The following is a 164,065-nucleotide window of genomic DNA, read 5'->3' as shown; positions in this document are numbered from 1 at the left end:
GTGGCCGCGCCAGTCACTTATTTTGGGGGGGGGGGGGGTTTTGGTGGGGGGCCGCGCCAAAACAGGTCCCCCCCCCCCCCCCCCCCCCCCCCCCCCGGGGGGGGGGGGGCCCCCCCCCCCCCCCCCCGACCGGGGCGTTTCGGTGTGACTGTTAGAGTCTCAGACGTTGTCCTGCCGGACACACCAAGATCGCCGCATCCCGAAAGATCATCGTCGATTGCCGAGCACACGGGGACCGGGTCGCCTCGACCCGGGACGTACGCCTCGCGTGGTCGTTCCTAGGAGGAGTTAGTGCTTTCCCCCCTCTTCGCGGCCATTCGGACGCCGGACCTGAGGAAGAAGATCCTCTTCGTTCTCGGCATCATCATCCTGTATCGGCTGGGCGCGACGGTCCCGTCGCCGGGCGTCGACTATCAGGCCGTGCGGGCGTGTCTCGACGAGGTCTCGTCGGGTGAGTCGAGTTCGGTCTACTCCCTGATCAACCTGTTCTCCGGTGGAGCGCTGCTCCAGCTGTCGGTGTTCGCGATCGGCATCATGCCGTACATCACCGCGGCCATCATCGTGCAGCTGCTCACCGTGGTCATCCCGCGGTTCGAGCAGCTTCGCAAGGAGGGTCAGGCCGGGCAGGCCAAGATGACGCAGTACACGCGCTATCTGGCTGTCGCACTGGCACTGTTGCAGTCGACCGGCATCGTGGCCCTGGCCGATCGCGGCCAGCTCCTCCCGCAGTCCTGTGCGACCAGCGGCGAGGTCCTCAACGATTCGAGCATCTTCGGTCTCTCGATCATCGTGCTCGTCATGACCGCCGGCGCCTGTGTCGTCATGTGGTTCGGCGAGCTCATCACCGAACGCGGCATCGGCAACGGCATGTCGCTGCTCATCTTCGCCGGTATCGCCGCCCGTATCCCGGCCGAGGGTCGCACCATCCTGAACAGCCGCGGTGGACTCGTCTTCGCCCTGGTGTGTGTCGCCGCACTGATCATCGTCGCCGGCGTCGTGTTCATCGAGCAGGGCCAGCGACGCATCCCGGTCCAGTACGCCAAGCGCATGGTCGGCCGCAAGATGTACGGCGGATCGTCGACCTACCTACCGCTGAAGGTCAACCAGGCCGGCGTCATCCCGGTGATCTTCGCCTCATCGCTGTTGTACCTGCCGCAGCTGATCGTCGAGCTCACGCGCAATCCCGATGGGACGCAATCGACGTGGCAGGAGTACGTCACCAGGTATCTGACCGATCCCAGCAACGGCGTCTACATCGCCGTGTACTTCCTGATGATCATCTTCTTCACGTACTTCTACGTGGCGGTGACGTTCAATCCGGAGGAACGGGCCGACGAGATGAAGAAGTACGGTGGGTTCATCCCGGGCATCCGTCCGGGCGCGCCGACCGCCGAGTACCTCGGGTATGTTCTCAGTCGCATCACTCTGCCCGGCTCGATCTATCTCGGTATCATCGCGGTACTCCCGAATCTGTTCCTCGAGATCGGCAACAGCGGCAACGTCCAGAACCTGCCGTTCGGTGGTACGGCCGTGCTGATCATGGTCGGCGTGGGTCTGGACACGATGAAGCAGATCAACAGTCAGTTGATGCAACGCAAGTACGAAGGATTCCTGAAGTGAGACTTGTCATTCTCGGCCCGCCCGGAGCAGGCAAAGGCACCCAGGCGGAACTCTTGAGCGAAGCACTCGGGATCCCCCACATCTCGACCGGCGACCTCTTCCGCGCCAACATCTCTCAGGGCACCGCCGTGGGTGTCGAGGCCAAGAAGTACCTCGACGCCGGCAATCTCGTCCCGTCCGAGATCACCGTGGACATGGTCCGCGCCCGCGTCGGTGAGCCGGACGCGTCGAAGGGTTTCATCCTCGACGGCTTCCCGCGTTCGACCGAGCAGGCCGACGCACTCAACGACATCCTGGCGAACCTCGACGCCTCGCTCGATGCGGTGCTCTCGTTCGTCGTCGACACCGATGTGGTCGTGGAGCGCATGCTGGCTCGTGGCCGCGCCGACGACACCGAAGAGGTCATCCGCAACCGGATGGACGTCTACACCAGGGAGACCGCGCCGCTGCTCGCCTACTACGGCGACCAGGTCAAGACCATCGATGCGGTCGGTGACATCCAGGGCGTTCATCAGCGCGTCCTGAGCGCCCTCGGCGCCGGCGTCTCCTGACACGGCGCAACCTGACAACCCGGGAAACGCTGTAACGCATGGGTTTTCGTAAGCGCAAGCGCGTCGTGCCGTTCCGCAGCGCGGGCGAACTCGACGCCATGGCCGCCGCCGGCGCGATCGTCGGGTCTGCGCTGGTGGCGGTGCGCGACGCGGCACGGCCCGGGGTCAGCACCCTCGACCTCGACGAGGTCGCCGAGTCCGTCATCCGCGGAGCCGGCGCGGTGCCGTCGTTCAAGGGCTACCACGGTTTTCCCGGGTCCATCTGCAGCTCGGTGAACGAGGTGGTGGTCCACGGAATCCCATCGGCCGATGTCGTTCTCGCCGAGGGCGATCTCGTGTCCATCGACTGCGGCGCGATTCTCGACGGTTGGCACGGCGACTCGGCCTGGACCTTCGGGGTCGGTGAGTTGTCGAACGCCGACGCGGAATTGTCCGAGGCGACGCGGTTGTCGATGGAGGCGGGGATCGCCGCCATGGTCGACGGTGCGCGCCTCACCGACATCTCGCACGCGATCGAGCTCGGCACCCGCGCCGCGGAGAAGACGTTCGGTCGCCCGTTCGGCATCGTCGACGGCTACGGTGGCCACGGGATCGGCCGCGAGATGCACATGGAGCCGTTCCTCGCGAACGAGGGTGAGCCCGGCAAGGGACCAACCCTCGTGATCGGCTCTACTCTGGCCATCGAGCCGATGCTGACGCTCGGTACCGAGGACACCTCGGTTCTCGACGACAATTGGACCGTTGTCACCGACGACGGATCACGTTCGGCCCATTGGGAACACACTGTGGCGGTCACCGCCGACGGGCCGCGTATCCTCACGCCGCGTCCCGCGGGAGCCTGACCGACCGCTTACCGCCTCGGGTGCCGGCCGGTCAGGCGCGTGCCTACGCGGGACAGGTCACGTCCTGCTCCGGCATGTTGCCATCGACCAGATAGTCGGTGACGACGTCCTGGGCGCACGCGTTCGTGCCCAGTGCGAAGACGCCGTGCCCGCTGCCGTCGACGCTCAGCAGCAGGGAGCGGTCGCCGAACTTCTCGTTGATCCGCTCGCCGTTGACGTGTGGAGTCACCGGATCGCGCTGATGCTGTGCCACAAGCACGTTGGTCGGTCCTTCGTCCTCGACAGCCACCGGTTGCGCGGTCCGGTCGATCTGCCAGTAGGCGCACGGCATGATGTTTGCTGCCGCGGCACCGAACAGCGGGTACTGTTGCCGGTCTTCCTCGATGGCCTTCTCGTACACCGTGGGCTCACTCGGCCATTCGACGTCGTTGCACGTCACCGCCAGAAACACCGACCAGCTGTTGTCCGTCTCGGCAGCGGCCGCGCTGATGGCCGGCGGAGTGTCGTTGGGTGCACGGTCCCGCATGGCGATCCAGTTCTGCGCTGTCGCGTCGTACGAAGCGGGGTTGTAGAGTGCGACGAACATGCCCAGCCGGAACGTGCGACCGTCGATCCCGTCGACCGGGGCGCGATCGAGTTTGTCCGCGATGGCGAAGTACGTGTCGCGCACCGCCTCGGGCGTGTTCCCGAGGCCGTACCGGGCGTCCCGCGCCGCTGCCCACCGTGCGAAGTCGGGGAACGTGTCCTCCATGCCGCGTGCGTACCGACGCATCCCGTCCCGGTCGAGGTGGGTGTCACCGATGTTGCTGTCCAACACGATTCGGTCGGTCGCAGTCGGGAACATCGATGCGTACGCGGCGCCCAGCGCTGTGCCGTAGGAGTATCCGAGGAAGTTGCCCTTCTCCTCGCCGAGTGCGGCGCGGATCCGGTCCAGGTCGCGCGCCATGTTCGCCGTCGTCATGTGTCGCATGCGGCCGTCGTCGTTGGCGGCGCACCGGGTCGCTACCGCCTCGGCTGTTGTCGCTTGTTCGGCGAATGCCGCGTCGTCGTACGCGTATGGAGGGACGGCCCCGTAGTACTCGATGTCGGGAGTGAAACCGCAACTGATCGGCGACGAATGGCCGATTCCCCTCGTGTCGATGCCGATGAGGTCATAGGTGTCGAGCAGTTCTCGGGGAATCCCCCGCTGCGTCAGGAAGACCGGCTGATCCAGGCCGCTGCCGCCGGGACCGCCGGGATTGAGCATGAGCGAGCCGCGTCGTGTGTCGGGATTGCTCGCCGCCAGGCGCGAGATGGTCAAGTCGATCTGTTCGCCGTCGGGATCGTCGTAGTCCAGCGGCACCTGGACTGTGGCGCAGCGCAATTGCGGTGGGCCGGCGTCAGGGTCCTCGACGCCGGTGGGGCAGGGCGACCACCGGAGCTCCGTCTGGCTCGCGGGTTGCGCGCGATCGAGCGGGGGATCGGGAGTGGATGTCATCGAGCAGCCGGTGACGAGAAGACCGGTCACCGCGATCGAGGAGATGAGTCTGGTTCTCATTGTGTTCGTTTTCCATTCCGTTCGGCGTGTGAGGTCAGGTCCCGGCTGTGTCGAGCAGCCAGTGATATCGGAGTCGGAGCGCGCGCTCCAGCCCGGCGGCCGCCGCACCGACGCCGAGGGCCACGTTGAGCCAGACCGGCAGTTGGACCGGGGATGTGATCGATCCGATGGATTCCGCGATCGGCGGGATCCGGGAGATGGGTTCGGCGACCTGCAGGATGAGGAGTGCGACCCCGACGATCAGCAAGACCGCCGAGGAGGTGGCGATCAATCGGCTGGTGAGTGGGTGGTTCTGCGCAAGTCGAGCGCGACGCCCCTCAGCCGAGGCCGGGTCCGGACTCAGTTGCCGTTCACGCCCGTCGTCGGCGACGTAGTGGCATCGCTTGATGCCGGACCCGCTCATCGCCACCTGGATCGTGCCGCCGTCGACGGGGAACGCGGCCGGCAGTGTCGACACCGCGATCTGCTCGCCGGCGCGGTACAGGTCGGCCGTCACCTCGCCGGAGCTCTGGTTCTGCCAGTGCCGGACGTCCACCGCGTAGTTCGTGTCGAGCTGGAGGTGGAACAGCGCGCGCCCGGGCAACTGCCACCACCGGAACCGCTGCAGGGGCCGGCCGTCGCCGGGGGTCATCCGTTGTGCGGTGCGTTGTTGCATCCACTGGTGGAACACGGCGTATCACTCCTGTTCATGGCACTAGCACGCTGTACTATTTCGGTAGTGATCACACGCTAGCACACTGTGCTAGTACAGTGTGTTCGTTGACCGAGGGTGCGTGGTCACTCGAGAACCCGCGGGCGAGAGAGGTGACGGTGGCGCAGAAGTCAGAACTGGACTCCCGGGCGAAGGTGCTGATCGCGGCGTGCGAGATGGTCGGTGAGGATCCGGCGTCGTCGCTGAGTGTGCGAGCGGTGGCATCGCGTGCGGGGGTGAGCATGGGGTCGTTGCGGCATCATTTCCCCACGCAGCGTGCTCTGCGTGATGCGGTTCTGCGCACGATCTACGATGTGGCGACCTCGGACGACGACGTGATCCATGACCGGTCGGTGCCGGCGCGGGATCGGTTGGTGCAGTGTCTGCGGAAGGTGCTTGCCCCGAGTGCGGGAGATGAGGCGCGGAAAGCCTGGATCAAGGTCTTCGACGCGTTCATCGTTCCCGAGCCCACGGACGAGACACGTTCGGCGTACCTGGCGATGGCGGCGGAAGGGGTGCGCCGGATGGAACATTGGCTGACGGTCCTGGACGAAGAGGGGGCGCTGGTCGACGGTGATGTGTCCCAACAGGCGAGTTTTCTGAACGCCGTCGTCAGCGGGGTGTCGATCGAACGAGCGCTGCCCGCAGACATGTCGATCCTCGAGCGGGAGAACGCCATTCTGTACCTGGCCGTCGACGCGGTCGTGAAGTCCGGTGACTAGCGACTTGCGCGGAGCGTCAAGCGGCCCCCTCCGCTCCCTGGGTGTGAGGAGCGGTGGCCGCCAGGCCGAGCAAGCGACGAAGGAGCGCGTCGAGGCCGACGAGCCTCGACGAGTCCTCTTGCGTTGCAGCGCAGTCAGTTACGTGCGAGGAGCTCCATGAGGTGTGCTTCGATGAGGGAGGGGTGAAGCTGTCGTAGGCTGGGTCGGGGTGGTCGGACGTCGATGACGTGGCTGATCGTCGACCATGAGCGCCGCGCGTCGTCGTGGGTGTGGCCGTACGGGCGTGCTTGGTCGCCGGGCCGGGTGGTCGGTCCGTGGATCTCGGTGCGCACTGTGTTCAGGTGGTGTGCGAACCGCCGGGGTATGTCGGGCCGGCGGTTGATGTGTTCGGGGTTGGGTGGTGCGCCGGGTTCGGGGTTCAACCGCCAGAGGCAGCGGCCTTCGTCGGGTCCGGACCGTTCGATTCGGGTGGTGTACTGGCCGGGTTGGTCGCCGACCATGCGGTTGTGTCGGGGGCAGGCGGGTGCGAGGTCGTCGATGTTGGTGAGACCACCTTTGGCCCAGTCTTTCTGGGCGTGATGCATGTCGACGTGGGTGGCGGGTTGGTCGCATCCGGGAGCCGAGCACACCTCACCGTCGGGGCGGGCGAAGGACACTAGGCGTTGTTCGCGGGTCGCGAGGCGTTTGCCGCGTCCGAAGTGCAGGGGAACGGTGGTGTGATCTTTGAAGATCGCGAGCCACGGCTGAACCTCGCCGGCCATCGCGATCAGGTCGGGGATGGGCAGCAGGGTGCCGGTGGCGGTGGTGGCGAGCCCGGCTTCACGGATCAGATCATTCAGGTCGACTTTGATGATCAATTGCACGGGCAGCCCGCGATGCGAGGTTCCGAGCGTGCCGTCGGCGAAACCCGCAGCCAGGGCGGCGTCGAGCGCATCGTGATTCGTCTGGGCGAGGGTGCGGCCGTCACGATCGGCTGCGAGCGCGAGGGCGTCGGGGTCGGCGGTGCCGGCGGGTCCGCTGGGTGAGGCGGGGTCGTCGGGGTTGTTGAGTCCGGGTGTGCCCCAGACGGCGAACATCATCGTCAGTCGGGCATTCAGTTCAGGACTGAGGGTGCCGGAGATGGTGGCGGTGCCGTCGGCGCGTTGCCGCCCGATCCACACGCCGCGGCGTCGTTTCTGGTCGGTGTCGTCGGACAGGGTGCCGTCCGGGTCGAGATGAGCCAACAAGCGCGCGCCCAATTGGGTGATGTCGGCGGGGGTGTGGGCTTCGGCGATCTCGGCCATCTGCCGTTCCGCAGCGACTTTCACGTCGTGGTCGACAGCGTTCGGGATGCGGTCGAGGACGTCGAGGGCGGCTTGGACGTGTGCGGTGCCGACGGCGCCTCGCGCGAATGCCTCAGCCAGGCAAGGGTGTTCGGGCTCCAAGATTTCACCGCCGAGGCTGGTGCGGGTGGCGGTGGCGTCCATCTGCTTACGGCGACGCAGCGGGTTCGAGACTCGCAGCCGATGGGTCATGAACTGCATGAGGGTTCGGCAGCCGGCCTTGCGGGGGAGGTCACGGGCTTCGACTTGATCGATCTGCCGGTCACCCGCGACGGTCAGGCGTGCGATGGCACGTTCGGTGTCTGCTGCGACGTCGGTGAGTTCGGTATCGGTGCACGGCGACAGGTCCACGGTCTGCAGTTCGTCCAGGATGTGGTGGAGGTCGGCCACCAATTCCACCGCACGAGGGGACCGCTCGTCGGTGTCTACGACCTGCTGGGAATCGAACATGACCGTCACCCCCCGTGGTGAGTCGAATGTGAGTTCTACTGTACCGTCTATTCTGGTGTTGTGCAACGAGTTTCGTGTTCGCCTGGGTGATGGTCGGTTGTCGGTAGGGGATGGTATGCGGTTCGCGCCGCGGCGCGGAGTGCATCATCTCGGTGATCGGTAGGCCGCGAGCAGTAATCCCATGGCGTTCGGCTTCGGTCACCGATACCGTCGGCGAGATGACCCGAGCGCAACGGATCCTGGCTACGCCGCGCGGTCGATTCCTCTGCGCGAACTTGGCATTCCGCAACGCCACGGGCGACCGAGTCGATCAGTATCGTCGCCCTCGGACACTGATCGAAGTTCAGTCCGCGATTCGGAGCGTCGACATCGAAGGCCTCGTTGCGGCGGATGAATCGGAGTTCCTGGGCGCACTCGGCTACGCGGTGGACTTCGCCCGATACTGGCAGCCTCCCGACAAGGAGGACATCCTCTACGCCGCAAGTGAGGTCGTCACGCTGCTCACGGTTATCGCGGAATCCGTATCCCGGCATCCGGCCTGCGCGTGGTGGGACGACCCGATCGACCCGGAGCTCCAGCGCATGATCGCCTATCCGTTCGGAAACGAGGCGTTCCCGGAGTCGACGCTGCCGTATCGCAGCGACGGTGTTCGGTGGGATGAGTGGCGTGCCCACATCGACTCCAGCGAGAAGCGCTGCCGGCAGGAGTACCAACGACATCCGCATCGCGCTCTCTCCGGTGAGTGGTGGTCGACCCCATACGCCGCTGGGACGGCGCAGACGACGCGTGCTCGCCCGGGCCTCGGCGCAGTGCAGCTCATCGCCGAGGAGGACACGTCGATCGGGGACGAGGCCCGGGTGTGGGCGGTGTCCGTCGCCGAACGCGCGCGCGTGTACGAGATCGGAGCGCCCGGTGACTGGGCCCGGCTCGTCGACCGATACCCGCTGGAGGTGACCGCCTCGAGGAAGTGGGACTGGTACAACACCACTGGCCGGCACCGGCGCTGGTTCATGCCCGACTGGGAAGCAGTCGCGGATGACCACGACGCGGTGCACGTGAGCGTCAACGGCTACCTCAGCAGCGCCGGGATCGAGATTCCACTCGCGACGCGGGACGGCGCGACGGTGTTGGCCGGCTGGGGTCCGGACGTCACGTGGTGGCTCGACCCTGATGCGATGCGCATCGACGACGTGCCGGTGCTCTGGTTCCGTGAGGACGAACGTTGGTGTGCGTCGCCCGCCGGTTGAGTGATCGTCTCGATGACCGTGTGGGCGCGGCCGGGTCGTCGTACCGTTGACCATGCATTCTGACGTGTCCTGGCTCACCGTGGTGCGCCGGCTTCCGTTCACCATCGCCCTCGCGGTCGCTCTGGTGGTCGTCGGTGCGACGACCGGATCGCTGTGGGGCCGGGCCTCGGACAAGTCGTGGTACCGCGACGTCGCGTTCGGGTTGCCCGCCCTTCGGGAGGGGCGGTGGTGGACGCCGGTGACGTCCGCGTTCATCGAACCCGGACCCTGGCTCTACCTGCTGGCACTTGTGGCCGTTGTCGTCGGAATGGGCTGGGCCGAATGGCAATTGGGTACCGTGAGAGCTGTTCTGGTAGGCGTCGGCGGTCACCTGATCTCGTGCCTGCTGACCGTCGTGCTGCTGTGGCTGCTGTCGTCGGAGGTCACGTCGTGGCGATGGGCCGAACAACTGGCGGACTCGCGGGGCACCGGCGTCGGAGCGCTGGTGGTGTCGGCGGTGGCGGTGGCCTCGGCGACCGTCCGTTCGCCATGGCGGCTGCGCGTCCGCGTGCTGCTGGGGGCGATCGTCTCGGTCGCGTTCCTGTTCCAGGGAACCCTGGCCTCGGTCCAGTACGTCCTCGCGGCGGTCGTCATGCTGATCGTCGGCGAGAAGTTCTTCGCCACCAACGAGCGCGGCTGGGTTCCGCGCACGCGTCGCGAGGTCAGGATGTTGGGGTGCGCCGCGCTCCTGATCATCGCCGGCGCGAACCTCTTGGTCTTCCTGTTCCCGGGCAGCGGGCCGCTCGGTCCGACCGACTCCGGCGACGACTCGGTGTTCACGATGCTGATCGGCCTGGCCGTCAACGTTCTGATCGCCGATCAGCTGCGCCGTGGCAAACGGTGGGCATGGTGGGTCGCCGTGGTCATCGGCGCATTGAACGTCATCGTGACCGTGCTCGCGGTGTTCCTCGTCATCTTCACCGACGTGTCGACCGAGGGTGCCGTCACCCTGGGTACCACGCTTCTCTGGGTGCTCGTGCTGGCCATCCTCATCCCGGGGCGGTTCGCATTCGCGGTGCCCTGGCGGGTGCGGCAGGTGGGCACTGTCGGGGACGACGACGACCCGGTGGAACGGGTCCGAGAACTGTTGCGCACCCACGGCGGCGGCACGATGTCGTGGATGACCACGTGGCCCGGCAACAGCTATCAGTTCACGGGTCCGGAGGGCGACCTCGGCGCTCAGGCCGTCGTGACCTACCGCAAGCACGTCGGAACGATGCTGGCGCTGGCGGATCCGGTCTGTGCGCCCGAGCGGTTGCGAGACGCGGTCGGGGCCTTCGTCGACCTCGCCGAGAGTTCGGGTAGCACGCCGTGTTGGTTCTCGATCGGGTCGGCCACCTCTGACATCGTCACCGAACGCGGGTGGCTCAGTGTGCAGATCGCCGAGGACACGATCGTCGACCTGCCGGGACTGGAGTTCAAGGGCAAACCGTGGCAGCACGTGCGATCAGCGATGAACAAGGCGGCGAAACAGGACATCTCGTTGCGGATGGTCACCCTCGCCGACGAGTCGTTCGCCGTCCGGACACAGGTGCGGGCGATCTCGGAGGAATGGGTGGGGGACAAGGGGTTGCCCGAGATGGGCTTCACCCTCGGCAGTGTCGAGGAGGCGATGGACCCCGCCGTGCGGGTCGCGCTCGCGGTCGACCCCGCAGGCAATGTGCACGGGGTGTTGTCATGGCTGCCCGTGTACGCACCCGGCGGCGACGTCGCGGGGTGGACGCTCGACATCATGAGACGACGGACCGACGGGTTCGGGCCGGTCGTCGAATATCTCATCGCATCGTCGGCGGTGGCTTTCAAAGACGAGGGAGCGCAGTTCATCTCACTGTCGGGAGCGCCGCTGGCACGCACGGATGAGTCGGACGCGGAACCGCTGGACAAACTCCTCGACACCCTGGGGGCGGCCCTGGAGCCGTACTACGGATTCCGGTCGTTGCACACGTTCAAGAAGAAGTTCAACCCCCGGTACGAGCCGGTGTACCTCGCGTTCCGGGACGAATCCGACCTTCCGCGTATCGGTGTGGCCGTGTCGAGGGCATACCTCCCCGACGCCACCACGGGCCAGCTGGTCCGGCTGGCGGCGTCACGAGGGGAAGGCTGAACGGTCCGACATGCTGTTCGCGGCTGTGAAGGCACCGTTCACCGGAGACGCTGCCTGAGTTCACCATCCGGTCGTTTCCTACGGCGAAACTTCGCCAGTGCCATCGGTCGACGAACATGTCCTGCCCGCCACCGGCAGACGCCCCTGGCGGAGCTACGGGTTGTTCCTGTTGCTCGTTGCGCCCAACCTGATCCTCCTCGCGGTCTTCACGTATCGCCCGCTTGTCGAGAACGTGCGGATGTCGTTCTACGACTGGAATATCGCCCAGTCCGGGGCCACGTTCATCGGTCTGGACAACTACATCGAGTGGTTCACCCGTGCCGATACGCGGGTGATCGTGTCGAACACGGTCATCTTCACCGTGGCCGCCGTCGCGGGCAGCATGATCGCGGGGTTGGGTCTGGCCCTGCTGCTCGACCGTAAGTTGCGCGGCCGCAACCTGGTGCGGTCGACGGCCTTCGCGCCGTTCGTGCTGTCCGGCGCGGCCGTGGGGATCGCCTTCCAGTTCGTCTTCGACCCCAGCTTCGGTCTGATCAACGACGTGATGGGGCGTCTGGGACTCGGTACCGCGCCGGACTTCTACCAGCAACCGCACTGGGCGTTGTTCATGATCACGGTGACCTACATCTGGAAGAACCTCGGGTACACGTTCGTGATCTACCTGGCGGCCCTGCAGGGCAAGCGTTCCGATCTCGACGAGGCGGCGGCGATCGACGGTGCCGGATGGTGGACGTACTTCCGCAAGGTGTTGCTCCCGCAGTTGCGTCCGACCACCTTCTTCCTGTCGATCACCGTGCTGCTCAACTCGTTACAGGTGTTCGACATCATCAACGTGATGACCCGCGGCGGGCCGCTGGGCAACGGCACCACGACGATGGTCTACCAGGTGTACGAGGAGAGCTTCGTCAACTTCCGGGCCGGTTACGGCGCCACGGTCGCAACGGTCATGTTCGTCGTTCTCCTGGTCATCACCGTCGTCCAGGTCCGCATGATGGATCGAGGTGCCCGATGAGGCCTGTCACCGCCGGTTCGGTTGTGAAAGCCGATGCCGCACAGAAGCGCACCGGAAAGCCATCGACTCCGACATCGTCGGCCACGAGGCCGGTGCATCCCGACGTCCCGCGGATGTCGCCGGTCACACGTCGACGGCTCGCCGACGCGTGCGGGTACGCCGCGATGGCGGTGGTGTTGGTGATCATCGCCCTGCCCCTGATCTGGATTCTGTTGGCCTCGCTGAAAGATCGCTCCGAGATCTACGTGCAGCCGGCCGTCTGGTGGCCGTCGACGTGGCGTCCCGAGAACTACTCCGAGGCCACGACGTCGGTGCCCTTCTGGACCTTTCTGCGCAACTCGGTCATCGTGACCGGAATCCTCGGCGCGTCGAAGTTCGTGCTGGGCGTGCTCAGTGCCTACGGCCTGGTGTTCCTGCGGTTTCCGGGAAAGAACGTGGTGTTCGTCGTCATCATCGCGGCGCTGATGGTCCCGAACCAGATCACGGTCATCACGAACTACGCACTCGTCGCCCAACTCGGCTTCCGCAACACCTTCATCGGCATCATCCTCCCGCTCGCGGGCGTCGCCTTCGGAACCTTCTTGATGCGCAACCACTTCCTCTCGCTGCCACCCGAGATCATCGAGGCCGCACGGATGGATGGGGCCGGGCACTTCCGACTTCTCACCCGCGTCGTCCTGCCGCTGTCGATCCCGACGATGGTCGCGTTCGCGACGATCACACTGGTCAACGAGTGGAACGAGTATCTCTGGCCGTTCCTCATGGCCGACGATTACACCGTCGCCACCCTGCCCGTCGGACTCACCCAACTGCAGAACAGCGACGGGCTGACCAACTGGGGTCCGGTCATGGCGGCCACCGTGCTCACGATGCTGCCCATGCTCGCCATCTTCCTGGCGTTGCAGCGACACATGATCAAGGGCCTGACGTCCGGGGCGGTCAAGGGTTGACCGCGCACTGCCCGCACCCGCCGATGCCTCACGCACCATGCCTTCGCACGAGACGCCTTCGCACGAGAACGCCTTCGCACGAGAACGATTGACAGGAGACGACAATGATCAACATGTCCCGCCGCGGCTTCCTGGCCGCATCGGCGACCGCGGCGGCCGGAGCCCTGGTCACGGCCTGCGCCGGCTCGGGCGACGGCGGCTCGTCGTCGGGTGATGCCTCGAAGCTCACCTTCTGGTCGAACCACCCGGGCAAGTCGGTCGAGGTGGAACGCGAACTGATCTCGCGGTTCGAGGCGGCCAACCCCGGCATCACCGTCCAGCTCGTCGACGCCGGCAAGAACTACGAAGAAGCAGCCCAGAAGTTCAACGCGGCCCTCTCGGGCGGTGCGGTCCCCGACATCATGATCCTGTCCGACGTGTGGTGGTTCAACTTTGCGCTCATCGGTGCGATCGCCCCGCTCGACGACCTCTTCGGCCGCGCCGGTGTCGACACCGCCGGTTACGTCGATTCGCTTGTGGGCGACTACAAGTGGAACGACCAGACATGGGCGCTGCCGTACGCCCGTTCGACGCCGCTTTTCTACTACAACAAGGACGTGTGGCGACGGGCCGGCCTGCCCGACCGCGGACCGCAGACCTGGGACGAGTTCGACGACTGGGGCCCCCGGATCCAGACCGTGGTCGGTGGCGACAAGCGCGCTCATGGGTGGGGCAACGCCGTCGACTACCTCGGCTGGACCTTCCAGGGCCCGACCTGGACCTTCGGCGGTGCCTACTCCAACGACTGGGAACTGAAGTTCACCGACCCCAAGACGGTCGCCGCCGCGCAGTACCTGAGCGATTCGATCAACACCAAGCGCTACGCGAAGATCTCCAACGACATCGCCGGCGATTTCAGTGCGGGCATCATCGCATCGACGATCGCGTCGACCGGCGACCTGTCGGGGATCACCGAGAACGCCACGTTCGAGTTCGGCACGGCGTTCCTGCCCGCGCCGCAGGGGGTTTCGGGGTGCCCGACGGGCGGCGCCGGACTGGCCATCCCGGCCAAGCTGTCCGACGACCGGAAGGTCAACGCCCTCAAGTTCATCGAGTTCATCACCAACACCGAGAACACGTCGTACTTCTCCCAGAACGTCGGTTACATGCCGGTGCGCAAGGCGGCGCAGGACGACCCGTCGATGGTCGCGTTCCTGGCGAAGAACCCGAACTTCGCGACCGCCATCGAGCAGTTGCCGCGAACCCAGCCGCAGAACTACGCGCGCGTCTTCGTGCCCGGTGGCGACAAGATCATCGGTACCGGGTACGAGCGGATCGGTCTGCAGAACGCCGACGTCGCCTCGACCCTTGCCGACACGCAGCGGCAGATCGCCCAGATCTACGACACCCAGATCAAGCCGAAACTCCCGTGATGATCCACAGCGTCGACTCGATTGACACACAGCACGAGCGGAGGGATGACGCGTGGCGTCGGTGACCTACGAGGGTGCGACGAGACGCTTCGCGGACGGCCAGAAGCCGGCCGTGGACTCGCTGGACCTGGCCGTCGCCGACGGTGAGTTCATGGTGCTGGTCGGCCCGTCGGGATGCGGCAAGTCGACCAGCCTGCGAATGGTCGCGGGCCTGGAACCGGTCGAGTCCGGAGCGATCCTCATCGATGGAGCCGACGTCGTCGGCGTGGCCCCGAAGGCTCGCGACGTCGCGATGGTCTTTCAGAACTACGCGCTCTATCCGAACATGACGGTGGCCGCGAACATGGGGTTTGCGCTGCGCAATGCCGGGATGGGCAAGGAAGACACCGCGCGCCGTGTGTCGGAGGTGGCCGAGATGCTGGAGCTCACGGCGCTCCTGGATCGCAAGCCGGCGAACCTGTCGGGTGGGCAGCGGCAGCGGGTGGCGATGGGACGGGCGATCGTCCGGCGTCCCAAGGTGTTCTGTATGGACGAACCGCTGTCGAATCTCGACGCGAAGTTGCGGGTCAGTACGCGCGCCCAGATCGCGTCCATGCAGCGCGAACTCGGCATCACGACCCTGTACGTGACGCACGACCAGGTCGAGGCGATGACGATGGGACACCGGGTGGCGGTCCTCGATCACGGTGTGCTGCAACAGGTCGGGACGCCGCGGGAGATCTACTCCCGTCCGGCCAACCTGTTCGTGGCGTCCTTCATGGGCTCGCCGCAGATGTGCCTGATCGACGCCCGGGTCGAGAACGAGTCGGTCCGACTCGGCGATGCGACCGTGCGGGTCCCGGGCTCGGTGCTGGCGTCGCTGGCCTCGCGCGACGTGGTCGTGGGGTTGCGCGCCGAGTCCTGGCAGGTGTCCGCGGTTCCCCAATCCGGCACCCTGTCCGCGACGGTGGACCTCGTCGAGGAACTCGGTGCCGAGCAGTTCGTGTACTGCAGCGCGGACCTGTCGCTGCGGAACAGCCGGGTCGTCGTACGCGTCGACCATCGGCGGACCATCGAGGCCGGCGACGTTCTCGGATTGACGCCGGTGGTCGACGAGACCTATTGGTTCGATCCCGTCAGCGGGGTCGCGCTCGACGATCCGAGCCGCCACGACCTCAATTCGGGGCGACCGCCGCGTGTTCGGTGACGGCGTGTTCGGTGACTGGGGCCGTGATCCGGTCGGGTCGCGTGTAGACCACCATCGACTCGCCACGTGAGAATCCGACGAGCGTGATGCCGAGGTCGTCGGCGGCGTCGACGGCCAGCGAGGACGGTGCCGACACCGCACAGAGCATCGGGATGCCGGCCATCGCGGCCTTCTGGACGAGTTCGAAACTCGCTCGGCCGGAGACCTGCAGGACGGTGCCGGTGAGCGGCAGTCGGTCGGCGAGTACAGCCCACCCGACGACCTTGTCGACGGCGTTGTGCCTGCCGACGTCCTCACGGACCGTCAGCAATGTTCCGTCCGCGGCGAACAATGCTGCGGCGTGCAGACCGCCGGTCTTGTCGAAGACGGTCTGTTCGGCGCGCAACCGATCGGGCAGATCCAGCACGGCGTTCGCGGCGATCGTCATCGGGTCGGCGCCGGGGTCGCGGACCGACGCGGTGTGCACGGACTCGATGCTGTCCTTGCCGCAGATGCCACAGGCGCTCGTCGTGGTGATGGCACGCGCGAGTCCGGGCGCTGTCGCGGGAACGTGCGCGGCGAGTGAGACGTCGACGACGTTGTAGGTGTTGATCCCGTCGGCGTCGGTGCCCGTGCAGTAGCGGGCCGTCGAATAGTCCGCTCCGGTCGTGATCACACCTTCGGAGACGAGGTAGCCGGCCACGAGTTCGAAGTCGTTGCCGGGCGTACGCATGGTCACCGAGATGGACGTCCCGCGGACCCGGATCTCGAGCGGCTCCTCCACTGCGAGGGTGTCGGCACGCTGCGTCGGGGCGGCATCCCGTCGGATGCGGGTGACGCGGCGGCGTGCGGTTATTCGTCCCACGACCCCGACGATAGTCGTGAGACCGCACGACCCGGTCGTCTCAGACGTCGAGGATCAGCGTGACGGGTCCGTCGTTGACGAGACCGACCTCCATGTGGGCGCCGAAGCGGCCGGTGGCCACGGTGGCACCGAGAGTCCGTAGCGCGTCGACGACCGCCTCGACCAGCGGTTCGGCGACGGGTCCGGGAGCGGCGGCATTCCACGACGGGCGCCGGCCCTTGGCCGTGTTGGCATAGAGCGTGAACTGGCTGATGACGAGGATCGGGGCGTCCAGGTCGGCGGCGGCCCGTTCGGGACCGTCGCCGACGTCGAAGATCCGCAGCCGCCAGATCTTGTCGGCGAGCTTGGCGGCGTGGTCGGTGGTGTCGTCGTGCGTGACCCCGACGAGTGCGACGAGCCCCGAGCCGCCGTCGGCGATGTCGAGTGCGCCGACGACCTCCCCGTCGACGCTCACACTGGCTCTGCTGACCCGTTGTAGTACGGCGCGCATGTCGGTCTCTGCTCTCAGTCGAGGGCGAAGGTGACGTTCACGGTGAACGTGAGTTCCTGCTGCCCGGGTTCGACCGGGACCGGCGCCGCGGCCACATCGCGTTCGAAGGTGCCCGGTGTCGCGGACTTCTCCTGACCACTCGTGCTCTCGGTGATGGTCAGGACCTTGCCGAGGGAGTCGCCGGCGAGGTTCGCGTACTGCTCGGCGCGGCCGCGTGCATCGGTGAATGCCGCCTCGCGGGCCTGGTCGAGGAGATCCGAGTCGTCGTCGATGGCAAAGGAGACGTTGCTGATGCGGGTGTTGTCGCCGCCCGCGGTGGCGGCCGCACTCAGCACCGCGGAGGCCTTCGCGATGTCCCGGATGGTGACCCGGATCGTGTTGGTCGCGAGGTAGCCCCCGACCTCGCTCGTCGCGCCGGGGGAGGGGTTCGTGTACTGCGGGTTCACCGATACCTGCTGTGTCGCGACGTCCTTGCGTTCCACCCCGGCGGCGACGACGGCGTCGGTGACGGCGGTGACCTTGGCGCTCGTCTCGTTCAGCGCGGTCGTGACGTCGGGAGCGGTGGCCTCCACTCCGATGTCGGCGCGCAGGGTGTCCGGGGTACCGGTCACCTGTCCCGTCCCGACCACGGTCACCGACCTGGGCTGATCGCCGGTGTCGCGGCCGCACCCCGACACCACCAGGAGCACGGTTGCGAGCGCCGCGAGTACCGAGATCGCCCGGAAGGCGGGGCGTCGCGTCGTGACGCGAGACGAGCTGTTCATCGGTCGGCCGGATCGCGCATCAGCAGGGCGAGCAGCCAGCCGACGACCGACACGACGATCGCGCCGAAGATCGCCGACCAGAAGAAGTCATCGACCTCCAGACCCCAATGCGTCGTGTTGCGCGTGATCCACGCGGTGAGTTCGAGCATCGCCGCGTTGATGACGATGTGGATCAACCCGAGCGTGAGGATGTAGAAGGGGATGGCGATGATCTGCACGATGGGCTTGATGATCGCGTTGAGGACACCGAAGATCACGGCGACGACCAGCGCGATGCCGATCTTCTCGGCGGTCGTCGAACCGCCCACGAAGTCGATGCCGGGAACGATCAGCGTCGCGACCCACAGCGCCACCGCGGTGAGCACGGTCCGGACGAGGAAGGCAAGCATGGGCGACAGTCTGCCAGTTCGGGGCCACTCTCGGGGTCAGGGACTGCTCGCGGCTCGACCTCGTTCCAACAGTTGGTGCCACAGCTAGGAGCCGTCCTCGGAGAGATCGTCCGGGCATTCGTCGCTGCTGCGCGCGATCGGGTGACCTCACGAGCCTGATTTCCGTACTCGCGTGGTGGAAATGCTAGTCGGGAGTCGGGCGGGGACGGTAGGGGACCGAGTCGCTGACCTCGGGATCGACATGGATGGGCCGACCGAGTTGGGGGAATGCGCGCTGGGAACACGCCGGACGGTCACAGACCTTGCACCCGGCGCCTATCGGTACGACGGTACGGGTATCGGTGAGATCCACTCCGGTGGAGTAGACGAGGCGCTCGGCGTGCGCGACGTCGCAACCGAGTCCGATCGAAAAGCTCTTGTGGGGGCTGAGGTATCCGCCGGGTTCTACGGTGGTGCGGGCGAGCCAGAAGTACGAGCGCCCATCGGGCATGGACGAGACCTGGGTGACGACCCGTCCCGGTGTGGCGAACGCGTCGTGTACGACCCAGAGCGGGCAGCTCCCGCCGACCCGAGAGAAGTGGAACGCGGTGGCGGACTGACGTTTCGAGATGTTCCCCGCTCGGTCGACGCGCACGAAGATGAACGGGATTCCGCGACTGCCCGGGCGCTGCAGGGTCGACAGGCGATGGCAGATGGTCTCGAAACCGACTTCGAAACCGAGGCTGAGCACTTCGATGTCGTAGTGGGCGGTGGCGGCGGCCCGCCGGAAGACCTCGTAGGGGAGTAGTAGTGCTCCGGCGAAATAGTTGGCCAGCCCGATACGGGCAACCGGGACGGCTTCGTCGCTGAGATCATCGGCGTCGGCGAGGATCTCGTCGATCACCTCCGATTGGGTGACCATGGCCAACTGGGTCGCCAACTGGAACGCGCGTTGTCCCGCGGTCAATCGTCCGGCGAGGTGCACGGTGCGGTCGGCGGGATCGAACCGTCGCTTGGGCGTATGGGCGCGCGCTGTCGGATCGGGATCATGCGCGATGGCCACGCGGATACCGTGGTCGTCGGCGAGGACCTCGGCAAGCTGGAGATCGAGACCGCCTATCGAGAGGCCGTTTTCGGTGAAGATCCGCTCGGCGGCCAGGTCGAGAACGTCGATGTGATTGCGACGGTCGTAAAAGAAATCGCGGACCTCCTCGAAGGGCATCGGGGTCGACGCCGGACGGGCCGCGTCGCCGGACACCTGCGCCCGGTAGTTCTCCACTTCGCCGGCGGCCGCGGTCAGGCGGCGATGCAGGTTCACAAGCGTCGTGCCGACCGCCGGCATGCGCGCGACGAGTTCGGCGATCTCCGCGCGGCTGATGTCGGGGACGTCGGGCTGGGCGGCCAGGACATCGGCGAGGTCGGCAACCAGCCGGGCGTCCCCGTCCGGGGCGAAATAGTCGGCGTCGAGGTCGAATTCGCGCGACAACGTCAGTAGCACAGGCACCGTGAGCGGTCGCTGATCGTTCTCGAGTTGGTTGACGTAGCTGGTCGACAGGTCGATTCGCCGGGCCAGCGCAGCCTGCGACAGCCCTCGTTCGTCGCGGAGCCGACGGAGGCGCGCACCCACGAACATTCGTCGACCGGAGGTTCCGCCCGTTGCTCTCACCACGACGTCAGCATAGCGCGTAGGACATCCACAACGTTCGCAAGACCGGCTGATCGCATCCGCAAGAATACGCATCTGCCAGGTCTTTTCACGGATACGCGGCAATGCGTACGGTGCGAACATGATCACTCACCACGTTCGCACCCGCCGCAGCTCCGAGGATTTTCCGCAGTCTGAGCACCTTGCTCAAAAGATCGCCGACATCGCGGTCGATCCGGTCGAGGTGCCCGCTGACACCCGCGAGATGATCATCAACCGCATCATCGACAACGCTGCCGTGAGCGCCGCCTCGGTCATCCGTCGTCCGGTCACCTCCGCCCGTCGGCAGGCACAGGCTCATCCCTGCGCGCCGGGTGCGACGGTGTTCGGAATCGAGGGCAGCTTCTCGCCGGAGTGGGCCGCGTGGGCCAACGGAGTCGCCGTGCGTGAGCTCGACTTTCACGACACCTTCCTCGCCGCGGAGTACTCCCATCCCGGCGACAACATCCCGGCGCTGGTCGCGGTCGGTCAGCATGTCGGGGCCGGCGGTCACGACCTGATCCGTGGTCTCGCCACCGCCTATGAGGTCCAGGTCGACCTCGTTCGTGGAATGTGTCTGCACGAGCACAAGATCGACCACGTTGCCCACTTGGGGCCGTCGGTGGCCGCCGGTTTGGGCACGATGCTGAACCTGGACGCGGAGACCATCTACCAGTCGATCGGGCAGGCGCTGCATCTGACCACGGCCACCCGCCAGTCGCGCAAGGGTCTGATCTCCAGCTGGAAGGCCTACGCGCCGGCGCACGCCGGCAAGATCGCGGTCGAGGCGGTCGACCGCGCGATGCGCGGTGAGGGCGCCCCGGCCCCGATCTGGGAAGGCGAGGACGGGGTCATCGCCTGGCTGCTGAGCGGCCCCGAAGCCGAGTACACGATCCCGCTGCCCGGGCCGGGTGAGCCGAAGCGGGCGATCCTGGACACCTACACCAAGGAGCATTCCGCGGAGTACCAGAGCCAGGCGCCGATCGACCTCGCCCGTCGGATGCGCGAGAAGGTCACCGACTTCGACGACATCGAGTCGATCGTTTTGCACACGAGCCATCACACCCACGTCGTCATCGGGACCGGGTCCGGCGACCCGCAGAAGTTCGACCCGACCGCGAGTCGCGAGACCCTCGACCACTCGGTGATGTACATCTTCGCGGTCGCGCTGCAGGACGGCACCTGGGATCACGAGAAGTCCTACGCACCGGAGCGGGCCAACCGGCCCGACACCATCGCGCTGTGGAAGAAGATCTCCACTGTCGAGGACTCCGAATGGACCCGCCGGTACCACTCGGCCGACCCGAACGAGAAGGCATTCGGTGCCAAGGCGGTCATCACGCTGCGCAACGGCGAGGTCATCACCGACGAACTCGCCGTCGCCGATGCCCATCCGCTCGGCGCACGTCCGTTCGGTCGCGATCAGTACATTGCCAAGTTCCGCTCGATGGCAGAGGGCGTCATCGACATCGCCGAACAGGACCGGTTCCTAGGCGACGTCGAGAAGCTCGAGACACTCGCCGCCGGTGGCCTCTCGGTGCTGAACACGCCTGTCCTGCCGGCCATCCTGGACAAGGCCCCCCAGACCGGGAAAGGCATCTTCTCATGACCTCGACCGCCTCACCGTCCACCTCGTCCACCTCGTCGGCCTCCACCTCCTCGGTCTCGGGTCTGTTCTCGTCGAGCACCTCCGCATCGGCGAAGCGGCAGGCCCTGCGGGCGGGTCTCGGTTCCGGGACCCTCCAGCGTTGGCCGGGAGCATTCTCACCACTCGTGGCGAAACTGATTGCAGAGGTCGGTTTCGAGGGTGTCTACGTGTCCGGTGCGGTGCTCTCGGCCGACCTGGGACTGCCCGACATCGGGCTCACCACACTCACCGAGGTCGCCACCCGGGGCGGATCCATCGCCCGCGCGACCGAGATACCCACCCTCATCGACGCCGACACCGGTTTCGGTGAACCGATGAGCGCCGCCCGGACCGTCGCGACACTCGAAGACGCCGGGCTCGCGGGGTGTCACCTCGAAGATCAAGTGAATCCCAAGCGCTGCGGCCACCTCGACGGCAAGGACGTCGTACCCGTCGGTGACATGGTCAAGCGACTCGGCGCGGCGGTCGCCGCCCGCCGCGACAGCGACTTCGTCGTCTGCGCGCGCACCGATGCCCGCGCGATCGAAGGGCTCGACGCCGCCATCGACCGGGTCAAGGCCTACGCCGACGCCGGCGCCGACCTCATCTTCACCGAGGCCCTGCGCGACCTCGGCGAGTTCGAGCAGTTCCGCAAGGCCGTCGACGTGCCGCTGCTGGCCAACATGACCGAGTTCGGAAAGTCCGATCTGCTGACCGCTGAACAGTTGGCGGGTGTCGGCTACAACGCCGTCATCTATCCGGTGACCACGTTGCGTATCGCCATGGGTGCGGTGGAACGCGGACTGCGTGACATCCTCACGCAGGGAACGCAATCCGGGTTGCTCGACGAGATGCAGCACCGCAGCAGGCTGTACGAACTGCTCCGGTATGAGGACTACAACGACTTCGACTCCGACCTGTTCAACTTCACCATCGAGGGAGCACCGCAATGACCACAGCCGAAGCGGGCGCCGCGAACGCGGTCGAGACCCCCACCATCTACAAAGGGCTCGCCGGCGTCGTCGTCGACACCACCGCCATCTCCAAGGTCGTGCCCGAGACCAACTCGCTGACCTATCGCGGTTACGCCGTGCAGGATCTCGCCGAACACCGCTCGTTCGAGCAGGTCGCCTACCTGCTCTGGCATGGCGAACTGCCCACCGACGGGCAGCTCGCGCTGTTCATGCAGCGTGAGCGCGCCAGTCGGCGCCTGGATCGAACGACTCAGTCTGTCCTGCAGCGGATCCCGGAGAACTGCCACCCGATGGATGTCGTGCGGACGGCCATCAGCTTCCTGGGCACCGAGGATCCCGACGAGGAACTCAGCACCCCGGAGGCCAACTACGACAAGTCGCTACGGATGTTCGCGGTCCTGCCGACCATCGTCGCAGCGGACATGCGCCGCCGGCGCGGTCAGGATCCCATCGCCCCGCACCACGGACTGGGCTACGCCGAGAACTTTCTGAGTATGTGCTTCGGTGAAGTTCCCGATCCCGTGATCGTCCGGGCTTTCGAGAAGTCGATGGTGCTTTACGCCGAGCACAGTTTCAACGCGTCGACCTTCGCCGCCCGCGTGGTCACTTCGACACAGTCCGACATCTACAGCGCGGTCACCGCCGCGATCGGGGCATTGAAGGGGTCACTGCACGGCGGGGCGAACGAAGCGGTCATGTACGACATGATCGACATCGACCGCCCCGACCGTGCCGCGCAATGGCTCACCGCCAAACTCGACGCCAGAGAGAAGGTCATGGGATTCGGCCACCGCGTCTACAAGAACGGTGACTCGCGCGTGCCGACCATGAAGAAGGCCTTCCTCGACGTCGCTGATCATCTCGGCGAGACCAAATGGTGTGAGATCTACACCGAACTCGAAGCAGTCATGGACGCGCGGACCGGGATCAAACCCAACCTCGATTTCCCCACCGGCCCTGCGTATTACCTCATGGGCTTCGACATCGCCTCGTTCACGCCGATCTTCGTGATGAGCCGGATCACCGGTTGGACCGCCCACATCATGGAACAAGTCGCCTCCAACGCCTTGATACGTCCGCTCAGTCAGTACTCGGGCTTGCCCCAACGGTCGCTGACCTCGGCCTGACAACCACCGCGGCCTGACAACCACCGCGGCCTGACAACCACCGCGGCCTGACAACCACCGCGGCCTGACACCACCGCGGCCTGACAACCACCGCGGCCCAGCCACCACACCCAGCCCGACGAGAGAGAGCCACGTGTTCGAGAAAGTCCTGGTCGCCAACCGTGGCGAGATCACTGTGCGCGCCTTCCGCGCGGCCTTCGAACTCGGCGCCCGCACAGTTGCGGTCTTCCCCTATGAAGACCGGAACTCCGTGCATCGCGCCAAAGCCGACGAGTCCTACCAAATCGGGAACCCGGGACATCCGGTCCGCGCGTATCTGTCCGTCGACGAGGTGATCGCGGCCGCGGAACGCTGTGGCGCCGACGCGATCTACCCCGGATACGGATTCTTGTCGGAGAACGAGGGCCTGGCCCGGGCGTGCGCCGATGCGGGGATCACCTTCGTCGGTCCGTCGGCCGAGGTGCTGGAGCTGACAGGGAACAAGGCGACCGCCGTCGCGGCGGCGAAAGCGGCCGGGCTGCCGGTACTGGCGTCGTCGGAGCCCTCGGCCGACGTGGACGAGTTGGTGCGGGCTGCCGGCGACATGACTTTCCCGGTGTTCGTCAAAGCCGTGGCCGGTGGCGGGGGTCGCGGTATGCGTCGGGTGGGGGAGATCGCCGACCTGGCCGAGGCGATCAAAGCAGCCTCCCGCGAGGCCGAGGCCGCTTTCGGTGATGCGACGGTGTTCCTGGAGCAGGCTGTTGTCAACCCGCGCCACATCGAGGTGCAGATCCTTGCCGACACCCAGGGCAACGTGGTCCATCTGTTCGAGCGGGACTGCTCGGTGCAGCGGCGCCATCAGAAGGTGATCGAACTTGCCCCGGCGCCGAACCTGTCGCCGGAGTTGCGCGAACAGATCTGTTCCGACGCCGTCGCATTCGCTCGTCACATCGGATACACCTGCGCCGGGACCGTGGAGTTCCTGCTCGATGAACAGGGCAGGCACGTGTTCATCGAGATGAATCCGCGCATCCAGGTCGAACACACGGTGACCGAGGAGATCACCGACGTGGATCTGGTGGCCGCGCAATTGCGTATCGCCTCGGGCGAAACGTTGGACGACCTGGGTCTGAGTCAGGACGGGCTACAGATCCGCGGTGCGGCGATGCAGTGCCGCATCACCACCGAGGATCCGGCCGACGACTTCCGGCCTGCCGTCGGGCGTATCACCGCCTACCGCAGTCCCGGGGGTGCCGGGGTGCGCCTGGATGGTGGCGCGGTACTCGGTGGGGAGGTCAGCGGTCACTTCGACTCCATGCTCGTCAAACTGACCTGTCGTGGGAGTGATTTCGCGACCGCGGTGCGCCGTGCCCGGCGCGCGGTAGCCGAGTTCCGCATCCGCGGTGTGGCCACGAACATCCCGTTCCTGCAGGCGGTGCTCGACGATGTCGACTTCCGGGAGGGCCGGGTCACGACCTCGTTCATCGAGGACAGGCCCTGGCTCCTGACATCGAGGTCGTCGGCGGATCGCGGCACCAAGATCCTGACGTACCTGGCCGATGTCACCGTCAACAAGCCCCACGGCGAGCGCCCGACCACGGTCTACCCGCGCGACAAGCTACCCATCCTGGACCGGGCGACACTGGCATCGCCGCCGGACGGGTCCCGGCAGCGACTGCTCGCGTTGGGACCACAGGGTTTCGCCGACGACCTGCGCGATTCGAAAGCACTGGGTGTCACCGACACAACCTTCCGCGACGCCCATCAGTCACTGTTGGCAACCCGGGTGCGCACCAACGGCCTGATGATGGTCGCCCCGTACGTGGCAGCCATGACCCCGCAGTTGCTGTCGCTGGAATGCTGGGGTGGTGCCACCTACGACGTCGCGTTGCGCTTCCTCAAGGAAGACCCGTGGGACCGGCTGGCACAGCTGCGCGAGGCGGTGCCCAACATCTGCCTGCAGATGCTGCTGCGTGGCGCGAACACAGTCGGCTACACCCCGTATCCGACGAAGGTGACGACCGCGTTCGTCGCCGAGGCGACCGAAACCGGCATCGACATCTTCCGGATCTTTGACGCGCTCAACAACATCGAGGCGATGCGACCGGCGATCGACGCGGTCCGCGAGACCGGCACGGCGGTGGCGGAAGTGGCCATGTCGTACACCGGTGACCTGGCGAATCCGGACGAGGACCTCTACACCCTCGACTACTATCTCCGCCTGGCCGAACAGATCGTCGGCGCCGGTGCGCACGTGCTGACCATCAAGGACATGGCCGGGCTGCTGCGTGCCCCTGCTGCGACAACGCTGGTGTCGGCGTTGCGTCGCGAATTCGACCTACCGGTGCACGTGCACACCCACGACACCCCCGGTGGGCAGTTGGCGACCTATCTCGCAGCGTGGCAGGCCGGAGCGTCAGCGGTCGACGGCGCCAGCGCCGCGCTGGCCGGCACCACCAGCCAGCCCGCGCTGTCCGCTATCGTCGCCGCGGCCGCGCATTCCGACCGCGACACCGGCCTCGACCTCCAGGCGGTCTGCGATCTCGAACCATACTGGGAAGCGCTGCGAAAAGTGTACGCGCCCTTCGAATCCGGGCTTCCGTCGCCGACCGGACGTGTGTACACCCATGAGATCCCGGGCGGGCAACTGTCGAACCTGCGGCAACAAGCCATCGCGCTCGGGCTCGGGAACCGGTTCGAGGCGGTCGAGGAAGCATATGCCGACGCCGACCGCATGTTGGGCAGGCTGATCAAGGTCACCCCGTCGTCGAAGGTCGTGGGCGATCTCGCGCTGGCACTGGTGGGCAAGGGGATCACCGCCGAAGAGTTCGCCGCCGATCCGCGGTCCCACGACATCCCGGACTCGGTGATCGGCTTCCTGCGCGGCGAGCTCGGCGACCCGGCCGGCGGGTGGCCGGAACCGTTGCGAACGGTCGCGCTCGAAGGACGCGCCGACGCGGCGTCGACCGAGGGCCTGTCGGCCAAGGACTCGGTGGCACTCGACACGCCAGGACCGAAACGGCAGCACACCCTCAGCCGGCTCCTGTTCCCCGGCCCCACAAAGGAGTTCGACGACCATCAAGAAACCTACGGCGACACCTCACGACTGTCGGCGAACCAGTTCTTCTACGGCCTGCGGTACGGCGAGGAGCACCGCGTCGAGCTCGAACCGGGTGTGGAGTTGCTCATCGGACTCGAGGCGATCAGTGAACCCGACGACAAGGGCATGCGCACCGTCATGTGCATCCTCAACGGACAGCTGCGGCCGGTGCAGGTGCGCGATCGATCGGTCGACGCCGAGGTGGCCGTCGCCGAGAAGGTGGACCGGTCCAATCCCCGTCACGTCGGCGCACCGTTCGCCGGGGTCGTCTCGCTGAGTGTCGGTGTCGGCGACGAGGTCGCCGCCGGCGCGGCCATCGGCACCATCGAGGCCATGAAGATGGAGGCCACCATCACCGCACCCGTCGGCGGCAGGGTCGCGAGGCTGGCGATCGACGCGATCACGCAGGTCGCGTCTGGCGATCTGCTCGTCGAGATCGGTTGACGCACAACAACGCAGTGGTATCGCAGACCGCGGCCGTCGCACTCACGGGAGAGTGCGACGGCCGGGGTCATTTGTGGCGCCGGTTGACTGCCTAGCCGGACAGCGGGATCGTCTCGCGCAGTCGTGTTGCCGCGGCCACCATGTTGGTGAGCGAGTCCACCACCTCCGGGGTCCCGCGGGTCTTGAGACCGCAGTCCGGGTTGACCCACAGGCGCCCGGCGCCGACGCTCGACAATGCCGAGGACAGGGCCGAGAAGATCTCGTCCTGGTCGGGCACGCGCGGTGAGTGGATGTCGTACACACCCGGGCCCACCGCGTTACGGAAGCCGGCCTCGTCGAGGTCGTCGAGCACCTCCATGTGCGACCGCGCCGCCTCGATCGAGGTGACGTCGGCGTCGAGGTCGGCGATCGCTCCGATGACCTCGCCGAATTCCGAATAGCAGAGGTGCGTGTGGATCTGCGTATCGTCGCGGACCCCGGAGGTCGCGATGCGGAACGCCCGAACGGCCCACGCCAGGTACGCGGGCTTGTCCGCGTCACGCAACGGCAGCAACTCGCGCAGAGCGGGTTCGTCGACCTGGATGATCCCGACCCCTGCCCTCTCGAGGTCGACGGTCTCGTCACGGATGGCGAGCGCGATCTGCTCGGCAGACGCCGACAGTGGCTGGTCGTTGCGAACGAAAGACCAGGCAAGAATCGTCACCGGGCCGGTCAGCATGCCCTTGACCGGCTTGCTGGTCAGCGTCTGTGCGTAGGTGATCCAGTCGACTGTCATCTGCTTCGGTCGGCTCACATCGCCGAACAGGATCGGTGGCCGCACGCACCGCGAGCCGTAGGACTGCACCCAACCGTTCGCCGTCGCGAAGTAGCCCTCGAATTGTTCGGCGAAGTACTGCACCATGTCGTTGCGCTCGGGTTCCCCGTGGACGAGAACGTCGAGGCCGATCGACTCCTGCAGGGCCACGACATCCGCGATCTCCGTCTTCATCCGGTTCTCATACTCGGCGCGATCGATCTCGCCCGAGCGGAGCGCGGCCCGCGCCAGTCGGATGGCCGAGGTCTGTGGGTAGGAACCGATCGTGGTGGTCGGGAGCGGGGGCAGTCCCAGATGTTCCTTCTGTGCGGCGAGCCGTTGCTCGGCCGGGCCGCGCGTCGCGTCGGCATCGGTGACGGCGTCCAGGCGTGCGCGGACGTCGGCGTTGTGTAGGCGAGTATCAGTGGCACGGCTGGCCAGTGCCGTCGAGCTCTCGGCGAAGGCGGCGGCCCGAGCGGCGCGCCCCTCGCTCAACGCCGACGACAACACCGCCACCTCGCGGAACTTCTCGGCAGCGAACGCGAGCCAACCGCGAAGGTTGGTGTCGAGCTCGTCCTCCGCGTCCACGGTGTAGGGGACATGCAGGGTCGAGCACGACGTCGACACGGCGACCGAGCGGGCGGAACCGAGCACGGTGGCCAGCGTCGCCGCGGCCTGGTCCAGGTCGGTGCGCCACACGTTGCGGCCGTCCACCACGCCGGCGATCAGCAGCTTGTCGGCCAGGCCCGGGGTGCCGGCCACCGTCTCGACCGAGCCGTCGACGAGGTCGACCGCGATGGCCTCGATCGGCGTCCGGGCCAAGTGTGCCAACCGATCACCGGCGTCACCGAAGTACGTCGCCACCGCGATGGCCGGACGGCGCTCGTGGGAGCCCAGGGCGTTGTACACCGATTCGGTCCGCGGACCCAGGTCCGCGGCGGCATCGGTCACCAGGACGGGTTCGTCCAGCTGAACCCACTCGACGCCGGCGTCAGCCAACCGCGTCAGGAGGTCTCGGTACAGGGGCACCAACTCGTCGAGGCGATCGAGCGGCGCACCCGCCCCGTCGACCGCCTTCGACAGCGCCAGGAACGTCACCGGGCCGACGATCACCGGGCGGGCCGGGAGACCCAGCTCCCCGGCTTCGGCGACCTCGGCCAGTACCTTCGCCGGATTCAACCGGAACGTGGTCGACGGGCCGATCTCGGGGACCAGGTAGTGGTAATTGGTGTCGAACCATTTGGTCATCTCGAGTGGGGTCACCTCGGCGGTTCCGCGGGCCGCCGCGAAGTAGCGATCGAGCGGATCGTCGATCTCGGCGAACCTCGGCGGCAGTGCGTCGAGGAGGACCGTGGTGTCGAGCACCTGGTCGTAGTACGAGAACGTGTTGACCGGGACGGAGTCGTGGCCGGCCTCGGTGAGCTCGGCCCACTGCTCGCTGCGTAGGCGCTGCGCGACGGTGGCGAGCTCGGTCCGGTCGATGCGGCCGGACCAATAGCTTTCGACGGCCCTCTTCAGTTCGCGCCGGGGGCCGATGCGTGCGGTGCCGAGGACGGTGGTGGTGAACGGTGCCGCGGAGCTGCGGCGGACGGTGTCGGACATGGACGTCGACTTCTCCTACTGACGGTGGATGGTTCACCGCCCAGCAGGGGAGATCGATCGGACCCACGTCACGCCCGGCAGAGGGCGCGCGACGATCGCCGGTTCGACCTGCGCCCAATCCTCGAGGCGGCGAGCCACCGGACGCGGCGCGTCCGGTACACCTGGCAGGTCTTCGGGCTCACCGTCGCTCTCGATCGAGATCCCTCTGATCGAAGTTCCTACTGACCGTCGCTTCCCAAGCCGGAGCTCAGTGCTGATGACGGTGGTCGTTACGGCATACCGCTGCGGGGACAGCTCCGGATTCGAACCGGATTCCCTCTCGTCCGCCGGCGGGATGCCGGCGACTCGACGCCGCGGACGGAGAGCTGACACGACCTCCGACGCGGCGAACCACATGCGTCTTCGACCCTAGCCCAGCAAAGTCGACCCGCTGAACACCGGTAGTTCGACGTCGGGCGGTCAGCCGTCGATCTGATCGCGCCGACACGACATCATCGCGCGGATCGCATCGTCGGAAGGAGGAGCCCCCGGCTGAAACCGAACGGTGCCCTTCTCCACGTCGAAACCGTCGAGGAACGGTCGCCCGGCGTCGACCGCCTCCGGGCTGAACGGGTACAGACCGATGTGCTTCTTGGTGCGCATCACCGAGAGGAGCGGGCTCCCGCGATATGTCAGGGCCGGCATGCCGTAGCCCTTGCCCTGAGCGGTGTCGGGGACCGCGGTGCGGGCGACGGCGTAGATGCGTCCGACCACCTCGCGGTCGGCGGGGTCGAGTCCGTCGAGATAGTCGTCGACAGTGCCCATCCGGTGCGGCCTCTCTCCGTGGCGCTGAGCACGCATTTGGCCTGGCCTGCTCGTTCGCGTAACATGGATCGTCGGTGCGCATCGCGTGCCGGGCATCAGCGTGTCAGCACGTGGGCCCGGTCGGCGCACACCGGGTGCAGGTCCTCGCGGACCGGTGCCCACACCCTAACGGACAAACACTGATTCAACCCGGCCGATGCGCCGCGGCATCACCCGGATGTCGTGGTCACGGCCAGGATCGCGGAGGACATGGCGAAGAAAGACGGGGCCATCGAGGTCGAGGGTCGAGTGATCGAACCCCTGCCCAATGCGATGTTTCGTATTGAGCTGGAGAACGGACACAAGGTTCTCGCCCACATCAGCGGCAAGATGCGACAGCACTACATCCGCATCCTGCCCGAGGATCGGGTCGTCGTGGAACTCTCGCCCTACGACCTGGCTCGTGGGCGAATCGTGTACCGCTACAAGTGAGACTTTCCCGGCGATGCCGGGGACAGACTTCCCGGACATCCGTTCGGGAGGAGACCGACACCCACGTGCACGGCCGCTTTCGGCGTGCGCGCGGGCGAGCCGAGCAGGAGAGATTGACGTGAAGGTTCAGCCGAGCGTCAAGCCGATCTGCGAGAAGTGCAAGGTGATCCGCCGCAACGGTCGGGTCATGGTGATCTGCGAGAACCTGCGTCACAAGCAGCGTCAGGGCTGATCACGCGCACCCTCCGGGTCGCTTGAGTCAGAACAACTGAAGATCGACAACTGAACACACAAGGACCTCCCAACACCAGCGGCGACAGACGCGTCACCGCCTACCTCCGGATCAGAGGCCGGAGCCCACGAGGCCGGACACACGGTTCGGCACCAGCTCGCGGGACGGACTGGGAGCAGACCTCTGAGAATCGAAAAGGAAATCCGCCACATGGCACGTGTTGCTGGTGTGGATCTCCCCCGCGAGAAGCGGCTGGAGATCGCACTGACCTACATCTATGGAGTTGGGCGTACCACCTCCAAGGAGATCCTCGAGGGAACGGGCCTGAGCCCCGACCTGCGAGCCAAGGATCTCACCGACGCAGACGTCTCGAAGCTGCGTGAGTACATCGAAGCCTCGGTGAAGGTCGAGGGTGACCTGCGTCGCGAGGTGCAGGCCGACATCCGTCGCAAGATCGAGATCGGCTGCTACCAGGGTCTGCGCCACCGTCGTGGCCTGCCTGTGCGCGGACAGCGCACCAAGACCAATGCCCGCACTCGCAAGGGCCCGAAGAAGACCATCGCCGGGAAGAAGAAGTAATGCCTCCGAAGTCACGTAGCGCAGGCCCCAAGAAGGGCACCCGCCGTCGCGATAAGAAGAACGTCCCGCACGGCCACGCGCACATCAAGTCGACGTTCAACAACACCATCGTGTCGATCAGCGACCCCAGCGGCAACATCATCAGCTGGGCATCGTCGGGCCACGTCGGTTTCAAGGGTTCGCGCAAGAGCACCCCGTTCGCGGCTCAGCTCGCGGCCGAGAATGCTGCGCGCAAGGCCCAGGAACACGGCGTCAAGAAGGTCGACGTCTTCGTCAAGGGACCGGGCTCGGGTCGCGAGACCGCCATCCGCTCCCTGCAGGCAGCCGGCCTCGAGGTCGGCACCATCTCCGATGTGACCCCGCAGCCGCACAACGGTTGCCGTCCGCCCAAGCGGCGCCGGGTCTAGCGGGAAAGGAAGAGATAAGACATGGCTCGTTATACCGGCCCCGCAACAAAGAAGTCCCGTCGTCTCCGCGTCGACCTCATCGGTGGAGACGCAGCGTTCGAGCGTCGCCCCTACCCGCCCGGCCAGCACGGCCGTTCGCGGATCAAGGAGAGCGAGTACCTGCTCCAGCTGCAGGAGAAGCAGAAGGCGCGCTTCACCTACGGCGTCATGGAGAAGCAGTTCCGCCGCTACTTCGAAGAGGCGAACCGTCGCACCGGCAAGACCGGTGACGAACTGCTGAAGCTGCTCGAGACCCGTCTCGACAACGTCGTGTACCGCTCGGGCATCGCCCGGACCCGTCGCCAGGCCCGCCAGCTGGTCAGCCACGGCCACTTCACCGTCAACGGTGTGAAGGTCGACGTGCCCAGCTACCGCGTCAGCCAGTACGACATCATCGACGTCCGCCCGAAGTCGCTGCAGACCGTCCCGTTCCAGATCGCCAAGGAGCTCGTCGGCGATCGTCCGGTCCCGGGTTGGCTCCAGGTCGTGCCGTCGACCCTGCGCATCCTCGTGCACAGCGTGCCCGAGCGTGCTCAGATCGACGTCCCGCTCACCGAGCAGCTCATCGTCGAGTTCTACTCGAAGTAAGACACACCGCCAGACAGCAGCAGCTGTTCGGTTCACCCTCGAGGCCGTCATATAGCGGTCGGCCAAAGGAGATATCCAAGAAATGCTCATCTCACAGCGACCCACCCTCACCGAGGAAGTCCTTGCCGAGGACCGTTCGAAGTTCGTCATCGAGCCGCTCGAGCCGGGCTTCGGTTACACCCTCGGCAACTCGCTGCGTCGTACCCTGCTCAGCTCGATCCCGGGTGCTGCCATCACCAGCATTCGTATCGACGGCGTGCTCCACGAGTTCACCACCGTGGCCGGGGTCAAGGAAGACGTCACCGACATCATCCTGAACCTCAAGGGCCTCGTGGTCAGCTCCGACGAGGACGAGCCGGTCACCATGTACGTGCGCAAGCAGGGTCCGGGCACCGTCACCGGCGCCGACATCGTGCCCCCGGCCGGTGTCACCGTGCACAACCCCGATCTGCACATCGCCACCCTGAACGACAAGGGCAAGCTCGAGATCGAGCTCGTCGTCGAGCGGGGCCGCGGCTATGTTCCGGCCGTGCAGAACAAGGCGTCGGGTGCCGAGATCGGCCGTATCCCGGTCGACTCGATCTACTCGCCGGTGCTCAAGGTGACCTACAAGGTCGAGGCAACCCGTGTCGAGCAGCGCACCGACTTCGATCGCCTGGTGCTCGATGTGGAGACCAAGAACTCGATCAGTGCGCGTGACGCGCTGGCATCGGCGGGCAAGACCCTGGTGGAGCTGTTCGGGCTGGCCCGGGAACTCAACGTCGAGGCCGAGGGCATCGAGATCGGGCCGTCGCCGGCCGAGGCCGACCACATCGCGTCGTTCAGCCTGCCGATCGAGGATCTCGAGCTGACCGTCCGGTCCTACAACTGCCTCAAGCGCGAGGGTGTGCACACCGTCGGCGAGCTGGTTGCCCGGACCGAGTCGGATCTGCTCGACATCCGCAACTTCGGTCAGAAGTCGATCGACGAGGTCAAGGTCAAGCTGCACGCGCTCGGTCTGTCGCTCAAGGACAGCCCGGCGAGCTTCGATCCGTCGCAGGTCGCAGGTTATGACCCGGCCACCGGCACGTGGTCGGAAGACGCGTCCTTCGACGCCGATTCCGGTGAGGATTTCGCGGAGACCGAGCAGCTGTAGTCGCTTTGACGCGGCGGTAGCTGTCACTGCCCAACCCTGACTTCCGCATCGAGTGATGCGGGGTCCTCCTAGGAGAAGACAATGCCCAAGCCCACCAAGGGTGCCCGCCTCGGCGGGTCGGCCAGCCACCAGAAGGCGATGCTGGCGAATCTCGCCACCTCGCTCTTCGAGCACGGCCGCATCACCACCACGGAAGCCAAGGCCAAGCGCCTGCGTCCGTACGCGGAGAAGATCATCACCCACGCCAAGGCCGGCAAGCTGGCCAACCGTCGTGAGGTGCTGAAGGACATCCGTGACAAGGACGTCGTGCACACACTGTTCGACGAGATCGGCCCGTTCTTCGCCGATCGTCCGGGTGGCTACACCCGCATCATCAAGACGCTGCCGCGCAAGGGTGACAACGCCCCCATGGCCGTGATCGAGCTGGTGCGCGAGACCACCGCGTCGAGCGAGGCCAGCCGCGCGACCCGCGTCGCCGCCTCCAAGAAGGCCGCCGAGGACAAGCTCGACGCCACCGAAGAGGTTGTCGCCGATACCGATTCGGCTGATGGCGCGGACAACGTGGTGGAGGCCGTCGAGGCCGACGCCACCGATGCCGAGGTCGCCAACGCCGAGGCCGTGGCCGAGGCCGTCGACGACGAGTCCACCGCGGCGACCGCTCCCGATGCCGAGGCAGCCGGAGCAGACGTCGACGGCGACAAGAAGTAGTCGACTGAGTCGAGAATCGCAGACCGAACCCGTCGGCCCGGATCCCGGTGCCGGCGGGTTCTGTCGTCTCCGCTTCGACATCTCCTACGACGGAACCGACTTCGCCGGATGGGCACGGCAGGTCGGTCAGCGCAGCGTCTGCGAGGAACTCGAGACCCGGTTGTCGACGGTGCTGCGGGTGCCGGTGCGCCTGACCGTGGCGGGCCGAACCGATGCCGGTGTCCATGCGACGGGGCAGGTCGCACACGCCGATGTCCCGCGGACGACGCTGGAGACCAGATCGATCGGCGGCGATCCGTCGACCCTCGTCGGACGTCTCGCGAAGATGTGTCCCGACGACGTGCGGGTGACGGCGGCACGGGTGGTGCCCGGCGAATTCGACGCGCGGTTCTCGGCCCTACGCCGTCACTACCGGTACCGCCTGACCGATGCCCGGTGGGGTGCCGAGCCGGTGGTTGCACGGACGACTGCCACGTGGCGTCGACCTCTCGACGTCGACGCGTTGAACGCTGCGTCGTCGGTGTTGCTGGGCCTCAACGATTTCGCGGCGTTCTGTCGTCGGCGCGAGGGTGCGACGACCATCCGGGATCTCCAGCGATTCGCCTGGACCAGGGATTCCGACGGTGTCCTGGTCGGCGAGGTGAGCGCGGATGCATTCTGCTGGTCGATGGTGCGTTCGCTGGTCGGTGCGGTGGCGAGTGTCGGCGACGGCAGGCGCGACATCGCCTGGTGCCGTGGGCTTCTCGGCGAGCGGGAACGCAGCAGCCAAGTGCCCGTGGCCGAGGCCCGCGGGCTGTGCCTGGTCGGTGTCGACTATCCCGCCGACGACGAACTCGCCGCGCGCAACACCGTGACCCGCGACGTACGCGGGCCCATCGGTTGTTGCGGCGGCTGACGCACGACGCCCCGGGAACCCGTCCTCCGGGAGATGACCGGCGACGATAGGTCGGCCGTGGCTCTCCGGTGGGCGGCTTGCCGGGGCGTGCTGGCGATGACGGGGGCTAGTTGCCGAGCTTGAGACCGTTCTTGTCCCGCACATTGCCGGTCAGCATCATGATGCCGTCGATCAGTGCCCACACGGCGACACCGAAGACGATGAAGATCCCGACGATGAAGATCGCGGTGATGTACCCGATGATGGTCAGACCGAGTTGGATGGCGCCGGTGGTGTTGTCGCCGATGTAGAAGCGGCCGACGCCCAGGCTGCCGAGGAAGATCTGCAACAGGCCCGCGACGAGCTTCGACTTGTCGGAGAGAGGTTCACCGGTGGCCGGGTCCCGGCCGTACGGCGCGGTGGGGTCGGGTGCGCCGCCGTAGCCGTACCCGGGTGCCGCCGGATACCCGCCTTGCGGTGCCCCGTACTGCTGGGGTGCCCCATACTGCTGACCCCCATACTGCTGGTTCCCGTACTGCTGGGGTGCGCCGTACTGCTGGTTCCCGTACTGCTGGGGTGCGCCGTACTGCTGGTCCCCGTACTGCTGTCCTCCATACTGCTGGTCGCCGTACTGGGGATTCTCGAAGCCGGGCTGCGACGTCGCCGCGCCGTGATCCGGACCCGCCGGCTGCTGGGTGGAGTCGGTGCCGTGGGACGGCGCCGGGTCGGCAGGCGGTGGCTGCTTCACGAACGGGTCGTTGGGCTTGTCGCCGGGATTCTCTGGTGTGGTCATCGGGTGGATCCTCCTCGTGACTCGGGTGGGACGGCGTGCTCGGATCGTGGGATCACGGGTCAGGCGACTCAGACGGCTGCGGCCAGTTGTCGTGCGTAGTACACGCGACCGGAGACGTCGCTCATCGCCCAGGGTGAGGTCGCCGGGATGTTGGTGACGTGCATGACGCCGCCCGCGCCCCGGACCCGCACCTGGATGTAACCCGTCGTGCGCCGCTCTTTCATGAGCAAGAACAGCAGACTCAGAAAGCAGACCAGAAAGAACCCGACCAGCGCCAGCACCAGGCCCGTCTGCGACATCTGTTCGGAGGACACGGACATGTCGGTGACCTCCCACTGCGAACCCGCGAGTGGGAATGTGCCCGACGGCGTGATCACGTAGTGCTGCGTGCACGTGATGTCGCCGATGACCACCAGCGGCGGTTCGGGCAGCGCTGCGGCACCCGCGTCGACGTAGGGGCCGCCGTACGCGGGAGCCGGACCGGCGCTCGGGAATTGGGCCGGATGCGAGTAGTCGGCAGGAGTCGGCACGAATCCGGGGCTGGAATCGTACGCGTTCGGCTGAGGTGGCAACGGACGTGTGCCGTGATCGTCACTGCCCGGGTAGGTCATCCAGCAATGGTGGCATACGCGTGTGTGTTTCGGGTCAGGTGGCGTTGCGCTCGTCTTCGAAGGCCTCGAGCACCTCGTCGACGGTGTCGTCGTCCCCGACGAACTGCTCCGGATGGGCGCCCTCGGACATGAGATGCCGCCAGTTGAGGGGGTCGAACTCGACCGGCGCGTGGCGCGAGATGAAATCGATGACGACTCGGCAGAAACGCTCCGGATCGTCATGGAACGGGAAATGGCCTGACCCGGTGAAGGTCTCGAACTCGGAGTGGGGGATCGCCGAATGCGCCAGTTCACCGTGGTGGTGCGGGATCACGATGTCCCGGTCGCCCCACACGAGCAGGACCGGCAGGCGCTCGGTGAGGTAGCAGCGGTCGAGCATCGTGACGGATTGCCCGCGCCAGTCGACGACGGCGCGCAACGTGCGGAGGAAGGCTGCCGATGCGGTCGGGTCGGCGAGCCCGCCGAGGACCCGCATGAGGTCCTCGTGGTCGGCCAGGAGATGTTCGGGTGTCGCCGAGGACGGGAACAGGGGCGGCGCCGGAGCGGCGACGATCGCTTTCGCGAGTGTCGTGAGACCCGGGACCACGCCGGGGACGCGGAGCACCGACAGCACCTGCGGGACGACGGGCAGCGAGAACAGCCGCAGGGCGGGGTTGACGTCGCGGGTGACCCCGCCGGCCGCGACCAGCACCAGGCGCTCGACGAAGCGCGGAAACTGATAGCAGAACTGCATCGCGACGCCGCCACCCAGTGAGTGGCCCACGACCGTCACCTTGCTGATCCCCAGGACGACGAGAAGGTCGCGCATCCCGTTGGCGAAGGCGGGCACCGAGTAGTCGGCGCGGGGCTTGTCGGAGTTCCCGTGCCCGAGGAGGTCGGGCGCGATGACGGTGTAGTGCTGCGCGAGGATCGGGATGACCTCGTCCCACGTCGACGAGTTGTCGCCGATGCCGTGGATGAGCAGCAGCGCGGGACCGCTGCCGGCGATCCGGTAGGCGCGGCGGTAGCCGTGAATGGTGTGGTAGTCGACGCGGACGTCGGTGCGGGCCACCGTTCGCAGCGTCGGGCCGGTTACGGTCGGGGACGAATCCCGATGCGTGGTGGGCACTGCGTCTCCCCTCGGTGTCGCGCGTGCGGGCGTCAGGTCGCGTCCTCGGCGACGGACCGGTACACGGCCGCGGCCGTCGTACTCCTCAGACGTCGAGTAAACCGCATCCCCGGCCGCCATGCGCGTCGGGTCCGGGCGGGGTCGGGGTTACCGGGGGCTGAACGATTGCCGACGCCCAGCCGGTGGAGCCGGTCACCGTACTCCACTGGGCATTCCGCCCCACTACTGTGGGATTCGATGAATCCCTTCGACATCGAGTCATTCGTGGCCACCGGTGGCCTCATCGGTCTCTGCGTGCTGATCTTCGTGGAGACCGGAATCCTGGTCGGCTTCATCTTTCCCGGTGACTCGGTGCTCTTCACAGCCGGCGTGTTCGCGGCGCAACCCGATCCCTTCGCGCCGCTGTGGCTGCTGTGCCTCGCCGTGCCGCTGGCAGCGATCATCGGCGACCAGTGCGGTTACTTCATCGGCCGCCGGGTGGGTCGTGGTGTCGTCGAGGGCAAGCTGATGCGCACCATCGGACCCGAGTACCTCGCCAAGACCAACCACTACTTCGATCGCTTCGGCCCGCTCACCGTGTTCTTCGGCAGGTTCATCGGCATCGTCCGCACTCTCACCCCGCTGGTCGCCGGGTTCAGCGGCATGCCGCACCGCACGTTCACCTTCTTCAGCGTGCTGGGCAGTTTCGTCTGGGCGGCCGGGATCATCCTGCTGGGCTACTTCCTCGGCAACGTCCCGGTCATCCGCGACAACATCGAGATCTTCATCATCGCCTCGGTGTGCACGATCGTCATACCGACATTCATCCATCTGGCGCGGCGGTGGCGGATCGCGCGGCGGGACCGGCGAGCGGACCGCTCGGAAGCCGCGTAGGCGTCGGCGCCCTCGGCATCCGGAACATCACCGGAGGAACGGCTCCTCCCGGTGCGCGGGACCTCCGGAGAAATCGTCGGCGATGGTGGCCGCCAGCTCGACGAAAGAACGCTTCGTCGGCTTCGACATCAGTTCCAGGTCCACATCCGCGCCTTCGGCGAGGTGATCGTCGAACGGGACCTTGTGGACGGCGCGGCATCGCGTGAGGAAGTGCTGGCCCAGCTGGTCGGTGTCGATGGTCGACGAACCGGGCCGCGACGAGCTCAGGACGACGACGGCCCGCGAGACGAGATGTCCGAACCCGTGCGCCTCCAGCCAGTCGAGGGTGGCCCCGGCGCTGCGAGCACCGTCGAGAGCAGGAGAGCTGACGAGGATGATCATGTTCGCGAGATCGAGGACGCCGTTCATCGCCGAGTGGCTCAGGCCGGTGCCGCAGTCGGTGATGATGATGTTGTAGAACCGCTGGAGCACGGTGATGACGCCCCGGTACTCCTCCTCGTTGAACGCCTCGGCCATCGCCGGATCTCGCTCGGAGGCAAGGACTTCGAGTCGGCTCGGGGCCTGCGAGGTGTGTGCCCGGACATCGGAGTAGCGGTAGACGTTCTCGTCGGCGAGCAGGTCGCGGACCGTCGACCGTGTCTGTTGCGGAATCCGTTGTGCGAGTGTACCGAGGTCGGGATTGGCGTCGACGGCGATGACGCGGTCGCCGCGCAGCGAGGCGAACGTGGAGCCGAGGCCGACGGTGGTCGTGGTCTTGCCGACGCCGCCTTTGAGTGACAGCACAGCGATGCGATAGTCCCCACGGACCGGCCGGTTCACACGTTCGAGCAGCTGCTGGTATTCGATGTCGCCCTGCGACTCTCCGGGATTGATCGCACCGGCCGACAACGTGTGCACCGCGCGACGCCAGCCGCGGCTAGGGGCACGACGGGCCTTGCGGATCAGCGCGACCTCGTCGAGCGACGGGCCTCCCGGCGGCGGCCCGTATCCGTGCTGCATCGGCTGTCCGGGGAAGGGCTGTCCAGGGAAGTTCGGGGCAGGGCCGGGGCCGGGACCGACCGGAGCGGGACCGACCGGAGCGGGACCCGGGTGTGGGGGCGGTTGGTGAGCGGTGACCGGCATCGACTGGTGAGCAGGTCCCGGATCGCCCGGATGAGACGCGGGCGGGACGGGCGGCGGAGGAGCCAAGCGCGGGTCGACGGGGTGCGGCGATCCTCCGGACGCCGGTGCCGGCCCGCTGAACTGGTCGGGGCCGAAGTGATCCGGGCCGAGGTGATCCGATCTGGGGCCGGGCGGAACGTGCGGCGGCCACGGGGCAGCGGTTGGATTCGTCGGCGGCGGAAACTCGGGACGGAAGTGTGGCGACGGAGCCCCGCCGGCCGGATGGGGATCGGCGGGCGCGGCTCCGGGGTACGTCGCCGGGCCGAATTCGTGGACAGGCGGGTGTGGGGAGTCGTGTTGATCGGACATCGGAGCGACGCGGCCGGCGTCGGCCTCGGGTCGCGGGGGAGTCGGTGCGCCGGCGGGTGATCCACTGTCATTCGGATGAGCGGACGGCCGGGTCGGCGGTGGCGGCCCGGAATCGGCCGGCGGCGGCGCGAACTGCAGCCACGGCGGCGGCGCAGGCGCGTCGGCATTCGAGCCGTCGGCCCCAGGTCCGTCGGGCCTCGTGGGGTTCTCATACGTCATCGGGGAATCCTCTGGTCAAGCGGCCGGGCGCCGATCGCGACAGGCTGCGAGTTCGGCGAGGCGTGCAGCGAATCCACCCCGTTTTGTCGATCAACCCCGGCTGCGTCCTGCGGCAGTCTACCGAAGCCCGTCGACCTGGTCCGGACGAGATCCACACACCGTCTCAGGGCATACGTTTGGCATTGCGTATCGCTGGTGTGGTGGCGTTGAGGTGAGTATGGCAGTATCAGGCACTCACACATGTGCGCAGCGGGGTGCGCGGATCTTCACGGATCCGCATGTGGGAGGTCTGCTTCCGTCGAACGAGAATTCGATGGAACCGAAAGGGGCCCCGGCTGCGTCATATTCGGCGTGAAGGGGGTGCAGCTTTCCATGACCTACTCCGACGATCCTCGGGATCCCGTCGACGGTGACGCCGACGACCCGTGGGCGGTGATGCACGAGTACACGACCGCTCGATCCCGATCCGGCGGGCTCGGCGTCCGAACCACCGCCCAGGGCCTGCCCGTATCGGTCCGTATCGAACCGTCTGAGCTCGCCAAGGACCCGGCTCTGCTCGCCGGTGACATCCTCCGACTCTGTCAGCAGGCGGCGATGTCCGCGGGAATCCGGCTCCGCGAGAACCTCCTTGCCGCCGGCATCGACCGTGACCTCGTGCAGGAGATGCAGCTGCCCCGCCCGGACGATCTCGCGCGAGCCGAATGGCGCGACGACGAGGAAGCCGACGCCCCCGCGTCGTGGTTGCAGCGATGACCTGGGGAATGGACGAACTCGAGGCGCGCGCGCAACGGCAGCTCGACGGCCTGCACGAGTTCCAGGAGAAACTGCGCGGGATCTCGGTGCGGGAGACGTCGTCCGACGGGCTGGTCACCGCCGAGGTGGACGGCAAGGGCGCGCTCGTCGACCTCGAATTCGCCTACGGCGCCAACGAACTCGGTGCGAGCCGCCTGGCCGACCAGGTCGTGACGACCGCCGCGCTGGCCGCGCAGAAGGTCTACGCCCGGATCGCCGCGGTGACCGAGGAGTTCAACGAGTCGTTCGGCGACATGCTGGCCGCTCGTCCGGCCGAATGACGGGTTCGGCCGACACGGAATCGTTTCATCAGACTCACGAGAACGAGGGGGTTCGAGAATGACGGACGTCAAGGTGACGCCGGAGGTGCTCGAGGGCTTCGCCGCAACGAACGCTGCGATGGCGACCGCGGTCGGGACCGCGGGTTCCATCGACGCCGCGGCCAACACGGCAGCGATGGTCCCCGTCTTCGGGCTGATCGGCCAGGAGTTTCTCGCCGCGTTCATCGCGGCGCAGGCCAGTCATCTCATGTCGGTGGGCCAGCTGGCGGCCGTACACGCAGCCACCGCCGCGTCCACCGCGGCGGGTCTCGCCGAATTCGAGGGCACCGATGCCTCGAGCGCCGCGGCCATCCGCTCGGTGCTGTGACGGTTCCACCGCAGATGCCGGCACCACCCGGCATCCCCGATGTGCCGGCCCTGAACCACATGACGGTGCAGCAGATGATCGAGGCGACACCGCTCGGGCCGATCCTGGACCGAACCGTCGCAGACGTGCTCGGCGGGATGGGGTTGCCGCCGCTGCCCGTTCTGCCGCCGCTGCCGCCGCTGCCGGGACTGCCTCCGCTGCAGCCGCCGAATCTGGACATGTTCATCAAGCCGATGACCGATCTGCTGGGTGGTTTCGGCACCGGTGACCTCTCCGGCGGCGGCTTCGACCCGACGGTCATCTTCGAAAGCCTCACCAAGGTGCTCGAGACGTCGATGACGATGGGGCAGAGCGCACTCAAGCTCGCCGACCAGTTGTGGACCGGGCAGGGTGCGGTGAGTGCCGGCGCCAAGACCGCGGAAGCAGGTGCCAACAGTTCGTCACTCGCGACGCAGGGCTCCGGGATCTCGCTGGACACCAAGACCGCTGCCGCCATCGTCGCGAAGGGGCTGGCGGTGGTGCAGGGGATCATCGCGGCAACAGTCGCAAAGATCACCAGCATGGCGGTCCCCATGATGATGACACCGGCGGTCGGCGCGGGCTTCGCGGCTGCGGCCGGGTTCGCCTCCATCGGACTGTCGCAGGCGACCGCCGCGGTCGCCGTGACCCGGGCCGAACTACTCGGCCCGACAACTGCCATGGCGGTGAACGGAGCACCGGTCGCGGTCACCGGCGCACCCACGGCCGGCGCCGGACAATCGCCGTTCACGCTCGCGAGTTCCATTCTCGACGTCGTGTCGCCGGCCATGTCCACAGCCACCGAGTTGCCGACCTCCCTGATGCAGCCGATCAGCAAGATGCTGAACGTCGATCACGAATCGCCGGCCGTGGTCCCGGCCGCGCTGTCACCGAAGTCCAGAGGCGGCGGTGGCGGCGGTGGGGGAGGCGGCGGTGGTGGCGGCGGCATCGGCGGCGTGGGTGGAGTCATGACGCCGCTCGGTGCTTCTCGGCCGACCGTCCCGACGAACTTCTCCCTCGGCGAACCCGCCCTCGGGGGATCGACGACGGCCAGACCCGTGACCGGACCCGCGGCGATGCCGATGGGCGGCGCGCCGATGGCCGGTGCCCCGATGGGTGCGGCCGGTGCGCGGGGCGCGGGCGCCGCAGAAGACCAGCACGCGGTCCCCGACTATCTGGTCACCGAGGACAACGGTCGTCGCGTGGTCGGTGAGTCACCCGAGGTCGCGCCGGCTGTCATCGGCTTCGACGAAGCCGCCGACAGCGATCCGAGTCCGGACATCGAACTCCGACTGGGCGTGCCCGGTCCGAAACGAAACGAGGAAGTATGAGCAACTCCCGACTCCGCGTCGAACCCGCCGAACTGATCTCGGCGGCAAGCGACCTCGACCGGATCGCCGATCGCCTCGAACTGGCGCTCACCGGCGCGGGCCGCGCACTCCCGGTCGCGGCCCAGGGCCGAGACGAGGTGTCGACCGCGGCCGCCGCGAGCTTCACCGCGGTCGCCGAGAAGTTCGAGACGGACACGGCGACGGGAGTCACGGAGATGCGGAAGATCGCCGCCGTCCTCCGAGCGCAGGCCGCCGGCTTCATCGAGGGCGATGCCGCGGCGTCGGACGCCTTCCGGGTGGCGCTCTAGTAGCGCCCGAAACATTCTGCGCAGCAGCGCCACTCAGCTCACACACCCACAATCCGCCGGCATCGAAGGGAGGCGCTCGTGATCGGCTTCACCGGAGTCAACTGGGACACCCGTCCGACCGAACAACTCGCCGCCGACCTCGGCGCGGGGCCCGGCCCCGCGCCGCTGGCGGAAGCCGGGCTGGCCTGGGCCGCCCTCGCCGCCGAGGTCGGGGAAGCGGGCGTCGAGTACGCGGCCGTGCTGGCACGGCTGGGCGCACACTGGCAGTCAGCCCACACAAGTGCGGCTTTCGAGAAACTGACGCGGTTGGCACCATGGTTCGCCGACGTCGCGGCCGAGGCCGTCGAGAATGCGGCGCGCGCCGAATCGCAGGCCGCAGCCATCACCGTCGCGCGGCTCAACATGCCCGACCTCGCGGAGGTCGACGTCGTCGAGAAGTTGCATGAGATCGCCACCACGGCCACGGCGGTCGCCCCGATCATCGCCGGCGCCGCCGCCCAGGCCGAGCGCGCGGTCGCGCACCAGCGCATGCGCGCCGCGCGGGTGATGCAGACGTATGAAAACGCCACCGAATCGGTTGCCGCGCCATGGGAATCGGCACGGCCGGCGCCGGTGCTGGTGTCCGGTGACCCGCTCGCTGCCGAGCAGGCGGCCGCAGCGCGTGCATCGGCACCACCGCTGCCGACTCCGGCGTCCGCGGCGCCTCCCGGTGCGGTGACGCCCGTGGGCTTCGGGGGAGTGTTCGTACCGCCGCCCGAGAAGCTCAAGTACGCACCGACCATCGTGGCGAGCAGCTCACCGCAGGTCACCACCACGACGCCCGGCGGGGCGCCGGCCACGTCGGCTCCCGGTCCGGGTCCCGGCGTACCACCTCCGGTGGCCCCCGGCGTCGCCGCGGCAGACCGCGGTGCAGTCGTTCGCACGGTCGCCGCTGATCTCGACTCGCCGGACGCACCGACGTCCTCGGCGAGCGAAACGACGGAGCAGACGGCCACGTGGGCCGATCTGGCCACGTCGGATCGCCCTGCCGCACATTATGTCTCGGAGCCGGACACCCACCTCCGTCCGGATGTCGATCCCCGATACCTGTCGGAGACGCTCATGCTCGGCAACCCGGGTGAGCGCCGATGATGCCGATCACGAACGACGCCGGGCTGCTCGTCGACGCCGCGGTCCTGCGCAGGCTGGGCGAACGCTTCGGGGTCCAGACCTGGCCGGTCGTTCTCGATCTGGGCGACGTCGCCGAGAATGACGGCGCTGACACGGAATCCGTTACGACCGCCGACTCCGACTCGGACTCCGAAGCCGACGCGACGATCGAGGCACTCGGACTCGTCGAGCACGGCGAGCCGTCGGCGTGGGCCGCGACGGTGCTGAGGGTGCTGGCGCAACCATGGCGTGAGATCGAGATCCGATCGTTCTCCGACGGTGCCGTTCGCCGAATATGCGTGGCGCGCAACGGTCACCAGCATGTACTCGCGAAGCGAACCGGGCCGGGGGTCGACATCACGGTTGTCGACGTCGGCGATGTGGCGGAACTCGCCGGCATCGTGCGGGCACAGTTCGACGCACCCGGGTCCGATGCGTCGACGCCGGCTGACTTCACGGCCTTCGCGGCTCCGTCCGACGAGGTGGTCGACCGGCTCGGCCGCTGTCGGACGGGAATCGAGACGACCGACGCCCTGCACGCGCTGGGAGCGACTCCGGCGGATGCCGCCGTCGTGTCGGCCGCCTTCGCGTCGTGCCGGACGCGCACCGAGATCGTCGCCTCGATGAACGAGGACGGACGATTCGCTCAATCTTCTGGAGCTGTGGCGGTTTTCGACACCGAGCGGGGTCGAATCGTGTCCAGTCCCAGCAAGTCCCCGGACGGTCGGGTGTGGACCACCTTCTCGCCGGGAACGGGTCATCGAATCGCACAGGCGGTCAGCCTGTTGATAGAGACCCTGCCCGACGGGAAATGGATGCCATGATCCGCATCGGGGGATTCCGCGGAACAGACCGCCGCGGGAATCAACTGTCAGGGGTATCTGTGTCACGGATACCAACGGGGGCATCGCCAAACGGTGCCGTTACACAGGAGGAGCACTCATGCTGAACTTGCCCGGAGCAGGCGGCGGCGCCGGCGTCACCGTGAACGTCGCGGACGGACAGGCCACCGCAGCCAAGGTCGGCAGTCTCGTCGAGGACATGAAGGCTGTCATCAACCAGATCGCGCAGCACGCCGGCAATGCGACGCCGACATGGCAGGGCTCGGCCGGCGTCGCGTTCGACGGAACGCACACCGACTGGAACAAGGCCGCGCTGACGATGAACCAGCTGCTGGAGCAGATCAAGACCCAGCTCACCAACGGCTTCGCCGGCTACGAGGACCAGGACGCGGCTGCGGCGCGCGGATTGAACACCAGCGTCTGACCACGGCCTGCCTTCTCAACTCCACGTTCTGCGAAAGGAACATCCATGAACGGCTCGATCAATTACGACTTCGCCGCTCTCGGCGATCTCAGCGGCGGCCTCCGGGCTGCCTTCACCCAGCTCGAGGACCTCAACTCTCAGCTCAAGGCGCAGGTCGCCGCGCTCGACGGGAACTGGAACTCGCAGCAGGCCAAGGCTGCCTACGTCGACGCGCAGGGCGCGTTCGATCGAATCTTCACCCAGTCTCGTGACTCGCTGACCTCGCTCGAGCAGGGTGTGAGCAACGCCAGCCGCGTCATGCAGGACACCGACGCAGCGATCGGAACGGGTTTCCGCGGTCTCGTCTGACCGCCGAAGCCTCGCACTGCCCAGACGCCAGACGGGGACCCCACCGGGCACGCGCCCGAAAGGGTCCCCGTTCGCTTCGCCCGCCTCCCAGGGCGGGCACAACGGCGTCGGTCAGGAGCCGTCCCGAGGTTTCCGGTGTCGGGCAACTGGGAAAGGTGCTTCGCACGTCGACTGACACGCCTTTGCGGATGTGCTTCGATCCGAACATCGTTCGGATAGCGTAGGCATTCGCTCCAGGCGAGTTCGTCCTCGTCGCACGACCGCGGGTGGGCCAGTGACTCTGGTTCCGCCGGACCATGGGAGGACCCGATGAGTAGCCCGTTCAGGCGCGTCAAGTCGGTCGAGCAATCGATCACCGACACCGACGAACCCGATACCAAACTCCGCAAAGACCTCACCTCGTGGGATCTGACCGTCTTCGGTGTGGCCGTCGTGGTCGGCGCCGGAATCTTCACTCTCACCGCGCGCACGGCGGGCAATCTCGCCGGACCCTCGGTGTCGTTGGCCTTCGTGCTGGCCGCCATCGCGTGCGGACTCGCCGCCCTCTGTTATGCCGAATTCGCATCGACGGTGCCGGTCGCCGGTAGTGCGTACACCTTCACCTTCGCGACGTTCGGCGAATTCATCGCCTGGATCATCGGGTGGGACCTGATCCTGGAGTTCGCGTTGGCGGCGTCCGTGGTCGCCAAGGGGTGGTCCCTCTACCTGGGCAACATCCTCGGGACGTCGGCATCCATCGAGATCACCGACTCCATCAGTTTCGACTGGGGTGCGGTCCTGCTCATCGCGGTCTTGACGGTCCTGCTCGCCCTCGGAACCAAGTTGTCGTCGCGGGTGTCGCTCGTCATCACGACGATCAAGGTCTTCGTCGTCCTGCTCGTCATCGTTGTCGGCGCCTTCTACATCTCGGCGAAGAACTACGACCCGTTCGTACCCCCCGCTGCTCCGCCGGCCGAAGGAGAGTCGGGTCTGCACCAGACGCTGTTCTCGGCGATCACGGGTGCCGAGGGCAGCACCTTCGGGTGGTACGGCCTGCTCGCCGCCGCGTCGCTGGTGTTCTTCGCCTTCATCGGTTTCGACGTCGTGGCGACCACCGCCGAAGAGACCAAGAATCCGCAGAAGGCCATGCCCCGCGGCATCCTCGGATCCCTTGCGATCGTGACCGTTCTCTACGTCGGCGTCAGCCTGGTCGTCTCCGGCATGGTTCCGTACCCGGAACTGGCCGACAAGACGGACCCGGCGACCGGTGAGGTGTCCGGGTCGACCCTCACCACCGCGTTCGAGTATCACGGGGTGACCTGGGCCGGCTGGGTCATCAACCTCGGTGCCCTCGCCGGTCTGACGACGGTCGTCATGGTGCTGATGCTCGGCCAGACCCGCGTCGGATTCGCGATGGCCCGCGACGGCCTGCTGCCCCGATCGCTTGCCCGTACGGGCAAGCGCGGGACCCCCGTGCGATTCACCGTCCTGGTCGGTGTCGTCTCGGGCGTGCTCGCGGCCTTCTTCCCGATGGGGACGCTGGAGGAGATGGTCAACATCGGCACGCTCTTCGCCTTCGTGCTGGTGAGTGTCGGAGTCATCGTCCTGCGCCGGACCCGGCCCGATCTCGAGCGTGGCTTCCGCGTGCCGCTCGTCCCGCTGGTACCGATCCTGTCGATCCTCGCGTGCCTGTGGCTGATGCTGAACCTGTCGGTCGAGACCTGGATCCGGTTCGTCGTGTGGATGGTCCTCGGCGTCGTCGTGTACTTCGCCTACGGCTATCGCAAGTCGGTCTTCGCGCGAAGGGAGCGCGGGGAGCTGGTGGGCGAGGTCGATGCGTCTGCCCACGGGGTCGCCGCCGACGACGGTCCCTCGCGCGGTAGCTGAATCCGACGCCCCTGCCCCTCGGAACCGGCCGGTCGTTCCGATAGCCTGGATCGAACGCATTCGCGCCTGCATCATCAGGCGCCCGACGCGAACGACAAGGGGATCAGATGACGACTGCTCAGGACGAGCTGAAGGCCGACAGCCGCAACGGAATCGACTACAAGGTTGCCGACCTGTCCCTCGCGGACTTCGGCCGCAAGGAGATCGAGCTCGCCGAGCACGAGATGCCCGGACTCATGGAACTGCGACGCGAGTATGCAGACGTGTTGCCGCTCAAGGGGGCTCGGATCTCCGGCTCGCTGCACATGACCGTGCAGACCGCCGTTCTCATCGAGACCCTGACCGCGCTCGGCGCAGAGGTCCGCTGGGCCTCGTGCAACATCTTCTCCACCCAGGACCACGCCGCCGCGGCGATCGTGGTGGGCCCGAACGGCACCCCGGAAGAGCCGAAGGGTGTGCCGGTCTTCGCCTGGAAGGGCGAGACCCTGGAGGAGTACTGGTGGGCGGCCGAGGAGATGCTGACCTGGCCGGGTGAACCGGCGAACATGATCCTCGACGACGGCGGTGACGCGACGATGCTCGTGCTGCGCGGCGCCGAATTCGAGAAGGCCGGCGTGGTCCCGCCCGCCGAGGACGATCATCCGGCCGAGTACAAGGTGTTCCTCGAACTGTTGCGCAAGCGCTTCGAGACCGACAAGGGCAAGTGGACCGGGATCGCCGAATCGGTCCAGGGCGTCACCGAGGAGACCACCACCGGCGTTCTGCGCCTGTACCAGTTCGCCGCCGCCGGCGATCTCGCCTTCCCGGCGATCAACGTCAACGACTCCGTCACCAAGTCGAAGTTCGACAACAAGTACGGGACCCGGCACTCGCTGATCGACGGCATCAACCGCGGCACCGACGTCCTCATCGGCGGCAAGAAGGTGCTGATCTGCGGTTACGGCGACGTGGGCAAGGGATGCGCGGAGTCGCTCGCCGGCCAGGGCGCCCGTGTCCAGGTCACCGAGATCGACCCGATCAACGCACTGCAGGCGCTCATGGACGGCTTCGACGTCGTCACCGTCGAGGACGCGATCGGCAACGCCGACATCGTCATCACCTCGACCGGCAACCTCGGCATCATCACCCTCGAGCACATGCGGGCGATGAAGCACCAGGCGATCCTCGGCAACATCGGTCACTTCGACAACGAGATCGACATGGCCGGGCTCGAGCGGTCGGGTGCCAAGCGCATCACCGTCAAGCCGCAGGTCGACCAGTGGATCTTCGAGAACGGCAAGTCGATCATCGTGCTGTCCGAGGGGCGCCTGCTCAACCTCGGCAATGCGACCGGCCACCCGTCGTTCGTGATGAGCAACAGCTTCTCGAACCAGGTGATCGCGCAGATCGAGCTGTGGACGAAGAACGACGAGTACGACAACGAGGTCTACCGTCTGCCCAAGCACCTCGACGAGAAGGTTGCGCGCATCCACGTCGAGGCACTCGGCGGCACGCTCACCAAGCTCACCAAGGAGCAGGCCGAGTACATCAACGTCGACGTCGAGGGCCCCTACAAGCCCGAGCATTACCGCTACTGATCGTCAACGACACAAGGGGCGTCCCACCGAGGTGGGACGCCCCTTGTCGTATGGTGCCGGCGTCGTATGGTGCGGGTGCGGTCAGGTACGGATGTGGTCAGGTGCCGATGTCGGGTTCGGCGTCGGGGCAGTAGATCCACGAACCCTGCTCCTTGAGGAACCGTTCCCTCGACTTCTCCGAAGCCGTTCTCTCCGTGCCCTTCTCGAGGTGAGACACGACCTCGGACTGGGCGACGTTGCCGTCGAAGGCCGTGTCGAGGAAACCGTCGAGGACGATGTCGCCGCCGTCGGCGGGTGGTGCCTCGGTGACCCGATCGCGGGATTGGGTGCACACCGCGGCGCGCATCCGGCCGACGTCGCGCGCGTTGTGTGCCGTGATGTAGGCGAGCAACGCGGAGCGGATCTCGGCCAGCGCCGTGTAGTCGGTCGACCCCGGCTCCGATCCGGTCCCGCTCGGCGAGGGGTCGCTCGTGGTCGAGGTCGGGGCGGATGAGGGGCTCGACGTGCCGGCAGCCGCGGAGTCCTCCGACGACGATCTGGTCGCCACGACCGTCACCACGAGCGCGATCACCGCGACGACCGCGACGCCGCCGAGCACCCACGCGACGATCACCCCGGTGTTGCGGCGGGGCGGCGGTGGTGGCCCGGGCGGACCGCCGAAGCCCGGGGCGAGCGCGGGCGGCCCGTATTGTCCGGGAGCGAACGGCGGACGGCCATACGGAGCGCCGGGTGGCGGCACCGGGCCGCGGCCGGGCGGGGGGCCGTACCCGCGGGGGCCGGGCGGACCGGGATACGGACGTCCCGGACCCTGCTGACCGGGACGCTGCTGACCGGGACCCTGCTGACCGGGGCCGGGTGGGCCGTAGGGCGATGGCCCGCCACCAGGTGGAGGTGGCTGATAGGTCATGGAACGCCTTCCGAAATCGTTGGTCCAAGGCTATCGAAACCGCGCGACGGGAGCATCGATCGAGTCATTCGGTCGGTGCCGTCCGGCCTGCGCTCAGATGGAGGGCCAGGTCCTGGATGTTCTCGCCGTCGTAGCGGTACCAGGGTGACATCCACGCGGCGTCGGCGAGGTCGCGATACACGGCGTCGACGCGACGCTGGAGCGCTTCGTCCCGCTCGTAGGCGTCCCGGGCCCGTGTCGCATCCCGCTCGGCCCGCGCCGCGGCGCGCTGCATCGCGACCTCGGGGGAGACCCCGAGCAGTACGTGGCGGTCGGGGACGGGCATGCCGAATCGTCCGAATTCCAGGTCGACGACCCAGCGCACGACCTCACCGGCGGCGTCCTGGTCGAGCCGCGCCGCGTTGTATGCGGCGTTGGACGCGACATAGCGGTCGAGGATCACGATGTCGTGGGCGTCGGTCGCGGCCTGGATGTCATCGACCGCGCCGGCTCGGTCGAGCGCGAAGAGCAAGGCCATGGCGTACACGCTGTCGCTGAGATCACCGTGCGAACCGTGCAGGGCCTCGGCGGCGATGTCGGCGGTTGCCGACCGGCCGTAGCGCGGGAATGTGAAGGTCGCGACCCGCAGTCCGGCCGCCGACCACCGATCGATCAAACCGGTGACCAACGTGTTCTTCCCGGCGCCGTCGAGTCCTTCGACGGCTATCAATTGACCCACGCGGGGGAGTCTAGGGGGTTGGACCGATCGGGTCAGAACGTCCGTCCCGGCGCGTCGATCACCACGGTTTCATCACGGTGATGTCACCATTGACATCATGAAGCCCCGCATCCTTGTCGTGGACGACGACGCCGCGCTCGCCGAGATGCTGACGATCGTGCTGCGCGGCGAGGGTTTCGAGCCCTTCGTGGTGGGCGACGGCACACAGGCTCTGACCGCCGTCCGGGAGATCCGACCCGATCTCGTACTCCTCGACCTCATGCTGCCCGGCATGAACGGCATCGATGTGTGCCGGGTGCTCCGCGCCGACTCCGGTGTGCCCATCGTGATGCTGACCGCGAAGTCCGACACCGTCGACGTGGTGTTGGGACTCGAGTCCGGCGCCGACGACTACATGGTGAAGCCGTTCAAGCCCAAGGAACTCGTCGCCCGAGTACGCGCGCGACTGCGCCGGACCGACGAGGAACCCGCCGAGCTGCTGTCGATCGGGCCGGTGGAGATCGACGTCCCGGCGCACAAGGTCACGCGCGACGGCGTGCCGATCTCGCTGACCCCGCTCGAGTTCGACCTGCTGGTGGCACTGGCGCGCAAGCCCCGTCAGGTCTTCACCCGCGATGTCCTCCTGGAACAGGTGTGGGGATACCGGCATCCGGCGGACACTAGACTCGTCAACGTGCATGTCCAGCGGTTACGCGCCAAGGTCGAAACCGACCCGGAGAATCCCGAGGTCGTCCTGACGGTGAGGGGGGTCGGCTACAAGGCCGGCCCGCCGTGATCGGTCGATCTCGACGACGGGTCAACAGCACTCTCGGACGCTTCACCCGCACCGCCGGCGCTGTCGGACGTGCCTTCGGGCACATCTGGCGGCGCTCGCTGCAGTTGCGGGTCGTCGTGTCCACGTTGGTGCTGTCGGTCGTCGTGCTCCTCATCCTCGGCTTCGTTCTGGTCACCCAGATCACCGACCGGCTGCTCGACGTCAAGCTGGCCGCGGCGACCGAGGAGATCGACCGGGCCCGCATCTCCGTGGAACGTGACCTCTCGAGCGGTGCGGGCAACATGTCGGTGCAGAACCGACTGCGTCAGACGCGATCGCTGCTCACCGACCGAGATGCCGACACCGGCCAGGCGTCGGGCGCGGTCGGTGCCTTCGACACCGTGCTGCTGGTGCCGGGAGGCTCCGACAACGGGGTCGCGAGCGGCGTCGGACCGACCGCCGAGGTGCCGTCGAACCTGCGTGACATGGTGCGCGGCGGGCAGGTGGCCTACCAGTACACCCAGGTCCCCGATGGGACGGGCGGGCGGGCGCCCGCGTTGATCGTGGGCAGTCCCACGAACGCCTCGGTGCCCGGCCTCGAGCTGTACCTCGTCTTCCCGCTGACCGCCGAACAGAACACGCTCGATCTGGTCCGCGGCACCCTGCTGACCGGCAGCATCGTGCTGCTCGGTCTGCTGGCCGCGATCGCCTGGCTCGTCTCGCGGCAGGTCGTCATCCCGGTGCGGTCGGCGTCGCGGATCGCGGTGCGGTTCGCCGATGGCCGACTCAAGGAGCGGATGCCGGTCCGCGGTGAGGACGACATGGCCCGGCTCGCGATGTCGTTCAACGACATGGCCGAGAGTCTGTCCAAACAGATCACCCATCTCGAGGAGTTCGGCGGGCTGCAGCGCCAGTTCACCTCCGACGTCAGTCACGAGTTGCGCACCCCGCTCACCACGGTGCGGATGGCCTCGGACGTGCTCTACGAGGGCCGCGAGGATCTGGACCCCGTCCGCAAGCGGTCGGTGGAGTTGCTCGACAAGGAGCTCGACCGTTTCGAGACGCTGCTCAACGAACTGCTGGAGATCTCGCGCCACGACGCGGGCATGGCCGAACTCGCCGCCGAACGCATGGACATGGCGATCCCGATCGACGGCGCCCTCGCCACGGTCGGTCATCTGGCCGAGGAGACCGGCACCGAGCTCGTCCTCGACCTGCCTGCCGAACCGGTCCTCGCCGAGATCGACCCGCGTCGCGTCGAGCGCATCCTGCGGAACCTGCTCGCCAATGCCATCGACCACGGTGAACGGAAACCGGTGACGCTGACCATGCGTTCGGATGGTGACGCGGTGGCGATCACCGTGCGCGATCAGGGCATCGGACTGCGTCCGGGGGAGGAGAAGCTGGTGTTCAACCGATTCTGGCGTTCCGACCCGTCGCGGTTCCGGCGCTCGGGCGGTACCGGTCTCGGGTTGGCGATCAGCATCGAGGACGCGCGCCTGCACCAGGGGAGGCTCGAGGCATGGGGCGAGCCGGGCAAGGGTGCGTGCTTCCGGCTGACCCTGCCGCTCGTGCGCGGGCACAAGGTCCTGGGCTCCCCGCTGCCGCTGAAGTCGGTGGGCACCCTGCAGCGCACGTCCGTGCCCAAGACGTCCGGCCGAGTTCCGGGCAGCCCGGGGGTGGGTGCGGAATGAGCCGGTCATCCCGGTCGGCCCGCGGTGTTCTCGCGCTGGCGTTGGCCGTCGCGGCGCTCCTCGTGGTCTCCGCGTGCGGCGCGATCCCCAACGACTCCTCGCCGCAACCCATCAAGTCGTTCGAGCGGGAGGGCGCCACCAACGCGGTCCCGGTGCCGCAGGCCGACATGGACCCCGAGGCGCTGGTGCGGGCCTTCCTCAAGTCCACGGTCGATCCCGACTCGGCTCATCGTGCAGCCCGGGCATTCCTGACCCCGGTCGCCTCCCAGCAATGGGACGATCGCGGCGACGCGCTCATCGTCGACGAGATCAACACCTTCGTCGACCAGCGCAACGAGGACTCGGTGCGGATGCGGCTGATCGGCGACAACGTCGGGACCCTCAAGTCCGACGGTCAGCTGCTCCCGGCGTCGGGGCGGGTGGAGACGAGCATCAGCCTCACGCGATCCGGTGATCAGTGGCGGATCGATGGTCCGTTGCCGAGCGGAACGATGATCGACCGCGACCAGTTCGACAACACCTACCGCCCGGTCTCGCTGTACTTCAGCGACCGAACCGGGCGCCGACTGGTGCCCGACCCGCGCTGGCTCTATGCCGGCCAGGCCACCGACCCCACCGTCCTGGTCAACCGTTTGATCGCCGGCCCCGCCTCGGATCTGGCGGCGGCCGTGGACAGCGGCTTCCCCAACGACGCCGCGCTGCGGGGCCCGGTCGTGGGTCTCGCCGGCGGCGGGGTGCGGGTGGACCTCGACGGCATCGGGAGCGCGCCGGCCCGTGATCGCGCCGTGCTCGCCGCCCAGATCATCTGGACTCTCGACGGCGCCGACATCTCCGGCCCCTATGTCATCGACGCCGACGGCGCCCCGCTGGCCGCCGAGCGGGCCTCCGGATGGCAGACCGCCGACGTCCGGGCCTTCGACCCCAACTCCGTGCCCACCACCGATGTCGGGCTGAACATCATCACCGGCGGAGCCCTGCGTGCGGTGACCGACACCGCGACGGTGCCCGTTCAGGGGCCGTTGGGTACCGCTCGCGACCTGCGTTCGGCGACCATCTCCGACAACGGGGCGCGGGTCGCGGCGGTCCGCGGCCTGTCCGGGCCCGATCGCAGGCTCGAGTTGGTGATCGGTGACTACGGCGGCGACATCGGTCCGATCGTCGGCGGCTCCTCGATCACCCGTCCGTCCTTCGGCGCCGACGAGAACACGGTCTGGGTCGTGGTCGACGGCAAGCCGATCCAGTGGCAACGCGACGACGACGGTACCCAGACGGTGCCCGTCGAGGCGTCGTCGATCCCGACGGTGGCCCGCGGTGCGATCACCGAGATGCAGGTGGCGCCGGACGGGGTGCGCGCGGCCCTCGTGGTCGGGGGACAGATCGTCTTCGCCGTCCTGTCGACCAATGCCGAGGGCGGGGTGTCGCTGACGAGTCCACGGATAGCCGCGTACAACATCGGCAACCGTGCGGTCTCGGTGGACTGGGCGTCGCCGACGACCTTGATGATCGCGCGCGAGGCGCCGGAGTCGCCGGTCGTGCAGCTGTCGATCGACGGCACCCCGGCAGTGGGCCTGCTGAGCGGCAACGTGTCACCGCCGGTGCGGGCCGTGGTCGCCAACACATCCACGATCTACGTCGGTGATCAGCGCGGGGTCCTCCGTCTGGGCAGCAGCAACGGACAGCCCGACCAGTACTGGACCGAGGTCGAGCCGGCGATGATCGGCGGCGCGATCCCCGTTCTGCCCTGATCGGCAGACGGTCTCTGCGGCCGCCGGTCGGATCGAGAACGCATGCGACCTCGGCCGGTGCGCTCGACGCGGCGAGATCCGGGTCGAGAACGGTCCTCAGGCAGCGGCCAGCACCACGACCGCGACGACGTCGATCCCGTTCTCGGACAGCACGCGTACCGACTCGGCCGCGGTCGCGCCGGTGGTCAGTACGTCGTCGACCAGGATGGCGGTCGTCCCTCGGGTCGGCGGGCCGCCAGCGTGTAGTCGCACCGCACCGCGAAGGTTCTGGGCACGGGCCCGGGCATCGAGTCCGGCGGAATCCCGTGCGGTCGCCGCCGTCCTCAGAAGCGATGCCACGCGTACGCGTCGGCCCAGGACCGGCGCCGCATACGACGCCACCGCGGTGACCGGGTCGCCACCCCGCCGGCGCGCGGTCATCCGGCGTGTGGGGGCCGGGATCAACAGCATCCGGTCGGCGTCGGGGAGCTCGCCCCAGCCGGCGAGCACGCGGATGCCGCGGGCGAGTGCGGTGCCGAGCGGGCGCGCGAGGTCTCGGCGGTCGTGTTCCTTGATCTCGATGATCGCCTGCCGGTGCGGACCCCGATAACGGCCGAGCGCCCACACGGCGACGCCCGGCTCGACCCGTGGACGGGCGGCGATCGGAACGTCGGACAGGGCGTGTTCGCACCGCGGGCACCATCGGGTCCCCGGGCGCCGGCACCCACCGCAGAGGACCGGGAGCACGAGATCGGCCCCGGCACGGAAGATCCCCCACTGCCGTGTCACCCGCCGACGGTAGGCCAACCCGATCCGGTGCGGCGGGTCCCGGCCGAGGCTGTGGACAACCGGCGCGGGGGGCTCGGCCGGGACCTTCTACCCCGATCGTCCCGACATGCCGACGCGGCGCCGCAAAACGTGGCCGATACCGGAACTTGCGGCTACGGTCGGGGGTACAGCAGGTTGCCGGCGGCCCTCGAGGCCGGCGCCGGCCACGACCGCTTTTGCCGGGAGGTGATGCCCCTGTAGCCAGAGTGTCAGCTGTCAGCTGACATGGACACATCCTCGGTGCCGTTCGAATCATCAGTGCGACAACAGATCACGATGACTCAACCGGCTTCGGGACAATTCAGGAGGTAGTTGAATGTCCACAGTCATCCACCGCAAAGGCCAGCGCGAACCGAAGACCGCCGACCCACGGCCGACCGTGGAGGAGGGCCTCGCGCCCGACCGCCAGCCAGCCGAGAACGATTCCTACGATCCAGAGTTCGCCTTCGTCCGCCCACCGGGAACGGTGGAATCCGACGATCCCGCCGAACCCACAGCCAAGGTCGTGTTCAGCGGCCGCAACGTCGAGATCCCCGACCACTACCGCATCTACGTCGGCGACAAACTCGCTCGCCTCGAGCGTTTCGATCCGACCATCTACCGATTCGACGTCGAGCTGAACCACGAACGCAACCGGAGACAGTCCAAGTCCTGTCAGCAGGTGGAGATCACCGCGACGGGCAAGGGGCCGATCGTACGGGCGCAGGCCTGTGGCGAGAACTTCTACGCCGCGCTCGAACACGCGCTGGACAAGGTCGAGTCCCGACTCCGTCGCGTCAAGGACCGCAGGCGTGTCCACCACGGCAACCGTCGGCCGCTCTCGGTCGCCGAGGCCACCGAGATCGGTGCGCCACCCCTGCGCGACAACCAGTTGTCGGTCGACGGCCTCGTCGGTGATCCCGGGACGGACTCCGTCGACACGGCCGAACGGTGGGACGACGGTGTGGAGGAGTACACGCCGGGCCAGATCGTGCGCGTCAAGGAGCACACCGCGGTACCGATGACCGTCGACGACGCGCTCTACGAGATGGAACTGGTCGGCCACGACTTCTTCCTGTTCCACGACAAGGAGACCGACAAGGCGTCCGTGGTCTACCGCAGGCATGCCTTCGACTACGGCCTCATCAGATTGACGTGACCCCCGAGCGGCCCTGATCGGCGGTCACCGGTTCGGTCCCGAGCGAGGAACTCGGGACCACCTGACGGTCCGATCAGGGTCTGCTCAGCTCACCTCGCTACCATGGGATCCGGTCTGTGCGTTCGCGCGGGCCGGATTCCGTGTGTTTTCTACAGGTGAGGGACTCGATCCACGGTGCTGAACAAGCTGTTGCGTGTCGGCGAAGGCCGCATGGTCAAGCGACTCGATGCGATCGCATCGCACGTCGAGGCGCTGTCCGATGATGTCGAGGCGTTGACCGACGCCGAGTTGCGCGCCAAGACAGACGAGTTCAAGGAGCGGATCGCCGACGGGGCGTCGCTCGACGAGCTGCTGCCCGAGGCGTTCGCGGTGGCCCGTGAGGCCGCGTGGCGCGTCCTCGACCAGAAGCACTTCCACGTCCAGATCATGGGCGGCGCGGCGCTGCACTACGGGAACATCGCCGAGATGAAGACCGGTGAGGGCAAGACGCTCACCTGTGTGCTCCCGGCGTACCTGAACGCACTCTCCGGTGACGGCGTCCACGTCGTCACCGTCAACGACTACCTGGCCAAACGCGACTCCGAGTGGATGGGTCGCGTGCACCGGTTCCTGGGTCTGGACACCGCGGTGATCCTGACCGGGATGAGCTCGGCCGCGCGTCGGGAGGCCTATGCCGCCGACATCACCTACGGCACCAACAACGAGTTCGGCTTCGACTACCTGCGCGACAACATGGCGCATTCCCTCGAGGATCTCGTCCAGCGCGGTCACGCGTTCGCCATCGTCGACGAGGTCGACTCGATCCTGGTCGACGAGGCCCGTACGCCGCTGATCATCTCCGGTCCCGCCGAGGGGTCGAGCAAGTGGTACACCGAGTTCGCGCGGATCGCCCCGCTCCTCGAGCGCGACGTGCACTACGAGGTGGACATCAAGAAGAAGACGGTCGGCGTCCACGAGGCCGGCGTCGAGTTCGTCGAGGATCGCCTCGGCATCGACAATCTGTACGAGGCCGCCAACTCGCCCCTGGTCAGCTACCTGAACAACGCGATCAAGGTCAAGGAGCTGTTCCAGCGGGACAAGGACTACATCGTCCGCAACGGCAACGTCATGATCGTCGACGAGTTCACCGGGCGTGTGCTCGACGGTCGTCGCTTCAACGAGGGTCTGCACCAGGCCATCGAGGCGAAAGAGGGCGTCGAGATCAAGGCCGAGAACCAGACGCTGGCCACGATCACGCTGCAGAACTACTTCCGTCTCTACGAGAAGCTGTCCGGTATGACCGGTACCGCCGAGACCGAGGCCGCCGAGTTCGACCAGATCTACAAGCTCGGGGTGCTGCCGATCCCGACGAACAAGCCGATGATCCGCAAGGACCAGGGCGACCTCATCTACAAGACCGAAGAGGCGAAGTTCGCCGCCGTGGTCGACGATGTCACCGAGCGCCACGAGACCGGCCAGCCGGTCCTGATCGGTACGACCAGCGTCGAACGTTCGGAGTACCTGTCGCGCCAGCTCAAGAAGCGCGAGGTGCCGCACAGCGTCCTGAACGCGAAGTTCCACGAGCAGGAGGCGCAGATCATCGCCGAGGCGGGCCGGCTCGGTGCGGTGACCGTCGCGACCAACATGGCCGGTCGTGGTACCGACGTGGTGCTCGGCGGCAATCCCGACATCATCGCCGACACCCGGCTGCGCAAGGCCGGACTCGACCCGGTGCAGACGCCCGACGAGTACGAGGCCGCGTGGGACGAGGCCATCGAGGTCGCGCGCACCGGCGCGGCCAAGGAGGCCGAGGAGGTCCGCGCGGCGGGCGGGTTGTACGTGCTCGGTACCGAGCGACATGAGTCGCGTCGTATCGACAACCAGCTGCGCGGTCGTTCGGGCCGCCAGGGCGACCCGGGCGAGTCGCGGTTCTACCTGTCGGTCGCCGACGAACTGATGCGCCGATTCAACGGCGGTGCGCTCGAGGCGATCATGAACCGCCTGCCCGACGACGTGCCGATCGAGGCCAAGATGGTCACCAAGGCCATCCGTAGCGCTCAGACGCAGGTCGAGCAGCAGAACTTCGAGATGCGCAAGAACGTCCTCAAGTACGACGAGGTGATGAACGAGCAGCGCAAGGTCATCTACGCCGAGCGCCGCACGATCCTCGAGGGCGAGGATCACCACGAGCAGGTCAAGCAGATGGTCTCCGATGTCGTCGGGGCCTATGTCGAGGGCGCGACGGCCGAGGGATATGCCGAGGACTGGGATCTCGACGAGCTGTGGTCGGCCCTGCGCGCGCTGTATCCGATCGAACTCGATCCGAAAGATGTCGTCGGCGAGTCCGAATACGGTGAGCGCGATGACATCTCGGCCGAGGAGTTGCGCGAGAAGCTCGTCGACGACGCTCGTGCCGCATACGACGCCCGCGAGAAGCAGATCGACTCGATCGCCGGCGAGGGCGCGATGCGCCAGCTCGAGCGCAGTGTGTTGCTGAGCGTGCTCGACCGCAAGTGGCGCGACCACCTCTACGAGATGGATTACCTGCGCGAGGGCATCCACCTGCGTTCGATGGCGCAGCGTGACCCGGTCGTCGAGTACCAGCGCGAGGGCTTCGACATGTTCCACGGAATGCTCGAGGGCCTCAAGGAAGAGGCGCTGACCATCCTGTTCAACGCCCAGGTCCAGACCGAGCAGCCGGCCCAGCAGCAGCCGCTCCCGAGCGCGGCCGACCTGCGCGCGGCGGTGGGCGCGGGCGCCCCGGCCCCCGTGCCGGCGGCCCCGGTGGCCGAGTCCGGTGCACAGGCCCCGGCCGCCCTGCGGGCACCGGCGCAGTCGGGTGACCCGGCCGTCACGTACTCCGGTCCGGGCGAGGGCGGCGGAACGGTCGTGCACTCCGAGGAGGAGGAGCTCTCGGGCGCGGCGGAATCCGCCAGCCGACGTGAGCGCCGCGCAGCGGCCCGTGCGACCACCAAGGGGGCCCGGCCCAAGCCCCCGAAGTCCAAGAAGCAGCGCCGCTGACACGTGTTCTGACCGCCGGCGGTCGGCCCTGGTTCTCCGGGGCCGGCCGCCGGCGATTTTTTTTCGGACCATAGGGAACCGGGACGCCGCCTGGTGCGTCCAAGTCCCATGCACCCACTCCTCACGGGTCCTGAACCCGCCCCGGCCGGCACGTCCTGGCCGCACGTGTCCGGGCCGATGCAGACACCACGGGTGCGGGTTCGTCCCGCCCCGCCGTACGAGCCGGCCGGTCCGGTGGTGGCCGCCATGCCCGGCGTCGCGCCCTCGTCGACCGTCCGTCCGTTCCCGGCGTCCACACCTGGCACGGGTTCGGCCCGTAAGACCGCGTCGGCCGCCGCCGAGGCCCGCCGCTTCGCCGTGGCGGTGTCCCGCCTGCTGTTCGAGGTGGTGGACCGTCGCCGCTCGGTCACACATCTCGGTGATGTCGTGTCGCCGGCCGTCGCCGACCAGGTCGCGGCGCTTGTGCGGCACGACGCCTTCCGGGTTCCCGAGGCACACGCCGCCGCGGCGTCAGGAGCGGTGTCGACGCCCGCCGCGACGCAGGTCCCGACCGGGAACGTGCTGCGGCGGGTGCACGTCCAGTTGTGCGATCCCAGCGCCGCGGAGGTGTTCGGATCGTATGAGGGCGGGGGACGGACCAGGGCGTTCGCCGGGCGCATCGAGCGCAAGCCGATCCGGGTCCGAGGCGCCGGACCCGCCGGCCGTGGCTCACTGCGCCGTGTCGAGTACCGCTGGCAGCTGATCGCGCTGGAATTCAACTGACGACACGCTCGTCGACGGGAGGCCATCGCGGGGCCATCGGACTCCGCAGGCCACGAGAATCAGCGTCGCCGACTAGGATCGGCGAGGTGGTCACCCGTCTGTCGCCCCGCGACGCGATGTACTACTTCCTCGACGATTCGCGGTCGACGACCCACCTCGGGGCTCTGCTGATCGTCGATCCCACGGCGGAACACAACCCCTCGGGCGAGTCTCCCGTCACCGACTCCGATGCCCCGGCCGGTGAGACGCCCCGCGAGTCGACCCTCGACTACGCGGGCCTGGTGTCTCTGGTCGAGAACCGTCTGCAACTCATCCCGCGGTATCGGCAGGTCGTCCGTGAGGTGACCCTCGGGCTGGCGCGCCCGGTGTGGGTCGACGACCCCGACTTCGACATCAATTTCCACATCCGTCGTGCCGGCCTACCTCGACCGGGCGGCACCGTCGACCTCGACGACCTCGTCGCGCGCGTGATGTCGCGGCCGCTCGACCGCACCCGGCCGCTGTGGGAGATGTACCTCATCGAGGGCCTCGCCGACGGCCGGCTCGCAATCCTCACGAAGTCGCACCGGTGCCTCATCGACGAGGCGGGCAGCCGGGAGATCAGCGAGATCATCTGCGACGGCAGCGAGCAGACCGACACGCTGCCGGAGGAGTTGTGGATGCCGGGCTCGCCACCGGGTGGCACCCACCTCGTGGTCGGTGCTCTCGCCGAGGCGTTCGCGCGTCCGGGAGATCTCGTCGACACAGTGCTGCACGGCAACGGGATCGTCTCTGAGATGCGGTCCGCCGTCGGAACAACCGTGCGACGCGTCGGGGATGTGGTGTCGCAGCTGTCCGACTCCGCGCCGCGCAGTCCACTCAACAACGCGGGCACCACGACCCGGTCGTTCACCACCGTCACGCTGCCGCGGCGCGGGTGCGCGAAGGTCGCCGAACATCACGGCTGCACCATCAACGACGTCGAACTCGCGATCATCTCCGGTGTCATGCGCAGGTGGATGCTCTCGTTCGACCCGGCCGAGGTCCCCGCCGACACCGTGCGCGTCGTCGTCCCGCTGTCCGCGCGCGACCCGGGGGTCGAACACGCGGCAGAGTCCGAACCCGGCTGGATCGGGGTGGGCAGGCCCAGCTTCGTCACCGATCTTCCGGTGGGAGAGAGTAATCCGGCTGTTCGACTGGCCCAGGTGGCCGGGCTCGCCGACCGGTACGCGCAGTCCTCCCGTCGGATGAATCTCGGCCCGAGCCCGCTGTTCCCCGAGTTGGGTGTGGTGCCGTTCCCGGAGTTCAGTTCGCGCGCATTCCGGTCACTGAACAGCCGTGCCTACAACGTGCCGGTGGCGATGGGTACCGCCCCCGTCCCGGACCGGTTCGTGCTCGGCGCGCCGGTGTCTCAGGCGTTCTCGATTCCCACCCTCGTGTCGCAGCGTGCGCTGGCGATCAGCATCGTCGAGTACCGTGACGATCTGCACTTCGCCTTCGTCGCCGACCGCGGGGTCATCGCCGATCTACCGGCGATGGCCGACTACGTGTCCGAGTCCTTCGAAGAGTTGAGCCAGCCCTACCGCGAGCCGACGGGAGCAATTGACGAATGAGGGTGTACCTGCCGGCGACGTTGGCGATCCTGATGCGGCTCAACGCCGACGGCGAGTTCCATCCGCTCGGTGGCACGGGCTTCGCGCTGACGCCCGCGCTGCGCGAGGCCTTCGTCTCCGGCGACGACGAAGAACTGTCCGAGGTCGCCTTGCGCGAGGCGGCGCGCGCGTCGCTCCGCCTGCTCGCCGGGGAGGCCCCGGAGGACGGTGACACCGATGCCGAGGCCGAACTCGCCGCCGACGAGTCGGTCACCGAGTCGGCGGACACCCCGCGTCTGCCGCCTCGGCGGGTGGTGATCGCGGCCGACGTCGAGAACGTGACGCCCCGCCCCGACCTGGACGACGCGGTGGTCAAGGTCTCCGGACCGATCCCGCTGTCGGCGATCGCATCGGTTCACGTCGACGTCGAGGAGGCGGAGCCGAAGGTCCGGGCGGCCGTGGTCGTCATCGACGCCGCCGACATGGGTGACCTCGACGCCGAACTCGCCGTCGGTGATGTCGAGGACTTCGATCTCGCGTGGTACGCAACCCAGGAGCTGCCGTTCCTGCTCGAACTTCTCTGAGCCGGCAGGCCAACCTACGGTTCCGTAGGTTACTGTGTCCCCGACACGCTCCCACGTCGAAGGCGGTTTGTGAGATGGGCTTGCTCGAACGATTCGAGGAACCGGTTTCGGGGGTCGCGGCGCGCAGCCGCGGCTCGCAATGGGTTCGGGCCGCGCTCACCCGGATCACGACCCCGCTTCTCCCCGACGACTATCTCCACCTGGCGAATCCGCTGTGGTCGGCGCGAGAGTTGCGCGGCAAGGTCGTCTCCGTGACCCGGGAGACCGAGGACACCGCCACGATCCGAATCCGGCCGGGGTGGGGCTTCTCCTTCGATTACGCCCCGGGCCAGTACGTCGGCATCGGCGTCCTGATGGAGGGGCGCTGGGCGTGGCGCTCCTATTCGCTCACCTCGACCCCCGACTCATCCGCGGACGACAAGACGATCTCGATCACGGTCAAGGCGATGCCCGAGGGATTCCTGTCGAGCCACCTGGTCAACGGTCTGCAGCCGGGGACCGTCGTTCGTCTCGCGGCGCCGCGCGGCGAATTCGTCCTGCCCGACCCGCTGCCGGAGAAGGTGCTGTTCGTGACCGCGGGAAGTGGTCTCACGCCCATCATCTCGATGCTGCGCACCGTCCGGCACCGCGACCAGCGCTCCGACATCCGGCTCGTCCACTCGACACCGACCCCGGCCGACCTGTTGTTCGCCGACGAGCTCGAGAGCCTGGCGGCCGACGGCATCGTCGATCTGCACGTGCAGTACACGCGATCGGACGGGCAGATCACCCCGGAGGTGTTGCCGTCCCTGTGCGCCGACTGGCGCGATCGTCAGACCTGGGCCTGCGGCCCCGCCGGTTTCCTCGACGGCCTGCAGCGTCTGTACACGGAGGCGCATCTCGCCGACCGGTTGCACATCGAGCGGTTCGCCCTCGAGCGCGGCGTCGTCGGGGCCCAGGGCGGCACCGTCACGTTCTCGCGGTCCGGGAAGTCGGCGGCCGTCGACGGAGCGACCACGTTGCTCGAGGCGGGGGAGTCGGCGGGCGCGATGATGCCCTTCGGATGTCGGATGGGTATCTGTCAGAGCTGTGTGGTCATGCTCGACAAGGGATGTGTGCGCGATCTGCGTTCGGGAGTCGAACATGTCGAGGGCGAACGAATCCAGACCTGTGTCAGCGCCGCGGCGGGGGATTGCACACTCGACGTCTGACCAGGCAGTTCGCCGCGTGCCGCTCGTGCCGACCAGTGACCCGGTAGGGTGAACGACGTGCGTGGTGAGAGGAAACCGGCCCGTGGAAACGCCGGCGAAGGCACCAGTGAGAGCTGAGGCCCCGGTCCCCAGCCCGATCCCCGTCCTGAGTGACGGAGGGGTCACGTTGCGGCCGCACGAGCCCCACGATCTCGATCGGATGGTCGAACTCGCGGCGGATCCGGCCATGATGCGGTGGACCCCGATCCCCGCTCCGTACAGCCGTGCGGCAGCAGAGCGCTTCGCGCTCGACTATGCACCGCGGAGCTGGGCGAACGGCACCCGGATGCTGTGGGCTGTCGAATTCGACGGGCGATTCGTCGGCACCGTCGACATCGAGGGTGAGGGCCCGCTGACGCGGCTCAGCTACGACCTGCATCCCGACGCCCGCGGGTGGGGCGTGATGAAGCGCGCCGTCCTGCTCGCCGTCAACTATGCGTTCGGCGAGGCAGGCAAGGAAGTCGTCCGCTGGACGACCGTGGCCGGCAACATCGACGCGCTGCGGGTGGCCCACTCGTGCGGCTTCCGTCTCGACGCCGCGGTGCAGAACGGCGTCGAGGTCCGCGGTCACATTCGCGACGCCTGGGTGGGATCGCTGCACGCGGACGATCCGCAACACCCGAAAACCGACTGGCGGACAGACGTTTTCGAGACGGAGCGATTCCGTCTCCGGCCGCTCGCGGAGTCCGACGACCCCCGGATCCGGGAGACGCTCGACGACCCGGCGTCGCGCAAGTACCTCTTCGCGCGGCCCGATCCGCTGGAGCTCGAACATGCCGCCGCCGAGCGTCTCCGCAAATGGTGGACCGCAGCGCAGGGCACGACGTGCACGTGGGCCGTGGCCGACCGCGAGACCGACGACTATCTGGGCGACATCACCCTCCTGCACATCGACGAGGTCACCGGAGCCGAGGCGGGTTTCTACACGCACCCGGAGGCGCGTGGGAAAGGTGTTCTCGCCGAAGCGTTCCCGGCTGCGGTTCGATACGCCTTCGACAAGCTGGGATTCCGACGCCTGACCCTGTTCGCCGCCGACAGCAACGAGGGCAGCAAGAAGCTCGCCCGCAACGCCGGCTTCCGCGAATTCGGCACCCAGAAGCTCGCCGCCCGATCCGACGGCGTTTTCGAGGATCTCGTCGGCTTCGAGTTGTTCTGCGACGACTACGAGGCCCACCGCAACAACTGACCGGACCGCGGCTTTCGTCGACTGTGCGCTGATTTCCGTCGACTGTGCGCCCGGGCGGTCCCACGACGGAGCTCGTTCGCGATCGCCCGAGCTCGTTCTCCACTGTCCGAGCCCAGGTTCGTCACACTCACTGGACACGACGCCGCCGCCAACCTACGCTTGCGTAAGTTACGGAAACGTAGGCGTAGGCAGCGGTCGACAGGCGCACCTCAGCACGCGCGCGACGGACCGACCACCGGCGAAGGGAACCACACACATGGCGATCTCCGACATCCCCGAATACGCACATCTGACCGAATCCGACGTCGCTGCCCTGGGCGCCGAGCTCGACGCGATCCGCGCCGACATCGAAGCCGATCGCGGCGAGCGCGACGCGCGCTACCTGCGGAACACGATCCGATTCCAGCGTGGCCTGGAGATGACCGGTCGCGTGCTGCTGTTCGGGTCGACCCGCAAGTCGGCCTGGTGGGCGGGTGCCTGCACGCTCGGCGTCGCGAAGATCGTCGAGAACATGGAGCTCGGGCACAACGTGATGCACGGGCAGTGGGACTGGATGAACGATCCGGAGGTGCACAGCACCACCTGGGAGTGGGACAACACCGACCCGTCGGCGCACTGGAAGCACACCCACAACTACATCCATCACAAGTACACGAACGTGCTCGGCATGGACGACGACGTGGGTTACGGTCTCCTGCGCGTCACCCGCGATCAGCGGTGGCGCCCGTTCAATTACGGAAACCTCGTCTACAACACCATTCTCGCGCTGGCGTTCCAGTACGGCGTCGCGGTGCAGCACCTCGAACTCGGCAAGAAGCGCAAGACCCCCGAGGCGCAAGAAGAGTTCCGGCGCAACCGCAACGACGTGCTGTCGAAAATCGGCAAGCAGGTCGCCAAGGACTATCTCGCATACCCGGCGCTGGTCAGCGCCGCGACCGGACACAAGGTCGGGTACGGCCGCGCCTACGCCAAGGCGGCGACCGCGACCGCGCTCGGCAACGTCATCCGCAACGTGTGGAGCAACGCCGTCATCTTCTGCGGGCACTTCCCGGACGGTGCGGAGAAGTTCACCAAGCAGGACATCGACAACGAGACGCAGGCGGAGTGGTACCTGCGGCAGATGCTCGGCAGCGCCAACTTCGACGCGGGGTTCCCGCTCGCCTTCATGAGCGGCAACCTGTCGTACCAGATCGAGCACCACATCTTTCCGGACCTGCCGAGCAACCGGTACGCCGAGATCGCGGTGCGCGTGCGAGCCCTGTGCGACAAGTACGACCTGCCCTACACCTCGGGGCCCTTCCCGGTGCAGTACGCGAAGGCGTGGCGGACGATCGCCAAGCTCTCGCTGCCGGACAAGTACCTGTCGGCGACCGCGGACGATGCTCCCGAGACCGCCTCGGAACGTCGCTTCAAGCAGGGGCTGCCCGAAGGTGCGCGACTGCAGGCGACGATCGACGAGGCGACCGGTGCGCGCCGGGGACTGCGTTCGGCCATCGCGTCGCTTCGCTCCCGGCGGGGCGGTCGGACTGTGCCGGGCGCGCTCCGGTCCCGTCGGACCCGGAACGACATCGACGCGTCGGACGTCCGTTCCGACGAGCGGGCCGCTTGATCCGCGCAGGTCAGGCGACCGACAGTCAGCGAGAACGAGGCAGTGGCCCCGGCAGGGGCATAATGAGGCGCAATGGCAATCACTGATATCAACGAGTACGCGCATCTGACCGACGCCGACGTGGAAGCACTCGGCGCCGAGCTCGACGCGCTCCGCCGCGAGATCGAGGCGGACCGCGGCATGCGTGACGTCCGATATCTTCGGCGCACCATCTTCGCGCATCGCGCCCTGGAGGTCGCGGGCCGCGTCGCGCTGCTCGGCAGCCGCTCACGGCCCCTGTGGCTGCTGGGCACCGGGGCGCTCGCACTCTCGAAGATCATCGAGAACATGGAGCTCGGGCACAACGTGATGCACGGGCAGTGGGATTGGATGAACGACCCGGAGGTCCACTCGACCACCTGGGAATGGGACATGGTGTGCGCGTCCCCGCACTGGAAGCACTCCCACAACTACATCCATCACAAGTACACCAACGTCCTGGACATGGACCACGACGTCGGTTACAAGACGCTGCGCGTCACGCGCGACGAACCGTGGAAGCCCAAGCAGCTTCTCCAGCCGGTCACCAACATCCTGCTCGCCGCACTGTTCGAGTGGGGCATCGGCCTGCACGACCTCGACATCAAGGACGCCATCTCGGGCAAGAAGCCCAAAGAGGTCGCCGTCCCGCAGTTGAAGGTCTTCGCGCGCAAGGTCGGCAAGCAGCTCGCCAAGGACTATGTTCTGTTCCCGGCGCTGTCGGGACCGAACTTCACGCACACGCTCACGGCCAACCTCACCGCGAACCTCATCCGCAACGTGTGGGCCTACGTGGTGATCTTCTGCGGCCACTTCCCGGACGGCGCGGAGAAGTTCACCGCGGACACGCTCGAGAACGAGACACAGGGCCAGTGGTACCTGCGGCAGATGCTCGGTACGGCGAACTTCGACGCCGGCCCGGCGATGGCGTTCTTCAGCGGCAACCTCTGCTACCAGATCGAGCACCACCTGTATCCGGACCTGCCGAGCAATCGGTACGCCGAGATCGCGGTGCGCGTGCGGGCACTGTGCGACAAGTACGACCTGCCGTACACCACGGGATCGATTGTGGTGCAGTATCTTCAGACTCTGCGCACCATCAACAAGCTGGCGCTGCCCGACTCGTTCCTGCGCGACACCGCCGACGACGCCCCGGAAACCGCGTCGGAGAAGCGCTTTGCCGGGATGGCTCCCCGCGCGACCGGCCTCAAGACCGCCATCCGCGAGCTGCGCGCCCGTCGTCGTCGGCGGTGACGATCAGTCCGGTCACCCCTCCGGCGTCCGCGGCTCCTCGGCCACATCGCCGTCGCCGCCGCTGACCGCCACCAGGAGGTGGCGCACCGCCATGGCGCGGCGGTACGAGTGACCGGTCAGTTCGTCCAGCCTGCACTCGGGATCCGCCGGTGGGCCCAGATGGGTACAGCCGCGCGGACATTCGTCGATCGCGGCATGCAGGTCGTCGAAGGCGGCGACGATGTCGTCGGGTCCGACGTGTGCGAGTCCGAAGGACCGGATGCCGGGTGTGTCGATGACCCAGCCGCGCGGGCCCGCGTCGTCGGGCAGTGCCAGGGCCACCGACTGGGTGGAGGTGTGCCGGCCCTTGCCGACGCCCGACACCACGCCGGTCGCCCGATACGCGTCCGGCACAAGGCGATTGACCAGGGTGGACTTGCCCACCCCGGAGTGGCCGATGAACGCGGTGATCCGGCCCCGTAGCGTCGCCAGGATCTCGTCGAGGGGGTCATCACGCCCCGCGCACACCACCGGCAGGTCGAGATCGGCGAATGCGGCGGTGAACTCGGCCGGATCGGCGAGGTCCGACTTGGTCAGACACAGGACAGGGGACAGTCCGCCCACATACGCCGCGGCCAGCGCGCGTTCGACGAAGCCGGTGCGCGGCGGCGGGTCCGCCATGGCGGTCACGATGAGGAGCTGGTCGGCGTTGGCCACCACGATCCGTTCATACGGATCGGAGTCATCTGCGGTGCGTCGCAACACGGTTCGTCGCTCGGCGACGCGCACGATGCGCGACAGCGTGTCCGGCCGTCCGGACAGGTCACCCACGACGGAGACGTCGTCGCCCACGACGATCGGAGTGCGTCCCAGCTCCCGGGCGCGCATCGCGACCACCCGCCGGGCCGGGTCGCCGTCGAGCACCACGCCCCAGCGGCCCCGGTCCACCGACACCACCATGGCCTGCTCGGCGTCGTCATGCGACGGTCGCGTCTTGGTGCGCGGTCGGGTGCCCTTTCCGGGACGAACCCGAACGTCGGATTCGTCGTAGCTCGCCGCGCGGCGACTCAACGGCGCGCCCGTCCTCGACAACTCATGCGCGCCCCAGCATCCGCTGCCACATACCCGGGAAATCGGGCAGCGTCTTGCTCGTCGTCTCGATGTCGGCGACTGTCACGCCGGGTGTGACGAGGCCGATGATCGCGCCCGCGGTGGCCATCCGATGGTCGGCATAGGACTCCCACGTGCCCCCGTGCAACGGTGCGCCCGCGGTGCCGATGATGCGGAGGCCGTCGTCGGTCTCGGCGCACGTCCCGCCCAGGCGGGTGATCTCGGTGGTGAGTGCGGCGAGCCGATCGGTCTCGTGCCCGCGGAGATGCGCGATCCCCGACAGCACCGACTCCCCGTCGGCCAGTGCGCACAGTGCGGCGATCGTGGGGGTGAGTTCGCCGATGTCCCGGAGGTCGAGGTCGACCGCCTTGAGCACCTCGGGTCCGTTGACCGACAGCGTTCCGTCGAGATGTTCGACGGCACAACCCATCCCGGCCAGGACGTCCGCGATGCGCGCGCCCGGCTGGGTGGTCACCGCCGGCCAGTACGGCACCCGAACGGTGCCGCCGGTGACGGCCGCCGCGGCGAGGAATGCGGCCGCATTCGACAGATCGGGTTCGACGGTCCAGTCGACGGCCGCGATGGGTCCGGGCGCGACACTCCAGACGTTCGGGACAGAGGTGTCGACGACGACGCCGGCCGTCGCCAGCATCTCCACCGTCATGTCGATGTGCGGGGTCGACGGGACGGGTGGTCCGTCATGCCGGATCACGACGCCGGCGTCGAATCGCGCCGCCGACAACAGGAGTCCGGACACGAACTGCGAGGATCCGGACGCATCGATGGTGACCTCGCCGCCCGGGACGGAACCTTTGCCGTCGATGGTGAAGGGCAGCCGATCGCCGTCGACGGCGACACCGAGCCCGCGCAGGGCGTCGAGGATGGTGGTCTGCGGCCGTTCGCGCGCATGGGGATCGCCGTCGAAGAGCACGCGACCGGTGGCCAGGGCGGCGGCCGGGGGCAGGAAACGCATCACGGTCCCGGCGAGGCCGCAATCCACCGCGGCGCCGTGGAGTGGTCCGGGCAGGACGGACACCGTGGTCTCGCTCGCGGGGTCGATCCGGATCTCGGTGCCGAGTGCCTCGAGCGCGGCGAGCATCAGGTTGGTGTCGCGACTCCGAAGGGTTCCGCGGACGGTCGACGGTCCGTCGGCGAGGGCGGCGAGGACGAGTGCGCGGTTGGTGATCGACTTGGAACCCGGCAACTCCACGGTCGCATCGAGGCCGCCTTCGGCGGGGGCATCGAGGCCGCCTTCGCTGGGCGCATCGTGTCCACCGGTGACGGTCGGCGCGTTCCAGGAACTCATGGCGTCCAGTCTGTCATGGCGCGTCCACGTCCTCGGCCACCGATCGGACCGGGTCCGTGTCTACCGGGTGTCCTTGCGCAACGGATGATCGGCGGGGATCTGGACGACGATGAGGGTGCGGCCGTCCGGGTCGGTCGCGTGCATCTCGATCAGACCCCAGGGCTCGGTACGCGGCTCGCGGGTCACGGGAACCCCGCTCTCGCGGAACTCGATGGCGATCGCCTCGGCGTCCCGGACCTGCAGCCAGAGAACCGAATCGCTCGCCGGGGCGGGCGCGTCGGTCTTCATGTGCGACGAGATCTCGATGAGCCCGTTGCCGGCGAAGAACACCACGCCGCCCGGATACTCGCGATGGATCGGCAGCCCGAGCCGGTCGCGGTAGAACGACTGCAGGCGTTCGGGATCGGCCGAGAGCAGGAGCACCCGGCTGGACAGCACCTCCATCTACTGCCCCTCGGTCGTTCCGGCGGAACCGCCGAGCGCGTGACCGCGGTTGACATCGCTCCCGAGGCTGGCCGCGTCGTAGGCCGCGCGTTCGCGGGCCAGGCGGTCGGTCTCACCGATCGGCGCCGAATCGCCGAAGGCGAACGCGGAGTCATGTGGCCATTCGTGCGGGACGTCGGGGTCGATGATGCGCCCGTCGTCGTCTGCCGGCTCGGGGTCGTGTCTGGGGGACATGGGCTCCACGATAGGCCGAACCGGTGCCAGCGCGCCGGGACTCGAGGGACGGACACCGTTGCGCGATCGTGCGGTCGTCGCAGTACAACCGCAAGGTCGCGGGCCTAGCGTTGTCCTGGGCCGGGGGATTCGCATGCGATCACCGGGAGGGACCATGACCAGCACCGAGCACCGGACCGAACACCGCGCCTTCGCCGAACCCGACGAGGTCCGCACCTTCGGACACGGCCAGATCGAAGTACTCAACGTGGGGCACTCGGACATCGGCCGGATGACCCTGCAGCCCGGCTGGCGATGGTCGGTCGACGTCAAACCGATGGCCGGCACCGAACTCTGCGAGGCGCCGCACTTCCAGTACCACGCCGCCGGTGTCCTACACGTCGTGATGGCGGACGGAACCGAGTTCGACGCGGGACCCGGCGAGATCACCTCGCTGCCCTCCGGCCACGACGCCTGGGTGGTCGGCGACGACCCCGTGGTCCTCGTGGACTTCTACGGCGCCAGCAACTACGCGAAAAAGCACGGGTGAGGTCCGCGACCGGGTGAGTCCATCCGGTCAGGACCCGCGACGAGAGAATCCACCCGAGGTGTAACCGTCCCAGGTGTCGAAGAGTCGCAACACCTTCGGGTCGTCGAGGCCCTTGATGTGATCGGCCAGGTCTTTGGGCGTCGCCGGGTTGGTGACGATGAACGGGTGCAGCGACGCGTCGTGCTCGGCCAGATAACGGAGGGTGTCGGCCGGGGTGTCGGGGTCGGCGGCCGCCAGTGCGTCGCGCGGGTCGAAGGCGGCGGCGCGCACACCGTCCGCGCCGGAGAGATCGGTCGATCCGCCCGGGGCGCCGACCACCGCGATGTCCCCGGTGTTGTGGTAGTCGACCGGGTCGGCGGAGACGCTCCGGGTGTTCAACAGGAGGTTCAGCACGATCGCGGTGAGGGCGCCGGCCGAGATCCCCGAGTGGAAGATGGTCTGGAACCAGTCGGGGAACTGTGAGTAGAGATCCAGGACCACGTTGACCGGCGCCTCACCGAGTTCGCGATCGGTGTAGTAGATCTTCGCCTCGGTCAGCATCGCCACACCGACCGAGATCGCGACGACCAGGATGTTGGTGTTGTTCAGCTTCGCCTTGGCGAGCGTCCGGATGCCGCTGGCCGCGACCATGCCGAACAGGGCGACGCCGGCCCCACCCAGGACGGGCAGCGGGATGCCCTCGATGACGGCCGCCATCTTGGGCAGGAGGCCCAGGACGACCAGGATGACGCCCGCGCACGTCGCGACGTGCCGGGTCTTGACGCCGGTGATCGCGACCAGGCCGACGTTCTGCGCGAACGCCGTGTATGGGAAGGTGTTGAACACGCCGCCGAGCGCGGTGCCCAGACCGTCGGCGCGCATGCCGTCGGCCAGCTTGCGCGGGGTGATCTTCTTGTCGACGATCTCGCCGACGGCGACGATGTCACCGGTGGTCTCGGTCATGATCACGACCCCGACGATGATCATCGAGATGATCGCGCTGACCTCGAAGGTGGGCGCGCCGAACTGAAACGGCTGGGGGATGCCGACCCACGGATACTCGCCGACCTGATCCCAGTGCGTCATCCCGAACGGGATCGAGATGACCGTGCCGATCGCGAGACCGAGCAGGATCGACACTCGGCGGATCGCGGCGGGGGCGAAGCGTTCGATGCCGACGATGACGGCGAGCGTCAGGAATCCGAAGGCGATGTTCTTCGGGTCGCCGAAGTCGGGACCCGCGGCGGTGCCGCCACCGAACCAGCCTGCCGCCACCCGCATCAGGGACACGCCGATGATGAGGATGATCGTCCCGGTGACCAGTGGTGGGAAGAACCGGATCAGTTTCCCGACGATCGGCGCGACCGCGATCATGAAAACACCGCAGGCGATCACCGAACCGTAGATGGCGGTGATCCCATACGACGTCCCGATCGTGATCATCGGTCCGACGGCGGCGAAGGTGACGCCCTGCATGAGCGGGAGGCGGACGCCGAACCGCCAGAAGCCCACGGCCTGCAGGATCGTCGCGATCCCGGCGACGAACAGGTCGGCCATGATCAGGTGCACGATGTCGCCCTGCTCGAGCTGTCCGGCACCCACCATGGCGCCGCCGACGATGAGAGGTACCGCGACGGCTCCGGCGTACATGGCCAGGACGTGCTGCAGGCCGAGTGGGAAGAGGCGGACGAACGGCGGGATCTCGTCCACCGGGTGTGCGGCGGCCCTCCCGTTCCGGACGACATCGAGAATCGACATGGTCAGAGTTCTACGGTTCCCACGTTTCGGCGACCGTGCAGACGTATGTCCGCGAGGTTTCCGCCAAGATGTATCCGTGACCTCCACCTCGTCCCGCCGCAGCGCGGGAATCCTGCTCTATCGCCGAACGTCGGCGGACGGCGCCGACACCGGTGTCGAGGTCCTGCTCGTGTTCCCCGGTGGTCCGATCTGGGCGCGCAAGCCCGACGCCGGGTCGTGGTCGCTGCCCAAGGGCCTCGTCGAACCGGGAGAGGACGAGTGGTCCGCCGCCCGGCGTGAATACGCCGAGGAGATCGGCAGCCCGGTACCCGACGGCCCGCCGATCGAACTCGGCGAGGTCACCCTGAAGAGCGGCAAGCGCGTGACCGGCTTCGCCGTGGAAGGCGACCTCGACGTGGCGACGGTCGTCAGCAACACCTTCGATCTGATGTGGCCGCCGCGCTCCGGCCGGATGCAGGCCTTCCCCGAGATCGATCGCGCCGAATGGTGCTCGACCGATGCCGCGCGGACCAGGCTGAACCCCGCTCAGGCGCCGTTCGTCGACCGGCTCCTCGAGGCGCTGTCGCCGAGCAGGTAGACGCGGGTGAGGTCGCGCCACAGCGGGAGGTGTGGATCGGTCAGCGGGTCGCGACGGTCGATGAGGTAGGTGGTCGCCGCGCCGCGCATGCTGGTCAGGAGCAGCGGATAGAGGTCGGCGTAGCGTGGCGACGCGGTCAGCTCGGGACCGAGGAAACCGGCCACTGCGCGGCGCACGGTCTGTCCGATCTCCCGCTCGGTCGGCAGGAGGGCCGTCCGCAGGTTGGTGTTCGTCCGCGCCGCGACCCACAGCTCCATCGACGCCACGAAGTACGGCTGGTGGAACGTCGACCACCCGACATCGGTCGCGAGCGCGATGCGCTGGATCGGGTCGGCAGGCCAGTCCACGCGGCTGGGCAGTTCGGCGATGCGGGTCCGGGCGAGGTGTCCGACCGCCGCCATCAGCAGCACGTCGCGCGAGGGGTAGTGGTGCAACAACCGGCCGCGGCTGACGCCCGCCTCGTTCTGGATCGCCACCGTGCTCGCCGCGGCGTATCCGCGGTCGGCGAGGACGCGGATCGCGGCGTCGAGGATGCGGGTCTGGGTGACCCCGCTGCGTTGCTGCCGCGCCCGCCGGGCGGCGCCGGGAGAGGTGGTCACGGAGGCATCGTAGTTCGGCGCGGCGCGGATCATCGACGCGTCACACGTCGAGGATGTGGGGGAGTCCCGCCCGGTAGCGGTCGCGGTCGATCTGCTTCAGCGGTTCGAGCATCGGCAGTTCCCAGAGCGGGAACACGGTCGCCGCGCGGGCGGGACTGTCGGCGGCCGCGATGATCGCGTTGGTCACCCGGCGCCCGGATTCGTTGGCGCCCTCCATCGTGGCGAGGTCGATGTTGCTCCGGACGTGGTCGCCACCGATGAACAGATTCGGAATGGACGTGCGGGCGTGCGGCCGGTTCTTGTACGAGCCGGCCGTGTTGACCATGAGCGGGGTGGCGTTGGCGATGGACGGCGACCAGGAGATCCCGGGGTCGAGGGACCAGGTGACGATCTCCTCCGAGCGCAGGAGTTTGCGAGCCCCGGAGTTCATCGCGCGGCTCATCTGCGCCCACACCTCGCGTGCGATCTCCTGCCGGGTGCACTGTTTGGCGGGCTTGCCATAGAGGATGCCCGGCTTCTCCCATTCCGAGATGTCGATGGACAGACAGTCTTTCACGCGTCCGTCCCCGTAGGTACGCCCGAAGTCGACGTTCCACGGCCGCGCCTGGAACAGGCCGGTCAGCGCCCACGGGGTTCCCAGCGCGGCGATGTGACTCGGCGGCATGTCGGCGCGGCGGGAGAGGAAGTACTGGATGCCGACCATCCAGTCGTCCTTGAGCGCATGGATACCGGCCAGCGACGGATCGGCGTCGACCAGTTCGGGCGACAGCAGCGGACGGAGCCGGTCGATCGGCATCGCGGCGACGTACCAGTCGGCATCCACCGACGCACCCGAGCTCACTTGCGCCCCGGTGATGCGGCCGCCGGCGAGGTTCAATCGCGTGAGGCCGGTCCCCATCTCGAAGCGCACCCCGCGGCCGCGGAGGTGGGCGACCCAGGGGTCGATCCATGCATGGTTGGTGGGACGGTTGAGGATTCGGTCGACACCGCCGTGCACGAGCCCGGCGTCGTAGCCGCTGATGAGTCCGGTCGCCGAGGTGGCCAGTGCCAAGCCGATCTGACCGATGGTGCGTGCCGACGCGGTGTCGGGTTTGGCCGCGACGAGCGCCCGCGTGAGCGCGCCCACGAGGTATCGCTGATAGGCGCGGGACTTGCCCTTGGATTTCACGAACTGCATCCAAGACTGGTTCTCCCACTGCCCGATCCGACGCTCGGTGCAACTCGTCGCGATGATCAGTTCGCGGGTGACGAAGAACGCCAGCTCGGGCGGTGGGACGTCGACGACGAACTTGAGTCCGGTCATGAACGCGTTGCGCAGATTGTCGAGCGTCACGATCTCGTTCGCATGCTGGACAAAGCCCATGATCGATGCCGGGGCCGTGGTCGGGGCGTACCCGGCGTCGTCGAAGGCGATGACCGCGGACTCGACGTTGATGAGATGCCGGTCACGAACATTGCTGCCACCGACGGGAATTCGTTCCATGGTGTCGGGCACGTGCTGATAGCAGCCGGGGAAGAAGCGGAAGCCGTGTTCGCCGGGGAGCGCGAGGCGGCCGCCCTGCGCGGTGCCCGGGACGTCGTGGCTGTAGGCTTTGCCGCCGAGTCGCGACGGCTCGTAGACGGTGACGGTGAAACCGCGCTCGACGAGTTCATGCGCCGCGGACAGGCCGGCCATCCCGCCGCCGAAGATCGCCACGTCGCGTCCGCGGCCGGCGCCGTGGCGGGGCACCGCCCGTGCGGAGGGAACGGCGATCCCCGGCAACGCCACCGCGGTCCCGGCGAGCACGGCAGCGGCAGCCGAGCCGCGCAGCACGGATCGGCGTGGAAAACCGTTCGGCGAGTTCACTTTCGAGTTGGTTTTGGTGTCCGACATCCCCACGACCCCTTCGTCGATACGATCGCCGCCGACCGAGAACAGTCAGCATTGACTCATCTGGTGTGATGTCTACCACAGCACGAAGCGAGGTCGGACGGTTTTGGAAAATCGTCTCAGGGTCGGTGCGCGGCTCGTGGGGCGTGGGCCTACGACGGCTCGCGGCCGGTGAGGGTGCGCTGCCGGAAATACTCGTACAGGCCGTCGAAGACGGCATCCGCGACCTGAAGCGTCCGGGCGTCGTCGCCGGAGAGTGACAACCCGCGCAGGACGACGTCGAGTCCCGGCGCCTCCGGGGCGTCGTATCGACCGTCCTCGATGTCGGCCTCGTGAACGATCTCGGCGATCGCCCACAGAACGGGGTCGCCCAGATCGTGTATGCGGAGGATGGTCTCGAACGTGCAGTCGCCGTCGTGATGGCCCAGCTCGACCCCGCGCATGTCGAAAGGTGTGGCATCCGAGGGGATTTCGGAGGCACTCGTGACGAACACGAACTCTGCCGCGGGGTCGATGTAGCGGCGGATGAGCCACGCGCAGGCGGCCCGGTCGATGTGTACGCCGACGCGCGTCGCCCACCTCATGACGGCCGCGCGGGTTCGGTGTCGGCGATCTGGTCGGCCAGTGTGCGGAGCGCTTGCCGGGCCGTCTCCCGGGACTCGGTCGGGAAGTGGTCCCGACGGGTGATCTCGCGGAGCCGGCGACGCAGCGCGCCGAGCTGTTTGGCGGGATCGGCGTGCTCCAGCGCGTATTGTGCCTCGGCCACGATGTCGGCATATTCGGCGCCGCGGGCGAGTTCGAGTTCGGTCCGAATTCGCTCGCACTCGGACGGATTGGTGGGCGCGGCCTCCCAGACCTCGCCCGAACCCCCGGCGCTGACCGCGTCCTCGGCCACCCATTCGAGCTGCTCGCGCGTTCGGGGGCTCGCGGGCAGCAGCACCACCCCGTCGGTCAGTTGGTACGCGCCGTACTTGCGGAGCTTGCGCCAGATGGCAATCCGCGGGGTCGACGGTTCTCGTGGCACCCGGTACACGAGCATCACCCAGTCTTCGGCCATCGAGCACCCCCTCGCCATGCCATCAGATCATGCGCCTGCCATCGATGTCGTGACCCGTCGATCACCATGCGTTCAACCCTGGACAACATGATTGTAACCGTGGTTGCATCTGCTGGGTTGGCGCACACACGCGGCGCCGAAGGCACGCGGTAGGTGAGAAGGGTTGGGTGGGCGATGTCGGAGAGATCCGGTGTGTCCGGAGGGTCTGACGCCTCGAGGCGTCCGGAGGCGCCACCGGAAGCGGGCCCTCAGGTCGACCCGTCGGCAGGAGTGTCGCTCCGAGCCGCGACGCGGGCGTGGTTCCTGATCTCCCTACAGACCTTCGGGGGTCCCGCGGGACAGATCGCGGTGATGCAGCGGGCGCTGGTCGACGATCGACGCTGGATCGGTCAGCGTCGATTCCTGCACGCATTGAACTACTGCATGCTGCTGCCCGGCCCGGAGGCGCAGCAGCTCGCCATCTACGTCGGCTGGCTGCTCAACGGCACCGCCGGGGGGCTGATCGCCGGCATCCTCTTCGTCCTCCCGGGCGCGATCGCGATCCTGGGACTGTCGGCGATCTACGTCGCCTTCGGGGCGACCACCATCGTGGCCGGGTTGTTCGCCGGTATCGGACCGGCGGTGCTGGCCATCGTGGCCCAGGCGGTCACCCGGGTCAGCAAGCGGGCGCTGCACGGCCCGTTGCACATCGGGATCGCGGTGGCCGCCTTCATCGCGCTCGCGGTGTTCGCCGTGCCCTTTCCGATCGTCATCGTCGTGGCCGGTGTCATCGGCTGGCTGACCGGGCGCCATCGGGTCGGCACCGGCGGAGAAGTGGCCGACTCAGAACCGTCCGACGAGGGCCCTGCGCCGGTCATCGCCGACGACGCGATCCACACGGCCTCCCCGTCGTGGCGGCGCGCCGGGATCGTGCTCGGGCTCGGTGTCCTGGCCTGGGTCGTCCCGATGGGCATCGTCGTGGCGACCACCGGGACGGGCAGTGTGTTCACCCAGCAGGGCACGTTCTTCACCTGGACCGCGCTGATCACCTTCGGCGGTGCCTATGCCGTCCTGGCCTACATCGCCCAGCAGGCGGTCGACGTCTACGGCTGGGTGAGCCCCGGCGAGATGGTGCGCGGGCTGGGACTCGCCGAGACGACGCCCGGCCCGCTCATCATGGTCGTCCAGTTCGTCGCGTTCCTCGGCGCCTACCGCGATCCCGGGGGACTGGATCCCTGGGTCGCGGCGACGATCGGCGCGCTGTTGACCACCTGGGTCACCTTCGTGCCGAGTTTCGTGTTCATCTTTCTCGGGGCGCCGTTCATCGAGAAGCTGCGCAACAACCGGCATCTGACGTCCGCGCTGAACGGTGTCACCGCGGCGGTGGTCGGTGTGATCGCGAATCTCGCGCTCTACTTCGCCCTGCACACGCTTTTCCGCGACACCACGGTCGTCACCGCCGGACCGTTGCACCTCGCGGTCCCACACCTCGACACCCTGCGGCCGCTCGCGGTGGTGATCACCGTGATCGCCTTCGTCCTGATCTACCCGCTCAAGCAGTCCGTGCTCCGCACCCTGGCCGTCTGCGCGGTGCTCGGATTGCTCGCCGCGGCAGTCGGTCTGCCGCTGACCTGACCGAGCCCGACCTACTGTCCGGCTCGGTCACGACGTCAGGAACGGTCGGATCCAGTCGGGCGACACCTCGTGGGCGACGCCCGCCGCGGTCTCCTCGTCGACGTCGACGAGTGCGTAGTGTTCGGCGCCCGCGGCGGTGGCGAGGATCAGCGTCGTCACGCCGGCCCGACGCTGGAACAGTGAGGTGCGGCTCGCCCAGCCGATCACGCCGTCCCGGTCGACGACGACGCGCTGCCGGGCGACGCTCGGCGGGGCGATGACCACCGAACGAGCCGTCAACCGGTGTCCGAGATGGCGGGCGCGGACCATGCCGAGTGCGGTCGAGCCGAGGACCGCGACGACACCCACCGCGAGCCATGGGGCCGGGATGGCGTGGGTGACCACGGCGACGCCGATGACGGCGAGTGCGGCTGCCCCGCTGAGGAATCCGCGGTTGAGGCGACGCAGTCGGGCGGTGGTCCCGTGTCCGACGAGCGGGGTGGTCAGCTCGGTTCGTTCGTGGGTGACGAGACCGGCGACGCGCATGGCCTCGTCGATCGGCGCCGGCGGGAGCAGCAGCGGGTGTTTGGTGCTGCCGGTCGCGATCGCCTGGAGCCGAGCGCCTTTCAGCGGTCGCATGAGGACCGGCTCGGTGAGGTGACTGCCCCGGATGCGCCGCTCGTCGAAGCTGATCGCGTTGGTCGTCAGCAGGCCGCGCTCGGTGCGCAGCGTCCCGTCCGGGTGGCGGAGGAGCCGGAAGTTCCAGTAGTTCAGGACATAACCCAGGACCGAGAGCACCCCGCCGACGACGACGACCACAAGGCACACCCCCAGGATGACCAGGCCGATCGCGGTCTCGCGTACCGCGTCGACGGCGTCGCGCGCAATGCCGATCCCCTCGGTGAAGACGCCGGCGTCATTGGCGATCTGGGCAGCGAGACCGGCCGCACCGGCGGCCAGCGCGAGGCCGGCGACGGAAAAGGGAGAGTAGCGCAACCAGGACGACTGGAACCGGGCCAGGACCTCGGCGTCGGGCTCCGGAGCGGTCGGATCGGCGGGGGCGACTCCGACGGCCGGCGACGACGGCCCCCGACGGGCGCGGGTCGCCATCAGGTTGTCGTGCAGCGCCCGCGCCTCGTCGGCGGTGAGTGCCGTCAGGACGACCGCCGACGATTCGTCGTCGCCGCCGGTACCGATCTTGACCTTCTGCAGTTTCAGCACGCGGTGCACGGGGGAGGCGGTGAGGTCGACGCTGCGGATCCGGTCCCGGCGCGCGGTCGCGACCTTGCGGGTGATCAGTCCGCTGCGCACCCGGACGTGTTCGTCGGTGACCTGATAACGCGTGGTCAGCCACGGCACGACCGTCACGAACGGCACGATCACCGCGGTGGCGATCAGCGTGAACAGCGGTGCGCCCGACCCGGCGAAGACCAGCGCGATCACCACCGGCACCAGCGAGGGCAGCAGCTCGACGGGTTTGACCGCCATCATCCAGGGCGACAGCCGGTGCCAGTCGTCGGGCCCGTCGACGACGAACCGGTCAGGTCGCGTCATCGGTGAACGCCTGGGTGCGGATGGTCAGGTCGGCGGCGGTCGCCCGCGCGACCTCGGCGTCGAGGCCGGCGATGTGGATGGTCCCCGCCGACGAGGCCGTGGTCACGGTGAGCGTCGCCAGGCCGAGGAACTGCTCGATCGGGCCGGCCTCGGTGTCGACCACCTGGATCCGGGCGATGGGGATGATCACGCGGTGCCGGACGAACCATCCCGACTGCGAGTACACCGCGTCGTCGCTGACCTCCCACCGGTGGAATCGGTAGCGCCACTGCGGGACGACCGCGGCGTAGACAGCGGCCAGGGCGGCGATGACGACGGCCGCGAGCGCCGCGATCCATCGCGCCTCGCCGACCACGACGGCCACGACGACGGCGGCGGCAACGCCGAGTACGCCGAGGACGAGCGGGCCGATGCGCCACAGGGTCTTCGCGCGCGGATCGACCCGATTGGCCGGTTCGCGCAGGGTCGGATGCACCTCGGCGTGCGCCGGCAGTTGCGGATCAGGTGAAGGGTCCATTGCCGTCAGTCTAGGGGTGGTCCCCCCCGGCGCTAGGTGACCGTGATGCCGCCGTCGACGGGGAGCGTCTGACCGGTGACGTATCCGGCAGCCGCCGACGACAGCCAGATCGCGGTGGCCGCGAGTTCCTCGCCGTGTCCGGTCCGGCCGAGCAGGACGCGCGGCATCTGCGAGTCGAGGTAACCGGGCTGGTAGGTGTCGGTCATCTCGCTCTCGAAGAACCCGGGGGCGATGGCGTTGACCCGAATGCCCTTGCGCGCGCCCCACTGCTGGGCGAGATCGCGGGTGAGTCCGATGACGCCGGCCTTGCTCGCCGCGTACGCCGCCTGCGGCAGGCCGGCGGTGGTGATGCCGAGGATCGACGAGATGTTGATGATCGCGCTGCCCGGCTGCATGACCCGACCGCAGGCCTGGGCCATCCAGTAGGAGCCGTTCAGGTTGACCTCGATGACCCCGCGGAACTGTTCGGGTGTCTCGCGGGTCGCCGGGTACGCGGTTCCGATGCCTGCGTTGTTGATGAGTACATCGACCTTGCCGAAGGTCTCCATCGCGGCGTCGACGACGCGCTGACACTGCTCGGGGTCGGCGACATCGGCGGGTACCACCAACGCCTTTCGGCCCAGCGCCTCGACGGCCGCGGCGGTGTCTGCGAGCTTCTCCGCCCGCCGTGCGGCGAGGACCACGTCGGCACCGGCCTCGGCGAAGCCACGCGCGAACGAGACCCCCAGCCCGGACGAGGCGCCGGTCACGATGACCACCTTGCCGGCGGTGTCGAACAGATCCATCACGGACATCGTTGTCTCCCTTGAATAGTCGGCAACTCTTCCGACGCGGCGCGTCGGCGGCGCGTCGAACGCGTCAGAACCAGGACGGCTCGACGTCGAGGGTGGTGCGGTCGAGGGCGGTCAGCAGGTCGAGCTGCGGCCCGGTCTTGGGTAGCTCGTAGCGGAAGAAGTACTGTGCCGCAGCGCGTTTTCCGTCGTAGAAGTCGCCGGACCGGTTGCCGGCCGCGAGGAGCTGTTCGAGCCAGATCCAGGCGATCACGATGTGCCCGGCGGTCTCCAGGTAGACGGTTGCGTTGGCCAGCGACAGCTTGGGGTCGCCCGCCGACCAGATGTGCGCGGTCACCTTCACCAGGCGGTCCACGACGGAGTGCAGCTCGTCGGCGTAACCGGCCAGCCCGTCTGCGCCGCGCGCACGCTCGACGGCGGCCTCGATGGTCTCGGCCAGGGCCGCGAGGCCGGCGCCGCCCTGCATGATCACCTTGCGGCCGAGCAGGTCGATCCCGTGGATGCCGTGTGCGCCTTCGTGGATGGGGTTCAGACGGTTGTCCCGGTAGTACTGTTCGACATCGAACTCGCGGGTGTAGCCGTAGCCGCCGTGTACCTGGATCGCGAGGCTGTTGGCCTCGAGGCACCACTGCGACGGCCAACTCTTCGCGATCGGGGTCACCACCTCGAGAAGCAACTCGATCCGCGCTCGTTCGGCGGCGTCGGCGGCGGTCGCAGCCTGGTCGACGAGGACGCTGCAGTACAGCCCGAAGGCGAGTGCGCCTTCCACATAGGACTTCTGCGCCAGCAGCATGCGCCGGACGTCGGCGTGTTCGATGATCGGCACCGGCTTGGTCGACGGGTCCTTCTGGTCGACGGGCCGGCCCTGGGTGCGCACCTTCGCGTAGTCGAGCGAGGCCCGGTATCCGGCGTAACCCAGTGCGGTGGCGAGGAATCCGACGCCGATGCGCGCCTCGTTCATCATGTGGAACATGTAGGAGAGGCCGCGGTGCTCGTCGCCGACGAGAAAACCAACAGCACCGGGAGCGGAGTCGGCTCCGAAGGTGCCGTCGCCGAAGTTGAGCAGGGTGTTGGTGGTGGCGCGGTTGCCCATCTTGTGGTTGAGGCCGACGAGTGCGACGTCGTTGCGGGTTCCGTCGGCGAGGTACTTGGGCACGATGAACAGGGAGATGCCCTTGACGCCGGGGCCGCCGCCGGGGATCTTCGCCAGCACGAGGTGGACGATGTTCTCGGTCAGCTCGTGGTCGCCGGCCGAGATCCACATCTTGGTGCCGGTGATCCGGTAGGTGCCGTCGCCGACGGGTTCGGCCTTGGTGGTGATGTCGGCGAGCGACGACCCGGCCTGTGGTTCGGACAGGCACATCGTGCCGGAGAAGCGGCCCTCGACGAGGGGGCGGACCCAGGTCTCGCGCTGCTCGTCGGTGGCGTACTCGGCGAGCAGGTTGGCATTGCCGACGGTGAGGAAGTTGTACGACGACATGGCGGCGTTCGCGGCCTGGAACCACACGGCCGAGGCCTGGCGGATGACGGTCGGCAACTGCATGCCGCCGAGTTCGTCGTCGAAGGAGGCAGAGATCAGACCTGCCTTGCGGTACTCGGCGAGGCCGGCGACGACCTCGTCGGGCAGCACGACCTTGCCGTCGTCCCCGATGTAGGGCTCGTGGGCGTCGCCGATCTTGTTGGCGGGCGCGAAGCACTTCATCGCGATGTCGGCGCTGAGTTCGAGGACCGCGTCGAAGGTCTCGCGTGAGTGCGCGGCGAAACGGTCTCGGGAGGTCAGGGTCTCGACGTCGAGCCATTCATACAGCAGGAACTCGAGGTCCTGCCGGGACATGGGTGTGGTCATCGCACTTCCTCGTGGATCGGGCGGTCGGACGCTGGTTCGGATGTCCGTCGCCCGTCCATCATGCCCCGGCCGGACACGGCCGCTCGCGAGACCCCGGTGCGTGCGGCATCCGCCGTCAGACGTCGATGCCGAACTCCTTGATCTTGCGGTAGATCGTCGCGCGGGAGATGCCCAGCGCGTGGGCGGCGGCCAGTTTGTTGTGGCCGTTCTCCTCCAGGCTGCGCACGATGGCGTCGCGTTCGAGCGCTTCGATGCGGGTGAGGGTGTGCCGGCTCTGTGCCCGATAGGTCGGGGGGAGCTGCTTGACGGTGATCGTCCCGGACCGGTGATGGGTGACCACGTCGCGCAGTGCCTGTCGCAGTTCGGCGACGTTGCCGGGCCAGGTGTACTTGCTGAATTGGCGCATCGCGTCCGGCGCGACCGGGAGTTCCTTCCCCCGGGTGAGTTGCCGAAGGATGGCGGGCACCAGGACCTGCAGATCCTCGATGCGATGCCGGAGTGGCGGGACCTCCACGGTGTGGGAGAAGAACGGCAGCAGCGTCGCGCCGAGGGCGGGCAGCGTGTCGACGGTACTGAGCGTGATGCCCAGCCATCCCGCGTGTTCGCGCCCCTGCAGCACGTCGGCGACGTCGAAGAGCATGTCGTCGTCGAACTCGTCGATGTCCCGCAGGATGATGGCGAAGTCGTCGCGCTCGATCTCGGCGCTGAAACTGTCGAGGGTGTCGGCGTCGGAGAAATCCTCGGCGGAGAAGACCCGGATGGTGCCGCGGCGGTACTGGCCCGCGGCTGCGCGCAGCACCGCGGCCCGGCCACTTCCGCGCTCGCCCGACACCGCGATCCAGCGCCCCGCCCCGACGTGCTGCGCGATTCGGTCGCAGCATTCCCGCCACGACGAACTGCGGCCGACGATCCCCGGCAGCGTTGCGGTCGCGGCCGGTCGACGGCGTGGTTCGGAGAACGACCCGGGGTCCATCAAATGCACGTGGAAGACCGCGATCCCGGCATCGGTGTCGGAGAATTCGGCGACCGGCGCCAGCCGGACCGTGCGGCCGCTGGGCAGCGTGTTGACTCGCCGGACGGCACCGGCGTCGAGGGCCTGGTCCACCGCGTGTTCGAGCATCGACACCTGGTCCTGCGGATCGATGCTCTGGCGGAGCCGGCGGTTCATCAGCACGACGTCGGCGGCGAGCGCGAGGACCATCATCTGGGGCGCTCGTCGGCAGGTGGCGAGATAGGCTGCGAGAAGGCGTGATTCGCGCTCACTGGCGTTCGCCAGCATCTGTTGCTCGATCTGGACGGTGGCCGACTTGGCCAGCGACAGCAGCAGCGAACCGCCCTCCTCCACCCAGCCGGTGAGATCGAGCGCGCCGACGATGCCGCCGGAGAACGGATTCCGGATCGGGACGCCGGCACAGCTCAACTGGGCGAGAGCGCCCGCGTAGTGCTCGGGTCCGGTGACGAGGGTTGCCTGCCTCGACTCCAGTGCGGTGCCGATTCCGTTGGTACCGGCGTGTTCTTCGCTGTAGCTGTAACCGGGCGCGAGGGATACGGCGTCGAGTTGGGTGAGGAGTTCACCGCTGCCGGCCGCGCGCGACAGCACGACACCGTCCGGCGAGGTGAGGATGATGCTCACCGGTTCGTCCGACAGATCAACGGCCAGCTGATCGAGCACCGGGCGGGCGGCGCTCATGAGTGGGCTGTCGGTGTTCGGTTCCCGGACGAACGGCAACTCGAGGCGGTCTGCCTGCACCTTGAAGGAGCGCGAGCGCCGCCATGAGGTGGAGATGGCATCGCGGACGGTGCCGTCGATGCGGTCGTCAGGGACTTCGTCGTCGCTGAGGAAACGCTCGCGCGCACGTGCGACGAAGGTGGTCGATCTGCGGGCCTGGGCTGTGGGCTGGTGCTTCACCGCGGTAGACAACTCCCTACTGTGATGTACGTCTCACATCAACAGCAGTGTACAGAATAAGTGCTGGTGACGGGCGTCGAACCGGGTACGAGTCCGGCGAGCCGGTTGGTCCGGACGCCCCTGGGTTGCACGGTCCCGCCGACGGCCCGGCAGTGGGCCGGTCGCGATCGACGCCGAGAACGAATTCCGATCGCGACCGGCCCCCGTCACCGTTGTGCGGTGACGTCCCCGCCGGGGTCGGTGGCCGCCGGCCGGGGTGGACCGGCCGGCGGCGGTTCGGGTGTCCGCGCCAGTGGATGTCGGCGCTAGTAGATGTTGGAGGGCCGGACCATCCCCTCGGCGAGGTCGCCGAAACCGGGTGCCTCGATGGCGCCGGGGTGGGTCAGGACCTCCTCGACGACGGCCGTCTCGGTGGTGATGAGCAGGGCCGCGATGGACGCCGCGCTCTCCAGCGCCGCCTTGGTGACCTTCGCCGGGTCGATGACTCCCTCGTCGAACATGTCGCCGTAGCCGCCGCTCATCGCGTTGAAGCCGTGTCCCGTCGGCAGTCCGCTCACCACCCGGACCACCTCGTCGCCGTCGAATCCGGCGTTGGTCGCGATCCAGAAGAGCGGTTCGGCCATGGAGCGGCGGACCACGTCGACGCCGACGCCCTCGTCGCCCGAAACGTCGGCGAGCGACTCGAGGGCCCGGTGCGCCTGGGCCAGGGCCGTCCCGCCGCCGGAGACGATGCCGTCCTCGACCGCTGCACGCGTGGCGGCGAGCGCGTCCTCCACGCGAAGCATGCGTTCCTTGAGTTCGACACTGGTGACCCCGCCGACCCGGATCACCGCCACCCGGCCGGTCAGCCGCGCGATCCGGAGTTCCAGGCTGTCGCGGTCGGCGTCGATGCGGGCACGGCCGTGCTGTGCCTCGAGCTGGGCCACGCGCGCGTCGACGAGACCCTGGTCGCCACGCGCTCCGACGATCGTCGTCGCGTCCTCGGTGATGGTCACCCGGTCGCACGTGCCGAGCTGCTCGACGGACACCTCCGACAGTTCCAGACCGGTGTCCTTGGCGATCACCTGACCGCCCAGGGCGACGGCGAGGTCCTCGAGTTCGGCGACGCGCCGATGCCCGAAGCCCGGGGCGCGGACCACCACCGACTGCATCGTCTTGTGCATGTTGCCGCCGACGAGGAGTTGCAGTGCCGGGCCGTCGACGTCCTCGGCGAGGACCAGCAGCGGTCGGTCGGCGCGTTTGGCCGCCTCGATGCTCGGCATGATCTCCTGGACCGTGGTGATCTTCTTGTTCGTGAGCAGGACCACCGGGTTCTCGAGAACCGCTTCCATGCGTTCGTGATTGGTGACCATGTAGCCCGAGATGTACCCGTGGTCGAACTCGATGCCGTCGACGACGTCGACTCCGAGCCCGAGCGTGTCGCTCTCCTCGGTCGTGATGACGCCGTTGCGCCCGACGTATTCCACGGCCGCCGCGATCGCGGACCCGATCACCTCGTCGTCGCTGGCGGCCAGGGTGGCGATGCGCTCGAGGTCGCTGCGACCGCCGAGCGCGACGGATTGCTCCGACAGCGACTCGATCACGGTGGCGATGGCACGTTCGATGCCGCGCCGCACCCGCATCGGGTTGGCGCCCTGCTCGACCGCACGGAGACCTTCGCGAACCATCGCCTGTGCCAACACGGTTGCGGTGGTGGTGCCGTCACCGACCACCCCGTTGGTCTTCATCGCCACCTCCTTGACCAACTGGGCGCCCATGTTGGCGAACGGGTCGCGCAACTGGATCTCGCGGGCGATGGTCACCCCGTCGTTGGTGATGGTGGGAGGGCCGGTGAGCTTCTCCAGGACGGCGTTGCGTCCCTTCGGTCCCAGCGTCACCTTGACCGCGTCGGCGAGTGCATTGACCCCTCGCTCGAGCCGCAGCCGCGCTTCGGCGTTGTAGCGCAACTCCTTGGCCATGGTCGTCCTGCCTTTCGTTCGGTGTTCTCGGCTGTGTACTGCGGTGAATCTGTTGTGCTGCTCATCCCTCCGCTCCCTGAGGAGCGAGCTTGCGAGCGTCACGAAGGGTCAGGGAACGAGGATCGCCCGTCCGCGGACCCGGCCGGCGTCGAGGTCGTCGAGGGCCTGCTGGAAGTCGTCGAGGGCGTAGGTGCTGGTGTGCAGCTTGACCTTTCCCCGTGCGGCGAGGTCCATCAGCTCCCCGAGGTCGTTGTAGGAACCGACGAGGTTGCCGATGTAGTTGATCTCGGTCGAGATGACGTCGATGGTCGGCACGTCGATGTTCTCGCCGTAACCGACGACGAAGAAGTTGCCGGCGCGCCGCAGCATCGCGGTGCCCTCGGCGGTGGCCCCGCCCTCTCCGACGAAGTCGAGCACGGCCTCGGCGCCGTGCCCGCCGGTGAGTTCGAGGACCTTGTCGACGTGTGTGCCGTCGGCGACGATGCCGACGTCGGCCCCGATCTGCTGGGCGAGTTCGACGGCATCGGGGTTGCGGTCCACCACTATGAGCCGGACGGCAGAGATGGCGGCGAGGACCTGAATCCCGATGTGGCCCAGTCCTCCGGCGCCGATCACCACGCAGGTGTCACCGGGCCGCGTCATACGCGCGACCTTGGCGGCGGCGTGATAGGCGGTGAGGCCCGCGTCGGCGAGCGCCGCGACGTCGGCGGGCTCGAGCGAATCGTCGATCCGGACGACGCTGCGGGCGGTGGTCTTCAGATACTCGGCATACCCGCCGTTGGTGTCGATGCCTGGGAACTGGCTGTTCTCGCAGTGGACGTCGTCGCCGAACCGGCACGCTCGACACAGGCCGCACGTGATGAGTGGGTGCAGGATCACCTTGTCGCCGACGGCGACGTTGGTGACCGCGTCCCCGATCGCGTCGACCCAGCCGGCGTTCTCGTGCCCGATCGTGTACGGCAGCGACACACCGGATTTCTCCTCCCACTGCCCCTCGAGGATGTGCAGGTCCGTGCGGCACACCCCGGCGCCACCGATCTTCACGATCACGTCGAGGGGGCCGGTCACCTCCGGCGCCGGAACCTCGTTGAGTTGCAACTTGTCGTGGTAGCCCACGACCTGTACTGCGCGCATGATCTACTCCTGTTCCGTTCGGGTGGTGCCGCCGCGCGTGGTCCGCAGATCGGTGATGACGGGTCCGCTCCGGCCGTCGCAGACGGTGTCGTCGGCGTAGCGGGTGGCGAGCAGGCCGCGGCAGAAGTGGCTGTTGCCCTCCATCGAGATCCGCACGGACCGTGCGAAACGCAGGCGCATGGGCACCTGCTCGGCGGGCAACGGGCGTCCCTCCTCGTCGACGACCACAAGGCTGTTGGGACAGACGCTGAGTCCCAGCTCCATCCGCCGGCGCACCAACGCCGACTTCCGGTGGCCGCGCGGGAGATCGCGGAGCGCGAGACGCTCGACCTCGGCGACCAGGACCCGTCCGGCGGTGATCTCGGCTGCGACGCAACGCTCCATCGCGGCGGTGTGTGCCTTGCGCCGGAACGTGAGTCGCAGCTCGTCGAGACTGTCGAGTGCCTCCACCCCAAACGTGCCTCGGTATCCCGCGTGGGCGTCGAGGCCGGCGTTGATCTTGTCGCTGTCGTGGTGGTCGTCGAGCAGTACCCGGACCTGGCCGATCCCGTCGATGTCCTCGAGCGCGTCGAGGGCGTCCGATCCCATCAGGTAGGCGAAGTTCGGCGAGCAGAACGAGGTGGGCAGTCGCAGGTGGACCGTCACCCCGGCGTCGTCGATCAGGATCGACCGGACGAAGGCGAGATCGGTGATCGGCTCGTCGAGTTCGGGGTCGAGGACCGTGTCCAGCGCGGCCAGGATGTCGTGCTCGATACGGGTCGGGTGTTCGACGCCGGGCGCCGGACGATGGTCCAGCGCGGTCATGCGTTCACCGCATCCTTCGCGCCCGCGGCCACCTCGGCATCCGGATCGGCTGCGCTCGTGGGCAATCGAAGTTCTTCGGGCACCTCGATGTGCGGGTACAGCGCGGCTGCGTTGAGACCGAGGATCTTCTTCTTCTGCTCGACGGTGATCGGCGCATATTCGGTCATGTCCTCCGGGATCTGGAAGTCCACGAACCGCTCGACCAGCCACTGCGGTGTCCACAGCGCGTAGTCGCTGGCGAAGAGGATCTTGTCCTCGCCGATCCAGTACAGGAGCTCACCGATGATCTGGGCGAAGTACCGCGGGCGGGTGTGGATGAACGGGATGGCCACGGCCAGGCCGCCGAACACATTCGACTCCTGGGTCGCGATCCAGCAGAAGTCCTCCAGCCGCGGGAGACCGACGTGCTCGACGACGAAATTGAGGTCGAGATAGTCGGTGGCCACCTTGTCGACGTCGGCGACGTCGAAGGCGTCTCGGTCGAGCGGCCGGATGGTGGGGCCCTTGTGGATGTGGACGTTCTTGATGCCGAGCTTGATGCACTCCTCGAGATAGCGGCGCGACCAGGCGTCGTCGAGCTTGTATCCGCGTGAGTCACCGAACCATTCGGCGGTGTAGAGCTTGACCCCCTTGAGGTTCATCACCTCGGCGTCGCGGCGCAACTGCTCGAGACCCGCCTCGCCGTGCCGGGGATCGTAGGCGTGGTTGTAGGTCAGCAGACCGGGATTGTCCTCGCACAGTTTCAGCGAGTCGTCGACCTGCGCGAAACCGTTGACGTAGAAGTCGCTCAGCATGGTGGCCTGGAAGATCGCGTGGTCGGCCGGGCCCTCCTCGAAGAGGTCACGCATCAGCCGGTCCGGGCCGTAGTAGGTGTAGGTGTCGTAGTCCCACACCTTGTCCTCGGGGCTGAGGTTGCGGTGATAGTCGTAGAAGCAATCGATGAACTGCTTGCCGTGGATGTTCTTCTGGTTGGATTCGCGTCCGTCCCAGAGATGGACGTGGGCGTCGACGATGAAGTACTTGTCGCCATTCTTCTCGTACATCGTGTGCTCCTGACGATCGTGGGCTGCGGTCTCGGCGGGGTGGTCTCGGCGGGTGGCGCCGGGCTGTCTCGGATGTGGTCGGCGGGGCGGGGGACAGGGGCTGGAAGAGATGGGTTGGTGTACGTCGTGACCGCCGGGAACAATCCGCCGGCGGTCACGACGCAGGCCTGGTGCGAGCTCTCAGCTCTGGGCGGTGAGGTCGAAACCGATGTACTCGGCGGCGTCCTCCGGGCTGGCGAACAGGAAGGTCCGGTCGTCGAGGTGCACCATCCGCCCGTAATGGGTCGAGCTGATCTCCTCGAAGATCGATCCGTCGAAGTCCTGGCCGAGTGCGTCGGTCAGCTCGTCGTAGTCGAATTCGAGCCGGTTGACCCCGTCCACGCGGATCATCGACGGGTACTCGGTGAGTTCGACCCCGTCCTTCGAACCCATGACGTCGGCGACGACGCGGCCGATCGGGGTGTTCATCAGCGTCACGCCGCACATGTTGGAGAACTCGGTCTCCGCGCCGAATTGCATGGTCACTTGGTCAACTCCTCGGGGATGGCGACATCGATGGATGTCAGCAGGTCGGTGAACTTGGCGGTCGCCGCGTCCAGGCTGGTGGCGAAGGTGATCGACTTGTCGGCCGGCTGGGACCAGATCGGTTGCAGCGCACGGGCCGCCTCGAGGCACCTGGGTACCCACACGGCGAGCCACTGGGCGAACAGCTCCTTGTTCTGATCTCCGAATTCCCCGTCGCGAGTGAGGATTCGGAACAGGCTCCGGGTGTAGGCCAGGTCGCGGTCGTAGTCGTACTCACCGGTGCCGACGATGGTGGGGGTGATGTAGTCGCCGTTACGGGCGGCGACCTGCATGACCAGCTCCGAACGGAACAGCGATCCGACGAGCTGCTCGAAGACGATGTTGGTGGCGAAGAGGAGCTCGCACCAGTCGCCGACCGCCGTGAGACGCTCGACCACCTCGCGGGTCGGCTGCCACTCCGGCGCTGCCTGCCACACCTCTTTGTGTGCCCCGCCGTCGAATTCCTCCTCGGCCTCGGACAAGTCGAGGTTGAACAGTGCGAGATCCTGGGCGAAGCGCATCTTGTGCGCGGCGTTCACCGCCACGGCGGTGTTGATCATGTTGGTCGGTCCGGACCGCTGGATGGAGGTGAACACATGCAGCGCCAACCCGTTCTCGGCGTGCATCCAGGCGCCGAGGTTGCGCTCGATGAACTTGAGCCACGGCGAATTCCAGGAATCGTAGGCGCGTGCCCGTTTGGCGTTCTGCAGGCACAGGTCGACCTGGTGGACGACCGCCGAGTTGTTCCGGTAGATCGTCTGGTCCCACTCCTCGTTCGGGTCGAGGAAGGCGTGCCAGTTGCTCGACTTCGCCGTCGTCCACTCCTGCGGGTAGCCGCCGGGACCGTTGCCGAAGCCATAGATCCAGCCCTGACTCAGGTGCCGTTCGGGATCGGGCTGCACATCGACGGTCACGTCCTCGTACGTCGTCGCCCGCTTCTTGGCCGGCTGGTAATAGCTGTATTTACGGCTCTTCGAACTCGGGAAGTCCTTGGCGCCGGCCTCGGCGTCGGTGAACTCGATGGACGGGAAACTGCGTTCCCGCTGGTTGGGTTTGGGTGCGGTGGGTGCGGACATACTGCGCGCTCCTCGGGATGTCGGCGGCTGTCGGGGATCTGAGTGGGCTAGTCGAATGCCGGGCTGGTGAAACTGTCATAGAAGATCTGGTCACGGGGCACCGAATGTTGTTCGGCGAGAGCCAACGCCGCGTCGACCATGGGCGGGGGTCCGCAGAAGTACACCTCCGTTCGGGACAGGTCGGATTCGCATCCGTTGACGATGTCGGTGACGTTGCCCTCGGCCACCGAGACGCCTGCGGGTGCGTCGGCGGCGGACTCGGACAAACATGCGGTGAAGCTGAAGTCGGCGATCTTCTCACCGAGCGAGGCGATCTCGTCGAGACAGAACAGATCGGCCGCGGTGCGAGCGCCGTAGTAGAAGCGCACCGGGCGCTGAATTCCGGCTTCGCTGATGTGCCGCAGAAGCGACAGCAGCGGTGCCATGCCCGCGCCCCCGCCGATGCAGACGAGCGGGAGCACATGTCCGTTGCGGAGGGTGCACGATCCGTAGGGACCGTTGACCATGATCTCGGTGCCCGGTTCGAGTCCGCTCTCGAGCATGCCGGCGAACACGCCGCCCGGATACTTCTTGATGAGGAACTCGAGTGTGTCCGGGGTGGATTGCGTGGTGGCGATCGAGAACGACCGCTTCTCCTCCGTCCCGGGGATCGAGAGGTCCACGTACTGGCCGGGTTTGAACTCGAAGGTCGCCGGCTCGACGACGTCCAGACGGAGACAGACGATGTCCTTGGTCATCGACTCGACCGCTGCGACGCGGGTCTTGACGTCCTGGATCGGTGCGCCGCCGAGCAATTCGTCCTCGTCGAAGTTCAGCAACTCGATGTCGCAGTCGCTGTAGGCGTAGGTGCGGCAGAGCAGGACGTACCCCTCGGCCTCTTCGGCGTCGTTGCAGGCGAAGGTCGAGTAGTCGTCCATCTGGACGTCGCCGTCGAGCATGTAGGACTTGCACGCCGAGCACCGACCCTCCCGGCACCCGTGCATGAGATGGATGCCCTGCCGGAATGCGGCGTCGAGGATGGTCTCGTCCTCGCCCACCTCCATCTCGATGTCGACGGGGGCGAAGTTGATGCGATGTGTGTCGGCCACGGAAGCTCCTGAGCGAAGGGAATTGCGACGAAACGGTTCAGTTGCGGATGTGGTGGACGGCGCGGTTGCGGAGGTTCGCGCCGTCCACCACCCCTGCCGCCTCAGGCCGGAACGGCCCCGTTGGTGTTGGCGCGGTACGCCGCGATGTGGGCGTCCCGTTCCTCGTCGGACATCTCGTTGAGCAGCACGTTCGGGCTGTTGAAGACGTTGCCGCGGACATCGTCGAGCGTCCACATCTTCTTCGGGTCCAGATCGAGGTGCGGCTGCGGGATCAAGGTCTTGCCGTCATCTCGGACATAACCCAGGTCCTGGATGATGTCGGCGAGATCCTTGCCGTGATGGAGCGTCTCCCATTCACGGAAACCGGTGAGGCGACCCATGTTCGGGGTCTCACGACCCTCGTACTCGCCCCGGAACGCCACCGCATCGGTCCAGTAGCAGGTCTCCGAGCAATACGTGCGCCACTGGTTGTCGACCTTCTCGGTGACCATGTCCTCGCGGATGAGGGCGGGCACCATGCAGGTCCAGCACCGGTGCGGGTACTCGTACCCGACCTCTTCGAAGGCGATCGGCTTGTTGCGGCCCGGGTAGGCGAGCCGGTTGTAGTTCTCCCACCACTTGCCGAACTTGTTGTACCAGCCGGGGTATTTGTGCTCGAACCACTCGAAGTCCTTGTCGGTCATGGCGTCGATGCGCCAGTAGTTGACCGGCCAGCCGGTGGCGAAGAAGCGGGCGACCTCGTGGACGTAGTGCTTGTTGGTGATCCGGTTCCACGCCTCCTCGACAAGGTCGTGCGGGATGGTGAGCCCGTACTTCTCCAGCGGCAGAAGGTAACTGCGGTAGTAGTCGTCGTAGATCCAGCGACGCCACATCTCGGCGTAGCTCTCGCGATCCTTGCGACGGTCCTTGGTGCCGTACTCGATGAACGTGCCGATGGCGGCGTCGACGACGCAGTGATTGTTCCACCATGCGTAGCGCAGGTCGCGCTCCAGCAGGGGGCGGTTGCGCTCGTCGGCGAGTGCCATGAGCAGGATCGAGTAGCCGTTGGAGATGTGTCGCGACTCGTCGGACTGGACGGAGTGGAACACGGTCGGCAGCAGGTAGTCGCCGTTGGCGGCGGCCTCGTCGGGCATGGCGACGAAAAGCGTGTTGGTGAAGGCTGTTTCGGCGACGACGGTCAAGTAGATGTTGGCCGCGGTGATGGCGTCGCCGGTGATGAAACCCTCGCCGAACTGGCGGCCGATGGTGCCGGCGTAGTTGTTGGCGAACGCCTTCTCGGTGATGTCGAAGCCGGCCGGGTCGATGTAGTTGTTCATGTACAGCTTCTTGAGGTTCATCTGGATCGTCGAATGACGAACCTCGTCGATCATCTGCACGGCCAGGCCATTGTGGATCTCGGGATTGGGGACGGCGTCGATGGCCATCGGCATCGCGCGGGCCGCAGAGATCTCGGGGAACGGGATGATCGACAGGAACAGCTTCTGCCATTCCAGCCAACGTTCCTGCACCTGACGGAACATGTTGCCGCGGATGGCGCCGTCCATGGCGCCGTACACGCGGTTGTCCTTTTCCTCCTCCATCGGGAAGTACGACCGCATGATCTGCTTGAGCGGATCCTTCTTGGGGGCCTTCTCGAATGTGTAGTCGGTACCGAACCGGGTGGCCGGGGTGGCGAAGGTGGGCTCCCAGGACAACTCGGTGATCTTCGCATGGGCTTTTGTCAAGCTCTGCCTGCTCAAAGTGCGCCTCCTTGGTGGAGAGCCGGCGGACTGCCGGCCCGCTTGGACTGGAGCGACTTCGATACAACCCTGTGACGTGGATTACAAACGTCTCACTGTGAGACGACGACAACGAACCCGCCGAGTGCGGCGCGCACAGGGCCGGTTCGTTGGGGGTTCGGAGGGGGAGGAGCTCGCTACAGCTCGTTGTCGGCTGCGGCGAACGATCCGGACGGCAACAGCGGTTCGTTGAGACGTTGGGCGTACTGATCGAAGTAGATCCGCGCGATCAGCTCGCGTCTGCTGCGGACGCCGGCCTTGTCGAAGATGGATTTCAGGTGGTCCTGCACGGTGTAGGCCGAGACGTGCAGGGCGGTGGCGATGTCCTTGGTGGCCACACTCTGCAGCACCATCTGCGTGACGTCGCGTTCGCGAGCGGTGAGCCCGAATGCCTCGACGACCAGCGGAATGATCTCGGGCGGACGCGCCTCCTCGATCGTCACCACGACCTCGCCCACCCGGCCGTCGGCCGACGACAGCGGCGATGCGTGGATGACCAGCCACATGCCCGACGCACCGCGCACCCGGAGACGCGGCGGGACGGAGGACTCACCGGACCCGTACCGTCGTGCGGCCCCGATCAGGCCGTAGATGGGGTTCATCACCGCCGCACCGTTGGGACCGGACGCGAGGTCGGCGATGCGCTCCTGGCTGCCGGCGCTCATCTGGACGATCTCGTTGCTGCGGTCGATGATCAGGACCGCCGGGCCGTGCACGGCCGCGGGAACCGGACCCGGCACGCTCGGCATGTCGGCGACCACGCTGCTCAGCAGGCCGACCCGGACGCCGTGTGCGAGCGTGCGCGACAGCGAGGCCAGGAACTCCACTTCGTCGGAATCGAACGGCCGGCATCCGGAACCGCTGCGGAACAGCGAGATACCGGCCCACGCCCGGTCGCCGTCGCGCAGCACGAGCCTCGCCTCGTCGTGGAAGCAGTACTCCGGGATCATCAACTGCGACATGCGGTTCGAGTGTTCCGGCGCATCTCGTTCGAGCATCTTCATGCCGACTGCGTCGCGCCTCTCGGCGACCATCTGACGGAACGCGGTCGGCTCCACCTGGCCGTACTCGAGGAGGCCCCAATCGGGATCACGATGATCCTGGCCGAGCAGGGCGCCGTACTTGCGGGCGCTGGTCAGCAGCACGGTGTTGGGATCGAAGGTGCCGATGCAGAAGGCGTCGGCGGGCACCGCGCGGCCCAACGAGGCCACGGTCTCGGCGAAGAACTCGTCGAGAGTCAGGCCGGCGTGGGCCACGACCTCGATGTCGCGGCGCACACGCTCGGCGGTCAGACTCGATGTCATCCGACAATTGTCGGCGTGAGCTGCGGTGATGTCTATCCCACAATCGTGGGATCACCTGGTTGGAGGACACCGTTCGGATCGTGGCGACGCCGGATGGTCTCCAGACGCATCCGCTGATCGTCGGGCCACAACGCGTCGCGCTCGGCGGACGTCCGCCCGGAGAAGTTCAGCAGGGCTCCCGACGAGTGGGCGGCCAGCGCGTCGTTCACGGCGGCGAGATGCTCACCGACCTGGTGGCCCATCGGGCCCGCGGGGACGCCGATGGCGATGACGGAGAACGCGCCGTCGCGTCCGACCACGGCGTTGGGTACACGTTGCGGCGACCGCAACCGGCCACCGAGGAGACGGACCTCGACGATGGCCAGCGGACTCGCCACCGTGGGGCCGGCGACGGCGAGCAGTGCGTCCACGGCCGATGGCGGGAAACCGGTGAGCAGGCAGCCACGCTCGGCGCTGGGCATCGGCCCGGGCGGGTCCATGTGCACGGCATCGAGTGCGGCGATCGGCAAGACGTCGATGTTCTCCAGCAGGATCGGCCCGGCCGAACGCATCGGTGCCAGCAGGGCGGCGGCGGTGGCCGGGTCGCCGGTATGCGTGTAGCGCACGTGGACGGCGAGCTGACCCTGCAGGGGCGGCGGCAGGTTGGGGTCCGGCGGGAGCCGGAGGATGGCCACCGAGGTCCCGGCCTCCTCGGGAAGGGAAGGGGCCCACTCCCGCCACGCATGTAAGACGTCGCCGGCCGCCGAACCGGCGAAGAAGATCCCGCCGCCGTAGACCGTGGGCAGATCGAACAACTCGAACTCGAGTGCGGTGACGATGCCGAAACCGTCGCGGCCGCCCAACAGCGCCCAGAACAGGTCCGAACCCGCCGACGCGTCGACTGTTCGGACGATTCCGTCGGCGGTGACGAGCTCGATCGAACGGACATGGTCGGCGGCGTAACCGAACTGCCGACCGAGGGGACTCAGGCCGCCGCCGAGGGTGTACCCGACGACGCCCACCGACGACGACGAGCCGACGAGCCCCGTGAGACCGTGGGGCGCGGTCGCGGCGGCCACGTCGCGCCACCGCACACCGGCGCCCACACGAGCGGTCCTGGTGACCGGGTCGACGCTGATCCCGGTCATCCGGGAGGTCGTGACGACGACCGTGCCCCGCCCCTCGATGGGGGAGCCGTGCCCGGTGGCGCGCGCACTGATGCGCAATCCGTTGGACCGCGCGTACCGCACGGCGGCGGCGACGTCGGCGGCGTTCGTCGCCCCGACGACCACGTCGGCTGCCGGGATCGCCGCGAGGTTGAAGCCGGACAGTTCGCCGGTGTAACCCTCGTCAGCCGGGGTCAGGACCGGCCCGGCAACCGCGGAGAGCAGGGCGTCGAAGTCGGTGGAGTCGAGAGGTTCGGAGGTGATGGACACGGTGCTTCCTTCGAGTCGGTGGTGCGCCGGGGACCGGCTGCTCCATGCGACTCAGAGTGGCTGAGGCCCTTTTGTTCCCGCCATCCCTCGAACGCGGGAACTGTCCGCGCCAGAGTTCTGGGGCAGTGCCTTCCCAGAAGTCTGGGGGTGTCGGGCGGCGACCCTGGAAACCACCCTCAGGAGGGGCGCCGTCGACGATATGTCGGCGGCGACGTTCTGACGGGTGGTTTCAGAATGTGTTTCAGGCCTGCAGTGCCCGGTACGTGGCTGCCTCGAAGTCGAGGTAGCCGTCGACCGAGGCAGGGTCGAAGAACGGGAAGACCTGCGTCGCCCAGAAGCCGCCGATGCGGGTGTGGGGATCGATCCAGAAGTAGAGGTTCGCCAGCCCGGCCCACGACTGGGACCCGGCCGGGCGGCCGGTCGGCGCGTCGGCGTCGTTGACCATGAACGGATAGGACCACGACTTCGGTGTGCCGGGGAAGAATTCGACGTCGTGGCTCAACGGCGGGATCACGCCGGGTAACCGTCGAACCGCCAAGTCGCCGATCTGATTGCGCAACGCGCCCTCGACGGTGTTCGGTCGCAGGATCTGCTCGCCGCTGTCGGAACGCCCGCCGCGCAACCACATTCGCAGCAATGTCAGATAGTCGGGGACCGTGGACCAAAGGCCTTGTCCGCCCATGTCGATTTCGGGATCGGCGGGCTGTTCCCAACGGTGGTTGGGTACCAGCTCGCCCCGTTTGCGCATGTGCAGGACGGCCCGCCTGCTGCGGGCGTCGTCGGAGAGCGCGAAACCGGTGTCGGACATGCCGAGTGGTGTGAGGACCCGGTCGTCCATCACCTCGCGGAGCCGGCGTCCGGCGACGGCCTCGATGACCTGTCCGGCCCAGTCCACTCCGGAACCGTATTCCCACTCCGTGCCGGGATCGAACAACAGTGGGGTCCGCAATGACGCCCGGGTCGCCGTGGCGACTGGGGGAACGCCGTGGTCGGCGGTGAGTCGTCGATAGGTCTCGTTGAAGAAGTCATAACCGAAACCGGCAGTGTGGGTGAGTAACTGATGTGTTGTGACATCGGAGGCGGGTGGGCGGAGGCGCGGCTGACCGTCGTCGTCGAAGCCGTCGATCACCTGTAGTTCGCCGAGCTCCGGTACGTAGGAGCGCGCGGGTGCGTGCAGGTCGAGATCACCGTCCTCGACGAGCTGGAGCGCAACGGTCGCGGTGACCGCCTTCGTCGCGGAGAACATCGCGAACACCGAGTCGACAGTCATCGGTTGTGGGTCGTCGAGGGCGCGGACTCCGGCGGCGCCCAGGAACACCGTCTCCTCGTCGGTCGTCACGCCCGCGACCACACCCGGTACTCGTGGATCGCCCTCGGTGCGCGCGGTCAGGATCGGGGTCACCTCGTCGGCGAGGCGTTCGGAACGGACTGTGCCCGCGAAGCTCATGTGCTGGTTTCTCCTCATCGAAGTGGGACATGACCGGCGCCGACGAACGTGCGAATCCGTTCGATGGCGAGGGTGAGGTCGTCGGTGGAAGCGGCGTAGGACAGCCGGACGTACCGGTCCGCGCCCGCCACGCCGAAGTCGTTGCCCGGGGTCATGGCGACGTGGGCGTCGGCGAGCACCCGGTCGCAGAACTCGGTCGACGTGAACCCCGTGGAACTCACGTCGAGGTAGACGTAGAAAGCGCCGTCGGGGATGACGGGCACCTCGAGTCCGACATCGGCCAGTCCGTCGACGACGAGCTGGCGTCGACGCGCGAACTCACGGCGGTTGTGTTCGGCGACCGCGAGGGATTCCGGGGTGAAGCAGGCCAGCGCCGCGTACTGCGACGGGGTCGGCGGGCACACATAGAAGTTCTGCGCCAGCCGTTCCATCACTCCCACGAGTTCGTCGGGGACGATGCACCAACCCAACCGCCACCCGGTCATCCCGAAGTACTTGGAGAAACTGTTGACCACCACCGTCTCCGCGACGCCGGGCGAGTCGGTGGCCAGGACACTGCGCGGCGGCCGTCCGTCCGGCGCGGGGTCGGACAACCCGAGGTAGATCTCGTCGACGATCGACCATCCGCCACGCACGGCAGCCAGATCGCACATGGCCACGAGTTCCTCGTAGGGCATCGACGTGCCGGTCGGGTTCGAGGGGGTGGCGACGATGACCCCGCGGGTGGAATCCGTCCACGCCTCCCCGACTTCGGCGGTCGTGAGCTGGAACCGGGTCGCCGGGGTGGTCGGCAGAAGCCTCACCCGCGCGCCGAACGCGTGCGCGAACTGACGGTTGCACGGATAGGAGGGATCGCCGATGAGCACCTCATCGCCCGGGTCGATCAGCGCCGCGCAGGCCATCAGGAGTGCCGCCGACGCGCCGGCGGTCACCGCGACCCGAGCCGGATCCACCGTGGCCCCGAAATGGTGGCCGTAGAAGTCCGCGATGGCCTCGCGCAATGCGGGGAGACCGAGAGCGCCGGTGTACGCGAGGGGGCGCCCGGTCGCTTCGCGGGCCGCGGCCAGAACCGCAGGCGGCGGCCCGAAGTCGGGTTCGCCGATGTTCAGCTTCACGACCGGATGACCTGCCGCCTCGAGTTCGGCCGCGCGCTTGGCGTACTCCATCGCCTGGAACGGTGCGATCCCTTCGGCGCGTCGGGAGATCCTCATGGGTCACATTGTGCGCGGCGCGGAGATCGTCGTCCGACCCGCACCCCGACGGCGCTCCTTCGGCACCGTGCGACCCCGCCGGGCAGGATGTGGGGGTGCCCATCCCCGAATTCATCCGCGATCTGCGAGCCCAGGTCGGTCACCGCGAACTCTGGCTGTCCGGCGTCAGCGTCGTCGTCCTCGACGACTCGGGGCGCGTGCTGCTCACCCGGCGCGTCGACAACGGGCAGTGGGCCGTCGTGTCCGGCGTCCTCGAGCCGGGGGAGGAGCCGGCGCGGGCCGCCCTGCGCGAGGTACGGGAGGAGACCGCGGTCACCGCCGACATCGTGCGGCTGACCAGCATCGACGTCACCCCGCTGATCACCTACCCGAACGGCGACCAGACCCGCTATCTCGACGTCTGCTTCCTCGCGCGGTACGTCGACGGTGATCCGCGCGCCGCCGACGACGAGAACTCCGACGTCGCGTGGTTCGCACCCGACGCACTGCCGTCCGACCTGACCGACACGTCCGCGCTGCGCATCGAGAAGGCACTCAGCGGCAACGCCGAGGCCTGGTTCGCTCGGTAGGGGTTCGCGCGGTAGGGGTTCCCGCGGTGGGGGCTCTCTCAGGGAAGTCCCTGAAGTTCGCCCCAGAAGTGCCCTCGACCATCGCTTTCCCGCTTCGGCGGGCGCAGACTGGGCGCATGAGCACATCGACGAACACCACCACCGGCATGACCTTCTGGAAAGTCCTGGGCGTCCTCGCGGTCGCACTGATCGCGCTGGCCGTCCTCGGCCCGCTGCTCGAGGGACTGTTCTGGATCGCCCTCATCGCACTCGCCCTCTACGGCGGCTACATGCTGTTCCGTTCGAACAAGAAGGGCACCCCGCCGACCACCTACTGAGCCCGGCCGACCGACCGGCGGACCTCTCCGCCGAACTCATCCGCCGAACAACAGGTACAGGCCGAGGAACGTGTAGAAGACCATCGTCACCATCATGGTGAGCTGCCCGGTCAGCTGGTGCTTCCGCGGTAGCAGCCGCAGTGACGCATCGTGCGCGGCGGCGACCCCCAGCAGGTGCCCGCCGAGGACGAACGCCACCTTGAGGGTCACGGTGACGGTCGGATGGTCCGACATCACGTAGACCGGATGGGCATCGCTGAGCCACAGCACGTTCCAGCTTCGCCCCAGCGGATCGCCCAGTGCGAGTACGGTCTCCTGGCCCTGCTCGACCAGCGACTGCAGGTAGTGGGCGAGGATGTAGCCGATCACGATCGGGACGAGCGAGTGCGCCATCAGGCCGGGCAGGCGGCGCCGGAGATCCGGTTGCACACCGCCGACGGCGCGGGCGGCCGTCCAGAACGTCGCCGCGACGATGCCGATGAACACCAGTAGGCCCGCGGTCGAGTAGCAGGTGGCGATCACCTGGTTGTCGCCCGCGCCCTCGGCGACGAGATCCCGCCAGAGCGGGATCGCCGAGAAACTGTCGAAGGCGGTGGAGCCGAGCAGGATCGCGAGGACCGTGACGGTACCCGGGAGCACCGGCAGCGTGGTCAGCGAGTTCATCGGACTCCGGGCGATCACCCGACCCTCGCGGTTCCGGGCGAACGGGGACAGACGCGATGCGACCGTGCTGTACACCGCGAACGGGTCGCCGCGATCAGTCCAGCGCAGTCCGAAGACGACGCCACCGGCGAAGGTGATCACGAGGTAGCAGATCAACCAGATCCGCACCGATGCCACCGAACTCGGGTCCGGAGACGCCAGTTCCAGCCAGACGAAGGCGAAGAGACCCAGCGCTGCGGGCCACCACCCGAGACGTCGCGGATAGTCCGTCAGGCCGACGACACGCGGGCCCGCGATGCCCTGCGCCAGGCGAAGGACGGTCCGGACCGGCGACAACAGCCGCCACACCGGGCCGAGGAGCGCCGACAGCACGGTCATGCCCACCCAGAGCAGGACGTAGAACGCGCCGGGCAGGGGGTTCTCGTCGGTGTCGGGCCCGAAGGCGGCGACGATGAGCCACGCGGTGAGCACCACCGCGAGTCCGCTGATCACACCGCGAACCCAGCGGTTGTCCACGGTCGTCGTCACCCACGGCGGAAGCTCACGGCCGGCGTCGGGTCGTCCGTACCGCGGTGTGCGCCAGGCGAAGGCGATGATCGCGAAAGAGATCGTCAGTGCCCACGCGCAGCCGATCAACACCGCGGTCAGCGGAACGGGCAGGTATTCCGAACCTCCTAGTCCGTGGGCGAGCAGAGTGTCAGTCGGCCTCGCGGGCGGGGTCATCGGCCTCGTTCCGGGTCGGGGGAGCGGTGGGATCCGGGTCGGTGGAGTGATCGACGCCGCCGGTGCCGGCGGCGTCACCGTCGTCCTCGTCCTCGTCCCCGCGACGGCGGTCGAGGATCGCGATCGTGACGATGACGCCCACCAGCAGGAACGCGGGGATCACGGCTGGCAGGGCCAGCACGAGCGGATGGGTGGCGAGGTGGTGGACGGCAAGGGCCGCCGCGGAACCGGTCACGGCTGCGGCTGGAGCTCTGGCTCCCGTGCGCCCGAGGTCGCCTCGCGGGCGTTCACCCGGCCGGCCCCCCAGGAGAGTGCGGCGATGAGCAGCAGCGAGCACACGAGAACCACCAGGGACGCGGCACCGAACAGCCACGACGGGTAGTCGAAGGTGCGCTCGCGCTGCAGGATCGAGATCTCCGCGGCGAACGGCTTCGTCGACGTCTGTTGCGCCGGTTCGCCTTCCGCGCCGATCGCGGGATCCGCCGGGAGGTACACGGGTACACCGGCCATGGTGGTCCCGTCCTGCACCCGCAGGATGGTCTTCCACGATCCCGACACCGGCATCGGTTCGGTGGACCGGAACCGGTTGGGACCCACCCGCTCGAGGCGGTCGATGACGATGCCGCGGTCGTTGTCGATCCCGCCCTGCCAGGACATCAGCGTCACCCATTCCGGGTCACCGCTGAGTGCGTCGGTCGGGTTGAGGAAGACCTCGGCGGTGACGTTCTGCTCGGCGGCCGCGTTGGGGCCGGCGGGGGTCAGGACGATGCGCGCGGTGGTGTCCGCGGGCACCGAGACCCGCAGCCCGTTGGCGACGGCGCCGCCGATCACCAGGACCGAGAGCACGACGGCGGTGACACTGATCCAGCGTCGGGGGAGTCGTTCGCCGACGCTGACGAGGCCGAGCAGTCCGCCGCACACTCCGGCGACGACCCCCACCGGGATGGCCATGGCCAGTGCCTCGCCCCACATTCCGGTGACCCACGGGAACGGATAGGCCGCGGCGATCCACCACGACTCGATCCAGAGCCCGAGAGTCGCGACGCCCAGACCGGCCACCGCGCCGAAGAGCACCCGGCGTTTGAGGAGGGGGGTCAGCGCGAGCAGTTCGATGACCACGGCCGCGCCCAGGTAGAGCGGGAACACGTTGATCGGTGCGCCCAGAGCCGGTCCGACGACGACGGCGACGACACCGCGCAACAGGATCGCGAACACCGCCGCGACGAGCGCCGCGCCCGGCCCCAGGCTGATCCGTGCGGCCACGAGCGCGAATGCGCCGGCGCCGGCGATCATCATGGGCTGCAGGACGAGACGGAACTGCTCGACACCGAAGTCGTATTCGATCTGGAACACCGACATCCCGATCACCAGTCCGCCGAAGGCCAAGCAGCGTACGAGCCACTGACTCCGCCCGTCCTGCGGGGCGTCGGGACCCATCGCGGCCCGTCCCTCCCGGTCGAGGATCACGACCGCGATGAGCGACAGACCCGCGCCGCCGATCAGCATCAGGTGAGTCGGCCCCCACAGTGTGACGTCCTGGCCGAAGATCCGGTGCCAGACGTCGTCGAGCGGGAATCCCAGCAACGCGTAGAAACCACAGCCGGCCAACAGGATTCCACCGACCGGCGCATACCAGTGGCGCGTGATCCGGACCGCCGAGCGGCCGGGTTTGTCGAACGGCAGGAACACCGACAGCATGCCGGAGATGAACAGCAGGAACAGGCCCACCAGGATGAAGTAGTGCGCGGGGTTCGCGAGCGGTCCCTCGTCGCGGCCATCGCCGATGTGCAGACTCACATCCCAGAGGAAGCCGAACAGGGCGCAGATGATCGTGCTGGTGAACAGGAAGATCGGCAGGGCCGCCCACGGCGGCCGGTTCACGCGGCGCGCGGCCCACTCGGACAACGTCGTCAGCCAGGTGATCTTGCGTGTGCGGTGCAGGTATCCGATCCAGAGCAGACCGATCGACACGACGGCGGCCACCGCGGACATCAGGAAGACCTGATCGAGCGCCGCCCCGCCGCCTTCGGCCGCGAGATGCAGAGGCGTGACATCGGATGTTGGCATGGTCGAAGTATGCACAACCGCACCCGGGTCTCGGAAGTGCATTGCCCAAACCGGTCATCACTCGCCCGGTGAGACCCCCTTCGCCGCCGGTCGCGGCGAATCGAGATCACGGTGATCTCGACGGCGAATCCCCGGTGACGAATCCGCGGATTCGCGCCGTGCCCTCGCCCGCGCACGATTCACCGGGCCGCTGTCGGCACATATTCGATCGGACACACCGCGGATTTCGGTGACAGACTCCGCCGGTGTGACCGCGGGCGAGCGGTCACACCCGGCAGGTCATCCGACGGGGAGGCAGGACGACGTCGAGCAGATCTCCGCGGGCAATTGGATCTCGGGGAGTCCGGGAATGTTCGGCAGCCCCGGGATGGTCGGCAGACCGGGGGCGGCCGGGGCGTCGGGTTTCGGCGCCGGGGGTGTCGCCGCGCCGCCCGGCACGGTCACCCGGATCGGCTCGGCGACCGTCGGGGTCGTTCCCGTCACCGGTGGGTTGGTGCCCCAGAACTCCTCGGCTGCCCCGGTGCCCGGCGGCAGGGTGATCGTGGTGCAGCCCCAGTAGATGTCGTATGCACCGTCCGGGATCGTCGTCGTTCCGGTCGGGGCAGGCGGTGTGCCCTGAGAAATCCGCAGCGGCAACGACTTCGACGATCCGGTGGTGATCAGCGCGCCCAGCTCCTCGGGGGTCTGGTATCCGAAGACGACGTTGGTCGGGGCGCCGCCTGCCGGGACCCCGACGATCTCGCAGCCGATGCGTTTCGCGGAATTGTTCGTGACCGTCAGCGTGACGGTGCTGCCGGACACGGAGGCCGTCGCGGTGACATCGGTCGGCGCGGTGACATCGGTCGGCGCGGCCTCGGCTGCGGGCGTGTGGGCCGCGCCGAAGGCCGCTGCGGCGCAGACCGCCAGGCCGGCGGTGACCTTTCGGACTCGGATACTCATACGGTTGTCCTTCCACGTGGGAATTCTGCGGGTCGGTGCGCACGAGAGTTCGCACGTCGCCGAATTCGAGGCTTTGTTTCGATGATCGTTTCTCATCCAATTCCGAATACGGATATCGAATTCACCGAAATAACCCATCAATACTCTCGACGCGAACATTGTCACAGATTCGGAGAATTCTCGCAGAATGGGCTCGCCAGGTTCGCCGGACCCCATCTCGACCGCGGCACTTCGGATCGAGGACTCCCGACGGGGCGACCTCCGGCGGACGGGGTTCCGATTACGCCCGGTGGCCTCGGCGTCGGCTCGGTAATCTGACTCGCGACGCACGACGACCGAGCAGACCGGGGACATCATGCCGACGGTGATCGCGACCATCAGCCTCAAGGGCGGGGTCGGGAAAACCACGCTCACCGGAGCGCTCGCCGATTTTCTCGCCGGCGTCTTCGGTAAGAAGGTCCTTCTCGTCGACCTGGACGCGCAGACGAACCTGACGACCATGATGATCGGGCAGGAGCGCTGGCTCGCGTGCAATGCGCGACGGCAGACCGTCGCGACACTGTTCGCCGACGTACTCGACGGCACCCGGGACTTCGATCTCGAGAGCAGCGTGCAGCGCGACGTCTCGACCGTCAGCGGACTGACCGGGATCGACCTGCTGCCGTCCTCGCTGGACCTCATCGAACTGGCCGAGGAGCTGAGCGCCCATCGGGTCGCGGCCGACGATCACCTGGCGGCCGTCGAGGTCTTGGGAAACGTCCTCGACCCGGTTGCCGGCAGGTACGACTACATCCTCATCGACTGCCCGCCCAACGTCGGACCGTTCAGTCTCAACGGCCTGGCCATGGCCGGCGGGTACCTGATCCCGACGATCCCCGATGTGTTGTCCACGTACGCGATCCCACACGTCCAGCGGCAGGTCGCCGGTTTCGGCGCCGAACTGGGGCGCGACATCGTCGAGTTGGGGGTCGTGATCACCAAGTACCGTGCCGGATCGGGCCTCCACCAGGACACGGTGCGGCGACTCCGTCGGGACCCCACCATCCAGAACGTCTTACCCGCCTACGTGCACGAGGCCAACGCGATCGGTGCGGCCGCCGAGTTCGCGTCGTGGCCCAGCGTGCACGCGAAGTACGGCTACCACGGGCACTACGAGCAGCTCCGCGACCTCACCCGCGCGGTCATGGTCGAGGCCGACGCCAAACTCCCCGTGACCACGGCGGGTTCCCGCGCCCATTCGATCAACTGACGCCGAACCGCAGCTCAGGCGTCTAAATTCATCTCAGCCGCCGACCGGTGGCACCTCGTCGACTCCTCAGGAGACCTCCCATCATGCGCAAAGTGCACATCACTTCGGTTCTCGGCGCCGCGGCACTGGCCGTAGCCCTCACCGCATGCGGTTCCGACGACTCGGCGTCGGGTGGCACCGACGCGGAGGCCACGGTGACCGTCGACGGCAAGGAGCTGGAACTGGCGGACAAGACGGTCGGTTGCACGGATTCCGCAGGGAAGGTGACCATCGGAATCGGTTCGGGCTCGGGCTCGGGTATCGGCGTGGTCCTGACCTCGGGTGACTCCCCCGAGGTCGAATCGGTGGGTCTGGGTTCGCTCGACGGGGTGACACTTGGCTACCAGAAGGGTGCGGGCGGGGGGAGCGCCGATGTCACCAAAGACGGTGACACCTACACGGTGAGCGGCGAGGCGTCCGGTATCGACCTGGCGAACCCGACCGAACAGGTCACGAAGTCCTACGAGATCAAGGTGACCTGCCCCTGAGCCGGGTTCCCGGCCCCCGGGTCTCGATCCGGTGACGGGTCCGGTCTCGATGTGTACACATTTCACGCGGAGGCTGTTTCAACCGCTGCACGCCTGGGTACGTTCCGATTTGTAGCGATTCGAGGGATCTTCGCGATCCCAAACGATTCGCACAACGGATCAACGACGAACCTCAGGAGGTAGACATGCTGGGAATTGGCATCATCGCGTGGATCATCATCGGTGGACTGGCCGGCTGGATCGCCAGCAAGATCATGAAGACCGACGCACAGCAGGGGATCATCCTCAACATCGTGGTCGGCGTCATCGGCGGCCTCCTCGGTGGCTGGTTGCTGACCCTGTTCGGGGTCGACGTCGAGGGCGGAGGGTGGATCTTCAGCTTCATCACCTGCCTGGCCGGTGCGTGCATCTTGCTGTTCCTCGTCAAGCTGGTGACCGGGCGCGGCCGTACCCGCGTCTAGAGGTCTCTTCGGACCCGTACAGCCCGACTCCGCCCCGGCGCCGACATCTCGGCGCCGGGGCGGAGTCGTGTCCGCAGGAGATCGGCCGACCCAGCGCATGTGCGTACGTTGGATTGGGTACGAGGACAAGGCGACGGCCCAAATGAGCAACCGAAAGTGAGCATCCAGTGACTCGAGTGGCGATCATCGGCGGACACGGCAAGATCGCAGTGCGACTGGCCCGGATCCTGACGGCCCGCGGTGACGAGGTGACCTCGATCATCCGTAACCCCGAACACGCCGAGGACGTCGCGGACACCGGCGCCGTGCCCGTGGTCGCCGACGTCGAGACCCTCGACACCACCGGCATCGCGACCGCGATCTCCGGCCACGACGCCGTGGTGTGGACCGCGGGCGCCGGCGGCGGGGATGCGTCGCGGACGTATGCCGTCGACCGGGATGCCGCGATCCGGTCCATGGACGCTGCCGTGCGCGCCGGGGTTCGCCGGTACGTGATGGTGTCCTACTTCGGCGCCGGACCCGATCACGGTGTGCCCGAGGACAACTCATTCCACGCCTATGCCGAGGCCAAGGCGGCCGCGGACACGTACCTGAAATCCACCGAACTCGACTGGACGATCCTCGGGCCCAGCAAGCTGACCGACGAGGACGGCAGCGGCAGCATCACGCTCGGCGGCGACCGGGTCGAGGGTGACGAGGTCAGCCGTGACAATGTCGCCCAGGTCGCGGCCGCCGTGATCGGCCATCCCGCGTCGGTGCACGAGGTGATCGAGTTCAACGACGGCGACACCCCGATCCTCGATGCGTTCCCACGGTCCTGACGATCTCGGTTCTCGCCGGGGCGATCCCGACCCAACCCCGCCGGCGGAGATCGACGGAGTCCTGACCTCGCTCCGGGAGATCGTCGGCGGGACGAATGTCCTCACCGACCCCGGCGCGATGGCCGGCTTCCTGACCGACTGGACCGGCCGGTACCGCGGTGAGGCCGACGCGGTGATCCGCCCCCGCACCACCGACGAGGTCTCGCGCGTGGTCGCCGGGTGCGCCCGCTCGGGGGTGCGGATCTGCGTGCAGGGCGGCAACACCGGGCTCGTCGGCGGTTCGGTACCACCGGCGCGCGACGGGTCGGCAGATCCGCTGATCGTGCTGTCGACGGTGCGGATGACAGACATCGACGACGTGGACACCGTCGGCCGTTGCGTCGGCGTCCAGGCCGGCGCGACCGTCGAGTCGATCGATGACCGGGCGAAACAGTCCGGTCTGGCGTTCGGCGTCGACCTCGCCTCCCGGCAGAGCGCGACCGCGGGCGGGGTGGTGTCGACCAATGCCGGTGGCACGCGGATGATCCGCCGGGGCAATGCCAGATCGCAGATCCTGGGGATCGAGGCGGTCCTCGCGGACGGCAGCGTCCTGCGCAGATGGACCTCGCTGGTCAAGGACAACGTGGGATACGACCTCCCGTCTCTCCTCGCCGGGAGTGAAGGAACCCTCGCGGTGATCACCCGCGTTCTGTTCAGGCTCGTCGCACCGCCCGCGGCCGCCACGGTCGCGGTCGCGTCGGTCGAACGTGTCGAGAACGCCGTCGAGTTGCTCGGCGCGGCGGCGTCGGCGGGGCTGACCGTCGAGGCCGCCGAACTGATGACCGACGCCGGTGTCGCGCTCGTGGCTCGGCACGGGCATCGGCGACCGACCACGACGCCCGGACCGTTCTACGTCCTCGTGGAGCTGTCGGGAACCGGTGACATCGAGTCGGCGACAACCGAACTCCTCGACGCCACGGCGGGCATCATCGATGCAGTGCTCGAGCCGGCGCCCGCCCGCGCACTCTGGGCCGGTCGCGAAGGTCACACCGAGGCCATCGCCCGCTCCAGTTCGACGCCGGTCGTCAAACTCGACATCTCGGTGCCGATCAGAGCCCTGCCCGAGGCGTTCGCGGAACTGTCCCGGGTCGGCGTCCACGACCCCTTCCCCTGCCGGCCGATTCTCTTCGGACACATCGGCGACGGCAACATCCACGTCAACCTGCTCGACGTCCCGCCGGAACAGACGACTGCGGTGACCGACGCCGTGTTCGGGATCGTCGCCGCCAACGGTGGCAGCATCAGCGCCGAGCACGGCATCGGGCGCGCGAAGGTGGCCTGGACCCACCTCGGCCGCGACACCACCGATCTCGCGACCATGCGCGCGATCAAAACGGCACTCGACCCGCGGGGGTTGCTCAATCCGGGGGTGTTGTTCGGGTGAGCACCGTGCCCTCGGAGGGAACCGGGCGACGAGCACGGCGAGCGTGCGGAATTACTGCGATCATGCACGGGTGGCTGATGTGAACCTCGATCGGTTGACCGCACTGGCGCACCGCTACGGTGTCGCCACCGACTACGTCGGCTGGGGTGAGAAGCGCCACGACGTCGACCCCGAGACCCTGGTCGCTGTCCTCCGGGCGCTCGAGGTGCCCGCCGGGTCGGCCGAGGAGATCGAGGAGTCGATCCGCGAGATCGACGACCAACCGTGGCGCGAATTCGTGCCTGCGGTGACGGTCGTGACCGAGGGGTCCGGTGCCACGTTCGCCGTCCATGTCCCGCACGGACATCTGGTGAAGGTGTGGATCGTCAGCGAGACCGGCGACGACGTCGCCGCGCCGCAACTCGACGTCTGGGTCGAACCGCGCGAGGTCGACGCCGTGCTCGTCGGGCGCGCGACGTTCGCCGTGCCCGATGACCTGCCACCCGGGTATCACCAGATCAAAGCGCTCGATCTCGACGATTCGTCGGCGTCGAGTGCGCCGCTGATCGTGACGCCGCGCCGCCTGCACACCGCGGACCGGTTGACCGGCCGGCAGCGGTGGGGTCTTGCCGTGCAGCTGTACTCGATCCGGTCGGCGGATTCGTGGGGAGTGGGCGACTTCGCCGATCTCGCCGGTATCTGCGAGGTGGCCGCGAGCTCGTACGGCGCCGACTTCGTCCAGGTCAATCCGCTGCATGCCGCACAGCCGCAGGTGCCGATCGAGGCGTCACCGTATCTGCCGGTGACACGACGCTTCGTCAATCCGCTCTACATCCGGATCACCGACATCCCCGAACTCGACGGATTGTCGAAGTCGCAGCGCAAGTCGGTCAGGGCTCTCGGTCGCAGCTTCCTCGCCGAGAACACCGCCACCGACAAGATCCGGCGCAACAAGGCCTTCCGCGCCAAGATGGAGGCCCTCGAACTGATCTACGGCGTCCCGCTCGCCCCCGCCCGCGCCGGTGCGTACCGCGAGTTTCGGCGTCGGGAGGGCAAGGGCCTCAAGCGTTTCGCGACGTGGTGCGCGCTCGCCGAGCGTTACGGCGCCGACGACCCGCGCTGGCACGGCAAGTTCCTCGACCGCGAGTACCTGACGAAGAAGCGCCGGAAACTGGCCCGCCGCATCGACTTCCACATGTGGCTGCAATGGCTCTGCGACGAGCAACTCGCCACCGCCGCTCACGCGGCGCGCTCCGCGGGCATGGGGATCGGCGTGATGGCCGACCTCGCGGTGGGTGTCGCCCGGCACAGCGCCGACGCATGGGCGCTCGGTGACGTGCTCGCGTCAGGGGCGACCGTGGGGGCGCCGCCCGACGGCTTCAACCAGCAAGGACAGAACTGGGACCAACCGCCGTGGCATCCGCGGCGCCTCGCCGAGGCAGGGTACGAGCCGTACCGCGACATGATCCGCACCGTCCTGCGGCACGCGGGAGGTGTGCGGGTCGACCACATCCTCGGCCTGTTCCGGCTGTGGTGGATTCCCGACGGGAGCAGTCCCGCGCAGGGGACGTACGTGCACTACGACAGTGAGGCACTGATCGGCATCCTGGCGCTCGAGGCGCAACGCGCCGACGCCGTGGTCGTCGGTGAGGATCTCGGGGTCTTCGAACCGTCGGTGCAGGACTCGCTCCGCGAACGGGGAATCCTCGGCACCTCGATCCTGTGGTTCGAGCAGGGACCCGACGCGGCGATCCCGCCCGAGGACTACCGCGAGCTGTGTCTGACCTCGGTGACGACGCACGACCTGCCCCCGACCGTGGGATATCTGGCGGGCGACCACATCGCGCTGCGATCGCGGCTGGGCCTGCTCGCCTCCGGCGAGGACGCCGAGCGGGGGCGCGATGCGCGCGAACGCGACGCCGTGCTCGAACTGGCCTACGAACGCGGCCTGCTGTCCCGGGACACACCGCTGACGGATCCCGCGGTCGTCGACGCGCTGTACGCGGTGATCGCATGTACCCCGTCGGTGCTGCTGAGCGTCGCCCTCGTGGATGCGGTGGGGGAGCGACGGATTCAGAACCAACCGGGTACCGACAGCACCCAATATCCGAACTGGCGTGTCCCACTCGCGAATGCGGAGGGCGATGTGGTCCTCGTCGAGGATCTCGTCAGCAGCGTGCGGTTCCGGCGCCTCGTGTCGGTTCTCAACGAGTCGGGCGTGCCAGGTTCCTGACCGAGACGATGGTCAGTACGAGTGCGACGAGGGCCAGCACGGCGACCCCGATGTTGAACGCGATCCCGGCGGGCCGCAGGCCCCAGTGCTGCGCGGTGATCCCCTGGCCGACGATCGGGATCGAGATCGCGACGTAGGCGACGACGAAGTAGGTCGAGGTGACCTCGGCCTTGCGGCCCGCCGGGGTCGCCGCGACCACCGACGCCAGTCCCTTGCTGAACGACATACCCTGCCCGACACCGCAGATCACCGCTCCGCCGAGCAACGCCGGGGTCGATGCGGCGACGAGTCCGAGGATCGACAGGCCCGTCCCGAGGATGAGGATGGCGCAGCCGGCGATCAGGGCCGGTTCGGTGGGCATCCGGCGCACGACGATCTGGGTGACGGCCGAGGACGCGAACAGCACGAACACCAGGAAACCGGTGAAGGCGTGGTCGTCGATGCCGAGGATGTTCGTGACGAAGGAGGGCATCACGCCGGTGAAGGTGCCCATCACCGCGAACCCGGCGAACGCCGCGATCGACGCCCGGACGAAGACGCCGCGGATGTCGGCCGGGACCGAGAGCCGCTGCACGCTCAGCCGCGCGCCCGGCACGACGTCGACCGTCTCGGGCAGCCGCCAGATGCCGATGAAGACCAGGACCAGCAGGGCCAGATCGAGCACGAACGGGGTGTGCAGCGGGGACGGGGCGTACTCGGCGAGGAGTCCGGCGATCAGCGGTCCGAGCCCCAGGCCGCCGATGTTGGCGGCGGTCGCCACGGCCGGGGCGCGGCCGCGCCACGAGGCCGGGGCCAGTTCGATGACCGCCGTGGTGGCGGCGCCGGCGTAGATGCCTGCGGACAGGCCGGACAGTACGCGGCCCAGCAGCAACTGCCAGACCGGGCCGGCGGTCAGGAAGACGACGGCGCTGATCGCCGACAGGATCGCGCCGGCGATGAGCATCTTGCGTCGGCCGATGACGTCGGACCAGCGTCCGAAACCGATCAGTGCAGCGATGACGCCGGCCGCGTAGACGGCGAAGATCACGGTCGTGGTGGTGACGCCGAAACCGAGTTCCTCGCCGTAGATCGCGTAGAGCGGCGTGGGCAGCGTGGTGCCCAGCATGATCACCGCGAAGGCGTAGACGGCAGCGGCGAAGGATGCGCCGGTCGGGGCGGGGGAGGCGGGAGTATTCGCACGGTCAGACATGGCAGCTGACACGCTACCGACGCGGTCCGACGGGTCCGGCTCTGGTCCGGCGCTGTGTGCTGAGTTACAGTAACTGGTGGTAACAGTTAAGTTCGCCGAACAGCTAGTTGGGGGTGTCGGATGCAACCAGAACTCGACGTCGTGATCGTGGGCGCCGGCTTCGGCGGAATGGGCGCCGCGATCGAACTCAAGCGCCAGGGCTTGGACAACATCGCGATCCTCGAACGCGAAGACGACCTGGGCGGTACGTGGCACGTGAACCACTACCCCGGACTGGCCGTCGACATCGCCTCGGTCACCTATTCCTATTCGTTCGAACCGAACCCGAACTGGTCCCGGCTGTTCGCGCCGGGCGCCGAGCTCAAGCGCTACGCCCATCACGTCGCGGACAAATACGACCTGAAGCGGCACATGGAGTTCGGGACGCTCGTGGAGTCCGCCTCATGGGACCCCGACGATCAGCTGTGGCGTGTCCGCACCGGTGACGGGAGCGAGCGCACCGCCCGCTATCTGGTGACCGCGACGGGGTTCCTGTCGCAACCGCACGTCCCGGAGTTCCCCGGGATCAAGAACTTCGCGGGCACGATCCTGCACACCGCTGCCTGGAAGGACGGCTTCGACTTCACGGGCAAGAAGGTCGCGGTGATCGGCACCGGAGCCACCGCCGTGCAGCTCATCCCGGAGATCGCCGCCCATGCCGACGCCCTGACCGTGTTCCAGCGCACCGCGATCTGGGTGGTCCCCAAGATCGATTTCGCGATCCCGGCGGTCGTGCAACAGCTGTTCCGCCGGATTCCGGTCACGCAACGGGCTGCGCGAGGAGTCAATTCGTCGCTGCTGGAGCTGCTGATGGTGTTCGGCGTCCTGCACTTCAAGCAGGTCAAGCCGGGCAACCGGTTGGCCGCCCGACTGGCCAAGGCGCACCTGCGGTCGCAGATCGACGACCCGGAACTGCGGCGCAAGCTGACGCCGGACTACGACTTCGGATGCAAGCGTCCGACCTTCTCCAACACCTACTTCGCCAGCTTCGCCAAGCCGAACGTGACGCTGGAGACCAGCGGTATCGCCCGCCTCGAGGCCGATGCGATCCTCGCGGCCGACGGCACGCGCACCGAGATCGACACCCTCGTCCTCGCCACCGGGTTCAACCTCTGGGACGTCAACTTCCCGGCCTTCGACATCATCGGTCGGGACGGACGCAACCTCGGGAACTTCTGGCGCGAGAACCGTTTTCAGGCCTACGAGGGTGTGACGGTCCCCAAGTTCCCGAATCTGTTGTCCCTCAACAGTCCGTATTCGTACAGCGGGCTGTCGTACTTCACGACCATCGAGGGGCAGATGAAACACATCGCACGCCTCTTCGGCGAACTCCGACGCCGCGGCCGGCACACCTTCGAGGTCACCGAGGCGGCCAACGATGCCTTCCTCGACGAGGTGACCGACCGGCTGCAGTCCTCGGTCTTCTACAACGGGGACTGTGCGACCTCGCGCAGCTACTACTTCAACCAGCACGGCGAGGCGACGCTCCTGCGTCCGGCCTCCACGTTGCGCACCCTGCGCGAGATGAACTCGTTCCCGTTGCGCGACTACGAATTCAGCTGATCGCTCACGAGAACACCTCGCTCACCACGTTCCCTGAGGAGCGAGCTTGCGAGCGTCCACCGTTCCCTGAGGAGCGAGCTTGCGAGCGTCCACCGTTCCCTGAGGAGCGAGCTTGCGGGCGTCCACCGTTCCCTGAGGAGCGAGCTTGCGAGCGTCACGAAGGGTTCAGCAGCTCGGGTCCGTTGTTGGCGACCCGGTTGACGAGTGGGGCGACCTCGCGGATCGCGATGGCGTCGACCAGCGATTCGGCCGGCGGGGCGAACAGGTCGTCGGGTGCGCGGCCGTCGGGATCGAGCCAGGCATCCCAGCTGTCGTACGGCATGATCAGCGGCATCCGGTCGTGGACATCGCGGAGGTCGCCGACCGCGTCGGTGGTGAGGATGGAACAGCTGAGCAGCGGGGGCTGATCGGGTGAGTCGGGGCCGGTCCTGGGGTGCCACACCGACCACAGGCCCGCCATGAAGAGCCGGGTTCCGTCTTGCGGGGACATGTAGAACGGGATCTTGGTCGGCTTGCCCTTGCTGTCGGCGGGCCCCTTCTTCCACTCGTACCAGCCGTCCATCGGTACGAGGCAACGCCGCGACTTGACCGAGGAACGGAACGAACTCTTCTCCGCTGCGCTCTCGGCTCGCGCGTTGAACAGCAGCGGCCCCTTCCCGACCTCTTTGGCCCACGGCGGCACCAGGCCCCAACGCATCGCCCGGATGCGCAACAACGGATCGTCGTCGGGCTGCCCGGGTGAGTGTCGCTTGACGACGGTCATCACGGTCGTCGTCGGCGCGACGTTGTAGTTCACGCCCGGCGACCGGGGAGTGGCATCGAGATCGGTGGAATCCTCACCCGCGGGGTCGGGTACCTCGTTCACGGCGTCGATCTCTGCCGCCAGCTTTGCCGGGTCGGTGGTCACCGCATAGCGTCCGCACATGGTGTCCATGCTGCCCTAATGGTGCGACAGCGGGCGACTAGCCTGCGGCGATGTCGGCGACAACGGCCTCGGTGATCGTCACCAGATCGGCCGGGGCGAGTTCGATCTCGAGGCCGCGTTTGCCCGCGCTGCACAGTACCTTGTCGAACGCCGTCGCCGAGGAGTCGATCACGGTGGGCAACAGGGTTCGCTGGCCGACCGGGGAGACGCCCCCGAGGACATAACCGGTGGTCCGGGTGACGGCCTTGGTCTCGGCCATCGTCGCCTTCGACGCCCCGAGCGCGGCCGCCGCCGACTTCAGCGAGAGCTTGCCGGGCACCGGGACCACCGCGACCGCCAGTCCGGATCGTTCGCCGCCGGACAGTTCGATGACCAGTGTCTTGAAGATCTGCTCGGCGCGTACGCCGAGGGCGTCGGCGAGCGCGGCGACGGCCTCCGCACCGTAGGCCTCGGATCGGGGATCGTGTGCGTACCGATGCACGGAGTGGGCGATTCGAGCGCGTTCGAGAGCGGCGATCGCCGGAGTGGACGCCATCGTTCGGTCACCTCCTGGTGGTGGACAGGGACATCGTGGGGACGCGACCCGTCGCCGGCGTGGGCCGGGCGTGGCGATCACGACGGCGACCCGGGAACAAACCGCCGGTCGTGCTCTGTTGGGACTGTTCGGACAACGGACGTACGCACACGGACACGAAGGAGGTCGGGAGGCAGATGAGTACCGCGGCCGTGATGGAACTCCCGCAGCGCACCGAACCGAGGTCGCTCTCGGTGGGGGACGGGTCGGTAAGCTTGATCGACAACATCTCCGTGATGCCTCCCATCGAAGGGATCGTAGTGTCCGACACAGAAGCATCCGACACAGAGTCGTCCGAGACCGGCCGAACCGGGACCGCCAAGGCGCCCCGCCGGGCCGATCCGAACGAGTCGCCGGAGCAGCTGACCGAGCGGTTCGAGCGCGATGCGCTGCCGCTGCTCGACCAGATGTACGGTGCCGCGCTGCGGATGACCCGCAATCCCGCCGACGCCGAGGACCTGGTCCAGGAGACCTACATCAAGGCGTTCACCGCATTCGCCTCGTTCCGGGAGGGCACCAACCTCAAGGCCTGGCTCTACCGGATTCTCACCAACACCTACATCAACGGCTACCGCAAGAAGCAGCGTCAGCCCGCGCAGTACCCGACCGACGAGATCACCGACTGGCAGATCGCCGCGACCGCCGAGCACACCTCGCAGGGGTTGCGGTCGGCGGAGATCGAGGCGCTCGACGCCCTTCCCGATGACGAGATCAAGGCCGCACTGCAGGAGTTGCCGGAGGACTTCCGGATGGCCGTGTACTACGCCGATGTGGAAGGCCTGCCGTACAAGGAGATCGCCGAGATCATGGACACCCCGATCGGTACCGTCATGTCCCGCCTGCATCGCGGACGTCGCCAGCTGCGTGAGCTGCTGGCCGACGTCGCGCGCGAGCGCGGCTTCAACCGTTCCGCACGCGTGACGGATGCGGAGGTGGCCCGATGAGCGACGTCGATCCGGAGCTGACCCAGCTCGACTGTTCCGCCGTCATCGCCGACGTCTGGCTCCTGCTCGACAACGAGTGCGACCAGAACGCCCGCGAACGCCTCCAGGGGCATCTCGACTCCTGCCCGTCCTGCCTGGCGCATTATGGCATCGAGCAGCAGCTCAAGGCGCTCGTCAACCGCAAGTGCGGTGGCGATCAGGCCCCGCAGGGTCTGCGGGATCGCCTGCGCATCGAGATCCGCAAGACCGTCATCGTGCACGAGGTCACCGAATCCGAACGGTGACGCCACGAGCACACGAAAAAGCCCGGGCGGCCTGATGGCCGTACCCGGGCGTTTTTCGCTGCTCGTTCGCCGAGACCGCGGTGAGCGGTGATCAGGCGTTGGGGCGCTTGCCGTGGTTGGCAGCGTTCTTCTTACGAGCACGCTTCTTGCGTCCGCGCTTTCCCATGACGCATCTCCTTCATTGCGGGGCGGGCGTCGCCGATAGCGGGCCCGCCGTGTACTGGTTCGCCCCGTGTGCTGGTTCGCACAGAGTGCTGAGACAACCCTGACATCGGCCGGGGAGGACATCCCTGCTGATCGGGACATCACAGTGTCTCAGGGATTCTCCCATGCGCCAAAAACACCTCCGCTCACGCCCCGGCACCGGAGCTTCCGGGCGGGGCGCCGTGGGCTAATTTGGGTGCATGGCAGAAGACGTGGTGGCAGAGATCGTCGCGAGTGTCCTCGAGGTGCGCGTCGCTGCGGGCGAGCAGATCGAGGTCGGCGACACGCTGGTCCTGCTCGAGTCGATGAAGATGGAGATCCCCGTGCTGGCCGAGGAGCCGGGCACGCTCGCCGAGGTCAAGGTCGAGGTCGGCGATGTCATCCAGGCCGGCGATGTGATCGCCGTCTTCGAGTAGCGGCGCCCCGCGCCGGCCGCTCGACGCCCCGTGTCCTGAGATGTCGACCCTCTCCGATCTCCTCGCCGAACACACCACGCTGTCCGACTCGGCAGCTGCCCACCTGCAACGGCTCGTCGCCGAATGGCAGTTGCTCGCCGATCTGTCGTTCGCCGACCTCCTGCTGTCGGTGCGCACGGAGTCCGGGGCGGTGGTCACCGTCGCCCAGTGCCGTCCCAACACCGCGTCGACGGTCTTCCCGACCGACGAGGTCGGCCGGGTCATCGACACGGACGCCCATCCGCAGGTGTTGCGCGCCTTCACCTCCGACCGCATCCTCCGTGACGAGGATCCGACCTGGTTCGGCGCGACGGCGATGCGGCAGGAAGCCGTCCCGGTCGGCCACGACGGCGCAGTGATCGCGGTGGCCACCCGGGCGGTCGATCTGACCCACCCGCGCCTGCCGTCGCCGCTCGAGCTCGCGTACCAGGATTCGGCCGACGACCTGTGTCAGATGGTCGCGGATGGGACCTTCCCGCACGAGGAGGGCAATCCGCGCGGACTGTCGACACCGCGTGCGGGCGACGGCTTCGTGCGTCTGGACGGCCAGGGGATGGTGACCTATACCAGCCCGAATGCGCTGTCGGCATTTCACCGGATGGGATGGACCGCCGAACTCAATCACACGCACCTCTCCGACGTCGTGAAGCAACTCATCACCGAGCCGTTCGAAGCCGACGACGTCGCCCTGATGCTCGACATCGCGGCCGGCGTGACCGAGGTGCCCACCGGTCCCTACCGTGACATCGGGATGCGGGTGGAGGCCGACGCGCGACGGGCCACGGCCCTGATCCGCGCGGTGCCGCTCCGTCCGCGTGGGGAGATCACCGGCACCGTGGTCCTGATCCGCGACGTCACCGAGGTCAAGCGGCGCGATCGCGCCCTGATCAGCAAAGACGCCACCATTCGCGAGATCCATCATCGGGTGAAGAACAATCTGCAGTCGGTGTCGGCGCTGCTGCGGCTCCAGGCGCGGCGCACGTCCAACTCGGACGCGCGAGAGGCCCTCAACGAGGCGGTCCGCCGAGTGGCCTCCATCGCACTCGTCCACGAGCTGTTGTCGGGCAGTGTCGACGAGGAGGTCGATCTCGACGAGGTCGTCGATCGGCTCGTACCTATCCTGGTCGATGTCGCGTCGGGGGAGGCGAGGGTGGCTGTGCGCCACCGTGATCGGTTGGGTGTGCTGACCGCCGAACTCGCGATGCCGCTGGTGATGGTCCTCACCGAACTCATCCAGAATGCGATCGAACATGGCTTCGACGGAGCTCCGCGCGACGACGCCGAGATCGCGGTCGTCGCCGAACGGGATGTGCGTGGGTTACGAATAGCGGTCCGCGACAACGGTTCCGGGCTGCCTGAGCAGTTCGATCTGACGACCTCGGAGAACCTCGGCCTGCAGATCGTGAAGACGCTGGTGTCCATCGAGCTCGGCGGCGAGCTCGAGGTCCGCGCCAACCCCGGTGGCGTGGGAACCGAAGTGGGTGTCTACATTCCGCTGCGCGCGTGAGACCCGGTCGCGAACCCGGTTGGCCGGCAGAGGCTTCGGCCGGAGGCGACGAGCGCGAGCACGAAAAAACCCGGCCGGGGCCGGGTTTCTTCGAATCCGGAACAGGGCCGGCCGGTGAAGGCCTAGACGCTGCTCCGGGTACGCGTACGTGCGGTACGGCGCTTGAGGGCGCGTCGCTCGTCCTCGCTCATGCCGCCCCAGACGCCGGCATCCTGGCCGGACTCGAGAGCCCACGAGAGGCAGTCGGCGGTGACGGGGCACCGTGCGCAGACGAGCTTCGCGTCGGCGACCTGCGCGATGGCCGGGCCGCTGGTCCCCACGGGGAAGAACAGTTCCGGATCCTCGTCGCGACAGATGGCCTTGTGACGCCAGTCCATTCCTCTACTCCTTCGGGCGCGTTTGCACCACTCGATCGTCGTGCTGGTGATTGTTGGCTGTAACTCTCAGTTCACGCGGCGCACCAAATGTTTCCGCGTTGTTGCTTGTGAATACTTTCACGAATCGAGCCGAAGTCAATGGGTTTGCTTAACACGTGGGCAACATCACGTCGCTCGCCTAGCACTTCGGTCGCCGACCCCCGGAGGGGGGTCCGGGCAGTGTGTCTCACGGCCTTGTAGTAGCCTACTCGTCTCGCGACGGTACTGTCGACGACTTTCTGCTGGTCGCGACCTCGACCCTGTGTGAAACAGCTCGTGACGTGGCCGGACGCGCGAGGGTATTCTTCACCACATGCGCCGACGATGTTGATCCACACCGCTTGATCGGACCCACCGCAGGCTGACCGTCGCGGCAGTGGGTGCCGCCCTCCTCGAAGACCTGATCCCGCTCTATCCGCTCTACGCCGTGCTCTTCGCCGACCCCGGAGTCCCGGGCGCCGGCCTCGGGCCCGCCGAGATCTCGGCCCTGTTCGTGATCTGGTCGGTGTCGTCGGTGATCGTCGAGGTTCCCACCGGAGTGCTGGCCGACCGCCTGTCCCGGCGGAAGCTGCTCGTCGTCGGTCCGCTGATCACTGCCTCGGGTTTCGCGCTCTGGACGGCGGCGCCGTCGTTCCTCTCCTTCGCCACCGGATTCGTGCTGTGGGCACTCGGGGGTTCCCTGCGGTCCGGTACGACCCAGGCCCTGGTCTACGACGAACTGGTTCGACTGGGCCGCACGCACGACTACGCACGGTTGTCCGGGCGCATGCGGGCGGCCGCGGCGCTCGGGGTCATCGGCGGCACCGCCCTGGCTGCGCCGCTGTTCTCCTGGGGTGGTTATGGCCTGGTCGGCGTCGCGAGCGTCGTCGCCTGCCTGGTGTGTTCGCTGCTGTCGGCGATGCTGCCCGAGACGCGCGCCGATCGGAACCGGCCGGACCACGACGACCTCGGGTCCGCAGACGGCGAACCGGACCCGGGCTGGTACGCGATCGTCCGCAGTGGCCGGCGGTCGCTGCGGACACAACCGGTGGCGCGACGGATGTTGCTGCTGGGCGTCGCCCTGACCTGGGTCGCGGCGCTCGACGAATACCTCCCGCTGCTGATCGGGTCGTTCCTGGGCGACGACGCGGGCGGGTCGGGGCACACCGATCCGGGCGGGGTCGCCCTGCTCATGACCGTGGTGTCGGTCGGCGACATCGCGGGCGCGCTCGCCGCGGGCCGGTTTCGGTCGGTTGCCGCGATCGGGCCCGCCGTGGGCCTCGGCGCCATCGCGCTCATCGGAGCCGCGCTGTGGGGGCACCCGGTGGCAGCGCTGGGCGTCGCCGTCGCATTCGGCGTCCTGGGCTGGGCGCGGGTCGTCGCCGACGCCGAACTGCAGGACCGGCTGAGTTCGACTTCGCGCGCCACCGTCACGTCGCTGGCCGGGATGGGTGAGGAAGTGGTCGCGATCCTGGCGTACGCCGGCTGGGCGCTGGGCTCGGCGTGGCTGGGGCCTGCCGGCCTCTTCGTCGTCGCCGCGCTGCCCTACGTCGTGGTCTCGGGGATGTTGATCGGCGGTGCGATGACGGTCAGCGCGTCGCGGCGATGGCGAAAGCGTATGTCGCGGAACGCCCCGATGTAATCGCCGTCCATCTGCACGTCTATCGGTGCCTCGGCGTGGAAGCACACCTCGTCGACGTCGTCGTCTCGAAAGAGATGGCGCGCCTTGGGGTCTGCCTGGGACAGGAGCCTGGTCGCCAGTGGGAGGTTGCGGAGGACGCCGGTGGAGGTCGCGACGAACACGCCGAGGCCGGTATGGAACCCGGTGTCGGGGTTGGTGCGAATCTCCCGCGGTCCGAGGTAGGTCCAGGGGCTGGTGTTCGAGACGAAACCGAAACGGGCGCCGATGATCCGGTCACGCCCGGGGATCTCGACGTCGAAGGTGGCCGACGAGCCGGACTGTTTCAGGAAGCTGGTGATCGTGGTCCACAGGTAGCGGGCCGGGGTCGCCGTCTTGCCCGCGTGGCGCTTGTCCTCCATCGCGTGGACGACCACCGCGTCCATGCCCATGCCGGCGTTGAACAGGAACCACCGGTCGTCGGTGTGACCGAGGCCGATCCGGCGGCTCTGGCCCGCGTCGAGCAGCGAGATGATCTGCTGCGTCGCGAGCAACGGGTCGGGGTCGATTCCCAGCGTGCGGGCGAAGACGTTGGCGCTGCCGCCGGGGATCACGGCCAGTGCGGGACGGTCCCGGTCGGGGTCGCTGCTCGACGGCGGGTCGAGGAGACCGTTGGCGGCCTCGTTCACCGATCCGTCGCCGCCGTGCACGATCACGGTGTCGAAGTCCTCGGCAGCGGCGCGCGCGGCGAGTTCGAACGCGTGTCCGCGGTGGGTGGTCAGCTCGACGTCGAGGTGGAAGTGCGCGCTCAGGGTGTGCGCCAGTGCGTCGCGTCCAGCGGGACTGGTCGCGGTGGCGAACGGATTGACGATGAGCATGACGCGCACGACACCCGAGGATATGGGGTCGGGCCCGCCCGCGCGTAATCGCGCTCGTGCGGACAGGTGTGATCGCGCTCGTGTGTGGACCCCCGGCGGTGCGCGCGAGCCCACCAAATATCCTGGGGCGGTGAGCACCGACAGCGGCCGTCCGGAACCCGACACCGATCCGTCGGTGACCCCGCGCCAGATCAAGATCGCCGGTGCGGTGACCACGATCGAAGGGCTGGCCGGGGTCCTGGTCGCGGTGGTTCTCGTGGTCCGTGGCCTCGCCGGACACGAAGAGGCGGCGATCAGCGGGTACGGCACCGCGGGATGGTTCGGGATCATCGGCGGCGGGGTCCTGCTCGGCGGGCTCGCACTGCTCACCGGCCGGCGGTGGGGTCGCACGATCGCGATGATGGCGCAGATCCTGCTCCTGCCGGTGTCCTACTACATCTTCACCAGCGGGTGGGCCGTCTTCGCGGTCCCGTTGGCGTTGGCGGCCCTCGCCGCCCTCGTGATGCTGTTCAGTCCGCCCTCGGTGCGCTGGCTCGCCGAGGGGCCCGAGCCCGGCGCCTGAGAGTCGAACCGCCGGGGGTCTTACCCGACGGTTCCGGCCCGGGCGGTCGTACAGTAGGGCGCATGACGCGCATCCTCGCGATTGCCAACCAGAAGGGTGGGGTCGCCAAGACCACCACGGTGGAGTCCCTCGGGGCCGCCCTCGCCGACCTCGACGTCTCGGTGCTCGTCGTCGACCTCGACCCCCAGGGCTGTCTCACCTTTTCGCTCGGGCACGATCCCGACCAGCTCAGCTCCTCGGTCCACGACGTGCTGCTCGGTGACGAGGAGATCGCCGACGTCCTGCTCGACACCGAGGACAAGGTCACGCTGTTGCCGGCAACCATCGATCTCGCCGGCGCCGAGGCATTGTTGCTGATGCGGCCGGGTCGGGAGTACGCGCTCAAGCGGGCGCTCGCAGAGGTGGCCGAGGACTTCGACGTCGTCATCGTCGACTGCCCGCCGTCGCTCGGCGTGCTCACCCTGAACGGTCTGACCGCGGCCGACGAGGTCATCGTGCCGCTGCAGTGCGAGACGCTCGCCCATCGTGGCGTCGGGCAGCTGTTGCGCACCGTGCGGGAGGTCCAGCAGATCACCAACCCGAATCTGACGATGTTGGGCGCGGTGGCCACTCTCTTCGATGCCCGCACCACGCACAGCCGCGACGTGCTCGCCGACGTCTCCGATCGTTACGATCTGCCCGTGCTCGACCCGCCGATCCCGCGCACCGTGCGTTTCGCGGAGGCCTCGGCATCCGGAACCTCGGTGATGCGGGGTCGAAAGAACAAGGGCGCCACGGCATATCGCGTTCTGGCCGAGAATCTGTGGAAGCACTGGGAGGCCGGCGAGAAGGTCGGCACCTTCCAGGTCTGAGGCCCGGCGTCGGCGGTCTGCGGGTGCCGGTCAGCCCGGACCGAAGGCCTCGACGCGCGGTCCGTGCTGCTCGACCACGACGTCGCCCAGTACCCGCAGACTCACGACCGGCGCGGCCGGTGCGCTCCGTGCCAACGGGATCGACCGGATCTCACGGCCGGTCGCCACGTCGCGGACGCTGATCCCGGTCGCGCTCGGCAACAGGAGCTGTCCCGCCATCACCTGGCCGGGTCCGAGAGTGCCCGGAACCTGATAGATCGGGTTGAGCGTCTGCGCGTTCAGGACGACCGTCGCCTTGCCGGTCCAGTAGGTGACCACCCCGTCGGAGGAGATCGGGACACTTCCCGCCGGGGGTGTGGCGTCACCGGCGACGGTGTTGGTCCCGGCCGCGATGCCGTCGGTGTCGAAGCGCCGGATCGCCGGGCCGCTCTCCGCGCCGATCGTCGGGGGCTCGGCCGGTGCCGCCCCGCCGTCGTAGACGGCGATCCCCGAGGACGACATCGCGATCAGTGTCGGTGGCGGGCCGCTCACGTCGCCGGTGATGAGTGACGACCCGTACTGTTCGACGTTCTCGTCGTTCCCCAGCACCGCGCCGAGGACGGTGAGCCGATACCCGGGATCGTCGGCGCAGCGCTCGACGACGGCGACGCGATCACCGGACACCGCCGACGAGAACAACTCGCAGTCGGCACGGTCGGGCGCGTCCTCCGGGCGAACAGGTGCCTCGACCCGTCCGTACTCGATGCCGCGGACGAGGTTGGACCCCCACGTCTCCATCCGCCGGGAGCCTTGCGCGACGGCATATCCCGAGTCGGTCACGAGCCGGATCTGTGGGTCGGCGTCGCTGGTACGGGCACCCGCACGCCCCCCGGTGCCCGCGTCAAGTGCGGTCACCTCCGAGCATCCGCGGCTGTTGCGGTACACCGCCAGCGCCAGGTCCGAGCTCGCGGTCCAGGCGGTGCCGACGGTGCACAGATCGAGATCGCGACTGTACGACCAGAGTTCGCGTCCGGTCGACGGGTCGTGTCCGACCACCCGGCCACCGTTGCCGGTGACGACGACCGAGGTACCGACGGCCGGGACGGTGGTGGCGTCGGAGTCGGCCTGCCAGCGGGCGACGAAGCGCTCCGGCACGGACTTCGCCGGTTCGATCGCGGCGGGCTCGGCCTGGGCCTGCACGCTGGTCGTGTGACGGACCGGGCTCAGCGCCCAGGCGGTGACGCAGAGGGCTGCGACGACGACCAGGATGGCCGCGGTGACCGCGAGGTCGATCGGGCGGCGCCGTTCGGGCCGGACTCGTGCCACGTGGGTCAGGTCAGTCGGCGACGGCCGCTGACGACTCGGCGCTCGCCTCGCTGCCGGACGACGCGGTCTGGTCGCCGGCGGGCGTGCGGTTGGCGCCCCCGCGGCGACGACGGCGGCGACGCGGCTTCGAGGTGCCGTCACCGGCCGGGGTGCCGGCGTCGGCGGGCGCCGCGTCGGCCGAGCCGGCGGACTCGGTCGAGGCGGACTCTGTACCGGATGCCACCGATGCCGTGTCGCCGTCCGTCTGCCCACCTCGGGTGCGCCGGCGGGTGCGGGTCGAGCGCTTGCGGGGCTCGCGGTCCGCGCGCGTCTCCCTGGTCTCGTCGGGATCACGCGGCGGCTTGGGCGCGGCGACACGACCGGTCTTCGACTCGGGGATCGACAGATCCGAGCGGAGGTGCTCCGACGTCGAGTAGGTCTCCGGCGGGTCGGGGATGCCGAGGTTCAGCGCTTTGTCGATGAGTTCCCAACGGTGCAGCTCGTCCCAGTCGACGAGGGTCACCGCGATACCCGTTCGGCCCGCGCGACCGGTACGACCGATGCGGTGCACGTAGGTCTTGTCGTCCTCGGGGCACTGGTAGTTGATGACGTGCGTGACGTCGTCGATGTCGATGCCGCGGGCGGCCACGTCGGTCGCGACCAGCACGTCGATGGTGCCGTCGCGGAACCGCTTGAGTGCCTTCTCGCGGGCGACCTGGCCGAGGTCGCCGTGGACGGCGCCGACCTTGAAGCCGCGCTCGGCGAGGTCGTCGGCGACCTTCTGCGCGGTGCGCTTGGTGCGGGTGAAGATCATCGTCGCGCCGCGGCCGTCGGCCTGGAGGATGCGGGCGACGAGTTCGGCCTTGTCCAGCGCGTGTGCGCGGTAGGCGTACTGCTTGGTGCGATCGTGGACTGCTGAATCGTTGGCGTTCTCGGCCCGGATGTGGGTCGGCCGGTTCAGGAAGGTGCGGGCCAGGGTGACGATGGGGCCGGGCATGGTCGCCGAGAACAGCATCGTCTGACGAGGCGTCGGCAGCGCGGACATGATGCGTTCGATGTCGGGCAGGAAGCCGAGATCGAGCATCTCGTCGGCCTCGTCGAGGACCAGTATCGACACCTTGCCGAGGACGAGATGGCCCTGCTGGGCGAGGTCGAGGAGACGACCCGGGGTGCCGACCACGACGTCGACGCCGGACTGCAGCTCGGCGATCTGGGACTCGTAGGGGCGGCCACCATAGATCGAGGTGACCTTCAACGGGCGCTTGCGCCCGTCGGCCAAGGTCACCTCGAGCGACGGCGCCGCCACCTGGAGGTCGCCGGTCACCTGCACGCACAGCTCACGCGTGGGCACGATGACCAGCGCGCGGGGGGTGTTGTCCAGCGGACGGACCCCGGTCTCCTCGGCGTGTGCGAGGCGATGCAGCAGCGGGATGCCGAAGCCGAAGGTCTTGCCCATGCCGGTGCGGGCCTGACCGATGAGATCGTGGCCTTCGAGCGCGAGCGGCAGGGTCAGTTCCTGGATCGCGAAGGTGTGGGTCTTGCCGTCTGCGGCGAGGGCCGAGACGATACGCTCGTCGACGCCGAGTTCGGCGAAGGTGGGCGCGGTGTGGGTGTCGTCGACGATGGTCGTCTGCACGGCGGAATCGCTCATGTGCGGTTGTATGCCTTTCTGGGCCGGTCTGCGCGCGATGTGTTTCGGTGCGCGCACGAGGAAGGCTCGAAAGTGCACGCGCATATGTCGTAGTGGCACCGGGGATGTGACCGGGTATCGCGAAGAACTCGCAGGTCCCGCGAGATCACTCGCGAGCACCGCCGTCGTCACATCCACACGCTCGCGCCGGCGAGCACGCGCGGCCGCGCAGCTCAGCGGGCAAGCGACGGGGGGTCCCGTCGGAGTGCACCGCCGTCGAGTGTACTTGGTGCCCGGCGGCGGCCCGCTACCATCACCTCATGGCGCCTGCACCCGACCCGTCCGAGTCGATCCCGTCAGCTGCGACGTCCACCACGGTGGTGTCGGCCGAGATGCAGGATTCGGCCATCGGGAAGCTGTTCGCCGTGCTGCTTGCCGGCGAGTTCGCCGCCTTCCACCGGCTCATCGAGGAGTCGGCCATGGCGCCGGACGTGCCCAGTCGGATCGCGATCGCCCGCATGGCCGCCTCGGAGGTCGGCCACTTCGACCGCCTCGCCGAGCGCGTGGAGGCGATGACCGGCCTCGGGGCGGCAGAGGCCGTCGAGCGCTACCGTTCGGTGTTCGACCAGTACCACCGCGCGACCACGCCGAAGACCTGGTACGAAGCGCTCGTCAAGGCGTACGTCGGCGACGGACTGGCGGCCGACTTCTACGCGGAACTCTCCGACATGCTGCCCCCGGACTCGCAAGCGGTGATGGCCGAGGTGATGTCGGAAACCGCCAACTCGGAGTTCGCCCGGGACCAGGTACGGGCTGCGGTCGAGGCAGATCCGTCCATCAAGTCGGCACTCGTGCTGTGGGGCCGCCGGCTGCTCGGCGAGGCCATCACACATGCACAGTGGGTCCTCGCCGCCGAGGAAGAGGTCACCGATCTGCTCTTCGCCGGCGCGAGTTCGCTCACCGGTGTCGCGGGATTCTTCGACGTCGTCGCCGGCAAACACGCCGATCGGATGGCCGACCTCGGACTCGCTTGAGTCGCACCTGACCTCCGCGATTGCCGCCGGCGCGTTTCGCTCTCAGCGGAGTGCCTGTCCCGCCGTGCAGCTGCTGCACTAGCCTTGTGCGGCAAGCGTTGTTAGACACCGAGGAGGGCGGCACATGGCCGTGGAAGTGAAGATCGGCATCACCGACAGCCCGCGGGAGCTGACCATCGCGTCGACCCTGACCAGCGACAAGGCCTTCGCCGAGGTCGAGGCGGCATTGGGTGGAAAGCAGCAACTGCTGTCCCTCGTGGACGACAAGGGCGCGCGCTACCTCATCCCCGTCACCAAGATCGCCTATGTCGAGGTGGGGGCATCGGAGAACCGGCGCGTCGGGTTCGGTTCCTGACGAGACACCCGAGCGCGTAGATCGACGAGAAGGGGCCTGTACGCCGATCCCCGCAACTCCCTGAAAGCCAGGGTGTTGCGGGGATCGCTAGAACCCGCCGATGGCGTACAGGCCCCTTCTCATGTGCTCGAGTGGATTCAGGCAGTGCCGGTCACACTCGGCCCGCGCGCTTGGCTCCCGGCGCCGGTCAGATTCGGCCCGCTCGCTTGGCTCCCGGCGCCGGTCACACCCTCGGACTCGGCGCCCGCAGGCTGCGCCTCGGCCGCAGCCGTCTGACGCGGGAAGTGGGACAACCCGCCCCACAGCAGCGCGACCGTGGTGTCGACGGCGGTCTGCTTGTCGACGGGCCGCTTGGCCTCGAGCCAGTAGCGCGCGTTGACCTGACTGGCGCCGACGAGTCCCGACGCCAGCATGCGTGAGCGATAGGGATCGAGACCGGAGTCGTGCATGACCAGTCCGTAGACCGCGTCGACACACGCCTCGGTGGCACCCTCCACCCGCCGGATGACCGCGGGGTCGGAGGCGTCGGAGGAGAAGATCAACCGGTAACCCGAGTTGTCCTGGTCGATGAAGTCGAAGAACGCCTGGACCGCTGCGCGCACGCGCCGGCGGTTGTCCGTCGTCGTCCGCAGAGCGGTGTTGACGTCGCTGACCAGCTTCTCGGCGTGCGAATCGACGACCGCGATGTACAGGTCGAGTTTGGATGGGAAGTGTTGATACAGAACGGGTTTGCTCACGCCCGCGTGCACTGCGATCTCATCCATGCCGGCGGCGTGGTAGCCGCGTTCGACGAAGATCTCACTGGCCGCGTCGAGCAACTGCATACGTCGTGCGCTGCGCGGCAGGCGGGTGCTGCGTCCAGGCACGGCGGATGCATTGGTTGCGGTCGACATGCCCAAGAGAGTACTCGGGGGAGCTTCCTGCGCAGTATCGGTGGTCTGCTGTGAGAAAGTTGACCGGTGAGCCGCACTGAGGACGGTGGCCCCGAGCCCGAACGCGGCCGGGTGCGTGCCAAGGACGTCGGCCCGAGATCGTCGGGACGCCCCAGACCGGACCAGCCGCTTCGAGCGCGCTGGGATCCGACCGACGACAGCGGACGTCCCCGCGTCGACCGCGATGCACAGCCGGAATACAAGAAGCAGTCCGCTCTCGGGCGGTTCGTCTCGACCTACGGCTGGCGCGCGTACGCCATCCCGGTGCTCTCGATCCTGACGATCGCGCTCATCGTCGTCACCGTCCGGGACGGCCGCACCGATGCGCTCGAACCGGCTGCTGCCGCCAGCCCCGACTCCGCGGCGCGCAACACCGACATCAGCAAGGAGACCCGCCCGATCGGAGCGCCGACCGGCGACATCCAGGCGGCCGCGCTGCCGGCCGGCACGCTGCCGCAGGGTGGCCCGTTCACCGAGCGGGCCCGCAAGACCTTCCGGGTGCTGCGCGGTGGCGGTCCGCCCGTCGGTACCGGCGGTCAGGTCTACACCTACACGGTCGAGGTCGAGAACGGTCTCGACCCGCAGGACTACGGCGGTGACCCGACCTTCGCGAAGATGGTCGACACCACGCTGGCCAACCCGCGCAGCTGGATCGGCGACGGACGGGTGTCCTTCCGCAGGGTCGACCGTGGCGAGCCCGACCTGCGCATCACCCTCACCTCCACCGGCACCACCCGTGAGCTCTGCGGCTACCAGATCCGGCTGGAGACGTCGTGCTACTACCCGCCGCAGGCCCGGGTCACGCTCAACGAGGCGCGCTGGGTGCGCGGGGCCCTGTCGTATCAGGGCGACGACGTCGCCTACCGGCAGTACCTCATCAATCACGAGGTCGGGCACGGCATCGGCTATGAATCCCACGAGGCGTGCCGCGAGGACGGCGCGCTCGCGCCGATCATGATGCAGCAGTCCTTCGGCGTCGCGAACGCCGAGATCATGGCCCTCGACCCGCAGATGAAGGCCAACCGCACCTTCGTGTGCCGGCCCAACCCGTGGCCGTTCCCCACCCGCTGAGGGAATGCGGCCGCGAGCTCTGCCGTTGTGTCAGGAGTCCGTAGTCAGCCTGAACAATGGAGGCGTTCGTGTCGTCGCAAGGGTCGCCCACTGGGTCGCTGCCGCCGCTGGTGGAACCGGCCGCGGAACTGAGCAACGAAGAGGTGGCCCGCTACAGCCGTCACCTGATCATCCCCGACGTGGGCATGGACGGTCAGAAGCGTCTGAAGAACGCCAAGGTGTTGGTGATCGGCGCCGGCGGACTGGGCTCGCCGACACTGCTGTATCTCGCCGCGGCCGGGGTCGGCACGATCGGCATCGTCGAGTTCGACATCGTCGACGAATCGAACCTGCAGCGCCAGGTCATCCACGGCCAGTCCGACATCGGGCGGCCCAAGGCCGAGAGCGCGCGGGACTCCATCCTGGAGATCAATCCGTTCGTCACCGTCAACCTGCATGACCAGCGGCTCGAGCCCGAGGGTGCGATCGAACTGTTCTCGCAGTACGACCTCATCCTCGACGGCACCGACAACTTCGCGACCCGGTACCTGGTGAACGACGCCGCGGTCCTCGCGCACAAGCCCTACGTGTGGGGGTCGATCTACCGATTCGAGGGTCAGGCGTCGGTCTTCTGGGAGGACGCTCCCGACGGTCGCGGGCTCAACTACCGCGACCTCTACCCGCAGGCGCCGCCGCCCGGCATGGTGCCGTCGTGCGCCGAGGGCGGCGTCCTCGGCATCCTGTGCGCCTCGATCGGCTCGATCATGGGCACCGAGGCGATCAAGCTGATCTGCGGGATCGGCGAACCCCTCCTCGGCCGTCTGATGGTGTACGACGCGCTGGACATGACCTACCGAACCATCAAGATCCGCAAGGACCCGGAAGGCGAACGCATCGCCGGCCTCATCGACTACGACGACTTCTGCGGCGTCGTCTCCTCCGAGGCGTCCGATGCCGCGGCGGGGTCGACGCTGACCGCCGTCGAACTCAAGTCGAAGATCGACGCCGGGGAGAAGCTGGCGATCATCGACGTCCGGGAGCCCGTCGAATGGGACATCGTCCGCATCGACGGCGCCACACTCGTGCCCAAGGGCGACATCCTCTCCGGTGAGGGGCTCGCGCAGGTACCACACGACCGCCCCACGGTCCTGTACTGCAAGACCGGTATCCGTTCCGCGGAGGCACTGGCCGCGCTCAAGCGAGCCGGTTTCGCCGACGCGACGCACCTGCAGGGCGGCGTGACCGCATGGGCCAACCAGGTCGACAAGACGCTTCCGGTCTACTGATCCCGGCTGTCTGCGCGTGATGGCTGCCGCGTGCCTTCCGTGACCGGGCAACCGCGCTCGGTAATCTGGCCAACGTGAACACCGTCGAGCCGCCCGAACATGTGTTGAACACGTTCGGGCTCACCGCCCACCCGCCCATCGCGATGGGGGAATCGTGGGTCGGCGGGTGGCGTGTCGGCGAAGTCGTGCTGTCCCTGGTTCCCGACCACGCGCGTGCCGCGTGGTCGGCGTCGGTGCGGGAGTCCCTGTTCGTCGAGGGCATGCGCATCGCGCGTCCCTTCCGCGCCACCGACGGGCGGTACGTGGTGTCCGGGTGGCGGGCGGACACCTACATCGCGGGGACCCCCGAACCCAGGCACGACGAGGTCGTGCTGGTCGCCGACCGCCTGCACGAGGCGACCGCCTCGCTCGAACGGCCCCGGTTCCTGCTCCAGCCGCCGGCCCCGCCGCACACCGATGTCGATGTCTTCACCGCCGCCGACCGCGCCGCGTGGGAAGAGGTTCCGTTGCGATCGGCCCGTGCCGCGGGGATGGCCGAACCGACCGCGCCGGACGGCGTGCAGAGCGTCGACATGCTGAAAACCCTTGCGAAGCTTCGCAAACCGGTGGATCTGCCGTCTCAGGTCGTGCACGGTGACCTCTTCGGCACGGTTCTGTTCGCGGGGGCCGCGGCCCCCGGCATCACCGACATCGTCCCGTATTGGCGGCCCGCGCCGTGGGCTGCGGCGGTCGCGGTGGTCGACGCCCTCGCCTGGGGCGGTGCCGACACCGAGCTCATCCAGCGCTGGTCCGATCAGCCCGAGTGGCCGCAGATGATGCTGCGGGCGACGATGTTCCGGCTGGCCGTCCACGCCCTGCACCCGCGGTCGACCTCGGGCGCACTGCCCGGGTTGCAGCGAGTCGTCGAACATGTACGTTTGCTCGTATAACCGCAGCTCACAGCCCTGATCGAGAGCTGACAGGGTTCTCACACCGTCGTTGTGACGGAGTGAGGACAACGTGACCATGCGGTCACCTCGCGGAAAATCCGCGCAACACACCCCCTCCACACTTGGTCTCGAGTCGCACGACATCGGTGTCGGCGTCTTCCACGACAGCCACCACTGCACGTCCGGCCCCGTGCACGGCAGTGACACCACGTAGACCAGCAACCATCGGAGGCGGAGCCTTGGCATTCGCAGACCTCACAGCCAACCTGAAACGCGACCACACCATCACCGACTGGGATCCCGAGGATCGGGTCGCCTGGGACAACGGCAACGCCGCGATCGCCAAACGCAATCTGATCTGGTCGGTGATCTGCGAGCACGTCGGCTTCTCGATCTGGTCGCTCTTCTCGGTGATGGCCCTGTTCATGGGCCCCGAGTACGGCATCAGCATGGACCAGAAGTTCGTCATCGCCGCCACCGCGACCCTGGTCGGTTCCTGCCTGCGGATCCCCTACACCCAGGCCACCGCCCGGTTCGGCGGGCGCAACTGGGCGATCTTCTCCGCCGTCGTGCTGCTCATCCCCACCGGGCTGACGATGATGCTGATGATGAACCCGGGCGAGTTCGGGTTCGGCTGGTTCCTCGCCGTCGCGGCCATCACCGGTTTCGGTGGCGGCAACTTCGCGTCGTCGATGACCAACATCAACGCCTTCTACCCGCAGCGGCTCAAGGGTTGGGCCCTGGGCCTCAATGCGGGCGGCGGCAACATCGGCGTGCCGGTCGTCCAGGTCATCGGTCTGCTGGTCATCTGGCTCTTCGCCGACCAGCCGGAGATCGTGTGCGCCATCTACCTCGTCGCCCTGGCTGTCGCCGGCATCGGTGCCGCCATCTACATGGACAACCTGGACCACCAGACGGCCAGCGGTCGGGCGATGATCGACTGCCTCAAGTACCGCGACACGTGGCTCATCTGCCTGCTCTACATCGGCACGTTCGGTTCCTTCATCGGCTTCGGGTTCGCCTTCGGCCAGGTCCTCAACATCAGTTTCACCGAGGCCGGAGTGGCGAAGCCGGCGCTGGCGGCAGCGCAGATCGTGTGGATCGGCCCGCTGCTGGGGTCGGTCATCCGCCCCTACGGCGGGAAGCTGGCCGATCGCGTGGGTGGTGGCAAGGTGACGCTGTACACCTTCATCGCGATGGTCTTCTCCGCGGCGATCCTCGTCGTCGCCGGCACGATCGCCGACAACAACGGCAAGACGATCACCGGCGCCACGTTGACGGCCTTCATCATCGGCTTCATCCTGCTGTTCCTGCTGTCGGGCCTGGCCAACGGGTCGGTGTACAAGATCATCCCGACCATCTGGGAGCACAAGGCGCGGACGCAGAGTGGACTGAACTCACTCGGCAAGACGAAGTGGTCGCGGAGCATGTCCGGCGCTCTCATCGGGATCGCCGGGGCAGCAGGAGGTCTCGGCGGCGTGGGTATCAACCTGGTGCTGCGGGCCAGCTATCAGACCAACAAGTCGGCGACGATGGCCTTCTGGGTGTTCATGCTCTTCTACGTCCTGGCGGCGGTCGTGACCTGGTGGTTCTACGCCCGACGCCCGATCGTCCTCGCGGAGACCACCGATCTGTCGGTGGCCGGCACCCCGGAGGGTGGGGCTTCCACCGGCGACGAGGGCGCACCGACCGGTGTCGCGTCCGAGGGCACCGACAAGCAGGCAACCAACGAAGCGCTGGCCTGATCCGCACGGGTCCGGCGAGGCAAGGGAGTTCAGAGCAGTGAACAGCGAAACCGCAACGCGCACAACCAAGACAGTGGTGGTGGTGGGCCACGGCATGGTCGGTCACCGCTTCGTGCAGGCGCTCCGTGAGCGTGACGCGACCGACCGGTGGCGGATCGAGATCGTCAGCGAGGAGATCGACCCGGCGTACGACCGGGTGGGGTTGTCCTCGTATGTCGGTGCCTGGCTGAGGGATTCACTCGCACTCGAGGGAAACACGTACGCCGGCGACGACCACGTGGTGACGCATCTCGGGGAGACCGTCACCGGCATCGACCGCGAGGCGCGGCGCGTCGTCACCTCGGGCGGCCGAGAGATCGCCTACGACGCCGTGGTTCTCGCGACCGGTTCCTACGCCTTCGTCCCGCCGGTTCCCGGGCACGACAACGACCGGTGCTTCGTCTACCGCACCCTCGACGACCTCGACGACATCCGGGCCGCGGCCGAGGCGGCCGGTCCCGGGGCGACGGGCGTCGTCGTCGGCGGTGGACTGCTCGGGCTCGAGGCGGCCAACGCCCTCAAGCTCATGGGGATGACCCCGCACGTGGTGGAGTTCGCCCCGCGCCTGATGCCGATGCAGGTCGACGAGGGCGGTGGCGCGATCCTGAAGAACCTGGTGACCGATCTCGGACTCGAGGTCCACACCGGGGTCGGGACATCCGAGATCGCCGACGCCGAAGGCGGTGGCCTGCGGGTGACGCTGTCCGACGAATCCACGATCGACGCCTCGCTGGTCGTCTTCTCGGCGGGTGTCCGGCCGCGCGATCAGCTGGCGCGGGAATCGGGACTGGCGGTGGGTGAGCGGGGCGGCGTGCTCGTCGACACCGGTTGTGTCACCGATGACGAGAACATCTATGCCATCGGCGAGGTCGCGGCCGTGGAGGGCCGCTGCTACGGCCTCGTCGCCCCCGGGTACTCGACCGCCGAGGTGGTCGCCGACCGTCTGCTCGGCGGCACGTCGGAGTTCCCCGGTGCCGACCTGTCCACCAAGCTCAAGCTCCTCGGCGTCGATGTCGCCAGCTTCGGGGACGCATTCGGCGCCACCGCGAACGCGCTCGAGATCACCTATCACGATGCCGTCGCCGGCAGGTACGCCAAGATCGTCGTGAGCGACGACGCGAAGACGCTTCTCGGCGGCATCCTCGTCGGCGACGCATCGGCCTACGCCATGCTCAAGCCGATGGTCGGCCGAGAGATCCCGGGCGACCCGGCGGCGCTCATCGCACCCGAGGGCGGTGCGGCGGTCGGTATGGACGCACTGCCCGACGACGCGGAGATCTGCTCGTGCAACGGGGTTTCCAAGGGTTCGATCTGCTCGGCGATCGCCGACGGGGCGTGCGACATCGCCGCGGTCAAAGGCTGTACCTCGGCCGGCACCACGTGCGGCGGCTGCCTGCCCAGCATCAAGCAGCTGCTCGCCGCGTCGGGGGTCGAACTGAGCAAGTCGCTGTGCGATCATTTCGCCCAGTCGCGCGCCGAACTGTTCGAGATCGTCGCGGTCACGGGCATCCGGACGTTCTCCGAGCTCATCGAGCGATACGGCACCGGCCTGGGATGTGAGATCTGCAAGCCGACGGTCGCGTCGATCCTGGCGTCGACCTCCAGCGAGCACATCCTCGACGGCGAGCAGGCTGCGCTGCAGGACACCAACGACCACTTCTTGGCGAACATGCAGAAGAACGGGTCGTACTCGGTGGTGCCGCGGATGCCCGGCGGCGAGGTCACCCCCGAACAGCTGATCGTCATCGGCGAGATCGCCCGCGACTTCGGGCTGTACACCAAGGTCACCGGTGGCCAGCGCATCGACCTGTTCGGGGCGCGCGTCGACCAGCTGCCCGAGATCTGGCGGCGCCTCGTCGACGCCGGGATGGAATCGGGCCAGGCGTACGGCAAGAGTCTGCGGACGGTGAAGAGCTGCGTCGGTTCGACGTGGTGCCGGTACGGCGTGCAGGACTCGGTCGGCATGGCAGTGCTGCTGGAGAAGCGATATCGGGGTCTGCGCTCGCCTCACAAGATCAAGTTCGGGGTGTCGGGGTGTGCCCGTGAATGCGCCGAGGCCCGGGGCAAGGACGTCGGCGTGATCGCCACCGAGCACGGCTGGAACCTGTACGTGGGCGGCAACGGCGGCCAGAGCCCGAAGCACGCGGTCCTGCTCGCCAGCGGAGTGGATGACGAGACCCTCGTCGCCTACATTGATCGGTACCTCATGTTCTACATCCGAACCGCCGATCGACTGCAGCGCACAGCGCCGTGGCTGGAGTCGCTCGAAGGTGGCCTCGACCATCTGAAGGACGTCGTCTGCGAGGACAGCCTCGGCCTCGCCGCCGAACTCGAGGACGCGATGGCCCGCCACGTCGGCGGCTATCAGGACGAGTGGGCGGCGGTACTCGCCGACGAGGACAAGCTCAAGCGGTTCGTCTCGTTCGTGAACGCGCCGGATGTCGTCGACCCGACCATCCGGTTCGCCGACCACGAACGGAAGGCGCCGGTGTTGCTCGACATGCCGTCGGTCCGCCCGGGAGCGGACGTGTCGAGCCCGGAGGCGTCGAGCACCGCACCGGTGAGAGAAGGAGTGCCCACATGACCATCGCGCCAGGGGAGGCCGACACCATGTCCGCGGAGACCACACCCACCGGTACCGCCGTCGGGGTGCGCGAGGGGAGTTGGGTGCGCGCCTGTTCCATCGACGATCTGATAGTCGGACGCGGGGTCGCCGTGCTCGGTCCCGACGGCGTCCAGGCCGCCCTGTTCCGGCTGCCCGCGGCCGAGTCGGACCGCGAGGCGGCACCGGGCCGCTCCCGGCTGTACGCCATCGGCAACATCGATCCGTTCGGCCGTGCCGCGGTTCTGTCGCGGGGGCTCACCGGCGATCGCGGGGGAGAACCCACCGTCGCCTCGCCGCTGGGCAAGCAGGTCTTCGCGCTCCGGACCGGACTCTGCCTGGACGACGAGACGGTGTCGGTCCCGAGCTACGGAGTACGCGTGAGCAACCGCATCGTCGAGGTGTACTTCCCGGCGTGAACACCATGACCCCCACCGGTGCAGACCCCGCCGGCTCAGGCCCCCCGGGAGCGGATCCGCTGCCACTCGCCGGATTCACCATCGGCATCACCGCGGCCCGGCGCGCCGAAGAGTTCGCGGTGTTGCTGGAACGACGCGGTGCCGAGGTGATGCACGCCCCGACCATCCGCATCCTGCCGCTGGTCGACGACACCGAGCTCGAGCGGGTGACCGAGGAACTGATCGGGAACCCGCCGGAGGTGATGGTCGCGACGACCGGCATCGGGTTCCGCGGATGGGTCGAGGCCGCCGACGGCTGGGGCAACGCCGAAGCCGTGTTGCGGGCGCTGTCCGCGAGCCGGTTGATCGCCCGCGGCCCGAAGGCCAAGGGTGCGATCCGGGCGGCGGGTCTGCGCGAGGAGTGGTCGCCGGAGAGCGAGTCCTCCTCGGAGGTGCTCGACCGGTTGCTGGAGGAGGGCGTCGAGGGCGTCCGGATCGCCGTGCAGTTGCACGGCGCCACCAGCGAATGGGAGCCGCTGCCGGACTTCTGCACGGTTCTGCGCGCCGCCGGTGCGGAGGTGGTGCCCATCCCGGTGTACCGCTGGAACATGCATCCCGACGTGGCGCGCATCGACAAGATGATCGCGGCGGTGCTCCGCGGCGATCTCGATGCGATCACCTTCACGAGTGCGCCGGCGGCGGCATCGATCCTGACCCGCGCCAAGGAGCTGGGCAAGCTGCAGCAGTTCGTCCATGCGTTGCGGACCGCGGTGCCGGTCATGTGTGTGGGCTCGGTGACCGCCAGTCCGCTGGAGGCACTGCAGATCCCCACGATCTACCCGCGCCGGTTCCGGCTCGGTGCGCTGGCGCGGCTGATCACCGACGAACTGCCGCGCCGCAGCCATCTGCTGCGGGTCGCCGGTCACGACACCGCCATCCGCGGACAGGCCGTGGTTGTCGACGGCGAGCTCCGCGAGATGTCGGCGACGAGTCTTCTCCTGCTCAAGCTGCTGGCCCGTAACCCCGGCCGCGTGGTCTCCCGCCAGGAGCTGCTCGCGGGGTTGCCCGGGGACAGCTCCGACACCCATGCGGTCGAGGTCGCCGTCGCGCGACTCCGTGCCGCGCTGGGGGATTCGAAGATGGTGCAGACCGTGGTCAAACGGGGCTACCGACTCGCCGTCGACCTCGAGTACGACGCCGAAGACGAGTGAGGAAGGAGCGAGAACACATGCACGACAACCATGTACGGCTTCCGCACGGCGACCGTCTACAGGGGTACAGCCCGGTCCTGGTCGCGCACGGGACCCGCAATCCCCACGGGGTCTCGGTCATCGCCCAGATCGCCGAGGCCGTCAGCGACCGGATCGGTCTCACCCGTACCGCGTTCGTCGACGTCCTCGGGCCCACACCGAGCGAGGTCATCGCCGACCTGGATCGCCCCGCCGTCCTGGTCCCGGCGTTCCTCGCCTCGGGCTACCACGTCCGCAAGGACCTACCCGAACACGTCGCGGCCGCCGGCCGGGAGGACACCGTGGTCACCCGGGCGCTCGGACCCGACCCGGCCATCGCCGCGGTCGCGCGACTCCGCCTGGCCGAAGCGGGCTGGGAACCGGGCGACGCGGTCGTGCTCGCCGCTGCGGGTTCGTCGGACGAGAGTGCCTGTGGCCAGGTGCATCTCGCGGCCCGGCAGCTCGAATCGCTCATCGGCGGGCGAGTCGAGGTCGGGTTCATCACGACAGCGACGCCCAGTGTGCCCGACGCCGTCGAACGAGCGCGGCGAACGGGTCGCCGGGTCGTGATCGCGAGCCACCTCCTCGCACCGGGCCTGTTCCATCAGCGGCTGAACACCTACGGTGCGGACGCGGTGGCCGCACCGCTGGGGCCGGACCCGCGGATCGTCGACCTGATCGTGACGCGGATGCGCGCGGCGATCAGTCCGTATCGGCGGACCGCCGCGGCGCGTCTGAGGTAGGCAACCCCTCAGGCGGAGGGGTCCCAGCGGCACTCCCGCAGTCGGATCCGCCCGTCGGTGATCGGAACACCCTCCGCCCGTAGGCGTTCCAGCTGCCGGGTCGCGAGGTGGGGTGCCGGCCGGCCGCCGGCGGGTACCACGCGGTGCCAGGGCAGGTCGGCGGTGTCGGTCCGCATGATCCAGCCCACGATCCGGGGACTGGACAATCCGGCTGCCACGGCCAGGTCGCCGTAGGCGCTCACCTGCCCCACCGGGATCGCCGACACCAGTGCGCGGACCCGTTCCACCTGCTCTTCGGTGATGGCCGCCATCGGCGCAGACCTCCCGTCGTTCTCGTCGGGCCCGACTCGGCGAGCCGCGTGGATGATCCGCGCTACAGCAGCGATCGGATCAGGGTGGCGCTGAGCCCGGGTTCGAGGAACGGCACCATGTGCCCGCAGTCGGCGTGGTGGACGGTGACCTCGGTGCCGCGTTCGCTTGCGCAGGCATCCAGGAAGGCCGGCCGCACGAACGGCGGCTGGACCTGATCGGCGACCACCACATGGGTTGGTGTGCCGGGTGGCGGAAGCACTGCGGGTCTTGCCATCTCGCTCCACGACGCCGCGGCGGCCGGGGCGCTGACCCGCCAGCCGACCCGCCCTCGCGGCCGGGGGACGAGGTGCTCGGCGAGCTCGCTCTCCATGAGCGCGTCGGGAACGGCCGCCCAGCCCTCGGCACGTTTCGCCGAGCGTGCGGCGTCGGCGTCGGCGTAGTCCCAGTTGTCGAGACTGTCGGTGGCCACCTCGAGCGCGAACTCGGGGTCGAGGCCCTGCGCGGGATCGAGCAGCACCAGGCCCTTGACCGCGTCCGGGCGGCGGTTGGCCAGGTGCAGCGCCAGCGCGCCGCCGAACGAGTGCCCCACGACGACGACCGGCTGCTCGTCGGCGGGGATGTGGTCGTCGATCACCGCCGACAGCGCCCGCACCTGGTGTTCGATGCTCCACGGCGGGCGCCACGGTGACCGGCCATGACCGATCAGGTCCGGTGCGACGAGCCGGACACCGGGGAGGTGGTCGGCCAGCGCTGCCCAGCGACGGCCGTGGCCGGTGAGCCCGTGGATGGCGAGAACCGCAGGACCGCTGCCGAAGACATGGGTGTTGAGAGCTGCCACCCGTCCATCCTGCCGTACGGCCCCCGGCGGAAACCGATGCAGGTGGCGGACGGGAACCGACGCAGGTGGCGGCGCCCCGCCGAGAGCGTCGGTGGGCCGTGATTCGATGGGTGCATGAGTCGGAGACCGGGTGCCCAGACCCCGCGCAGCGCGCTGCGCGCGCGACTTGTCGCGGCCCCCGACTCCACGGATCGTCCCCGGCACTGGCCGCCTGCGGTGGCCGAGGTCATCGAGCCGCCCACGAGCCGCCCGGCCGACGAGGAACAGGCCTGGCGTCCGGTACGGGTGCACGGCGGTCCGGGGAGCGGGAAGACTGCGCTGATCGTCGACGCCGCGGTGGCCCGACTGCTCGACCCGGACACCGATCCGGAGTCCGTTCTCGTCCTGGCGTCCAGCCGGCGCGCGGCCGTCGCCCTGCGCGAGGAGATCACCCGGCGCGTCCTGTCCGCCGGATCGAGCGGCCGCCGGGTTCTCGGCGGTGCGCTACGCGAGCCGCTCGTGCGGACCGTGCACTCCTACGCCTTCGCGATCCTGCGCCTGCAGGCCCAGGCCCACAACAATCCGCCGCCGCGGCTCATCACGGGCTCCGAACAGGACGTCGTCCTGCGCGAGCTCCTCGCCGGTGACATCGAGGACGGCGCGGGTTACTGGCCGGCTCACCTGCGGCCCGCGCTGGGCACCGACGGTTTCGCCCAGGCGTTGCGCGACCTGATGATGCGCGCCGCCGAACGCGGCGTGGGCCCCGAAGAGCTTGCCGCGCTGGGACGTACACACAAGCGGCCGGAGTGGACCGCGGCCGCTCGCGCGTACGCCCAGTACGAGCAGAACATGCTGCTGCGCGGGGCGGTCGGTCTCGAGACGCCGGGTGCCTCGGCACCCGCGGTCGACGCGGCCGAGCTGATCGGTTCGGCGCTGTCGGCGTTCGCCACCGATCCCGACCTGCTGAGCGGCGAGCGCCGCCGCATCCGGCACCTGCTGGTCGACGATGCGCAACATCTCGATCCGCAAGCGGCGCAGCTCATCACGCTGGTCGGGACCGGAACCCTCTCGACGATCATCGCGGCCGACACCGACCAGTCCGTGTTCGGGTTCCGGGGTGCGAGTCCGCGCTTCGCCGACGGGCTGGCCGAACCGGGCAGCCCGCTCGACATCCTCCTCGAGGACGACTTCCGGTCCCGGCCCGAGCTGTCCCGGCTCGGACGCGCGATCGCCGCCCGGTTGCCCGGCGCCCGCCCGCATCCCTATCCCCGGCCGGCCACCGATGTGGATGCCGCCGAGCCGGAGTCGGAGGGGTCGGGCCCCGCGAACGGGGGCGGCGCGGCCGCCGTGCGGGTGTACGGGTCCGCGGCCAAGGAGGCCACCGCCATCGCCGACCTGCTGCGGCGTGCCCATCTCTTCGACGAGGTGCCGTGGTCGCAGATGGCGGTCGTCGTCCGGTCGGTGTCGCTGGCGCTGCCGCCGCTGCGACGGGCCTTCCGGTCCGCGGGCGTACCCCTGACGACGCCCGCCAGTGACCTGCCGCTGCATCGGCAACGTGCCGTCATCGGTTTGATGCTGGTGCTGCGCGCGGTCGCCGCGCGTGCGGCGAGCCCGGCTTCGCCGGACGCGCACTCCACCGACACGCTCGACCACTTCACCACCGAGGACACGCTCACGCTGCTGTCCGGTCCGATCGGTGCGGCCGATCCGGGATCGATGCGCCGGTTACGACGCGGTGTGCGCCGCCTCGACGACGCCGACGACCCGGCGGGACAACCGGATTCGCTCACGTCCCTGACCCGCGCGATCCTCGACCCCGAGGTCGGCGCGCGCTACCGTCGCCGACTCACCGAGACCGAGGCGATGCCGCTGGCGCGCGTGCTCGACGTCGTCGGCGCGGCCCAACGGGTGCACGACGCGCGGCGCGGGATCGAGGAGACCCTGTGGGCGGCGTGGCAGGCCACCGGGCTCGAGCGGCGGTGGGCGGCATCGGCCGTTCGCGGCGGCCCGGCGGGCGAGCAGGCCGACCGCGACCTCGACGCGGTCATGGCGATGTTCGAGTCCGCCGCGGACTTCACCGACACGCTGCCCGCGGCCGGGCCGGCCGGGTTCGTGCACTACCTGTCCCAGCTGCAGATCCCGCGCGACAGCCGGACGGCCACGGCGGCAACCGAATCGGTGACGGTGCTCTCCGCACACGCCGCGGTGGGACGCGAATGGGAGGTCGTCGCCGTCGCGGGCGTCCAGGACGGGCTGTGGCCGTCGCTGCGAAGTCGCGGAGGCGTTCTGGCCACCGGACAACTCGTCGACATCCTCGACGGCATGGACGCCGACGCCGTGGACACCGTCGCCCGCGGGGCGACCGCACTGGCCGACGAGCGCAGGCTGTTCCTCGTCGCGTGCACGCGGGCCCGTAGCCGGTTGCTCGTGACCGCGGTCGAGGACGGCAGCGGGGACGCGTCACCGTCGCGCTTCATCACCGAACTCGCGGATCTGGTCGGCGATCCCGACGATCCGGCGGAGTCGGCCCGCGTCGAGGTCCGGCTCGACCCCGGCGTCGACCGGGTGCTCTCGTTGCCCTCACTGGTCGCGACGCTGCGATCGGCGGTGATCGCCGGCGCCGACGAACCCGATGCGCCCCGGACGACGGCCGCGGCGCGTCTGCTGGCCGAACTCGCCGACTCCGACATCCCGGGTGCGCATCCGCGCGACTGGTTCGGGCTCGCCGCACCCAGCACCGACGCTCCGTTGTGGACGCCGGAGTCGGGTCCGCTGACCCTCTCGCCGTCGAATGTCGATGCGCTGACCCGCTGTTCGTTGCGGTGGGTTCTCGAACGCAACGGCGGGCGCGACGGCGACGGCACCCCGGCACTGACCGGCAGCCTCGTGCACACGCTCGTCCAGGCGGTCGCCGGCCAACTCGATCCGGCCGAGGTGACCGCAGCGCTCCGCGACATCTGGGAACGTGTCGACACCGGTGCCGGCTGGTACTCGGCCCGCGAACTCGAGCGCGCCGAGGGCATGCTCGGGCATTTCCGGGAGTGGCTGCGCATCTCGCGCTCCGAACTCGAGGAGGTGGGCGTCGAGTTGCCCGTCGACGCAACCATTCCCGCCGACCCCACCGCGGGCCCCGACGAGCTCGAGGTCCGCCTCCGCGGACGCGTCGACCGACTCGAGACCGATGCCGAGGGCAGGCCGGTCGTGGTCGACGTCAAGACCTCCAAGACGCCGATCACCAAGGCCGACGCCGACGAGCACGCCCAGATGGCGGCCTATCAGGTGGCGCTGGCGCACGGCGGGGTGCCGCAGTTCGGCGACACCCCGCCCGGCGGTGCTCGACTGGTCTACGTGTCGACCGCGAACCGCAATTCCGGTGCGGCCGAACGCGTCCAGTCGCCGCTGACACCGGAGTTGCTCGACGAGTGGATCGGGGTGGTACGCCGCGCGGCCCGGGCCAGCGTCGGACCGACGTACAGCGCGACACCCAATCCCGGTTGTGTGCACTGCACTCTCACCACGAGTTGTCCCGCACAGATCCCGGGGAAGGCGGTGACAGATGACTGATCTGCAGGACCGGATCGACCGGCCGATCGTCGGGGCGAAGTCGCTGGCGGCCGCGCTGGGACTGCCCGACCCCACGCCCGAGCAGGTCGCGGTGATCGAGGCGCCGATGGAACCCATGCTCGTCGTCGCCGGCGCGGGTGCGGGCAAGACCGAGACGATGGCCTCGCGCGTGGTGTGGCTGGTGGCCAACCAGCTCGTGGCCCCCGACGAGATCCTCGGACTCACGTTCACGCGCAAGGCCGCGAGCGAACTCGGCGCCCGCATCCGGCGGCGCCTCTCGATGCTCGCCGGGTCGCCGGCGCTGCGGAACTGGGATCCCGACGGCGCGTTGGCCGCCCGGCTACGCGGTGCCGATCCGGAGGTGAGCACCTACCACGCCTATGCCGGGCGGCTGATCGCCGACTACGGGCTGCTCCTGCCGGTCGAACCGTCGTCGACACTGCTCACCGAGACCGAGCTCTGGCAGCTGGCGTTCTCACTCGTCTCCGCGTGGCCGGGCGAACTGAACACCAAGAAGGTGCCGGCGAGTGTCACCGAGGCGGTGCTCAAACTGTACGGCGAGATGTCGGAGCACCTGGTCGACATCACCGACCTCGCGCAGGCGGGTTCGACGCTGTACGAGCTCGTCGACACCCTTCCGAAGGGTCCCAAACAGCGCGACAAGCCGACGCAGGCGCTGCTGAAGGTGCAGGAGGTCATCGACGAACGGCGTGAGCTGATCCCGATGGTGATCGCGCTGGGCGAGACGATGCGGGCGCAGTCCGCGCTCGACTTCGGCAGCCAGATGTCACTCGCGGCACGGCTGGTGGTGTCCAACCCCGAGGTCGTCACCGCCGAACGCACCGCGTTTCGCGCGGTCCTGCTCGACGAGTACCAGGACACCGGTCACTCGCAACGGGTGCTGCTGTCGACGCTGTTCGGCGGGCACGGGCGCGCCCCGGTCGCGGTCACCTCGGTCGGCGACCCGATCCAGTCCATCTACGGGTGGCGGGGTGCCTCCGCGGCCAACCTGCCGCGGTTCGCCCGCGACTTCCCGCGTCCCGACGGGACTCCCGCCCGTCGCCTGGAGCTCCTCACCAGCTGGCGGAACGCGGCCCAGGGTTTGCGGCTGGCCAATCAGATCTCCGAGGAGCTCCGACGCCGCGGGATCCCGGTCAGCGTGCTCCGGCCCCGTCCCGACGCCCCCCACGGCACGGCGACGATCGCGCTGACCGAGACCGTCGTCGACGAACGGAACGTCATCGCCGATGCGATCGAGGAACGCTACCGCGCGGCCCAGGCCGCGGACGAGGCACCGCCGACCACCGCGATCCTGGTGCGGCGCAACGAGGATTCGGCACCGCTGGCCGCCGAACTCGAGAGCCGGGGCATCCCCACCGAGGTGGTTGGCATCGGCGGTCTGCTGCACGTCCCGGAGATCGAGGACATCGTCGCGACCCTGCGCGTGATGGCCGACCCGATGGCCGGGACCGCCGTGATGCGTCTGCTCACCGGGGCCCGCTGGCGGCTGGGCGCCAAGGACCTCGCCGCGCTGTGGCGCCGGGCCACCACTCTCGCGGCGGAGAGTTTCGCCGAGGCGGGCGGCGTCGTCACCAGCCGAGAGGCGCTCGACGCGGCACTCGACGCCGTGCTGCCCACCGAGATCGTGGACCGGGCGGGAATCGCCGACGCCGTCGTCGATCCGGGCGAACCCACCGACTACAGCCCCGAAGGGTACGCGCGCATCCGGGCGTTCGGTGCGCAGCTGGAGTCCTTGCGGCGTCGGATCGGACAGCCGCTCCCCGAACTCGTCGCCGACGTGGAGAACACGATCGGGGTCGGCGTCGAGGCCCAGATCCGGGCGCGCCGCATGCGGGGCGCGATCACCGGCCGGGAACATCTCGACGCCTTCGCCGACTACGTCAGCCACTACGCCGATCGCCCGGGCGCGAACCTGCCCGGCCTGTTGGCGTTCCTCGACGCCGCCGAGACGATCGAGAAGGGTCTGGAGCCGGGGCGCATCGAGGTGGCCGAACAGCGCGTACAGATCCTCACCGTGCATGCGGCCAAAGGACTCGAATGGGACGTCGTCGCGATACCGCACCTGGCGAAGGGGATCTTCCCCAGCGCCAAGGCCGACACCACGTGGCTGGGCAGTGCACGCGAGCTCCCGGCCGACCTGCGCGGTGATCTGGCCATCCCGGCCGAGGCGGCCGACGGTGCGCCGGAAGGGTTTCCGATCCTGACGATCGACACGGTCGCCGACCGCAAGCAACTCGAGGACGCCCTGACCGACCACAAGGCCGCGATCGGCGAGCGTCGCCTCGAAGAGGATCGGCGGCTGCTGTACGTGGCGCTCACCCGCGCTCGGCACGATCTGCTCATCTCGGCGCACCACTGGTCGGAGACCGGCGACAAACCGCGCGGCGGCTCGGATTTCTTCGACGAGCTGATGGTCGGCATCGACGAGGCGATCACCGACCCGAGCGTCGACTCGACCGGGCTGTCGATCGCGGTACGTACGCCGCCGCCGGAGCCGGACAGCCCGAATCCGTTGGCCGAGCGTGCGATCGCAGCACCGTGGCCGCGCGATCCGCTCGGCGGCCGCCGCGACTCGGTCCAGCGAGCGGCCGACCTGGTCACCGACGCCATCGCCACCCGCGCAGCGCCCGCGCTGTTCGACGCACCGGCCGTCGACTCGGAGACCGCGACCACGCCTCCGGCCGATCCGGCGGACGAGATCGGTGCCTGGGAGGCCGAGGTGTCGGCCCTGCTCGCCGAGCATCACCAGGCGAATCAGGCGCTCGTCGAGGTGTCGCTGCCGACCCACCTGTCCGTCAGCCAGCTGGTCGAACTCGACGCCGACGAAGCCGAGTTCGCCCGTCGGTTGCGCCGCCCGACGCCGTTCCGGCCCAACCCGATGGCTCGGCGCGGCACCGCGTTCCACGCGTGGGTGGAACGGTGGTTCGGCGCGACCCGACTCCTCGACATCGACGAATTGCCCGGTGCCGCAGACGCGACCGCGAGCCCGGACGCCGATCTCGAGGAACTGCGGGCGGCGTTCCTCTCCTCGCCCTGGGCGAATCGCAGTCCCACCGAGGTGGAGGTGCCCTTCGAGACCGTCATCGGCGGGATCGTGGTGCGTGGACGGATCGATGCGGTCTTCGCCGAGAAGGACGGCTCGTGGACGGTCGTCGACTGGAAGACCGGTGTGATCCCCGAACCCGCCCGCCGGGAATCGTTGTTCATCCAGCTCGCCGCGTACCGCCTGGCGTGGGCGCAACTGGCCGGGGTGGAGGCGACGAAGGTCCGGGCCGCCTTCCACTATGTGCGCGACGGGCACACGCTGGAGGCCGACGACCTGCCCGACGAGGCGACCCTCGCCGCCAAGCTCGCCCGATGAGCCGGCCCGTGACGCGAGGGGAGTCCCGCCAGATGAGTTGTGGGGCGCCGTGGTGGGCTACATTGCAGCGTGTGAGCGAACTCGACGAGCGCGAGCGCGCCGGTGGCTAACCGCCTGCGCCGACGCTTCGGCGGTACCGATCTGGTCAACCGGCCCGACCATGCACTGGTCGGCGTCGTCCGTATCCCCGAACTCCAGCAGAGTCCGAGCCGGGCGATCGGCCGACGCGTCTTCTGGGCGACCCTGGCGCTGCTGTTCACCTCGGTCGTGGTCTGGTTGGATCGCGCCGGCTACCGCGACGCACAGGACAACGAGCTGTCGTACCTGGATGCGCTGTACTACTCCGCGGTGACCCTCTCCACGACGGGCTACGGCGACATCACGCCGATCACGCCGTTCGCCCGTTTCATCAACCTCGTCATCATCACGCCGTTGCGCGTGCTGTTCCTGATCGTGCTGATCGGTACCACCCTCGAGGTGCTCACCGAACGGTCTCGACAGGCGCTCAAGATCCAGCGTTGGAGGAATACCGTGCGCAATCACACCGTGGTCATCGGTTACGGCACCAAGGGCCGCACCGCGGTGGACGCGATGCGCGGTGACGGCATCAAGCCTTCCGAGATCGTCGTCGTCGACGCCGACGCCACGGTCCTCGAGGCGGCCGCCTCCGACGGACTGGTCACGGTGCGCGGCGACGCCACGAAGTCGGATGTGCTGCGGCTGGCCGGCGTGGCCCACGCCGCGAGCATCGTCGTGGCCACCAGCCGCGACGACACCGCGGTCCTCGCCACACTCACCGCCCGCGAACTCAACCCGCGGGCGAAGATCGTCGCGTCGATCCGGGAATCGGAGAACACCCACCTGATGCGGCAGTCCGGTGCGAACTCGGTGGTGGTGTCGTCGGAGACCGCCGGTCGCCTGCTCGGCATCGCGACGATGACCCCGTCGGTGGTGGAGGTGATCGAGGACCTTCTCACCCCGGACGCCGGTTACGCCATCGCCGAACGTGAGGTCGATCCGACCGAGACCGGCGGGTCGCCTGCCCACACCCGCGACATCGTCCTCGGCGTCGTGCGCAACGGCGTACTGCATCGTGTCGACGACAGCGAGGTCGAACAGATCGAGGTCGGCGACCGCCTGCTGTATGTCCGCAAGAGCCCCAACGACGACTGACCGATCCGCCGCTTCTGAGAAAGGCTTGTGCGCCAGTGCATTTCGAGCTGCCCGAACCGCCCCTGCTGTCGCGTGCGGTGTTCGACCGCGCGGACGCCATCCGCGACGACGCGCACCGGATGGCCGCCGGATGGCCGACGGCGAAGGTGTTGCTGATCGACGCGGCCGGTCGATACCCGGTGAGCGATGCCGGTGCGTTGCACTGGGTCGCCGCCACCACTGTCGCCGAGGCTCCACCGGCCGACGCGGTCATCCTCGGCTTCGACGCGGCCGACGGTGGCGCCGACCTGTGGACGCGTCGTGTGCACCACATCGACGGCCCGACCGACGACGCCCGGCGTGGTGCGACGCGGCTGTCCGCCGACGAGGCGGGCCTGCTCGCCACCGCACTGGGGATCCTGAACTGGCATGAGACCGCCCGTCATTCACCGGTCGACGGTTCGCCCACCCAACCCGCTCGCGGCGGGTGGGTCCGGCGCAGCGTCGACTCCGGACGAGACGAGTTCCCGCGTACCGACCCGGCGATCATCACCGTCGTCCACGACGGTGCCGACCGCATCCTGCTCGGTCGGCAGGCCGTGTGGCCGGACGGCTGGTATTCGACGCTTGCCGGTTTCGTCGAGCCGGGGGAGTCGCTCGAACAGTGCGTGCTCCGCGAGGTGCACGAAGAAGTCGGCATCGTGGTGCGCGAACCGCGCTACCTGGGCAGCCAGCCCTGGCCGTTCCCACGGTCGCTCATGTTGGGTTTCGCGGCCATCGGCGACCCGACCGACGAGCTGGCATTCCTCGACGGAGAGATCGGCGACGCGCAGTGGTTCAACCGCGATGAGGTCCGGGAGGCTCTTGCCCGCGGCGACGGCTGGTCACGCGCCGAGGCGCCGGGCGCCGACGACGCGGATCGTCTGCGCCTTCCCGGGTCGATCTCCATCGCGCGATCGATGATCGAGGCCTGGGCGGCCGGGTAACCCGCGCCGAGCAGACCCGATGCGTCTCAGACGCCCAGCTTGGCCTTGACGTCGGCGATCGACGGGTTGGTGGCTGTGGTGCCGTCGGCGTAGAGGACGGTGGGCACGACGTGATTGCCGCCGTTGACACTGCCCACGAACTCGGCGGCGTCGGGGTTCAGCTCGATGTCGATCTCCTGCCAGGTGATTCCGCTGCTCTTGAGGCCGCGCTTGAGGCGGGCGCAGAATCCGCACCACGATGTCGTGTACATGGTCAGTTCGCCGGTGTCGGAGGTGCGGGCGCCGGCCTCGTCGTCGATCACGTTGCTCATGGGTCCCATAACACCATGTCCGGGCCCGCTGTTCCCGTCGGCATCGTTCTCGCCCGTAGCTGTTCCCTGCTGTGCTGTTCGCTGCTGTGCCGTTCCCATCTGGGGGCGGCGTCGGTGGTTGGTGACATAGTGGACGCCGTGCCTCACCCGACTTCTGCCGCGAATCCCGAGTCCTCGCGTCGCGCCTCGGCGCCGGTGAGTCGTGGCGCGGTCGAGGGGCTCGATCCCGAACAGAGCGCCGCCGTCCTCGCGCCGCGAGGACCGGTGTGCGTACTGGCCGGCGCGGGCACGGGCAAGACCCGGACCATCACCCGCCGGATCGCCTACCTCATCGACACCGGCCAGGTCAACCCCGGTCAGGTTCTCGCGGTCACGTTCACTGCCCGGGCCGCGGGGGAGATGCGGACCCGACTGCGCGGTCTCGGTGTCGGCGGCGGTTCGGGCGGCAGCGTCGCGGCCCAGACCTTCCACGCCGCCGCCATGCGGCAGCTGCGGTACTTCTGGCCGCGCGCGTTCGGTGACGCCCGCTGGGAACTCCTCGACAACAAGTTCCCGCTCATCTCGCGGGCGGCCCGACGCTCCGGTCTGGACACCGCCACCGACACCCTGCGCGACCTGTCGTCGGAGATCGAGTGGGCCAAGGCCTCGCTCATCTCGCCGGAGAGCTACGTCGAGGCCGTGGGCCGGCTCGGCCGGGAGTCGCCGGCGCCGCCCGCGAAGGTCGCCGCCGTGTACGGACACTACGAGGACGCCAAGGTCTCGCCCGATGGTGACCGGTTGCTCGACTTCGACGACATGCTCATCTACATGACCCAGATCCTCACCGCCGAGCCCGGCGCGGCGGATGAGTTCCGTTCGCGGTACCGGTGTTTCGTCGTCGACGAATACCAGGACGTGACCCCCGTGCAGCAGGGTCTGCTCGACGCCTGGCTGGGGGAGCGCGACGATCTGACGGTCGTCGGCGATGCCAACCAGACGATCTACACCTTCACCGGCGCGTCCCCCAACCACCTGCTGGACTTCAGTCGCCGGTTCCCGGAGGCGACGGTCGTCCGGCTGGAGCGGGACTACCGGTCCACCCCCGAGGTGGTCGACCTCGCGAACCGGGTCATCGGTGCGGCCCGCGGCCGGATCGCGGGAACCCGGCTCCGCCTCGTCGGACAACGCCCCGCCGGTCCGGCGCCGCAGTTCGCCGAGTACGACGACGAGCCCGCTGCGGCGACTGCCGTCGCCATCGAGATCAAGCACCTCCTCCGCGCCGGGGTCGCACCCGCGGAGATCGCCATCCTGTACCGGGTCAACGCGCAGTCGGAGAACTATGAGCAGGCGCTCACCGAGATGGGTATCCCGTACCAGGTCCGCGGGGGCGAGGCGTTCTTCGCGCGCACCGAGGTTCGGCAGGCCATGCGGCAGCTCGCCACGGTCGCCGGCCGGGAGGTCAGGCCCGACGTGGAGATCCTCGACGTCGTGCGCGCGGTCCTCGGCGAGCTCGGACTCACCGAGGAGGAGCCGTCGGGCGCCCAGGCGCGGAGCCGCTGGGAGTCGCTGAAAGCGCTGGTCCAGCTGACCGAGGACATGGTGGTCGAGAATCCCGAGCTGACGCTGCCGCAGCTGTCGGCCGAGCTCGCGTCGCGCGCCGAGGCTCGTCACCCACCGACCGTGCAGGGTGTCACGCTGTCGTCGCTGCACGCGGCCAAGGGACTCGAGTGGGATGCGGTGTTCCTCGTCGGACTCACCGACGGGTCCCTGCCCATCAGCCAGGCGATCAAGGGGTCGTGGGAAGAGGTCGAGGAGGAGCGACGCCTCTTCTACGTCGGCGTCACCCGCGCCCGCGAGCATCTGCATCTGTCGTGGGCGCTGGCCCGCAACGAGGGTGGCCGCGCTCGACGGCGGTCACGTTTCCTTGCCGATCTCGTTCCCGACGACTCGCCGGCCTCGCCGATCGCGAAGGAGCGAGCACCCCGTCGTGGGCCGACGTGCCGGGTCTGTGGTTCGCGGCTGATGGACTCGACCGCGACACTGCTCGGTCGCTGCGCGGGGTGCCCCTCGGATCTCGACGAAGGGCTGCTGGTCTCGCTGAAGGAATGGCGTCGTGAGCGGGCGCAGGAGAAAAAGGTGCCGGCGTTCGTCGTCTTCTCCGACAAGACGCTCACCGCGATCGCCGAGCAACGACCCACCGATACCGCTGCGCTGGTGGCGATCTCGGGAATCGGCGCCAAGAAGGTCGACGACTACGGCGACGACATCCTCGAACTCGTCAAAACTGCAGGTCAAAAATAGGTTGTGCGGGTTTCGGCCCAGCGTCTAGTCTGATTCCCGTCAGTACGGGGATGGGTCGAGTGCGTCCGTCACGAGGCCCCCACAGTCACCGACGACCGACGACAACGCGGAAAGCCACGAGACCAGAAGGGAGTGGATCAGTGAACGGAATCATCGTGCGCCAGGCCGGCACCTGCCAGTCTGCGGCGAAACTGAGTGCGGCGAACACGCATGCGACGACATCGCATGCTGCAAAGCGCAATCAGCCCGCCATCGCGCGTACCGGTCGCACCCGCTCCTGGATGCCGGTCGCCCGAGCGTGCACCAGCTTCGCACGCCCGGTCGCCCTCCCTCCGGCGGCTCTGCACCTGGCAGCCGAAGCGCGCGTAGCGCGAATCGCACCGCCCGCAGCAGCAGTAGCACCCGCGCCGCGTCGGTTCCCCGTTCTGTTCCGAAGTTCCCGGAGTTAGATCTCCGAGACAATCCGGGCCACGGGCGAATCGCAGAGGCGACACCCGTGGCCCTCTTTTTCTGTCATCCGAATCTCCGCCCCGTTCCGGGGTCTCGGACACAGAGCCACATCGAGGACTCGGGTTCAACACCCCAAACGAGCAGATGTGGAGATTCCCAATGACTGTCGAATGCGTACTCGAGTCCTGTATGTCGGCGGACCGCGCAGCGACCGCCCGGCTCGACCTGCCCTGCCAGGTCGCCGACGCAGATCTGTGGTTCGCCGAAGACCCCCGTGACCTCGAGCGTGCGAAGGCGATGTGCGCCGAGTGCCCGCTGCGGGCCCAGTGCCTGCAGGCCGCGCTCGACCGGTCCGAACCCTGGGGGGTCTGGGGCGGCGAGATCTTCGAGCGTGGCGCCGTCATCGCGCGCAAGCGTCCCCGCGGCCGTCCGCGCAAGAACGCTGCGTGACGACAACACCGACGCCGCGAGCAGAAATGCTCGCGGCGTCGGTGTCGTGTCTGTGGAGTGGTGTCAGTCGCCCAGGCCGGGAACCCACTCCTCCATGATGGCGCGGTAGGGGGCGTGTGCCTCGAGTTGCGAGGCGATGCCGACGCAGCCCCCGAGCACACGGAAGACCATCACGAAACGCTTGGGCACGTTGAGGTTTCGTGAGGTCTTGTACACGTCGCCGCGGACATCGGTGGCCTTGCCCGCGGCTCGTTGCATCCACTTCCGGGTGAAGTGGAAGGACTCGGAGTAGAGCGGATCGACGTACGGACGAAGGTAGGCCTCGAGATCGGCACTCGTCACCTTGTTCGCATGGGACGGGCGGATGAACTCGGCCGAGATCATGAGCTCTTTGAGTTCGTCGTACTTCTTGTCACGCGCCAGCCGCAGGATCGGACCGGTCTCGGGCGGGAGCCCCTCCGGGTAGTGACCCACCGCGCCGAAGTCGAGCACGCCGAAACGTCCATCGGTCGCCACGAAGAAGTTTCCCGGATGCGGGTCGCCGTGCAGGAGTCCGACCCGGTAGGGGGAGCTGACCTCGAACTCGGCCATCTTCGCGGCCGCATCGTCGCGGGTCTTCTGATCGCCTGTGGTGATGATCTTCGACAGCGGGACGCCGTCGACCCACTCCGACACGACGACCTTGGGGGCGCTCGCGACGACCTTCGGGATGAGGAAGTCGGGATGTCCGTCGTAGGCCTTGGCGAAAGCGCGCTGGTTGTCGGCTTCACCGAGGTAGTCGAGTTCGGCTTCGGTCCGGTCGATGAGTTCGTCCATCATCGCCTTGACATCGGTGCCGGGAGACAGCCGCTGCAGGAGTCCGGACATGCGGGACAGGGTCTTCAGATCGGCTTTCAGTGCGTGGTCCGCGCCGGGATACTGCACCTTGACCGCGACCTCACGGCCGTCGGACCAGACACCCTTGTGGACCTGCCCGATGGACGCCGAGGCGGCCGGTACGTCGGAGAATTCCTGGAAACGCTCGCGCCAGCGGGTGCCGAGCTGCTGGTCGAGCACCTTGTGGACCTTCTCCGCCGGCATCGGGGGAGCGTCGGCCTGCAATTTGGTGAGGGCTTCGCGAAAGGGCTCACCGAACTCGTCCGGGATGGCGGCTTCCATGATCGAGAGCGCCTGCCCGACCTTCATGGCGCCGCCCTTCAGCTCGCCGAGGACGGCGAAGAGCTGTTCGGCGGACTTCTCCAGGAGCTCCTGGTTGACCTCGTCCTTGTCTCTGCCGACCATGCGCTTGCCGAAGCCGGCAGCGGCCCGACCGGCCATACCGATCGGAAGAGAAGCCAGTTTCGCGTTGCGGCGACCCTGTCCTTTGGTGATGTCGGTCATAGCATCCTTTCCGCGTCACACAATAGACGACCTGGCTCGTTGATCTCGTACGGCACGACAATCACAGCCCGGGTGCGGCGACCACCGCTTGATGTCCAGTCGAGTCGGGTCATCTCGCACCTCCAGAACTCGGTCCAGCAGTTGCGGGGCCGCAGGCGAGTCCGACCCGGACCGACGGCTGTGCACGGCGGCCACCAGCCACTCGATCTGGGAGTACGCGATGGCGGCGGTCATCGCCTGAACGGTCGCGCTCGCCTGTCCCGACGTGCGGATCAGCTGCGCAGCCAATGCCGGCCATTCCGGGTCTGCGTCGGAGCGGTGACGATCGGCGCACATCAGGCAACCGGACAGCCCGGGCAGCACCAGCGGACCGACGATCCCGACCCCGTCTCGGACTCGCACCAGCAGGTGCGGAATCCCGGCGCGGGTCAGCGCGAACACCACCTGCGGGTCGTGGACGACGAAGTCGGTCAGGATGACCAGGTCGGTGTCGACGGCGTCGAGCGAGCCGTCGGGGAGCCGACGCATGGTGTGCCGGGCCGACGACGTGCCCGATCCGGACAGCGAACTCGTCAGATGCTCGCTGAGCGGTCCCTGCCCGTGAATCAGGACGTGGAAGTCCGAGCTGCGGCGCTCGACTTCGGCGACCGCCCGACCTGCGGACACCAGACTGCTCAGGACGAGGACGAGATCGTCGTCCTGCAGACCCGCCCGGCGTGCTCGGCGAGAGAACGTGTCCGAGGTACATGCGTCCTCGAGTGAACGCAGCAGCGCCGCAACGGAATGCGCCGACACCGAGGCGTCGAGATCGAGCAGCAGGCTGTCGGCCGGATCTATCCCGACGCGGACCGAGTTCCCGGGCTGGACGAGAATCGGGGTACCCGGACGCAGCCGTGGCACCGCGAACGGACTCCCCGCGACGATGTGAGCCGAGAGGGCGCGGGCACTCGTCCGGACTGGCGACATGCGGCAACTGTGCCAGCCGGACGCCCTCACGGACGCTCGGCGAGCGGGTTATCCACAACATGGCCGGATCCACCGGGGGTGTGGACTTCTACGATCCGCCTCGGGCGGAGCCGTCACCGCTGTCACCCTCGCCATCGGGGCTCTCGCGGTCATCGCCCTTGCCGCGAGCCCGTTCGTCGGCGATGGTCTTCTCGAGTTGCGCGATCGGGTCGTCGAGCTCGTCGCCGCCCAGGAGTCGGTCGATGAAACCGGCGGGGTTGTCGAGGTCGTCGGAATCCGGCAGCAGATCGGGGTGAGCCCACACGCCGTCCCTGGTCGCGACGTCGGTCGCCTCCAGCGCGCGACGCCACAACTCCGAGGCCTCACGGACCTTGCGGGGTCGCAACTCGAGACCGACCAGTGTTGCGAACGTCTGCTCTGCCGGACCGCCCGAGGCGCGTCGGCGCCGCATCGTCTCGGTGAGTGCCCCGGTGCTCGGGATCCGGTCGCCCAGTGCTCGGGTCACGACCTGCTCGACCCAGCCCTCGATGAGCGCCAGCAGGGTCTCGAGGCGGCCGAGTGCTGCCTTCTGTTCCGGCGTCGTCGTCGGCTCGAACGTCGTCGACGAACTGATGAGCTCTTCGAGTTTCGAAGGGTCGGAGAGCAATTGGGTCGGGTCGATCCCGGCGGTGGCGTCGGTGATGCCGCTGAAGTCGATACTGATCCCGCGGGCGTACTCCTCGACGGTGGCGAGGAGCCGCTGACGCAGCCAGCCGACATGGGTGAACAGGCGCACGTGCGCGGCCTCACGCGCGGCCAGGAAGACGATGATCTCCTGCGCCGGCTGTTCGAGTCCCTCGGCGAACTTCGCGATCGCCTCGGGAAGCAGGACGGCGATGCCCTCGGGTGCCAGCGGCAGGCCGACGTCGGTCGACGTCAGCACTTCCTTGGCGAGTTGGCCGAGGCCCTGTCCGAGCTGTGTGCCGAACGCCATGCCGCTCATCTGCGTCAGCATCCCGATCATGGGGCCGGCGAACTGCGCGGCCTCGGCGGGGAGGTTGTCCTGCCAGGTGCGGGCGAGCTGCTCGGCAACCGGATCGCACAGTCCCTTCCACGTGTCCATCGACTCCTCGAGCCATTGGACAGGGGTCCACGCCACCGTCTGGGTGACCCCGCTGGGGAAGTTGGTCGCGTCATCGAGCCAGACGTCGGCGAGACGGACGGCGTCTGCGGATGCGGTGTTCTCCTTCTCCAGGATCGGGGTGAACGAACCGATCTGCTGCCGGGCGAGGTTGGTGGCCACCGAGTAGTTCACCGGACCTTGCCCGCCACCGGCCATACCGGCGCCCATACCGCTGAACATGTTGCCCAGTTGCGAGAACATCTGACCGATCATGTTGGGATCGAACTTCGACGGGTCGAAGTCGCCGCCCGGGCCGCCCCCGAAGCCCTGGGCGCCCCCGAATCCGAACGGGTTGGACCCGCCGAACGGGTTGCCGCCGGGATTGTCGCCCGGCTTGTTCTTGTCACCGCTGTTCTTGTCGCGGTCGTCGTCGCCGTCACCGGACGACGAGAAGCCGAAGGGCAGATCACTCATGGGTTCCACCGTACCGCCCGGTGAGGTAGGTGAACGGCGACGACTGTTCGCCCTGCGCGTAGTCGGCTCATGGTTTGCGTTGCGTGGCCGCGGCGTCCTCGGCGCACCCGCTCGGCCCCGCCGCGGGGCACTATCGTGTGCGGAATGAGTTCGAGCCCCCGCTTCCGGAGAATCGCCGCGGCCGCGGTCTCCACCGTGGTCCTGCTGGCGTTGCTGGTCCTGGGCACACAGGTGCAGGTGCCCTACGCCGCGCTCGGACCCGGACCGACGCTGAACACCCTCGGCACCGCGAAGGTGGAGGACGACGGCGCGGTCGTCGAGCGCAAGGTCGTGCAGATCGACGGTGCGGCAACCGATCCGACGACCGGCCACCTCAATCTCACCACCGTCTCCGTCCGAGATGGGCTGTCGCTCTTCGACGCCCTGGGGATGTGGTTGTCGGGCACCTACTCGCTCACTCCCCGTGACCAGGTCTATCCGCCGGATCGCACCACCGAACAGGTGCAGCAGGAGAACGCCCAGCAGATGACGGGTTCGGAGGAGAACGCGACGGTCGCCGCACTCCGTTACCTGGACCGTCCGACGGCCCTGCGCATCGCGAGCGTCGGACCCGACGGACCGGCCGTCGGGGTGGTGCGCGCCGGCGACGAGGTCGTGCGGGCCGGAGGCGTACCGGTGGAGACGGGCGAACAGCTCCGGAAGGTCGTCGGTGACAATCCGCCCGGAACGGTGCTGCCGCTCGAGATCGTCCGGGCCGGCGCACAGCAGACGGTGTCGGTCACGCTCGGCAAGCATCCCGCGGACCCCGAGGCCGGCTACCTCGGCGTCGTCCCGGAGGTCGTGAACGCCGATCCCCGGCTCGAGGTCACCTACACGGTGGGCGACATCGGCGGGCCGTCGGCCGGGATGATGCTGGCATTGGCGGTCATCGACCAGCTGAGTCCCGGCGAGCTGACCTCCGGGAAGTTCATCGCCGGCACCGGCACCATCACCGACGAGGGCGCGGTCGGCCCGATCGGCGGCATCACCCACAAGACCCGAGCCGCGCGCGACGCCGGTGCGACGGTGTTCCTCGTGCCTGCCCGCAACTGTGCCGAAGCTGTTTCCGAGCGACCGGACGGGCTCGAGCTGGTCAAGGTCGACACCCTCGACGGCGCCGTCGACGCGCTGGGTGCGATCGGCGCCGGACGTCCGGCGCCGACCTGCTGACACGGTCCCGGACGCGTGGGGTCAGCCCCGCGCGGACTCCTCGGGCACGTCGGGAGCGAAGGTGCCGCGGAGCGCGGCACGCAGTTCGAGGGCCAGTTGAGGATGGGTCAGCAGCTCGCGTTCCTCGTCGGTTCCCGGACGCAATCGCATCAACGCCAGGTCCGCGCCGCTGCGCAGTACCCCGACCACCAGGCGGGCGACCTCCTCGTCCGCATGCTGGTCGCCGGTCTCGGTGACGACGTAGCGAGGCGTGTGGTCGTCGTCTTCGGGCTCCACGACGAGGATCTCGATCGCGACCGCCGCGCCGACGACGTCTCGCGGCCAGACCGCCGACGCCAGGAACTCGTCGAGGTCGTCGACGTCCTCTTCCACGGGCGTGAGGGCCGGGCCGTCCGCAGAGATCACGTCGGGGAGCCGTTCGGCGAGCAGGTCCGTGGGTGCCAGCGCGAATACCGAGGGTTGTTGTCCCCAACCGCGCGTGTCGACATGTTCCATGATCTCGCTCAGGGCGCTGCCGAGGTCGTCGGCTGAGTAGACACGCGGGGCATTCGATTGGTCGGCCACGTGCTCATCCTGCCCCGAGGCGCGGTTCGACGACGAGTCCGCGGTGCCGGTGGGGAACCGCAGACGTGTCGCGATCGTTGAGCGGGCGCCCCGAGTGAGATGGTCACCCGGGTGGTGCCAGTACAGTGGGCACCACGCCCAGCAGGCAGTCGTGTGCGGGCGGTGTCCGGATTGAGAGCTTTGGAGAGTGGGTCTGGTGGGCGTCCGAGGGCCGGCGGGAATGCCGACACTGTCACGCAGGAGCAAGATCATCATCGGGCTCGGTGTGGCCGTCCTGGTGCTGTTGCTCGTCGGACCGCGCCTGATCGGTCTCGCGACCGACTGGCTCTGGTTCTCCGACGTCGGGTATTCGGGCGTCTTCACCAAGGTGATCTGGACGCGCGTGATCCTGTTCCTGATCACGACGGTCGTCGTCGGTGCCATCATCTTCGGCGCGGTGGCCCTGGCATACCGCAGCCGTCCGGTGTTCGTCCCGACCGCGGGCCCGAATGATCCGCTCGCGCGCTACCGCACCGCCATCATGGGCAAGGTCCGCTGGTTCGCGATCGTCCCCGCGGTGATCATCGGCGCGCTGGCCGGCCTCGTCGCGCAGGGTTCGTGGGCGACCGTCCAGATGTTCCTGCACGGGCAGTCGTTCGGGCGGACCGATCCCCAGTTCAATCTCGACATCGGCTTCTATGCCTTCGACCTGCCGTTCTACCGGTTCGTGCTGAACCTGCTGTTCGTGGTCGTCGTGGTCGCCTTCCTGTCGAACCTCGTCACCCACTATCTCTTCGGCGGTATCCGGCTGGGGCAGGGCGGCGGTTCGGTGACCACCGCGGCACGTATCCAGCTCGCGGTCCTGGCCGGGACCTTCCTCCTGCTGAAGGCGGCCGCCTACTGGCTCGACCGGTACTCGCTGCTCTCGAGTCAGCGGAAAGCCGAGATCTTCCCCGGTGCCAGTTACACCGACATCAACGCGGTGCTGCCGTCGAAGCTCATCCTGATGGCGATCGCGATCATCTGTGCGGTCGCGTTCTTCGCCGGGATCGTGCTGCGCGACCTACGGGTGCCGGCACTCGCCACCGTCTTGATGCTGTTCTCCGCGTTGCTCATCGGTGTCGGCTGGCCGCTCACGATGGAGCAGTTCTCGGTCAAGCCGAATGCCGCGCAGAAGGAAGCCGAGTACATAGACCGCGCCATCACGTCGACACGTGAGGCGTATGGGATCGGGCCGGACAAGGTCGTCACCCAGAACGACTGGACCGCCCGGCCGGCAACGCCTGCGTTGGTCAACAGCGACGTACCGACGCTGTCGAACGTACGCATCCTCGACCCGAACGTCGTGTCGCCGACGTTCATCCAGCAGCAGCAGCGGCAGAACTTCTACGGCTTCCCCACGCAGCTGGCGGTCGACCGCTACCGCATCGACGGTGAACTGCGCGACTTCGTGGTCGCGGTCCGTGAACTCGACCCCAGCCGCTACCTCGAGAACCAGCAGAACTGGCTGAACAAGCACCTCGTCTACACCCACGGCGACGGGTTCGTCGCAGCTCCGGCCAACCGGGTCAACGAGTCGCGCGACGTCAACGACATCGACGGCGGTGGCGACCCGTTCTACTACGTCAGCGACACCTCGAACTACCAGTCCGAGGAGTACAAGCGCGACGCACCGATCCAGGTGAGCCAGCCCCGCATCTACTTCGGCGAGCTGCTCGCGAAGATCGACCCCGACTACGCGATCGTCGGCTCCGACGACGGTCAGGCACGTGAGCACGACATCGGTGACGACAAGTACACCTATCAGGGGCCGGCCGGGGTGTCCCTGGGCAACTGGTTCAACCGGGTGCTCTATGCGGGCAAGTACGCCGAGCGCAACTTCCTGCTGTCGGGTGAGATCAACTCGGCGTCGAAGATCATCTACAACCGCGACCCCCGCGACCGAGTCGAACAGGTGGCACCGTGGCTGACCGTGGACTCGAAGACGTATCCCGCGGTCATGGAGGACGGCTCGATCAAGTGGATCGTCGACGGATACACGACCCTCGACAACTACCCGTACTCGCAGCCCACCTCGCTGCAGAGCGCGACCGCCGACGCCCAGGACCTCAACCCGGGGCAGACCGGACGCACGCAGATCAACAAGACCGTGTCCTACGTGCGCAACTCGGTAAAGGCGACTGTCGACGCGTACACCGGTGAGGTGGAGCTCTATGAGTTCGACACCGAGGACCCGGTACTGAAGACCTGGATGGACGTCTTCCCCGGAACGGTGAAGTCGCGTGCCGACTTCGACGCGCAGACCTCGCTGCGGGATCACGTCCGCTACCCCGAGGACATCTTCAAGATCCAGCGGCAGCTCCTGACGCGCTACCACGTCGATTCGCCGCAGACGTTCTTCCAGGCGAGCGACTTCTGGTCGGTTCCCTCGGACCCGACCGATCCCGATGCCGACCAGCGCGGTCTCGATCAGCCGCCGTACTACTTCGTGGCGTCCGATCCGGAGAGCGGACAACCGACGTTCCAGCTGACCTCGGTGCTCACCCGCCTCAACCGGCCGATCCTGGGTGCGTACGTGACGGTCTCGTCGAACCCTGAGAACTACGGGCAGATGACGGTCAAACAATTGCCCGGCAATGCCCAACGATCGGGTCCGAAGCAGGCCTTCAACCCGATGCGGACCGACGGACGTGTCGCCGAATCACTGAAGTCGCTGGAGAACACGGCGACGGTGACCTTCGGAAACCTCTTGACGCTGCCCGTGGGGGACAACGGCATCCTGTACGTCGTCCCGATGTACGCGCAGGCCCAGGGTGAGGAAGCGTTCCCCCGACTCTTCCGCGTGATCACCCGGTATGAGCCCGCTGAGCGGGAGGCCCGGATCGGGTATGCGCCGACGACCGGCGAGGCACTTCGGCAGGTCGGCATCACGCCCGCCGCCGGCGTGGTGCCCGACGATCAGCAGCCGACCGAGCCGGACCAGGCCGGGACGCCGGACACCAACACGCCGACGCCGAATGAACCTCCGCAGCAGGGGGATTCGCCTGAGCGCGATGCCGCTGCCAAGGCCATCGGCGATGCGATCACGGCCCTGCGTGAGGCCCAGCAGGGTGGCGACTTCGCCGCGTACGGTCAGGCGCTCGACCAGTTGAGTCAGGCGGTTGCCAGGTACGAGTCACTGGCCGCCCCGAACTAGTCACGGGCCGCCCGAACACCGAGCGCTGTCTGCGCGAAGTGCCGCTATCCGCGGTATTTCCGCAGGTAGCGCTCGGTTTCGTTGGGGGTGTTGTCGGGGAGGACGGGGCTGTGGTGATGGCGATGGCCGAGCGAGAAGAAGATCGACACCGCGGTGGCGAAGGCGGCCACCATCAGCAGGCCGCACAGAATGGCGGGACCGACATTGCCGACCGCCATGTGGACCAGCCAGAGTGCGGCCATCGCGAACCCGCCGAGAGCCAGGACGAAACCGACGAAGCTCATCGGGTGGTTGCCGTGACTCTCGTGGTGGAAGCGGTGAGTGTTCATGGTTCCTCCTCGGCGGTGGCTTCTCGTGTGCCGAGTGTACGCCCGATGTGATGGGCATCACATATCGACAGGTGATCGGACATCGGCCAGTGGGCCACCGCCGACCTGCGGGTACACGTGTGCGAGTGACCGCCGTCACTGCCATTTGCCCAGGTCGCAGCGGGTTGGGGTATCGATTTGCATCGCTGACGAACCGGTGTGTAACGTTGTGTTCACCAACGCGGGGTGGAGCAGCTCGGTAGCTCGCTGGGCTCATAACCCAGAGGTCGCAGGTTCAAATCCTGTCCCCGCTACCAACACCAAGAACCCCCGCCCGGGATGCCCGGGCGGGGGTTCTTGCTTTGTGTCGGGGCCGGTGACCGAGGGCGCCTCTCGGCGAACGACCGCCGGCGAGGAAGAGCCGCCGGCCGGGTCGGCGTCGGTCCTCGAGCTGTCAGCTCTGCACATCGTCGATCCCCGATCCGCGTGATCTCACACCGTCAGTATTCGAAGCCTGGCTTTCAGAGCCGCCGGCACCATGCGTGCGGAGGTGGGGACGGGGGAGAGCCGGCGCGCGTGGATGCCCGGCCGGCATCCCGGGAGTCGACCCGGACCCGGGCCGCCGGAAGAACCGATGGAGTCTGCGCAGACGAACCTCGGTTGGTTGCTCACGAACCCTGCTGACCAGGCGATTTGACGCCGAGGGGCGCGGTGCGTAACTTATGTCGAGTCAGCGAGCCACGGCGCCGCCCCGGAGGGCCTGAGAGGGTCTGATGGCGGGGAGTGGAGACCGGGTTTTTCGTTGGCCGCCCCTTGTTTGTTC

General features: G+C 68.1%; 147 protein-coding genes, 1 tRNA gene and 1 riboswitch. Of the genes, 84 read left to right on the top strand and 64 right to left on the bottom strand.

The genetic code is table 11. The annotated features are described in order from the left end of the window. The first annotated feature begins 291 nt into the window (after positions 1-291). The 3 genes from secY to map are packed head-to-tail and all read left to right on the top strand — an operon-like array spanning position 292 to position 3,013. On the top strand, positions 292-1,620 hold the full coding sequence (gene secY, locus ABIC25_RS20995; protein ID WP_004023565.1) for a preprotein translocase subunit SecY: 1,329 nt from the start codon (positions 292-294) through the stop codon (positions 1,618-1,620). Beyond that, positions 1,617-2,171, top strand: coding sequence for an adenylate kinase (locus ABIC25_RS20990; RefSeq protein WP_004023564.1), 555 nt, complete (start codon positions 1,617-1,619; stop codon positions 2,169-2,171). Before secY ends, ABIC25_RS20990 begins: the two co-directional genes overlap by 4 nt. 38 nt (positions 2,172-2,209) lie before the next feature. Next, positions 2,210-3,013, top strand: a complete 804-nt coding sequence (gene map, locus ABIC25_RS20985; RefSeq protein ID WP_354562990.1) for a type I methionyl aminopeptidase — start codon at positions 2,210-2,212, stop codon at positions 3,011-3,013. Positions 3,014-3,056: 43 nt separating this feature from the next. Here map and ABIC25_RS20980 read toward each other — a convergent pair whose 3' ends face one another. Both ABIC25_RS20980 and ABIC25_RS20975 read right to left on the bottom strand, forming a co-directional pair. Further along, complete coding sequence (locus tag ABIC25_RS20980) at positions 3,057-4,550, bottom strand: alpha/beta hydrolase (RefSeq protein WP_354562988.1); 1,494 nt, start codon at positions 4,548-4,550, stop codon at positions 3,057-3,059. Positions 4,551-4,584: 34 nt separating this feature from the next. After that, positions 4,585-5,220 (bottom strand): hypothetical protein, encoded by a 636-nt coding sequence (locus tag ABIC25_RS20975; RefSeq protein ID WP_354562987.1) that lies wholly within the window; start codon positions 5,218-5,220, stop codon positions 4,585-4,587. Between the two features lie 89 nt (positions 5,221-5,309). On the opposite strand from ABIC25_RS20975, the gene ABIC25_RS20970 reads away from it, so the two are divergent. Beyond that, the gene (locus tag ABIC25_RS20970; RefSeq protein WP_354562986.1) at positions 5,310-5,963 is read left to right on the top strand and encodes a TetR/AcrR family transcriptional regulator; all 654 of its coding nucleotides are present in this window, start codon (positions 5,310-5,312) and stop codon (positions 5,961-5,963) included. 134 nt (positions 5,964-6,097) lie between these two features. On the opposite strand, the gene ABIC25_RS20965 is transcribed toward ABIC25_RS20970, so the two are convergent. After that, positions 6,098-7,735, bottom strand: a complete 1,638-nt coding sequence (locus ABIC25_RS20965; protein ID WP_354562984.1) for an HNH endonuclease signature motif containing protein — start codon at positions 7,733-7,735, stop codon at positions 6,098-6,100. Positions 7,736-7,953: 218 nt separating this feature from the next. Between ABIC25_RS20965 and ABIC25_RS20960 the strand changes: the two genes are divergently transcribed. From ABIC25_RS20960 to ABIC25_RS20935, 6 genes are all read left to right on the top strand, one after another. Then, entirely contained in the window at positions 7,954-8,982 is a 1,029-nt protein-coding gene (locus tag ABIC25_RS20960) for a hypothetical protein (RefSeq protein WP_354562982.1), read from the top strand. Positions 8,983-9,034: 52 nt separating this feature from the next. Next, the gene (locus tag ABIC25_RS20955) at positions 9,035-11,125 is read left to right on the top strand and encodes a bifunctional lysylphosphatidylglycerol flippase/synthetase MprF (protein WP_354562980.1); all 2,091 of its coding nucleotides are present in this window, start codon (positions 9,035-9,037) and stop codon (positions 11,123-11,125) included. 97 nt (positions 11,126-11,222) lie between these two features. Beyond that, on the top strand, positions 11,223-12,137 hold the full coding sequence (locus ABIC25_RS20950; RefSeq protein WP_004023555.1) for a carbohydrate ABC transporter permease: 915 nt from the start codon (positions 11,223-11,225) through the stop codon (positions 12,135-12,137). 113 nt (positions 12,138-12,250) lie between these two features. Next, positions 12,251-13,087 carry a carbohydrate ABC transporter permease gene (locus ABIC25_RS20945; protein WP_033205164.1) on the top strand — a complete coding sequence of 279 codons (837 nt, stop codon included), beginning with the start codon at positions 12,251-12,253 and terminating at the stop codon, positions 13,085-13,087. Between the two features lie 104 nt (positions 13,088-13,191). Continuing rightward, positions 13,192-14,499: an ABC transporter substrate-binding protein gene (locus ABIC25_RS20940; RefSeq protein ID WP_004023553.1), complete on the top strand. Its 1,308-nt coding sequence runs from the start codon at positions 13,192-13,194 to the stop codon at positions 14,497-14,499. Positions 14,500-14,551: 52 nt separating this feature from the next. Beyond that, positions 14,552-15,685: an ABC transporter ATP-binding protein gene (locus ABIC25_RS20935; RefSeq protein WP_354562978.1), complete on the top strand. Its 1,134-nt coding sequence runs from the start codon at positions 14,552-14,554 to the stop codon at positions 15,683-15,685. Here ABIC25_RS20935 and fdhD read toward each other — a convergent pair. From fdhD to ABIC25_RS20910, 5 genes are all read right to left on the bottom strand, one after another. After that, positions 15,654-16,529 carry a formate dehydrogenase accessory sulfurtransferase FdhD gene (gene fdhD / locus ABIC25_RS20930; RefSeq protein WP_239399400.1) on the bottom strand — a complete coding sequence of 292 codons (876 nt, stop codon included), beginning with the start codon at positions 16,527-16,529 and terminating at the stop codon, positions 15,654-15,656. The two genes, ABIC25_RS20935 and fdhD, sit on opposite strands and share 32 nt — an antisense overlap. Before the next feature lie 40 nt (positions 16,530-16,569). After that, complete coding sequence (gene dtd, locus ABIC25_RS20925; RefSeq protein WP_354562976.1) at positions 16,570-17,019, bottom strand: D-aminoacyl-tRNA deacylase; 450 nt, start codon at positions 17,017-17,019, stop codon at positions 16,570-16,572. A 14-nt stretch (positions 17,020-17,033) separates the two neighbouring features. Then, positions 17,034-17,783: an SIMPL domain-containing protein gene (locus ABIC25_RS20920; protein WP_354562975.1), complete on the bottom strand. Its 750-nt coding sequence runs from the start codon at positions 17,781-17,783 to the stop codon at positions 17,034-17,036. Next, complete coding sequence (locus ABIC25_RS20915; protein ID WP_004023548.1) at positions 17,780-18,172, bottom strand: phage holin family protein; 393 nt, start codon at positions 18,170-18,172, stop codon at positions 17,780-17,782. The genes ABIC25_RS20920 and ABIC25_RS20915 overlap by 4 nt, the downstream gene beginning before the upstream one ends. Before the next feature lie 184 nt (positions 18,173-18,356). Then, positions 18,357-19,784, bottom strand: a complete 1,428-nt coding sequence (locus ABIC25_RS20910; RefSeq protein WP_004023547.1) for a short-chain fatty acyl-CoA regulator family protein — start codon at positions 19,782-19,784, stop codon at positions 18,357-18,359. Positions 19,785-19,938: 154 nt separating this feature from the next. On the opposite strand from ABIC25_RS20910, the gene prpD reads away from it, so the two are divergent. From prpD to ABIC25_RS20890, 4 genes are all read left to right on the top strand, one after another. Continuing rightward, the gene (prpD, locus tag ABIC25_RS20905) at positions 19,939-21,444 is read left to right on the top strand and encodes a 2-methylcitrate dehydratase PrpD (protein WP_354562973.1); all 1,506 of its coding nucleotides are present in this window, start codon (positions 19,939-19,941) and stop codon (positions 21,442-21,444) included. Beyond that, positions 21,441-22,415, top strand: coding sequence for a methylisocitrate lyase (prpB, locus tag ABIC25_RS20900; RefSeq protein ID WP_354562971.1), 975 nt, complete (start codon positions 21,441-21,443; stop codon positions 22,413-22,415). Before prpD ends, prpB begins: the two co-directional genes overlap by 4 nt. Then, on the top strand, positions 22,412-23,563 hold the full coding sequence (locus tag ABIC25_RS20895; protein ID WP_354562970.1) for a bifunctional 2-methylcitrate synthase/citrate synthase: 1,152 nt from the start codon (positions 22,412-22,414) through the stop codon (positions 23,561-23,563). Before prpB ends, ABIC25_RS20895 begins: the two co-directional genes overlap by 4 nt. A 133-nt stretch (positions 23,564-23,696) precedes the next feature. Further along, the gene (locus tag ABIC25_RS20890; protein ID WP_354562968.1) at positions 23,697-27,086 is read left to right on the top strand and encodes a pyruvate carboxylase; all 3,390 of its coding nucleotides are present in this window, start codon (positions 23,697-23,699) and stop codon (positions 27,084-27,086) included. A gap of 91 nt (positions 27,087-27,177) precedes the next feature. On the opposite strand, the gene metE is transcribed toward ABIC25_RS20890, so the two are convergent. Continuing rightward, the gene (gene metE / locus ABIC25_RS20885) at positions 27,178-29,481 is read right to left on the bottom strand and encodes a 5-methyltetrahydropteroyltriglutamate--homocysteine S-methyltransferase (RefSeq protein WP_354562967.1); all 2,304 of its coding nucleotides are present in this window, start codon (positions 29,479-29,481) and stop codon (positions 27,178-27,180) included. A 146-nt stretch (positions 29,482-29,627) separates the two neighbouring features. Continuing rightward, positions 29,628-29,845: riboswitch (cobalamin riboswitch) on the bottom strand. A 95-nt stretch (positions 29,846-29,940) separates the two neighbouring features. Then, positions 29,941-30,285 carry an iron chaperone gene (locus ABIC25_RS20880; RefSeq protein WP_354562965.1) on the bottom strand — a complete coding sequence of 115 codons (345 nt, stop codon included), beginning with the start codon at positions 30,283-30,285 and terminating at the stop codon, positions 29,941-29,943. Between the two features lie 249 nt (positions 30,286-30,534). On the opposite strand from ABIC25_RS20880, the gene infA reads away from it, so the two are divergent. The 8 genes from infA (at position 30,535) to truA (ending at position 35,339) form a co-directional block, all read left to right on the top strand. Then, a complete protein-coding gene (infA, locus tag ABIC25_RS20875) occupies positions 30,535-30,756 on the top strand; it encodes a translation initiation factor IF-1 (protein WP_004023539.1) in 222 nt (73 codons plus the stop codon). A gap of 118 nt (positions 30,757-30,874) precedes the next feature. Next, positions 30,875-30,988, top strand: a complete 114-nt coding sequence (gene rpmJ, locus ABIC25_RS20870) for a 50S ribosomal protein L36 (protein WP_005207978.1) — start codon at positions 30,875-30,877, stop codon at positions 30,986-30,988. Positions 30,989-31,198: 210 nt separating this feature from the next. Beyond that, entirely contained in the window at positions 31,199-31,567 is a 369-nt protein-coding gene (gene rpsM, locus ABIC25_RS20865; protein ID WP_004023537.1) for a 30S ribosomal protein S13, read from the top strand. After that, positions 31,567-31,974 carry a 30S ribosomal protein S11 gene (gene rpsK / locus ABIC25_RS20860; protein ID WP_004023536.1) on the top strand — a complete coding sequence of 136 codons (408 nt, stop codon included), beginning with the start codon at positions 31,567-31,569 and terminating at the stop codon, positions 31,972-31,974. The genes rpsM and rpsK overlap by 1 nt, the downstream gene beginning before the upstream one ends. Before the next feature lie 21 nt (positions 31,975-31,995). Beyond that, a complete protein-coding gene (gene rpsD, locus ABIC25_RS20855; protein ID WP_004023535.1) occupies positions 31,996-32,601 on the top strand; it encodes a 30S ribosomal protein S4 in 606 nt (201 codons plus the stop codon). Positions 32,602-32,683: 82 nt separating this feature from the next. Beyond that, complete coding sequence (locus tag ABIC25_RS20850; protein WP_004023534.1) at positions 32,684-33,736, top strand: DNA-directed RNA polymerase subunit alpha; 1,053 nt, start codon at positions 32,684-32,686, stop codon at positions 33,734-33,736. 81 nt (positions 33,737-33,817) lie between these two features. After that, on the top strand, positions 33,818-34,444 hold the full coding sequence (gene rplQ, locus ABIC25_RS20845; RefSeq protein ID WP_004023533.1) for a 50S ribosomal protein L17: 627 nt from the start codon (positions 33,818-33,820) through the stop codon (positions 34,442-34,444). Then, on the top strand, positions 34,401-35,339 hold the full coding sequence (truA, locus tag ABIC25_RS20840; RefSeq protein WP_101820551.1) for a tRNA pseudouridine(38-40) synthase TruA: 939 nt from the start codon (positions 34,401-34,403) through the stop codon (positions 35,337-35,339). The genes rplQ and truA overlap by 44 nt, the downstream gene beginning before the upstream one ends. Positions 35,340-35,445: 106 nt before the next feature. Here the strand turns inward: truA and ABIC25_RS20835 are convergent, their stop codons facing one another. The 3 genes from ABIC25_RS20835 to ABIC25_RS20825 form a co-directional block, all read right to left on the bottom strand. After that, on the bottom strand, positions 35,446-36,111 hold the full coding sequence (locus tag ABIC25_RS20835; protein WP_354562964.1) for a TM2 domain-containing protein: 666 nt from the start codon (positions 36,109-36,111) through the stop codon (positions 35,446-35,448). Positions 36,112-36,179: 68 nt separating this feature from the next. Continuing rightward, positions 36,180-36,722: a hypothetical protein gene (locus ABIC25_RS20830; protein ID WP_101820553.1), complete on the bottom strand. Its 543-nt coding sequence runs from the start codon at positions 36,720-36,722 to the stop codon at positions 36,180-36,182. 34 nt (positions 36,723-36,756) lie between these two features. Next, complete coding sequence (locus tag ABIC25_RS20825) at positions 36,757-37,830, bottom strand: alpha/beta fold hydrolase (RefSeq protein WP_354562962.1); 1,074 nt, start codon at positions 37,828-37,830, stop codon at positions 36,757-36,759. Positions 37,831-38,067: 237 nt separating this feature from the next. Here ABIC25_RS20825 and ABIC25_RS20820 point away from each other — a divergent pair, with 237 nt between their 5' ends. Continuing rightward, complete coding sequence (locus tag ABIC25_RS20820; protein WP_004023528.1) at positions 38,068-38,703, top strand: DedA family protein; 636 nt, start codon at positions 38,068-38,070, stop codon at positions 38,701-38,703. Positions 38,704-38,730: 27 nt separating this feature from the next. Here ABIC25_RS20820 and ABIC25_RS20815 read toward each other — a convergent pair whose 3' ends face one another. Further along, positions 38,731-40,173 (bottom strand): MinD/ParA family ATP-binding protein, encoded by a 1,443-nt coding sequence (locus ABIC25_RS20815; protein WP_435529113.1) that lies wholly within the window; start codon positions 40,171-40,173, stop codon positions 38,731-38,733. Between the two features lie 591 nt (positions 40,174-40,764). Between ABIC25_RS20815 and ABIC25_RS20810 the strand changes: the two genes are divergently transcribed. From ABIC25_RS20810 to ahcY, 11 genes are all read left to right on the top strand, one after another. Beyond that, the gene (locus ABIC25_RS20810; protein WP_004023526.1) at positions 40,765-41,145 is read left to right on the top strand and encodes a hypothetical protein; all 381 of its coding nucleotides are present in this window, start codon (positions 40,765-40,767) and stop codon (positions 41,143-41,145) included. Between the two features lie 8 nt (positions 41,146-41,153). Next, positions 41,154-41,465, top strand: a complete 312-nt coding sequence (locus ABIC25_RS20805; RefSeq protein WP_033205141.1) for a YbaB/EbfC family nucleoid-associated protein — start codon at positions 41,154-41,156, stop codon at positions 41,463-41,465. Positions 41,466-41,523: 58 nt separating this feature from the next. Then, on the top strand, positions 41,524-41,832 hold the full coding sequence (locus tag ABIC25_RS20800; RefSeq protein ID WP_004023524.1) for a type VII secretion target: 309 nt from the start codon (positions 41,524-41,526) through the stop codon (positions 41,830-41,832). A 14-nt stretch (positions 41,833-41,846) separates the two neighbouring features. Further along, a complete protein-coding gene (locus ABIC25_RS20795; protein WP_354562995.1) occupies positions 41,847-43,181 on the top strand; it encodes a hypothetical protein in 1,335 nt (444 codons plus the stop codon). Beyond that, positions 43,178-43,489, top strand: a complete 312-nt coding sequence (locus ABIC25_RS20790) for a PE family protein (protein WP_004023522.1) — start codon at positions 43,178-43,180, stop codon at positions 43,487-43,489. The genes ABIC25_RS20795 and ABIC25_RS20790 overlap by 4 nt, the downstream gene beginning before the upstream one ends. Positions 43,490-43,567: 78 nt before the next feature. Further along, positions 43,568-44,620 carry a PPE domain-containing protein gene (locus tag ABIC25_RS20785; RefSeq protein ID WP_354562958.1) on the top strand — a complete coding sequence of 351 codons (1,053 nt, stop codon included), beginning with the start codon at positions 43,568-43,570 and terminating at the stop codon, positions 44,618-44,620. Further along, entirely contained in the window at positions 44,617-45,462 is an 846-nt protein-coding gene (locus tag ABIC25_RS20780; protein WP_354562957.1) for an ESX secretion-associated protein EspG, read from the top strand. The genes ABIC25_RS20785 and ABIC25_RS20780 overlap by 4 nt, the downstream gene beginning before the upstream one ends. Before the next feature lie 118 nt (positions 45,463-45,580). Further along, positions 45,581-45,904, top strand: a complete 324-nt coding sequence (locus ABIC25_RS20775; protein ID WP_014927790.1) for a WXG100 family type VII secretion target — start codon at positions 45,581-45,583, stop codon at positions 45,902-45,904. Between the two features lie 45 nt (positions 45,905-45,949). Continuing rightward, a complete protein-coding gene (locus ABIC25_RS20770) occupies positions 45,950-46,252 on the top strand; it encodes a WXG100 family type VII secretion target (protein WP_004023518.1) in 303 nt (100 codons plus the stop codon). 309 nt (positions 46,253-46,561) lie between these two features. Next, on the top strand, positions 46,562-48,118 hold the full coding sequence (locus tag ABIC25_RS20765) for an amino acid permease (protein ID WP_248643249.1): 1,557 nt from the start codon (positions 46,562-46,564) through the stop codon (positions 48,116-48,118). Between the two features lie 107 nt (positions 48,119-48,225). Further along, positions 48,226-49,695 carry an adenosylhomocysteinase gene (gene ahcY, locus ABIC25_RS20760; RefSeq protein ID WP_248643248.1) on the top strand — a complete coding sequence of 490 codons (1,470 nt, stop codon included), beginning with the start codon at positions 48,226-48,228 and terminating at the stop codon, positions 49,693-49,695. Positions 49,696-49,792: 97 nt separating this feature from the next. Here the strand turns inward: ahcY and ABIC25_RS20755 are convergent, their stop codons facing one another. After that, a complete protein-coding gene (locus tag ABIC25_RS20755; protein WP_248643247.1) occupies positions 49,793-50,602 on the bottom strand; it encodes a hypothetical protein in 810 nt (269 codons plus the stop codon). A 64-nt stretch (positions 50,603-50,666) separates the two neighbouring features. Further along, on the bottom strand, positions 50,667-51,320 hold the full coding sequence (locus ABIC25_RS20750; protein WP_248643246.1) for a dTMP kinase: 654 nt from the start codon (positions 51,318-51,320) through the stop codon (positions 50,667-50,669). A gap of 88 nt (positions 51,321-51,408) precedes the next feature. Between ABIC25_RS20750 and mtrA the strand changes: the two genes are divergently transcribed. Genes mtrA through lpqB form a run of 3 tightly spaced genes read left to right on the top strand, consistent with a single transcriptional unit; the run spans position 51,409 to position 55,513 of the window. After that, entirely contained in the window at positions 51,409-52,095 is a 687-nt protein-coding gene (gene mtrA / locus ABIC25_RS20745) for an MtrAB system response regulator MtrA (RefSeq protein WP_081487056.1), read from the top strand. Continuing rightward, positions 52,092-53,768 carry an MtrAB system histidine kinase MtrB gene (gene mtrB / locus ABIC25_RS20740; RefSeq protein ID WP_248643245.1) on the top strand — a complete coding sequence of 559 codons (1,677 nt, stop codon included), beginning with the start codon at positions 52,092-52,094 and terminating at the stop codon, positions 53,766-53,768. The genes mtrA and mtrB overlap by 4 nt, the downstream gene beginning before the upstream one ends. After that, positions 53,765-55,513: an MtrAB system accessory lipoprotein LpqB gene (lpqB, locus tag ABIC25_RS20735; protein ID WP_239399342.1), complete on the top strand. Its 1,749-nt coding sequence runs from the start codon at positions 53,765-53,767 to the stop codon at positions 55,511-55,513. The genes mtrB and lpqB overlap by 4 nt, the downstream gene beginning before the upstream one ends. A 96-nt stretch (positions 55,514-55,609) precedes the next feature. On the opposite strand, the gene ABIC25_RS20730 is transcribed toward lpqB, so the two are convergent. Beyond that, positions 55,610-56,281 (bottom strand): ComF family protein, encoded by a 672-nt coding sequence (locus tag ABIC25_RS20730; protein WP_354562953.1) that lies wholly within the window; start codon positions 56,279-56,281, stop codon positions 55,610-55,612. Between the two features lie 355 nt (positions 56,282-56,636). Between ABIC25_RS20730 and hpf the strand changes: the two genes are divergently transcribed. From hpf to ABIC25_RS20685, 9 genes are all read left to right on the top strand, one after another. Beyond that, on the top strand, positions 56,637-57,458 hold the full coding sequence (gene hpf / locus ABIC25_RS20725; RefSeq protein ID WP_064570067.1) for a ribosome hibernation-promoting factor, HPF/YfiA family: 822 nt from the start codon (positions 56,637-56,639) through the stop codon (positions 57,456-57,458). Between the two features lie 174 nt (positions 57,459-57,632). Further along, on the top strand, positions 57,633-60,458 hold the full coding sequence (gene secA / locus ABIC25_RS20720; RefSeq protein ID WP_004023508.1) for a preprotein translocase subunit SecA: 2,826 nt from the start codon (positions 57,633-57,635) through the stop codon (positions 60,456-60,458). Between the two features lie 108 nt (positions 60,459-60,566). Next, positions 60,567-61,220, top strand: a complete 654-nt coding sequence (locus ABIC25_RS20715) for an Rv3235 family protein (protein ID WP_502916475.1) — start codon at positions 60,567-60,569, stop codon at positions 61,218-61,220. A gap of 86 nt (positions 61,221-61,306) precedes the next feature. Next, on the top strand, positions 61,307-62,812 hold the full coding sequence (locus ABIC25_RS20710; protein ID WP_354562950.1) for a wax ester/triacylglycerol synthase domain-containing protein: 1,506 nt from the start codon (positions 61,307-61,309) through the stop codon (positions 62,810-62,812). Beyond that, entirely contained in the window at positions 62,809-63,375 is a 567-nt protein-coding gene (locus tag ABIC25_RS20705; protein WP_004023505.1) for a DUF6912 family protein, read from the top strand. The genes ABIC25_RS20710 and ABIC25_RS20705 overlap by 4 nt, the downstream gene beginning before the upstream one ends. 74 nt (positions 63,376-63,449) lie before the next feature. Next, complete coding sequence (locus ABIC25_RS20700) at positions 63,450-64,565, top strand: ferredoxin reductase (RefSeq protein ID WP_248643241.1); 1,116 nt, start codon at positions 63,450-63,452, stop codon at positions 64,563-64,565. Positions 64,566-64,647: 82 nt separating this feature from the next. Then, positions 64,648-65,790, top strand: coding sequence for a GNAT family N-acetyltransferase (locus tag ABIC25_RS20695; protein ID WP_435529112.1), 1,143 nt, complete (start codon positions 64,648-64,650; stop codon positions 65,788-65,790). A gap of 256 nt (positions 65,791-66,046) precedes the next feature. Then, positions 66,047-67,399: a fatty acid desaturase family protein gene (locus tag ABIC25_RS20690; RefSeq protein WP_354562947.1), complete on the top strand. Its 1,353-nt coding sequence runs from the start codon at positions 66,047-66,049 to the stop codon at positions 67,397-67,399. 72 nt (positions 67,400-67,471) lie between these two features. Next, entirely contained in the window at positions 67,472-68,671 is a 1,200-nt protein-coding gene (locus ABIC25_RS20685; protein ID WP_239399326.1) for a fatty acid desaturase family protein, read from the top strand. 12 nt (positions 68,672-68,683) lie between these two features. Here the strand turns inward: ABIC25_RS20685 and rsgA are convergent, their stop codons facing one another. From rsgA to ABIC25_RS20665, 4 genes are read right to left on the bottom strand one after another with little or no spacing between them, the layout of a single operon-like run. After that, positions 68,684-69,721, bottom strand: coding sequence for a ribosome small subunit-dependent GTPase A (gene rsgA, locus ABIC25_RS20680; protein WP_354562946.1), 1,038 nt, complete (start codon positions 69,719-69,721; stop codon positions 68,684-68,686). A 22-nt stretch (positions 69,722-69,743) separates the two neighbouring features. Then, positions 69,744-71,066: a 3-phosphoshikimate 1-carboxyvinyltransferase gene (gene aroA, locus ABIC25_RS20675; protein ID WP_239399322.1), complete on the bottom strand. Its 1,323-nt coding sequence runs from the start codon at positions 71,064-71,066 to the stop codon at positions 69,744-69,746. 60 nt (positions 71,067-71,126) lie between these two features. Further along, on the bottom strand, positions 71,127-71,510 hold the full coding sequence (locus tag ABIC25_RS20670) for a VOC family protein (RefSeq protein ID WP_239399320.1): 384 nt from the start codon (positions 71,508-71,510) through the stop codon (positions 71,127-71,129). Further along, positions 71,511-71,744, bottom strand: coding sequence for a hypothetical protein (locus ABIC25_RS20665; protein ID WP_354562944.1), 234 nt, complete (start codon positions 71,742-71,744; stop codon positions 71,511-71,513). A 154-nt stretch (positions 71,745-71,898) separates the two neighbouring features. Here ABIC25_RS20665 and ABIC25_RS20660 point away from each other — a divergent pair, with 154 nt between their 5' ends. Next, complete coding sequence (locus ABIC25_RS20660) at positions 71,899-72,273, top strand: cupin domain-containing protein (protein ID WP_354562942.1); 375 nt, start codon at positions 71,899-71,901, stop codon at positions 72,271-72,273. Positions 72,274-72,300: 27 nt separating this feature from the next. Here the strand turns inward: ABIC25_RS20660 and ABIC25_RS20655 are convergent, their stop codons facing one another. Further along, the gene (locus tag ABIC25_RS20655; RefSeq protein WP_354562941.1) at positions 72,301-74,010 is read right to left on the bottom strand and encodes a nucleobase:cation symporter-2 family protein; all 1,710 of its coding nucleotides are present in this window, start codon (positions 74,008-74,010) and stop codon (positions 72,301-72,303) included. Positions 74,011-74,086: 76 nt separating this feature from the next. Here ABIC25_RS20655 and ABIC25_RS20650 point away from each other — a divergent pair, with 76 nt between their 5' ends. Continuing rightward, positions 74,087-74,587, top strand: a complete 501-nt coding sequence (locus tag ABIC25_RS20650) for an NUDIX hydrolase (RefSeq protein ID WP_004023494.1) — start codon at positions 74,087-74,089, stop codon at positions 74,585-74,587. Here ABIC25_RS20650 and ABIC25_RS20645 read toward each other — a convergent pair. From ABIC25_RS20645 to ABIC25_RS20630, 4 genes are all read right to left on the bottom strand, one after another. Then, positions 74,536-75,186, bottom strand: a complete 651-nt coding sequence (locus tag ABIC25_RS20645) for a TetR/AcrR family transcriptional regulator (RefSeq protein WP_354562939.1) — start codon at positions 75,184-75,186, stop codon at positions 74,536-74,538. The genes ABIC25_RS20650 and ABIC25_RS20645 overlap by 52 nt on opposite strands. Positions 75,187-75,226: 40 nt before the next feature. Next, positions 75,227-77,059, bottom strand: a complete 1,833-nt coding sequence (locus ABIC25_RS20640; protein ID WP_354562938.1) for a hydroxysqualene dehydroxylase — start codon at positions 77,057-77,059, stop codon at positions 75,227-75,229. A 149-nt stretch (positions 77,060-77,208) separates the two neighbouring features. Further along, positions 77,209-77,640 (bottom strand): chromate resistance protein ChrB domain-containing protein, encoded by a 432-nt coding sequence (locus ABIC25_RS20635; protein ID WP_064570885.1) that lies wholly within the window; start codon positions 77,638-77,640, stop codon positions 77,209-77,211. After that, entirely contained in the window at positions 77,637-78,113 is a 477-nt protein-coding gene (locus ABIC25_RS20630) for a Chromate resistance protein ChrB (RefSeq protein ID WP_239399310.1), read from the bottom strand. Before ABIC25_RS20630 ends, ABIC25_RS20635 begins: the two co-directional genes overlap by 4 nt. A gap of 270 nt (positions 78,114-78,383) precedes the next feature. On the opposite strand from ABIC25_RS20630, the gene chrA reads away from it, so the two are divergent. Beyond that, positions 78,384-79,727 (top strand): chromate efflux transporter, encoded by a 1,344-nt coding sequence (chrA, locus tag ABIC25_RS20625; RefSeq protein ID WP_435529111.1) that lies wholly within the window; start codon positions 78,384-78,386, stop codon positions 79,725-79,727. Positions 79,728-79,754: 27 nt separating this feature from the next. On the opposite strand, the gene ABIC25_RS20620 is transcribed toward chrA, so the two are convergent. The 17 genes from ABIC25_RS20620 to ABIC25_RS20540 form a co-directional block, all read right to left on the bottom strand. Continuing rightward, positions 79,755-81,260 carry a PH domain-containing protein gene (locus ABIC25_RS20620; protein WP_354562933.1) on the bottom strand — a complete coding sequence of 502 codons (1,506 nt, stop codon included), beginning with the start codon at positions 81,258-81,260 and terminating at the stop codon, positions 79,755-79,757. Continuing rightward, a complete protein-coding gene (locus ABIC25_RS20615; protein WP_248643230.1) occupies positions 81,247-81,777 on the bottom strand; it encodes a PH domain-containing protein in 531 nt (176 codons plus the stop codon). Before ABIC25_RS20615 ends, ABIC25_RS20620 begins: the two co-directional genes overlap by 14 nt. A gap of 32 nt (positions 81,778-81,809) precedes the next feature. Then, entirely contained in the window at positions 81,810-82,571 is a 762-nt protein-coding gene (locus ABIC25_RS20610; protein WP_239399302.1) for an SDR family NAD(P)-dependent oxidoreductase, read from the bottom strand. Between the two features lie 64 nt (positions 82,572-82,635). Beyond that, a complete protein-coding gene (locus ABIC25_RS20605) occupies positions 82,636-84,414 on the bottom strand; it encodes an acyl-CoA dehydrogenase (protein ID WP_354562931.1) in 1,779 nt (592 codons plus the stop codon). Positions 84,415-84,529: 115 nt separating this feature from the next. Further along, the gene (locus tag ABIC25_RS20600) at positions 84,530-86,323 is read right to left on the bottom strand and encodes a sigma-54-dependent Fis family transcriptional regulator (protein WP_354562929.1); all 1,794 of its coding nucleotides are present in this window, start codon (positions 86,321-86,323) and stop codon (positions 84,530-84,532) included. Between the two features lie 305 nt (positions 86,324-86,628). Beyond that, a complete protein-coding gene (groL, locus tag ABIC25_RS20595; RefSeq protein ID WP_064570879.1) occupies positions 86,629-88,281 on the bottom strand; it encodes a chaperonin GroEL in 1,653 nt (550 codons plus the stop codon). Positions 88,282-88,389: 108 nt separating this feature from the next. Further along, positions 88,390-89,415, bottom strand: a complete 1,026-nt coding sequence (locus ABIC25_RS20590) for an NAD(P)-dependent alcohol dehydrogenase (RefSeq protein WP_004023482.1) — start codon at positions 89,413-89,415, stop codon at positions 88,390-88,392. Between the two features lie 3 nt (positions 89,416-89,418). Further along, positions 89,419-90,219: an iron-sulfur cluster assembly protein gene (locus tag ABIC25_RS20585; protein ID WP_354562927.1), complete on the bottom strand. Its 801-nt coding sequence runs from the start codon at positions 90,217-90,219 to the stop codon at positions 89,419-89,421. Beyond that, a complete protein-coding gene (locus ABIC25_RS20580; protein WP_004023480.1) occupies positions 90,216-91,262 on the bottom strand; it encodes an amidohydrolase family protein in 1,047 nt (348 codons plus the stop codon). The genes ABIC25_RS20585 and ABIC25_RS20580 overlap by 4 nt, the downstream gene beginning before the upstream one ends. A 180-nt stretch (positions 91,263-91,442) precedes the next feature. After that, the gene (mimD, locus tag ABIC25_RS20575; RefSeq protein WP_172622110.1) at positions 91,443-91,781 is read right to left on the bottom strand and encodes a propane 2-monooxygenase effector subunit MimD; all 339 of its coding nucleotides are present in this window, start codon (positions 91,779-91,781) and stop codon (positions 91,443-91,445) included. A gap of 2 nt (positions 91,782-91,783) precedes the next feature. After that, entirely contained in the window at positions 91,784-92,902 is a 1,119-nt protein-coding gene (locus tag ABIC25_RS20570; RefSeq protein WP_004023478.1) for an aromatic/alkene monooxygenase hydroxylase subunit beta, read from the bottom strand. A gap of 47 nt (positions 92,903-92,949) precedes the next feature. Further along, a complete protein-coding gene (locus ABIC25_RS20565; RefSeq protein WP_354562925.1) occupies positions 92,950-93,990 on the bottom strand; it encodes a 2Fe-2S iron-sulfur cluster-binding protein in 1,041 nt (346 codons plus the stop codon). 101 nt (positions 93,991-94,091) lie between these two features. Beyond that, positions 94,092-95,729 carry an aromatic/alkene/methane monooxygenase hydroxylase/oxygenase subunit alpha gene (locus ABIC25_RS20560; RefSeq protein ID WP_004023476.1) on the bottom strand — a complete coding sequence of 546 codons (1,638 nt, stop codon included), beginning with the start codon at positions 95,727-95,729 and terminating at the stop codon, positions 94,092-94,094. A 176-nt stretch (positions 95,730-95,905) separates the two neighbouring features. Further along, positions 95,906-97,072, bottom strand: coding sequence for a helix-turn-helix transcriptional regulator (locus ABIC25_RS20555; protein WP_004023475.1), 1,167 nt, complete (start codon positions 97,070-97,072; stop codon positions 95,906-95,908). Between the two features lie 32 nt (positions 97,073-97,104). Next, entirely contained in the window at positions 97,105-98,487 is a 1,383-nt protein-coding gene (locus ABIC25_RS20550) for an FAD-binding oxidoreductase (RefSeq protein WP_239404075.1), read from the bottom strand. 241 nt (positions 98,488-98,728) lie between these two features. Further along, positions 98,729-99,934, bottom strand: coding sequence for a methyl acetate hydrolase AcmB (gene acmB / locus ABIC25_RS20545; protein WP_354562924.1), 1,206 nt, complete (start codon positions 99,932-99,934; stop codon positions 98,729-98,731). Positions 99,935-99,948: 14 nt separating this feature from the next. After that, on the bottom strand, positions 99,949-101,145 hold the full coding sequence (locus ABIC25_RS20540) for a pyridoxal phosphate-dependent aminotransferase (protein ID WP_354562922.1): 1,197 nt from the start codon (positions 101,143-101,145) through the stop codon (positions 99,949-99,951). 95 nt (positions 101,146-101,240) lie between these two features. Between ABIC25_RS20540 and ABIC25_RS20535 the strand changes: the two genes are divergently transcribed. Beyond that, positions 101,241-101,714: an NUDIX hydrolase gene (locus tag ABIC25_RS20535; protein ID WP_004023470.1), complete on the top strand. Its 474-nt coding sequence runs from the start codon at positions 101,241-101,243 to the stop codon at positions 101,712-101,714. A gap of 116 nt (positions 101,715-101,830) precedes the next feature. Next, positions 101,831-102,031 (top strand): hypothetical protein, encoded by a 201-nt coding sequence (locus tag ABIC25_RS20530; protein ID WP_354562921.1) that lies wholly within the window; start codon positions 101,831-101,833, stop codon positions 102,029-102,031. Positions 102,032-102,067: 36 nt separating this feature from the next. On the opposite strand, the gene ABIC25_RS20525 is transcribed toward ABIC25_RS20530, so the two are convergent. The 4 genes from ABIC25_RS20525 to ABIC25_RS20510 form a co-directional block, all read right to left on the bottom strand. Further along, on the bottom strand, positions 102,068-103,417 hold the full coding sequence (locus ABIC25_RS20525; RefSeq protein WP_354562919.1) for a hypothetical protein: 1,350 nt from the start codon (positions 103,415-103,417) through the stop codon (positions 102,068-102,070). Then, positions 103,392-103,652, bottom strand: a complete 261-nt coding sequence (locus tag ABIC25_RS20520; protein ID WP_004023467.1) for a hypothetical protein — start codon at positions 103,650-103,652, stop codon at positions 103,392-103,394. The genes ABIC25_RS20525 and ABIC25_RS20520 overlap by 26 nt, the downstream gene beginning before the upstream one ends. After that, positions 103,649-105,484, bottom strand: coding sequence for a hypothetical protein (locus tag ABIC25_RS20515; protein WP_354562918.1), 1,836 nt, complete (start codon positions 105,482-105,484; stop codon positions 103,649-103,651). The genes ABIC25_RS20520 and ABIC25_RS20515 overlap by 4 nt, the downstream gene beginning before the upstream one ends. 279 nt (positions 105,485-105,763) lie before the next feature. Continuing rightward, entirely contained in the window at positions 105,764-106,423 is a 660-nt protein-coding gene (locus tag ABIC25_RS20510; protein ID WP_354562916.1) for a hypothetical protein, read from the bottom strand. Positions 106,424-106,778: 355 nt separating this feature from the next. Here ABIC25_RS20510 and ABIC25_RS20505 point away from each other — a divergent pair, with 355 nt between their 5' ends. From ABIC25_RS20505 to malQ, 6 genes are all read left to right on the top strand, one after another. Beyond that, positions 106,779-107,672: a ParA family protein gene (locus tag ABIC25_RS20505; protein ID WP_354562914.1), complete on the top strand. Its 894-nt coding sequence runs from the start codon at positions 106,779-106,781 to the stop codon at positions 107,670-107,672. Positions 107,673-107,755: 83 nt separating this feature from the next. Further along, positions 107,756-108,199, top strand: coding sequence for a lipoprotein LpqH (locus ABIC25_RS20500; protein WP_239404083.1), 444 nt, complete (start codon positions 107,756-107,758; stop codon positions 108,197-108,199). Between the two features lie 185 nt (positions 108,200-108,384). Further along, entirely contained in the window at positions 108,385-108,660 is a 276-nt protein-coding gene (locus tag ABIC25_RS20495) for a GlsB/YeaQ/YmgE family stress response membrane protein (RefSeq protein ID WP_004023462.1), read from the top strand. Between the two features lie 167 nt (positions 108,661-108,827). Further along, positions 108,828-109,481 (top strand): SDR family oxidoreductase, encoded by a 654-nt coding sequence (locus ABIC25_RS20490; protein ID WP_180819376.1) that lies wholly within the window; start codon positions 108,828-108,830, stop codon positions 109,479-109,481. After that, positions 109,462-110,904: an FAD-binding oxidoreductase gene (locus tag ABIC25_RS20485; RefSeq protein WP_354562912.1), complete on the top strand. Its 1,443-nt coding sequence runs from the start codon at positions 109,462-109,464 to the stop codon at positions 110,902-110,904. The genes ABIC25_RS20490 and ABIC25_RS20485 overlap by 20 nt, the downstream gene beginning before the upstream one ends. A 79-nt stretch (positions 110,905-110,983) precedes the next feature. Then, positions 110,984-113,116 carry a 4-alpha-glucanotransferase gene (gene malQ, locus ABIC25_RS20480; RefSeq protein ID WP_354562994.1) on the top strand — a complete coding sequence of 711 codons (2,133 nt, stop codon included), beginning with the start codon at positions 110,984-110,986 and terminating at the stop codon, positions 113,114-113,116. Here malQ and ABIC25_RS20475 read toward each other — a convergent pair. Beyond that, positions 113,088-114,305, bottom strand: a complete 1,218-nt coding sequence (locus ABIC25_RS20475; protein WP_004023458.1) for an MFS transporter — start codon at positions 114,303-114,305, stop codon at positions 113,088-113,090. The genes malQ and ABIC25_RS20475 overlap by 29 nt on opposite strands. A gap of 120 nt (positions 114,306-114,425) precedes the next feature. Between ABIC25_RS20475 and ABIC25_RS20470 the strand changes: the two genes are divergently transcribed. Next, on the top strand, positions 114,426-115,907 hold the full coding sequence (locus tag ABIC25_RS20470) for a flavin-containing monooxygenase (protein ID WP_354562910.1): 1,482 nt from the start codon (positions 114,426-114,428) through the stop codon (positions 115,905-115,907). A gap of 154 nt (positions 115,908-116,061) precedes the next feature. Here ABIC25_RS20470 and ABIC25_RS20465 read toward each other — a convergent pair whose 3' ends face one another. Both ABIC25_RS20465 and ybaK read right to left on the bottom strand, forming a co-directional pair. After that, on the bottom strand, positions 116,062-116,832 hold the full coding sequence (locus ABIC25_RS20465; protein ID WP_064570896.1) for an SOS response-associated peptidase: 771 nt from the start codon (positions 116,830-116,832) through the stop codon (positions 116,062-116,064). 37 nt (positions 116,833-116,869) lie between these two features. Beyond that, the gene (gene ybaK / locus ABIC25_RS20460; protein ID WP_248643214.1) at positions 116,870-117,367 is read right to left on the bottom strand and encodes a Cys-tRNA(Pro) deacylase; all 498 of its coding nucleotides are present in this window, start codon (positions 117,365-117,367) and stop codon (positions 116,870-116,872) included. A gap of 176 nt (positions 117,368-117,543) precedes the next feature. Between ybaK and ABIC25_RS20455 the strand changes: the two genes are divergently transcribed. After that, a complete protein-coding gene (locus tag ABIC25_RS20455) occupies positions 117,544-118,350 on the top strand; it encodes a sigma-70 family RNA polymerase sigma factor (RefSeq protein WP_033206094.1) in 807 nt (268 codons plus the stop codon). Next, positions 118,347-118,634, top strand: coding sequence for a mycothiol system anti-sigma-R factor (gene rsrA / locus ABIC25_RS20450; protein WP_004023453.1), 288 nt, complete (start codon positions 118,347-118,349; stop codon positions 118,632-118,634). The genes ABIC25_RS20455 and rsrA overlap by 4 nt, the downstream gene beginning before the upstream one ends. Before the next feature lie 91 nt (positions 118,635-118,725). On the opposite strand, the gene ABIC25_RS24970 is transcribed toward rsrA, so the two are convergent. Then, positions 118,726-118,800 carry a 50S ribosomal protein bL37 gene (locus tag ABIC25_RS24970; protein ID WP_369758845.1) on the bottom strand — a complete coding sequence of 25 codons (75 nt, stop codon included), beginning with the start codon at positions 118,798-118,800 and terminating at the stop codon, positions 118,726-118,728. 238 nt (positions 118,801-119,038) lie between these two features. Here ABIC25_RS24970 and ABIC25_RS20445 point away from each other — a divergent pair, with 238 nt between their 5' ends. Next, on the top strand, positions 119,039-119,254 hold the full coding sequence (locus ABIC25_RS20445; RefSeq protein WP_033206071.1) for a biotin/lipoyl-binding carrier protein: 216 nt from the start codon (positions 119,039-119,041) through the stop codon (positions 119,252-119,254). Between the two features lie 40 nt (positions 119,255-119,294). Continuing rightward, a complete protein-coding gene (locus ABIC25_RS20440; RefSeq protein WP_064570867.1) occupies positions 119,295-120,800 on the top strand; it encodes a sensor histidine kinase in 1,506 nt (501 codons plus the stop codon). 122 nt (positions 120,801-120,922) lie between these two features. Here the strand turns inward: ABIC25_RS20440 and ABIC25_RS20435 are convergent, their stop codons facing one another. Next, complete coding sequence (locus ABIC25_RS20435) at positions 120,923-121,177, bottom strand: WhiB family transcriptional regulator (RefSeq protein ID WP_004023450.1); 255 nt, start codon at positions 121,175-121,177, stop codon at positions 120,923-120,925. Positions 121,178-121,592: 415 nt separating this feature from the next. Here ABIC25_RS20435 and ABIC25_RS20430 point away from each other — a divergent pair, with 415 nt between their 5' ends. After that, a complete protein-coding gene (locus ABIC25_RS20430; protein ID WP_248643213.1) occupies positions 121,593-122,837 on the top strand; it encodes an MFS transporter in 1,245 nt (414 codons plus the stop codon). Here ABIC25_RS20430 and ABIC25_RS20425 read toward each other — a convergent pair. Beyond that, on the bottom strand, positions 122,741-123,691 hold the full coding sequence (locus ABIC25_RS20425; RefSeq protein WP_354562992.1) for a diacylglycerol/lipid kinase family protein: 951 nt from the start codon (positions 123,689-123,691) through the stop codon (positions 122,741-122,743). The genes ABIC25_RS20430 and ABIC25_RS20425 overlap by 97 nt on opposite strands. 130 nt (positions 123,692-123,821) lie before the next feature. Here ABIC25_RS20425 and ABIC25_RS20420 point away from each other — a divergent pair, with 130 nt between their 5' ends. Together ABIC25_RS20420 and ABIC25_RS20415 are read left to right on the top strand one after the other, a co-directional pair. Then, a complete protein-coding gene (locus ABIC25_RS20420) occupies positions 123,822-124,253 on the top strand; it encodes a hypothetical protein (protein ID WP_004023447.1) in 432 nt (143 codons plus the stop codon). A 62-nt stretch (positions 124,254-124,315) separates the two neighbouring features. Continuing rightward, positions 124,316-125,104, top strand: coding sequence for a ParA family protein (locus ABIC25_RS20415; protein WP_248643212.1), 789 nt, complete (start codon positions 124,316-124,318; stop codon positions 125,102-125,104). A 30-nt stretch (positions 125,105-125,134) separates the two neighbouring features. On the opposite strand, the gene ABIC25_RS20410 is transcribed toward ABIC25_RS20415, so the two are convergent. Continuing rightward, the gene (locus ABIC25_RS20410; protein WP_354562907.1) at positions 125,135-126,409 is read right to left on the bottom strand and encodes an Rv3212 family protein; all 1,275 of its coding nucleotides are present in this window, start codon (positions 126,407-126,409) and stop codon (positions 125,135-125,137) included. Between the two features lie 10 nt (positions 126,410-126,419). Further along, entirely contained in the window at positions 126,420-128,039 is a 1,620-nt protein-coding gene (locus ABIC25_RS20405) for a DEAD/DEAH box helicase (RefSeq protein WP_354562906.1), read from the bottom strand. 299 nt (positions 128,040-128,338) lie between these two features. Here ABIC25_RS20405 and ABIC25_RS20400 point away from each other — a divergent pair, with 299 nt between their 5' ends. Further along, complete coding sequence (locus tag ABIC25_RS20400; protein ID WP_064570864.1) at positions 128,339-129,052, top strand: ferritin-like fold-containing protein; 714 nt, start codon at positions 128,339-128,341, stop codon at positions 129,050-129,052. A gap of 124 nt (positions 129,053-129,176) precedes the next feature. Beyond that, complete coding sequence (locus ABIC25_RS20395; protein WP_004023442.1) at positions 129,177-129,407, top strand: DUF3107 domain-containing protein; 231 nt, start codon at positions 129,177-129,179, stop codon at positions 129,405-129,407. 137 nt (positions 129,408-129,544) lie between these two features. Here ABIC25_RS20395 and fasR read toward each other — a convergent pair whose 3' ends face one another. Beyond that, entirely contained in the window at positions 129,545-130,300 is a 756-nt protein-coding gene (gene fasR / locus ABIC25_RS20390) for an HTH-type transcriptional activator FasR (RefSeq protein WP_354562904.1), read from the bottom strand. A 66-nt stretch (positions 130,301-130,366) separates the two neighbouring features. Between fasR and ABIC25_RS20385 the strand changes: the two genes are divergently transcribed. From ABIC25_RS20385 to ABIC25_RS20350, 8 genes are all read left to right on the top strand, one after another. Further along, complete coding sequence (locus ABIC25_RS20385) at positions 130,367-131,410, top strand: DUF3152 domain-containing protein (protein WP_064570863.1); 1,044 nt, start codon at positions 130,367-130,369, stop codon at positions 131,408-131,410. A gap of 56 nt (positions 131,411-131,466) precedes the next feature. Further along, positions 131,467-132,675, top strand: coding sequence for an adenylyltransferase/sulfurtransferase MoeZ (moeZ, locus tag ABIC25_RS20380; protein WP_004023439.1), 1,209 nt, complete (start codon positions 131,467-131,469; stop codon positions 132,673-132,675). Between the two features lie 74 nt (positions 132,676-132,749). Further along, positions 132,750-133,604 (top strand): TIGR02569 family protein, encoded by an 855-nt coding sequence (locus ABIC25_RS20375; protein WP_004023438.1) that lies wholly within the window; start codon positions 132,750-132,752, stop codon positions 133,602-133,604. Between the two features lie 239 nt (positions 133,605-133,843). Beyond that, positions 133,844-135,349, top strand: a complete 1,506-nt coding sequence (locus tag ABIC25_RS20370) for a nitrate/nitrite transporter (RefSeq protein ID WP_004023437.1) — start codon at positions 133,844-133,846, stop codon at positions 135,347-135,349. Positions 135,350-135,386: 37 nt separating this feature from the next. Continuing rightward, positions 135,387-137,972: a nitrite reductase large subunit NirB gene (gene nirB, locus ABIC25_RS20365; RefSeq protein ID WP_354562902.1), complete on the top strand. Its 2,586-nt coding sequence runs from the start codon at positions 135,387-135,389 to the stop codon at positions 137,970-137,972. Beyond that, complete coding sequence (gene nirD / locus ABIC25_RS20360) at positions 137,969-138,409, top strand: nitrite reductase small subunit NirD (protein WP_004023435.1); 441 nt, start codon at positions 137,969-137,971, stop codon at positions 138,407-138,409. Before nirB ends, nirD begins: the two co-directional genes overlap by 4 nt. A 5-nt stretch (positions 138,410-138,414) precedes the next feature. Beyond that, positions 138,415-139,599: a uroporphyrinogen-III synthase gene (locus ABIC25_RS20355; RefSeq protein ID WP_033206084.1), complete on the top strand. Its 1,185-nt coding sequence runs from the start codon at positions 138,415-138,417 to the stop codon at positions 139,597-139,599. Positions 139,600-139,616: 17 nt separating this feature from the next. Then, entirely contained in the window at positions 139,617-140,360 is a 744-nt protein-coding gene (locus ABIC25_RS20350; RefSeq protein WP_064570860.1) for a sirohydrochlorin chelatase, read from the top strand. Between the two features lie 8 nt (positions 140,361-140,368). On the opposite strand, the gene ABIC25_RS20345 is transcribed toward ABIC25_RS20350, so the two are convergent. After that, a complete protein-coding gene (locus tag ABIC25_RS20345; protein ID WP_354562901.1) occupies positions 140,369-140,671 on the bottom strand; it encodes an MGMT family protein in 303 nt (100 codons plus the stop codon). A 62-nt stretch (positions 140,672-140,733) separates the two neighbouring features. Beyond that, entirely contained in the window at positions 140,734-141,510 is a 777-nt protein-coding gene (locus tag ABIC25_RS20340) for an alpha/beta fold hydrolase (protein WP_033206056.1), read from the bottom strand. Between the two features lie 114 nt (positions 141,511-141,624). On the opposite strand from ABIC25_RS20340, the gene ABIC25_RS20335 reads away from it, so the two are divergent. From ABIC25_RS20335 to nudC, 4 genes are all read left to right on the top strand, one after another. Further along, positions 141,625-145,053, top strand: a complete 3,429-nt coding sequence (locus tag ABIC25_RS20335) for an ATP-dependent helicase (RefSeq protein WP_354562899.1) — start codon at positions 141,625-141,627, stop codon at positions 145,051-145,053. After that, positions 145,046-148,435 (top strand): ATP-dependent helicase, encoded by a 3,390-nt coding sequence (locus ABIC25_RS20330; protein WP_354562897.1) that lies wholly within the window; start codon positions 145,046-145,048, stop codon positions 148,433-148,435. The genes ABIC25_RS20335 and ABIC25_RS20330 overlap by 8 nt, the downstream gene beginning before the upstream one ends. A gap of 102 nt (positions 148,436-148,537) precedes the next feature. Next, positions 148,538-149,608, top strand: a complete 1,071-nt coding sequence (locus ABIC25_RS20325; RefSeq protein WP_004023427.1) for a potassium channel family protein — start codon at positions 148,538-148,540, stop codon at positions 149,606-149,608. 35 nt (positions 149,609-149,643) lie between these two features. Continuing rightward, positions 149,644-150,573, top strand: coding sequence for an NAD(+) diphosphatase (nudC, locus tag ABIC25_RS20320; RefSeq protein WP_354562896.1), 930 nt, complete (start codon positions 149,644-149,646; stop codon positions 150,571-150,573). 26 nt (positions 150,574-150,599) lie between these two features. Here the strand turns inward: nudC and ABIC25_RS20315 are convergent, their stop codons facing one another. Next, entirely contained in the window at positions 150,600-150,884 is a 285-nt protein-coding gene (locus tag ABIC25_RS20315) for a mycoredoxin (protein WP_004023425.1), read from the bottom strand. Positions 150,885-151,013: 129 nt separating this feature from the next. On the opposite strand from ABIC25_RS20315, the gene ABIC25_RS20310 reads away from it, so the two are divergent. Together ABIC25_RS20310 and ABIC25_RS20305 are read left to right on the top strand one after the other, a co-directional pair. After that, a complete protein-coding gene (locus tag ABIC25_RS20310) occupies positions 151,014-153,164 on the top strand; it encodes an ATP-dependent helicase (RefSeq protein WP_354562991.1) in 2,151 nt (716 codons plus the stop codon). A 609-nt stretch (positions 153,165-153,773) separates the two neighbouring features. Beyond that, complete coding sequence (locus ABIC25_RS20305; protein ID WP_033206051.1) at positions 153,774-154,064, top strand: WhiB family transcriptional regulator; 291 nt, start codon at positions 153,774-153,776, stop codon at positions 154,062-154,064. Positions 154,065-154,127: 63 nt separating this feature from the next. Here the strand turns inward: ABIC25_RS20305 and ABIC25_RS20300 are convergent, their stop codons facing one another. The 3 genes from ABIC25_RS20300 to ABIC25_RS20290 all read right to left on the bottom strand — a co-directional run bounded on the left by ABIC25_RS20300 (position 154,128) and on the right by ABIC25_RS20290 (position 157,986). Next, positions 154,128-155,444 (bottom strand): ABC1 kinase family protein, encoded by a 1,317-nt coding sequence (locus ABIC25_RS20300; RefSeq protein ID WP_004023421.1) that lies wholly within the window; start codon positions 155,442-155,444, stop codon positions 154,128-154,130. A 15-nt stretch (positions 155,445-155,459) separates the two neighbouring features. Further along, a complete protein-coding gene (locus ABIC25_RS20295) occupies positions 155,460-156,410 on the bottom strand; it encodes a hypothetical protein (RefSeq protein WP_354562895.1) in 951 nt (316 codons plus the stop codon). Positions 156,411-156,498: 88 nt separating this feature from the next. Then, entirely contained in the window at positions 156,499-157,986 is a 1,488-nt protein-coding gene (locus ABIC25_RS20290; RefSeq protein ID WP_004023419.1) for a zinc-dependent metalloprotease, read from the bottom strand. A gap of 144 nt (positions 157,987-158,130) precedes the next feature. On the opposite strand from ABIC25_RS20290, the gene ABIC25_RS20285 reads away from it, so the two are divergent. Further along, the gene (locus ABIC25_RS20285; protein ID WP_033206044.1) at positions 158,131-159,195 is read left to right on the top strand and encodes a YlbL family protein; all 1,065 of its coding nucleotides are present in this window, start codon (positions 158,131-158,133) and stop codon (positions 159,193-159,195) included. A 21-nt stretch (positions 159,196-159,216) separates the two neighbouring features. Here ABIC25_RS20285 and ABIC25_RS20280 read toward each other — a convergent pair whose 3' ends face one another. Then, positions 159,217-159,759, bottom strand: coding sequence for a PPA1309 family protein (locus tag ABIC25_RS20280; RefSeq protein WP_354562894.1), 543 nt, complete (start codon positions 159,757-159,759; stop codon positions 159,217-159,219). Positions 159,760-159,979: 220 nt separating this feature from the next. Between ABIC25_RS20280 and ABIC25_RS20275 the strand changes: the two genes are divergently transcribed. Then, positions 159,980-162,934: a UPF0182 family protein gene (locus ABIC25_RS20275; protein ID WP_239404016.1), complete on the top strand. Its 2,955-nt coding sequence runs from the start codon at positions 159,980-159,982 to the stop codon at positions 162,932-162,934. A 44-nt stretch (positions 162,935-162,978) separates the two neighbouring features. On the opposite strand, the gene ABIC25_RS20270 is transcribed toward ABIC25_RS20275, so the two are convergent. Next, positions 162,979-163,263 (bottom strand): hypothetical protein, encoded by a 285-nt coding sequence (locus ABIC25_RS20270; protein ID WP_004023415.1) that lies wholly within the window; start codon positions 163,261-163,263, stop codon positions 162,979-162,981. 219 nt (positions 163,264-163,482) lie between these two features. Here ABIC25_RS20270 and ABIC25_RS20265 point away from each other — a divergent pair. Next, positions 163,483-163,559 (top strand) — tRNA-Met (locus tag ABIC25_RS20265). Positions 163,560-164,065: the final 506 nt, after the last annotated feature.

Source organism: Gordonia sp. PvP123, from assembly GCF_040547295.1.
Taxonomy (GTDB): domain Bacteria; phylum Actinomycetota; class Actinomycetes; order Mycobacteriales; family Mycobacteriaceae; genus Gordonia; species Gordonia terrae.
Note: the sequence above shows the minus strand (reverse complement) of the source record. Positions and strands in the feature narration are given on the sequence as shown.

Excerpts from the sequence above, each read along its gene's own strand:
- map (WP_354562990.1), top strand. The coding sequence starts at position 2,210 with ATGGGTTTTCGTAAGCGCAAGCGCGTCGTGCCGTTCCGCAGCGCGGGC.
- ABIC25_RS20980 (WP_354562988.1), bottom strand. The coding sequence starts at position 4,550 with ATGAGAACCAGACTCATCTCCTCGATCGCGGTGACCGGTCTTCTCGTC.
- ABIC25_RS20965 (WP_354562984.1), bottom strand. The coding sequence starts at position 7,735 with ATGTTCGATTCCCAGCAGGTCGTAGACACCGACGAGCGGTCCCCTCGT.
- ABIC25_RS20960 (WP_354562982.1), top strand. The coding sequence starts at position 7,954 with ATGACCCGAGCGCAACGGATCCTGGCTACGCCGCGCGGTCGATTCCTC.
- ABIC25_RS20955 (WP_354562980.1), top strand. The coding sequence starts at position 9,035 with ATGCATTCTGACGTGTCCTGGCTCACCGTGGTGCGCCGGCTTCCGTTC.
- ABIC25_RS20945 (WP_033205164.1), top strand. The coding sequence starts at position 12,251 with ATGTCGCCGGTCACACGTCGACGGCTCGCCGACGCGTGCGGGTACGCC.
- ABIC25_RS20940 (WP_004023553.1), top strand. The coding sequence starts at position 13,192 with ATGATCAACATGTCCCGCCGCGGCTTCCTGGCCGCATCGGCGACCGCG.
- dtd (WP_354562976.1), bottom strand. The coding sequence starts at position 17,019 with ATGCGCGCCGTACTACAACGGGTCAGCAGAGCCAGTGTGAGCGTCGAC.
- ABIC25_RS20920 (WP_354562975.1), bottom strand. The coding sequence starts at position 17,783 with ATGAACAGCTCGTCTCGCGTCACGACGCGACGCCCCGCCTTCCGGGCG.
- ABIC25_RS20915 (WP_004023548.1), bottom strand. The coding sequence starts at position 18,172 with ATGCTTGCCTTCCTCGTCCGGACCGTGCTCACCGCGGTGGCGCTGTGG.
- ABIC25_RS20910 (WP_004023547.1), bottom strand. The coding sequence starts at position 19,784 with ATGTTCGTGGGTGCGCGCCTCCGTCGGCTCCGCGACGAACGAGGGCTG.
- prpD (WP_354562973.1), top strand. The coding sequence starts at position 19,939 with ATGATCACTCACCACGTTCGCACCCGCCGCAGCTCCGAGGATTTTCCG.
- prpB (WP_354562971.1), top strand. The coding sequence starts at position 21,441 with ATGACCTCGACCGCCTCACCGTCCACCTCGTCCACCTCGTCGGCCTCC.
- ABIC25_RS20895 (WP_354562970.1), top strand. The coding sequence starts at position 22,412 with ATGACCACAGCCGAAGCGGGCGCCGCGAACGCGGTCGAGACCCCCACC.
- metE (WP_354562967.1), bottom strand. The coding sequence starts at position 29,481 with ATGTCCGACACCGTCCGCCGCAGCTCCGCGGCACCGTTCACCACCACC.
- ABIC25_RS20880 (WP_354562965.1), bottom strand. The coding sequence starts at position 30,285 with ATGGGCACTGTCGACGACTATCTCGACGGACTCGACCCCGCCGACCGC.
- infA (WP_004023539.1), top strand. The coding sequence starts at position 30,535 with ATGGCGAAGAAAGACGGGGCCATCGAGGTCGAGGGTCGAGTGATCGAA.
- rpsM (WP_004023537.1), top strand. The coding sequence starts at position 31,199 with ATGGCACGTGTTGCTGGTGTGGATCTCCCCCGCGAGAAGCGGCTGGAG.
- rpsK (WP_004023536.1), top strand. The coding sequence starts at position 31,567 with ATGCCTCCGAAGTCACGTAGCGCAGGCCCCAAGAAGGGCACCCGCCGT.
- rpsD (WP_004023535.1), top strand. The coding sequence starts at position 31,996 with ATGGCTCGTTATACCGGCCCCGCAACAAAGAAGTCCCGTCGTCTCCGC.
- ABIC25_RS20850 (WP_004023534.1), top strand. The coding sequence starts at position 32,684 with ATGCTCATCTCACAGCGACCCACCCTCACCGAGGAAGTCCTTGCCGAG.
- rplQ (WP_004023533.1), top strand. The coding sequence starts at position 33,818 with ATGCCCAAGCCCACCAAGGGTGCCCGCCTCGGCGGGTCGGCCAGCCAC.
- truA (WP_101820551.1), top strand. The coding sequence starts at position 34,401 with ATGCCGAGGCAGCCGGAGCAGACGTCGACGGCGACAAGAAGTAGTCGA.
- ABIC25_RS20835 (WP_354562964.1), bottom strand. The coding sequence starts at position 36,111 with ATGACCACACCAGAGAATCCCGGCGACAAGCCCAACGACCCGTTCGTG.
- ABIC25_RS20830 (WP_101820553.1), bottom strand. The coding sequence starts at position 36,722 with ATGACCTACCCGGGCAGTGACGATCACGGCACACGTCCGTTGCCACCT.
- ABIC25_RS20820 (WP_004023528.1), top strand. The coding sequence starts at position 38,068 with ATGAATCCCTTCGACATCGAGTCATTCGTGGCCACCGGTGGCCTCATC.
- ABIC25_RS20815 (WP_435529113.1), bottom strand. The coding sequence starts at position 40,173 with ATGTCCGATCAACACGACTCCCCACACCCGCCTGTCCACGAATTCGGC.
- ABIC25_RS20810 (WP_004023526.1), top strand. The coding sequence starts at position 40,765 with ATGACCTACTCCGACGATCCTCGGGATCCCGTCGACGGTGACGCCGAC.
- ABIC25_RS20805 (WP_033205141.1), top strand. The coding sequence starts at position 41,154 with ATGGACGAACTCGAGGCGCGCGCGCAACGGCAGCTCGACGGCCTGCAC.
- ABIC25_RS20800 (WP_004023524.1), top strand. The coding sequence starts at position 41,524 with ATGACGGACGTCAAGGTGACGCCGGAGGTGCTCGAGGGCTTCGCCGCA.
- ABIC25_RS20795 (WP_354562995.1), top strand. The coding sequence starts at position 41,847 with ATGCCGGCACCACCCGGCATCCCCGATGTGCCGGCCCTGAACCACATG.
- ABIC25_RS20790 (WP_004023522.1), top strand. The coding sequence starts at position 43,178 with ATGAGCAACTCCCGACTCCGCGTCGAACCCGCCGAACTGATCTCGGCG.
- ABIC25_RS20780 (WP_354562957.1), top strand. The coding sequence starts at position 44,617 with ATGATGCCGATCACGAACGACGCCGGGCTGCTCGTCGACGCCGCGGTC.
- ABIC25_RS20775 (WP_014927790.1), top strand. The coding sequence starts at position 45,581 with ATGCTGAACTTGCCCGGAGCAGGCGGCGGCGCCGGCGTCACCGTGAAC.
- ABIC25_RS20770 (WP_004023518.1), top strand. The coding sequence starts at position 45,950 with ATGAACGGCTCGATCAATTACGACTTCGCCGCTCTCGGCGATCTCAGC.
- ABIC25_RS20765 (WP_248643249.1), top strand. The coding sequence starts at position 46,562 with ATGAGTAGCCCGTTCAGGCGCGTCAAGTCGGTCGAGCAATCGATCACC.
- ahcY (WP_248643248.1), top strand. The coding sequence starts at position 48,226 with ATGACGACTGCTCAGGACGAGCTGAAGGCCGACAGCCGCAACGGAATC.
- ABIC25_RS20755 (WP_248643247.1), bottom strand. The coding sequence starts at position 50,602 with ATGACCTATCAGCCACCTCCACCTGGTGGCGGGCCATCGCCCTACGGC.
- lpqB (WP_239399342.1), top strand. The coding sequence starts at position 53,765 with ATGAGCCGGTCATCCCGGTCGGCCCGCGGTGTTCTCGCGCTGGCGTTG.
- hpf (WP_064570067.1), top strand. The coding sequence starts at position 56,637 with ATGTCCACAGTCATCCACCGCAAAGGCCAGCGCGAACCGAAGACCGCC.
- ABIC25_RS20715 (WP_502916475.1), top strand. The coding sequence starts at position 60,567 with ATGCACCCACTCCTCACGGGTCCTGAACCCGCCCCGGCCGGCACGTCC.
- ABIC25_RS20705 (WP_004023505.1), top strand. The coding sequence starts at position 62,809 with ATGAGGGTGTACCTGCCGGCGACGTTGGCGATCCTGATGCGGCTCAAC.
- ABIC25_RS20700 (WP_248643241.1), top strand. The coding sequence starts at position 63,450 with ATGGGCTTGCTCGAACGATTCGAGGAACCGGTTTCGGGGGTCGCGGCG.
- ABIC25_RS20690 (WP_354562947.1), top strand. The coding sequence starts at position 66,047 with ATGGCGATCTCCGACATCCCCGAATACGCACATCTGACCGAATCCGAC.
- ABIC25_RS20685 (WP_239399326.1), top strand. The coding sequence starts at position 67,472 with ATGGCAATCACTGATATCAACGAGTACGCGCATCTGACCGACGCCGAC.
- aroA (WP_239399322.1), bottom strand. The coding sequence starts at position 71,066 with ATGAGTTCCTGGAACGCGCCGACCGTCACCGGTGGACACGATGCGCCC.
- ABIC25_RS20670 (WP_239399320.1), bottom strand. The coding sequence starts at position 71,510 with ATGGAGGTGCTGTCCAGCCGGGTGCTCCTGCTCTCGGCCGATCCCGAA.
- ABIC25_RS20665 (WP_354562944.1), bottom strand. The coding sequence starts at position 71,744 with ATGTCCCCCAGACACGACCCCGAGCCGGCAGACGACGACGGGCGCATC.
- ABIC25_RS20660 (WP_354562942.1), top strand. The coding sequence starts at position 71,899 with ATGACCAGCACCGAGCACCGGACCGAACACCGCGCCTTCGCCGAACCC.
- ABIC25_RS20655 (WP_354562941.1), bottom strand. The coding sequence starts at position 74,010 with ATGTCGATTCTCGATGTCGTCCGGAACGGGAGGGCCGCCGCACACCCG.
- ABIC25_RS20640 (WP_354562938.1), bottom strand. The coding sequence starts at position 77,059 with ATGTCGGACACCAAAACCAACTCGAAAGTGAACTCGCCGAACGGTTTT.
- ABIC25_RS20635 (WP_064570885.1), bottom strand. The coding sequence starts at position 77,640 with ATGAGGTGGGCGACGCGCGTCGGCGTACACATCGACCGGGCCGCCTGC.
- ABIC25_RS20630 (WP_239399310.1), bottom strand. The coding sequence starts at position 78,113 with ATGGCCGAAGACTGGGTGATGCTCGTGTACCGGGTGCCACGAGAACCG.
- ABIC25_RS20620 (WP_354562933.1), bottom strand. The coding sequence starts at position 81,260 with ATGACGCGACCTGACCGGTTCGTCGTCGACGGGCCCGACGACTGGCAC.
- ABIC25_RS20615 (WP_248643230.1), bottom strand. The coding sequence starts at position 81,777 with ATGGACCCTTCACCTGATCCGCAACTGCCGGCGCACGCCGAGGTGCAT.
- ABIC25_RS20610 (WP_239399302.1), bottom strand. The coding sequence starts at position 82,571 with ATGTCCGTGATGGATCTGTTCGACACCGCCGGCAAGGTGGTCATCGTG.
- ABIC25_RS20605 (WP_354562931.1), bottom strand. The coding sequence starts at position 84,414 with ATGACCACACCCATGTCCCGGCAGGACCTCGAGTTCCTGCTGTATGAA.
- groL (WP_064570879.1), bottom strand. The coding sequence starts at position 88,281 with ATGGCCAAGGAGTTGCGCTACAACGCCGAAGCGCGGCTGCGGCTCGAG.
- ABIC25_RS20590 (WP_004023482.1), bottom strand. The coding sequence starts at position 89,415 with ATGCGCGCAGTACAGGTCGTGGGCTACCACGACAAGTTGCAACTCAAC.
- ABIC25_RS20585 (WP_354562927.1), bottom strand. The coding sequence starts at position 90,219 with ATGACCGCGCTGGACCATCGTCCGGCGCCCGGCGTCGAACACCCGACC.
- ABIC25_RS20580 (WP_004023480.1), bottom strand. The coding sequence starts at position 91,262 with ATGTACGAGAAGAATGGCGACAAGTACTTCATCGTCGACGCCCACGTC.
- mimD (WP_172622110.1), bottom strand. The coding sequence starts at position 91,781 with ATGCAATTCGGCGCGGAGACCGAGTTCTCCAACATGTGCGGCGTGACG.
- ABIC25_RS20570 (WP_004023478.1), bottom strand. The coding sequence starts at position 92,902 with ATGTCCGCACCCACCGCACCCAAACCCAACCAGCGGGAACGCAGTTTC.
- ABIC25_RS20555 (WP_004023475.1), bottom strand. The coding sequence starts at position 97,072 with ATGACATCGAGTCTGACCGCCGAGCGTGTGCGCCGCGACATCGAGGTC.
- acmB (WP_354562924.1), bottom strand. The coding sequence starts at position 99,934 with ATGAGCTTCGCGGGCACAGTCCGTTCCGAACGCCTCGCCGACGAGGTG.
- ABIC25_RS20540 (WP_354562922.1), bottom strand. The coding sequence starts at position 101,145 with ATGAGGATCTCCCGACGCGCCGAAGGGATCGCACCGTTCCAGGCGATG.
- ABIC25_RS20530 (WP_354562921.1), top strand. The coding sequence starts at position 101,831 with ATGAGCACATCGACGAACACCACCACCGGCATGACCTTCTGGAAAGTC.
- ABIC25_RS20525 (WP_354562919.1), bottom strand. The coding sequence starts at position 103,417 with ATGACCCCGCCCGCGAGGCCGACTGACACTCTGCTCGCCCACGGACTA.
- ABIC25_RS20515 (WP_354562918.1), bottom strand. The coding sequence starts at position 105,484 with ATGCCAACATCCGATGTCACGCCTCTGCATCTCGCGGCCGAAGGCGGC.
- ABIC25_RS20510 (WP_354562916.1), bottom strand. The coding sequence starts at position 106,423 with ATGAGTATCCGAGTCCGAAAGGTCACCGCCGGCCTGGCGGTCTGCGCC.
- ABIC25_RS20505 (WP_354562914.1), top strand. The coding sequence starts at position 106,779 with ATGCCGACGGTGATCGCGACCATCAGCCTCAAGGGCGGGGTCGGGAAA.
- ABIC25_RS20500 (WP_239404083.1), top strand. The coding sequence starts at position 107,756 with ATGCGCAAAGTGCACATCACTTCGGTTCTCGGCGCCGCGGCACTGGCC.
- ABIC25_RS20495 (WP_004023462.1), top strand. The coding sequence starts at position 108,385 with ATGCTGGGAATTGGCATCATCGCGTGGATCATCATCGGTGGACTGGCC.
- ABIC25_RS20485 (WP_354562912.1), top strand. The coding sequence starts at position 109,462 with ATGCGTTCCCACGGTCCTGACGATCTCGGTTCTCGCCGGGGCGATCCC.
- ABIC25_RS20475 (WP_004023458.1), bottom strand. The coding sequence starts at position 114,305 with ATGTCTGACCGTGCGAATACTCCCGCCTCCCCCGCCCCGACCGGCGCA.
- ABIC25_RS20470 (WP_354562910.1), top strand. The coding sequence starts at position 114,426 with ATGCAACCAGAACTCGACGTCGTGATCGTGGGCGCCGGCTTCGGCGGA.
- ABIC25_RS20465 (WP_064570896.1), bottom strand. The coding sequence starts at position 116,832 with ATGTGCGGACGCTATGCGGTGACCACCGACCCGGCAAAGCTGGCGGCA.
- ybaK (WP_248643214.1), bottom strand. The coding sequence starts at position 117,367 with ATGGCGTCCACTCCGGCGATCGCCGCTCTCGAACGCGCTCGAATCGCC.
- ABIC25_RS20455 (WP_033206094.1), top strand. The coding sequence starts at position 117,544 with ATGAGTACCGCGGCCGTGATGGAACTCCCGCAGCGCACCGAACCGAGG.
- rsrA (WP_004023453.1), top strand. The coding sequence starts at position 118,347 with ATGAGCGACGTCGATCCGGAGCTGACCCAGCTCGACTGTTCCGCCGTC.
- ABIC25_RS20445 (WP_033206071.1), top strand. The coding sequence starts at position 119,039 with ATGGCAGAAGACGTGGTGGCAGAGATCGTCGCGAGTGTCCTCGAGGTG.
- ABIC25_RS20440 (WP_064570867.1), top strand. The coding sequence starts at position 119,295 with ATGTCGACCCTCTCCGATCTCCTCGCCGAACACACCACGCTGTCCGAC.
- ABIC25_RS20435 (WP_004023450.1), bottom strand. The coding sequence starts at position 121,177 with ATGGACTGGCGTCACAAGGCCATCTGTCGCGACGAGGATCCGGAACTG.
- ABIC25_RS20425 (WP_354562992.1), bottom strand. The coding sequence starts at position 123,691 with ATGCTCATCGTCAATCCGTTCGCCACCGCGACCAGTCCCGCTGGACGC.
- ABIC25_RS20415 (WP_248643212.1), top strand. The coding sequence starts at position 124,316 with ATGACGCGCATCCTCGCGATTGCCAACCAGAAGGGTGGGGTCGCCAAG.
- ABIC25_RS20405 (WP_354562906.1), bottom strand. The coding sequence starts at position 128,039 with ATGAGCGATTCCGCCGTGCAGACGACCATCGTCGACGACACCCACACC.
- ABIC25_RS20400 (WP_064570864.1), top strand. The coding sequence starts at position 128,339 with ATGGCGCCTGCACCCGACCCGTCCGAGTCGATCCCGTCAGCTGCGACG.
- ABIC25_RS20395 (WP_004023442.1), top strand. The coding sequence starts at position 129,177 with ATGGCCGTGGAAGTGAAGATCGGCATCACCGACAGCCCGCGGGAGCTG.
- fasR (WP_354562904.1), bottom strand. The coding sequence starts at position 130,300 with ATGTCGACCGCAACCAATGCATCCGCCGTGCCTGGACGCAGCACCCGC.
- moeZ (WP_004023439.1), top strand. The coding sequence starts at position 131,467 with ATGGAGGCGTTCGTGTCGTCGCAAGGGTCGCCCACTGGGTCGCTGCCG.
- nirD (WP_004023435.1), top strand. The coding sequence starts at position 137,969 with ATGACCATCGCGCCAGGGGAGGCCGACACCATGTCCGCGGAGACCACA.
- ABIC25_RS20355 (WP_033206084.1), top strand. The coding sequence starts at position 138,415 with ATGACCCCCACCGGTGCAGACCCCGCCGGCTCAGGCCCCCCGGGAGCG.
- ABIC25_RS20350 (WP_064570860.1), top strand. The coding sequence starts at position 139,617 with ATGCACGACAACCATGTACGGCTTCCGCACGGCGACCGTCTACAGGGG.
- ABIC25_RS20345 (WP_354562901.1), bottom strand. The coding sequence starts at position 140,671 with ATGGCGGCCATCACCGAAGAGCAGGTGGAACGGGTCCGCGCACTGGTG.
- ABIC25_RS20335 (WP_354562899.1), top strand. The coding sequence starts at position 141,625 with ATGAGTCGGAGACCGGGTGCCCAGACCCCGCGCAGCGCGCTGCGCGCG.
- ABIC25_RS20330 (WP_354562897.1), top strand. The coding sequence starts at position 145,046 with ATGACTGATCTGCAGGACCGGATCGACCGGCCGATCGTCGGGGCGAAG.
- ABIC25_RS20315 (WP_004023425.1), bottom strand. The coding sequence starts at position 150,884 with ATGAGCAACGTGATCGACGACGAGGCCGGCGCCCGCACCTCCGACACC.
- ABIC25_RS20305 (WP_033206051.1), top strand. The coding sequence starts at position 153,774 with ATGACTGTCGAATGCGTACTCGAGTCCTGTATGTCGGCGGACCGCGCA.
- ABIC25_RS20300 (WP_004023421.1), bottom strand. The coding sequence starts at position 155,444 with ATGACCGACATCACCAAAGGACAGGGTCGCCGCAACGCGAAACTGGCT.
- ABIC25_RS20295 (WP_354562895.1), bottom strand. The coding sequence starts at position 156,410 with ATGTCGCCAGTCCGGACGAGTGCCCGCGCCCTCTCGGCTCACATCGTC.
- ABIC25_RS20290 (WP_004023419.1), bottom strand. The coding sequence starts at position 157,986 with ATGAGTGATCTGCCCTTCGGCTTCTCGTCGTCCGGTGACGGCGACGAC.
- ABIC25_RS20285 (WP_033206044.1), top strand. The coding sequence starts at position 158,131 with ATGAGTTCGAGCCCCCGCTTCCGGAGAATCGCCGCGGCCGCGGTCTCC.
- ABIC25_RS20275 (WP_239404016.1), top strand. The coding sequence starts at position 159,980 with ATGCCGACACTGTCACGCAGGAGCAAGATCATCATCGGGCTCGGTGTG.
- ABIC25_RS20270 (WP_004023415.1), bottom strand. The coding sequence starts at position 163,263 with ATGAACACTCACCGCTTCCACCACGAGAGTCACGGCAACCACCCGATG.